A 227,806-nucleotide genomic window follows, 5' to 3' on the forward strand; every position below is an offset into this window, starting at 1 on the left:
CAGCGGACCTGGCTCAGGATAGCCTGATGGGTTCGCAAGTCGCGTGCCTGGGCAGTGAAGGTCGGTTGATGCGTCGGCGACTGCAGCAATACCTGGCCGGTCACCTGGATTCTTGAGGGTGCAGCTCGGGGTGGGTGCGGCGGTGGGCCTGGAGGATGTATTCGCGTAAGCGCTCGATTTCTGCCGGCAGGCTCTGGCCCAGGTTGTAGGCGGCCAGATGTTCGCCGGTGCGCCGTTGCAGGGTGCCGTGCAGGGCAATGGGGGCATCGCCGTCGGGGCTGAACCAGAGATCGAAGTGCCTGGGCGGTTCGGGTTGCTCGCGCACTTCCAGCAGCACACCCTTGAACGAAATTTCCCTGACCCACAAACCGGTGCTCAAGCCCAGTTCGTCCTCCAGGGCAACCGGTTGCTCAAGCGTCAGGCGCCAGGGTCGGACCACGGCGCCTTCTTCATAGATGTTCGGTGCACCCAGTTGCAGGTGCAGGGCATGGAACTCGTCTTCGACCAGTTGCAGCGGGAAGGTCATCTGCTGGTTGTTGAACTGTGCCTGCAGGGTCACCTGCTCGTCGGCGATCAGCCGGGTCAGCAGGTTCTTGATTTCGCTGCCGCCATTGACCAGCAGGCGCGACGCCGGTTCAGCCGGGATGGGCTGAGGCGCGTGCTGCATGGAGCGGATGAAGTCCAGTTCATCCTGGGTCAGAAGGGCATCTGCTTGCATGGTCGAACTCGAAGTTACAATCGTGAATGCGTTTCTTCAGCGTCATGGACAACCAAACGGCGCGTTTGTTAAGACCGTTGGTCGGCTTCCAGGGCAGCGATGCGCGCTTGGGCCTCGGCCAGTTGGCGCTCAAGTGCGATCACCCGCAGTTCGGCTTCGACCTGGCGGCTGACATCCTTCTGGATGCCGATGAAGTATTTGCGTCTGTCGGCTTCGTTGAGTACTGGGGTAATCGACAGTTCGTTCCAGAACGCGCTGCCGTCCTTGCGGTAGTTGCGCAGGATTTCCCGGCTTGGCAGGCCATCCTTGATCGCCTGGCGAATCAGTGCGCGGGCGTCCTGGTCGCGATCATCGTTCTGCAGGAAACGGCAGTCGCGGTAGAGGATGTCGTTGGCGTCGTAGCCGGTCAGGCGCTCGAAGGCCGGATTCACGTAGATCAGGATAGTGTCGTCATCGCCTTCCTGTTCAGCCACCACGATCCCGTCGTTGGAGGCGTCAATCATGCGCTGCAGCAGTGTGGCATTGATCATCTTGTTAGGTCCGCAAGGGCTGTAGATCGGGCATGCTGGCTGATTCTAGTAGATTGACCGTCGCTGTACAGCGGCAGATTAAGGCCTTTTGCCAGTGCCGGATGCTAGTATCCTACGTTTTTACTCAGTTTCGGAAACCTCTATGAAAGTCGCCATCCTTTCCGGTTCGGTATACGGCACCGCCGAAGAAGTCGCCCGGCATGCCGAGAAGTTGCTCAAACAAGCAGGTTTCGAGGCCTGGCACGCTAACCGGGCGACCTTGCAGGACATTCAGGGTTTTGCCCCCCAGGCATTTCTGGCCGTAACCTCGACCACCGGCATGGGTGAGCTGCCGGACAACATCATGCCGCTGTTCAGTGCAATCCGTGACGTGCTGCCCGCCGAGTGGCGCGGACTCAAAGGCGCGGTGATCGGCCTGGGCGACTCCTGCTACGGCGACACCTTCTGCGGCGGCGGTGAGCAACTGCGTGAACTGTTCGCCGAGATGGGCCTGGTGGAAGTGCTGCCGATGCTGCGCCTGGATGCCAGCGAAACCGTTACTCCGGAAACCGACGCAGAGCCCTGGATTGCCGAGCTGGTGGAAAAGCTGCGCGGCTGATCACTGCGGCTGTGGCTGCTCGCGCAGCAGCTGCAGCCAGGCCTGGGCGGCACGCGATAGGTAGGCGCCCTGGCGCCAGATAAAGGCAATGTCCCAGCGCAGGTCCGTCGGTTGGCTCAATGCCAGACGCACCACCCCAGGCCGCTCCAGGCCTCGGGCAACCACACTCGGTAACAGCACCACCCCTTGGCCTGCCGCCACCAGTGCGGCGAGAAAGTCGGCCTGGCCGCTGCGCCCACCTTCCCTGGGCGTGAAGCCCGACTGCTGGCAAGCACTGAGCAAACGGTCATTGAGCACGAAACTGCGCTGATAGAGCAGGAACGGTGTATCGGCCAGTTGTGCCAGGCTGACCCGGCCGGCGGCCGCCAACGGGTGATCGGTGGGCAACAGGGCGTCGAGGGGCTCGTTGCAGAACGGCTGGTAGGCGAAGACCGGGTCGCTGGGCGTCAGGCTGCCGCCCAGTTCCAGTTCGCCGCTGAGCACTGCTTGCTCGACACTGCGGCTACCGCCTTCGAACAGTTGAATGCTGATGTTCGGATAGCGCCGCCGGTATTCGGCGAACAACCGGGCGAACAGCGCGTCACTGCCCAGTAACGGCAAGCCCAGGCGCAATTCGCCGCGGGCCAGCTGGCTGAGATCATCCAGTTCGCTGAGCAGCTCCTGGCGCAGGCGTAGCATGGCTTCACCGCGCTCAAGGACGATTTTGCCAGCGGCGGTCAGGTGCAGTTGCGAACCCTGACGCTCCAACAGCGGCACCCCCAGGTCCTGTTCCAGTTGGGCGACCTGCTTGCTCACTGCGGACTGGCTGATGTGCAAGGTCAGCGCGGCCTGGGTAAAGCCGCCGCGGTGCACCACTTCGAGAAAGCTGCGTAGCTGTTTGAATTCCATTGCCTGAATTCCAATTTGGAATAGTTGGCAGTCTAACAATTCGCTTTTGGCGTGGGGAGCGGGCTTTTAAAATGAAGGCCTGAGAGGATCCCTGCGATGAAACCCCCTGCGTTTAACCGATTTGTCCGCCTGCTCGCCGAGCTTGCGGTGTTGCTTGCTCTTTACAAGGTTGGTGGCGTATTGGCCGCCTGGTTGGCCTGGCCGATTCCGGGCGGGGTGATCGGCCTGGCGCTGCTGTTGCTGCTGTTCGCCGTTGGCGTGCTCAAGCCGGCCATGTTGCAACTGGGGGCCGGGGTGCTGATGGCCGAGATGCTGCTGTTCTTCATTCCGGCGCTGATGAGCCTGCTCGATTACGGCAGCCTGCTGCGCGATGAAGGCTGGCGGATCTTGCTGGTGATTGGTGTCAGTACCTTGCTGGTGATGGTGGTGACGGCGGTGACGGTGGAGTGGATCTGCCGCTGGAGGTTGCGTCATGACGCTTGAGCCGATGCCGCTGTTCTGGCTGGCCCTGACCCTGCTGGCTTATCTGGGCAGTCGCTGGTTGTACCGGCGCACCGCGCGCTACCTGCTGTCACCGTTGATTCTGGTACCGGCTGTGCTGCTGGCGATTGCCGTGCCCCTGCATACCGCCTATGCCGAATATGCGCGCAACACCCACTGGCTGATGTCGGTGCTGGGCCCGGTCACCGTGGCCTTTGCCGTGCCGATCTGGCAACAGCGCGCCTTGCTCGCCCGCCACTGGCCGGCCCTGACCCTGGGCATGCTGGTCGGCAGTGCGGCATCGATCGGCAGTTCCTGGGGCCTGGCGCACCTGTTGGCGCTGGACAGCTCGGTCAGCCTGTCGCTGGTGCCGCGCTCGATCACCACGCCCTTTGCCATGCCGCTGGCCAAGGACCTGGGCGGCGTGCCGGAGTTGACCGCGGTGTTCGTGATGTTTACCGGGGTGCTGGGGGCAATGTTCGGTGGCGTGCTGCTCAAGTACCTGCCGCTGCGCACGCCATTGGCCCGTGGCGCGCTGTTTGGCGTCGGCGCGCATGGGGCGGGCGTCAGCCGCGCTCATGAGGTGGGGGGCGAGGAGGGGTCGGTGGCCGGCCTGGTCATGGTCCTGACCGGCCTGCTCAACCTCTTCGCCGCGCCCTTGCTGACTTTGCTGTTGTGATTCACCTCGCTATTTTGCTTGCTGACTCCCAAGGTCAATAAGCTGGCTGCGAACGCAACTCTCGGGCGGGCCTGCCTGACTAGACTGTCGATCAGTAGAGCACACGAATGTGCCGAGGTGATTGCAATGATCGCAGCCGATGCCTTGCCCAACACGACTACCTACAACCTACCGGGACCACTGTGATGCCTTTGGCCGAAATTCCATTGTGCGTCTGGCGGACCCGGGGCCTGAATTTCTCGTTCCGTGGCCAGACCATCCGCTACTGGACCGCAGGGCAGGGCGAACCGCTACTGCTCATTCATGGCTTTCCCACCGCCAGCTGGGACTGGCATTACCTGTGGACACCCCTGGCCCAGCGTTTTCGGGTGATTGCCTGTGACATGCTCGGCTTTGGCGACTCGGCCAAACCGCTGCACCATGATTACAGCCTGCTGGAGCAGGCCGACCTGCAGCAGGCATTGCTCGCGCATCTTCAGGTCGAGCAGCCGGTGCATCTGCTCGGGCATGATTATGGCGGCAGCGTCGCCCAGGAGTTGCTCGCCCGCCACCACGAGGGCCGCGCGCAGATCGCCAGTTGCGTGTTCCTCAATGGTGGTCTGTTCCCCGAACGTCATCGGCCGCTGCTGATCCAGAAGCTGTTGCTCAGCCGCCTGGGCTGGCTGGTCGGGCGCTCGTTCGGGCGCGATGATCTGGTGCGTAACGTCACCCAGATCTACGGGCCCTGCACCCATCCCAGCGAAAGCGCGCTGGACGACTACTGGAGCCTGATTGCCTCCAACCGCGGCACGCGCATCCTGCACAAGCTGATCACTTACCTGCCCGAGCGGGTCGCCCACCGCGAGCGCTGGGTCGGTGCATTGCAGGCCGACGGGGTGCCGCTGCGGCTGATCAACGGCGCGGTCGACCCGATTTCCGGTATCCATATGCTCGAACGCTATCAGGAGCTGGTGCCCGATGCCAACACCGTGATGCTCCAGGGCATTGGCCACTATCCGCATACTGAAGCACCGGTACAGGTGCTGCGCCATTATCTGGCGTTTCGTGAGCAACCCCTGGTGAATGTGCCGCAGAGAGTCGCCTGGTCCTGAGCGACCCGGTGTGCGCAATCATCGCCCGGCCTTATCGCCTGCCATTCAGCGCCTGCCCGCTTGATTGTGTGCCAGCCAGTGCTGGCTGACACTCGGGCATCCCTCTCTTTTGTTCTGCTGGAGAAACGAGCATGACGATTCGCTTGGACGATAAAGTGGTGATTGTCACCGGCGCTGGCGGCGGCCTGGGCCGCGCCCATGCCCTGCTGTTTGCCCGGCATGGTGCCCGGGTGGTGGTCAACGATCTGGGTGGTTCGACCCATGGCGAAGGCGCCAGCGCCTCGGCCGCCGACCGGGTAGTGGCGCAGATCCGCGAAGAGGGTGGTACGGCAGTGGCCAACCATGACTCGGTCACCGACGGTCAGCGCATTGTCGAACAGGCCCTGGACAGCTTCGGCCGGGTCGATGTAGTGATCAACAACGCCGGCATCCTGCGCGACAAGACCTTCCACAAGATGGAGGACAGTGACTGGGAGCAGGTCTATCAGGTTCACCTTGAAGGTGCCTACAAAGTCACCCGCGCCGCCTGGCCACACCTGCGCGAGCAGAATTGGGGGCGGGTGATTTTCACCGCCTCGACCTCGGGCATCTATGGCAACTTCGGCCAGGCCAACTATGGCGCGGCCAAGCTTGGCCTGTATGGCCTGACCCGCACCCTGGCCATTGAAGGACGCAAGAATGGCATCCTGGTCAACGCCATTGCCCCTACCGGCGGCACGCGCATGACCGAAGGACTGATTCCACCGCAGGTCTTCGAACAGCTCAAGCCGGAACTGGTCAGCCCGCTGGTGGTGTACCTGGGCAGTGACGACTGTCAGGACAGTGGCGGCCTATATGAAGTGGGCGGCGGCTGGGTCGGCAAGGTGCGTTGGGAACGCAGCTTGGGTGTCGGCTTTGACCCGCGCGAGGGCTTTTCACCCGACGATATTGCGGCCAACTGGCAGCAGATCGGCAACTTCGACAACGCTGTGCACCCGCAAGACAGCCTGCAAGCCTTGCAGCAGATGATGGCCAATCTGCAGAAGTATCCACAGGGCTGAACCTGCCCCAAGGTTGTGGTCGCCAGTTGAAGTTGCCTATGCTGGGCGGCCCCCCTTGCTGCAGGAGCACAGAGGATGTACGAATCCAGAACGGACCCGGTCATTTCTTCCCGTCAGTTCAGTTATCGCATGATGCGTCACGGCCTGGCAGCCTGCCTGATGTTGATCGGCTCGATCCTCTTCGGTGTGCTCGGCCATCTGTACTTCGAGCCAGACGTGCCCTGGCACGATGCGGTGTTCAACGCCACTTTGCTGCTGGGCGGAGTCGGGCCGGTGATCCTGCCCGAGAGTATCGGCGGCAAGCTGTTCTTTGCCGGCTACGGCTTGTACGTCGGGCTGGTATTTGTTGCCACCATCGGTCTGATCCTGGCGCCTGTTGCCCATCGATTGTTACACCGATTTCACTTTGACGACGCCGATGACGATTGAATTGCGGGCATAAAAAAGGCCGCTGCAGTGCAGCGGCCAAGTAAGACGCAGATCAAGGAGCTTCAAAATCAACGTCGGTGAACCTGGGCCAAGCTTCATCAGGCGGAGTGTGCACGCCGGTTGATGGAATCGGGCTGACTGCTTCGATCTGCGTCAGCACCGTCTTGGTGCAACCAGAATAGGTGCCTGGCGGTAGCGGAAAAATAGGTGTTTCTGACATTCACTGTTACAGCACTGGTAACAGTGAAGCCACAAGACAGTAACCCGTTATTTCATTGATGACTGTGAGCATGTGTAAACAAGTCTGCTTGGGGTTTGTCCATTCCGAGGTATCAATAGGCTGTTGCTGGTTTTAGCCGTAGGACACTTCTCTCGGGTTGCTGAGCAAGCCACTTTGGAGCTTTTCGTCAGTATCAATAGGGAACGGTTGCGCTGAAATTCTGCTGTCGGTGAACCAGTCAATTTGTCGCGATATGACTATCACCGAATAAAGAGATCAGCACATGGATTTGTCCCGTTTTTTCGATGCACCAGGATTTAGCTTCGACGACAACAGCCTGGAGACAATTCTGCTGGAACTCAGCAGTACCACCTTTCAGATCAAGAACCAGCTCGAGTCGCTGCCCTCCCTGACGGATGCAGCTTTCGATGAGTTCTGGAAGCAGGCGCGCAAGCCTGGTACCAACCCGCTGAGCCTGTTCATACAGGTGACGAAACTGTTTTTTCTCGACCTGCGTTTCGTGGCTTTGCGCCAACCAGGACAGCAGTCGGCACTCGCCGCCCTGGAAGAGCAGATCTTTGATCCAGACGAGCATGTCCGTCTCTTGGCGCTGAGCATTGGGGGCGAAGCGCTGACGTTGCCTTTGGTGTTTGTCATCGGCGAGTCGTTCGAAGCGTCATCTTCGAGCAAACTCTGGCTTTACAGCCTGCAGGAGGGCTTGCAGGAGCAGGGCAGTACACGGCGATTCATCGACCGCATGACGCTGCGCCTGAGCAAGCCGGCTGCCGAAGATCCCCTGGTCCAACCGTTGCCGCATGGAATTAGGCAGCGTCTTGCGCAAGGTCAAGCGCCGCGATTGACCTTGGTGCCGTTGAGCGATATTCCGTTTCGAAGCCAGGTCGACGATATCCGCCAAGCCTTGCGCGAGGTGCCAGTACAAGACCTGTTGCAACAACGCCTGGCAACCAGGCTCAGGCAGCACCGTCACGCCCACCTGCCTGAATGGTTACGCTTTCTCGAAGGTGAAGAGCGTACGGCCTACGAGTTACGCGAACGAGCTGTTGCCGTGTGCCAGCAACGGGTCGATGAACATCTGCAAGGCATGGCCAGTGCGCAGGACTATGCCGCTGAGCAGATAGCCGATTACCTGACGCAAGCCATGGGGCTTGACGTTGATGTCCGGCGACTGCGGGTGGGGGTCAGGCATGTGTTGGATATCGTGGGTGAAGTGCTGTGTGGTGAGCGCGAGATGACGCTGGTGCAATGGGTAATTTCCGGTGGTTATCACGGCCGCGAACTGCAAGCGCAGATCATCGACAGCGAGCTGGCCGTACAACTGACACCGGGCTTTATCCAGGCCATGATCGATCAACTGGATATCCGTTTGAGTTACCGGGAAGCGCTGCAAGCCGTGTACTTTGACGGCCCTGGCCCGCAACTGATGAGTGAAGTGGTCAATGCGCGGCTGGCTCTGAGTGCCCTGGCAGCGCGTTACCAGGGGCTCGACGGGAGGGCCTTCGACGCCCTGGAAGCGGCTCGTAACCACCAAGGGGCCCTGAGCGAGCTTGGAATCGAAGTCGGTGGCGTGATCCTCGATCCCTTCCAGTTGGCGTTCAGGGATGTGTTTTACCTGAGCTATGGCCAGAGTGATGATCAGCGCTTCCTGCTTTACGCCCCAGGCGCGCCGGGAGGCGATCTTCGGGTGTTGCGCAATGCACGGCAGCTCAGCCTGGAAATCGCCCGGTGGGCGCTGACGGATCAGGGGCAAGCCTACTTGCTTGGCCAACTGTCGGTCGACGCGCGGCCGCAGTTCACTCAGCTACTCAAGCAGGCGCAGAGACTGCCTGGTTATTGGTCGCGACAAACCGTTACGCTGGAGCGCTGGCCTGACGCCGGTTGGCAGGAGTTGCTGTCGGAAATTGCCTTTATGAAGGTCAATGGGGTGCTGGAGCAGCTGCAGTTCGCCACGCCCCAGTGGTACATCGATGCGCCGCTGTTCCAGCGTCAGCAACTGAGCAACATCGATGCGTCACTTACCCTGGTACAGAACGCCTACCAGCAGATTAACAACATCGAGCCCTTTGCCGATTACGCCCATCGCCTGGTCAAAGAAAGGATCAACACATTTGCCGGCGCGCCTGGGCCTGAGGTCGATCCTGATACCGTGCTGGTCGAGCTCGAGCCTGGTAACGTCGCAAGCCTTACCCGCACGGTCATCAGTGGATACGACAGCAGTTTCAATTTCGCCGACTTCGCAATAATCACTTCAACCGTTGGCCAGGACCTGTCACGCCTGGATCGTCGTTTTCTCGACGGCTACATTCGTTCGGCCAGGCTGGGGGAGCGCTACATCCAGACGATTCGCAGTCGCTTGCTCGATGCGACTGACCCGCACTACAGGCGCCGTCGCCTGCTGCACCGCGAGCTATTGCGCTTGCAGATGCGCCGCGCCTGGCTGAGCGAAACCATGGCGGGGCGACTGACGGCTGTGCGCAGCCGGTGGCTGGAGAATGCTGTCGATGAATTACTCGATCTTGAGCCTGCGGTTGTTGGTGGTGATCGGACTTCACACAAGAACGGGGTGTTCCAATTCGCGCTGAGTGGCCGACGGGTCGAGGGTGTGTATTTGTTCAGGAATGTGGTGCAAGGCGTGGTAGAGGATCTTGTCTACACGCCGGAGGCCCCTGATGGCCTGTTCTTTCGAGCGCCGCAGGCACTGGCCCGGCAATGGGACGATCCTGCCCTGCAGGACTATTTTTACCTGCGGGTCAGTATTCGCGATCAGCCTATTGTCGGCGCCCTGATCGAGCGCTTCCAGCGGGCAGGGGATGGCGAGGCGATTATCCTGGCGGCGATCAGTGACTATAAGCGCATTACCGACCTGGCCCGTGAGTTCGACGTAATGGTCGAGCGCATCGTTGCCGATGTGGACGAAGACACCACCAGTGTGGCGCAAAGGATCTCCGGTTTGTTGTTCGAGGTTGCGATCGGGGTAGCGGCAATACTCTCGGTTCCGTTTCCACCGGCAAGCCTAGCCCTCAGCGTGGTCATGACCCTGCGCGCGTTTGGACAGGGCGTCATCGCTTACCTGGATGGAGATCGGGCGGCAGCCACGAAGTTCTTTCTGACAGCGGGGGTTGGCCTTGTTTCCTTGTCAGGTATCAGCGGGCGGCTGGCGAAACTCGTGTCGGGCCTTTCAAAAGGACCGAGTTCACCCACCGTTCGGTTGTTGAAACAACTGTTCAGTGACTTGCGCCCGGTGGGGGCGAAATCGATTTACAGTGTGAATCGGGCGCTGGAGGAAGAACTCAAACAGTTCCTGGAAATCCTCGAACACAAGAGCATGCACATGGCTATCCCGGTCTAGCCTTCGTGCCCCATGCGCCAGCTGATCATCTTCGCCGTAGCCAGCAACTGCCCGGCTGCGGGCCCCTGCTCATCGGCATGGAAGATCGAGGTCGGGCCGACCACGGTCAGCACGGCGGCGATCTTGCCCACGGCGTTGAACACGGGAGCCGAAAGGGCATCGACCCCCGGCATCAGCAGACCATGGACATGATGCAGGCCGCGTTGGCGGATGGTTGCGAACAAGGCCTCGTAATCGTCGGCGCTGTGACCTGACGCGGCCAGTTCCTGCTCGCGCAGCTCGATAGTTTCGCGCTCGGGCAGGTAGGCGCCGAATACCAGCCCGGTCGAAGAGGTGAGTAAAGGCAACACCGAGCCGATCTGAGTGACCACGGTGACTGCCCGCACCGCCGGCTCGATATTGACCACGGTGGCGCCCTGGTTGCCCCACACGGCGATGAAGCAGCTTTCGTTGAGCTCATCGCGCAGTAGCGAAAGCGGCAGCGCCGCCTCTTTCAATACGTCCATCCCGCCCAACGCTGCCAGCCCTACGCGCAGGGCTTCGCGGCCCAGGCCGTAGTGGTTGGTGGCCGGGTTCTGTTCGGCAAAACCGCTGGCAATCAAGGCCTGCAGGTAACGGTGGACCTTGCTCGCCGGCATGTCGACATGCTCGGCCAGGCGCGACAGTGAGGTAGACGGCGACAATTGGGCCAGGGCTTTAAGGATGTCGGTACCGACCTCGGCCGAGCGGACCTTCTGTTTGCCGGAGCTGTCGGCGGGGGAGCTGGCTTTGGCCATGATGGAGTCGATCCGGGGAGTTCAATGGGCGTCTTTATAGCTTGACGGTCTTCACCAATCAAATTACGTTATGCGTAATGTAATTACGATAAAAATAACGCAGAAGCGCTGCCACCCCCTTCAAGGCCCGCAGCCAACTGCCATTGACCGGCCTGCACTGGGCCCGGAGGCTCGATGAACCTCGATAACACCCCTGTCCTCGGCTACCAGAGCGGTTTCGGTAACGAATTCGCCAGCGAAGCCTTGCCTGGCGCCCTGCCGGTCGGGCAGAACTCGCCGCAAAAAGCCCCGTACGGCCTGTATGCCGAACTGTTTTCCGGCACCGCCTTCACCATGGCCCGCAGCGAGTTGCGCCGCACCTGGTTGTACCGCATTCGCCCTTCGGCCCTGCACCCGCGCTTCGAGCGCCTGGAGCGCCAGCTGGCCGGTGGCCCGCTGGGCCCGGTGACGCCCAATCGCCTGCGCTGGAGCCCACAGCCGATCCCAAGCGAAGCGACCGACTTCATTGACGGCTGGGTGGCCATGGCGGCCAACTCGGCGGGTGAAAAACCGGCGGGTATCAGCATCTATACCTATTGCGCCAATCGCTCCATGGAGCGGGTGTTCTTCAACGCCGATGGCGAACTGCTGCTGGTGCCCGAGCAGGGTCGCCTGCGCATCGTCACCGAATTGGGCGTGCTGGAAGTCGAGTCGCTGGAAATCGCCGTGCTGCCCCGTGGCCTGAAGTTTCGTGTCGAACTGCTCGATGCCCAGGCCCGCGGCTATCTGGCCGAGAACCACGGTGCGCCGCTGCGCATCCCGGACCTGGGGCCGATCGGCAGCAACGGCCTGGCCAACCCGCGCGACTTCCTCGCGCCGGTGGCCCATTACGAAGAAATCGATGGCCCGGTGCAGTTGGTGCAGAAATTCCTCGGTGAACTGTGGGGCTGCCAGCTCAACCATTCGCCACTGGACGTGGTCGCCTGGCACGGCAACAACGTGCCGTACAAATATGACCTGCGCCGCTTCAACACCATCGGCACGGTCAGCTTCGACCACCCGGACCCATCGATTTTCACCGTGCTGACCTCGCCGACCAGCGTGCCGGGCATGGCCGACCTCGACTTCGTGATTTTCCCGCCGCGCTGGATGGTGGCCGAGAACACCTTCCGTCCGCCGTGGTTCCACCGCAACCTGATGAACGAGTTCATGGGCCTGATCAAGGGCGAGTACGACGCCAAGGCCGAAGGCTTCCTGCCCGGCGGCGCCTCGCTGCACAGCTGCATGAGCGCCCATGGCCCGGATGCCGAGACCTGCAGCAAGGCCATTGCCGTCGAGCTGGCACCGAACAAGATCGACAACACCATGGCCTTCATGTTCGAGACCAGCCAGGTGCTGCGCCCGAGCCGTCATGCGCTCGAATGCCCGCAATTGCAGGCCGACTACGATAGTTGCTGGGCCTCGTTGCCGAGCACCTTTACCCCGAATCGGAGATAACCCATGAATCAGTCCGCCCTTGCCCGCAGTTGGGTAGAACACGCCAACAGCCACGGCGACTTCCCGCTGCAGAACCTGCCCCTGGGTATCTTCAGCCGCAAGGACCAGGCGCCGCGCTGTGGCGTGGCCATCGGTGATGCCATTCTCGACCTTGAAGCCGTGCTGGCTGCCGGCCTGTTCGACGGCCAGGCCCGCGCTGCGGTCGAAGCCACCCGTGGTGGTGCGCTGAACGCTTTCTTCGCCCTCGGCCGTACCGCTCGTGTAGCCCTGCGCGAACGCCTGCTGGAGCTGCTCGGCGAGCACAGTGAACACCAGGCCGCACTCAAGCCGCTGCTGTATCCGGCCAGCGAGTGCCAGCTGCACCTGCCCGCACGCATTGGCGACTACACCGACTTCTATGTCGGCATCGAACACGCCAAGAATGTCGGTAAGCTGTTCCGCCCCGACAACCCGCTGCTGCCCAACTATAAATACGTGCCGATCGGCTACCACGGCCGTGCCTCGACCATTCGTCCGTCCGGTACCGATGTGCGCCGGCCAAAAGGCCAGACCCTGCCCGCCGGCCAGAACGAACCGAGCTTCGGCCCGTGCGCGCGCCTGGATTACGAACTGGAGCTGGGCATCTGGATCGGCCAGGGCAACGACATGGGCGATTCGATTCCGGTGGCCGAAGCGGCTGAGCACATTGCCGGCTTCTGCCTGCTCAACGACTGGTCGGCGCGCGATATCCAGGCCTGGGAGTACCAGCCGCTTGGCCCGTTCCTGTCCAAGAGCTTCATTTCGACCATCTCCCCATGGGTGGTTACCGCCGAAGCCCTGGAGCCGTTTCGCTGTGCCCAGCCGGCGCGTCCGGAAGGCGACCCGCAGCCGCTGTCGTACCTGCTCGACAAGCGCGACCAGGCCAACGGCGCCTTCGATATTGAGCTGGAAGTGCTGCTGCTGACCGAGCGCATGCGCGAGCAGAACCTGCCCGCGCATCGCCTGACCCTGAGCAACACCCTGAGCATGTACTGGACCGTGGCGCAGATGGTTGCCCACCACAGCGTCAACGGTTGCCAGCTGCAGTCGGGCGACCTGTTCGGCTCCGGCACCTTGTCTGGTGCCCAGCCTGGCCAGTTCGGCAGCCTGCTGGAAATCACCCAGGGTGGCAAGGAGCCGGTCGAACTGGCGTCTGGCGAGGTGCGCAAGTTCCTCGAAGACGGCGACGAGATCATCCTGCGTGCGCGTTGCAAGCGCGATGGCGTGGCCTCGATCGGCTTCGGCGAATGCCGCGGCAAGATCCTTCCGGCACGCTGAGAGGGCAGGTCCATGGAACTCTTTACCTACTACCGCTCGACCTCCTCCTACCGGGTGCGGATTGCCCTGGCGCTCAAGCAGCTGGAGGTCCGGCAGTTGCCGGTCAACCTGCTCAAGGGCGAACAGCGCGAAGAACACTTCATGGCCCTCAACCCGCAAGGGCGGGTGCCGGCGCTGAAGATCGACTCGGGTGAAGTGCTGGTGCAGTCGCCGGCGATCATCGAATACCTGGAAGAGGTTTATCCACAGCCAGCGCTGCTGCCACAGGACCCGGTTCGCCGGGCCCAGGCCCGTGGCGTCGCGGCACTGATCGGGTGCGATATCCATCCGCTGCACAACGTCAGCGTGCTCAATCAGCTGCGTGGGCTGGGCCATGACGACGTCCAGGTCAACCAGTGGATCGCCCACTGGATCAGCCAGGGCCTGGCCGCTGTCGAGCAGTTGATCGGTGATGAAGGCTTCTGCTTTGGCGACGAGCCGGGGCTGGCCGATGTCTACCTGATCCCGCAACTGTATGCAGCCGAGCGTTTCAATATCGACTTGAGTGGCTTCCCGCGCATTCGCCGGGTCGCTGCCCTGGCCGAGGCGCATTCGGCGTTTGCCCAGGCTCACCCGTCGAGGCAGCCCGACACCCCATAAACCACGCTGCCCGCACCTGATACCCATAACAATAAAAGGTACCTTGCGATGCACAATCAGATTGCCAGCTTTCGCACGGCGCTGGATGCCCGGCCCGTGTCGCGTTATCAGTGGTTATTGCTGTTGTTACTCGTGTTGTTGCTGGTTACCGATGGTTATGATGCTCAGGTGCTGGGCTATGTGATCCCTTCCCTGGCCCAGGACTGGGGCCTGGAAAAGGCCGCGTTCGGGCCGGTGTTCAGTGCCAACCTGCTGGGCCTGACCCTGGGATCGCTGGCGGTGACACCGCTGGCGGATCGCTTCGGCGTGCGCCGGGTGCTGTTGTGCTGTGTGCTCTTGTACTCCAGCCTGACCGTGCTGATGGTCTTTGCCAACTCCCTCAACAGCCTGATGCTGGCGCGTTTTGTCTGCGGTATCGGCATGGGTGGAGCGATGCCCAGTGCCATGGCGCTGATGTCCGAGTATGCACCGCCGCGCTTGCGCACCCTGATGGTCACTCTGGCCGCTTGCGGCTTCTCATTAGGGGGCGCTGCCGGTGGTTTCGTCGCTGCCGGGTTCATCGACAGTTTCGGCTGGCAGGCGGTGTTCCTTGCTGGCGGTATTGCGCCGCTGCTGCTGTTTCCGTTCCTGGCCCTGTACCTGCCCGAATCCTTGCCACGCCTGCTGCGTGACGCGCCGCCCTATGCGCGCCTGCTCAAGCTCACGACGAAGATGCTCCCGGGCTGGCAGCCGCCTGCGGCCAGTGTGCAGGCCATGGAAGAAAACCAGAACAAGTTCACCGTGGTGGCGCTGTTTCGTGACGGCTATGCCAGGCCGACCCTGCTGATCTGGTCGACGTTCTTCGTCAGCCTGATCCTCTTGTACTTCATGATCAGCTGGCTGCCCTCGCTGTTGCTGGAAAGCGGCCTGGCCCTGAATCAGGCCAACCTGGTGACCTCGATGTTCCTGTTTGCCGGCACCCTCGGCGCGGTATTCATGGCCTGGTTCGCCGACCGTCTCAAGCGCAAGGTGCGCCTGCTCAGCGCCGTGCTGCTGGCGGCGGCGGTGTTTACCGTACTGGTCGGCCTGAACCACGATAACCCGCGCTGGCTGGTGGTCTGTGTGTTTGCCGCTGGCTTCTGCATCATCGGCGGGCAACTGACCCTCAATGCTTTTACCAGTAACTTCTACCCGGCCCAGGTGCGGGCGACCGGCACGGGATGGGCATTGGGAGTGGGGCGCTTTGGTTCGATACTGGGGCCGCTGTTCGGCAGCCTGCTGCTGGCCATGCATTTGCCGGTCGAGCAGATATTCTTCTTCTGCGCGATTCCTGCGGTGCTGGCGGCATTGTTGATCATTCAGGTGCGCAGCCCGGCCGAGGCTGTCAGTGCACCGATGACGACGCAGGAGGCAGGTGGCTCAGGCGTTCAGTCAGGCGCAAGCGCTGGATTGGATCGTCACTGAGCAGCAGGGCGTGCTCCAGGTCGAAGCGTTCGGCCTGTGGGCACTCCAGGTGCTGATACAGCGTTGCCCGTGCCATGTAGTCGGCGGCGGTGCCCGGGCCAAGCTGCAACACCCGTTCGGCGTCCTTCAGGGCCTCCAGGTGATCGTCGTGGCTGGCGTGCAGCTGGCGCAGGTTGCGCGACAGGCGCTGGAGCATCTGCAGCGGGCTGGCGGTCAGCAGGTGGTCGGCACTCAGGGCCAGTTGCGGGCCGAACTGGCGGCCCAGCAGTTCGCGGCAGTCGGCCGGATACAGGCGGCGCCCGCCGCAGGGGTCGAGCAGGTGATCGGCACCCGGTACGCGCAACAGGAAATGCCCGGGGAAGTTCACGCCTTCAAGGGGGATCGACAAGCCGCGAGCCAGTTCCAGGGTCAGCAGGGCCAGGGCCAGAGGCTGGCCGCGACGACGCTGTATGACCTTGTCGAGCAGCGCCGCTTGGGGGCGCAGGGGGTGGTACTCGTCCTGCTGGAAGCCCAGGGTGTTGAGGTGGCGCAGCAACGGCTGGGCCAGTTCGCTGAGCGGCAGCATCGGCAGGCCGGCGCTGACCTCCTGCTGCAAGGCCTGAACCTCGGCCAATACCTGTGCCGGCACCACACTGTCGTCGTGCTCGGCGGCGATCCATAGTGCCGCTTCCAGCAAGGCGACCGGGTCACGTTCAAGGCAAGCCAGGCAGGCGCTACGTGGGTTCATGACAATCTCCGCTCAAGCTTCTGTTGTAGCGCTGGTGCGGGTTTTAGTCCAGTGGTCCGAGTGTTGTCATCAGTCGGTAAAGCGCGACCTATACTGGGATCAGCACCTCATCGAGGAGCCCGTTGATGTTTGCTCTCATGCAAAGCACCCGCACGCAGTCGCTGCACCTGTGCATCGACCCGCCGACCGGCCTGAAAGCGGTAGTCGCCATCCATAGCGAACACCTGGGGCCGGCCATGGGAGGCTGTCGCTACCTGGCCTACCCGGACGACGACAGCGCCATGATCGACGCCATCCGCCTGGCCCAGGGCATGAGCTACAAGGCCGCCCTGGCAGGGCTGCCGTTGGGCGGCGGCAAGGCGGTGATCATTCGCAACCCCCATGTGGAAAACCGCGCGGCCTTGTTCGAGGCGTTCGGGCGCTTTGTCGAAACCTTGCAGGGGCGTTTCATTACTGCCGTGGACAGCGGCACCTCGACCCTGGACATGGATTGCATCGCCCAGACCACCCAGCACGTGACCAGTACCACCGCTGCCGGCGACCCGTCACCCCATGCAGCCATGGGCGTGTTCGCCGGAATTCGCGCCACCTCGATGGCGCGTCTGGGCAGCGATAATCTCGAAGGCTTGCGCATTGCCGTACAGGGGCTGGGCAATGTTGGCTATGCGCTGGCCGAGCAACTGCATGCGGCGGGTGCCGAGCTGCTGGTCAGCGACCATGACCCGGGCAGGGTGCAACTGGCCATCGAGCAGTTCAATGCGCGGCCGGTTGCCAATGAGATGTTGATCAGCACGCCCTGTGACATCTTTGCGCCGTGCGGGGTAGGGCCGGTGCTCAATGGCCAGAGCGTGATGCAGTTGCGCTGTGCAGCGGTGGCGGGCGCGGCCAACAACCAGCTGACCACCTTGCAGGTGGCTGATCAGCTGGAAAGCCGCGGGATTCTGTATGCGCCGGATTACGTGATCAACGCTGGCGGGTTGATCTACGTGGCGCTCAGGCACCGTGGCGAGGACCTGGGCACCATTACCGCACACCTGGCGCGCATCCCTTCGCGGCTGACCGAAGTCTTTGCCCATGCCCAGGCCGAGAAACGCTCGCCGGCGCGGGTGGCGCAGATGCTTGCCGAGCGGCTGATCTACAGCTGAAGGTCGATTATTCGGCGGCGCTGTCGCCGAGCAGATCGGACAGGGCGTCTGGCTGGCTCTTGAAGGCCTTGGCGAACACGTCACGGTTCTTCGCCATATAGATACCGGCATCCTCGACCTGCTGTTCGCTCAGCGACGGCACGGCTTTTTTCAGGACCTCGGCCAGGAGCTCGGCCAGTTCAAGCATCTTGTCGTGACGGTCTGCTTCGGCTTTATCCATGAACAAGCGCTCCAGGTCGCGGCTGCTGCGGTATACCACTTCGACGGCCATTCATCACCTCACATGCCTTTGGTAATCGATGTATTCGATACTGTTTATTTGTACAGTGTTAATGATAGGGTAATCCACAGGACTAAGATAGTGGCAAATCAGCATTCTGCTGTTCGCCACTCTCCACAGGGGCCTGGCGCGGCACTTTTGCCGCTCTCTATGGTCTGCTACAGCGTGTAGAATTGCGGATCGGCAGTCGAGCCATCCAGTCTACGAAGGAACAGCAATGAACGAGCAAACATCGCGCCTGAATCGGGAACGGCGCTTTTTGGTACTGCTGGGGGTTATCTGTCTGGCCCTCATCGGCGGGGCGCTGTACATGCAGATCGTGCTGGGCGAGGCGCCGTGCCCGCTGTGCATCCTGCAACGCTATGCTTTGCTGCTGATCGCGCTGTTCGCCTTTATCGGTGCCGCCATGCCCGGCAAGCGCAGCCTGACCCTGCTCGAGGGCCTGGTGGTGCTCAGCGCCATCGGTGGTATCGCCGCCGCCGGCAACCATGTGTATATCCTCGCCAATCCGGCGGTCAGTTGCGGCATCGACACCTTGCAACCGATCGTCGACGGCCTGCCGCTGGCTTCGGTGCTGCCGCTGGTGTTCCAGGTCGATGGTTTCTGCTCCACGCCTTACCCGCCGGTCATGGGCCTGTCCCTGGCGCAATGGGCCCTGGTGGCCTTTGTACTGACTGCCGTTCTGGTGCCCCTGGGCATCTACCGCAACCGCCGTCAGGCTTAGACAAAAGTCATGTATTGACGCAAGCCCGTTGTGCAATGAGATTTACCAGGTTTGTCGCACCATACTTGATCCTGATCAAGTTCCAGCCCTTGTAGAGCGGGCGTTTCAGGGGTATTGGACGGGGTGCGACAAACTGTCGCGAAACTGATTTTTCAGGCGTGATTGTTACGTAATTGGTAAAGGACTGTTGCTCAATAAGTCATAGTCAACGATTGGTTACCTATCTACAATCGCCCCCAATTTCCGTTCGGCACCGCTTGCGAGTCGCAGGATTAAAGGAGCCCCAGGCTCTTTTCGCTGACTCTGACGAGCATCGCCTGCGGCGATGCCGGGCTGACCCCCCTCCGTGATTTCCCGCACCAAATGGAATTGGTCTGAAGACAGGCCTGTTGCCTACTGAAGTCAAAATAATAAACACCGCAATATCCGGTTTATGCCGAGCCGCCGCAGCTGGCCTCAAGGCGTGACCGTATTCGATCCCATAAATGCTGACGCTTGGCAGGACGAAGTGTTGGCGACCAAAACACAAATTGCATTGAAGCAAGCTGCTCTAGAGGTCGTGAGATGAGTAAAAAGCGTTACCCCAGACTGTTTGGCATTCTGCCCTTTTTAGGCATGCTTTTACTCAGTGGGTGCAACTGGACCCTGCTCGACCCGAAGGGCCAGGTCGGCATTGAGCAAAAGAACCTTATCCTGATCGCTACCGGCTTGATGTTGCTGGTGGTGATTCCTGTCATTTTCATGACCCTCGCGTTTGCCTGGAAGTATCGCGCTTCCAACAAGGCAGCCACCTACACCCCGGACTGGTCGCACTCGACCAAGATCGAAGTGGCGGTCTGGACCATCCCGGTTCTGATCATCATTGCCCTGGGTTATGTGACCTACAAGACCACCCATGAGCTGGACCCGTATCGTCCGCTGGTTTCCGACGTGAAGCCGGTGCAGATCGACGTGGTCGCCCTGGACTGGAAATGGCTGTTCATCTACCCGGAACAAGGCATTGCCACGGTCAACAAGATCGTCTTCCCGGCCAACACCCCGGTCAACTTCCGCGTGACCTCCGATTCGGTGATGAACTCCTTCTTCATCCCGGGCCTGGGCGGGCAGATCTACGCGATGGCTGGCATGACCACCAAACTGCACCTGATCGCCAACGAGAACGGTGAGTTCGACGGTATCTCCGCGAACTACAGCGGTGCTGGTTTCACCGGTATGAAGTTCAAGGCAACCGCCACCTCCCAGGCTGATTTCGAAGCATGGGTGAACGAAGTCAAGCAATCGCCTAAACAGCTGGATGCGGCTGAATACGCGGCATTGGCCAAAACGAGCGAAAACAATCCAGTCGCGCTGTACAGCGTGGCCTCGCCTGAGCAGTTCCAGTCCATCGTCGACAAGTACGAAGGCATGAACCGCGGTCGGCCGGTCCACGAAAAAGAGCAGAGCAAAGCAGCGGCCGGTACCGAAGGGTTGGACGTGACTATGCATTCGGCTGCTGGGGCAGAGGAGTAAGAGATGTTCGGTAAACTAAGTCTGGATGCGATTCCGTATCACGAGCCGATAGTCATGGTGACCATTGCCATGATTGCGCTCGGCGGTCTCGCGTTGATCGGTGCAATCACCTATTTCAAAAAATGGACCTACCTGTGGTCCGAGTGGCTGACTTCGGTCGACCACAAGAAGATCGGGGTGATGTACATCATCGTCGCGATGATCATGCTGCTGCGCGGCTTTGCCGACGCCATCATGATGCGCACGCAGCTGGCCATGGCCACCGGCGGCTCCGAGGGCTACCTGCCTCCCGAACACTATGACCAGATCTTCACCGCCCACGGTGTGATCATGATCATCTTCATGGCAATGCCATTCTTCACCGGCCTGATGAACCTGGCCCTGCCTCTGCAGATCGGTGCGCGTGACGTTGCCTTCCCGTTCCTGAACTCCCTGAGCTTCTGGCTGCTGGTGTCCGGCGTCGTGCTGGTCAACGTCTCCCTGGGCGTCGGTGAATTCGCCAAGACCGGCTGGGTCGCTTATCCACCGTTGGCGGGTATCCAGTACAGTCCTGGCGTGGGTGTCGACTACTACATCTGGGCGCTACAGCTATCGGGCCTCGGTACGACGCTAACGGGTGTCAACTTCCTCGCCACCGTGCTGAAAATGCGCGCGCCTGGCATGAAGCTGATGGACATGCCGATCTTCACCTGGACCTGTACCTGGGCCAACGTTCTGATCGTCGCTTCGTTCCCGATCCTGACCGCTGCACTGGCTCTGCTGACGCTTGACCGTTACATGGATTTCCACATTTTCACCAACGAACTTGGTGGCAATCCGATGATGTACGTCAACCTGTTCTGGGCCTGGGGTCACCCTGAGGTTTACATCCTGATCCTGCCGGCCTTCGGTGTGTTCTCGGAAGTCACCTCGACCTTCGCCGGCAAACGCCTGTTCGGCCACAAGTCGATGATCTACGCTTCGGGCGCGATCGCGGTACTGGGCTTTGCGGTATGGCTGCACCACTTCTTCACCATGGGTTCGGGCGCCAGCGTCAACACCTTCTTCGGTCTGGCGACCATGCTGATCTCGATTCCGACCGGGGTGAAGCTGTTCAACTGGCTGTTCACGATCTACCAGGGCCGTCTGCGCTTCACCGCGCCGGTGCTGTGGACCCTGGGCTTCATGGTTACCTTCTCGATCGGTGGTATGACCGGCGTACTGCTGGCTGTTCCAGGTGCTGACTTCGTTCTGCACAACAGCCTGTTCGTAATCGCCCACTTCCACAACGTGATCATCGGTGGTGCGGTATTCGGCTACATTGCCGGCTTCGCCTTCTGGTTCCCGAAAGCCTTCGGTTTCACCCTGAACGAGAAGTGGGGCAAAGCTGCCTTCTGGTTCTGGATCTCCGGTTTCTACGTGGCCTTCATGCCACTGTACGCACTGGGCTTCATGGGTATGACCCGTCGTCTGAACCACTCCGACAACCCACTGTGGGAACCCTACCTGTACGTAGCCGTGTTCGGCGCCGTGCTGATCCTGTTCGGTATCGCTTGCCAGCTGATCCAGCTGTACGTCTCGATCCGCGACCGCAAGGACAACATGGACGTGACCGGCGACCCATGGGGCGGCCGTACCCTGGAATGGTCGACTTCGTCGCCACCGCCGTTCTACAACTTCGCCAGCATGCCTGAGAACGTCGATCTGGATGCATGGCACGAAACCAAGCAAGCCGGTAAGGCTTACAAGGTTCCAGCCAAGTACGAAGCGATCCACATGCCGAACAACACCTCCACCGGTGTGTTCATGGGTGCGTTGCTCACCGTATTCGGTTTCGCCTTCATCTGGCACATCTGGTGGTTGGTTGCTGCCAGCCTGGTCGGCACCATCGCTGTCTTCGTTGCTCACGCTGCGCGTGACGACCAGGGCTACATGGTTCCTGCAGAGGAAGTGGCGCGTATCGAAGGCGAGCGCATGAAGGCCCTGGGCCTGGCTACCGGTTCGCCGGATGGCGCACGTGTCAAATCGTTTGAACGGGTTTAATCAATGTCCAGTCATGTAATCAATGCAGACACGCATGCTCATGGTCACGACCATGGGCATGACGATCACCACCACGACTCGGGCCAGATGACCGTCTTCGGTTTCTGGCTGTACCTGATGACCGACTGCATCCTGTTTGCGTCGCTCTTCGCCACCTACGCGGTGCTGTCCGGCAGTTTTGCCGGCGGCCCGTCGGGTCATGACATTTTCCAGCTGGACTTTGTCGCGGTTGAAACCGCACTGCTGTTGTTCTCCAGTATCACCTTCGGCTTCGCCATGTTGCAGATGTTCAAAGGCAACAAGGGCGGCGTGCTGGGCTGGCTGGCTGTCACCTTCCTGTTTGGTGCCGGCTTCATCGCGATGGAAATCTATGAGTTCCATCACCTGATCGCCGAAGGCTTCGGCCCGCAGCGCAGTGGCTTCCTGTCGGCGTTCTTCGCGCTGGTCGGTACCCACGGTCTGCACGTGACCGCAGGTCTGATCTGGATGGCGGTCATGATGTACCAGATCAACAAGCACGGTATCACCGGTACCGCCAAGACCCGCATGAGCTGCCTGAGCCTGTTCTGGCACTTCCTGGACGTGGTCTGGATCTGCGTGTTCACCGTCGTGTATCTGCTGGGGGTTCTGTAAATGGCTAACGCACATAACAGCCACGCCGAGGGCAACCACGGTAGCGTCAAGTCGTATGTGATCGGCTTCATCCTGTCGGTGATCCTGACTGCGATTCCGTTCGGCCTGGTGATGTTCCCGAGCATGCCGAAAGACATCACGATCATGGTCGTGGTGGCCCTGGCGGTCATTCAGGTGGTGGTACACCTGGTGTACTTCCTGCACATGGACCGTTCTGCCGAGCAGCGCTCCAACGTGTCGACCTTCCTGTTTACAGCGATGGTCATTGCACTGTTGGTCGGCCTGTCGCTGTGGATCATGTTCAGCATCCACACCAGCATGATGGCGAAGTGAGGTAAGACGACATGTCCGTTAAGCACTTTATCCAAATCACCAAACCGGGGATCATTTTCGGTAACGTGCTTTCTGTGGCAGGCGGTTTCTTCCTTGCCGCGCAAGGGCATGTCGACTTCATGCTGTTCCTGGCCACGGTGATTGGCACTTCGTTGGTGGTGGCGTCCGGTTGCGTGTTCAACAACTGCATCGACCGTGACATCGACATCAAGATGGAGCGCACCAAGAACCGTGCGATGGTCCAGGGCCAGATCTCGCTGAAAGTCGCGCTGGCCTACGCCACCCTGCTCGGGGTGGCCGGCCTTGGCCTGCTGTATGTGCAGGCCAATGCCCTGGCGGCGTTGTTCGGCCTGATCGGCTTTGTCATCTATGTCGGTTTCTACAGCCTGTACCTCAAGCGCAAATCGGTGCACGGCACCCTGGTGGGCAGCCTGTCCGGTGCCATGCCTCCGGTGATCGGCTACTGCGCGGTGAGCAACAGCTTCGACCTGGCTGCACTGACCCTGCTGGTGATGTTCAGCCTGTGGCAAATGCCGCACTCCTACGCCATTGCGATCTTCCGCTTCAACGACTACCTGGCCGCATCGATTCCGGTGCTGCCGGTCAAGCGCGGGATCCTGGTGGCCAAGAAGCACATCCTCTGGTACATCGTGGCGTTCCTGGTAGCGACCCTGATGCTGACCCTGGGTGGCTACGCGGGCATGAGCTACATGGCGGTGGCCGCGGCCATGGGCATGTACTGGCTGTACATGGCCTGGACCGGCTACAAGGCGGTGGACGATCGTCTGTGGGCACGCAAGCTGTTCGTGTTCTCGATCTTCACCATCACTGCCCTGAGCGTGATGATGTCGCTGGACACCAAGGTGCCGGCCGAGCTGCTGCTGACTTACGCGCACTGATTCATCAGCGTGTAATGAAAACGCCCCAGGCTTCACAGCCTGGGGCGTTTTTTTTGTCTCTGCGGTCTTATCGCGGGGCAAGCCCGCTCCCACAACGACCGAAACTGCTGTTGACAAATACCCGGCGTTTGCCGGATTTTATCGCGGCGCAGATCAGGAGTATCTGCGCATGGCCAGAGGATACTGGCCGTGATCCACCACACAAGGGATTGTCCATGATCGAGCCAAACGCCGTTACCCAACGGGCGTGCCTCGCGCTGCTGCGCGAACGCCATACTTCCCCGCATCTCGAGACTGCCTTGCAGGTGCTCGACTGCCTGTTCCGCCGTCGCAGCCTGGCGCCCGGGCAGGATGATGAGCTGTCGGCCGAAGTGCTCGAACCGCATCTGGATAAAGTCCTCAAGGCAATCGAAGCCGGCCTGCGCATCGAGATGGTCCTGCCCGCCTTCCCGGGCAAGTCGCCGAACCGGCAAAAAACCCTCAGCCACCTGCCAGACCTTGCCGAGCGCCACGCCATCGACGAGCTGCAGCACCTGTGCGCTGAAATCCAGGCCCTGTACGCGCCGGGCGCCTTGATTCACATCTGTTCCGACGGCTACGTGTTTTCCGACCTGGTGCGCGTGCCCGACGAACACGTGAAGGCCTACACCGACGAGATCCAGCGCTACGCCGAACAGCACTACCCGCGAAGCTTCGCCCTGTTCGATCTCAAGGATGCCTACCCGCAGTTGGGTTGCCTGGACTCGATGCGCGAAGAGCTGATGATCGAATTCGGTCAATCGCTGATCGCGCTGGGTCAGCGTTTCCAGGACGAGCCGCACATGATGCTGATGTACTGCGGCATCCATCGCTTTTTGTCCGAGGACTATTCGGGTCTTGCCGAATTCGCCGACATGAGCCTCAACGCCGTGAAGAAGATCGCCAAGCCGGCATCCCAGCGGGTCATCCAGCGCAGCGAAGCCTGGAGCGCACTGCTGCAGGCGCGTTATCCACAGTGCCTGCGCCTGTCGATCCACCCGCAACTGGCGGTGTCGGCGAAAATCGGCATCCGCCTGGTGCCCACCAGCGACCTGTGGCGCACGCCCTGGCACTCGGTGGCGATCAAGCGCCGCGGGGTGGTGATGCTCGACAAGCGCAGCAACATCGACGAGCGCTACAGCCGCCTGGTGTTCCGCCAAGGCCGTCCTTGCCACTACGCCAGTGCGCAATGATGCCTGGACCGCTAGCGGCTGAAGCCGTGATCTTCGACCTCGACGGCACCCTGGTCGATACCTTGCCCGACATCGTCTGGTGCCTGAACCGGGTGCTGCAGGAGCAGGGCTACCCACCCTTGCCGCTGGAGACCATCAGTGCCTATGTGGGGGGCGGCACCGGGGCGATGCTCGAGCGGGTTGCCGCACGCCTGGGCATTAGCGACGACAAGACGCTGCATGAGCGCTACATCGGCTGTTACCAGCAGCACCTGGTGCAGTTCTCCCGGCCGTTCGACGGTGTACTGGAGATGCTCGAGGGTTGCCGCCAATTACAACTGCCGATGGCCATCGTCACCAACAAGGCCCATGACATGGCACTGCAGGTGGCCGGGCAGCTGTTCCCCCCGGGCACCTTCGAAATTGTTCTTGGCCAGCGGCGCGGCCATCCGCTCAAGCCGCAACCCGACGCAGCCCTGGAGGCTGCCCGCTACCTGGCAATCGAACCGTGCCGATGCCTGTTCGTCGGCGATACCGTCATCGACCTGATGACCGCCCGGGCCGCCGGCATGCACGCGGCTGCGGTGACCTGGGGCTATGGTCGGGTCTATGCGCTACAGGCGCAGGCGGCGGATCTCTATTGCGAACAGCCGGCAGAGCTGCTGCATGCCCTGCACGGGGCGCTCACTTCTTGCATGGCTGGCACCCTCGCCAGCCAGCGCTGAAACACCACCTCTCAAGGAAGAAAGGTCATGCAACACAAAGACACCTGGATCAAGGCGGTCAGCGACGTGCTGGCAGGTTATCTGCTCAAGGACGGCGATGATCGCTTCGAAACGGCGGGCCGGGCCAACCTGGCCATCAGCCTTGCCTGCTTCTACGATCAACAGGCGCCGGTACGCCTGGTGCTGCCGGGCTTCCCGTGCAAATCGCCGAACGCGCGTGACCAGACGTTCGGTGTGCTGCCGGACTACGGCGAGACGATGGCCATCGAGCGCCTGGACCAGCTGGGCCAGGAGATTGCGGCGCTGCACGCGCCAGGTTGCGTGGTGTCGATCCTGAGTGACGGCACGACGTTCAACGACATCGTCGGCGTACCCGACGAAGTACGCAGGACCTACAACCAGGCACTGCGCGAGTTGTGCACCACCCACACCATCAACTGGGTAAGCATGGAAGACCTGTTCCCCCAGGCCAGCAGCGCCGATGCCGTGCGCGCGACCCTGATCAAGCAGGCCCGCCTGCCGTGGAAGAGCGTCGAGGCGCTGATCGAACAAAGCCGCCATGACGAGACGCTCAGTCACGCCCACGACAAGCTGTGCAGCCACCTCTACAACGACCTGCGCCTGTGCCGTGAAGCGGGGCAGAGCGAAGACGAGCACCTGCTGCAGATCGGCTACAAGGCCTATCAGATGATGTTCCGCGGGCAGGCGCTGAATGCCGCGGTCAATCGCTTCTTCCCTGAAGACATTCGCTTGTCGGTGCATCAGTACGACAATGCCGGGCCGAAGTTCACCCTGGCCCTGGCCGACGGTCTGTCGCGGGTTTCCAGCCCCTGGCATGCGGTACCGGTGCGTCATCTCGACGGTAGCCAGACCTTGCGTGGCCGTGCCGAGGTGGACATCGACAAGCATGTGCTGGTGCAGTACCAGGGGCGGCCATGGCTTTACCATGAAACCCTGGGTGAATCGCTGCAGGAATTCGAATTCGAACTGCAGAAGCGCCCCCTGTTCGGGCTGCTGGTGCGTGACCCGCTAGGGTTGGGCTTCGAGCGGTTTTCAACGCAATTGCTCGAAGCGCTGGTGGAAACCTTCGGTTTCGTCTGCCTGCGCGGCTGCAGCTTCGATGACCGTGACAGCTTCGCCCGCGACTGCGAGCGCTTCGGCACCATTTACCAGTGGGCGTTCGGCAAGGTGCATGTGGTCAAGCCGGCCGACAAGCCCGAAGGCGTGGTGCACTCGCTGGAAAAGACTCCGCTGCATTGGGACCTGAACATGCTGCCGTCCAGTGACGCCCAGGTGCAACGCGATCCGAAGTTCTGCGCGAGCAAGTTCATGCTCTATTGCAAGACCCCGCCGCAAGCGGGTGAGGGCCAGACCACCATCGTCGACAGTCGCAATGCCCTGCGCAAGGTAGGCAATCAGGTCGCCCGGCAGTGGCAGGCAGTGGACATCACCTATTACACGCGGATGACCTATTTCGGTGGCTCGCCGCGTAGCTACAGCCTGGTGGACCTGCACCCACGTACCGGTGAGCGCATCTTGCGCTACCAGGAGGGCACGGATTCGACGCTGCAGACCTTGAGCCAGGAAGTGCAAGGTTTCGAGGCGCAGGCCCAGCAGGCCCTGCTCGAACAGCTCAATGCCCTGGCCTACGACGAGGATTGCCTGATCGCCCATGAGTGGGCCGAAGGCGATTTGGTGCTGATCGACAACTACCAGACCCTGCATGGCCGCTTGCCGATGTCGCCGGCTTCGGCTTCGCGCGAGCTTTGGCGAGTTCAGGTCTACTGAGGCGCTGGCCCTGGCAGCGGGTTTCGTGCCCGTTGTCAGGGTGTCTTTCCGCCTGCTGGTGGCGCCAGGGCTGCAATAACGTGTGCTGATCCTCAACCCCACAGGATCATGGCATGAGCATTTTGACTGTTTACTTTTGTGGTACCGGTTCCCACCGCTTTGACGACAAGAACCCCAATTTCTGGAATGGCGAGCTGGTTTCGACCCTGGCCTCCAACGACCAGGGCAAGGAGTTCGCCCATTGGGTCGCCATCGACGGCCCTGGCAGTGGCAACCTGCAGGCCGATGAGCTGTTCATCCAGACCAAGGCCTACGGGCTCTCCGGGACCCTGTTCGGCAGGGGCTGGGAAGAGAACGTCAGCCATGCCCTGCATATCATCAAGGGCCAGTTCAGCTGGCAGCGAAAAACCCTCAGCGAGCAGGAATACAAGCAGCTCAAGGCTGCCGGGATTCCCATAGAGGACATGCAGGTGAGCGGCTCATGGTTGTGGCGCACTTACAGCTATGGCGAGCGCGTCGTCACCCCGCAGCAATTGCAGGAGCAGATCATCAAGATATTCAGGAAGGACGGGGCGCTGCCGACCCAGGTCAACCTGGTCGGTTGGAGTCGCGGCGGGGTGAGCTGTCACATGCTGGCCAATGCCATGCTCAAAGACAACGCCTTGAAGCATATCCCGGTGAACATCTTCGCCGTCGATCCGGTGCCGGGGCTGCTGAACTTCCAGGCGCATCGGGTCCAGCTGGGCGAGAACGTCAAACAATACGTCGGCTTCTATTCCCGTGACGAGCGCTCCAAGGGCTTTGCCTGTGTGATTCCCAAGACGCACGCTGCAACCCGCTGTCATATCTACCCGGTGCCGGGGCGCCACGCCACGCTGGTGGGTAACGCGGCTGCCGACGGCGCCTCCGGTGGCAAGGTTCTGGCCGAGCCTGGGCTGATCGTGCGGCATTTTGCCGAAGTCTGCCTGACCCGCTGGGGAGTGAAGTTGCAAAAAATGCTCAACCTCGGCGAGGGTGACCTGCAGGCCTACCACCAGGTGCTTGCCCGAGACGACAGCAAGTACCAGGCGATGCGCAAGCATTCCTACACCCTGCTGACCGAGGCGGAGCAGGGGGAGCGGGCCGTTTCGCTGGGAAGCCAGGGCACCGGCTTCTCTACGGTGAAGGGTGGCACCCTGCTGCCGCTGGCCGGACTGGCAGCGCCGATAACCTGGCAGGCCTCGTCGTACAAGGAAATCCGCTAGCCCTGATTTTTATACTGGACAGCGCGGTGGCCGAGGCCCTATCTTCAGCTTCGGCCACCGCAGTGGCCAACGTCGCTCGGACGGTTCCGGGCGCTTACGTCTTCGAGGAAGCCATGGCTGACCAAGGTTCGCCGCGCCGTTTTGCGCGCATTGATCGTCTCCCCCCTTACGTGTTCAACATCACCGCCGAGCTCAAGATGGCTGCACGCCGTCGTGGCGAGGACATCATCGACCTGAGCATGGGCAATCCCGACGGCGCCACGCCGCCGCACATTGTCGAGAAGCTGGTGCAGGTCGCCCAGCGTGAAGACACCCACGGCTACTCGACTTCCCGCGGCATCCCACGCCTGCGCCGGGCGATTTCGCGCTGGTACAAAGACCGCTACGAGGTCGAGATCGACCCGGAAAGCGAAGCCATCGTCACCATCGGCTCCAAGGAAGGCCTGGCGCACCTGATGCTCGCCACCCTCGACCATGGCGACACCGTGCTGGTGCCCAACCCCAGCTACCCGATTCACATCTATGGTGCGGTGATTGCCGGTGCCCAGGTGCGTTCGGTGCCGCTGATTCCGGGTGTGGACTTCTTCAACGAACTGGAGCGGGCGATCCGCGAATCCATCCCGAAACCGAAGATGATGATCCTCGGCTTCCCGTCCAACCCGACCGCGCAGTGCGTCGAGCTGGACTTCTTCGAGCGGGTGGTGGCCCTGGCCAAGCAGTACGACGTGCTGGTGATCCACGACCTGGCCTACGCCGACATCGTCTACGACGGCTGGAAGGCACCGTCGATCATGCAGGTGCCCGGCGCCAAGGACATTGCCGTGGAGTTCTTCACCCTGTCCAAGAGCTACAACATGGCCGGCTGGCGGATCGGCTTCATGGTCGGCAACCCCGAGCTGGTCAGCGCCCTGGCCCGCATCAAGAGCTACCACGACTACGGCACCTTCACCCCGCTGCAGGTGGCGGCCATTGCTGCGCTCGAAGGTGACCAGCAGTGCGTGCGCGACATCGCCGAGCAGTACCGCCAGCGCCGCAACGTGCTGGTCAAGGGCCTGCACGAGCTGGGCTGGATGGTCGAGAACCCCAAGGCGTCGATGTACGTCTGGGCGAAGATCCCCGAAGAGTATGCACACCTGGGTTCGCTGGAGTTTGCCAAGAAGCTGCTGGCCGAGGCCAAGGTCTGCGTGTCGCCGGGCATCGGCTTTGGTGACTATGGCGATGACCATGTGCGCTTTGCCCTGATCGAAAACCAGGACCGCATTCGTCAGGCGGTGCGCGGCATCCGTCAGATGTTCAGGGCTGATGGTGTGGGCAGCAAGCCGGCCCAGAAGTAACGGGAGCATCTGCGCTCCATCGTTGGCAAGGCCAGCTCCCACAAGGGCAGTGTGTGGGAGCCTGCCTTGCCGGCGAAAGGGCTGCAAAGCAGCCCCGATAGGGCAAATTCAACGCTGGGCAGGGCGCCATCACCACCGTCCGTCAGCGGCGATTTATTTCTGCATTACCCCCCTTCTCAAACATCCGGCAAAGCATAGAATGGCGGCGGGTTTCTCCCTATAACGATAATCAACCTCCCCCCCTTCTCATCATGTCCGAACATAATCCTTGTTTGAACTGCGGCGCCTGCTGCGGGTATTTCCGTGTGTCTTTCTTCTGGGGTGAGTGCACGTCGGCGGGCGGTGTCGTGCCCGACGATCTGGTGGTCCAGATCAGCCCCAGCCGCGTTGCGATGATCGGTACCGACAGCAAGCCCTGTCGCTGCATCGGGCTCGAAGGCGAGATTGGCAAAGGTGTGAGCTGCACCTTGTATGAACAGCGCTCAACCCCGTGCCGCGAGTTCGATGCGGCCTGGGTCAATGGCGAAGCCAACCCCAGCTGCGATGCGGCCCGTGCCGCCTATGGCCTGCCCCCGCTTGAGGCCAACGAGCCGATCTGGCCGGACGAGGGCGCGGAGGTCGCCTGAGGCGCGGCTTGAAGGTTACACTGGGCGGTTCATGGATCGGACAGGAGGTCCCGCGTGACCCGCATGTACAGTTTTCCCGCTGACCTGTGCCTCGAAAGCCCGCGCTTGCAGCTGCGCCCGATGGTGCCCGAGGATGCCGAAGCGTGGTTTGCCATCATGGCCGACCCGCAGGTCATGCGTTACTGGAACCACGGCCCCTGGCAAGCGCTGGCAGAGGCTCAGGCCGCACTGGCCGAAGACCGCAACGCCTGTGCCGCCGGCCAGATGCTCAAGCTGGGCATCTATCGACGTGACAACGGCGAACTGATCGGCATGACCCAGCTGTTCAACCTCGATCCCACCTCGCGCCGTGGTGAAATCGGCTATTGCCTGGCCAGCACTGCGCAAGGCCGCGGCTTCATGGACGAGGCGCTGACCTGTTTCATCGACTACCTCGCTCACGGCCTGCACCTGCGGCGCCTGGAGGCCGAGATCGACCCGCGTAACCACGGCTCGGCACGCACCCTGGAGCGCCAGGGCTTTGTGCTTGAAGGGCTGCTGCGCCAGCGCTGGTGCGTGGCCGGTGAGCTGTCGGACTCGGGGCTGTACGGGTTGCTGCTCGATCAGGCGCCGCTGGAAGGTTGAATAATCAAGCGCGGCAGCGCCGTCTGCGCTATTGTCGCGCGCTCTTTGACCAGCCAAATGGATTTACTGGTGCCGCTGAACTATCTGACCTTAAGCCTGGGATGCTACCTCACCTGCCTGTTCCTCCAGGCCTGCGCCCGTGAACACGATGTGATGCGCGGCATGCACGCCCTGGCCCTCGGGGTGTTGAATGGGTCCTTCTGGTTTGCCAACCCGCTGTATTTCGCCGCCCTGGTGATGCACCGCAAACAACCGCGGGTAGCCCTGTACCTGGGCTGCGCCGCGCTGTTGCTGAGTGGCCTGATGATACCGCTGGGCTGGCTCGACTGGACCCCGGTGCCTGATTCGCCCAACGGGCCGGGGCTACTGCCTGGTTACTACGTGTGGTTGCTGGCGATGCTGGTGTTCATCCTCGGCCAGTGGCGCTACCGGCATGAACCTGCGGGCAGCAGCAGGGTACCGCTGCTGGGCTGGCCGGCCTGGGTGCTGATCGCCGGGATTGTGGTGACCGTGCCACTGGCCTTCACGCCCTGGAGTAAAGTGCCGTTTCGTTCGGTACCCGAGCAAACGTCGTGCATTGAGTGTGGAGGCAACTGATGGCCCGGTTCTACGTTGCAATCACCCTGGCGTTGTACTTGCTGAGCCTGTGTTTCGATGCCATCTATCTGTCTGGCGATAGTCGGCTGCATGCCTTGCAGGCGATGCTTTACGGGCCTTGGGGCATTGTCATGCAGGTTTTCAGCTGGTTCGCCAACCCGCTGCTGGGCCTGGCGATCATCACTCATCGGCGCTGGCGCTGGCTTTCGCTGGTACTGGGGCTTGGCGCCTTGTACCTGGCGCTCAGCTCGCTGCTCGTCGAGCGGCTGCCGAACAACCAGAGCTACGACTTCCTGGATGTCACCGGCTTTGGGCCTGGTTACTACCTCTGGCTGGCCTCGATCAGCTTCTTCTGTGCCGCTCAGGCCTGGTGGTGTCGGCAGGTACTCAAAGGCGCACAGATGCCCGGGTGGCACTGGCTTGATGGCGGCCTGGCAATCGTGCTCAACATTACCATCGTCTACGCGATCCAGACCCCTAGCCTGCACTTCCAGCTAAAGAAAGTGATCGAGCCACCGCCGCCGATCCAGATCGACAAGGACGCTATCTAGCGGGCTGACGTCGACGTCCCCCACTGCACCACCAGCATGCCGACCACGATCAGCCCGACGCCGGCCAGACGCAGGCCGTTGACCGGGCGTTCGGGCAAGCCCATCAGGCCCCATTGGTCGATGATCAATGACGACAGCACCTGGCCGGCAATGACGCAGACGATGAACCCAGCAGCGCCCAGGCGTGGTGTCAGCACCAGCGCGGCGGTGATGTAGGCGACGCCGGCCACGCCTCCCAACCAGGCCCACCAAGGGGCTTGAGCCAACGCATTGAGTTGCGGCAGCGGCGCCCGCAGCACCAGTAACGCCGGAATCACCATCAGCACACTCACCGCCAGCGACACCAACGACGCCCACAACGGATGCCCGAGCAAGCGCCCCAGCGCGGCGTTGCTGCCAGCCTGGAAGGGCACGGCGGCGCCGGCCAGCAGGGCGATGGCCAGCGGCAGCAAGGTGGCGGTAATGGCGGGCAGGTTCATGGCAAGGCTCCTCAAAAGTGACTTGCCAAAGTCTTGGTTATCCACCCCAATAATGGAAATTCGAATGCTGCACAGGAGTTATTCGCCGGATGGATGATTTGCGCCGAATCGACCTCAACCTGCTGTTGACCCTGCATGCCCTGCTGGCCGAGCAACATGTCTCACGTGCCGCCTTGCGCCTGCACCGCAGCCAGCCGGCGGTCAGCCATGCCCTGGCGCAACTGCGCGAACTTTTCGGTGATCCGCTGCTGGTGCGCCGAGGGGGGCGCTTGCAGGTCACGGCGCGGGCTCAGGCGCTGGTCGAGCCCTTGCAGCAGGCGTTGGAGCAACTGGATGGCCTGCTCGGTAGCCCCGGTTTCGACCCGCAGCGGGCGCAGCGCAGTTTTCGTCTGGCAATGTCGGATTACGGCGCCCGGGTCGTATTGCCGGGGCTGATGCGGCTCCTGCGTAATGAGGCGCCGGGGATCGACCTGATTGTCTCCCAGGGCAGCCGTGAGGCCATGCTCGGCCAGCTGTTCGATGGTGAGGCCGATCTGGCCCTGGCGGTCTTTCCTGAGCTGGCGACGGAACTGCGGGCGCAGACGCTGTTCGATGAGACCTTCACCTGTATTGCCGATCGCAGTCATTTGCCTACGCGTGGTGGTCTGAGCCTGGACGAGTGGCTGGTGCGGCCGCATGTGCTGGTGGCGGTGCGCCCCGGCGTCGATAACGAAATCGACCTGGCCCTCCAGGGTATCGGCGCCCAGCGCCGGGTGGCGCTGGCCTTGCCCCATTGGGCTGCGGCCCAGGAAGTGATTGCCGGCACCGACCTGATCCTCACGGTGGCCCGGCGCAGCCTGGACAGCGGCAAGCTGGATTCGCGCTTGCGCAGGTTCCAGCCGCCGCTGGCGATCAGGCCGTTTGCCTTTCAGCAAGCATGGCATCAACGCCGGGAAGGAGAGGCGGGGCATCGCTGGTTGCGCGAGAAGGTGATGCAGGTGTGCGCAGGAGCGGCCCCGCGATCGAACGCGTAGCGCTCGTAATTCAAGCGATGTCGATGTAGTGTCTGGGCCGGCCTGATCGCGGGGCAAGCCCGCTCCTACCCAAGACGGAGTCCGCAGCATGAAACGTCCATTTTTGCTTATCGGCCTATGGGTCTGTTGTTCCTCAATAGCCCAGGCCCAGGACGAGTACTCCCCGGCCTACAGCGCCTGCATGAAAACCGCCGAATCAACGCTGGCCATGAACAACTGCAACGGCGCCGAGATCAAGCGCCAGGATAGCCGCTTGAACAGCGCCTACAAAAAGGCCATGACCGGCCTCGAAGGGCCTCAGCAAACCCAACTGCGTGAAGCCCAACGGGTCTGGATCAAGTATCGCGACGCCAACTGCAACCTGTATTACAGCCTCACCGGCGGCACCGTCGATCAGCTCAATGGCGCCGGGTGCATCCTCAGCAGCACCCGCGACCGCGCCGACGAGCTGCAGGCCCTGCTGCAGCCGTAAGGTCAGCGTCGGCTGGCGCGAGCGCGCAGGTATTCGCGCACTTCGCGCTGGTCACCGGCGAACTCGATTCGCTCGGCCTTGCTCTGGCGCTGGTAGGCGTACATCGGGTCGTAGTACTCGTTGAGCAGGCCGCTGATCCAGGCGCGGTGCAAGTCTACTGCGCCACTGCGCAGTTGCTCTTGCAGCGCTTGCTCGAGCAACGCCGACAGCCGCTGGTAGCGCTCGCCGCCGAGGCGCTTGAGAATGTTGGCCATGCTCTGGGTCAGGCGTTCGGCAAACAGTCGCAAACCCTCTTCATCACCGTGCAGGGCAACGAACTCGGCACTGAGGTCGATCACGTAATCGCGCAGAATCCGCTCGACGCGGTTATCAAAGCTGTCTTCCAGCCACACCAGCGGGTAGTGCTGCATGCCCTGGTACAGTTCCAGCGGCAGTGTGCAGCTGCCGACGATGCGGCCCTCGTCTTCAAGCACGAACTGCTCGACGCCGCGGGCGCGTTTTTTCAGCACATCGATGGCCAACTGGTTCTCGAAGTCGATCTGCGCCGGCTGGCCGGTGGCGCGTTTGCCGAAGCTGGAGCCGCGGTGATTGGCGTGACCTTCGAGGTCAACAGCGTTATCCAGCCGTTGCAGCACTTCGGTCTTGCCGGTGCCGGTGAGGCCGCCGATCAGCACGAAGTCACAGTCGGCCACCGCTTGCTGGGTGGTATGGAGCAGGAAATTACGCATGGCTTTGTAGCCACCGACCACCTTGGGATAGTGAATGCCGGCGTCGGTCTTGAGCCACTGCTGGGCGATCTGCGAGCGCAGGCCGCCGCGAAAACAGTAGAGGTAACCCTCGGGGTTGGCTCGGGCGAAGGCGGCCCAGGCGGCAATGCGTTGATCCTTGAGCGGGCCACTGACCAGTTGATGGCCCAGGGCGATGGCGGCCTGCTGGCCGTGCTGCTTGTAGCAGGTGCCGACCTTCTGCCGTTCAAGGTCGTTCATCAGCGGCAGGTTGATAGCTTCGGGAAAGGCGCCCTTGGTGAATTCCACCGGGGCGCGCATGTCCATCATGGCTACATCGTTGAGAAACAGCTGGCGGTAGTCGGTGCAGTTGTCACGCATCAAAGCACCTCAACCGCATGGCTCTGTCGCTCGACCAGCTCGCCGATTGGCGCCAGGTTCAGGCCCAGCTCGCCCGCAACGGCGAGAAACTCCGCTTCCCCTTCTGGCGCCACCGCCACCAGCAGGCCGCCGCTGGTTTGCGGGTCGCACAGCAGGTGCTTCTGCTCGTCGCTCAATGGGGCGATTTTCTCGCCATAGCTGTCGAAGTTGCGCAGGGTACCGCCGGGCACGCAGCCTTCGGCCAGGTAGTGCTCGACGCTCGGCAGGCGGGGCACCGCGCTGTAGTTCAGGCGTGCGCTCAGGCCGCTGCCGTCGGCCAGCTCCACCAGGTGGCCAAGCAGGCCGAAGCCGGTGACGTCGGTCATGGCCTTGACCCCGGCCAGCTTGCCGAAGCGGCTGCCCGGGGTGTTCAAAGTGCACATCCAGTCGCGGGCCAGGCCCTTGTCCTGGTCGCGCAGCTTGGCCTTTTTCTCGGCGGTGGTAAGGATGCCGATGCCCAGCGGTTTGGTCAGGTACAGGCGGCAGCCGACGCTAGCGGTGTCGTTGCGTTTCATGTGGCGTTTTTGCACCACGCCGGTCACGGCCAGGCCGAAGATCGGCTCGGGGGCATCGATGGAGTGCCCACCGGCCAAGGGAATGCCCGCTTCGGCGCATACCGCGCGGCCACCACGGATCACTTCACGGGCCACTTCCGGGGCCAGCACGTTGACTGGCCAGCCGAGAATGGCGATGGCCATCAGCGGGTCGCCGCCCATGGCGTAGATGTCGCTGATGGCGTTGGTGGCGGCGATGCGGCCGAAGTCGTACGGGTCGTCGACGATGGGCATGAAGAAGTCGGTGGTCGACACCACGCCGCGTTCGTCATCAAGGGCGTAGACGGCCGCGTCATCGCGCGAGGCGTTGCCGACCCAGAGTTTCGGGTCCAGCGCCTGGGTGCCGCTTTCGGCGAGAATCACCTCGAGCATCTTCGGGGAGATCTTGCAGCCACAGCCGGCGCCGTGGCTGTACTGGGTCAGGCGGATCGGCTCGTTCATAGGCACCTCGACTTGTCGTGAACGCCCGAGTGTAGCAAAGCTGGCCTTTGCGCCGATGCCTCTTATAATTTCCGGGGTGGCCCATGCCGGCCCTTTCCCCGCTATTGAACCGGAGAATCCCCATGCTCAAACGTCCCCTGGCGCTGTTTGCCGGCCTGGTGTTGTCTTGCTCGTCCTACCTGGCCCAGGCGGCCGACACGCTGCGAGTCAGTGCCATCCCTGACGAAGCGCCCACCGAACTGCTACGCAAGTTCAAGCCATTGGGCGAATACCTGGAGCAGAAGCTGGGCATGAAGGTCGAGTTCGTGCCGGTGGCAGATTACCCGGCAGTGGTCGAGTCGCTGGTCGCCAACAAGCTGGATATGGCCTGGCTGGGCGGTTTCACTTTCGTACAGGTGCACCTTAAGGATCCGACAGCCACACCTTTGGTACAGCGTGAACAGGACGCCAAGTTCACCAGCAAATTCATCACCGCTAACCCAAATGTGAAAAGCCTGGCCGACCTCAAGGGCAAGACCTTTGCCTTCGGTTCCATTTCGTCCACTTCGGGCAGCCTGATGCCGCGCTACTTCATGCTCAAGGATGGCATCAAGCCAGAAACCTACTTCAGCCGCGTTGCCTATTCCGGTGCCCACGATGCCACTGCGGCCTGGGTACAGGCCGGTAAGGCCGATGGCGGGGTGCTTAACGCCAGCGTCTGGGAAAAGCTGGTGGCGTCGGGCAAGGTCGATACCAGCAAGGTCAAGGTGTTTGCCACCACCCCAAGCTACTTCGACTATAACTGGACGGTGCGTGGCAGCCTCGACCCGGCGCTGAAAGACAAGATCAAGCAAGCGTTCCTCGATCTCGATCCGGCCAAGCCTGGCGACAAGGCTATCCTCGACCTGCAGGCCGCCAGCCGCTTTATCGAAACCAACCCGGACAACTACAAGGGTATCGAAGAGGCCGCTCGCGCCGCCGAACTGCTGAAATGACCCTGCGTTTGAGCGATGCCAGCTTGCGCCACGGCCAGGTTCAGGCGCTGCACGGGATCGACTTGCAGATTGCTGGCGGCGAGCGGGTGGCAATCATCGGTCCGTCGGGGGCGGGCAAGTCGAGCCTGCTGCAGTTGCTGGGCACGGCCATCGAGCCCAGTACCGGCACCGTCGAACTGCTCGATATGGCGCCCTGGCGGTTGTCCGCGGGTGCGCGCCAGCGCCTGCGCGCGCGGATCGCCCTGATCCATCAAGCACCGCCGTTGCCACCGCGCCAGCGAGTAGTGACGGCGGTGCTGGCGGGGCGCCTGGGGCAGTGGAGCACCCTGCGCGGGCTACTCAACCTGCTGCACCCGGCGGATGTTCCAGGTGTGCGCGAAGTGCTGACTGACCTGGGCATGGCCGAGAAGATTTTTGTTCAGTGCGGGCAATTGTCCGGCGGCCAGTTGCAACGGGTCGGCATTGCCCGGGCGCTGTACCAGCAACCAGAGATACTGCTGGCCGACGAGCCGGTATCGGCCATGGATCCGGTGCTGGCCGAACACAGCCTGAAAACCCTCAACCAGCATGCCAGCGAGCGCGGCGTGACCCTGATCGCCAGCCTGCATGCGGTAGAGCTGGCGCTGGCGCATTTTCCACGGGTAATCGGTATTCGCGAAGGGCGTATCGTCTTTGATCGCCCGGCGAGCGAGGTCTCCAGCGAGATGCTCGATGCGCTGTATGCCAACGAACAGTTGGTGTCGCCGCCGTTACCGCTGCCGGCTTTGAGCCTGCAGATTCCCCGATGCTGAAGGCCGATAGCCGCGACCCGGCGGCACTGCCCAGGTTGTTGCTGGCGCTGTTGGCGATTGCCCTGTTGTGGCCGGGCATCCGCCTCAGTGAGCTGAACCCCGGGGTGTTGCTGCAGGCCGATAACCGCCGCGAGATGGGCAATTTTGTCAGCGCCTTCTGGCCGCCGGCCCATGAGCCTGATTTCCTGCGGCTGCTTTGGGATGCCACTTTGCAGACCCTGGCAGTGGCTACCGCCGGCATGACCCTAGCCTTGCTGCTGGCGATCCCGGCCAGCCTGCTGGCCAGCCGGGCGCTGTCGTTGCGCGCCGCTTCCCGTGGCGGTCGCCTGGGCTTCTGGTCGCGCACCCTGCGCCTGCCGGTGCGCGGCCTGTTGATCTTCCTGCGAAGCGTGCCGGAGATCGTCTGGGCACTGTTGTTCGTCCGCGCGGTCGGCCTGGGCCCGACCGCCGGGGTGCTGGCCATCGCCATTACCTACAGCGGCATGCTTGGCAAGGTCTACGCGGAGATCTTCGAATCGGTCGACCAGCGCCCGGCCCATGCCTTGTTGCATGCCGGCAGCAGCCGCTTGAGCGCGTTTTTTTACGGCGTCCTGCCCGCAGCGGCGGCGGAGCTGGTGTCCTACACGGTGTACCGCTGGGAATGTGCGATCCGTGCCTCGGTGGTGATGGGCTTTGTCGGCGCGGGCGGGTTGGGCCAGCAGATCGACCTGTCCATGCGCATGTTCGCCGGCGCCGAGGTGGCGAGCATGCTGCTGACGTTTCTGCTGCTGGTATGGCTGGCCGACCAGCTCAGTCGCCTGCTGCGCGGGAGGCTGGCATGAGAGCGTTGATCAACACGGCGCTGGTGCTGGTGCTGTTGGCGGCGGTGGCAGCTTCGTTCGCTTATTTGAGCCTTGATCTGCAGGCGCTGTTTGGCGATGGCGGGTTAGGGCAGATGGGCGCTTACGCGCTGCGATTCCTCAGCCCCGACCTGAGCCCCGATCACCTGCGGGCGGTTGGCAAAGGCGCACTGGAAACCCTGGCCATGTCAGGGCTGGGTACCTTGCTTGCGGTGGTGCTCGGCCTGTTGCTGGCCTTGCCGGCTGCCGGGCGTTTTGGCTGGCCGTTGCAAGGTGTTGCGCGCCTGCTGCTCAACGCATTGCGCGCGATTCCGGAGCTGGTGTGGGCGGCCTTGACCGTCCTCGCCGCAGGCCTTGGGCCCAATGCCGGCACGCTGGCCTTGGCCTTGCACACCTCAGGCGTACTCGGCCGCCTGTTCGCCGAAGCCCTGGAAAACACCGCGCCAGAACCGGCTGCGGCCATTCGCCTGCAAGGCGGCAGCCAGGTCACGGCGTTCTGCTTCGGCACCTTGCCCAACCTCTGGCCGCAGTTGCTGGCCTACAGCCTGTACCGCTGGGAAAACAACATCCGCATGGCCAGCGTGCTGGGTTTTGTTGGTGCCGGTGGCCTGGGGCAGATGCTCTACACCACTCTGAGCCTGTTCCAGGAAGCCCAGGCCAGCACGGTGATCATCGCCATGCTGGTGCTGGTGTTGCTGGTGGATGCCTTGAGTGATGTGCTCAGGCAGCGCTTTGTGCGGGTTTGAGCGGCAACCCCAGGCTCACGTCATCGACAATCGCCTTGGCCATTTCGCCGAGCAGATGCGCGGCCCAGACCAGGGTGGGGTCTTCTTCCGTGGCGCCTAGCGCGGTCAGTTTGTTGATACAGCCGAGCATCAGCGAGGCGTGTTCCAGTGCCTGTTCGCAGGGGATGCCCGGGTTGATGTGGAACAACCTGGTAAGGCTTGCTGTGCCGATCGTTTCATTGCTCATGGGGTGATCCTCGGGTCGGCCTTGCCGCCCATCGCCGGCAAGGCCGGCTCCCACAGTGGATCTCTGTTCGCCGGACCTGTGAAGCAGTTGTCCTAATCAAGCTGCCACACACAGTGGACCTGTGTTCGCCGAACCCTGTGGGAGCTGGCCTTGCCAGCGATCGAGCGCGAAGCGCTCGCTATCAGTGGGCTATCTGAACGCAGGCCAGCGCCTGCTCAACCCGCCAGCGCGCTGTTTCCATCTCGTGCAGGGCAGTACGCACCAGCGCCTGTCCATGCAAATCGGGATGTAACAACACTGCTTGCTGGCTGACAGCCAGGGCACAGGTCAGATGCTCGCCGGCCTGTACGAGGATGTCTTCGAGGCAATGAGGGGAATCGGTGGGGAGATGCGGGGGATCGGGGACTATTTTCAGCATGGTCAACTCCTGTATCGGTCGAGCCGCCACAAACCCGCTGTCAAACAGGAGGGTGGCAGCAGTACGTGGGTTGACAGACCGGTGATACAGGAACCGGCGCACACGAATGTGCCCCACGCACAGCTGCCATAGAGCAGTGCGACTGTATCAACAGCGGTCTGTCAAAACCGGTCGTTGATTTGGCAACGACCGGCCAAGACTAGGCAGCTAGCGACGCAGGCGCAACAACTGAAGTGCCTGGGGATTATGCTTGGGAAATGGACTACACGAAACAGCGAAGCAGCGGTATCCAGCAACCTTTCTCTCAGTGTCATTGTTGCCATCTTCAGGCATCTGCATAACCTGGCCAAATTTCTGGCCAGGCGATGAGAGGTGTGGGTTGCTGGTTGCTTGCTTGTATCCAATGGGATACATTGGTGTGAGCCTTGAAATACAGTGTTTTGCATACGCCCAGATTCACCTCTTGGTTGATTTCCGTACGCGACATGCGTGCAAGGGTGGCAATCGCACGGCGGGAAATCTGGGAGATGTGAAGTCCGTCGGTGGTCAGGTGTCCGAGATGCGCATCGATGTGGGGGCGGGTTATCGGGTGTATTTCACGGCTCGGGACGGTGTAGTCATTGTTTTGTTGGCAGGTGGTGACAAGTCATCGCAATCTGTTGATATCCAACTGGCCAGGAAGCTGGCCAAGGAAATTTGATATGAGTTTGTCACTTACTACGTTTGATATGGCCGCGTTGCTCGATAGCGATGAGGCAATCAGCGAGTACCTCTCTCAAGTGCTGGCGGATGGTGATCATGACGAACTGATTCGCGCCCTCGGCTATATCGCCAAGGCTCGCGGCATGAGCCAGATCGCAACTGCCAGTGGATTGGGGCGCGAGAGCTTGTACAAGGCGTTGACCCCCGGTGCGAAGCCTCGTTTTGACACTGTGCTGAAGGTCATCCGGGCACTAGGGATTGATCTTCTGGCCCTCCCTCATGCTTCGTCGAGACACTGATTCGCCCGCACTCTATTGCACGTTAATGGGTAGATTCGCCAACCACCTCCCCACACTGCGCATCCCGCTGCATCGACTCCAAATTCCTTTCGATGGTTTCACAAATCGCATCCATCTGAATCTGATGCTCACTGATCCGGAACGGGCTCTGCAAATCCGTGCCGATGCGCTCGATGGCCAGCAGCATGAACCCCACCACGGTCGACGCCAGCGGGGTAAACCAGCCCAGCGATTCGACCAGCCCGATCGGCACGATCAAACAGAACAGCGAAATAAACAGCCGCGGGAAATACACGTAAGGGTAGGGTAGCGGCGTGTTGGCGATGCGCTCCATGCCGCCCTGGCTGTTGGACAGGTCGACCAGGGTCGATTCCAGCCGCGCCAGGCGAATGCTGTCCAGGCGCCCGGCCTTGTATTCGCGGGTTAGCAGCGCTGCAGAGCCGGTGAGGATGTCGTTGGCGAAGTTGTTCGAGCGGCTGCGCCGGGCGAATTCTTCGGGCGGGATGAAGGCCATCAGTTCATCCGGGCACGGTTCGCCGCGAAGGTGTGCGGCCAGGCAGTTCACATAGGCGATATGGCGGCGCAGCAACGTCGTCTTGATCGGATTGACGCCGTCATCCAAATCATCGATCAGCGTCAGCACCTGGCGGGCAAAGCTGCGTGAACTGTTGACCAGCCCGCCCCACAAGGTGCGCGCTTCCCACCAGCGGTTGTAGGCGCTGCTGTTGCGAAAGCTGACCAGCACCACCAGCGCCGAACCGAGCAGGGTCAGCGGCATCAAGGGCAGGGTGAACTTGCTGTTGAAGAACAGCATGAAGTCGATGGTTACCAGCACGTCCCAGATCAGCAGCCAGAACAGCGACCAGCCGACGTAGCCGAGGGTTTTGACGATCAGGCGGTATTTGCGGGCAATGGCGTCTTTCACAGGTGAACCTCGAACGGCGGATGCACAGGATCGGACGCCGCCGCGCGCTCAAGGTTCGTTGCAGCTCATCGATGGGCTACAGCGTCTGCTTCATCTGCACCAACGCCACCCGTGTATTGCCGGGACCCTGGCGTTCTTCGATGGCGAAGGGTGTAAAGCCCAGCTGTGGATAAAGCAGCAGCCCGGCGGTGTTGCTGTTGAAACATGAGACCTGTACCTCACGGGCCTCGAACTGACGGCGCGCCAGTTCGATCATGCTCTGCACCAGATACCGCGCTACGCCATGGCCGCGCGCGGCGGGGGCCACCACCACATTGCCAAGGGCGCAAACGCCGCCGTGCTCGGCCTTGTAGAAGTTGGCAAAGGCCAGCACCGTACCGTCGCCCACGACCACGGTCGAGCCGCTGCGCTGGGCGATGGCCTCGCTCAGTTGCGCGGGTGTCAGCGGGTACTTGGCCTTGGGGAACATGTAGAACAGCTCGTCCGGGCCCTGGGGGAAGCAGCAGATGGCAGCGATGTCCTGAGGCTGGACGGGGCGGTGGGTCAATTGCATTAGAGAATCTCGATCAGCTGAAGGGTGAAAGAAATGCTGGGTGCACTCGCTACATCAGAAACGCTTCAGGGCTATTGGGCGTTGCACTGCCGGCCAGATTGCGCTGCGCGTCGGTGAACAGTTGGTCGACCGTATTGGCCAGGTATTCCCAGAAACGCTCGTTATCCACGGTCTGCGCCACGACGTCGGCCGGAAGGAAGCGACGCATCTCGGCACGAAAATCGATTTTGACCTGCTCATCCTTCAGTAGAGAGGCCGTTCGTGCTGCGCCTTGGTTCACGAATATCTCGGCGGCTACAGCGTGATCGTGCAGTTTGTTTTTGAGTAGCTCGTAAGCCGGGGTTATGGCACGTTGCTTTAGCCAGGTCAGGTCCCACAAGTCCCGGTTCTTGATCCGTCCCCGGCTCAGTGCAAAGGCGAGGATCTTGTCGACAAATATTTCTTCGAGGCTTTCAGCGTTGAGGATCAAGCCTTCGGTGCCCATGTCTACCCCATAGGGGTTGAGCAAGGTCATGGGTTTTTTCTGGTAAGAAGGGATGGCGCAGATATCGATGTGGATACGCTGTGCGGGAAGGGTCCGGGCTTCAGGGCGGGTCTGTATGCGCAGTTTCCAGGTATCGACGTTGCCTTGTTCGCGGGTTGGCTCACTGACATCGACCTGCAGGCCGTACTTCTCGTTGAGTTTGCCCACCAAGGTGGCTTTCAGTGCTGCAAAGTCTTCGCGCTGAAAGTCGGCGCCACCCGTGAAGTCCAGGTCTTCGCTCAATCGCCTCGAGCCGTAGCAGGCGCGCAGGCAGGTGCCACCGATGAAACAGAGTTTTTCGAGCATGCCCGACTCACTCAGTACGCGCATGATGTCGTGATGCAGCAGCTCCTTTTCCACCACCACTTGCAAGGGGGCCAGTTCCGGAGTGTTTTGCAGCGCATGCTGTACCAGTTGGTCAAACAAACTCATTGGCGACACTCCAGTCGATCAGGTCGAGGTTTCTTTTCGCGACTTTCATATCGCGCAGGGCCAACGCGGGTTTGGCCCGCCACAGCCGGCAGCGGTGGTCGTAGTCGAGGTGCTCGCTCAGTGCTGCAGCCTTGCGTTGGGTGTGGATGAACTCAATGGTGCCGAATGAGGCGCACACCAAGGTTTGGCTGCGGCCGGAAGACATTACCGTAATCCAGTTGATCGGGACCTGCGAAATGATCCCGACATCACTAAGTGCGGTTTCCAGGCTGATGTAATTGAACGCGTTCGCCCGTAGGCGCGCAGCGGCGTGATACAGCACCAGGCCGAGGTTGGCTTTGGCCGGGGTGAACAGGTACAAGCCACGGCACAGACGTATCAGTTTGTTGTCCCGGGACGCTCGGCTCAGGAGGGCTCGGTAGGCCGTATCGGAAAGCTCAGGGACCAAAGCGCGCATGTCTGCCGGCGTGAACAGATAGCGCTCAGGCGTTGCCAGTGCGTACAGGCCCTCATACAGGCGTCGCAGTGGTTGGGCGGGCAACAGCACTTTTTTGGGCATTAGCTCTACACAAAGTGATGGAAAGTATCACTTAGTGTAGAACATATTCAGTTTACGAGTGGCAGATGCGCAAACGCTCAAGACAAACCTGGAAATGGAATCCCCACGCTGCGCCAGGGTCCACCTTGATAAGGTGCCTTTCGGCTGCATCGACCCACAAGGAGCAACCTCATGAAAGCACTCTTGTTCACTGCCGCCCTGGCAACAGCGGGCGCCGCCCAGGCCCAGACCGTGGAAATGGCCCTGGTGGGCGTCGATGGCAGCGCCAAACCTGTTGGTACCATCACCATCGAGCAGAACCAATACGGCACCTTGCTCACGCCTGACCTGCGCGACTTGCCGCCGGGTGTACATGGCTTTCACCTGCACGAAAAACCTTCTTGCGCACCCGCACCCGCCGATGGCAAGACCACGCCGGCAGGTGCTGCGGGCGGGCACTGGGATCCGCAACAGAGTAAAAAACACCTGGGCCCATACGACGATGCCGGGCATAAAGGCGACCTGCCGGCCCTGTATGTCAGTGCCGACGGCACCGCCCGATATCCGGTCCTGGCCCCACGCCTGAAGGCCGAAGAGTTCAAGGGCCATGTGCTAATGGTGCATGGCGGCGGTGATAACCACAGCGATCACCCGCAGGCGCTGGGTGGTGGTGGGGCGCGGATTGCGTGTGGGGTGGTGCAATAAGGGGCTATCCACTGCGCAATGCGCTAGGCCTGCACGTGTTGCAATAACGGCGCGTTGGGCGTGTCTGCCTCACGGCGATGAAATCCACCGACAGGTGCAGCGCCTGATCTGCCGGGCACAAAAAAACCGACCCTAGGGTCGGTTTCTTGTTGCGTTTGGTGCCCCGAGGGAGACTCGAACTCCCACTCCTTTCGAAAACGGATTTTGAATCCGCCGCGTCTACCAATTCCGCCATCAGGGCTTGTGGCGGCGAAGTATAGAGAGGCGCCTACCGTTGGTCAATCAGGTTTCATGGTCAATTTTCACCATTTCGGCTAAACTTTCCGGCCCTGTCGAACCGAACACCATCATGCGCGTCGCCGATTTCTCCTTTGAGCTTCCTGATTCCCTGATTGCTCGCCATCCGCTGGCGCAGCGCCATAGCAGCCGGCTGCTGACCCTGGACGGGCCGAGCGGGGCACTGGCGCATCGCCAGTTCACCGACCTGCTCGAGCATTTGCGCCCGGGCGATCTGATGGTGTTCAACAATACCCGGGTGATTCCGGCGCGTCTGTTCGGCCAGAAGGCCAGCGGCGGCAAGCTGGAGATCCTCGTCGAGCGCGTACTCGACAGCCACCGGGTACTGGCCCACGTACGTTCGAGCAAGGCGCCCAAGCCGGGCACGCCGATCGTCATCGACGGCGGTGGCGAGGCCGAGATGGTCGCCCGTCACGATGCGCTGTTCGAGCTGCGTTTTGCCGAAGAGGTGCTGCCACTGCTCGATCGCGTCGGCCATATGCCGCTGCCGCCGTACATCGACCGTCCGGATGAGGGCGCCGACCGCGAGCGCTACCAGACGGTGTACGCCGAGCGCGCTGGCGCCGTGGCCGCGCCAACCGCCGGCCTGCACTTCGATGAAGAGCTGCTGGCCAAGATCGCCGCCAAAGGCGTGGAAACCGCCTTCGTCACCCTGCACGTGGGGGCTGGTACCTTCCAGCCAGTGCGGGTCGAGCGCATCGAAGACCACCACATGCATAAAGAGTGGCTGGAGGTCGGCCAGGATGTGGTCGACGCCGTGGCCGCGTGCCGCGCCCGTGGTGGGCGGGTGGTTGCCGTGGGCACCACCAGCGTGCGCTCGCTGGAAAGCGCCGCCCGTGATGGCGAGCTCAAGGCGTTCAGCGGCGACACCGATATCTTCATCTTCCCGGGCCGGCCATTCCATGTGGTCGATGCCCTGGTGACCAACTTCCATTTGCCTGAATCCACGCTGCTGATGCTGGTTTCAGCCTTCGCCGGTTACCCCGAGACCATGGCTGCCTACGCGGCGGCGGTCGAGAACGGGTACCGCTTCTTCAGTTACGGTGATGCCATGTTCATCACCCGCAATCCGGCGCCACGCGGCCCCGAGGATCAAGCATGAGTCGCACCTGTCGTATGTCCTTCGAATTGCTCGCCACCGACGGCAAGGCCCGTCGCGGCCGCCTGACCTTCCCCCGTGGCGTGGTCGAGACCCCGGCGTTCATGCCGGTGGGCACCTATGGCACGGTCAAGGGCATGCTGCCACGCGACATCGAGGCGATCGGCGCGCACATGATCCTCGGCAACACCTTCCACCTGTGGCTGCGCCCGGGCACCGAGGTGATCAAGGCCCATGGCGACCTGCACGACTTCATGAAGTGGCAGGGCCCGATCCTTACCGACTCCGGTGGTTTCCAGGTGTTCAGCCTGGGCGCCATGCGCAAGATCCGCGAAGAGGGCGTGACGTTTGCCTCGCCGGTCGACGGCTCCAAGGTGTTCATGGGCCCGGAAGAGTCGATGCAGGTCCAGCGCGACCTGGGCTCGGACGTGGTGATGATCTTCGACGAATGCACCCCGTACCCGGCCGATGAAGACGTCGCCCGCGTATCCATGGAGCTGTCCCTGCGCTGGGCCCAGCGCTCGAAAAACGCCCACGGCGACAGCACCGCGGCGCTGTTCGGCATTGTCCAGGGTGGTATGCACGAAAACCTGCGCATGCGCTCGCTCGAAGGCCTGGAAAAGATCGGCTTCGACGGCCTGGCCATCGGCGGCCTGTCGGTGGGCGAGCCCAAGCACGAAATGATCAAGGTCCTGGATTACCTGCCAGGGCGCATGCCGGCTGACAAACCTCGTTACCTTATGGGGGTAGGCAAGCCGGAAGATCTCGTTGAGGGTGTGCGCCGCGGCGTCGACATGTTCGATTGCGTGATGCCCACGCGCAACGCGCGCAACGGTCATCTGTTTGTCGATACCGGCGTGCTGAAAATCCGTAACGCGTTCCATCGCCACGATGATTCGCCCCTGGACGCGACCTGCGATTGCTATACCTGCCAGAACTTCTCCCGTGCTTATCTGCATCACCTGGATAAATGCGGCGAAATGTTGGGCAGTATGTTGAATACGATCCATAACTTGCGCCATTACCAGCGGTTGATGGCTGGTTTACGCGAGGCTATTCAACAAGGTACATTGGCCGCCTTTGTCGATGCCTTTTACGCCAAGCGCGGGCTGCCTGTGCCGCCCTTGGACTGATGTTCTGTCGATCCCTAACAAGTACTGATTTGCAACTGGAGTGCTAAATGAGCTTTCTGATCCCTGCCGCATACGCGGACGCAGCTGCCCCAGCCGCCGGCCCAGCCGGTACTGGCTTCGAGTGGATTTTCCTGGTCGGTTTCCTGGTCATCTTCTACCTGATGATCTGGCGCCCGCAGGCCAAACGTGCCAAAGAGCAGAAGAACCTGCTGAGCAACCTGCAAAAAGGTGACGAAGTTGTCACCAACGGCGGTATCGCCGGCAAGATCGTCAAAGTTGCCGACGACTTCGTGGTTCTGGAAGTGTCCGACAACGTCGAGCTGAAGTTCCAGAAGGGCGCCGTAGCCGCGACCCTGCCTAAAGGCACGCTCAAAGCGATCTAAGTTTCAGTTTTTTACCAATCGACGGGGCGCGCAAGGCGCCCCGCGTCTTGAACGGGCGGCGTGATGCTGAACAAATACCCTCTGTGGAAATACGCACTGATCCTGGTGGTACTGGCGATCGGTTTTATTTATTCCGCTCCCAACCTCTACCCTGATGATCCGGCCGTTCAGGTCAGCGGTGCCAGTACTGCACTGCAGGTCACTCAGGCCGATCTGGACCGCGTGAGCAAAGCGCTCAATGAGTCCGGTATCCAGGTCAAGGCTGCAAGCCTGGGCGAGAAGGGCAAGGTTGGCCTGGTGCGCCTGACCAAACAGGAAGACCAACTGCCAGCCAAGGACGTAGTGCGCAAGGCACTGGGCGACGACTATGTAGTAGCGCTCAACCTGGCCCCGACTACCCCGCAATGGCTGCGCAACCTGGGCGCAAGCCCGATGAAGCTGGGTCTGGACCTTTCCGGTGGTGTGCACTTCCTGCTTGAAGTGGACATGGACAAGGCCATGTCGGCCCGCCTGAAAGTCTACGAAGGCGAAGTCAAAAGCCTGCTGCGCAAAGAGCGCGTGCGCTACCGCAGCCTGCCGCAACAAGATGGCGGCATCCAGCTGGGCTTCTCCGATGATGAATCCCGCGAACAGGCCCGTAGCCTGATCCGCAAGAATTTCAATGATTTCGAGCTGACCACCACCGAGCGTAACGGCCTGTCCGTGCTGCGCCTGGCGATTACCCCGGCCAAGGTCGCGGAAATCCGTGAATACTCGATCAAGCAGAACCTGACCACGGTACGTAACCGCGTCAACGAGCTGGGTGTAGCCGAGCCACTGGTTCAGCGCCAGGGTGCCAACCGCATCGTGGTCGAGCTGCCAGGCGTGCAGGACACCGCCGAAGCCAAGCGTATTCTCGGCAAGACCGCCAACCTCGAATTCCGCCTGGGCGCTGAGCCTGGTGCCTCGAAAGCCACCACCGAAACCTTCGAGTTCCGCGAAGGCGGTCGTTCGGCGGCGGTCGAGCGTGGCCTGATCATCACCGGTGACCAGGTCACCGACGCTCAGGCCAGCTTCGACGAGCAAGGCCGTCCGCAAGTGAACATCCGTCTGGATGGTCATGGCGGCGAGCTGATGAGCCGCGCTACCCGTAGCAACGTCGGTCGCAGCATGGCGGTTATCTTCATCGAACAGCGTCCTACCACGCGCTACGTCAAGCAGATGGTCGACGGCGTCGAGAAAGACGTTGCCGTGCAGACCTTCACCGAAGAGAAGAAGATCATCAGCCTGGCGACCATTCAGTCGCCACTGGGCAGCCAGTTCCGTATCACTGGCCTGAACGGTCAGGGCGAATCGTCGGAACTGGCCCTGCTGCTGCGTGCCGGTGGCCTGGCGGCGCCGATGTACTTCGCTGAAGAGCGCACCATCGGCCCGAGCCTGGGTGCCGACAACATCACCAAGGGTATCGACGCTTCCCTGTGGGGCATGCTGTTCGTCTCGCTGTTCATCATGGCCATCTACCGCTTCTTCGGCCTGATCGCGACCATCGCCCTGGCCGGTAACATGGTCATGCTGCTGGCGCTGATGTCCCTGCTGGGGGCGACGCTGACCCTGCCAGGTATCGCCGGTATCGTCCTGACCATGGGTATGGCGGTCGACGCCAACGTGCTGATCTTCTCGCGGATCCGCGAAGAGCTGGCCAATGGCATGTCGGTGCAACGCGCCATCCACGAAGGCTTCAACCGTGCCTACACGGCGATTGTCGACGCCAACCTGACCACCTTGCTGGTCGGCGGCATCCTCTTCGCCATGGGTACCGGCCCGGTCAAGGGCTTCGCGGTTACCATGTCCCTCGGGATTTTCACCTCGATGTTCACGGCCGTCATGGTTACCCGCGCAATGGTCAACCTGACCTGCGGCGGGCGTGATATCAAGAAGCTGTGGGTTTAAGGGGCTGCCATGTTACGTACCATCAACTTCATGGGTGTGCGCAACCTTGCGTTCGGCATCACCCTGCTTCTGACCGTGCTGGCGCTGTTCAGCTGGTTCTACAAAGGGCTCAACTTCGGCCTGGACTTCACCGGCGGTACGCTCATCGAGCTGACCTACGAGCGTCCGGCCAACCTCGGCCAGGTCCGTGAGGAGCTGGTCAAGGCCGGCTTCCAGGATGCCGTGGTGCAGAGCTTCGGTGCGACTACCGACCTGCTGGTGCGCATGCCTGGCGATGACCCGCTGCTGGGTAATCGTGTGTCCGAGGCGCTGCAAAAGGTCAGTACCGACAACCCGGCTGTGGTCAAGCGCGTCGAATTCGTTGGCCCGCAGGTCGGTGAAGAGCTGCGCGACCAGGGCGGCCTGGGCATGTTGCTGGCCCTGGGCGGCATCATGATCTACCTGGCCTTCCGCTTTCAGTGGAAGTTCGCCCTGGGTGCGATCCTGTCGCTGATCCACGACGTGGTCGTGACCATGGGTATCCTTTCGTTCTTCCAGATCACCTTCGACTTGACGGTGCTGGCGGCGGTGCTGGCGATCATCGGTTACTCGCTCAACGACACCATCGTTGTGTTCGACCGGGTGCGTGAGAACTTCCGGGTACTGCGCAAGGCCTCGCTGATCGAGAACATCAATATCTCGACCACCCAGACCCTGCTGCGGACCGTGGCGACGTCGGTATCGACCTTGCTGGCCATTGCCGCACTGCTGTTCTTCGGTGGCGACAACCTGTGGGGCTTCTCCCTGGCGCTGTTCATCGGTGTCATGGCCGGTACCTACTCGTCGATCTACATCGCCAACGTGGTGCTGATCTGGCTCAACCTGAACAGTGAAGACCTGATCCCGACGGTGAAAGCCGAAGGTGTGGACGAACGTCCATAAGGGTTTTCCCACATTGTGGGTCGTACAAAAAGGCGCGAGTGTTGAACTCGCGCCTTTTTTTATGCTCCAAGGCAGGGAGAAGGCGGGCAATGTTCCGCAGGTACGATCAGGAGGTTCACGTGAACAAGTCGATGCTGGTGGGTGCGGTTCTGGGTGCTGTCGGTGTAACAGCCGGAGGTGCTGTTGCCACCTACAGCCTGGTCAAGGGCGGGCCGGAATACGCCGAGGTGTTGGCGGTGCAACCGGTCAAGCAGACGGTCAAGACGCCCCGTGAAGTGTGCAAGGACGTCACCGTGACGCGTCAGGCGCCGGTGAAGGATCAGCACCAGATCGCCGGTACCGTGGTCGGTGCCCTGGCAGGTGGCCTGCTGGGTAACCAGATCGGCGGCGGCACCGGTAAAAAGATCGCTACCGTGGCCGGTGCGGTCGGTGGCGGCTATGCCGGCAACAAGGTGCAGGAAGGCATGCAGGAGCGTGATACCTACACCACTACGCAAACCCGCTGCAACACGGTCAATGACCTGAGCGAGAAGGTTGTCGGCTATGACGTGAAGTATTCGATCGGCGACAAGGTCGGTCAGGTGCGCATGGATCGTGACCCAGGCTCGCAAATTCCGCTGGATAAAGAAGGCAAGCTGGTGCTGAGCCAGGCCCAGCCAAGCCAGTAGCGGCGCGGTCTCTGTGGGAGCTGGCCTTGCCGGCGATCGAGCGCGAAGCGGTCGTGATCCAGGCACCGGCTACAGTGTTGGCTATACCGGCCTCATCGCTGGCAAGCCAGCTCCCACAGAGAGAAGGTGGTTCATAAGGCCAAAAAAAAGCACCCCGAAGGGTGCTTTTTTTGTGTTCGATCGAACTTAGCGTTTGATCGAAGCAGGCAGGTGCGGCTGGATAGCAGTCAGGACGGCCTTGAAGCACTTGGTGTTGCCGGCAACGATGTGACCCTTCTCGAGGAAGTCGTGGCCACCGGTGAAGTCGCTCACCAGGCCGCCAGCTTCCTGGATCAGCAGCGCGCCTGCAGCCATGTCCCACTCCGACAGGCCCGATTCCCAGAAGGCATCGAAACGACCGGCGGCAACGTAGGCCAGGTCCAGGCTGGCAGCACCGGCGCGGCGGATGCCGGCGGTCTGGCCGACCAGGGCGCGGAACATGCCCAGGTAGTTGTCCAGGTCAGCCATCTGGTTGTCGCGGAACGGGAAGCCGGTACCCAGCAGGGCGCCTTCCAGGCTGGTGCGAGGGCTGACGCGCAGGCGACGACCGTTCAGCTGGGCGCCACGGCCACGGCTGGCGGTGAATTCTTCCTGGCGGACAGGGTCCAGTACCACGGCGTGCTCAAGGCGGCCACGGTATTTGCAGGCAATGCTGACAGCAAAGTGCGGAACGCCACGCAGGAAGTTGGTGGTGCCATCCAGTGGGTCGATGATCCACAGGTAGTCCTTGCCTTCTTCGCCGCTACCGGCATGCAGGCCGGTTTCTTCGCCGTAGATGGAGTGGTTCGGGTAGGCCTTGCGCAGGGCATCGATGATTTTCTGCTCTGCGGCGCGATCGACTTCGGAGACGTAATCCTTGGCGTCTTTTTCATCAACCTTGATGCTATCCAGGCGCTCGATGGAGCGGAAAATCAATTCACTGGCGCTGCGGGCGGCGCGCAGCGCGATATTCAGCATGGGCTGCATGGACGTTTCACCTGGGTCGTTAAAGAAAGCCGAACATTCTAGCAGAAAACTTTGCGCGAAGAAGGGTGACATTTGCTTTCGTAGCGTAAAGTCGGTCGCTTCTGTAAGATTTGCTCCCCCTTCGCAACGTCTGTGAGCGCTCGCCTTGCTGCAAAATATTCGTGTTGTTCTGGTCAATACCAGCCACCCCGGCAATATCGGCGGCGCTGCGCGTGCCATGAAAAACATGGGCTTGTCGCGGCTGGTGCTGGTCGACCCGCAGAGTTTCCCGTCCCCCGAGGCCGATGCCCGTGCGTCGGGTGCCGATGACGTGCTGGCCGGTGCGCAAGTGGTCGCCAGCCTCGAAGATGCGCTGGTCGGTTGCAACCTGGTGTTTGGCACCAGTGCCCGCGAGCGGCGCATCCCCTGGCCGCTGGTCGATCCGCGCGAGTGCGCCAGCAAAGCCATCGAGCATGCCACCCAGGGCGAGGAGATCGCCCTGGTGTTTGGTCGTGAGCACGCGGGCCTGACCAACGAAGAGCTGCAGCGTTGCCACTTTCATGTGCACATTCCCTCGAACCCGGACTTCAGCTCGCTGAACCTCGGTGCCGCGGTGCAAGTGCTGTCCTATGAGGTGCGCATGGCCTGGCTGGCGTTGGAAGGGCAGTCGTTGAAGACGGAAAAAATCGACGTGGCGTCGGAGCGCAGCAGCGAGCTGGCGACCATGGATGAAATGGAGCTGTTCTACGGGCACCTGGAAAAGACCCTGGTCGCTATCGGCTTTCTCGACCCGCAGAAGCCCAAGCACCTGATGCCGCGCCTGCGTCGGTTGTATGGGCGCAGCTCGGTCGATCGTTCGGAAATGAGTATTTTGCGCGGCATTCTCACGGAAACCCAGAAAGCGGCCCGTGGCGAACCGCATAAGCGGAAGGATCAATAGATGTTCGAGCGTCTGCGTGAAGATATCCAGAGCGTTTTCCACCGTGATCCGGCGGCGCGCAATGCCTTTGAAGTGCTGACCTGCTACCCGGGCATGCACGCGATCTGGCTGCACCGCGCGGCGCACGCCCTGTGGCGGCGGGACTGGAAGTGGCTGGCCCGGCTGGTGTCGAACTTCGGTCGCTGGCTGACCGGGATCGAGATTCACCCCGGCGCCAAGGTTGGCCGACGCTTTTTCATTGACCACGGCATGGGTATCGTCATCGGCGAAACCGCCGAGATTGGCGACGACGTCACCCTGTACCAGGGCGTGACCCTGGGTGGCACCACCTGGAACAAGGGCAAGCGTCACCCGACCCTGGAAGATGGCGTTGTCGTCGGTGCCGGGGCCAAGGTGCTGGGGCCGTTCACCGTCGGCGCCGGGGCCAAGATCGGCTCCAACGCGGTGGTGACCAAGGCGGTGCCGGCCGGTGCGACCGCCGTGGGTATCCCGGGGCGGATCATCGTCAAGACCGATGCCGAGGTCGAGGCCAGGCGCAAGGCCATGGCCGAGAAGATCGGCTTCGATGCCTATGGTGTCAGCGAGGACATGCCCGACCCGGTGGCTCGCGCCATTGGTCAGTTGCTCGACCACCTGCAGGCTGTCGACGGACGCCTGGAGGACATGTGCGGCGCGCTGAAGAACCTGGGCAGCGACTACTGCGCCAAGGAGCTGCCGGCTTTGCGTGAAGAAGACTTCGCCGAGATCAAGGATGAGGTGCGTAGCGACGCGTCGACGCATTGACAGAAGGGGCGTGCGCAAGCGCCCCTTAGTTTGCTATCATTCCGCCGCCCTCTTGCGGTAAACCCGACTAAAGCACTAGGTCTTATAGTTGACTTAAATGCTCGGGAATAGCATACTCGCTCCCATCCCGTAACCCCGTGGTACCTACTAGCCATGCGACTGACTACAAAAGGCCGATACGCCGTGACCGCCATGCTCGACCTGGCGTTGCACGCGCAGAATGGGCCGGTGTCTCTGGCCGACATTTCCGAGCGCCAAGGCATCTCCCTCTCTTATCTGGAGCAGCTGTTTGCAAAGCTGCGCCGCAGCGGCCTGGTTTCCAGTGTGCGCGGCCCTGGCGGCGGCTATCAGCTGTCGCGAAGCATGGAGAGCATTCAGGTCGCCCAGGTCATCGATGCGGTTAACGAATCGGTCGATGCCACGCGTTGCCAGGGCCTGGGTGATTGCCACGCCGGCGACACCTGCCTGACCCACCACCTGTGGTGCGACCTCAGCCAGCAGATTCACGAATTCCTCAGCGGCATCAGCCTGGCTGACCTTGTCACTCGCCGTGAGGTACAAGAAGTCGCCCAGCGCCAGGACCTGCGTCGTATTGCAGGCCGGGCAACGCAGCTGGACAAGATTGAGACGTCTGCCGTCGAATGACCGTTTCGACGCGCGGCGCGACCGCCTGATAGGAGATATTCAATGAAGTTGCCGATCTACCTCGATTACTCCGCGACCACCCCGGTCGATCCACGCGTTGCCCAGAAGATGAGCGACTGCCTGCTGGTCGACGGGAACTTCGGTAACCCGGCGTCGCGCTCCCACGTCTTTGGCTGGAAAGCCGAAGAAGCGGTCGAGAACGCCCGTCGCCAGGTCGCCGACCTGGTCAATGCCGACCCGCGGGAAATTGTCTGGACCAGCGGTGCCACCGAGTCCGACAACCTGGCAATCAAGGGCGTCGCGCACTTCTACAGCACCAAGGGCAAGCACCTGATCACCTCCAAGATCGAGCACAAGGCTGTTCTGGACAGCACTCGTCAGCTGGAGCGTGAAGGCTTCGAAGTCACCTACATCGAGCCGGGCGCCGATGGCCTGATCACTCCGGCCATGGTCGAAGCAGCCCTGCGTGAAGACACCATCCTGGTGTCGATCATGCACGTGAACAACGAAATCGGCACCATCAACGACATCGCCGCCATCGGCGAGCTGACCCGCGCCCGCGGCGTCATGTTCCACGTCGATGCCGCGCAGTCCACCGGCAAGGTCGAAATCGACCTGCAGAAGCTGAAAGTCGACCTGATGTCGTTCTCGGCGCACAAAACCTACGGCCCTAAAGGCATCGGCGCGCTGTACGTCAGCCGCAAGCCTCGCGTGCGCCTGGAAGCCACCATGCACGGCGGCGGTCACGAGCGCGGCATGCGTTCGGGCACCCTGGCTACCCACCAGATCGTCGGCATGGGTGAAGCCTTCGCCATCGCCAAAGAGCTGATGGCCAGCGAGAACGTGCGCATCAAGGCCCTGAGCGACCGCTTCTACAAGCAGGTCGAAGGCCTTGAAGAGCTGTACATCAACGGCAGCATGACCGCGCGCATTCCGCACAACCTGAACCTGAGCTTCAACTACGTCGAAGGCGAGTCGCTGATCATGGCGCTCAAGGACCTGGCCGTTTCGTCCGGCTCGGCCTGTACTTCGGCTTCGCTCGAGCCGTCCTATGTGCTGCGTGCCCTGGGCCGCAACGACGAACTGGCACACAGCTCGATCCGCTTCACCTTCGGTCGTTTCAGCACCGAAGAAGAAATCGACTACGCCGCGCAGAAGGTTTGCGAGGCCGTAACCAAGCTGCGCGAATTGTCGCCGCTGTGGGATATGTACAAAGACGGCGTCGACATCTCCAAGATCGAGTGGGCTGCGCACTAAGTAGTCGCCGGCAAGAGCGGCTCTCTGATGAGGAAGGAATTGCACCATGGCATACAGTGAAAAGGTCATCGACCATTACGAAAACCCGCGTAACGTCGGCAAGATGAATGCCGAGGACCCGGATGTCGGCACCGGCATGGTCGGCGCTCCGGCGTGCGGCGACGTCATGCGCCTGCAGATCAAGGTCAACGAGCAGGGCGTCATCGAAGACGCCAAGTTCAAGACCTACGGCTGCGGTTCGGCCATCGCTTCCAGCTCCCTCGCTACCGAGTGGATGAAGGGCAAGACCCTGGACGAAGCCGAGACCATCAAGAACACCCAGCTGGCCGAAGAACTGGCGCTGCCGCCGGTTAAAATCCACTGCTCGGTACTCGCCGAGGACGCCATCAAGGCGGCCGTGCGCGATTACAAGCAGAAGAAAGGTTTGCTCTAAGGTCGCCTGTTGCAGGTAAGGAGTCTCGATGGCTATCAGCATGACAGAAGCCGCCGCCAAACATGTGCGGCGCTCCCTCGACGGACGCGGCAAAGGTGAAGGTATTCGCCTTGGCGTGCGCACCACTGGCTGCTCGGGCCTGGCCTATGTGCTCGAGTTCGTCGATCAGCCGGACAGCGAAGACCTGGTCTTCGAAAGCCATGGCGAGAAGGTGATCATCGATCCGAAAAGCCTGACGTACCTCGACGGTACCGAGCTGGATTTCGTCAAGGAAGGGTTGAACGAAGGCTTCAAGTTCAACAACCCCAACGTGCGCGGTGAGTGTGGCTGCGGCGAAAGCTTCAACGTCTGAGGCTGCGCGTGGGTACTCCTTGTCATTTCGCCCTGTTTGACCTGCAACCTGGCTTCCGTCTGGACCTCGACAAGCTGGCCGTTCGCTATCGCGAGCTGGCCCGCGAGGTCCATCCGGATCGCTTCGCCGATGCCTCCGAACGTGAACAGCGCATTGCGCTGGAGCGTTCGGCTGCGCTGAACGAGGCTTACCAGACTCTCAAGAGCGCGCCCCGGCGTGCCCGCTACCTGTTGGCGATCGGCGGTCATGAAGTGCCGCAGGAAGTCACCGTCCATGATCCCGAGTTCCTCTTCCAGCAGATGCAACTGCGCGAAGAGCTCGAAGACCTCCAGGACAGTGCCGACCTCGATGGCGTGGCCGTGTTCAAGCGTCGCTTGAAAACTGCCCAGGAAGCACTCAACGAGGACTTCGCCGCCTGCTGGGATGATGCTGCGCAGCGTGAACAGGCCGAGCGCCTGATGCGCCGCATGCAGTTTCTCGACAAGCTCGCCTACGAAGTGCGCCAGCTGGAAGAGCGCCTCGACGATTAACCCGGCGCTGCTTCTGGCGGCGCCCCTGGTATTCAGATAAGCATGGCCCTACTGCAGATCGCCGAACCCGGTCAGAGCCCTCAGCCGCACCAGCGTCGCCTGGCGGTGGGTATTGACCTAGGTACCACCAATTCCCTGGTTGCTGCCCTGCGCAGCGGCCGCAGCGAGCCCCTGCCGGATGCCCAAGGCCGGGTTATCCTGCCGTCCGCCGTGCGCTATCACGCCGACCACATCGACGTCGGCCAGCTCGCCCGCGACGCCGCCTCCAGCGACCCGCTCAACACTGTGCTGTCGGTCAAGCGCCTGATGGGCCGTGGCCTTGCAGACGTCAAGCAGCTGGGCGAGCAGTTGCCGTACCGCTTTGTCGGCGGTGAGTCGCATATGCCGTTCATCGACACTGTCCAGGGGCCGAAAAGTCCGGTGGAAGTCTCGGCCGATATCCTCAAGGTGCTGCGCCAGCGCGCCGAAGAGACCCTCGGCGGCGAGCTGGTTGGTGCGGTGATCACCGTGCCGGCCTATTTCGACGACGCCCAGCGCCAGGCCACCAAGGACGCCGCGCGTCTGGCCGGCCTCAACGTATTGCGCCTGCTCAACGAGCCGACCGCCGCCGCGGTGGCCTATGGCCTGGACCAGAATGCCGAAGGCCTGGTGGCCATCTATGACCTGGGTGGCGGTACCTTCGATATCTCGATCCTGCGCCTGACGGGCGGGGTCTTTGAAGTGCTGGCCACCGGTGGCGACAGCGCCCTGGGCGGCGACGACTTCGACCACGCTATCGCCAACTGGATCGTCGAGCAGGCCGGCCTGTCCTCGGACCTCGATCCGGGTGCCCAGCGCCAGTTGCTGCAAACCGCCTGCGCGGCCAAAGAGGCCCTGACTGACGCTGATTCGGTGACGGTTGCCCATGGCAGCTGGCAGGCCGAGCTGACCCGGGGCGCCTTTGATGCCCTGATCGAGCCGATGGTCGCCCGCAGCCTCAAGGCCTGCCGCCGTGCCGTGCGTGACAGCGGCGTCGAGCTCGAAGAGGTCGCCGCAGTGGTAATGGTCGGTGGTTCGACCCGCGTGCCGCGTGTGCGCGAGGCTGTAGGCGCGCTGTTTGGCCGTACCCCGCTGACCGAAATCGACCCGGACCAGGTGGTCGCCATCGGCGCCGCTATCCAGGCCGATACCCTGGCCGGTAACCGCCGCGATGGTGGCGAATTGCTGCTTCTCGACGTGATTCCGCTGTCCCTGGGCCTGGAAACCATGGGTGGGCTGATGGAGAAGGTGATTCCGCGCAACACCACCATCCCGGTTGCCCGTGCCCAGGAATTCACCACCTACAAAGATGGTCAGTCGGCCATGATGATTCACGTGCTGCAAGGCGAGCGTGAACTGATCAGTGACTGCCGCTCCCTGGCGCGCTTCGAACTGCGTGGCATTCCGGCGATGGTCGCCGGTGCGGCGAAGATCCGCGTGACCTTCCAGGTCGATGCCGACGGCCTGCTCAGCGTTTCGGCGCGCGAGCTGGGTTCGGGCGTCGAATCGAGCATCCAGGTCAAGCCGTCCTACGGCCTGACCGACGGCGAAATCGCCCGCATGCTCAAGGATTCCTTCGAACATGCCGGTTTCGACAAGGTGGCGCGCCAGTTGCGCGAACACCAGGTCGACGCCGAGCGCCTGCTCGAAGCGGTGCAGGGCGCCCTGGACGCCGATGGCGAGCGCCTGCTGGACGCCGAAGAGCGCCTGGCGATCGAGCAACAGATGCAAGACTTGCGTGATTTGATCAACGGCACCGATGGCGCGGCCATCGAGCAACAGACCAAGCGTCTGTCGCAGGTGACCGATGCCTTTGCCGCCCGTCGCCTTGATTCGACGGTAAAAGCCGCTTTGGCCGGGCGCAACCTGAATGAGATCGAGGAATAACTGATGCCGCAGGTGATTTTTCTGCCCCACGAGAAGTTCTGCCCGGAAGGGCTGGTGGTGGAGGTGGCGCCAGGAACCAACATCCTGGAACTGGCCCACGAGCACCACATCGAGATGGAAAGCGCCTGTGGTGGTGTGTGTGCCTGCACCACCTGCCATTGCATCGTGCGTGAAGGCTTCGATTCGCTCGAGGAAGCCGACGAACTCGAAGAAGACATGCTCGACAAGGCCTGGGGCCTGGAGCGTCAGTCGCGCCTGGCCTGCCAGGTGATCGTTGGTGAGGAAGACCTGACCATCGAGATTCCGAAGTACACGATCAACCTGGCCGCCGAAGCGCCGCACTGATTCAGGGAGCCATCATGAGTCTGAAATGGGTTGATGTACTTGAAATTGCAATCCAGCTTGCCGAAAGCAAGCCGGAAGTCGATCCTCGTTATGTGAACTTCGTCGATCTGCACCAGTGGGTGCTGGCATTGCCGGAATTCAGTGACGATCCGCAGCGTGGCGGCGAGAAGGTTCTCGAAGCCATCCAGGCGGCCTGGATCGAAGAAGCCGACTGAGCGCGCTCGGCAGGTTAGGCAATCCCTTGGAACCCGCGTATAATTCGCGGGTTTAATTTTTCGCTTCACTCAACGTTTCTGGAGTTTCACCATGGCTGTTCAACGTACTTTCTCCATCATCAAGCCTGACGCAGTTGCTAAAAACGTGATCGGCGAGATCACCACCCGTTTCGAAAAAGCCGGCCTGCGCGTCGTTGCCTCGAAGCTCAAGCAACTGTCCAAAGCCGAAGCCGAAGGCTTCTACGCTGAGCACAAAGAGCGCGGTTTCTTCGGTGACCTGGTTGCCTTCATGATCTCCGGCCCTGTTGTTGTTCAGGTTCTGGAAGGCGAAAACGCCATCGCTCTGAACCGTGAGCTGATGGGCGCTACCAACCCTAAAGAAGCTGCTGCCGGCACCATCCGCGCCGACTTCGCCGAGTCCATCGACGCCAACGCCGTTCACGGTTCGGACTCCGAAGCCGCTGCTGCTCGCGAAATCTCGTACTTCTTCGCAGCTACCGAGGTAACCACTCGCTAAGCGAAAGCTTACGGGTGAGGGTGAATCCATGACGACATCGACTGGCAAAACTAACCTGTTGGGGCTAACCCAGCCGGAAATGGAAAAATTCTTCGACTCTATCGGGGAGAAGCGTTTCCGTGCCGGTCAGGTAATGAAATGGATTCACCACTTTGGCGTCGATGATTTCGACGCCATGACGAATGTCGGCAAGGCCTTGCGCGAAAAGCTCAAGGCTGTTGCCGAGATTCGCGGTCCGGAAGTGGTCAGCGAGGACATCTCCAGCGACGGCACCCGTAAATGGGTGGTGCGCGTGGCGTCCGGCAGCTGCGTCGAGACCGTGTACATCCCCCAGGGCAAGCGTGGCACATTGTGTGTCTCGTCCCAGGCCGGTTGCGCCCTGGACTGCAGTTTCTGCTCCACCGGCAAGCAAGGATTCAACAGCAACCTCACCGCCGCCGAAGTGATCGGCCAGGTGTGGATTGCCAACAAGTCGTTCGGCAGCGTGCCGGCCACCATCGATCGCGCCATCACCAACGTGGTGATGATGGGCATGGGTGAGCCATTGCTGAACTTCGACAACGTGGTCGCCGCCATGCACCTGATGATGGACGACCTCGGCTACGGCATTTCCAAGCGCCGGGTGACCCTGTCCACCTCCGGCGTGGTACCGATGATCGAAGAGCTGGCCAAGCACATCGACGTCTCCCTGGCCCTGTCGCTGCACGCGCCGAACGATGCGCTGCGCAACGAACTGGTGCCGATCAACAAGAAGTACCCGCTCAAGGTCCTGCTCGAAGCGTGCATGAACTACATGTCGCAACTGGGCGAAAAGCGCGTACTGACCATTGAGTACACCCTGCTCAAGGACGTCAACGACAAGCTCGAACACGCCGTGGAAATGGCCGAGCTGCTCAAGAACGTACCGTGCAAGATCAACTTGATCCCGTTCAACCCGTTCCCGCATTCCGGTTACGAGCGGCCGAGCAACAATGCCATCCGCCGCTTCCAGGACCACCTGCATCACGCCGGTTACAACGTCACGGTGCGTACCACCCGTGGTGAAGACATCGACGCCGCTTGCGGTCAGCTGGTTGGCCAGGTGATGGACCGTACCCGCCGCAGCGAGCGCTATATCGCCGTGCGTCAGTTGAACGCCGACGGTGAAGTGCAAGAAAGCGCCGCGCGCAACTGAAGAGAGGACCTCCATGACCCTGCGCTTCGCGCTGTCGATCCTGGCGCTCGCCCTGCTTGCAGGTTGCGTGTCCGGCGGGAGTTCGGACGCGCTGGGCAGTCGTGAAGGTCGCGAACAGGCGCGACAGGCCTATGTGCAGTTGGGCCTGGGTTATTTGCAACAAGGTTTGACCGAGCAGGCCAAAGCGCCGCTGAAAAAAGCCCTCGACCTCGATAGCCAGGATGCCGCAGCCAATGCGGCCCTGGCTTTGGTGTTTCAGGCCGAAGACGAGCCGGAACTGGCCGAGGCGCACTTTCGCAAGGCCCTGGCCAGCCGCCCGGACGACAGCCGAATTCGCAACAATTACGGCAGTTTCCTTTATGCTCGTGGGCAATACGCCCAGGCGCAGCAGATGTTTGCCCAAGCGGCGGCCGATACCCTGTATCCTGAACGCTCCCGGGTGTTCGAGAACCTCGGCCTGACCGCGCTCAGGCTGGGGCAGCGCGCCGAAGCGCAGGAATACCTGGTAAAAGCTTTGCGACTCAACCAGCAGCAGCCGCGCGCGTTGCTGGAAATGGCTGAGTTGTCTTACGAAGACAGGCATTATGTGCCGGCCCGTGACTACTACGATCGTTTCAGCCAGCTGAGCGACCACAGTGCCCGCAGCCTGCTGCTGGGCAGTCGCCTGGCCAGCGTCTTCGAAGAACGGAACAAGGCCAGCGAACTGGGCCTGCAATTACAACGACTTTATCCCGGTACGCCGGAATATCAGCAATACCTGTCGGAGCAATGATGAAAGCGGCGCATCCCGAAGCAGCAGCAGCGACTCGCGAAAATCCCGGTGAAATCCTGCGTCAGGCCCGCGAGAGCAGGGACTGGTCCCAGGTCGAAGTGGCCCGAAAGCTCAACCTCACCGTGAGTTCCCTGAACAATCTTGAAGCCGGCGCCTTCGACAAGCTGCCGGGGCATACCTTTGCCCGTGGCTACATCCGTGCCTATGCCAAGCTGCTGGACATGGACCAGGCCGCCCTGGTGCAAGCCTTCGACCAGTGCACCGGCACCCACGCCCAGGGCAGCGACGTGCACGCCCTTGGCCGCATCGAAGAGCCGGTGCGCCTGTCCCACAACATCCTGCGTATCGTCAGCCTGGTGCTGCTGGTGGTCGTGATCGGTGGCGGCTTCTTCTGGTGGCAGGACCAGACCAGCCTGCGTGGCAAGGACCTGGCCAACATGGCCCTGGAACACGTCGAAGTCGAAAGCGCCGACGGCACCACCCAGATTCACCCGCTGGACGAGCCTGAAGACCAGGCAGTGACCGCTGGTCAGCAACCGGAAAGCACTACCCTGAACCTTGAGCAGGCCCCGGCGCCAACCGAGCAAGTGGCCGCCGCACCGGCTGAGCAAGCACCGCTCAGCCCGGTTGCCGCACCTGTTGCCCCTGCCGCCCCTGCTGTCAGCACTGCGGTAACACCAGTGGCCCCGCCGGCCCCGGTTGTACCTGCGCCAGCGCCGGCGGCGCCGGTGGTCAACAGCGCAGTTGCCGCAGTGCCAACGGCTCCTGTTGTTGCCGCTCCAGCCCCGGCCGGTAGCGGCCAGTTGCACATGCAATTCAACGCCGATTGCTGGACTTCGGTCACCGATGGCAACGGCAAGCTGCTGTTCAGCGCCATCAAGCGCAAGGGCGACAGCCTGGACCTGACCGGCAAGCCGCCGTTTTCGGTACGCCTGGGCTTTGCCCGCGGCGTGCAGGTCAGCTACAACGGCCAGCCTGTCGACGTTGCGCCGTTCACCAGTGGCGAGACCGCTCGCCTGAAGTTGGGACAATAAGTCATGCACGGCGAATCTCCGATCAAACGTCGCGAATCCCGGAAAATCTGGGTAGGTAATGTGCCTGTTGGCGGCGATGCTCCCATCGCGGTCCAGAGCATGACCAACACCGACACCAATGACGTGGCCGCGACCGTCGCGCAGATCAACCGCCTGATCGATGCCGGCGTTGACATCGTGCGCGTCTCGGTACCGGACATGGACGCTGCCGAGGCCTTCGGCAAGATCAAGCAACAGGTCAGCGTACCGCTGGTCGCCGACATCCATTTCGACTACCGCATTGCCCTGCGCGTAGCCGAGCTGGGCGTTGACTGCCTGCGCATCAACCCGGGCAACATCGGTCGTGAAGACCGCGTGCGTGCGGTGGTCGATGCCGCCCGCGACCGCGGTATCCCGATCCGTATCGGCGTCAACGCCGGTTCCCTGGAAAAAGACCTGCAGAAAAAGTACGGCGAGCCGACCCCGGCGGCGCTGGTCGAATCGGCCATGCGTCACGTCGAGCACCTCGACCGCCTGGATTTCCAGGATTTCAAGGTCAGCGTCAAGGCCTCCGACGTGTTCATGGCCGTCGAAGCCTACCGCCTGCTGGCCAAGCAGATCATCCAGCCACTGCACCTGGGCATCACCGAAGCCGGCGGCCTGCGCTCGGGCACGGTGAAATCCGCCGTGGGCCTCGGTATGCTGCTCGCCGACGGGATTGGCGATACTATTCGCATTTCGCTGGCAGCTGACCCGGTCGAAGAGGTCAAGGTCGGCTACGACATCCTCAAGTCCCTGCACCTGCGTTCGCGTGGCATCAACTTCATCGCCTGCCCGAGCTGCTCGCGGCAGAACTTCGATGTGGTCAAGACCATGAACGAGCTGGAAGGGCGCCTGGAAGACCTGCTGGTACCGCTGGACGTCGCCGTTATCGGTTGCGTGGTGAATGGCCCGGGCGAGGCCAAGGAAGCCCATGTGGGGCTCACCGGTGGCACGCCGAACCTGATCTACATCGACGGCAAGCCTGCGCAGAAGCTGACCAATGACAACCTGGTCGATGAGCTGGAAAAGCTCATCCGCCAGAAAGCGGCTGAAAAAGCCGAGGCCGACGCGGCGCTGATCGCCCGTGGCTGACTGACACAGAATTGTTAAGGGATTTTCCGTGAGCAAATCGCTGCAAGCCATTCGTGGCATGAACGACATCCTGCCCGAGCAGACGCCGCTGTGGCGTTATTTCGAGAACACCGTCGCCGGCCTGCTGGATACCTATGGCTATCGCCAGATCCGTACGCCGATCGTCGAGTTCACCGAGCTGTTCAAGCGCTCGATCGGTGAAGTCACCGACATCGTCGAAAAAGAGATGTACACCTTCGATGATCGTAACGGCGACTCCCTGACCCTGCGCCCGGAAGGCACCGCCGCCTGCGTGCGCGCTGTGCTCGAACACGGCATCACCGGTAGTGGCCAGGTGCAGAAGCTCTGGTACATCGGCCAGATGTTCCGCCACGAGCGCCCACAAAAAGGCCGTTATCGCCAGTTCAACCAGATTGGTGTCGAAGTCTTCAACCTCGACGGTCCGGACATCGACGCCGAGCTGATCATGCTGACCTGGCGCCTCTGGGGCCAGCTGGGCATCCGTGACGCGGTCAAGCTCGAGCTCAACAGCCTGGGCACCAGCGAAGCCCGTGCCCGCTACCGTGACGCGCTGGTCGAGTTCCTCTCGGCGCGCCTGGAGCAACTGGACGAAGACAGCCAGCGCCGCCTGAAAAGCAACCCGCTGCGCATCCTCGACAGCAAGGACAGCAACACCCAGGCGGTGCTGGTCGACGCGCCAAAACTCGAAGACTACCTGGACGATGAGTCCCGCGTGCACTTCGACGGCCTGAAAGCACGCCTGGATGCCGCCGGCATTCCGTTCGTGATCAACACCAAGCTGGTGCGTGGCCTGGACTACTACAGCAAGACCGTTTTCGAATGGGTCACCGACAAGCTCGGCTCCCAGGGCACCGTGTGTGCCGGTGGCCGCTACGACGGCCTGGTCGAGCAGATGGGCGGCAAGCCGACCCCGGGCGTTGGTTTCGCCATGGGTATCGAGCGTCTGATCCTGCTGCTGGAAACCCTCGAGCAGGTGCCGGAGTCGATCAACCGTCAGGTTGACGTCTACCTGTGCGCCTTCGGCGAGCAGGCCGAACTGGCTGGTCTGACCCTGAGCGAGCGCCTGCGTGACCGTCTGCCGAACCTGCGCCTGCAGGTCAACGCCGGTGCTGGCAGCTTCAAGAGCCAGTTCAAGAAGGCCGACAAGAGCAACGCGCTGTTCGCCTTGATCCTGGGGGACGACGAACTGGCGCAACAAGTGGTAGGTTTCAAACCCCTGCGCGGTCAGGGCGAACAACAAAACATTGCCTGGGATGCTCTGGCAGAGCACCTGGAAGCCTCGCTCGCGCAGGCGTGAGGCGAGTCAACAGCCGATTTGGTGAAAAGGAGTATTGGGGTGTCGAGTACCGATGATGAACAACTGGTCGCGATGAAGGACTGGTGGGACCGCAATGGCAAGCCGCTGGTAACCGGTGGCCTGCTGGCGCTGGTCGTGGTGTTCGGCTGGCAAGCCTGGCAGAAATACCAGACCAACCAGTCGCAAGGCGCCTCGAACCTCTACCAGGCCCTGCTGGAGACTACCCTGACGCCAAGCGGCGAGCCTGACGCGGCCAAGGTCGCCGAGCTGTCCGGCAAGCTCAAGAACGAATTCGGCGGCTCGGCCTATGCCCAGTACGCCAGCCTGTTCGTGGCCAAGGTTGCGGTCGAGAGCGGTAAGCTCGATGACGCCGCTGCCGAGCTCAAGCTGGTGATGGACAAGCCGGCCGACGCGACCCTGGGTGAAATCGCCCGTCAGCGCCTGGCCCGTGTCCTGGCCGCGCAGAAGAAGGTCGACGAAGCGCTGAAGCTGCTTGAAGGCGATGCCGACAAGGCGTTCCTGGCCAGCCGTGAAGAGCTCAAGGGCGACCTGCTGGTGCAACTGGGCCGCGCTGGCGATGCCCATGCCGCTTACGAAAAAGCCAAGGCTGCGCTGTCTGACGACGCCGCGATCGGTGGCCTGCAACTCAAGCTCGACGACCTGGCCAAAGGGGATGCGTGACGTGATCGGTTGGAAACATGCAGCAGTGCTGACCCTGGCCCTTCTGGCCGTGGGTTGCAGCAGCAACAGCAAAAAGGAATTGCCACCGGCCGAACTCACCAAGTTCACCGAAGAAGTGGTCTTGAAGAAGCAGTGGAGCCGCTCGATCGGTGATGGTCAGGGCGAATCCTTCAACATGCTGGTTCCGGCGATCGAAAATGACCGTATCTACGCCGCCGATGTAACCGGCGTGGTGATGGCGCTGGATCGCAACAACGGCGACGTGGCCTGGAAGAAGGACCTCGAACTGCCGGTTTCCGGCGCCGTTGGCGTCGGTTACGGCATGGTCATGCTCGGCACCCTCAAGGGCGAAGTGATTGCCCTGGATGCCAGCACCGGTGAAGAACGCTGGCGCTCGCGCGTTACCAGTGAAGTGCTGGCGCCGCCGGCCACCAACGGTGACGTGGTGGTGGTGCAAACCCAGGACGACCGCGTTATTGGCCTGGACGCCAGCACCGGCGACCGTCGCTGGATCTACGAAAGCACCCCGGCGGTACTCACCCTGCGTGGTACCGGCGCACCGATCGTGACCAACCGTCTGGCCGTTGCCGGCCTGTCGACCGGTAAGGTGGTTGCCCTCGACACCCAGAACGGCGTGCCGGTCTGGGAGCAGCGCGTGGCCATCCCGCAAGGTCGCTCGGAGCTTGACCGGGTCGTGGATATCGACGGTGGCCTGCTGCTGTCCGGCGGTACCCTGTACGTTTCCAGCTACCAGGGTCGCGCCGCCGGCCTGGACCTGGAGAGCGGCCGGGTACTGTGGCAGCGTGATGCTTCCAGCTACACCGGTGTGGCCCAGGGCTTCGGTAACGTCTACGTGAGCCTGGCTTCGGGCACCGTGGAAGGCATCGACGAGCGTTCGTCCAGCGCCCTGTGGAGCAACGACTCGCTGGCACGCCGCCAGTTGTCGGCGCCGGAAGTGTTCTCCAGCTACGTAGCGGTGGGTGACCTGGAGGGTTACCTGCACCTGCTCAGCCAGGTCGATGGTCGTTTCGTCGGTCGTGAGCGTATCGACAGCGATGGCCTGCGCGCCCGTCCGCTGGTGGTGGGTGACACCATCTATGTGTACGGCAACAGCGGCAAGCTCGAGGCGCTGACCATCCGCTGAGGCTATGCTTGAGGCCATGCCGGCCTCGGGCTGCGGCACTTTGGGTGCCGCTCGAACTCCGGCCGCTGCAGTGCAGCGGCCTTTGTATTTTCTGAATTTACGCAGTGGAGAGCCGAATGGTTCCCGTAATCGCCCTGGTGGGCCGACCGAACGTCGGTAAATCCACCATGTTCAACCGCCTGACCAGGACCCGCGACGCTATCGTCGGCGACCTGTCCGGGCTGACCCGAGACCGCCAGTACGGTGAAGCGCGCTGGCAAGGCCGTTCGTACATCCTGGTCGACACCGGTGGTATTTCCGGTGACGAGCAAGGCATGGACGAGAAAATGGCCGAGCAGTCGCTGCTGGCCATCGAAGAAGCCGATGTGGTCTTGTTCCTGGTGGATGCCCGTGCCGGCCTGACCGCCGCCGACCAGATGATTTCCGAGCACTTGCGCAAGCGCAACAAGCGCTCGTTCCTGGTTGCCAACAAGATCGACAACATCGATCCGCTGGCCGCCATCGCCGAATTCTCGCCACTGGGCATGGGTAACGCCATTGGTGTTGCCGGCGCCCAGGGCCGTGGCGTCAACAACCTGCTGGAAGCTGTACTCAGCGACTTCCCGCGGGACAAGGACGAGGAAGAAATCGACACCGACGTCGCCGAAGGCGAGGAAGCGGTGCGTATTCCTGGCCCGAGCGAAAAAGACGGGATCAAGATCGCCATCATCGGCCGGCCGAACGTCGGCAAGTCGACCCTGGTCAACCGCATGCTCGGTGAAGAGCGGGTCATCGTCTACGACCAGCCCGGCACTACTCGCGACAGTATCTACATTCCCTTCGAGCGTAACGAAGAGAAGTACACCCTGATCGACACCGCCGGGGTGCGCAAGCGCGGCAAGATCCACGAAGAGGTCGAGAAGTTCTCCGTGGTCAAGACCCTGCAGGCGATCAAGGACGCCAACGTGGTGATCTTCGTCATGGACGCCCGCGAAGGCGTGGTTGACCATGACCTGAACCTGCTGGGCTTTGCCCTGGAAGCCGGTCGCGCCATCGTCATCGCCCTGAACAAGTGGGACGGCATGCAGCCGGGCGAGCGCGACTACGTGAAGACCGAGCTGGAACGCCGGCTGTTCTTCGTCGACTTCGCCGACATCCACTTCATTTCGGCGCTGCACGGCACCGGCGTGGGCAACCTGTACCAGTCGGTGCAGAACTCGTTCAAGTCGGCGGTCACCCGCTGGCCGACCAGCCGCCTGACCCAGATCCTCGAAGACGCGGTCAGCGAGCACCAGCCGCCGATGGTCAACAGCCGCCGGATCAAGCTGCGCTATGCCCACCTCGGTGGCGCCAACCCGCCGATCATCGTGATCCACGGCAACCAGGTCGAGAAGGTACCCAAGTCCTATTCGCGTTACCTGGAAAACACCTACCGCCGCGTGCTCAAGCTGGTCGGTACGCCGATCCGCATCGAGTACAAGGGCAGTGACAACCCGTACGAAGGCAACAAGAACACCTTGACCGACCGCCAGGTCAACAAGAAGCGTCGCTTGATGTCGCACCACAAGAAAGCCGAGAAGAAGCGTAAAGACAAACGCTAACAAGCATCGCGGGTCAAGCCCGCTCCTACTCTGTGGGAGCGGGCTTGACCCGCGATTGGCCTGCGACTGTTACAACCTTTTTCCTGACCGATCAATCCGCTATGCTCGGTCTCAGACCGCGCCGCCTCGAGCCGGATAGTGATGCAGGAAAGAGGGCTCCATGATCAGTAGCAAGTTGCCGAACGTCGGCACGACCATCTTTACCACCATGTCCCAGCTCGCCGCGCAAACCGGCGCCTTGAACCTGTCCCAGGGTTTCCCCGATTTCAACGGCCCGCAAGCACTGCTCGATGCGGTCGGCCGGCATGTCAGTGCCGGACATAACCAGTACAGCCCGATGACCGGCTTGCCTGCCTTGCGCCAACAGGTGGCGAACAAGATCGCCCGCAGCTATGGCGTCAGCGTCGATGCCGAGCATGAAGTCACCATTACCCCCGGTGCCACCGAAGCGATCTTCTGTGCTATCCATGCGGTAATCCGTACGGGCGATGAGGTCATCGTCTTCGACCCCAGTTACGACAGCTACGAGCCTTCGGTGGAACTGGCGGGCGGGCGCTGCGTGCATGTCCAGCTCACTGACGGCGAGTTTGCCATCGACTGGCAGAAGCTCACCGACGCCCTCAGCCCGCGCACACGGATGATCATCCTCAACTCGCCGCACAACCCCAGCGGCGCGTTGATCAGCCGCGATGACCTGGACAAGCTGGCGCTGCTGATCGCCGAGCGTGATATCTATCTGATCAGCGACGAAGTCTACGAGCACCTGGTGTTCGACGGCGTGCAGCACGCCAGCGTGCTGGCCCATGAAGCGCTGTACCCGCGCGCCTTCGTGGTCAGCTCGTTTGGCAAGACCTACCACGTCACCGGCTGGAAAACCGGTTATGTGGTGGCGCCACCGGCCCTCAGTGCCGAGCTGCGCAAGGTCCACCAGTACGTCAACTTCTGCGGCGTGACGCCGCTGCAATGGGCGCTGGCTGATTTCATGGCGGCGCACCCCGAGCATGTCGAAGAGCTGCCGGCCTTCTACCAGGCCAAGCGCGACCTGTTTTGCGAATTGCTGACGTCTTCGCGCTTTCAGTTCAAACCCACGCCGGGGACTTATTTCCAGTTGGTGGATTATTCGCAGATTCGCCCGGACTTGAACGACGTTGACATGTCGCTGTGGCTGACCCGTGAACACGGCGTGGCGACCATTCCGGTGTCGGTGTTCTACCAGCAACCCATCCCCGAGCAGCGCCTGGTGCGCCTGTGCTTTGCCAAACGCGAGGAGACGCTGCGTCAGGCAGCGGAAAAACTATGCGCGATCTGAGTAGCCTGCCCAACCTGAACATCGCGTTGGTGCAGACCAGCCTGGTCTGGCAGGACCGCCTGGCCAACTATGAGCATTTCGAAACCCTGCTGGAGCAGGCCCGCGGCGCTGACCTGATCATCCTCCCGGAGATGTTCACCACCGGCTTTTCCATGGACTCCGAAAGCCTGGCCGAGCCCGAGAACGGACCGACCTACAAGTGGCTCAAGAGCCAGGCCAAGAAGCTCGATGCCGTGGTCACCGGCAGCGTGATCATCCAGGCCGCCGACGGCAGCCACCGCAACCGCCTGCTGTGGGCACGGCCCGATGGCGAGATCCTGTTCTACGACAAGCGCCACCTGTTTCGCATGGCCGGTGAGCACAAGCACTACACGCCGGGCGAGCGCCAGGTGCAGTTCGAGCTCAAGGGCTGGCGGGTAAGGCCGTTGATCTGCTACGACCTGCGTTTCCCGGTATGGAGTCGCGATGCCCAGGACACCGATTTGCTGCTGTACACCGCCAACTGGCCAGCAGCCCGTCGCCAGCACTGGAACCGCCTGTTGCCGGCGCGGGGTATCGAGAACCTGTGTTATGTGGCGGCGGTGAACCGCGTGGGTACAGACGGCAAGGGCTTTGCCTATACCGGTGACAGCCAGGTGCTGGACTTCCAGGGGGAGAGCCTGCTGAGCGCAGGCGAGGCGGACGGGGTGTTTACCGTCGTACTGAGTGCGGCAGACCTGGCGGCCTATCGCACGCGGTTTCCGGCTAATCTGGATGCCGACACGTTCGATCTGCATTGACCGCCATCGCAAGCCCGCTCCCCGCGGTGGGAGCGGGCTTGACCCGCGATGAGGTCCTGAAGGCTAGTACACATCCCGCCGATAGCGCCCCAGCTCGATCAGCCGTTCAACCTCGGCAGCCCCCAGCACCTCGTTCAGCACCTCATCGACGCCACTGGCCATGCCCTGCAAACTGCCGCAGATGTAGATCGATGCGCCCTGATCCAGCCAGCGCCGCAGCTCGGTTGCCTGTTCGCGCAAACGGTCCTGCACATAGACCTTGTGGCTCTGATCGCGAGAGAAGGCCAGGTCCAGCCGCGCCAGATCACCGCTGCGCTGCCAGCCCTGCAGTTCATCCCCACACAGGAAGTCGTAAGCCTGGTTACGCTCGCCAAACAGCAGCCAGTTACGCTGTTCGCCGGCCACGATGCGGCCCTTGAGCAGGCTGCGCAACCCGGCAAGCCCGGTACCGTTGCCGATCAGGAGCATCGGCGTTGCCGGCGCCGGCAGGTGGAAACCACTGTTACGACGCAAACGCAGGCTGACGCTGTTTTCCACAGGCAGATGCTCGGTCAGCCACCCCGAGCCAAGGCCGAGGCTGCCATCGGCATGGCGCTCCTGACGCACGATCAGCTCCAGCACGCCATCGCTGGCGATCGAGGCAATCGAATATTCCCGAGCGGCCAGCGGGATCAGCGCATCGACCAGGGCCTGGGCGTGCAGGCCGACCAGGTGCTCGCGGCTTTTCGGCAACTGGCGGCTGGCCAGGGCTTGCAGCAGGCTCTCTTGCAGGCCTTCGACCTGCACGGCTGTTTCGCCTTCAAGCCCCAGGCCCTTGAGGAACTGCTCAAGGCTCCGGGCGCTGTTGCGCGGCAGGATCTCCACCAGGTCACCGGCCTCCCATTGCGCGGGTCGCTCAGGCGTGAGGCCAAGCAGATAGACTGCCGAGCCCTGGCTACCCGGGTTCATCAGTTGGCGACTGACCAACGTCCAGTTAGCGAACTCGGGTGCCTGCCAGGCGGCGGGCGGCGTACTGCCGGTCAGCTGTGCCAGCTGTTGTTGCCAGTGTTGCAGGGCCTTTGGATCGGCGCTGTCGACTTCAACCGGGGCGAACGCCGTCGTCGCCCCGCGCTCGCCTAGCCAGGCCTGCAAGCGCCGGGAAAAGCCGCAGAAGTGCGGGTACTGGCGGTCACCCAAGGCCAGCAGGGCATAGTTCAAGTTGCCCAGGGCCCAAGGTTGGCCAAGTACCTTGCGTTCGAAGCCACGCGCGCTGTCGGGGGCTTCACCGTCACCAAAGGTACTGACCACGAACAGCGCCTGGCGGGCCTGGTTAAGGTCCTGCTCGGTAAGCTCGGCCAGCGGCCGTACCTGTACCGGCAAACCTGCGGCCTGCAGTTGCCCGGCACTCTGCCAGGCGAGTTGCTCGGCAAAGCCGCTCTGGCTGGCAAAACCCACCAGCCAGCCGCCGTCTTGCCCGTTCGATGGCACCAGATTGCCCCGTGCTTCACGCACCTGACGTTTCTTGCGCCGCCGATCGAGGTACAGCAGCCAGCCGGTGACGAAGAACAGCGGCATGGTCAGGCTGGCGATGGTCACCACAATTCGCCCGGTCAGGCCGAAGTAGCTGCCCACGTGCAGGGCATAGACGCTGGCCAGCAGTTGCGCCTTGAACGACTTGTCGGCATAGCGCTCGTTGTTCTTTACCTGGCCGTTGGCCGGGTCGATGCTCAGGGTGTTGAGCGCGCGTTCGTGTTCGGCGCCTTCAAGCAAATAGAAGATCATTGCCGGTTGCCCGCCAACTGGCGGCAGGCGGAGGTTGTAGCTGCTCATGCTAGGGCCGGCAGCTGCTTGCAGGTTGCTCCAGATGGCCTCGTAGTCGACCACCAGCGGCTTGACGTCTTTACCTGGCGCACCACCCGGGCGGCCGCCGCGGCCCTCGCCACGCTTGTGTTGCTGGCCGGCGGCAGGGCCATCGGCGAGCAGTTTGTTCAAGCCTTCACGGTACCACTCGTAGCTCCAGAACAGGCCGGTGAGGGCAAACAGCAGGTAGAACAACAGGCACCAGGTGCCGGCCACAGCGTGCAGGTCCCAGTTGAAGGCGCGGCCCTTTTTCGCCCAGTCCAGGGTCAGCCAGGTCCGCCAGTTCAGCGCTTTGCGTGGCCAACGCAGGTACAGGCCGGAGAGACAGAAGAAAATCAGCATCAGGGTACAGGCACCGGTGATCTGCCGGCCGCTATCACCCATGGCCAGGAAGCGGTGCAACTGCAGCATCAGGTCGAAAAAGCCCTGACCGGCTACCTCGCCCTGCAGCTTACCGGTGTACGGGTCGGCATAGCGCAACAAACCGCGACGCTCGCCAGGAGGAGGGGTGAAGAAAACCCGCGCGGCCCTGTCACTGCGGGGCTGGACCCAGAGCATGGCAACCTTGTCGCCTTGTTCGGCCTCGATCCTGCGCACCAGCTCAGGCATCGGCAGCACGCCTTCCTGGCGCACCTCGACGGTGAGCACCTGGGGATTGAACAGCTCCAGCAGTTCATCCTGGAATGACCAGATGGCGCCGGTAATACCCATCAGGGCCAGCACCAGACCTGCGGTGATACCGAAGAACCAGTGCAGTTGAAACAGGGATTTCTTCACCACATCAATCACCTTGTCGTGCCGCAAATGCGAATGCGACGCACATTATGCCTTGATACACAAAAGCCCCGGTCACCTAAATGAACGGGGCTTGCTGCTCGCACGAATCAGAAGTGGAAGTTCGCGCTCATCAGAGCGGTACGTCCGGGAGCGACGTGTGCGTAATGAGTTTGGAACACCTGATCGAAGTAGCGTTTGTCCGTCAGGTTTTGCAGGTTGAGCTGCAGATCCACATTCTTCGTCAGACGGTAGGTCGCCATTGCGTCGTACCGCCAGTACGAAGGCACCTCGACCGAGTTGGCTTCATCGCCGAAGCGTGAATCGACAAAGGTCGCGCCAGCACCAACGGTCAGTTGTGGCACAACATCGTAGGTCGACCAGAAGGTGAAGTTGTTCCGCGGCGTGCTTGGCATATGGTTGCCTTTGTTGGCCGCGGTGGTGGTCTTGACGATCTCGCTCTCCATGTAGGTGTAGCCGCCGTAGACCTTCCACTTGCGGGTCAAGTTACCGGAGTACGTCAGTTCCAGACCCTGGACGCGCTGCTCGCCATCGAGCACCTGGTAAGTCGCGTTGTCCGGGTCGGTGACCCGCGCGTTGGTTTTGTCAGTACGGAACAATGCTGCGGTCAACGACAAGTTTTCGTCGAAGAAGTCCCATTTGGTACCCAACTCGTAATTTCGATTGCGCTCCGGCTCGAGGTCGGCGTTGTTGAGCGCAAGTTCCAGTCCGCCGTTGCCGCTGGTTTCACCCGTCGGGTTGCTGGATGTCGACCAGGCCGCATAGATACTGCCGTTTGCTGCCGGCTTGTAGACAACACCCAACTGATAGTTCCACAGGTGGGCATTGTTCTCGCGCGAGAAGCTGCCCGCCGGGCTGGCGCGTCCGCCGGTACTGTAGCCGCTGGATTTGGTCTGGTAGTCGTCATAACGCAGGCCCAGGTTAACCGACCACTGATCGTTGAGCGTCAGCGTATCAAACACGTAAGCCGCACTGGTTTTGGTATCGGTGTCGGTAAATGCCGGGCTGTCGGTGATCGAACCCGACCAGTTGTCGTCCGGTGACGGGTCGTAGAGGCTGGTGCAGTCACCGGAGGCCAGCAGGGCAGGGTTGCAGGTAGTGCCGGTGCCGGCATCCGAAGTCACGACATAGCCACGGTTGTGGGTATCGGCGTAGGTAAACTCAAGGCCGGTCACCAGGCTGTGCTCGATGAAACCGGTGTTGAACCTGGCACTCAGGTCGGTCTGGTTGACCCAGCCTTTGGTGGTCGAGTTGCGGTTTTTGGTCGAACGATAGACCTGGCCATTGGCGACGTTGCCCTTGCTGTCGTCAGGGTTGGTAACGATGTAATCCAGCGTGGAGCGCGACATACGGAAACTGTTGGACAGGGTCAGGTTATCGTTCAGGTCGTGTTCGATTCTGATGGTGCCACTGTCGTTGGTGGTCTTGCGGTAGTCGCGTCCGTTCAAGCCGTAGAAGTTGTCACGGTCAACATGTGCGGGGTTGTCGACATTGTATTTGCTACGGTCCGCGCTGCGAGTCAGCGGAATGCCGTAGTCAGGCATGTCATCGGTGTTCAGGTGGTAGTAGCCAACCGTTACGCGGGTATCGGTGCCCAGGCCAAAGGCAAAGGAAGGCGCCACGCCCCAACGGCTGACATCAACATCGTCGCGGCCGGCGACGTTGGCTTCATGTTTCATCAGGTTCAGGCGGAACGCCGATGTGTCGGTCAGTTGCTTGTTCAGGTCCAGGGTTGTGCGCTTGGTCTGGTCAGAACCCCAAGTGAAACCACCATTGTAAGCGTCACCCAACCGGGCGGTTTTGCTCACCAGGTTGAGGCTACCACCTGTGGAGCCTGCTCCGGTAAAGGCTGAGCCTGGACCTTTGCTTACTTCTACCGATTCGACGTTAAAAATCTCCCGGCTCTGCGAAGCAACGTCGCGCATGCCATCGACGAAAACGTCACTTTCGGCATTGAAGCCGCGAATGATCGGACGGTCACCTGCCGGATTACCGCCTTCACCGGCGCCGAAGGTAATGCCAGGGGTGGTACGCAAGGCATCTACCAAGCTGGTGGCGCCAGTGTCGCGGATAACCTGTTGGGGGATGACCGTCACGCTCTTGGGGGTTTCACGCAGTGGGGCCGTGTACTTTTTTGAAGTCGCGGTGTCGGTCTTGTAGCTGGTTTCATCCTGGACACCCTCAATACTGGTCGCGTCCAGAGAAACAACGTTCTCGCTGGCCGGGACGGGATCTGCCGCGTGAGCCATCTGCGAAGCAGAAGTAGCGGTAATCGCTACACCGATGGCGGAGGCAAGCAAACGTGGTGAACTGACAGCGGTTGGCACGTAGTGACGCGGCATGGTGGTCCCCTTCCCCAGATTTTAGGCCGCGAAATATAATGTAAACAAATATGAGTAACAATTGAGAAGAATTGCTATTTGTGCTGAATTTACAATCTTTACATTTTGTAACTGGCGGTTTTTTCCTGCTGAAACGTCCCACCCGCCGAAAGGGCTTGTAGAGAGCCAATGGGAATCAATACCATTGGCATCCTTTCACCTTCAGGTGCCCGAGCCATGCTGCTACCTATTACCGGCCTGTTTTCCACCGAGGAGGTTCAGCGCATTCGTGAGGCGCTGGAGCAAACCGAATGGGCCGACGGCAAGATCACCGCGGGTTACCAGTCGGCCAAGGCCAAGCACAACTTGCAGTTGCCGGAAGGCCATCCGCTGGCCAAGGAGATTGGCACGGCCTTGATCGAACGTCTGTGGCAGCACCCGCAGTTCATGTCGGCGGCCTTGCCGCACAAAGTCTTTCCACCGCTGATCAACTGTTACCGAGAGGGTGGCAATTTCGGCTTCCATATCGACAACGCCCTGCGCCAGCCCCGCGGCAGCCAGGAGCGAGTGCGTACCGACCTGTCGTCGACGCTGTTCCTGAGCAACCCCGAGGACTACGACGGCGGTGAACTGGTGATCCAGGACACCTACGGCGTGCAACAGGTGAAACTGGCGGCGGGGGATCTGGTGCTGTACCCGGGAACCAGCCTGCACAAGGTCAACCCGGTGACCCGTGGCGCGCGCTATGCCGCATTCTTCTGGACCCAGAGCCTGGTGCGCGAGGACAGTCAGCGCGCGTTGCTGTTCGAGATGGATAACGCCATCCAGCAACTGGGCGCCGATGTACCCGATCACCCGGCACTGATCCAGCTGACCGGCACCTACCACAACCTGTTGCGCCGCTGGATCGAGGTCTGAGCCATGACCTTCGCTTTGCGCAACCGCCAGGAACTGGACAGCGAACAGTTCGCCCAGATGCTCGAACACAGCCCGGGCAAAGCTGCCCAGGCATTGCTGGCCGCCGCAGGGCAGGACATCGTCGAGGCGCAGTTGCTGCTCGGGCAGATCCTTCTCGACGGGCGTGGCATCGAGAAAGACCCGGCCCTGGCCCGGCGCTGGTTTGCCATCGCCGCCAACCGTGGCAGCGCCATGGCGCACAACATGCTCGGGCGTTGCCTGGAGCATGGCTGGGGTGGCGATGCTGATGTCGTCAGGGCCGCGCAACATTATCGTCAGGCTGCGCAGGCCGGGTTGGACTGGGGGATGTACAACCTGGCCAACTTGCTGGCTACCGGGCGTGGCGTAGTGCAGGACCATGAAGGCGCATTCGCGCTGTATCTGCAGGCTAGCGACGCGGGGCATGCCAAGTCGATGAACCTGTTGGGGCGATACCTGGAGCAGGGGCTCGTCTGTCGTGTCGATCACGTACTGGCGAACCAGTGGTATCAGCGCTCTGCGCAAGCCGGGGATTTTCGCGGGCAGTTCAGCTACGCGGGCGTGCTGGCTGAAGCCGGCGATATCGACGGTGCGCTGTACTGGCTGGAACAGGCGTTGCTGGCGGGCAATGCCAACTTCTTGCGGGCCAGTGTGCCGAGCCTTGAGCAGGCAATGCAGCCGCGCCTGCGGGCAATGGCGCAGCCGTATGCACAGCGCCTGGCACAACTGGACGGAGTGCATGCTTGATGACTGCGGGTTTCCCCTTGGAGGGCGACGCTTGCCGCCGCCCTCGTTCAGGCGTTACAGGTAGTAGGCTTTCAACGGCGGGAAGCCGTTGAATTCCACCGCGCTGTAGCTGGTGGTGTAGGCACCGGTCGACAGCCAGTACAGGCGGTCGCCGATCGCCAGGTTCAGCGGCAGGCCGTACTTGTAGTGCTCATACATGATGTCGGCGCTGTCGCAGGTGGGGCCTGCGATCACCACTTCTTCCATCTCGCCTTTCTTCTCGGTCCAGATCGGGAACTTGATGGACTCGTCCATGGTTTCGATCAGGCCGGAGAACTTGCCCACGTCGGTGTATACCCAGCGCTCGACGGCGGTACGCGATTTACGCGCCACCAGCACCACTTCACTGACCAGGATGCCGGCGTTGGCGATCAGCGAACGGCCTGGCTCGAGGATGATTTCCGGCAGGTCGTCACCGAAGTCTTCCTTGAGGAAGCGGATGATCTCTTCGGCATAGGTTTCCAGGCTGTTGGTACGGGTGATGTAGTTGGCCGGGAAGCCGCCACCCATGTTGATCAGCTTGAGTTCGATGCCGTCTTCTTCTTTCAGGCGCTCGAAGATCACCTTAACCTTGGCAATCGCCGCGTCCCAGACGCTGATGTCGCGCTGTTGCGAGCCAACGTGGAACGACACGCCGTAAGGCACCAGGCCCAGGTCGCGGGCGAGGATCAGCAGGTCCATGGCCATGTCGGTCTGGCAGCCGAACTTGCGCGACAGTGGCCAGTCGGCGGTGGTCGAGCCTTCAGTGAGGATGCGCACATAGACTTTCGAACCCGGCGCGGCCTTGGCGATGTTGCGCAGGTCGGCTTCGGAGTCGGTGGCGTACAGGCGCACGCCCTTCTCGTAGAAGTAGCGAATGTCCTTGGATTTCTTGATGGTGTTGCCGTAGCTGATGCGATCGGCGCTGACACCGCGGCCCATCACTTTGTCCAGCTCGTAGATCGAGGCGATGTCGAAGCTCGAGCCCTTTTCCTTGAGCAGGTCGATGATCTCCACGGCCGGGTTGGCCTTGACCGCGTAGTAGACCTTGGCGAATTCGAAACCGGCGCGCAGGTCATCATAGGCCTGGCTGATCATCTGGGTGTCGATGAGCACGAACGGGGTTTCTTGCTTGTCGGCGAAGGCCTTCATTTTCTGGAAGGTATCGCGCGCGAAGTAGTCTTCGACCTGAATCGACATGCTTAGGGACTCCATGGGCAAACTGAAAAAATAAGTGGCTGCAACTGAACGTCCTCCGTATCCCCACTTTGGTTCGCCTACTTCCCAAGGCATGTCGCCGAAAGCAAAAAGGTCAACCGTGCGTGATAAAGCGAGCTACGGGTGACCTTGCTGTCTCGTCGTCAGTACTTGAGCCGGATGGATCGTTTCCAGCATGGACGTTCGGCGCGAACTTTAGGACCTGAGGGGCTCGAGATCAACAAAAAATGTCGCGTTTTTGCACACGTCCGTCGCCCCGGGGCGGCCAGCCACTTTGTTACCGACCCAGGTAAACAGTAGATGTTCAATTTGATGGCAAAAGCGTTAAAAATACCGGTATACGCCGGGATCTACCGTAGAACACGCAAATGGATGCAATAGTCGAAGTTGGTGGCGAAAGTGCGGTAAATATCGGTCATTTGGGGGCGCAGCGACGCTCAAGCGCAGCGTGCGATTAATCGGCGGCCGTTCATATTTTTTTCCGCCCTGACAGCCGGTCGGCTACACACTTTTTCGCGGATTTTTTTCCTGTCCGGCGCTTCGTCGGCCGCGGTGATCTTCGATTGCCGGTCTTAATAAGAAACATTACTATTCGCGCCATTCCTACTCGCCTGTGAAGACCGGTGCATCGTGTCGCGACACAAAGGCTTTCTCGACCACTACCATGAGCTGATCGGTACCTGGACGCGCAAACTGCGCAGTCGTCAGCAGGCCGAAGACCTGGCGCATGATGCATTTGTGCGGGTACTGGAAAGCGACCAGGCCGGGGTCGAGCAACCGCGGGCTTATCTGCACCAGACTGCGCGCAACATTGCCGTGGACGGCTACCGTCGCGAAGACCGTCGCCAGGCCCTGGAGCAGGATGCTTTCGAGCTCGGCAGTGATGCCAGCGGCGATCCGGAGGCCTACATGAATGCCGTGGAACTGGCCGACAGCGTCGAGCGTGCCCTGGCCGAGTTGCCCCTCAACTGCCGGCGGGTGTTCATCTGGCAGAAGCTCGAAGGCCTGACCCAGGCCGAGATCGCCGAGCGCATGGGCTTGACCAAGAACATGGTCGAAAAGTATATGATCCGCACGCTCCGGCATCTGCGTGAGCACCTGGATGTGTCGACGAGATGAGTCAGGCGAATGTTTTCATGAATCAGCACGCGTGCCCTTGCGGCAGCGAAACCGTGCGCGAGCAGGCGGCCCAATGGTTTGCCCGCAGCCGTGATGGCGCCCTGGCGCTGGCGCAACAGGGTGAGCTGCAGCGCTGGCTGGCCGAGCACCCGCAGCACCAATACGAATTCGATCTGCTCGGCACGCTCTGGGACGCTGCCGGGCACGTGCCGCGTGCGCGTCTTGAGGCCCTGTGCCAGGCCGATCCGGTCAGCCAGTTGCCGCGTCGGCGCTTCATCAGTCAGGCATTGGCGGCCGGTGTTGCGAGCCTGGCGCTGGGTTTGGGCTGGTTTGGCTGGCAGCAGCACCAGCTCAATTATCAGGACCAGGTGCAGACGGCCCTGGGCGAACGTCGTCAGCTCGACTTGCCGGATGGCTCACAGCTTGAAGTCAACGGTCGAACGCAACTGGTCGTACAGTTCAGCGCCGGTCAGCGGCGTATCGAATTGCGTGAGGGCGAGGTGATGTTCAGCGTCGCCCACGACAGCGGGCGGCCTTTCATGGTCAGCACCGGGCATGGCACGGTGACGGTCACCGGTACTCGCTTCGATGTTCGCCAGGACCCGGAACAAACCCGCGTGGCGGTCGAAAACGGCTCGGTGCGGGTTGAAGGCCGTGATGCCTCCAGGGCTCTGCTGACCGCCGGGTTCGGTTCGCATATCGATGCCCGCGGCCAGGTGGCGGCGCCCTACGCGGTGGACGCCGCAGCAGTGACCGCCTGGCGCAAGGGCAAGCTGGTGTTCAACGATGTACCCCTCAGCGAAGTGGTCAAGGACGTTTCGCGCTACCGTGAGCTGCCCCTGCGTGTTGCCCCCGGCAAAGTCGCCGCGCTGCGCTTGAGCAGCACCTTCAATGCCGACGATACCGACGCCTTGCTGCGGGCGTTGCCGAGCATCCTGCCGGTGACCATCAAGGCCCATGCCGACGGCTCCAGCGAAATAATCGCAAAATAAATTCAGGTTTTTTTTCAGTTGTTCGTCTTCCTGCCCAACTGCAACTGCCAAGCATTTCCATTTGCACGGCATTGACATCTGTACGGACCCTCAGGACCTCTCGACGACGTGAACAACAACAACGTTTCCCCGCGTTCTTCCCGCTGGTTGCCCCTGGCCCTGGCACTGGCTGTCAGCGGCGGTATCGCCAGCGGCCATGCCGCCCCGGCGCCTGCCAGCATCCAGATCCAGGCCCAGCCGCTGGCTTCGGCGTTGAGCCAGCTGGGCCAGCAGACTTCGCTGCAACTGTTCTTCAGCCCCGAGCTGGTGGCGGGCAAGCAGGCGCCAGCGGTCTCCGGCAACCTGCAACCGGAAGAGGCGCTGCGGGCGTTGCTTGAGGGCAGCGGCCTGATCTACGAAATTTCCCAGGGCACCGTCGTCCTGCACCCGGCGCAGACTGCCGGGACCTTGACTACCGGCAGCCTGGAGCTGGCACCCACCGACGTCAAGGTCGTCGGTGACTGGCTTGGCAGCGCCGAAGAAACCGTGGTCCATAACCATCCCGGCGCACGTACCGTGGTGCGCCGCGAAGCGATGATCGAGCAGGGCGCATTGAACGTACGCGACGTGCTGCGCGGTGTGCCGGGGGTCCAGGTGCAGGACTCCAACGGCACCGGCGGCAGCGACATCGCCTTGAACGTCGGCGTGCGTGGCCTGACCTCGCGGTTGTCGCCACGCTCCACGGTGTTGATCGACGGCATCCCGGCAGCCTTCGCGCCTTACGGCCAGCCCCAACTGTCGATGGCGCCGATCTCCTCTGGCAACCTCGACAGCATCGACGTGGTGCGTGGCGCAGGTTCCGTGCGCTATGGTCCGCAGAACGTCGGCGGGGTGATCAACTTCGTCACCCGGGCGATCCCGGAAAAGGCCACCGGTGAGCTGTCGACCACGATGGAAACCTCCCGCCATGGCGGCTGGAAGCACATCGAGTCGGCTTTTCTCGGCGGCACTGCCGATAACGGCCTGGGCGCGGCGCTGCTGTACTCCGGGGTCAATGGCAATGGCTATCGCAGCAGCAACAACGATAACGATATCGATGACGTGTTGCTCAAGACCCATTGGGCGGTCACCGACAGCGACGAGTTCTGGCTCAATTTTCATTACTACGACGCCAAGGCCGACATGCCCGGCGGCCTGACCCAGGCCCAGTTCGACGACGACCCGTACCAGTCCGACCGCGATTACGATACGTTCAGCGGCCGACGCAAGGACGTATCCTTCAAGTACCTGCGCCAGATCGACGACGTCACCCAGTTCGAAGTGCAGACCTACTACACCGACAGTTTCCGTGGCAGCAGCATCGCTGCCCGCGACCAGAAGACCCTGTCGTCGTACCCGCGCAGCTACCACACCTTCGCCATCGAGCCACGGGTTTCACGGATCTTCTTCGCCGGCCCGACCACTCAGGAAGTCAGCGTCGGTTATCGCTACCTGAAAGAAGCGATGCACGAGCAGTCGACCCGCCTGGCGCTGATCAACAACGTGCCGACCGTGACCCCGACCTCCGACGGCCATGTGTTCCAGGACCGTACCGGCGGTACCGAAGCCAGCGCTTACTACATCGATGACAAGATCGATGTCGGCAACTGGACCATCACCCCGGGTATCCGCTTCGAGCACATCAACACCGACTGGCACGAGCGCCCGGTGCGCGGTACCAACGGCGTGCCCGTGCAGGAAAAGAACCGCAGCGTGACCAGCAACGAGCCGCTGCCGGCGCTGAGCGTGATGTATCACCTGTCTGATGAGTGGAAGCTGTTCGCCAACTACGAGACCTCGTTCGGCAGCCTGCAGTACTTCCAGCTCGGCCAGGGTGGCAGCGGCGACCAGACCGCCAACGGCCTGCAGGCCGAGAAAGCCAAGACCTATGAAGTGGGGACCCGCTACAACAACGGTACCTGGGGTGGTGAGCTGACCGCGTTCTACATCGACTTCGATGACGAGCTGCAGTACATCAGCAACGACATCGGCTGGACCAACCTCGGGGCGACCAAGCACCAGGGCATCGAAGCCTCGATGCACTACGACCTGTCGGGCCTTGATCCGCGTCTGCAGGGCCTGAGTGCCAATGCTGGCTTCACCTACACCCGTGCCACCTATGAAGGCGAGATCCCCGGCTTCAAGGGCCGTGACCTGCCGTTTTATTCGCGGCAAATCGTCAATGCCGGGCTGCGCTATGAGATCAATCGCTGGACCTGGAACCTGGATGCCTACGCCCAATCGAAACAGCGCGCACCGGGGACCGGCATGAATGCCGACGGCAGCTTCAACGGCAACTACATCACCGAGCCGAGTGCCGATGGCCAGTACGGCGACATTCCGGGCTACGTGACCTGGGCCGCGCGCGGCGGCTATGACTTTGGCAAGGAACTGTCGAACCTCAAGCTCGCGGCCGGGGTGAAGAACATCTTCGACAAGCAGTACTACACCCGCTCCAGCGACAACAACTCGGGGATCTACCTGGGTGAGCCGCGCACCTTCTATGTGCAGGCCAGTGTAGGCTTCTGAGGCCTGATCGCGGGGCAAGCCCGCTCCCACATGTAGGAGCGGGCTTGCCCCGCGATGCGTTTCAGCGTCAGGCCAGCGCTTGTGCCGGCGAGACAATGCAGGTCTTGCCCCCACGCGAACGCCCCGAACTCAGGTAGGCGGCGATCGATTCCTGGGTCACCTCGCCGAGGAACACCTGCTCGGCATCCAGCACCGGCAACCACGAGCGATTGAACTCGTACATCCGTGACAGCAGGATGCGCAGGTGCTCATCGTGCGACGCGGTGGCGTTGAAGGTGCGCAGAAAATCGGTGCAGCTGCCTTGCTGGCGATGCAGGTCGCGGCGGCGCACATAGCCCATGGCCTTGTTCTGCCCGTCGGTGACTACCAGGTAGCGACGGTCATGTTCGTCCATCAGCTCCAGGGCATCGGCCACCGGTGTTTCCGGGCTTACCGACGGCGCGTTGTCGGCGGCGTCTTCGGCACGCACCAGCAACAGGCGCTTGAGGGTGCTGTCCTGGCCAACGAAGTTGCTGACAAAGTCGTCCGCAGGATGGGCCAGCAGGGTGTCCGGGTGGTCGATCTGGATCAGCTTGCCGGCGCGGAAAATCGCAATCTTGTCACCCAGCTTGATCGCCTCGTCGATGTCGTGGCTGACCATGATCACGGTCTTGTTCAACGCCCGTTGCATCTCGAAGAATTCGTTCTGGATCATCTCGCGGTTGATCGGGTCGACCGCACCGAACGGCTCGTCCATCAGCAGCAATGGCGCATCAGCGGCAAGGGCGCGGATCACACCGATGCGCTGTTGCTGGCCACCGGACAACTCACGCGGGTAGCGTTGCAGGTACTGCTTGGGTTCGAGCTTGATCATGCTCATCAGCTCGCGGGCGCGCTCGTGGCATTTCTGCTTGTCCCAGCCGAGCAGGCGCGGGACCACGGTGATGTTCTCCTCGATGGTCATGTTGGGGAACAGGCCGATCTGCTGGATCACATAGCCGATGCGCCGGCGCAGGGTCACTTCATCCAGGCCGGTGGTGTCTTCGCCATTGATCAGCACCTTGCCCGAGGTGGGCGCGATCAGGCGGTTGATCATTTTCAGCGTAGTGCTCTTGCCGCAGCCGGACGGGCCGAGGAACACGCAGATCTCGCCTTCGTTGACGGTCAGGCTGACGGAGTCGACGGCTTTGACGTCTTTGCCGTTGGCGTGAAAGGTCTTGCTGAGGTTCTGGAGTTCGATCATTTGCGCAGTCCTTTTGGAGTCAGGGAGCGTTGCAGGGCTTGCAGCATGAGGTCGGCGAAGATGGCCAGGAGGCTCACCAGTACGGCGCCGACCAGCAGCATCGACATGTCGCTGCGGCTGATGGAGGTGAGGATGAGCACGCCCAGGCCACCGGCACCGATGGTTGCGGCGATGGTCATGACGCCGATGTTCATGACCACGGCGGTGCGTACGCCAGCGAGGATCACCGGCACGGCGATGGGTAGCTCGACCATGCGCAGGCGCTGGCCGAAGGTCATGCCGATGCCACGGGCGGCTTCACGAATGCCCGGCTCGACGTTGGTCAGGGCCAGGTAGGTGTTGCGCAGAATCGGCAACAGCGAATAGAGAAATACCGCCGTGATCGCCGGCAACGGCCCCAGGCCCTGGCCGAACTTGGAGTAGAACGGCAGCAGCAGGCCGAACAGGGCGATCGAGGGGATGGTCAGCAGCACCGTGGCGCTGGCCTGTAACGGGCCTGCGAGCGCCGGGAAGCGGGTCATGAGGATGCCCAGCGGAACGCCGAACAGAATCGCCAGGCTGACGGCGATACCGACCAGGGTGATGTGCTGCCAGGTCAGGTGCAGTACCTGGGCCCAGTCGAGGTGGGTAAAGGTATCGAGCATGTTATGGCTGCTCCTGTGCAGGTGGGTGCTGGCGCAGGTACTCGGCGGCGACTTTGCCCGGGCTCTGGTGCTCGACATCGACCTTGGCGTTGAGCTGGCGCATGGTCTCGTCGTCGAGCTGTTCGGCCAGTGGCTTGAGCAGGCTGGCCAGTTGCGGATTGGCGTCGAGTACGGCCTTGCGCACCACCGGCGCCGCGGTGTAGTCGGGGAAGTAGTGCTTGTCGTCTTCCAGCAGCTTGAGGTCAAAGGCGCTCAGGCGGCCGTCGGTGGTGTACACCAGGCCGCTGAACACCTGGCCGTTGCGCAGCGCGGTGTAGACCAGGCCGGCGTCCATCTGGCGGATGTCGCGGCGGGTCAGTTGCAGGTCGTAGGTTTCGGTCAGGCCCACCAGGCCATCGGGACGGTTGGCGAACTCGGTGTCCAGGGCCACCACGTGGGGGCGGTCCTTCTCGTCGCGCAGCAGCTGGTTCAGTTCGCTGATGCTGTTGATCTGCGGGTACTGCTCGGCAACCTTGCGTGGCAGGGCCAGGGCGTAGGTATTGCTGAACTTCGACGGCGTCAGCCAGATCAGGTCTTTCTTCGCATCCAGTTCCTTGACCCTGGCGTAGGTGGCTGCGGCGCTGGGCATGCGTTCGTCGACATGGTTGTAGGACACCAGCGATACACCGGTGTATTCCCAGACCATGTCCAGCTGGCCGGTTTCGTGGGCGCTGCGGGCAAGGTTGCTGCCCAGCCCGCCGGTGATGCGAACGTCGAAGCCGTTCTGGTTGAGGTACTGGGCGGTGATTTCAGCCAGCACCGTCTGCTCGGTGAAGACCCGCGCACCGAGGCGGATCACAGGTTTGCTGGCGGCCTGGGCAAATCCTGCGAACAGCAGGGCCGCGCCCAGCAACAAGGCGATTCTTTTCATGAGAGTTCCTTCGCTTAGTGGGCCAGGCCGCGTTCAAGCCAACGGCGGCTGGACTGCGCCACCAGGGCGTCGAGCAGCAGGGCGAGCAGGGCGGTACAGGCCGCGCCAAGCAGCAGTTGCGGCTGATTGTTCAGGGCAATGCCGGGGAAGATCAGGCTGCCCAGGCTATTGGCGCCAATCAGGAACGACAGCGGCGCAGTCCCGACGTTGATCGCCAGCGCCACCCGTACACCGCCGACGATGATCGGCACGGCGTTGGGCAGCTCGACCCGCCAGAGGGTCTGGCGCGGGGTCATGCCGATGCCGGTGGCGGCTTCCTTGAGCGAGGCGGGAACGTTTTTCAGGCCTTCGTAGGTGTTGCGCACGATCGGCAGGAGGGAGGCGAGGAACAGCGCGAAGATCGCGGGACCGGCGCCAATGCCCAGGAAACTCAGGGCAATGGCCAGAACGGCCAGAGGGGGGATGGTGTTGCCAATGTTGAAAAACTGCATGAAGCGTTCGGCGCGGTCGACCCGGTGCGGTCGACTCAAGGCAATCCCAGCGGGTATGCCCACGGCTAACGCCGCCACCATCGACAGCAACACCAGCATCAGGTGCGCTTGCAGGTAGAACCACAGATCGGCGCGGTAGTGCGCGATCGTATCGATGCCGATCCAGTGGATCAGCAGGGCCAGGATGACGAGCACGAAGGCACATCCCATCAGCCCCTTGCCATAGCTTTTAGCCACAGGCGGACTCCTTTTGTTGTCGGCGAACACACTCCCGTGGCGGCCACCATTCCAGGCGGCAGGCAGTGTGATCGCGATAAGCAGCGCGTTGTCCGAAAACGGAGCGGAACACGCCATAAGCGAAGCCTCGTCAGGCTCGTAGTGCCGGTGAAACCAACCCTGACGAACGGTCATGACCGATTGCGGATCAGGGGAGTGGACGCCTCCACAGCCGTAAAGGTTCCCATCTGAAGCGGCATTTGGCCAGCGCTGATTAACCCAACGGTTCAGTTCGGGGGCAAATTTGGGCTATAATCTGCGCCCTTTTTTTGAATCACCTGCCAGGCGATTTCCCATGACCAACCAGGCCGCCGAAGTCGCGAAACGCCGCACCTTCGCCATTATTTCCCACCCCGATGCGGGTAAGACCACCATCACCGAAAAGCTCCTGCTGATGGGCAAGGCAATTGCCGTCGCCGGTACGGTGAAATCGCGAAAGTCCGACCGCCATGCCACCTCCGACTGGATGGAAATGGAGAAGCAGCGTGGTATCTCCATCACCACCTCGGTGATGCAGTTCCCCTATCGCGAGCACATGATCAACCTGCTCGACACCCCGGGCCACGAAGACTTCTCGGAAGATACCTACCGTACCCTCACCGCCGTCGACTCGGCGCTGATGGTGCTCGACGGCGGTAAAGGGGTCGAGCCACGGACCATCGCCCTGATGGACGTCTGCCGCCTGCGTGATACGCCGATCGTCAGCTTCATCAACAAACTTGACCGTGACATCCGCGACCCGATCGAACTGCTCGATGAAATTGAAGCGGTCCTGAAGATCAAGGCCGCACCAATCACCTGGCCGATCGGTTGCTACCGCGATTTCAAGGGCGTGTACCACCTGGCGGGCGACTACATCATCGTCTACACCCCGGGCCACGGCCACGAGCGCACCGAGGTGAAGATCATCGAGAAGCTCGACTCCGATGAAGCCCGCGCCCACCTTGGCGACGAGTACGAGCGCTTCCTCGAGCAGCTGGAACTGGTGCAGGGCGCCTGCCACGAATTCGACCAGGGCGAATTCATGCGTGGCGAGCTGACTCCGGTGTTCTTCGGTACCGCGCTGGGCAACTTCGGTGTCGACCACGTGCTCGATGCCGTCGTCGACTGGGCGCCACGTCCGCTGCCGCGCGAGGCCAACGAGCGCGCCGTCGAGCCGACCGAAGAGAAGTTCAGCGGTTTCGTGTTCAAGATCCAGGCGAACATGGACCCCAAGCACCGCGACCGTATCGCCTTCATGCGTATCTGCTCGGGCCGTTACGAAAAAGGCATGAAAATGCGCCACGTGCGCACCGGCAAGGACCTGCGCATCGGCGATGCGTTGACCTTCTTCTCCTCCGAGCGTGAGCAGCTGGAAGAGGCCTGGGCCGGCGACATCATCGGCCTGCACAACCACGGCACCATCCAGATCGGCGATACTTTCACCGAAGGCGAGGCCCTGGGCTTTACCGGTATTCCGCACTTCGCTCCGGAACTGTTCCGCCGCGTGCGCCTGAAAGACCCGCTCAAGTCCAAGCAACTGCGCCAGGGCTTGCAGCAACTGGCTGAAGAGGGCGCGACCCAGGTGTTCTTCCCGGAGCGCAGCAACGACATCATCCTCGGCGCCGTCGGTGTGCTGCAGTTCGATGTGGTCGCCAGCCGCCTGAAGGAAGAGTACAAGGTCGAGTGTGCCTACGAGCCCATCACCGTCTGGTCGGCGCGCTGGATCAGCTGCGACGACAAGAAGAAGCTCGAGGAATTCAAGAACAAGGCCGTGGAAAACCTGGCCATCGACGGCGGTGGTCACCTGACCTACCTGGCTCCGACCCGGGTCAACCTGGCGCTGATGGAAGAGCGCTGGCCGGATGTGAAGTTCCGCGCGACCCGCGAGCATCACTGATTGTCATACCCCGCCGCCTTCGGTGCGGCGGGGTTGCCTCCCTCATGGGTGCAGTTCTGCGCCTAACCGGTAGATCAGCAATGCCAGGCTGTCGGCATTGGACAGCATGATCTGCGCGCGTTTTTCGCTGTCATTCAAGAACACCTGGCGGGCCTGGTTGAGGTCCCGGGTGCCGGTGATCTTGATCGGTTGCCGATGCCTTGCGTAACCAGAGCGGTGCATGGGCAGCAACAGCCTGCGCCTTGGCCCGCTCCCGCAGGCTACCCAGGACCCCGGCAATCTCGTCACGTTCGCTGTAGTAGCGGTTGAGCGCTTTGACCACATTGCCCGGCAGCCGGGCAGCGATGGCCCGGTCGTACGGCGCCAGAACCTGTGTCTGGCGTGACGGCAGCGGAGCGGGTGCAAACGAGATGTCGAGGCGTTCGGCCAGGCCACTGATCAGGGGCAGCAGTTGCTGCTGGTAGTTGCGGCTCAGATGTTCGTCGCGGATCAATTCCTGTTGCAGTATGAAACGGTCCCGGTGGTAAAAGGCAACCGGGGGCCGATCCCCGCGGCAATCGCTGGAGATTGCCGCGGGCAAGCAGGACAGGGGTGTTACTTATATCAATTGCCGGCCTTGATGCTGGTCCAGATCCGGGTGCGGATACGGTCGATCTTCGCCGGCATCGCTTCCAGGGCGTAGAGCTTGCCGAGCATCTCGTCGCTCGGATAGATCATGGTATTGGCCTTGAGCGCGGGGTCGACCAAGGGGTCGGCCTTGAGGTTGCCGTTGGCGTATTGCACATGGTTGCTGATGTTGGCCATCACCTCAGGCTGCAGCAGGTAGTTCATGTAGGCGTAGCCGGCTTTTTCGTCCGGGGCGTCGGCCGGCATGGCGACCATGTCGAACCACATCGGCGCGCCTTCCTTGGGGATCGAGTAGCCGACCTTCACGCCGTTGTTGGCTTCTTCGGCCCGGTTCCTGGCCTGCAGCACGTCGCCGGAGAAGCCCACTACCACGCAGATGTCGCCGTTGGCCAGGTCAGCGGTGTACTTGGAGGAGTGGAAGTAGCTGATATACGGGCGCACCTTCATCAGCAGTTCCTTGGCCTTGTCGTAATCCTTCGGCTGCTGGCTGTGGTGCGGCAAACCCAGGTAGTTGAGGGCGATGGGCAGCAGTTCCGGGCCGTTGTCGAGCACCGCCACGCCGCAGCTTTTCAGCTTGCTGATGTACTCGGGCTTGAAGATCAGGTCCCAGGAATCCACCGGGGCATTGTCGCCCAGCACCGCCTTGACCTTGTCGATGTTGTAGCCGATCCCGGTACTGCCCCACAGGTAGGGGAAGCCGTACTGGTTGCCCGGGTCGTTGACCTCCAGGGCCTTGAGCAGCACCGGGTTGAGGTTTTTCCAGTTGGGCAGCTGGCTTTTGTCCAGTTGCTTGAGCGCCTTGCCCTGGATCTGCCGGGCCATGAAGTGGTTGGACGGGAACACCACGTCATAGCCGGAGTTGCCGGTCATCAGCTTGCCGTCGAGGGTTTCGTTGCTGTCGAACACGTCGTAGGTCGGCACGATGCCGCTGGCCTGCTGGAAGTTCTTCAGGGTGTCGGGGGCAATGTAGCTGGACCAGTTGTAGATTTTCACCGTATCGGCCGCCTGGGCGATGGAGGCGGCCAGCAATAGTGGTGCGAAGAGCAATGGGCGCATGTCTGGATTCCTTGCTTGGTCTGTTTTTTATCGAAGGAGGCAGGCGATCAAATGATCAGAAAATCAGCACGTAGGTCTTGCGCACGGTCTCCTGGATATCCCAGATGCCGGTGCTGTTGGCCGGCAGCAGGATGGCGTCGCCGGCTTCAATGGTCAGCGGTTCGCCGCCGTCAGGGGTGAAGGTGCAGCGGCCCTTGATGAAGTGGCAGAACTCCTGCTGGACGATCTGCCGGCGCCAGCGTCCCGGGGTGCATTCCCAGATGCCGGTTTCGACGCCATCGCTGCGCTCGACGCAGGTCACCGAGGCGATCGAGACCGGCTCGCCGAGCGGCACGGCCACCGGGTTGGATTCGTCCAGGGTGACGCTGTCGGTGTTCTTGAACTGGGTAATGCTCATACCGGTGAGTCCTGTGCAGGGGGATCGAAAAATCAGCGCATGAAACCTTCCATGAAGTCCGCCACGCCGCTGGCCAGGCGTCGGCGCCAGGGGGCGCTGGACGGGTTGGCGAGGGTCTGGTCTTCATGGACGAAACTCTTGATGATCGCGTTGTAGCCCAGCCAGCGGCAGGGTTCCGGCTCCCAGCCGGGCAGGCTGTGCAGGGCACGGTCGTGGCTGGCCCAGGGTTGTTCGGTGAGCACGCCGCGCCGCTCAAGAATCAGATCGGCCAGGGTGCGTCCACCGAGGTTGCTGGCGCCAACGCCTTCGCCGCCGTAGCCGCCGGCCAGGGCAATGCTCTGTTTGCGGTCGCAGAACATGTGCGGTGCAAAGCGCCGGGCCATGCCCAGGTTGCCGCCCCAGGCGTGGGTGATGTTGACGTTCTTCAGTTGCGGGAACAGTTCGCCGAACAGGTAGCGGCGCAGCTCGATTTCGCTGCTGGTGAGGTCGAAGTTCTCGCGCAGGCGTCCGCCGAATCGGTACCCCCCGCGCGCGCCAAACACCAGGCGGTTGTCAGCGCTGCGCTGGCCGTAAGTCACCTGGCGGCTGTTCTCGCTGAAAGCCTGGCCACGGTTGAGGCCGATCTGATCCCAGATCTGTTCGGGCAGCGGCTCGGTGGCCACCAGCAGGCTTTGTACCGGCAATTGATAACGGCCCAGTGGCGGCAGGTTGACCGAGTAGCCCTCGACCGCCGGTACCAGCCACTGGCATTTGACCCGCGCTTGCAGGGTACGTACTTCGCCAGCGCGCCATTGGGTGACGGGGCTGTTCTCATAGAGTTTCACCCCCATGGCCTCTACCGTGCGGGCCAGGCCACGCACCAGTTTGGCCGGCTGGATGGTGGCGACGTTGGGATTGAAGATTGCGCCATAAGGGCGGCTGATGCGCAGCTCTGGCGCCAGCTCGCTGGGGCTAAGCCAGCGGTAGTCGGCTTCGGTCAGGCCCTGTTTGTAGAGTTTGTTCAGGTACGCGCGCAGGCTGGTTTCCTGCTCGGGGTAGCGCGCTGCGCAATACAGCACGCCACCTTTGCGGTAGTCGCAGTCGATGCCTTCGCGTTCGAGCACCTGGGCAACTTCATCGGGGATGCCGTGCAGCAGGTCGTAGGCGGCGCGCCGCTGTTCGGGCGTGCAGCCGGCGAGCAGGCGGTCTTCGCCCAGCAGGTTGCCCATCAGCCAGCCGCCATTGCGCCCGGAGGCACCAAAGCCTGCAATCTGCGCTTCGACGATGGCGATGTTCAGCTGCGGCGCCAGGCGCTTGAGGTAGTAGGCGGTCCACAAGCCGGTATAGCCAGCGCCGATGATGCAGACGTCGACGTCCAGGTCCTGTTGCAGCGCCGGGCGGGCGCTCAACGGCTCATCGAGTTGGTCCATCCACAGGCTGATACTGCGCCATGCCAGCATTGTTCGGCTCCACATTGGTAACGGTCTGTGGCGATCCTAGAAGCTTGCGGGGCGCTGTGTCTTACGTGCGTGCACGCAGAGAATTCTGCTTCACATAGGCTTTGGGCGACAGGCCAGTGTGCTGGCGAAAACACTTGTAGAACGCCGACAGCGAGTTGAAGCCGGCGGCAAAGGCCAGTTCGTCGATGCGCGCGACCGTGGAGGTGGCACCAAGGCTGGTCAGCAGGTGTTGCAGGCGAGCCTGGTTGACGTAGCGGTAGAAGCTCTGGCCGAGCACCTGGTTGAGCAGGTAGGAGATCTGGTTGCGGCTGTAGCCGCTTTCGCGGGCAACGCGCTGCAGGTCGAGTTCCGGGTCGAGGTAAGGTTGCTGGCGCTGGAAGTACTGCTCCAGGTCCTGGGCCATGAAACTCAGCTGGCGCGGTGACAGGCCCAGGCGGCTGACTGCCGGGCGCAGGTCGTTGTGGCCGGGGTCCTGGCTGGGGGTGCGGACCAGCGAGGCGTACTCGTTGACCCGCCAGACCAGCCCGTCGCGCACGGTGATCGCTTCGCTGGACTGGAACGCCACCAGGCCCTCGCCACCACGCAGGGTGACCTGGTACTGGATGAAGGCGGTGCAGCCGTCGACACGTATGCGATCGCTATGGACGATATCTTCATCGGCTTCGCCGGGCATGCTCACGCGCACGTATTCGCGCAGCTCATCCAGGTGCAGGACGCGGTTCTGGAAGTAGTCGTTGTACTGGATATCGGGGTGATACAAGGCCATGACCCCGTCGAGGTCGCGATGCTTCCAGCACAGGTGGTAGCGCAGGACGGTGGCGGCGGTTTCCGGGGTTTGTTCCGGGCCGTCGGGGATTGGGTCTGGGGTCATTGACTGATAGTGCCCCAAGGCTGATCAAGGCTCAACTGCCGTTGGGGCCGCTGCGCGCCCCAATCGCCGGCAAGGCCGGCTCCCACAGGGTCCGGGACACAGGGATCCTGTGGGAGCTGGCCTTGCCAGCGATGGGCTGCAAAGCAGCCCTTAGAGGAACTGCTCGGCGTAATGGCACGCCACCTGCCGCGTCCCCACCTGCCTGAACGCCGGCTCCTCGGCAGCACAACGCTCAGTGGCATACGGGCAACGCTTGTGGAAAGCACAGCCAGGCGGCGGGTTGAGCGGGTTGGGCAGCTCGCCGGCGATCTTGATCTTCGGCTTGAGCGGGTCCGGATGAATGGTTGGCGTGGCCGACAGCAGCGCCTGGGTGTAAGGGTGCAGCGGTTTGGTGTAGATGTCCTCCTTGGGGCCCATTTCCGCTGGCCGGCCCAGGTACATCACCAGCACCTGGTCGGCCACATGGCGCACTACCGCCAGGTTGTGGGAGATGAACACATAAGCGGTGTTGAACTCTTTCTGCAGGTCCATGAACAGGTTCAGCACCTGGGCCTGGATCGACACGTCGAGGGCCGAAGTCGGCTCGTCGGCTACCAGCACTTTCGGTTGCAGCATCATCGCCCGGGCCAGGGCGATACGCTGGCGCTGACCACCGGAGAACATGTGCGGGTAGCGCTGGTAGTGCTCGGGGCGCAGGCCGACCTGCTGCATCATCGCCTGGACCTTTTCGCGGCGCTCGGCCTTGGACAGCTTGGTGTTGATCAGCAGCGGTTCGCCCAGCTGGTCGCCGATCTTCTGCCGCGGGTTGAGCGAGGCGTAAGGGCTCTGGAACACCATCTGCACGTCCTTGCGCAGTTGCTTGCGCTCGGCCTTGTTGGCCCCGGCGACTTCCTGGCCGGCAATCTTCAGCGAGCCGGACGACGGCTCCTCGATCAGGGTCAGGGCCCGGGCCAGGGTCGACTTGCCACAGCCGGACTCGCCAACCACGGCCAGGGTCTTGCCCGCTTCCAGTTCAAAGGACACACCGTTGAGTGCACGTACCAGGGCATGGCCCTTGAACAGGCCACGGGAAACTTCATAGTGACGGGTCAGTTCACGGGCGGTAAGGACGACGGTCATTACGCCACCTCCTGGTTCAGCGGATAGAAACAACGCACCAGGCTATGGGCCTGGGGATCGAGGGTCGGCCGTTGCCGACGGCAGCTGTCCTGCACATAGGGGCAGCGCGGCGACAGCAGGCAACCCTCGGGGCGGTCATAGCGACCGGGGACGATACCTGGCAGGGTCGCCAGGCGCTCGGCGCCTTCACTGTGCTCGGGAATCGCCGCCAGCAGCGCTTCGCTGTAGGGGTGCGCAGGCACGTCGAACAATTCCGGCACCTGGCCGACTTCCACGGCCTGCCCTGCGTACATCACGCACACGCGCTTGGCGGTTTCGGCAACCACGGCGAGGTCGTGGGTGATCAGGATCAGCGCCATGTTCTGCTCTTTTTGCAGGTTGAGCAGCAACTCCATGATCTGCGCCTGAATGGTCACATCGAGGGCGGTGGTCGGTTCGTCGGCGATCAGCAGTTTGGGTTCGCCGGCAATCGCCATGGCGATCGCCACCCGCTGGCTCATGCCACCGGAAAGCTGGTGCGGGTAGGCGTCCAGGCGGCTTTCGGCGCCGGGAATTTCCACCTTCTTGAGCAATTCCAGGGCACGCTGGCGGGCGGCCTTGCCACGCAGGCCGAGGTGCTGGCGCAGCACTTCTTCGATCTGGAAGCCCACGGTGTAGCTGGGGTTGAGGGCGGTCATCGGGTCCTGGAAGACCATCGCCATATCCTTGCCCACCACCTTGCGCCGTTGCCGGCCGCTGAGCTTGAGCATATTGGTGCCGTCGAAGGTCAGGGCATCGGCGGTGATCCGCCCCGGCGCGTCGATCAGGCCCATCAGTGCCATCATGGTTACCGATTTGCCCGAACCCGATTCGCCGACGATGGCCAGCACTTCACCTTCATTGACCGTGAGGTCCAGGCCGTCGACCACCGGTACCGCGTTGGCGTCGCCAAAGCGCACATTCAGATTTTTTATTTGCAGAAGTGACATGGCGATCTCCTCAGGCGGCATTCTTGAGTTTCGGGTCCAGCGCATCGCGCAGTCCGTCACCCATCAGGTTGATTGCCAGCACGCTGAGCAAAATGGTCAGGCCAGGCAGGCTCACGACCCACCAGGCGCGTTCGATGTAGTCGCGGGCCGAAGCCAGCATGGTGCCCCACTCGGGGGTTGGCGGCTGCACACCAAGGCCGAGGAAGCCCAGGGCGGCAGCGTCGAGGATCGCCGAAGAGAAGCTCAGGGTGGCCTGGACGATCAGCGGCGCCATGCAGTTGGGCAGCACGGTGACGAACATCAGCCGTGGCAGGCCGGCACCGGCCAGGCGTGCGGCGGTGACGTAGTCGCGGTTCAGCTCGCCCATTACTGCCGCGCGGGTCAGGCGCACATAGGACGGCAACGAGACGATGGCGATGGCGATCACGGTGTTGATCAGGCCAGGGCCGAGGATGGCGACAATCGCCACGGCCAGCAGCAGCGAGGGCAGGGCCAGCATCACGTCCATCAGGCGCATGATCGACGGGCCGAGGATGCGCGGGAAGAATCCGGCCAGCAGGCCAAGGAAGATCCCCGGGATCAGCGAGATCACCACCGACGACAGGCCGATCAGCAGCGACAGGCGCGAGCCCTGGATCAACCGCGAGAGCAGGTCCCGGCCGAGCTCATCGGTGCCGAGGATGAACTGCCAGTTGCCACCTTCGAGCCATACCGGCGGGGTCAGCAGGAAATCACGGTACTGTTCGCTGGGATTGTGCGGCGCCACCCAGGGGGCGAACAGCGCGCAGAACACGATCAGGCTCATGAACATCAGACCGGCGACCGCGCCCTTGTTGCGTGAAAAGGCCTGCCAGAACTCCTTGTACGGCGAAGGGTAGAGCAGGCTCTGGTCGACAGCGGTGGCCGGGGTGGTGACAGATTTCGGAAGTGGGGTAGTCATGACGGGGCCCTCAGCGCTGATGACGGATGCGTGGGTTGGCCAGGCCGTAGAGGATGTCCACGACGAAGTTGACCAGGATCACCAGGCAGGCAATCAACAGGATGCCGTTCTGTACCACGGGGTAGTCACGGGCGCCGATGGCTTCGATCAGCCACTTGCCGATGCCCGGCCAGGAAAAGATGGTTTCGGTCAGTACCGCACCGGCAAGCAGGGTGCCGACCTGCAGGCCGAATACTGTCAGCACCGGGATCAACGCGTTGCGCAGGCCGTGCACGAACACCACGCGGGCCGGAGACAGGCCCTTGGCCCGGGCCGTGCGGATGTAGTCTTCACGCAGCACTTCGAGCATGGAGGAACGGGTCATCCGTGCGATTACCGCCAGCGGAATGGTGCCGAGCACGATGGCCGGCAGGATCAGGTGCATCAGCGCATCCTTGAAGGCGCCTTCTTCGTCGCTGAGCAGGGTATCGATGAGCATGAAGCCGGTTTTCGGCTCGATGTCGTAGAGCAGGTCGATGCGTCCGGAAACCGGGGTCCAGCCCAGGCTCACGGAGAAGAACATGATCAGGATCAGGCCCCACCAGAAGATCGGCATCGAATAGCCGGCAAGTGAGATCCCCATGACCCCGTGGTCGAACAGCGAACCCCGCTTGAGCGCGGCAATCACCCCGGCCAGCAGGCCGATCACGCCAGCGAAAAACAGTGCCGCCATGGCCAGTTCGAGGGTTGCCGGGAACAGCGCGAGGAATTCGGTCCAGACGCTTTCGCGGGTGCGCAGCGATTCGCCAAGGTCACCCTGGGCGAGCTTGCTGACGTAGTCCAGGTACTGTTCGGGCAGCGGCTTGTTCAGGCCAAGGCGCTCCATGGCCTGGGCGTGCATTTCCGGGTCGACCCGGCGCTCGCCCATCATGACCTCCACCGGGTCGCCGGGTATCAGCCGTATGAGCGCAAACGTCAGCAAGGTGATGCCGAAGAAGGTCGGGATCAGCAATCCCAGTCGCCGGGCAATAAAACTAAACATCTTCTGGAGTACCTCATCAGCCGGTCAGGCATGCCCACCGGCACCCGGGTGGGGCGCCGGCGGTCGTTCTTGTTCTACTTCACCTGGGTAGTGGCGAAGTTGTTATTGGTGAGGGGATTGATGTGGTACCCCTCAACGTTGTCGCGCATGGCGGTAAACATCTGCGGGTGCGCCATGCTGATCCACGGTTGATCTTCATCGTACACCGCCAGAGCCTTTACATAGAGCGCTGCACGCTCATCGTTGTCGGTGACTTCGCGGGCCTTGGTGATCAACTGCTGGAAAGTTTGATTGCACCAGCGGGCATAGTTCTCGCCACTTCTCACCGCGTCGCAGCTAAGCAGTGGGCTGAGGAAGTTGTCCGGGTCGCCGTTGTCGCTGGCCCAGCCGGTGGAAACCATATCGGCTTCGCCTTTTTTGGCGCGGCGCAGCATCTCCGCCCACTCCATCACGCGGATGTCGACCGTCAGGCCGATCTTGGCCAGGTCTGCCTGGAGCATTTCGGCGCTCAGTCGCGGGTTGGGGTTGGTCGGGCCGCCGCCGTTGCGGGTGAACAAGGTCAGCACCGTGCCCTCGGGCACACCGGCTTCCTTGAGCAGGGCACGAGCCTTGTCGAGGTCGCGGGGCGGGTTCTTGTTGTCGGTGTTGTAGCCGATCATGGTCGGTGGGTAAGGGTTGACCGCGACCAGCGCGTTGCCTTTGCCGAACAGCTGGTCGACGTGGGTCTGGCGGTCGAAGGCGATATTGATGGCTTTGCGCACGCGCACATCGCTCAGGTACTTGTGTTCAGTGTTGAGCGAGATGTAGCCGGTGGTCAGTGCTTCCATCTCGGCCACTTTCAATTTGGGGTCGGCCTTGATGCTGGGGATGTCGTCGGGCTTGGGATACAGCGCCACCTGGCACTCGTTGGCCTTGAGCTTCTGCAGGCGCACGTTGTTGTCATTGGCGATGGCGAAAATCAGCGCATCGGCTGGAGGCTTGCCGCGAAAGTACTCCGGGTTGGCCTTGTAGCGAACCTGCGCGTCCTTGTTGTAGCGCTGGAAGATGAACGGGCCGGTGCCGATTGGTTTGCTGTTGAGGTCGGTGGTCTTGTCGGCCTTGAGTAGCTGGTCGCCATATTCGGCAGAGTAGATCGAGGTGAAGGCCATGGCCAGGTCACGCAGGAAGGGCGCTTCGGGGCGGGTCAGGGTGAAGACCACGGTGTGCTCGTCGGTCTTCTCGACGCTTTTGAGCAGGTCCTTGAAACCCATGCTTTCGAAATAGGGGAAGCCGATGCTGGTCTTGTTGTGCCACGGGTGATTCGGGTCCAGCTGTCGTCGGAAACTCCACAACACGTCGTCGGCATTCATGTCGCGCGTGGGTTTGAAGTAATCGGTGGTGTGGAACGTGACCCCTTCGCGCAGGTGGAACGTGTAGGTCAGGCCGTCGTCACTGATGTCCCAGCGTTCGGCCAGGGCCGGCTGGATATCGGTGGTGCCTGGCTTGAAGTCGACCAAGCGGTTGAAGATGGCCTCGGCCGAGGCATCGGCGGTCACGGCAGTGGTGTACTGGACGATATCGAAGCCTTCCGGGCTGGCCTCGGTACACACCACCAGCGGCTTGGCCGAGAGGCCCGCCGCAGTACTCAACAGGACGGCTGCCAGGGCAGCCTGTAGTGGTAACAGTTTCATGAAACCTCCTGCAATCGATTAACCAGAGTAGCCGTCCCGGTCGATTCGGCGAACCGACCGGGCCAGGGCGTTCTAGAGGAAATTGAATGGAATGGTGGTGACAATCCGCAGCTCGTCCAGGCTGCCGTCGGCCTGGGCCTTGCTGGCCCGGTGGGCGGTGTAGGTCGCGCGGATGGTGGTGTCCTTGAGCGTGCCGCTCTGCACCGCGTAGGTGGTGCCGATGCCCCACTCGTAGTGGTTCTCGTCGTCCAGGCCACGGACGTCGTAGCCGGTGCTCTTGTAGTGGGTACCGTCGATGCCCCAGCCGCGGGCGTTGTACAGGTTGAACTTGAGGCCGGGTACGCCGTACTGGGCCATGTTCAACACGTAGGCGATCTGCATCGATTTCTCGTTCGGGCCGTTGAAGTCCGAGAGCAGGGAGTTGGCCAGGAAGATCGCGTTGGTGTCGTGCAGGTAGTCGAAGTATTCGTTGCCGTTGACCTGCTGGTAGGAGAAGGTCAGGTTGTGGGCCTGGTGGGTCAGGCCGAACGACAGACTGTAGGTGTCGTTATCAATGTCGCCGAGCTTGCTTTTGCCTTCGTCCTTGGTCTTGTAGTAGTTCAGGCCAGTGGTCAGGCTCAGCACCGCGCTGTCGCCCAGCTCATGGCTGGCGCCGAAGTAGTACTGGTTCCACAGGTCTTCGACGTTGGACACGTAGAAGCTGGTTTTCAGGCTCTTCAGTGGCTGGTAGCTGACGCCGGCGATGTTGACGTGATCGGCTTCAAAGGCGCGATCACCATACTCGGCAACGAATTTGCTGGTGCCTTGTTCGGTCCGGGTCGAGAGCCGGTCGAAGGTGCCGATATCGAAGGACAGGTTGTCGAATTCTTCGCTGCGGATGCTCACACCCTCGAAACTCGACGGCAAGGCGCGGTTGCCGATATAGGCAAGCACCGGGGTGTCCATCGATTGGCGGCCGGCGGTCAGGGTGGTGTTGGAGACCCGCGCCTTGACGTTGGCCAGGCCCATCTTGCTCCACTGGCCGATTACGTCGCCATCGCTGTGGGTCAGGGTCCGGTTGTTCGGCCCGGCGACTGCGGCACGGCCCCGCTCCAGGGCGATGGCGTTGTAGGCGGCGACTTCGGTGCTGAAGCCGACGGTACCTTCGGTAAAGCCCGAGGTGTAGTTGAGGATGGTGCCCTGTACCCAGTTGTCACGGCTGTGGGTGTCGTGTTGGGTGCCGTCGCTTTTGTAGTACTTCCACATTGGCGCGCGGGTGGCGCGTTCGCGGGCGTACCAGTTGCGGGTCGAGCCGGACAGGCTCTGGCCTTCGATGAAGCCCTTGGCTTCGCTCTGGGCGCTGGTGGATTTGACGCTGACCGGAACGAAGTCCTGGCTGGCGGGCTCGGCTTGGGCCATGGCTGACAGACCACTGAGGGACATTGCCAGTACTGCGGTTTTGGTTCGTCTCAAGGTAAAGCTCCCTTTTCTTTTCTTTTCTTTTTTTAGTTACCGCCTGGCTTTGTGAGCTGGGCGTCTTGCCGGTTGGTACAAGGGTTGCAATCGTTTGCTGTAAGGCGATCGGGCATATTCAGGCTGATATCGGGCGCGAGGGTGGAGTGCACCCCCGTGGCCGATGCAGTGGTTTATTCGGTACTGACGCCTGAGAAGTTGTTGCGCCCGAAGGGGCTTACCTTGAAATCCACGACCTTGGCACTGAGCGGCTGGTTGACCGTCGAGTGGGCGATCGGGGTGATGGGCAATTGTTGCTTGAGGCGCTGTTGCGCCTGTTGGTAAAGCGCGGTGCGTTGCTCGCGGTCGGTGATGGTCTTGGCTTTCTTGACCAGGGCGTCGTACTGCGGGTCGCACCACATGGAGTAGTTGTTGCTGCCAATCGCGTCGCAGCTGTACAGGGTGCCGAGCCAGTTGTCCGGGTCACCGTTGTCGCCGGTCCAGCCGATCAGCGAGATGTCGTGTTCACCGTCCTTGGTGCGCTTGAGATATTCGCCCCATTCGTAGCTGACGATCTTCACGTTCAGACCGACCTTGCCCCAGTCGGCCTGGAGCATTTCGGCCATCAGCTTGGCATTGGGGTTGTACGGGCGTTGCACAGGCATGGCCCAGAGGGTGATTTCAGTGCCTTCCTTGACCCCGGCGGCCTTGAGCAATTCGCGGGCCTTGTCCGGGTTGTAATCGGCATCCTTGATGCTGTCGTCGTAGGACCACTGGGTCGGCGGCATGCTGCCCACCGCCAGCTGCCCAGCCTCCTGGTACACCGCTTTGACGATGGCCGATTTGTTGATCGCCATGTCCATGGCCTGGCGCACCTCGAGCTGGTCGAAGGGTTTGTGCCGCACGTTGTAGGCGATGTAGCCGAGGTTGAAACCGGGCTTCTCGATGACCTGCAGCTTCGGGTCGCTCTTCAGGGCGTTGAGATCGGCGGGGCGCGGGTGCAGGGTGACCTGGCATTCGTTCTTGCGTAGCTTCTGGATGCGCACCGACGGGTCGGTGTTGATCGAGAAGATCAACTGGTCGATCTTCACCTGGCTCGGGTCCCAGTAGTCCTTGTTGCCGCGGTAGCGGATCTGCGAGTCCTTCTGGTAACGCTGGAACACGAACGGACCGGTGCCGATCGGCTTCTGGTTGATGTCGCTGGGGCGCCCCGACGTCATCAGCTGCTCGGCATATTCGGCCGAGAGCACAGAGGCAAAGTTCATCGCCAGGTTTTGCACAAAAGCGGCATCGACGCTGTTGAGGGTAAAGACCACGGTCATCGGGTCGGTCGTCTCGATCCGCGCGATGTTCTTGTCCAGGCTCATGCTGACGAAGTAGGGAAACTCGGTGGGGTAGGCCTTGCGGAACGGGTGGTTGCGGTCGAGCATCCGGTTGAAGGTGAACAGCACGTCGTCGGCGTTGAAGTCGCGGCTCGGGGTGAAATCCTTGTTGCTGTGGAACTTGACCCCTTCGCGCAGGTGGAAGGTGTAGGTCAGGCCATCGTCGGAAACCTCCCAGCTTTTCGCCAGGGCCGGCTTGACGGCCGTCGCACCGCGTTCGAATTCCACCAGGCGGTTATAGATCGGTTCGGCGGCGTCATTGTCGGTGGCGCTGGTGTACTGGGCGGTGTCAAATCCGCCCGGGCTGCCTTCGGAGCAGAACACCAGGTTTTTGGCCAGGCTTGCCGGGGCCTGGGCGAGCAGGCCGAAGCCCAGCAGTGCCGCATAAATCGGGGTGTGGCGCATGACAGTCCCTTCTCTCTTGTTGTTTTTCACGTGGTCCATGGCGCACAGCTGTACGAATCGCGCCGACTACGCTGCACCCTTGACGGTAGGTCCATCAGGGCGTTGCAGATAGGTGCGATTACGCAGAGGTGTGTAGGAGGTATCCGATAGGGCGGGCGACGGTTCCGTGTCGATGCGCTAGCGGTTGACCTGCCAGGCCATCAGGGTACGGCCCCGGGTGCCGTGTGGCGTCGCGGGGCCGATCCGGTTGGCTGCTACTTGGTCACGCTGACCCCATAGAAGGAGTTCAAGCCAAACGGGCTGATCTTGAAGTCCTGTACGGTTGAACGCATAGGTTGATACACCGTCGAGTGAGCGATGGGTGTCATCGGAACCTGTTCTTTGAGGATGTGTTGCGCTTGCTTGTACAGTTCGGTGCGCTTGGCCTGGTCGGAGGTGGCCTTGGCTTGCTTGACCAGGTCGTCGTACGGCTTGTAGCACCATTTGGAGAAGTTGTTGCCTTCCAGGGCATCACAACCGAACAGGGTGCCCAGCCAGTTGTCCGGGTCACCGTTGTCGCCGCTCCAGCCAATCAGCATGGCGCCGTTTTCGCCGCCTTTGGAGCGCTTGATGTACTCACCCCACTCGTAGCTGATGATCTTGGCCTTGATGCCGACCTTGGCCCAGTCCGATTGCAGCATCTCGGCCATCAGCTTGGCGTTGGGGTTGTACGGGCGTTGCACCGGCATGGCCCAGAGGTTGATCTCGGTGCCTTCCTTGATGCCGGCTTCCTTTAGCAGTTGCTTGGCCTTCTCCGGATCGTACTTGGCATCCTTGATGGTGGTGTCGTAGGACCACTGGGTCGGCGGCATGGCGTTGACTGCCATCTGGCCGGCGCCCTGGTACACCGAGTCAATGATCTGCTGCTTGTTCACCGCCATGTCCAGCGCTTCACGGACCTTGAGCTGGGCCATCGGGTTAGGCTCGTTGCTGCCCTTGATCTTGTCCATCACGTTGTAGGCGATGTAGCCGAGGTTGAAGCCGGCCTGGTCAGGCATCTTCAGGTTCGGGTCGTTCTTCAGCGGTTCGATGTCGGCCGGGCGCGGGAACAGGGTGACCTGGCACTCGTTCTTCTTGAGTTTCTGCATGCGCACCGAGGCATCGGTGGTAATGGCGAAGATCAGGTTGTCGATCTTCACATCGTCAGGCTTCCAGTAATCCTTGTTGCCCTTGAAGCGGATCTGCGCGTCTTTCTGGTATTTGCTGAACACGAACGGGCCGGTGCCGATCGGCTTCTGGTTGATGTCGGCGGGCTTGCCCTGCTTGAGCAACTGGTCGGCGTATTCGGCGGACTGGATCGAGGCGAAGCTCATGGCCAGGTTCTGGATGAACGCGGCATCGACGCCATTGAGGGTGAACTTGACCGTGTGGTCGTCGAGCTTTTCGACCTTGGCGATGTTCTTGTCCATGCCCATGTCGGTGAAGTACGGGAACTCGGTGGGATACGCCTTGCGGAACGGCATGTCCTTGTCGAGCATCCGATTGAAGGTGAACAGCACGTCGTCGGCGTTGAACGCGCGGGTCGGCTTGAAGAACTCGGTGGTGTGGAACTTGACACCTTCGCGCAGGTGGAAGGTATAGGTCAGGCCATCCTCGGAAATGTCCCAGCTGGTCGCCAGGCCCGGGATGACCGCGGTGCCGCCACGCTCGAACTGGCTCAGGCGGTTGAAGACGGTCTCGGCTGAAGCATCGAAGTCGGTTCCGGTGGTGTACTGGCCCGGGTCGAAGCCCGCGGGGCTGCCTTCGGAGCAAAACACCAGGTTAGTCGCCGCAAGGGCGGAGGGTGCGCTGGCAAGCAAGCCTGCGCCGACCAGAAACGGAATGACCGCGTGTTTGAGCATGGTGGCCTCATTGTTGTCATTTTTGATTTGAGGGGGCCTTGTGAGCCGACCTGCGGATACTTATGCAGGCCCCATACCCAATGCAACACTCAAAGGGATGTGTGACAGAAAACAGTGGGACGAACGTACAGGAATGTCGCATCCGTATAATTTTTTACGGAGTTGATCGTTTGCGAGGGGGTGTTTCAGTGTGTTTCGAAGACGATATCTCTATATCGAGTCAGTCTTTGCACTAAATTGGGGCGCGAGGTGCTACAAGTAACAGCGTTCGCGGCAGCCGAAGCTGCCGCGAAACAGCGGAAAAGTAACGTCGATCAGGGCATCTGGACTTCGATGGTGCCGTCGGCGCTGAGGGTCACCTGGCTGGTGCCCGCTTCGATTTCCGGAACGGCAGCAGCGTCTTCGGCCATGCCGGCTTTCATCATCATTGGCGCGCTGCGGGCATAAGGATGCGGGTAGCCGCTGCTGTTGAGGTTGAGGTTGACCACTTTGTAGCCTTTGCCGCCCAGGGCTTCGGTAGCCAGTTGGGCGCGGGCCTTGAAGGCGTTGACGGCATCCTTGAGCAGGTCGTCCTCGCTGGTCTTGCGTGTGGCCGGGGCGATGGAGAAGTCCATGCCGCCCATTTTCAGGTCCTGCAGCAGGGTACCGGTAAGTCGCGACAGGGCCGGGAAGTCGGCGCTTTCCAGGCGCAGTTCGGCGCGCTCACGCCAGCCGGTGATCTTCTGGCCCTTGTTGTCGTAGATCGGATAGCTGTTGCGGCTGCCCTGGCTGATCTTCACGTCCTTGACTTCGCGGGCCTGTTTCACCGCCTTGTTCATGGTCTCGGTGATTTGCGTGGCCAGCTTGCCCGGGTCGGTATTCTGCGCTTCGCTGTACAGGGTCACGACCATCAGGTCGCGGGCCACTTCCTTGCTGACTTCGGCGCGCAGCGAAATCTGGTTGTAGCGGGGCGCTTCTTCAGCCAGTGCCGGAAGGCTGGCTAGCAAGCTGGTGGCCATGACCAGGGCGGCGCTGCTGCGGGTGATAGACATGTATGACTCCTTGAAATTGAGGCGCGGGCACGGACATAACCTTTGCACGCTGGCCCATAAGACTGGCAACAGTGTAGTGAGGTTCAAAATGGCCATCATTGTTATGTAAAAAAGTGTGGCGCTTTGCCGCATCACTGCAGACCAGGCCACAGCTTCGGTATACTCGCGACGATTCGCCTGGAGCACTCATCAGGAGAGCTCATGCTCGCCCCCGTACAAATGTTGTCTGCAACCCGTCAGAACCTCTGGCGCCTGACCTTCATCCGCATCCTGGTGCTTGCTGCCCAGGCCGGCTCGGTCGGTGTCGCCTACTGGACCGAACTACTGCCGCTGCCGTGGCTGTCGCTGGTCATCACCCTTGGCCTGTCGATGCTGCTGTGCGCGTTCACGGCCCTGCGCCTGCGCCTGACCTTGCCGGTCACCGAGCTGGAGTATGCCTTCCAGCTGGCCTGTGACCTGTTGATCCACAGTGCCTTGCTGTATTACTCGGGCGGTTCGACCAACCCCTTCGTGTCCTATTACCTGGTGCCGCTGGCCATCGCTGCGGTGACCTTGCCCTGGGTTTACTCGCTGATCCTCTCCGGTATCGCCCTGGCGGCCTACAGCCTGCTGCTGGTGCAGTTCTATCCGCTCGAAACCTTCCCCATGGCCCGGGAGAAGATGCAGGTCTACGGCATGTGGCTGAGTATCGCCCTGGCCGCCGCCGTGATTACCTTCTTCGCCGCGAAAATGGCCGAAGAGCTGCGTCGCCAGGAGCAACTGCGCGCTGAACGCCGCGAGGAGGGACTGCGTGACCAGCAACTGCTGGCCGTGGCCACCCAGGCCGCTGGCGCCGCCCATGAGCTGGGCACGCCGCTGGCGACCATGAGCGTGCTGATCAAGGAAATGCGCCAGGACCACAGCGACCCGCTGCTGCAGGAAGACCTGGCGGTGCTGCAGGACCAGGTCAAGCTGTGCAAGGAGACCCTGCAGAACCTGGTGCGCGCCGCGGAAGCCAACCGGCGCCTGGCGGTCGAGAACCAGGAAGTGACCTTCTGGCTCGACGAGGCGCTCAACCGCTGGCACCTGATGCGCCCGGAGGCCAGCTACCGCTTCCAGCGCCTGGGCCAGGGCAGCGTGCCGCGCCTGGCGCCGCCGCCGGACCTGACCCAGGCCTTGCTGAACCTGTTGAACAACGCCGCCGATGCCTGCCCGGATGATCTGGAAGTACGCCTGGACTGGGACGCCCAGGACATGGTGATCAGCATCCGCGACCACGGCCCCGGCGTGCCGGCGGCCATTGCCGAATCGATTGGAAAACCCTTCTTTACCACCAAGGGCAAAGGCTTCGGCCTGGGCCTGTTCTTGAGCAAGGCCAGCGTGACCCGTGCTGGCGGCTCGGTAAAACTCTATAGTCATGAGGAAGGCGGTACGCTCACCGAGCTGCGCCTGCCGCGTGACGCGCGAGGAGATGTGTGATGAGTGATGAAATCCAGGTTGAAGGCGAAGAGCTGCCGCACCTGCTGCTGGTTGACGACGACGCCACCTTTACCCGGGTGATGGCCCGGGCCATGAGTCGCCGCGGCTTTCGCGTGAGCACCGCAGGTTCTGCCGAGGAGGGCCTGAAAATCGCCCAGGACGACGTGCCGGACTACGCCACGCTGGACTTGAAGATGGACGGCGATTCCGGCTTGGTACTGCTGCCCAAGCTGCTGGAGCTGGACCCGGAAATGCGCGTGGTGATCCTCACCGGTTACTCGAGCATCGCCACTGCGGTCGAGGCGATCAAGCGCGGCGCCTGCAACTACCTGTGCAAGCCGGCCGATGCCGACGATGTGCTGGCCGCGTTGCTCTCCGAACACGCCGACCTCGACAGCCTGGTGCCGGAAAACCCGATGTCGGTGGACCGCCTGCAGTGGGAGCACATCCAGCGCGTGCTGACCGAGCATGAAGGCAATATCTCCGCCACGGCCCGGGCCCTGGGCATGCACCGGCGGACCTTGCAGCGCAAACTGCAGAAGCGCCCGGTGCGGCGCTGATAGCTTCAAATCTGTTCTGGCCCCATCGCTGGCAAGGCCAGCTCCCACAGGACTTGTGCATGGCACTGACCTTTGTGGGAGCCGGTCTTGCCGGCGATGGGGTGCGAAGCAGCCCTTAGCGATTCAGGATCGTTCGATCCACCCGCACTGCCAACTGCCCGGCCCCGGGCGCGGCATCAAACACCACCTTGCCCGTTGCAGCCAGCTTGGCGCGGCTGATCACCACGCCATCGCGCAACAGTTCCAGGGGTACATCCTTGAGCGACTGGCCCGACGCCAGTTCAATGTTCAGGGTAATGCTCATAAGTGATTTCCTTATCACTGGTGTTGATCGATATAGGTCGTGGTGCCCGCATCCAGCGAGGCGATCAGTTCCGGCGAGCCGCCGCGGAACTGGCGGAACAGGTTGCGCGAAACAGACTTGCCGGAGGTGTCCACCGGCACCGTCAGGGTCGGCTGGAAGCGCTCAGTCAATTCGGCATAGTCGCTCCACGGGCCGATGTACGATTCGTTCAGGCCGTTGACCACACTCACTGCGTAACGCACGGCATGACCAGGCAGCCAGTTTGGCTGGCTCGGCACCTGGGTCTGCCAGCCGTCGGCGCGAACGCTCGGGGCACCGGCAGGGGCTTCGAGGTGGCCGGTGGGTTTGTTCGGGGTGTAGTCCTTGAGCAGCAGGTAAGTACTCCAGCCCCACCAGTTGTCGATCTGCGCCGGGTCATTGAGGTTGTTGACGTCGGCGCGGCGCATCAGTTTGCCGTTGCGCAGGGCAAACAGCGGCGCGAAGTTGCCCGGCACTTGCCCTTCTACTGCGGCCTGCAGGTCGGCGGCGATGCGCAGCGCACCGTAGGCTGTCGGCGCAGGTAGATTGCCCGTGTCGAAAGCCTGGAAAATTTCATCGACAGACTTCTGCACGGCCAGGCCCACCTGCTTGCGGTTGGTCACGTCGATGCTGTCGAAATAGCGCTTGTCGCCATAACCACGCCAGGTATCGCCCTGGGCATTGCGCAGCACCAGGCCGTACTTGCTGTCTTCATCGTGCATGAAACGCGAGATCAGCGAGCCGAGGTCGGCCGGGGTGACGTTGTCCTTGATCGCCTTGCGCGGTACACGCACATGGCCGGCGGAGAACAGGTCGGTGAGGAAGTGATCAGCGAAGGCGTTCATCGCGTAGGCCAGTTCCAGTTGCCCGTCATCGCCACTGGCCCGTGCTTTCACGGCCTGGCGCAGGGCCGCGGTGTGCCCGGCGATGTAGGCCAGCAGCGCCCATTCACCAAAGTGGTCCCAGTTGCTGGCGGCAAGCTTGAGGTAGCGGCCCAGGGGGAACATCGGCGAGACGAAGCTGCCACCGCCGGTGATCTTGTTCCATTCTTCCGAGAGGGTATCGCCCAACTGATCGTAGGCTTCGTGGGGCTGGCGACCGTCTTTGATCGCCTGGTTGGCAGCGGCGATTTCTTGCTGCATGACCGCGAGGATCTTGCCGGCTTCTTCCCGGGAGGCGGGAAGCACGGCCAGCGAATCAAAGGCGGCAGCAAAACGCTGGACGCGTTCTTCAGCATTGGCGCCATCGGCAATCGGCCGCTCGGGAATGCCATAGAAGTCGCCGCCCAGAGCGACGATCTGGCCGTAACTGAGGGTCAGGCCATTGGCCAGGTGCAGGGCGACTTTCCAGGCTGGAATCGGCGCGCTGTCCTGGCTGAAGCGCAGCAGGGCGTTGTCGCCGATGGCGGTGTGTTCGCCGCCTTCAAAACGCAGCACCGGCTTGCCGCTGGCTGGCGGTTTGGCCGGCAGGCCGAGGCGGTGGTACTTGATGGTGTGGTGGCCGTCGATGACCAATACGACGCGGGTGTCGGGGCCGGGAATCTTGATGCCGTCGACACTGAACAGGGCATCGAGGTCGGCGACCACGGTGGTGGCGAGCGCCTTCTGGGCGTGCAGTCCGGTTTGCATACCTGACATATTCAACTCCTTTGAGATGTCATGGATTTCGATAAATAACTGTATGTATGTACAGTTGTATTGATCATATCCAAACCATTTCCTACGTCAACAATTCTTTTTTCTTACGTCAGAATGCGAGGCATCAACGGATGGCTGACGTATCATTAGCCCCCTAACGACAGCCATCGGGACCACCCTGCATGCTCGCCCTTTTTATCCAGACGCTGAACATCACGGCGCCGGTGTTCGCCATGCTGTTCATGGGCGTGCTGCTCAAGCGCATCAAGGCCATCAACGACGGCTTCATCCACACCGCGTCGTCGCTGGTGTTCAACGTGTGCATGCCGGCGCTGCTGTTTCTGGGGATTTATCACGCCGACCTGACCGCAGCGGTCAAACCCGGGCTGCTGGTGTTTTTCGTGGCAGCCACTCTGGGCAGTTTTGCCCTGGCCTGGGGGGTGGCCCTGTGGCGCTGCCCGCGCGAGGATCGCGGGATTTACACTCAGGGCGGTTTCCGCGGCAATAACGGGGTCATCGGCCTGGCGCTGGCAGCGAGCATGTACGGCGATTACGGTATCTCGCTGGGGGCGATCCTCGCCGGCCTGGTGATCCTGCTGTACAACTCGCTGTCGTCGGTGGTGCTGGCGGTGTACAGCCCGAGCATGAAGTCCGACCCCTGGAGCATCTTCAAGAGTATCCTGCGCAACCCGCTGATCATCAGCGTGCTGTTGGCCACGCCCATGGCCTACGGGCAAGTGCCGCTGCCGAACTGGCTGCTGACCTCCGGCGATTACCTGGCGCAGATGACCCTGCCGCTGGCATTGATCTGCATCGGCGGTACCCTGTCGCTGGTTTCGCTGCGTGAGAGTGGCGGCCTGGCGGTCAGCGCCAGCCTGGTGAAGATGATCTGGCTGCCGGTGATCGGCACCCTGGCGGCCTGGCTTTGCGGTTTTCGCGGGGCGGAGCTGGGCATCCTGTTCCTGTACATCGGTAGCCCGACCGCCGCCGCCAGTTATGTCATGGCCCGAGCGGCCAACGGTAACCATGAACTGGCCGCCTCGATCATCGTGATAACCACGCTGATGGCCGCCATAACCACGAATATCGGCATTTTCCTCTTGCAGTGGGGCGGCTGGATCTAGATTCTGTGCCGACAATAAAGCCAACACTGCCTTCCACCTTCAAGGACACTTCATGCAAGAACAGAACCCCCCAGAGCGATTACAGCGCGGGTTGAAAAATCGCCATATCCAGTTGATTGCCCTGGGTGGCGCCATCGGTACCGGCCTGTTTCTGGGCATTGCCCAGACCATTCAGATGGCCGGCCCGGCCGTGCTGCTGGGGTACGCGATTGCCGGCCTGATGGCGTTCTTCATCATGCGCCAGCTGGGCGAGATGGTGGTCGACGAGCCGGTTGCCGGCAGCTTCAGCCATTTTGCCCACCGCTACTGGAACGAGTTCGCCGGTTTCGTTTCCGGCTGGAACTACTGGGTGGTCTACGTCCTGGTCGGCATGGCCGAGCTGACGGCCGTGGGCATCTACGTGCAGTACTGGTGGCCGGACTTCCCGACCTGGGCGACGGCGGCGATCTTCTTCGTGGTGATCAACCTGATCAACCTCACCCAGGTGAAGGTCTATGGCGAGATGGAGTTCTGGTTCGCCCTGGTCAAGGTCATCGCCATCGTCAGCATGATCGGCTTTGGCGCCTGGCTGCTGGCCAGCGGTAATGGCGGGCCGGATGCCAGCGTGGCCAACCTCTGGCAGTACGGCGGCTTCTTCCCCAATGGCTTCACCGGTTTGCTGATGGCCATGGCGGTGATCATGTTCTCTTTCGGCGGCCTGGAGCTGGTTGGTATCACCGCCGCCGAAGCCGACGATCCGCGCCACAGCATACCGCGCGCCACCAACCAGGTGGTCTATCGCATCCTGATTTTCTACATCGGCGCCCTGGCCGTGCTGCTGTCGCTGTACCCGTGGCAGAAGGTGGTGCAGGGCGGCAGCCCGTTCGTGATGATCTTCCACAACCTGGACAGCAACCTGGTGGCGACCATCCTCAACGTGGTGGTATTGACCGCCGCGCTGTCGGTGTACAACAGTTGCGTGTACTGCAACAGCCGCATGCTGTTCGGCCTGGCCAGCCAGGGCGACGCGCCGCGTGCCCTGCTCAAGGTCAACCGCCGCGGCGTGCCGCTGACCGCACTGGCGGTTTCCGCCCTGGCCACCGGCCTGTGCGTGCTGATCAACTACTTGATGCCGGGCGAGGCCTTCGGCCTGCTGATGGCGCTGGCGGTATCGGCGCTGGTGATCAACTGGGCAAGCATCAGCATCACCCACCTGAAGTTCCGCCGCGCCAAGCAGGCGTCGGGCGAGTCGACCTTCTACCGGAGCTGGGGCCACCCGGTGACCAACTACCTGTGCCTGGCGTTCATCGGGCTGATTCTGGTGGTGATGTACCTGACCCCGCCGATCCGCATCTCGGTGATGCTGATCCCGGCCTGGATCGCCACCCTGGGCGTGGCTTTCTGGCTGAAGAAGAAGGGGCAGAAGGCCGCCGTCGTCAGCAACTGACGGCCTCGCCCTAAGTGATCGATCAGCCCTGCTGGTAGCTGTCGATCACTTCCTGGGCGGCGCGGAAGGCATCGACCGCCGCCGGCACGCCGGCGTATACCGCGCAGTGCAGCAGCGCCTCACGAACCTCCTCGACCGTACAACCGTTGTTCAAGGCGCCGCGCACGTGGCCCTTGAGCTCTTGCGGGCACTTGAGTGCGGTGAGGGCGGCGAGGGTGATCAGGCTGCGGGTTTTCAGCGGCAGGCCTTCGCGGCTCCAGACGCTGCCCCAGGCATGCTCATTGACGAAGTCCTGCAGCGGCTGGCTGAAGTCGGTGGCGTTGTTCAGTGCGCGATCGACGAAGGCATCGCCCATGACCTGGCGGCGAACCTGTTCGCCGGATTTGTTGTTGTCGCCCATGTTGTTTTCCTTAGTGTTGGCGGCGCCAGGCACGCAGGGTGGTGTACAGCAACAACGCCCCCAGTGCTGGCAATGCGTAGAACAGCATCAGTTTTTCAAGTCGGCTGGCCAGCGGCATGCCGGTGGTGAAGGCCACCACATGCAGGCCATAAGCCAGGTACAGGCAGAGGAACACCAGCCCCTCGGCACGCGTCACCCGGTAACCCGAGTAGAACACTGGCAATGCCAGCACCGCGACCCCGAGCATCACCGGCAGGTCGAAGGCCAGGGCATTGGGCGAGATCGACAGCGGCTCGGGGGCGACCAGCGCGGTCAGGCCGAGTACCGCCAGCAGGTTGAACAGATTGCTGCCGATGACGTTACCTACGGCGATCTCCCGCTCACCACGCAGGGCGGCGATCAGCGAGGTGGCCAGTTCCGGCAGGGAGGTGCAGACGGCCACCACGGTCAGGCCGATGACCCGTTCCGACAGCCCCAGGTCCTGCGCTACCTCCACTGCTGCCTCCAGCAGCAGATGGCCGGCCAGGCTGAGCAGGCCTAGCCCGGCCAGCATCAACAGCACGCTCCCTAGCCAGAATCGGCCACCACGCTGCGGGCGCGGGCCGGGGGCAGGGTAGGTGCGGGCATGGTGTCGGGACTGGTGCCAGAGTATCGCCAGGTAGCCGAACAGGCCGCACAACAGCAGGGCACCCTCCAGGCGCCCCAGCAGTTCGTTGAAGGCCAGCAGGTACACTGCCAGGCTGGCGACGATCATCAACGGGATGTCCAGGCGCACCAACTGGCGCGAGACCCGCAGCGGAATGATCAGCGCGGCCAGGCCCAGGGTTACCAGGATGTTGAAGATGTTGCTGCCGATCACGCTGCCGACGGCGACATCCGGCGCGCCGGTGTAGGCCGCCTGCAGGCTGACGGTCAGTTGCGGTGCGCTGCTGCCGAATGCCACCAGGCTCAGGCCGATGATCAGTGGTCGGACTTGCAGGCTGGCGGCCAGGCGCAGGGCGGCGCGTACCAGCAGTTCGGCGCCGGCGATCAGCAACAGCAGGCCGATGCTCAGTTGCAACAGGCTGAAAGTAGGTAAAGCGGCCAGGTCGAAAATGGTCGTGCTCCGGGGGCAGGTCAGTCGCTGAGACTTTGTACCCGTACGCGCGCGGTTCCGCTACGGATCATCCCGAGTTTTTCCGCGGCAGCGCGCGACAGGTCGATCAGCCGGCCACGGGTATGCGGGCCGCGGTCGTTGATGCGGACTACCACGCTGCGTTCGTTGTTGAGGTTGGTGACTTTGACCCGCGTGCCGAAGGGCAGGCTACGGTGGGCAGCGGTCATGCCGTGTTGGTTGAAGGCTTCGCCACTGGCGGTGCGTTTACCGTGGTGTCGGGAGCCGTAATAGGAGGCGGTGCCGGTCTTGTCGTAACCGCGGGAGTCGATATCGTGGCTGGCGCAGCCGGCCAGCAGGGTGAAGAGCGCGAGTGCGCTGAGGGGACGCCACATCAAATCAGTTGCTCCGAGGTGAAGTGATCACCTGTGGGAGCCGGCGTTGCCGGCGATGGGCTGCTCGGCAGCCCCAGAAACTGGCAAGGCTTCGCCTTGCATCGCCGGCAACGCCGGCTCCCACAGGGTAATGCGAACTACCCTTCGAGCTTGCTCTTGAGCAATTGGTTCACTTGCTGCGGGTTGGCCTTGCCCTTGGAGGCTTTCATGGCCTGCCCGACGAAGAAGCCGAACATCTTGCCGCGCTTGGCTTCGTCAGCGGCGCGGTACTGCTCGACCTGCTCGGCGTTGGCTGCCAACACTTCGTCCAGGACCTTCTCGATCGCACCGCTGTCGGTGACCTGTTTCAGGCCCTCGGCTTCGATGATCTGGTCGGCATCGCCGTCGCCGGCGGCCATCTTCTCGAACACTACCTTGGCAATCTTGCCGCTGATGGTGTTGTCGAGGATGCGCTTGAGCATGCCGCCCAGGTGCGCGGCGCTGACCGGCGACTGGTCGATTTCCACGCCCAGCTTGTTGAGCAGGCTGCCCAGCTCGACCATGACCCAGTTGGCGGCAAGCTTGGCATCGCCACACACGCCGACCACCTGTTCGAAGTAGTCAGCCTGCTCACGGCTGGTCGCCAGCACGTTGGCGTCGTAGGCCGAGAGGCCGAACTGGCTCTGGAAACGCTCGTGCTTTTGCGGTGGCAGCTCGGGCAGGGTGGCGCGGATGTCTTCGAGGAAGGCGTTCTCGATGACCACCGGCAACAGGTCCGGGTCGGGGAAGTAACGGTAGTCGTTGGCTTCCTCCTTGCTACGCATGGAGCGGGTCTCGTCCTTGTTCGGATCATACAGGCGGGTTTCCTGGATGACCCGGTCGCCATCTTCGATCAGCTCGATCTGACGCTGCACTTCGGTGTTGATCGCGCGCTCGATGAAACGGAACGAGTTGACGTTCTTGATCTCGCAGCGGGTACCGAACTCGGCCTGGCCTTTCGGGCGAACCGAAACGTTGCAGTCGCAACGCAACGAGCCTTCGGCCATGTTGCCGTCGCAGATGCCCAGGTAGCGCACCAGGGCATGGATGGCCTTGACGTAGGCAACAGCCTCTTTGGCGCTGCGCATGTCCGGCTCGGAGACGATCTCCAGCAGTGGCGTGCCGGCGCGGTTGAGGTCGATGCCGGTGGAGCCGCTGAAGTCTTCGTGCAGGCTTTTGCCGGCGTCTTCTTCAAGGTGCGCACGGGTAATGCCGACGCGCTTGACGGTGCCGTCTTCGAGGGCGATGTCCAGGTGGCCCTTGCCGACGATCGGCAGTTCCATCTGGCTGATCTGGTAGCCCTTGGGCAGGTCAGGGTAGAAGTAGTTCTTGCGCGCGAACACGTTGTGCTGGCCGATTTCGGCATCGATGGCCAGGCCGAACATGCAGGCCATGCGCACCGCTTCCTGGTTCAGCACCGGCAGTACGCCGGGCATGCCCAGGTCGATCAGGCTGGCCTGGGTGTTCGGCTCGGAGCCGAAGGTGGTGGAGCTGCCGGAGAAAATCTTCGACTGGGTGGCGAGCTGGGTATGAATCTCCAGCCCGATGACAACTTCCCATTGCATGTGGTGATCCCTCAGAAGCCGTTAGGTACGCGAGTGTGCCAATCAGTGACTTGCTGATAGCGGTGCGCGACGTTGAGCAGGCGGCCTTCGTGGAAATACGGCGCGAGCAACTGCACGCCAACCGGCAGACCATCGACGAAACCGGCCGGCATCGACAGGCCTGGCAGGCCGGCGAGGTTGGCGGTGATGGTGTAGACGTCTTCCAGGTACTCAGCGACCGGGTCGTTGTTCTTGGCGCCGATTTTCCAGGCCAGGTTTGGCGTGGTTGGGCCGAGAATGACGTCGACGTCGTTGAACGCAGCCATGAAGTCGTTCTTGATCAGGCGACGGATTTTCTGCGCCTGCAGGTAGTAGGCATCGTAGTAACCGGCCGACAGAGCGTAGGTACCGACCATGATCCGGCGCTGCACTTCGGCACCGAAGCCTTCGCCACGGGAGCGCTTGTACAGGTCGGTGAGGTCGACGGGGTTCTCGCAGCGGTAGCCGAAACGCACGCCGTCGAAACGCGACAGGTTGGACGAGGCTTCTGCCGGGGCGATCACGTAGTAGGCCGGAATCGCGTGCTGCATGTTCGGCAGGCTGATTTCCTTGACCACCGCGCCGAGCTTTTCCAGCTCTTTGACGCTGGCCTGGACCAGGTCGGCGATGCGCGGATCGAGGCCGGCACCGAAGTATTCCTTCGGCAGGCCGATGCGCAGGCCCTGGAGCGAGGCGTTGAGACTGGCGCTGTAGTCCGGCACCGGTTCATCGATGCTGGTGGAGTCCTTGGGGTCGAAGCCGGCCATGCCTTGCAGCATTAGCGCGCAGTCTTCGGCGGTACGGGCCAGCGGGCCACCCTGGTCGAGGCTCGACGCGTAGGCGATCATGCCCCAACGCGAAACACGACCGTAGGTCGGTTTCAGGCCGGTCAGGCTGGTGAGTGCCGCCGGCTGGCGGATCGAGCCGCCGGTGTCGGTGGCAGTGGCTGCCGGCAGCAGGCGCGCGGCAACCGCGGCAGCCGAACCACCGGAAGAACCACCGGGCACGTGCTCGAGGTTCCACGGGTTTTTCACCGCGCCGTAGTAGCTGCTCTCGTTGGCCGAACCCATGGCGAATTCGTCCATGTTGGTCTTGCCCAGGGTCACGGTGCCGGCTTCGGCCAGCTTGCTGACCACCGTCGCGTCGTACGGCGCCTTGAAGTTGTCGAGCATCTTCGAGCCGCAGCTGGTGCGGATGCCCTGGGTGCAGAACAGGTCCTTGTGGCCGATCGGCGCGCCGAGCAGGGCGCCGTTCTCGCCGGCGGCGCGGCGGGCGTCGGCGGCCAGGGCCTGGCTGATGGCCAGTTCTTCGGTGACGCTGATGAAGCTGTTGATTTGCGGGTCGAGCTGGTTGATCCGCGCCAGCAGGGCACGGGTCAGCTCTTCGGAAGAAAACTTCTTGTCGGCGAGTCCGCGGGCGATCTCGGCCAGGGTCAGTTGATGCATGGCAGGCTCTATTCCCTTACTCGATGACTTGCGGAACCAGGTACAGGCCGTCTTCCGTCGACGGGGCGATGGCCTGGTAGCTGTCGCGATGGTTACTTTCTGTTACCACATCGGCGCGCAGGCGCTGAGTGGCTTCCAGAGGGTGGGCCAGTGGCTCGATGCCAGTGGTGTCGACCGCTTGCATCTGGTCGATCAGTCCCAGAATACTGTTCAGGGCATCGGTAGTGCGTGGCAGATCGCCTTCATTCAGGCCCAGTCGGGCCAGATGAGCGATCTTTTCCACGTCGCAGCGTTCAAGCGCCATGGGGATCTCCTGGGAAAACAGAAACGGATTTGCTCCGCGATGAGGAACATGCTGGCAGTATTACGGTCATAAGGCCGCGATCATGTGCAGGCTTGCTCGGAAAAACCGCCAATTTAACATATTGGTGCCTTGCCCAAAATCCCCGCCGTTGTTAGAGTTTGCCGCACTTTTTTACCCACGCGTTGCCTAGGGTCACTTTCCCATGTTCAAGAAACTGCGTGGCATGTTTTCCAGCGATCTTTCCATCGACCTGGGCACTGCCAACACCCTTATTTACGTGCGTGAGCGCGGTATCGTCCTGAATGAGCCATCGGTTGTGGCCATTCGTACTCACGGCAACCAGAAAAGTGTCGTCGCTGTCGGTACCGAGGCCAAGCGCATGCTGGGCCGTACGCCTGGCAACATTGCTGCCATTCGTCCGATGAAAGACGGCGTGATCGCCGACTTCAGCGTTTGCGAAAAAATGCTGCAGTACTTCATCAACAAGGTTCACGAGAACAGCTTCCTGCAGCCAAGCCCGCGGGTTCTGATCTGCGTGCCGTGCAAATCGACCCAGGTCGAGCGCCGGGCCATTCGCGAGTCGGCGCTGGGCGCCGGTGCCCGCGAAGTGTTCCTGATCGAAGAGCCGATGGCGGCCGCCATTGGTGCCGGCCTGCCGGTTGAAGAAGCCCGCGGTTCGATGGTCGTCGATATCGGTGGTGGTACCACTGAAATCGCGCTGATCTCCCTGAACGGTGTGGTTTACGCCGAATCCGTACGGGTCGGTGGCGACCGTTTCGACGAAGCCATTGTCACCTACGTACGTCGCAACTACGGTAGCCTGATCGGTGAATCCACCGCTGAGCGCATCAAGCAGGAAATCGGTACTGCCTACCCGGGCGGCGAAGTCCGTGAAGTCGATGTCCGCGGCCGCAACCTGGCCGAGGGCGTGCCACGTGCCTTCACCCTGAATTCCAATGAAGTGCTTGAAGCCCTGCAGGAATCCCTGGCGACCATCGTCCAGGCGGTCAAGAGCGCCCTGGAGCAATCGCCGCCAGAGCTGGCTTCGGACATCGCCGAGCGTGGCCTGGTGCTGACCGGTGGTGGCGCCCTGCTGCGCGACCTCGACAAGCTGCTGGCCCAGGAAACCGGCCTGCCGGTAATCGTCGCCGAAGACCCGCTGACCTGCGTGGCTCGCGGTGGTGGCCGTGCCCTGGAAATGATGGACAAACACACCATGGACCTGCTCTCCAGCGAATAAGCCGGAGCCTGCAGTTCACGCCGCCCGGTTTACAGGTAGTGCCCACAGTGCTACCTGTATGTGCTGGGCTGACGTCCGTGTGGGCGTCGTTTTCCGTCAATCCGCAAGCAGGCCGGTGCGTTGCCGTATGAATGACCTCTTGAATCGTCGTCCACGAGGAGCGGCCCATTAAACCGCTTTTCGCCAAGGGCCCTTCGCTGGGCGTACACCTGCTCGTGCTGGTTGTGCTGTCGATCACCCTGATGGTGGTCGATGCACGCTTCACCCTGCTCAAGCCTCTGCGCAGCCAGATGGGCCTGGTGCTGATGCCGTCCTACCTGGTTACCGATCTGCCCCAGCGCTTGTGGCAGGGGGTTGCCAGCCAGTTTGGCAGCCGTACCGAACTCGCTGCCGAAAACGAGAAACTCAAGACCGAAGCCTTGCTGCTGCAAGGTCGCCTGCAGAAGCTGGCGGCCCTGACCGAGCAGAACGTGCGTCTGCGCGAGTTGCTCAACTCGTCGGCGCTGGTCAACGAGAAGGTCGAAGTCGCCGAATTGATCGGCGTCGATCCCAATCCTTTCACCCACCGGATCCTGATCAACAAGGGCGAGCGCGATGGCGTGGTCCTCGGTCAGCCGGTGCTCGACGCACGTGGCCTGATGGGCCAGGTGGTCGAACTGATGCCCTACACCGCGCGGGTATTGCTGCTCACCGACACCACCCACAGCATTCCGGTGCAGGTCAACCGCAACGGCTTGCGGGCGATTGCCAGCGGTACCGGCAACCCGGAGCGCCTTGAGCTGCGCCACGTTGCCGACACCGCCGACATCAAGGAAGGCGACCTGCTGGTCAGCTCGGGCCTCGGTCAGCGCTTCCCGGCTGGCTACCCGGTGGCCACGGTCAAGGAAGTGATCCACGACTCCGGCCAGCCGTTTGCCATCGTCCGGGCGATCCCGACGGCTGCGCTTAACCGCAGCCGCTACCTGCTGTTGGTGTTCACCGACAGCCGTTCGCCCGAGCAACGTGCCAGCGATGCCGCGATTGCCCAGGAACAGGCTGATCGTCAGGGCCTGCCTGCTTCGGCGGCGGGTACTGCGCCGGCCACGTCCCCGGCTGTGCCTGCTGCGGTCACACCGGCAGCGTCCGCTTCGACGCCAGCAGCACCAGCGCCTGCCGCACCCGCCACTCCGGCAACCAGTGCCCATCCGCCCGCCACGGCAGCCCCCGCAGCCCCTGCTGCAACGCCGGGCGCGCCAGTCATTTCCCGGGAGAGACACTGATGGTAAGCACCCGCAGCCGTAATGGCTGGGTCGTCTGGCTGACCTTTCTGATCGGTATGCTGCTCAGCGTATCGCCGATGCTGCCCTTCGCCGAAGTGTTCCGGCCGATGTGGCTGGCACTGCTGCTGGCCTTCTGGACCCTGGCCCTGCCGCACCGGGTGGGCATGACCACCGCATTCGTCCTGGGCCTGGCCGAGGACGTGCTGTATGGCACCTTGCTGGGGCAGAACGCCCTGGTGCTGACCCTGATCACCTTCCTGGTGCTGTCGTTGCAACAGCGTTTGCGGATGTTCCCCATGTGGCAGCAGAGCCTGGTGATCCTGGTGATCTTCGGCCTGGCCCAGTTGATCCAGCTGTGGCTCAGTGCCCTGACCGGCAACCGCCTGCCGACCCTGGCGCTGATCTGGTCGGCGGTCATCAGCGCCTTGCTCTGGCCGTGGATCAGCTATGGCCTGCGTGGTCTGCGCCGCCGCCTGAGCATCAACTGAGCACTCACATTCGACGCTGACAGGGAGACGTCAAGATGACCCTGCTGTACCTGGCCTCTGGCTCGCCACGCCGCCGTGAGTTGCTCACCCAGATCGGCATTCCCTTTACTTCGCTGAGTGCCGCGATCGACGAGACGCCGCTGCCCGCCGAATTGGCCGAGGCGTATGTCGAGCGTCTGGCGCGGGAAAAAGCCTGCGCCGGCCTGGCGTCGTTGCCCCAGGGTGACGACAGCCCGGTAGCGGTGCTGGGTGCCGATACCGCCGTGGTGCTCGAAGGTCGAATTCTCGGCAAGCCACAACACCGCGAAGATGCCCTGGCGATGCTGGCAGCCCTTTCCGGGCGCGAGCATCAGGTGCTGACCGCCGTCGCCGTGGCCGATCATCAGCGTTGCCTGAGCGTCAGTGTCAGCAGCCATGTGCTGTTTCGCTCCATCGGTGCTGAGGAAGCCGAGGCCTACTGGGCCAGCGGCGAACCGGCCGACAAGGCCGGCAGCTATGCCATACAGGGTCTGGGGGCAGTTTTCGTACAACGCCTTGAAGGCAGCTATTCGGCGGTGGTCGGCCTGCCGCTGAATGAAACCGCCGAGCTGCTCGGTCAATTCGGCATCCCTTGCTGGCAGCGCCTGCCGGCCCGTTGAGCGAGGATAAGCCAGAACAGCCCTAGCCAGTCGCCCGCGAGCGATCCATCATTACTGAATTCCTTTGACGAGAGCCTGCCATGAGTGAAGAGATTCTGATCAACATCACACCGATGGAATCACGCGTGGCGGTGGTGGAAAATGGTGTACTGCAGGAGGTGCATGTCGAGCGCACCCAGCGCCGTGGCATCGTCGGTAACATCTACAAAGGCAAGGTGGTGCGGGTGCTGCCGGGCATGCAGGCGGCGTTCGTCGACATCGGCCTGGACCGCGCAGCGTTCATTCACGCCTCGGAAATTTCCCTGCGCGAAGGCTCGTCGGTCGAGAGCATCAGTGCCCTGGTGCATGAAGGACAGAGCCTGGTGGTGCAGGTGACCAAGGACCCGATCGGCTCCAAGGGCGCGCGCCTGACCACCCAGTTGTCGATCCCGTCCCGTTACCTGGTGTACATGCCGCGCACCAGTCATGTCGGCATTTCCCTGAAGATCGAAGACGAGGCCGAGCGTGAGCGCCTCAAGCAGGTGGTCACCGACTGCATCGCCCAGGAAAACATCCAGGACGCCGGCGGTTTCATCCTGCGTACCGCCGCCGAAGGCGCCGGGGCCGATGAAATCCTCATGGACATCCGCTACCTGCGCAGGCTCTGGGAGCAGATCGGCACCCAGATCAAGACCGTCGGCGCGCCGACCGAAATCTACGAAGACCTGGGCCTGGCCCTGCGTACCCTGCGCGACCTGGTCAACCCGAAAATCGAGAAGATCCGTATCGACTCGCGGGAAACCTTCCAGAAAACCACGCAGTTCGTCGCCGAACTGATGCCAGAGATCGCCGATCGTCTGGAACATTACCCAGGCGAGCGGCCGATCTTCGACCTTTATGGCGTCGAAGACGAGATCCAGCGCGCCCTCGACCGCAAGGTCCCGCTCAAGTCCGGCGGCTACCTGGTGGTCGACCCGGCCGAGGCGATGACCACCATCGACGTCAACACCGGGGCCTTTGTCGGCCACCGCAACCTCGAAGAGACCATCTTCAAGACCAATCTGGAGGCGGCCACCGCCATTGCCCGGCAACTGCGCCTGCGCAACATCGGCGGGATCATCATCATCGACTTCATCGACATGGAAGATGAAGAACACCAGCGCCAGGTGCTGCGCACCCTGGAAAAACAGCTGGAGCGCGACCATGCCAAGACCAACATCATAGGCATCACCGAGCTTGGGCTGGTGCAGATGACCCGCAAGCGCACCCGCGAAAGCCTCGAGCAGGTGCTGTGCGAGCCGTGCTATTGCTGCCAGGGACGCGGCAAGCTGAAAACCCCCGAAACTGTCTGTTACGAGATTTTTCGCGAGATCCTTCGTGAAGCCCGCGCCTATCAGGCCGAAGGCTATAGAGTATTAGCCAACCAGAAGGTGGTCGACCGCCTGCTGGACGAGGAATCGGGCAACGTTGCCGAGCTCGAAGCCTTCATCGGCCGAACCATTCGCTTCCAGGTCGAGTCCATGTATTCCCAGGAACAATACGATGTGGTGCTGCTCTGACTCGGTCTGAACACCAATGCGCGCTGTCCGGGCTGGCAAACCGCCGGCTTGCGGCCATAGTTAAGGCACGAACCGGAGGGCCACTGGCATGGAACGACTGATGCGCGTTCTCGGCGCCTTGACCCGCTGGGGGCTGGGCATCAGTGCCTTGCTGGCGGTTCTGGTGGCGTTGTATGTCAGTCTTGGCCGGCAGTTCATCCCGCTGGTGGCCGAGTACCGGGCCGAAGTCGAAGACAAGGCCGAGCAGGCCCTGGGCATGCCGGTGCATATCGGCGCCCTGGAAGGGCACTGGAGCGGCCTGGCGCCGATAGTGCGGGTACGCGACATCCAGGTCGGCGAAGGGCCGAGTGCCCTGCGCCTGGATGGCGTCAAGCTGGTGCCTGACCTCTGGGCCAGTCTGGTTCAGCGCCAGGTGCGCCTGGCTAACCTTGAAGTCGGCGGCCTGCACCTGAGCCTGCGCGAAGATGAAAGCGGCGCCTGGGCCCTGGAAGGGTTGCCGAAAAAAGACGACCAGCCGCTGGACCCCGAACAACTGCTCAAGCAGGTACAGGTTGTGTCCAAAGTCACGGTGGTCGACAGCCAGGTGACCCTGGAGCCGTTCCAGCGCGACCCCATGACCCTCACCTACGTCAGTCTCGGCCTGCAGACGGGCAGCGTGCGTCAGCGCCTGGACGCGCGGGTGACCCTGCCCGATGGCCAGCCGCTGGCGTTGAGCCTGCGCAGCCGCATTCGCCCCAGCCAGTGGCGCGATGGTGAAATCGATGCCTACCTCAGCCTGCCCCAGAGCGACTGGGCGCGCTGGCTGCCGCCGCGCCTGCTGGGCAAGTGGCAGGCTGCCGAACTGCGTGCGGGCGGCGAGTTCTGGGTGAACTGGGGCAAGGGCCAGCTGCAGAGCGCGATGGTTCGCCTCAATGCGCCGGAGCTGCGCGGTAACTATACCGAACGCAAGCCGGTGCAGATCGACAACCTGGCCCTCAATGCCTGGTTCCAGCGAGGCGAAAAGGGCGTTGACGTACTGGTCGACTCGCTGGCCATGAGCCTGGGCAAGACCCGTTGGGAGTCCCACCTGCAGCTCAAGCAGACGGCCGCCACTGAATCGAGCGAAGAAACCTGGCAGATCCAGGCCGACCGCCTCGATCTGACGCCGGTTACCCCGTTGGTCGATGCACTGGCGCCGCTGCCGGAAAAACTCATGGCCGTGGTCGATGGCCTCAAGGTCACCGGCGCCTTGCGCAATGTGCGCCTGGACGTCCGGCCCAAAGCGACCGGTGACCAGCGCTTGAGCTTTGCCGCCAACCTGGAGCGGGTTGGCTTCGACGCCTACCACGGTGCCCCGGCCGCTGGGAATGTCAGCGGCAGCATCAGCGGCGACCTCGGTCAGGGCGAACTGCGCCTGGATACCGATGCCTTCATGCTGCACCTGTACCCGATCTTCGAAAAACCCTGGCACTACCAGAAGGCCAACGCGCGTCTGACCTGGCGCCTGGACCAGGAAGGCTTCACCCTGATTGCACCGTATCTCAAGGTGCTGGGCGAAGAGGGCAAGATCGCTGGCGACTTCCTGATTCGCCTGCTGTTCGATGAAACCCGCGAAGATTACATGGACCTGCGCGTCGGCCTGGTCGAGGGTGATGGTCGTTACACCGCCAAGTACCTGCCCGAGGTGCTCAGCCCGGCGCTGGATGAGTGGCTGCGCACGGCAATCCTCAAAGGCGCGGTCGATGAAGGTTATTTCCAGTACCAGGGTTCGCTCAATCATGGTGCCGCGGAGCAGGCCCGCAGTATCAGCCTGTTCTTCAAGGTCCACGATGCCGCACTGGATTTCCAGCCGGGCTGGCCGCAGGTGCAGAAAGTCACGGGTGATGTCTTCATCGACGACGATGGCGTACGCATCAAGGCGCAAAGCGGGCAATTGCTCAATACCCAGGTGCGTAACGTGGCGGTCAACATTCCCCATGTTGCGGCCGGTGAACACAATCACCTGTATCTGGACGGCGAATTCGACGGCGGGCTCGGTGACGGCCTGAAAATCCTCCAGGATGCGCCTATCGGTACCGGGCAGATTTTCGCCGGCTGGGAAGGCGAGGGCAGCCTCAAGGGCAAGTTGAAGCTGGATATCCCCTTGGCCAAAGGCCAGCAACCGAAGATCGTGGTCGACTTCGATACCCGCGACGCACGGCTGAAGATCGCCTCGCCCGCCCTGGAGTTGCACCAGCTCAAGGGCGACTTCCGCTTTGACTTCGACAAGGGCCTGAGTGGCGAGAACATCAGCGCGCGGGCCTTCGACAAGCCGATGACCGCGCAAATCTTTGCCGAAGGCAAGCCTGGTCAGTTGCAGACACGGGTCAACGCCAAAGGTCAGATGCCCCTCAAGGCACTGACTGACTGGCTGCAGCTCAAGCAAACCTTGCCGCTGTCCGGCGAATTGCCTTATCAGTTGCAGGTGAGCCTGGGCAGTCGCGACAACCAGCTGACGGTCGATTCCAGCCTCAAGGGCCTGGCGGTGGACTTGCCCGCGCCTTTCGGCAAGGCCGCCAACGAGACTCGCAACAGCCAGTTCAGCATGAGCCTGCAGGGGCCGGAGCGGCGGTTCAATGTCACTTACGCCGATGTCGCCAAGGCGATCTATGCGGCGCCCATGGACAAGCTCGACCAGGGTCGCGGCGAATTGCTCTTCGGCGCCGGGACCGCCCAGTTGCCACCGGGCCAGGGCCTGCGGGTGCGTGGTCGTCTGGCAGAGCTGGACCTGGAACCCTGGCAGAAACAGCTTGATCGCGTTGCCGGTAACGACCCCGGTGGCAGCGCCAAGCAGATGCTGCGCGGCGTCGACCTGAGCATCGGCCAGCTCAAGGGCTTTGGCCTGAACCTGGCCCAGGCGGTGGTGCGTGTGGACCGCGGCGGCAACCTGTGGGCCGTGCGCCTGGACAGCAAGGAAGTCATCGGCAACGCACGCATCCCTGATGCCAAGGGCGCGCCGATGGTGATCAACCTGCAGACCATTCACCTGCCGGCTGCCGACCCTGCTGAAACTACTTCCGATGATGGCCCGGACCCGATGGCCAGCATCGATCCGCGCAAGATTCCGGCCGTTGATCTATCGATCGACAAGCTGTTCCGCGGTGACGACCCGCTCGGCAGCTGGGCGGTAAAAGTCCGCCCGACCGCCAAGGGCATCGCCCTCAATGACCTGGACGTCAACGTCAAAGGCCTGCAGATCGACGGTAACGGCGGTTGGGAAGGCGTCCCGGGAGCCAGCAGCAGTTGGTACAAGGGTCGCCTGGAAGGCAAGAACCTGGCGGACATCCTCAAGGCCTTCAACTTCGCGCCGACGGTTACCAGCCGAGATTTTCGCCTGGATGTCGATGGTCGCTGGCCCGGCTCACCGGCCTGGGTCGGTCTCAAGCGTTTCTCCGGTAGCCTCGATGCCGCCTTGCGCAAGGGCCAGTTCGTTGAAGTCGAAGGCGGTGCCCAGGCCCTGCGGGTGTTCGGCCTGCTCAATTTCAACTCGATTGGCCGGCGCCTGCGCCTGGACTTTTCCGACTTGCTCGACAAAGGCCTGAGCTACGACCGGGTCAAGGGCCTGCTGGTGGCCAGTGAGGGGGTCTATGTGACCCGTGAACCGATCACCGTGACCGGCCCCTCGAGCAATCTTGAACTGGACGGTACCCTGGACATGGTCCGCGACCGGGTCGATGCCAACCTGCTGGTCACCTTGCCGGTGACCAACAACCTGCCGATTGCCGCGCTGATTGTCGGAGCGCCGGCCATCGGCGGGGCGCTGTTCCTGGTCGACCGGCTGCTCGGTGATCGGGTGGCGCGTTACGCCAGTGTGCATTATCGCGTCGAGGGGCCGTGGAAAGAGCCTAAGATTAGCTTTATCAAACCCTTCGAAAAATCGCGCTAGGAGCCGGCATGAAGTCAGCGGTTATCCAGATGGTCAGCCAGAGCGACGTTCTGGCCAACCTGGAACGAGCCCGGCACCTGCTCGAGCAGGCGGCTGCAGGTGGCGCGCGGCTTGCCGTGCTGCCGGAGAACTTCGCCGCCATGGGCCGGCGTGACAGCGCTGCAATCGGCCGTGCCGAAGCGCTGGGCGAAGGCCCGATCCTGCCCTGGTTGAAACAGGCAGCTCGCGACCTCAAGTTATGGATAGTGGCGGGTACCTTGCCGTTGCCGCCGGTCGGCCAGGCCGAGGCCAAGTCCCATGCCTGTTCCTTGCTGATCGATGAGCACGGCGAGCAGGTGGCGCGCTACGACAAGCTGCACTTGTTCGATGTCGATGTGGCCGATAACCGCGGTCGCTATCGCGAATCCGATGACTATGCCCATGGCGGGCAGGTGGTGGTCGCCGATACCCCGGTGGGACGCCTGGGCCTGAGCGTCTGCTATGACCTGCGCTTCCCCGAGCTGTACAGCGCGTTGCGCGAGGCCGGGGCCGAATTGATCAGTGCACCGTCGGCCTTCACCGCCGTGACGGGTGCCGCGCACTGGGAAGTGCTGATCAGGGCGCGGGCCATCGAAACCCAATGTTATGTCCTGGCCGCGGCCCAGGGCGGAACCCACCCGGGGCCGCGGGAAACCTATGGCCATGCGGCGATCGTCGACCCCTGGGGGCGCATCGTCGCCGAACAGGCAAGTGGCGAAGCCGTGCTGCTGAGCGAACGCGACAGCAGCGAACAAGCGTCCATCCGGGCGCGGATGCCGGTGACCTTGCACCGGCGCTTTTTCTCGCAGGACGCTTTGCGGCCTGCGCACACCTCGGAGTGACTATGAGCGAGATGTTATCCACTGTCAGCGAACACCTGCTGGCGCCGGGCGGCCTGACCCTCGACAGCCTGCAGTCGGTGCTGGGCGAGCTGGCCGGGCCAGGCATCGATGCCGCCGACCTGTACTTCCAGGGGCAGATTTCCGAATCCTGGGCGCTGGAAGACGGCATCGTCAAAGAAGGCAGCTTCAATCTTGACCAAGGCGTGGGCGTGCGTGCCCAGTCCGGCGAGAAGACCGGCTTTGCCTACAGTAACGCCATCAACCTTGAAGCCCTGACCTCGGCGGCCCGCGCGGCCCGTTCGATTTCCCGTGCCGGGCAGAACGGCAGCGTGCAGGCGTTCAACAGCCAGGACGTTACCCAGCTGTATGGCACCGACAACCCGCTTGAGGTGATCAGCCGCGCCGAAAAGGTCGAGCTGCTCAAGCGCGTCGACGCCGCCACGCGCAAGCTCGATCCACGTATCCAGCAAGTCACCGTGAGCATGGCCGGGGTCTGGGAGCGCATTCTGGTCGCCGCCGCCGATGGCAGCCTGGCGGCCGACATTCGCCCGCTGGTGCGCTTCAACGTCAGTGTCATCGTTGAGCAGAACGGTCGCCGCGAACGTGGCGGTCATGGTGGTGGCGGGCGCACCGATTACCGCTATTTCACCGACGAACGGGTCATGGGCTTTGCCCGTGAGGCCTTGCGTCAGGCACTGGTCAACCTCGAAGCCATTCCGGCGCCGGCCGGTACCCTGCCGGTGGTGCTCGGTTCGGGCTGGTCCGGGGTGTTGCTGCACGAGGCGGTGGGCCATGGCCTGGAAGGCGACTTCAACCGCAAGGGCAGCTCGGCCTACAGCGGCCACATGGGCGAAAAGGTCGCCTCGAGCCTGTGCACCATTGTCGATGACGGTACCCTGGAAGGCCGCCGTGGTTCGCTGAGCGTCGATGACGAAGGTACGCCGACCGAGTGCACCACGCTGATCGAGAACGGCATTCTCAAGGGCTACATGCAGGATAAGCTCAATGCCCGCCTGATGGGCATGGCCCGCACTGGCAACGGCCGCCGCGAATCCTACGCGCACCTGCCGATGCCGCGCATGACCAACACCTACATGCGTGCCGGCGACAGCGACCCGGCAGAAATCATCGCTTCGGTGAAAAAGGGCATCTACTGCGCCAACCTCGGCGGTGGCCAGGTGGACATCACCAGCGGCAAGTTCGTGTTCTCTACCAGCGAGGCGTACCTGATCGAAGACGGCAAGATCACCGCCCCGGTCAAAGGCGCAACCCTGATCGGCAACGGGCCGGAAGCCATGAGCCGGGTATCGATGGTCGGCAACGACCTGTCACTGGACAGCGGTGTCGGTACTTGTGGCAAGGATGGGCAATCGGTGCCGGTGGGCGTTGGCCAGCCGACCCTGAAGATCGATGCGATCACCGTCGGTGGCACGGGCGCATGAAGATGAAACCGGGCAGGCAGGGCGCCTGCCCGTGTGCGGGGCTCAACGCAGGCCGCGTTGGACCTCGTCGAGTTCGCGGATGTACTTGAAGATCTTGCGGCTCGCGCTTGGTGCCTTGTTGCGCGCAAGCTCGTGCTGGGCCTGGCGGATCAGCGAGCGTAGCTGCTGGCGATCGGCTTCCGGAAACTCCTGGACGAACTTCTCCAGGACTTCGTCGGTACCGTCGATCAGCCGGTCGCGCCAGCGTTCGAGGTTGTGGAACCGCTCGTTGTACTGGCGCGAGGATGCGTCGAGCTGGTCAAGCAGGGCATTGATCGCGTCGATGTCCTGGTCGCGCATCAGCTTGCCGATGAACGACTTGTGACGCCGCTTGGCCTCGTTCGCGGTGTGCCGCTTGTGTTCTTCCAGAGCCGCGCGCAGCTCGTCGGTCAACGGCAGTTTGGCCAGGGTGTCGGGCTTGAGCGTGGTGAGGCGCTCGCCCATGTCGACCAGCGCCTGCATCTCGCGCTTGATCTGGGTTTTGCTTTTTTCGCCGTCAAAGGCGGTGTCGTAAGAATCAACCATGGGGGCAGTCCGCTGAGAATCGCCGCCATGATAACCAGTCGGGGGCCGCTTGTCCGGTCCGGTCGTAGATTGACCCGTGCCGAACGCAGAATTTGAGTGGAGAAAACCATGAGTGCAGTCCAGAGCGTAGGTCCGCAGGCCCTGCCGGCGTTGCAGGAACAGGTCGAACAGATCATCGCCGAAGCCAGGCGCCAGGGGGCCAGTGCCTGTGAAGTGGCGGTATCGCTGGAGCAGGGGCTGTCGACCTCGGTGCGCCAGCGCGAAGTCGAGACCGTCGAGTTCAACCGCGACCAGGGCTTTGGTATCACCCTGTACGTGGGGCAGCGCAAGGGCTCGGCGAGCACTTCGGCCAGCGGTAGCGAGGCGATCCGGGAAACCGTTGCCGCGGCCCTGGCGATTGCCAGGCACACCTCCGAAGACGAGTGCGCCGGGCTTGCCGACCCGGCGCTGATGGCCCGTGAACAGCCGGATTTCGACCTGTATCACGCCTGGGACATCACCCCCGAGCAGGCCATCGAAAAGGCCCTGGAGTGCGAGGCTGCGGCATTCGACACCGATGCGCGGATCAAGAACGCCGACGGCACCACCCTCAACACTCACCAGGGCTGCCGCGTCTATGGCAACAGCCATGGCTTCATCGGCGGCTACGCCTCGACCCGGCACAGCCTGAGCTGCGTGATGATCGCCGAAGCCGACGGGCAGATGCAGCGCGACTACTGGTATGACGTCAACCGCCAGGGCGAATTTCTGGCTGACCCGCGCAGCATCGGTATACGCGCCGCGCAACGGGCGGCGAGCCGCCTGGGCGCACGCCCGGTGCCGACCTGTGAAGTGCCGGTGCTGTTCTCGGCCGAGCTGGCGGGCGGGTTGTTCGGCAGCTTCCTCTCGGCGATTTCCGGCGGCAACCTGTACCGCAAGTCATCGTTCCTCGACGGCGCCATGGGCCAGCGCCTGTTCCCTTCCTGGTTGACCCTGGACGAGCGTCCGCACCTGCAAAGGGCGCTGGCCAGTGCTGCGTTCGACGGTGACGGCCTGGCGACCTACGCCAAACCGTTCGTTGAAAATGGCCAACTGGTGTCCTACGTACTGGGTACCTATTCCGGGCGCAAGCTCGGCTTGCCGAGTACTGCCAACGCCGGTGGCGTGCATAACCTGTTTGTTACCCATGGTGTAGAAGACCAGCCTGCCTTGCTGCGGCGCATGGGCCGTGGCCTGTTGGTCACCGAGCTGATGGGCCATGGCCTGAACATGGTGACTGGCGACTATTCCCGTGGTGCCGCAGGTTACTGGGTAGAAAACGGCGAGATTCAGTTCGCCGTTCAAGAAGTGACGATCGCCGGCAATATGAAGGATATGTTCCAGCAAATCGTCGCGATTGGTAATGATCTGGAAACCCGCAGCAATATCCACACAGGCTCCGTGTTGATCGAGCGGATGACCGTAGCGGGCAGTTAAGCCCCTACCGGCCTCATCGCTGGCAAGCCAGCTCCCACAATGGTTCGATGTAAGCTGGACCTGTGGGAGCTGGACTTGCCAGTGATCGAGCGCGCAGAGCCCGTTCCTACACCCCCTCCAAAAGCCCGGCCATGTGTCGGGCTTTTTGCTTTTTCTTTTTTCATTTCCTTGAACTGATTCTGATTATCACTTAATAATGAATATCATTATCTAGGCGATGATGTTCATGAAACCAGTCCTCCACGAATTGCCCTACCTGGAAAACTGGCGCTGGCTGAGCCGGCGCATTCGCTGTGCCCTTGACCCGGACGAGCCGCGGCTGATCGAACACTACCTCACCGAAGGCCGCTATCTGGTGTGTTGCACCGATACCAGCGCCTGGACCGTCGCCTTGACCTCTTTCCGCCTGCTGCTGGATACCGCCTGCGATCGCGCGCTGCCCTGGCATTGGCGCTGCCTGTGCCTGGACCAGGCCTGGCGACCGCTGCTGGAACTGCGCAACCTCGACCGTCGCGAACACAACCAGCGCTGGCAGCCCTTCGCCCTGCAACTGGCGAACTGCGTGCTGCTGCCTTCGATTTCCTACGATGAACTGATGCAAGGACTTGATGATGAGTAATACCCGTATCGAGCGCGACAGCATGGGTGAACTGCTGGTGCCGACCGAGGCCCTGTATGGCGCTCAGACCCAGCGCGCGGTGAACAACTTCCCGATCAGCCAGCAACGCATGCCGACCCAGTTCATCCGCGCGCTGCTGCTGGCCAAGGCTGCCGCGGCCAAGGCCAATATCGAGCTCAAGCAGCTGGACCAGGCCTGGGGCGAGGCGATCGTCAAAGCCGTCGAGCAACTGCTGGCCGGTGACTTCATGCAGCACTTTCCGGTGGATATCTTCCAGACCGGCTCCGGTACCAGCTCGAACATGAACGCCAACGAGGTGATCGGCACCTTGGCCAGCCGCGTGCTGGGCGACACGGTCAACCCCAACGATCACGTCAACTGCGGGCAAAGCAGCAACGACATCATTCCCACCACCATTCATGTCAGTGCCGCCCTGGCGTTGCACGAGCAGCTGCTACCGGCGCTGAACCACCTGGTCAAGGTGATCGACGCCAAGGCCGAGCAGGTGCATCCGTTCATCAAGACCGGCCGCACCCACCTGATGGACGCCATGCCCGTACGCATGAGCCAGGTATTGGGTGGTTGGGCGGCGCAGATCAAGGCGGCCATCGGCCATCTACAGGCCACCCTGCCAAGCCTGCAGGCGCTGGCCCAGGGCGGCACTGCCGTAGGTACTGGCATCAATGCCCACCCTGAATTCGCCGCGCGCTTCAGCCAGCAACTGACCGCGCTGACCCGCGTCGAATTTGTCCCGGGGCAGAACCTGTTCGCCCTGATCGGCTCGCAGGACACCGCCGTGGCGGTGTCCGGTCAGCTCAAGACCGCCGCCGTGGCGCTGATGAAGATCGCCAACGACCTGCGCTGGATGAACTCCGGGCCGCTGGCAGGCCTTGGCGAAATCGAGCTCGAAGGGTTGCAGCCGGGCTCCTCGATCATGCCGGGCAAGGTCAATCCGGTGATTCCGGAAGCGACCGCCATGGTTGCCGCGCAGGTTATCGGCAACGACGCAACCATCGCCGTGGCCGGGCAGTCGGGCAACTTCGAGCTCAACGTGATGCTGCCGATCATCGCCCAGAACCTGCTCAGCAGTATCGAGCTGATGGCCAATGCCAGCCGCTTGCTGGCCGACAAGGCGATTGCCAGCTTCAAGGTCAATGAGCCCAAGCTCAAGGAAGCGTTGGCGCGCAACCCGATCCTGGTGACCGCGCTGAACCCGATCATCGGCTACCAGAAGGCTGCCGAGATCGCCAAGACCGCCTACAAGCAGGGACGCCCGATCATTGACGTGGCCCTGGAACATACCGACCTGCCGCGCAGCCAGCTTGAAGCGCTGCTCGACCCGGAAAAGCTCACCGCTGGCGGGATCTGAGCCGGTCCACCGCTCTGGAGGTTTGCCATGCAGCACTGGAAACGCACCACCGAAATTGCCAACCGCCTGTTCGAACAGGGCGAGCTGGTCGACGCCCGCGAGTTGTATCTGCAGGCCCTGGCGCTTGCCCAGGTGTTGTTCGAGCGCTGGCATGACGCCGACGAGGCGGTGGCCGTTTGTGTCATCGCTCACCACAACCTGGCCGACCTGCACCTGCGCCTGAATCAGCCGCAGGAAAGCGCCGAGTACCTCTGCGCCATTCATCAGCGGCTGTTACAGACCGCCCAGGATCCGCGCATGGCGCCGATGCTGCGCACAGCTGCGCTGCGCCACAGCAGCAAGACCTACACCGAGTTGTTGAGCTTCATCGGCGAGTACGGCCAGTACCCGCGTACCGAACGCCTGCTCTACCGGCACGAGCCGCAGCCGGCCCTGCATGCCGGCCAGGAAAGCGCCGGGCCTTCACCCCTACAATATGGAATCCAGTGAAATGCCTTACACCTTGCCTGCATTGCCCTACGCCTACGATGCGCTGGAACCGCACATCGATACTCAGACCATGCAGATTCACCACAGCAAGCACCACCAGACCTATATCAACAACCTCAATGCGGCGGTAGAAGGCAGCGAGTATGCGGAGTGGCCGGTGGAAAAACTGGTCGCCAGCGTTAGGCAGTTGCCGGAGAAGTTGCAGAACGCAGTGATTAACCAGGGCGGCGGCCACGCCAACCATTCGCTGTTCTGGAGGGTGATGTCGCCCAAGGGCGGGGGCTTGCCACAAGGCGCCGTGGCCAAGGCCATCGAGGAGCAATTGGGTGGTTTCGACGCCTTCAAGGAGGCTTTTACCAAGGCTGCGCTGACCCGTTTCGGCAGCGGCTGGGCCTGGTTGAGCGTGACCCCGGCCAAGACCCTGGTGGTCGAAAGCAGTGGTAACCAGGACAGCCCGCTGATGAACGGCAACACGCCGATACTCGGCCTGGACGTCTGGGAGCATGCTTACTACCTGCTGTACCAGAACCGCCGTCCGGAATACATCAACGCGTTCTACAACGTGATCGACTGGTCCGAGGTAGAGCGTCGTTACGCAGCCGCGCTTGTGTGAGTCGCGCTGGTATGCGTTCGGATGTGATGTCCATTGCCGGAGTGCGGCTGTTTCGCCTGGCGCTCGGTACCCTGTTGTTGCTGGTCGGCTTCGCGCTGCTGGTGGCTCAGGGTATCGCCTGGCTTGATCTTGAGCCGCGCATGTTGCGGGCACTTGAAGGCGGTGCGCTGTGCGCCCTGGGCACTGCCCTGGGCGCCGTGCCGGTGCTGGTGATCCGCAACATGCCGGTGGCGCTCGCCGATACCCTGCTGGGCTTCGGGGCCGGGGTGATGCTGGCAGCCACGGCTTTCTCGCTGATCATTCCCGGGCTGGATGCCGCCCAGGCCATTGGCCTGGGTAAATGGGGTGCGGGTGGGTTGGTCAGCTTCGGCTTGTTGTTCGGGGCCTTCTGTCTGTACCTGGTGGACCTGAAGGTCTCCGGCGCTTCACCGGAGGCGCTGGTCGGCACTGCCCAGCAGCCGGTGATCGCCGCGCGGATCTGGGTGTTCGTCATCGCCATCATTGCCCATAACATTCCGGAAGGGATGGCCATTGGCGTGTCTGCCGGCGGCGGCATGCCTGATGCCGACAGCCTGGCCATGGGTATCGCCTTGCAGGATGTGCCCGAAGGCCTGGTCATCGCCCTGGTGCTGGCAGGGGCGGGGATGGCCCGCTTCAAGGCGTTTCTGATCGGTGCGGCTTCAGGTCTGGTCGAGCCGCTGGCGGCGGTGGTGTGCGCCTGGCTGGTTAGCGTGGCGGAGTTGTTGCTGCCATTGGGGCTGGCTTGCGCGGCGGGTGCGATGTTGCTGGTGGTGACCCAGGAAATCATTCCGGAATCACGCAGCAATGGCCATCACCGGCTGGCCAGTCTTGGCCTGTGCATCGGCTTCTGCCTGATGATGGTGATGGATACGGCGCTTTCGTGAGAAAACGGGGGCGGTTACTCGCCCTCGTCGAAGTAATTGTTGATCAGCTCGATCAGGGCCTTGAGTGCATCATCGTCCTGTTCGCCCTCTGTGTGCAGATGAATGGCGGTGCCTTTACCGGCCGCCAGCATCATGACCGCCATGATGCTCTTGCCATCGACCAATGATTCCGGGGCTCGGCCAACGCGAACCTGGCAGGGGAACCTGCCAGCGACTCCAACGAACTTTGCCGCCGCCCGGGCGTGCAGCCCCAGCTTGTTGATGATGGTGATTTCTTTTGCGGGCATCGAGGCGCTGGTCCTGTGGGCTAGAGGTCGCGGTGGCGGACCTGGACGTTCTTTAACGATTGTTGCAGTAACTGGCCCAGGCGCTCGGTCAGGTACACCGAGCGGTGGTGGCCGCCAGTGCAGCCAATGGCAATGGTGACATAAGCACGGTTGCTGGCGGCAAAGCGTGGCAACCATTTGAGCAGGTAGCTGGAGATGTCCTGGAACATGTCCTCGACATCCGGCTGCGCTGCCAGGTAATCGATTACCGGTTGCTCGAGGCCCGAATGGTCACGTAGTTCCGGCTTCCAGTAGGGGTTGGGCAGGCAACGCACATCGAACACCAGGTCGGCGTCTACCGGCATGCCGCGCTTGAAGCCGAAGGACTCGACCAGAAATGCCGTGCCTGGCTCCGGCTGGTTGAGCAGGCGCAACTTGATCGAATCACGCAGCTGATACAGGTTCAGGTTGGTGGTGTCGATTTTCAGGTCGGCGAGGTCAGCGATCGGTCCGAGCAGTTCACTTTCGACCTCGATCGCTTCGGCCAGCGAGCGTTCGTTGTTGGTTAGCGGGTGGCGGCGGCGGGTTTCCGAGAAGCGTTTGAGCAGGGTTTCTTCATCGGCATCCAGGTACAACACGTCACACTGGATGTGCCGGCTACGGGCGTCCTCAAGCAACTCGGGAAAGCGCGAGAGGTGGCTGGGCAGGTTGCGCGCGTCAATCGATACGGCCACTTTGGGCTGCATCAATTCAGTGTTGATCAGGGCGCTTTCGGCCAACTGCGGCAGCAAGCCCGCCGGCAGGTTGTCGATGCAGTAGTAACCGTTGTCCTCAAGTACATCGAGGGCGGTGCTCTTGCCGGAGCCGGACCGGCCGCTAACGATGATCAAGCGCATGTTCAGTGCCCGTTTTGTACGTCCAGCACGACCTGGTACAAGGATTCGTTACTGGTGGCCGCACGCAGTTTGTCGCGTACGTCCTGGCGGTCGAGCATGCTGGCGATCTGGCGCAGCAGCTCCAGGTGCGCATCGGTAGCCGCTTCCGGGACCAGCAGTACGAACAGCAGGTCGACCGGAGCGCCATCGATGGCGTCGAAATCGATAGGGGCGTCAAGGTGCAACAGTGCGCTGACCGGCGATTCGCAGCCCTTGAGGCGGCAATGCGGAATGGCAATGCCGTTGCCGAAGCCGGTAGAGCCCAGTTTTTCCCGGGCGATCAGGGCTTCGTACACGTCCTGGGTGTCCAGCTCGGGCACTTGTTTGCCGATCAGATTGGCGATCTGTTCGAGCGCACGCTTTTTACTGCCGCCCGGCACGTTCACAAGGGAACGGCCGGGGGTCAGGATGGTTTCAAGTCGGATCATGGATGAGGGGGATCAGCGGGCCGCTGCACCTTGCAGCAGGCTTTGCTGTTTTTCCTTGTGTTTTTTCAGTTGGCGGTCGAGCTTGTCAGTCAAGGCATCGATCGCTGCATACATGTCTTGGTGTTCGGCATTTGCAACCACTTCGCCGCCGGGAATGAACAGCGTTGCTTCAATCTTCTGCTGCAACTTCTCGACCTTCATGATTACCGTCACATTGGTAATCTTGTCGAAATGCCCCTCCAGCCGTTTCAATTTTTGCTCGACGTACTCACGCAGGGGCTGAGTAACTTCTACATGCTGTCCACTGATATTGACTTGCATACAGCTTCTCCTTTGTTGCCGGTGCATAAGAGGCAGGTGTTGCGCCTGCCACTGAACTGCGGTGGCACACCTCAGGAGCCGTTACATCAATCGCTTGCGCTCGCTCGACGGTGCAATGCCGAGGGACTCGCGGTACTTGGCGACGGTGCGACGTGCTACCTGGATGCCTTGTGCCTCCAGTAAACCAGCGATCTTGCTGTCACTCAATGGCTTTTTCTGATTTTCCGCTGCAACCAGTTTTTTGATGATCGCGCGGATCGCCGTGGACGAGCATTCGCCGCCTTCGGAGGTGCTGACGTGACTGGAGAAAAAGTACTTCAGCTCGTAAATACCGCGGGGCGTGTGCATGTATTTTTGCGTGGTCACCCGGGAAATCGTCGACTCGTGCATGCCCACCGCTTCGGCGATATCGTGCAACACCAGCGGTTTCATCGCTTCGTCGCCATGATCGAGGAAGCCACGCTGGTGCTCGACGATCTGGGTGGCGACCTTCATCAGGGTCTCGTTGCGGCTTTGCAGGCTCTTGATGAACCAGCGCGCTTCCTGCAGCTGGTTGCGCATGAAGGTGTTGTCGGCGCTGGTGTCGGCGCGGCGAACGAAGCCGGCGTACTGCGGGTTGACCCGCAGGCGGGGGACCGCTTCCTGGTTGAGCTCGACCAGCCAGCGTTCGTTGTCCTTGCGCACGATCACGTCCGGCACCACGTATTCGGCTTCGCTCGACTCGATTTGCGAGCCGGGGCGCGGGTTGAGGCTCTGTACCAGCTCGATGACCTGGCGCAGTTCGTCTTCCTTGAGCTTCATGCGGCGCATCAGCTGGCTGTAGTCGCGGCCACCGAGCAGGTCGATGTAGTCGCTGACCAGGCGCTGGGCTTCGGCCATCCACGGCGTGCGCGGCGGCAGCTGGCGCAGTTGCAGCAACAGGCACTCGCTGAGGTTGCGCGCGCCGATGCCGGCCGGTTCGAACTGTTGAATACGGTGCAGCACGGCTTCGACTTCATCCAGCTCGATGTCGAGCTCGGGGTCGAAGGAATCACAGACTTCTTCCAGGGTTTCGTCGAGGTAGCCCTGGTTATTGATGCAGTCGATCAACGTCACGGCGATCAGCCGGTCGGTGTCGGACATCGGAGCCAGGTTCAGTTGCCAGAGCAGGTGGCTTTGCAGGCTCTCGCCAACGGAGGTGCGGGTGGTGAAGTCCCACTCGTCATCGTCGTTGCTGGGCAGGCTGCTGGCGCTGGTCTGGTAGATGTCTTCCCAGGCGGTGTCGACCGGCAGCTCGTTGGGGATGCGTTCGTTCCACTCGCCTTCTTCGAGGTTGTCCACCGTCGGGGCGGTCTCCTGGAAGCTGGTTTCCTGAACTTCGGCGACGGGTTTGCTCTCGGCGTTGTCGGCCATCGGGTCGCTGTTGTCGAAGTCGTCGCCATCTTCCTGGCGCTCGAGCATCGGGTTTGATTCCAGCGCTTCCTGGATTTCCTGCTGGAGGTCCAGGGTAGAAAGCTGGAGCAGACGTATGGCCTGTTGCAACTGCGGGGTCATCGTCAGTTGCTGGCCCATTCTTAGGACGAGCGATGGTTTCATGGCAGGGGCTTAACACCTTATTTGCCGGCGCACATGCGCCATCCACTACAAGGGCACCGAAGCGCCAACTTTAAGCAAATTATATGCCTGAAATTGCAGCGTTTGCCTAGAGCGCCGTAACAATTAAGCCATGAACTGGCTTGATCGAGAGCGCTCTGGCAGCGCCTTACACCTTGAGCCTACAGGCGGAACTCATGGCCGAGGTAAACCTCTTTGACCAGATCGTTGGCCAGGATGGTTTCTGCATCGCCTTCGGCGATCAGTTGGCCATCGTTGACGATGTAAGCGGTTTCGCAGATATCCAGGGTCTCACGGACGTTGTGGTCGGTGATCAGAACGCCAATGCCCTTGGCCTTCAGGTGGTGGATGATCTGCTTGATGTCGCCGACCGAAATCGGGTCGACACCGGCAAAGGGTTCGTCGAGCAGAATGAACTTGGGCGCGGTGGCCAGGGCGCGGGCAATCTCGACGCGGCGGCGTTCGCCACCGGAGAGGCTCATGCCGAGGTTGTCGCGGATGTGGCTGATGTGGAATTCCTGCAGCAGGCTTTCCAGCTCTTTGCGCCGGCCATCGCGGTCCAGGTCCTTGCGGGTTTCGAGGATCGCCATGATGTTGTCGGCCACCGACAGCTTGCGGAAGATCGAGGCTTCCTGCGGCAGATAGCCAATACCGGCGCGGGCGCGGCCGTGCATGGGCTGGTGGCTGACATCGAGGTCGTCGATCAGGACGCGGCCCTGATCGGCTTGGACCAGGCCGACGATCATGTAGAAACAGGTGGTCTTGCCGGCGCCGTTGGGGCCGAGCAGGCCGACGATCTGGCCGCTGTCGATCGACAGGCTGACGTCGCGAACCACTTGCCGGCTCTTGTAGCTCTTGGCCAGGTGCTGGGCTTTGAGGGTTGCCATTTACTCGGCCTTCTTCTTCGGCTGGATCACCATGTCGATGCGCGGACGCGACTCGGTGACTTTGCCACCGCGACCGGCGGTAGCGATCTGTTTCACCGTGTCGTAGACGATCTTCTCGCCTTCGGTGGTGTTGCCTTCGTTGATCACTTTGGCGCGGTCGATCAGGACGATGCGGTTTTGCGGCGCATTGTACTGGATGGTCTTGCCATAGCCTTGCATCTTGTCTGGCTTGGCCGCGCTCTGCTGCTGTTCGAAGTAGGCCAGGTTGCCCACCGAGGTCACCACGTCGATGTCGCCACCGGCAGTGCGGGTGATGGTCACGGTGTTGCCTTTGATCATCATCGAACCCTGGGTGATGATCACGTCACCGGTGTAGGTGGCGACGCCTTGTTTGTCATCCAGTTGAGCATGGTCAGCCTGGATACGGATCGGCTGGTCACGGTCGGTCGGCAGGGCCCAGGCGCTCGCGCTTCCCAGTGCTGCGCTCAGGCTGAGCAAAAAGGGGAGGGTTTTAACGAGCCTCATACTGTCCTCTTACGTTGGACAGCAGGTCCATCCTGCCGTCTTTCAAATACGCTTTCATTCCATTGCCCGTAGTTACGCCACCGGCGCCGTCGATTCTAACGGCTTGCTCGGTTTGCGCATATTGCTTCTGCGGGAATACCGTCATGCGGCTGGTGGTAATGATCATGGTGCGGTTTTTTTCATCGGTGCGGGCAACCCGTACCGAATCGATCAATTCGACTTCGCTGCCATCGGGGTTGACCTCGCCGCGCTCGCTCTGCACGTGCCACGGGTAGGTGGTGCCGCGGTACATCTGCAGGTCAGGCGTGGTCAGCAGGGTGACTTCGCTGACCTTGAGGTGTTCGACCTTGTCGGCGGTCATCTCGTACTGCATCTTGCCGTCGGGCAGGAACTGCACGCTATGGGCATTGATCGCGTAGTAGTCGATTGCGCTCTGGTCGGGCGCGGCTACCGGCTTGTTGTCGAGAAAGCTCTCGGGGCTGATGTTCCAGTAGCCAACCGCCACCAGCAAGGCGGCAAGCACACTGAACAGCGCAATGTTACGGATTTTCTTACTGAACATGTGTCGCTCTACAGGTAGTGGGCATTGGCCGCGTCCAGGTTGCCCTGGGCTTGCAGGATCAGTTCGCAGAACTCGCGGGCTGCGCCTTCGCCACCGCGCGCGCGGGTTACGCCATGGGCGTGCTCGCGGACGAAGGTAGCGGCATTGGCCACTGCCATGCCCAGGCCAACCCGGCGGATCACCGGCAGGTCGGGCAGGTCGTCGCCCAGATAGGCGACCTGTTCATAGCTTAGGTTGAGCTGGCCAAGAAGCTCGTCCAGAACCACCAATTTATCTTCGCGCCCCTGATACAGGTGGGGGATGCCGAGGTTCTTTGCCCGGCGCTCGACCACCGGGGTCTTGCGCCCGCTGATGATGGCGGTGGTCACGCCCGAGTTCATGAGCATCTTGATGCCCTGACCGTCGAGGGTGTTGAAGGTCTTGAATTCGCTGCCATCTTCGAGAAAGTACAGGCGTCCGTCGGTGAGTACGCCGTCTACGTCGAAAACCGCCAGTTTGATGGCCTTGCCGCGCTGGAGCAGGTCCTGGGTCATTTACATCACTCCCGCACGCAACAGGTCGTGCATGTTCAGGGCGCCGACCGGGCGCTCGTCCTTGTCGATCACCACCAGGGCGCTGATCTTGTGGTCTTCCATGATCTTCAGGGCTTCGGCGGCGAGCATTTCGGCGCGTGCGGTCTTGCCGTGGGCGGTCATGACGTCTTCGATGAGGGTCTTGTGTACGTCGATGTTGCGATCGAGGCTGCGGCGCAGGTCGCCGTCGGTGAAGATCCCGGCCAGCCGTCCGTCGGCTTCAAGCACCACGGTCATACCCAAACCTTTGCGAGACATTTCAAGGAGTGCGTCCTTGAGCAGGGTGCCGCGTTGTACTTGGGGCAGCTCTTCACCCGCGTGCATGACGTTCTCGACTTTCAGCAGCAGTCGTCGGCCCAGGGCGCCGCCTGGGTGCGAGAACGCGAAGTCTTCAGCGGTGAAACCACGGGCTTCGAGCAAGGCGATGGCCAGGGCGTCGCCCAGGACCAGGGCCGCGGTGGTCGAAGACGTCGGTGCCAGGTTCAGCGGGCAGGCCTCCTGGGCAACGCGGGCATCGAGGTTGACTTCGGCGGCCTTGGCCAGCGGCGAGTCGGGGTTGCCGGTGAGGCTGATCAGCTGGATGCCCAGGCGCTTGATCAGCGGCAGCAGGGTAACGATCTCGGCGGTCGAGCCCGAGTTGGACAGGGCCAGGATCACGTCATCACGGGTGATCATGCCCATGTCGCCATGGCTGGCTTCGGCCGGGTGGACGAAAAACGCCGGCGTACCGGTGCTGGCCAGGGTGGCGGCGATTTTGTTGCCGATGTGCCCCGACTTGCCCATGCCGACCACCACTACCCGGCCTTTGCTGGCCAGGATCAGCTCGCATGCCTTGACGAAATCGGCGTCGATGTGGGCCAGCAGGCCCTCAACCGCCTCGAGTTCGAAACGGATGGTGCGCTGCGCGGATTGGATCAGGTCGCTGGATTGGCTCATGTCGAAAATCGGATTGCCTGATGAAAAGGCGGCGATTATAGCGGTAAAGGGCAAAAGCCTCACCTTGTGATTGTCATACAGTCGTCCACTTAGCTTAACCATACCTGAACAAGCACCGTGGCGGCCTTGGGGCGGCCCTATCAGCGGTGCTATAGTTCGCCGCTGTTCGGCCCGCTCGGCGCGTGCGTGCCTCCACGAAGGGGGCGCGCGTCTGAGTGAGAAGGCTGCATCGCAAGGAGTCTAGATGAGCGTTGATAACGCCTACGCGGTCGAATTGAAGGGTGTGACCTTCAAGCGCGGTTCGCGCAGCATCTTCAATAATGTCGATATACGCATTCCCCGCGGCAAGGTTACCGGCATCATGGGGCCTTCCGGGTGCGGCAAGACCACGCTGCTGCGGCTGATGGGCGCACAGTTGCGTCCGGCCAGTGGCGAGGTCTGGGTGGCCGGGCAGAACCTGCCGACCCTGTCGCGCAGCGACCTGTTCGATGCCCGCAAGCAGATGGGCGTGCTGTTCCAGAGTGGTGCGCTGTTCACCGATCTCGATGTGTTCGAGAACGTGGCGTTCCCGTTGCGGGTGCATACTCAGCTGTCTGACGAGATGATTCGCGACATCGTCCTGATGAAGCTCCAGGCCGTTGGCTTGCGCGGCGCCATCGAACTGATGCCCGACGAGCTGTCCGGTGGCATGAAGCGCCGCGTCGCCCTGGCCCGGGCGATTGCCCTTGACCCGCAGATCCTCATGTACGACGAACCGTTCGTCGGCCAGGACCCGATTGCCATGGGTGTGCTGGTGCGGCTGATTCGCCTGCTCAACGATGCCCTGGGCATCACCAGCATCGTCGTTTCCCATGACCTGGCCGAAACCGCCAGTATTGCCGACTATATCTATGTGGTCGGTGATGGCCAGGTGCTGGGGCAGGGTACGCCAGAAGAACTGATGGGCTCCGACAACCCGCGCATTCGTCAATTCATGAAAGGCGACCCGGATGGCCCGGTACCCTTTCACTTTCCTGCGCCGGATTACCGCGCCGATCTTCTGGGGAAGCGTTGATGCGCAGAAAATCCATGCTCGAACGTATTCGTCGCTTTGGCCGCTCGGCCATCGACGTACTGGCCGTGCTCGGCCGTTCCTTTCTGTTCCTGCTGCATTCGCTGGTAGGGCGCAGTGGCACCGGCGGCGGCTTCCAGCTACTGGTCCGGCAGCTTTACTCGGTGGGCGTGCTGTCGCTGGCGATCATCGTCGTTTCCGGCGTGTTCATCGGCATGGTGCTGGCCCTGCAGGGGTTCAGCATCCTCACCAAGTACGGTTCCGAGCAGGCGGTGGGGCAGATGGTCGCCCTGACCTTGCTGCGTGAGCTCGGGCCGGTGGTTACCGCGCTGCTGTTCGCTGGCCGCGCCGGTTCGGCGCTGACCGCCGAGATCGGCAACATGAAATCCACCGAGCAACTGTCCAGCCTGGAAATGATCGGTGTCGACCCGCTCAAGTACATTGTCGCTCCGCGGCTGTGGGCCGGTTTCATCTCCCTGCCGTTGCTGGCGCTGATCTTCAGCGTGGTCGGCATCTGGGGTGGTTCGTGGGTCGCGGTGGACTGGCTGGGCGTCTACGAAGGCTCGTTCTGGGCCAACATGCAGAACAGTGTTTCCTTTACCGATGATGTGCTCAACGGGGTGATCAAAAGCCTGGTTTTTGCCTTCGTCGTGACCTGGATCGCCGTATTCCAGGGTTATGACTGCGAGCCCACCTCAGAAGGGATCAGTCGTGCCACCACCAAGACCGTGGTCTATGCCTCATTGGCAGTCCTGGGTCTGGACTTTATTCTGACCGCCTTGATGTTTGGAGATTTCTGATGCAAAACCGCACCCTGGAAATCGGTGTCGGCCTGTTTCTTCTGGCCGGGATCCTGGCGCTGATCCTGCTGGCCCTGCGCGTCAGCGGCCTGTCGGCGAGCCCGAGCAGCGACACGTATAAACTTTATGCCAATTTCGACAATATCGCCGGTTTGACTGTCAGAGCTAAAGTGACCATGGCCGGTGTGACCATCGGCAAGGTCACTGCCATCGATCTGGATCGTGACACCTTTACCGGTCGGGTGACGCTGCAGCTGGAAAAACGGGTAGATAACCTGCCTGTCGATTCCACTGCATCCATCCTCACCGCCGGGTTGCTCGGCGAGAAATACATCGGTATCAGCGTGGGCGGAGAAGATGCGGTGCTCAAGGATGGTGCAACCATTCATGACACCCAGTCGGCGTTGGTACTGGAAGATCTGATTGGCAAGTTCCTGCTCAATACCGTTGGCAAAGAAGCTAAATAAGGAGTTTCCATGATTTCTATCCTGCGACGCGGCTTGCTGGTGTTGCTGGCAGCGCTGCCATTGATGGCCGGTGCGGCTGCTCAGTCACCCAAAGAAGTGATCGAGAAGACCACCACCCAGTTGCTGTCTGACCTCAAGGCCAACAAAGAGCAGTACAAGGCCAACCCGAGCGCGTTCTACGATGCGCTCAACGCCAACCTGGGCCCGGTTGTCGATGCCGATGGCATCTCGAAAAGCATCATGACCGTCAAGTATTCGCGCAAGGCCACCCCTGAGCAGATGCAGCGCTTTCAGGAGAACTTCAAGCGCAGCCTGATGCAGTTCTATGGCAATGCCCTGCTCGAGTACAACAACCAGGGCATCACCGTCGGCAGCGAGAAGAAAGATGGTGACGAGCGTGCCAGCGTCGACATGAGCGTCAAGGGCAACAACGGTGCCGTGTACCCGGTGCAGTACACCCTGACCAAGCTCAATGGCGAGTGGAAGGTGCGCAACGTTATCGTCAACGGTATCAACATCGGCAAGCTGTTCCGTGACCAGTTCGCCGATGCCATGCAGCGCAACGGCAACGACCTGGACAAGACCATCGACGGGTGGGCCGGTGAAGTGGCCAAGGCCAAGGAAACCACCGAACAAGCGGCTGAGAAGCAAGCGCAATGACCGACAGCGCCGTGACCATGAGCGAGCCAGGTATATTGAGCCTGGCCGGGGTGCTCGACTATCGCAGCGGGCCGGCCTTGCGCAAGGAAGGCAAGGCCTTGATTGCGGCGTGCAAGGCCCCGGGCCTGGTGCTGGATTGCTCGAAAGTGGAGAAATCCAGCAGCGTCGGTCTGTCCCTGCTGCTGGCCTTCATGCGCGATGGCAAGGCGGCCGGCAAGGCCGTCGAAGTTCGCACGATGCCCCAGGACATGCGTGAAATCGCCGAGGTTTATGACCTCGACGAGGTGCTGGCCGGTCAATGACCGCCAGCCAGCGACTGGCCCCTCTGTCAGAGTCTCCGATTACGGGGTTCGCAGGCGAGGGGCTTTTTTGTATGATGGCCGACCCGCGCGCAAAGGGCGCCGATTGAGGTTGAGCATGCAGGCCGTAGAAGTTAAGAACTTCCTTGAAGAAAAGTTGCCGGGAACCCGGGTCGAAGTTGAAGGCGAAGGCTGCAACTTCCAGTTGAACGTGATCAGCGACGAATTGGCGGCCCTGAGCCCGGTCAAGCGTCAGCAGCAGATCTATGCTCACCTTAACCCGTGGATCACCGATGGCAGCATCCATGCGGTAACCATGAAATTTTTCAGCAGCGCAGCCTGGGCTGAGCGCACCTGAGCCAACTTGGCGGCGAGACTCTAATGGACAAACTGATTATTACTGGCGGCGTTCGCCTCGATGGCGAAATCCGCATTTCCGGGGCAAAGAACGCTGCCCTGCCGATTCTGGCGGCCACCTTGCTCTGCGATGGCCCGGTCACCGTTGGCAACCTGCCGCACCTGCATGACATCACCACGATGATCGAGCTGTTCGGCCGCATGGGCATTGAGCCGGTGATCGACGAGAAGCTCTCGGTCGAAATCGACCCACGCACCATCAAGACCCTGGTCGCGCCTTACGAGCTGGTGAAAACCATGCGCGCCTCGATCCTGGTACTGGGCCCGATGGTTGCCCGCTTTGGCGAAGCCGAAGTGGCCCTGCCTGGCGGTTGCGCCATTGGTTCGCGTCCGGTCGACCTGCACATCCGCGGCCTTGAAGCCATGGGCGCGAAGATTGAGGTCGAAGGTGGCTACATCAAGGCCAAGGCCCCTGAAGGCGGCCTGCGTGGCGCACACTTCTTCTTCGATACCGTCAGTGTGACCGGTACCGAGAACATCATGATGGCCGCAGCCCTGGCCAAAGGCCGCAGCGTGCTGCAAAACGCCGCGCGCGAGCCGGAAGTGGTCGACCTTGCCAACTTCCTCAACGCCATGGGTGCGAAAGTCCAGGGCGCCGGTACCGACACCATCACCATCGATGGCGTCGAGCGCCTGGGTTCGGCGACCTACCGCGTCATGCCTGACCGCATCGAAACCGGTACCTACCTGGTCGCCGCTGCCGTTACTGGCGGCCGCGTCAAGGTCAAGGACACCGATCCGACCATCCTTGAAGCCGTCCTTGAGAAACTCAAGGAAGCCGGCGCCGAAGTCACCACCGGTGAAGACTGGATCGAGCTGGACATGCACGGCAAGCGGCCGAAAGCCGTCAACCTGCGTACCGCTCCGTACCCGGCGTTCCCGACCGACATGCAGGCGCAGTTCATCTCGCTCAACGCCATTGCCGAAGGCACTGGTGCGGTGATCGAGACGATCTTCGAAAACCGCTTCATGCACGTCTACGAAATGCACCGCATGGGTGCCCTGATCCAGGTCGAAGGCAACACTGCCATCGTTACCGGGACCAAGACCCTCAAAGGCGCTCCAGTAATGGCCACCGACCTGCGGGCTTCGGCCAGCCTGGTGCTGTCGGCGCTGGTTGCCGAAGGCGATACGCTGATCGACCGCATCTACCACATCGACCGTGGTTACGAGTGCATCGAGGAAAAACTGCAGATGCTCGGCGCCAAGATCCGTCGCGTACCGGGCTAGTCTGTGAGTGGCGCAGGGACGCGCCAGCCAATTGCTGCACCGAATTAATGCGGTCGGGCCTGTTGAGTGCCCGGCCGGCTGTAGCCGCATAAGGACCGACGTTTCCCATGTTGACCATCGCGCTATCCAAAGGTCGGATTCTCGACGACACCCTGCCGCTGCTGGCGGAAGCCGGTATCGTTCCGACCGAGAACCCGGACAAGAGCCGCAAGCTGATCATCCCTACGACTCAGGAAGACGTACGTCTGCTGATCGTGCGCGCCACCGACGTGCCGACCTATGTCGAGCATGGTGCCGCCGATCTGGGCGTGGCCGGCAAGGACGTGCTGATGGAGTACGGTGGCCAGGGCTTGTACGAGCCGCTGGACCTGCAGATTGCCCAGTGCAAGCTGATGACCGCCGGCAAGATCGGCGCTGCCGAGCCTAAAGGCCGTCTGCGCATCGCCACCAAGTTCGTCAACGTCGCCAAGCGTTACTACGCCGAGCAAGGCCGTCAGGTCGATATCATCAAGCTGTATGGCTCGATGGAGCTGGCGCCGCTGATCGGCCTGGCCGACAAGATCATCGACGTCGTCGATACCGGTAACACCCTGCGTGCCAACGGCCTGGAACCCCAGGAACTGATTGCCACCATCAGCTCCCGGCTGGTGGTCAACAAGGCTTCGATGAAGATGCAGCACGCCCGCATCCAGAGCCTGATCGACACCCTGCGCCAGGCTGTCGAATCGCGACACCGCGGCTGACTTCTGCGCGCGACCTTCGCTGTCGCGCCCGTCTATCCGCGTCATAGCCAATTTTCTCGGGTGCCCGCGCGGATGGACTGGTAGCTTAGGGCGCCTGAGCATTCGCCATTTATTGAGGCCCTCGCTATGACCACGTCCACTGCAATCGCCCGACTCAATGCCGCTGACCCGGATTTCGCCCGACATCTGGATCATCTGCTGAGCTGGGAAAGTGTCTCTGACGACGCGGTCAACCAGCGCGTGCTCGACATCATCAAGGCCGTGCGCGAGCGTGGCGATGCGGCGCTGGTAGAGTTCACCCAGCGTTTCGATGGCGTGCCGGCCACCTCGATCGACGACCTGATCCTCGGTCGCGAGCGCCTGGAACTGGCCCTGACCCGTATCACCCCGGCCCAGCGCGAAGCCCTGGAAAAGGCCGCCGAGCGTGTGCGCAACTACCACGAACGGCAGAAGCAGGACTCCTGGAGCTATACCGAAGCCGACGGCACCGTGCTCGGCCAGAAGGTCACGCCGCTGGATCGCGCCGGCCTGTATGTGCCTGGCGGCAAGGCGTCGTACCCGTCGTCGGTACTGATGAACGCGATTCCGGCCAAAGTCGCCGGTGTCGGTGAAGTGGTCATGGTGGTGCCGACCCCGCGTGGCGAGGTCAACGAGCTGGTCCTGGCCGCCGCCTGCATCGCCGGTGTCGACCGGGTCTTCACCATCGGTGGCGCCCAGGCGGTTGCCGCTCTGGCCTATGGCACCGAAAGCGTGCCGCAGGTCGACAAGGTGGTTGGCCCGGGCAACATCTACGTGGCCACCGCTAAGCGTCATGTGTTCGGTCAGGTCGGTATCGACATGATCGCCGGTCCGTCGGAGATTCTCGTGGTATGCGACGGCCAGACCGACCCGGACTGGATCGCCATGGACCTGTTCTCCCAGGCCGAGCACGACGAAGATGCCCAGGCGATCCTGGTCAGCCCCGACGCCGCGTTCCTCGACAAGGTTGCTGCGAGCATCGACAAGCTGCTGCCGACCATGGAGCGCGCCGAGATCATCAAGACCTCGATCAACGGCCGTGGTGCGCTGATCCAGGTGCGCGACATGCAGCAGGCGATGGACGTTGCCAACCGCATTGCGCCGGAGCACCTGGAGTTGTCGGTGGCCGATCCGCAGGCCTGGCTGCCGCAGATTCGCCATGCCGGTGCGATCTTCATGGGCCGCCACACCAGCGAAGCCCTGGGCGATTACTGCGCAGGCCCCAACCACGTATTGCCGACTTCCGGTACCGCGCGCTTCTCGTCGCCACTGGGGGTGTATGACTTCCAGAAGCGTTCGTCGATCATCTTCTGCTCCGAGCAGGGCGCCTCCGAGCTGGGCCACACCGCCTCGGTACTGGCCCGCGGCGAATCGCTGACCGCCCACGCCCGCAGCGCCGAATACCGCATCCTTGCCGACAAGAAGGGGAACTGAACATGAGTAAATTCTGGAGCCCCTTCGTCAAGGACCTGGTGCCTTACGTGCCGGGCGAACAGCCAAAGCTGGCCAAGCTGGTCAAGCTCAACACCAACGAGAACCCCTACGGCCCATCGCCCAAGGCGCTGGAAGCCATGCGCGGCGAGCTGAACGACAACCTGCGCCTGTACCCGGACCCTAACAGCGACCTGCTCAAGCAGGCGGTAGCGGACTACTACGGGGTGCAGGGCAACCAGGTGTTCCTCGGCAACGGTTCGGATGAAGTGCTGGCGCACATCTTCCATGGCCTGTTCCAGCACGATGCGCCGCTGCTGTTCCCGGACATCAGCTACAGCTTCTACCCGGTCTACTGCGGCCTGTACGGCATCCCGTTCGAGGCGGTGGCGCTGGACGAACAGTTCCAGATCCGCGTCGGGGACTACCGCAAGGCCAATGGCGGGATCATCTTCCCCAACCCCAACGCGCCGACCGGTTGCCTGCTGGCCCTGGAGGCCATTGAGCAACTGCTCAAGGCCAACCCCGATTCGGTGGTGGTGGTCGATGAAGCCTACATCGATTTTGGTGGTCAGACGGCGATCAGCCTGGTGGATCGCTACGACAACCTGCTGGTCACCCAGACCCTGTCCAAGTCGCGTTCGCTGGCGGGCTTGCGGGTCGGCCTGGCGGTGGGCCATCCGGACCTGATCGAGGCGCTGGAGCGGATCAAGAACAGCTTCAACTCCTATCCGCTCGATCGTATGGCGATCGTCGGTGCGGCGGCAGCGTTTGCAGACCGCGCGTACTTCGACGAAACCTGCCGCAAAGTGATCGACAGCCGCGAGTTGCTGGTCAAGGAATTGAGCGCCCGTGGTTTCGAAGTATTGCCGTCGGCGGCCAACTTCATCTTTGCCCGCCACCCGCAGCAGGATGCTGCCGAACTGGCAGCCCGCCTGCGTGAACAAGGGGTGATCGTGCGGCACTTCAAGCAGGCGCGGATTGCCCAGTTCCTGCGCATCACCATTGGTACGCCGGAGCAGAACCAGGCGTTGCTTGATGCGTTGAACTGATAGAGCGCAGCCCTTGTCGCGGGGCAAGTCGAGGCGTCGCACCGCCGCTCCCACAGTGACCCTCTGTGGGAGCGGGCTTGCCCCGCGATGGATTTTACCGGTAACCTCCCTTTCTCAAATTCATCCGATGATTGGATGTCATGACCTTACTGATCAAGCGCTCCCTGGTCGAACAAGCCGTCGAGCAACTGCGCCAGCGCGTCGCCAGCGGCGCCTGGACCGTGGGCCAGCGCCTGCCCACTGAGCCAGAGCTGGCCAGCGAACTGGGTATCAGCCGCAATACCGTGCGTGAAGCCATGCGCGTACTGGCCTTCAGCGGGTTGGTCGAGGTTCGCCAGGGTGACGGCAGTTACCTGCGGGCCACGGTCGACCCCCTGCAAACCGTACAGGCCTTGTCGCGCTGCAGCCTCAAGCAGGCGCGCGAAGCGCGGCACATCCTCGAAGCCGAAGCCATCGGCCTGGCGGCGTTGCGCCGTACGGACGAAGACCTCAAGGGCCTGCACGAAGCCTTGCGCGACAGCAGTGCGCATTTTCATCACGACCTGGATTGCTATATCGCCTGCGACCTGGTGTTCCACCAGCGTCTGGTCGACGCTGCGCACAATCCGGCGTTGAGCGAGTTGTACCGCTACTTTTCCGGCGTGCTGGCCAGCACTCTGCATCACAGCATGAACGAAGGACCGCGACGCCAACCGGTGCTGGACCTGCACCGGGAGATCCTCGAGGCAGTAGAGCAAGGCGACGCGGAGCGCGCCAAGGCCCTGACCCGGACACTTATCAATGAACCCTGACACCGAGACCGCCATGTCCCAGGATATTGTCCAGACCGAACGCGCAGGACGCGCGCCGGAACTTGAAGAACTGCTGATCGACGCCGAAGCCGACGACGAACAGGTCCAGCACCAGCCCCTGCTGTTGAGCCGGCCCTGGCTGTTGCTGCTCGGTCTGGTACTGGTGGCGTTGAACCTGCGTCCGGCGCTGTCGAGCATGGCGCCGCTGCTTAGCCAGGTGTCCGACAGCCTCGGCCTGACAGCCTCTCAGGCGGGCCTGTTGACCACCTTGCCGGTGCTGTGCCTGGGCCTTTTCGCCCCGCTGGCACCGGTTCTGGCGCGTCGTTTTGGCAGTGAGCGAGTGATCCTCGGCATTCTTCTGGTGCTGGCTGCGGGGATTGCGGTGCGTAGCGCCTTTGGCGCCACCGGCGTCTTCGTCGGTAGCCTCATGGCCGGGGCGAGCATTGGTGTGATCGGTGTGTTGCTGCCGGGCATCGTCAAGCGTGATTTCCCCCAGCATGCCGGGACCCTTACGGGGGTCTACACCATGGCCTTGTGCCTGGGCGCGGCAATGGCTGCTGGCGCTACTGTGCCATTGACCGAGCAATTGGGCGACAGCTGGTCGCTGGGCCTGGGCTTCTGGCTGATCCCCGCACTGCTGGCGGCGCTGATCTGGTTGCCCCAGGCCCGTCACGGCCATGGTGCCCACCACGTGGCCTACCGCGTACGAGGCCTGCTGCGTGATCCGCTGGCCTGGCAGGTGACCCTGTACATGGGCCTGCAGTCGTCGCTGGCCTACATCGTTTTCGGCTGGCTGCCGTCGATCCTCATCGGTCGCGGCCTGAGCCCGACCCAGGCGGGGCTGGTGCTGTCCGGTTCGGTGATCGTGCAATTGATCAGCTCCCTCAGCGCGCCCTGGTTGGCAACCCGCGGCAAGGACCAGCGCCTGGCCATCGTGATTGTCATGCTCATGGCCCTGGCCGGTTTGTTTGGCTGCCTGTACGCGCCGCTGGACGGCCTGTGGGGCTGGGCCATCGTGCTTGGGTTGGGGCAGGGCGGCACCTTCGCCCTGGCGCTGACCCTGATCGTCTTGCGCTCCAAGGACGCCCATGTGGCGGCCAACCTGTCGAGCATGGCCCAGGGCATCGGTTATACCCTGGCTTCGATGGGGCCGTTCGCGGTCGGCCTGGTGCATGACTTGACCGGTGGCTGGAACGCGGTGGGCTGGATCTTTGCCGTGCTCGGTGTCGGCGCTATCGGCTTTGGCCTCAAGGCCGGGCGCAACCTGCATGTGCAGGTAGTCAGCGAGCGGGTTTGAGAGTGCGTTGAAGCCATCGCCGGCAAGGCCGGCTCCCACAAGAGTACGGCGCACTCTTGTGGGAGCCAGCCTTGCTGGCGATGGCTGCGAAGCAGCCCGGATTTAACCAGGCATTCGCCAGGCAAATGCCCATAGCTTTTTGCCACATCTGCGGACTATCGTTCAGGTCTATTCCCTCGGAAACGGACCCGCCCCATGAGCGACGCCAACACCGCCTTGATCACCCGCTTCTACCAGGCCTTCCAGCGCCTGGACGCCGAAGCCATGATCGCCTGCTACAGCGACGATATCGTCTTCAGCGACCCGGCCTTCGGCACCTTGCGCGGCAAGGATGCCGCTGACATGTGGCGCATGCTCACCACCCGCGCCAAGGACTTTTCCCTGGCCTTCGACAGTGTGCGTGCCGACGAGCGTGGCGGCAGTGCCCACTGGGTGGCCCGCTACCTGTTCAGCCAGACCGGCCGCACCGTGGTCAACGACATCCAGGCACGCTTCGTGTTTCGTGACGGCAAGATTTGCGAACACCACGACAGCTTCGACTTGTGGCGCTGGTCGCGTCAGGCATTGGGTACCACCGGGTGGTTGCTGGGCTGGTCACCGCTGGTGCAGGGCAAGGTGCGCGCCCAGGCCCAGAAAGGCCTGCGGGCGTTCCAGGCGGGGCGCTGAGGCGCTAAGCTGTGCGCTTTGCCGTCGATAGTAGCCACCGTGTCCGAGCCCACTCCCGAACCGCTGAACAAACCCTGGTACGTCTACCTGGTGCGCGCCGCCAATGGCTCGCTGTACTGCGGGATCAGTGATAACCCCGAGCGGCGCTTCCTGGCCCATCAGAAGGGCCAGGGTGCACGCTACTTCAGCACTAGCCCGGCGGTGGCGCTGGTCTATGTCGAAGCCTGGCCGGACAAGGCCAAGGCCCTGCAACAGGAGCGGCTGGTGAAGAAGCTGCGCAAAAGCGCCAAGGAAGCCCTGGTGGCCTCCTGGCCCGGTCTCAGTCCTTGCGGCGCTTGAGCTGATCGGTCAATTGCGTCGGCAAGCCCTTGATGATCAGCGTACCGGCTTCTTCGTCGTACTCGATCTTCGAGCCCAGCAGGTGCGCCTCGAAGCTGATCGACAGGCCTTCGGCGCGGCCGGTGAAGCGGCGGAACTGGTTGAGGGTACGTTTGTCGGCGGGGATTTCCGGCGACAGGCCGTAGTCCTTGTTGCGGATGTGCTCATAGAAGGCCCGTGGCCGGTCTTCGTCGATCAGTCCCGACAGCTCCTCGAGGGCCACCGGCTCGCCGGCCTTGGTCTGGCTGGTGGCGTAGTCGACCAGGGTCTGGGTTTTCTCGCGGGCGGCTTCCTCGGGCAGGTCTTCGCTTTCGACGAAGTCACTGAAGGCCTTGAGCAGGGTGCGGGTCTCGCCCGGGCCGTCGACGCCTTCCTGGCAGCCGATGAAGTCGCGGAAGTACTCCGAGACCTTCTTGCCGTTCTTGCCCTTGATGAACGAGATGTACTGCTTGGAGGCCTTGTTGTTCTGCCACTCGGAAATATTGATGCGCGCAGCCAGGTGCAACTGGCCCAGGTCCAGGTGGCGCGACGGGGTCACGTCCAGCTCGGCGTTCACCGCCACGCCTTCGCTGTGGTGCAGCAGGGCGATCGCCAGGTAGTCGGTCATGCCCTGCTGGTAGTGGGCGAAGAGGACGTGGCCGCCGACGGACAGGTTGGACTCTTCCATCAGCTTTTGCAGGTGCTCGACGGCGACGCGGCTGAAGGCGGTGAAGGTGCTGCCTTCATCCAGGTATTCCTTGAGCCAGCCGCTGAACGGGTGGGCGCCGGATTCTGCGTGGAAGAAGCCCCAGGCTTTACCCTGTTTGGCGTTGTAGCTGTCGTTGAGGTCGGCCAGAAGGTTTTCGATGGCCCCGGACTCGGCCAGTTCAGAGTCGCGGGCGTGCAGCACGGCGGGGCTGCCATCGGGTTTCTTGTCGATCAGGTGGACGATGCAATGACGGATCGGCATGGGATTCTCGGTCGAAAATGGGCGGTGCTGGCCGCGTTGCAAGGTCGCCAAGTGTACCTCAGCACAGGGGTGATTCAGCGGCCAGATGTTGGCAGATATGTCGGTTGTTCGTTTTTTGTTCAAAATTTTGCGTTTTTTCGCGCAAACCCCCGAAAAACCTGCACATTTGCCCTGTGGGAGGCGGATATTTATCTATTCCTGTGGTAGTTTTGCCCGGTCTTGCGCCCCGTGTGTGGCGCATTGCTGGCAGACCGCTCGCGTCACGTCGAACCAAACGTCGTTTTACGTATCTACATACGCGATTGACGTGGCTGTAACACCGGACCGCCGGTTACCCCGCAGGTCTGGCTCGATGACTGACGTAGCACTCTGCATACTCACTGAATTTGATAGGGAAGGAACACCACCATGGCATTGACCAAAGACCAACTGATCGCCGATATCGCTGAAGCTATCGACGCGCCAAAAACCACCGCGCGTAACGCTCTGGAGCAACTGGGCCAGATCGTTGCTGATCAACTGGAAAATGGCAGCGAAATCACCCTGCCAGGCATCGGCAAACTGAAAATCACCGAGCGTCCTGCCCGTACCGGCCGCAACCCTTCGACTGGCGCTGCCATCGAAATCGCTGCCAAGAAAGTCGTCAAGTTCGTACCAGCCAAAGTGCTGACCGACGCTGTAAACAAGTAATTGTAAGCAGCTCGAAAAAGCCGCGTCCGGGTTGCCCGGACGCGGTTTTTTTATGCCTCTGTAGGAGCGGGCTTGCCCCGCGATCGCGGCCTGTCAGTCACATCGTATCGCGAGCCAAGCCCGCTCCTACATCGCCCAACGGCTGTTGCGCCAGGCCTGGCGCGCCGCAGCATCCTGGAAGGTCCAGGCGATCATGCGGCTCTGCTTCTGCCCCTGGCCCATCTCCACCACTCGCTGTTCGACAGCACCGGCCTTTTTTAGCGCTGCCTGGATACCGGGCAGGTTGGAGGCTTTGGACACCAGACTGGTGAACCACAGCACCTGCTGGCCAAGGCTGGCGCTTTCGGCCACCAACTGGCTGACAAAGCGGATCTCGCCGCCCTCGCACCAGAGTTCGTTGTTCTGCCCGCCAAAGTTCAGCACCGGCAACTTGCGCTTTGGATCGGCCTTGCCCAGGGCCCGCCATTTGCGCTGGCTGCCGCGGGTGGCTTCTTCGCGCGAGGCGTGGAAAGGTGGGTTGCACAAGGTCAGGTCGAAGCGCTCGTCGCTGTTCAGCAGCCCCAGCAGGATGTGCTTGCGATTGCCTTGCTGGCGCAGGCTGATGGCCTTGCCCAGGCCGTTGGCCTGGACGATTGCGCCGGCTGCCGCAAGCGCCGTGGCGTCGATGTCCGAGCCGAGAAAACGCCAGCGATAATCACTGTGGCCCAGCAACGGGTAGATACAGTTGGCGCCGATGCCGATGTCCAGCGCCTGGACTTGCGCGCCACGGGGGATTTCACCGCCGTTTTCTTCAGCCAGCAGGTCGGCCAGCACGTGCACGTAATCAGCACGACCGGGAATCGGTGGGCACAGGTAATCGGCCGGAATATCCCAGTGCTGGATACCGTACTGGGCCTTGAGCAGGGCGCGGTTGAATACCCTGACCGCGTCCGGGTTGGCGAAGTCGATGCTCGGCTTGCCGTGGGGGTTGGTGATCATGAACCGGCCCAGCTCAGGGCTGCTCTTGATCAGCTGGGGGAAGTCGTAGCGGCCCTGGTGGCGGTTGCGCGGGTGCAGGGTCGGTTTGTTGGTTGTGGTCATCTTGATGTCCGGTGGAAAGCATCGCGGGTCAAGCCCGCTCCCACAGAGACTGTAGGAGCGGGCTTGACCCGCGATAGCGTCGCTGAGATCAGCGAGTGTTACAAGGCGGCAATCCGCGCATGCTGCTCGGTGAAGTTGGCCAGGGCCTGTTCGGCCTCAGCCAGCTTCGCGCGCTCCTTGTCGATCACCGCAGGCGGTGCCTTGTCGACGAAGGCGGCGTTGGACAGCTTGCCGCCGACGCGCTGGACCTCACCCTGCAGACGCTGGATTTCCTTGTTCAGGCGAGCCAGCTCGGCGTCCTTGTCGATCAGGCCGGCCATCGGCACCAGCACCTGCAGGTCGCCAACCAGGGCGGTGGCGCTCAGTGGCGCTTCGTCCTGCTCGCCGAGCACGGTGAAGGATTCGATCTTCGCCAGCTTCTTCAGCAGCGCTTCGTTTTCCTGCAGGCGGCGTTGGTCTTCGGCGCTGGCGTTTTTCAGGAACAGTTGCAGCGGCTTGCCCGGGCCGATGTTCATTTCGCCGCGGATGTTGCGCACGCCGAGCATCAGCTCCTTGAGCCACTCGATATCGCCTTCGGCAGCGGCATCGATGCGGCTTTCATTGGCCACTGGCCATGGCTGCAGCATGATGGTCTTGCCTTCGGCGCCGGCCAGCGGCGCCAGGCGCTGCCAGATTTCTTCGGTGATGAACGGCATGAACGGATGGGCCAGGCGCAGTGCCACTTCCAGTACCCGTACCAGGGTGCGGCGAGTGCCACGGGCGCGTTCGACCGGCGCGTTCTCGTCCCACAGGACCGGCTTGGAAAGTTCCAGGTACCAGTCGCAATACTGGTTCCAGATGAACTCGTAAAGCGCCTGGGCGGCGAGGTCGAAGCGGAACTGATCGAGCTGGCGGGTCACTTCGGCTTCGGTGCGCTGCAGTTGCGAGATGATCCAGCGATCAGCCAGCGACAGCTCGTAGGCCTCACCGTTCTGGCCGCAGTCTTCGCCCTTGTCCAGCACGTAGCGCGCGGCGTTCCAGATCTTGTTGCAGAAGTTGCGGTAGCCTTCGACGCGGCCCATGTCGAACTTGATGTCGCGACCGGTGGAGGCCAGCGAGCAGAAGGTGAAGCGCAGGGCGTCGGTGCCGTAGCTGGCGATGCCTTCAGGGAACTCGGCCTTGGTCTGCTTGGCGATCTTCTCGGCAAGTTTAGGCTGCATCATGCCGCTGGTGCGTTTTTCCAGCAGCTCGTCCAGGGTAATGCCGTCGACGATGTCCAGCGGGTCAAGGACGTTGCCCTTGGACTTGGACATCTTCTGGCCCTGGCCATCGCGCACCAGACCGTGCACATAGACAGTCTTGAACGGTACCTGCGGGGTGCCGTCATCGTTCTTCACCAGGTGCATGGTCAGCATGATCATCCGGGCTACCCAGAAGAAAATGATGTCGAAGCCGGTGACCAGCACGTCGGTGGAGTGGAATTTCTTGAGGAATTCGGTCTGCTGCGGCCAGCCCAGGGTCGAGAAGGTCCACAGGCCCGAGCTGAACCAGGTGTCCAGTACGTCGTTGTCCTGGTTCAGGACCACGTCGGCGCCGAGGTTGTGCTTGCTGCGGACTTCTTCTTCGCTGCGGCCGACATAGACCTTGCCGGATTCGTCGTACCAGGCCGGAATACGGTGGCCCCACCACAGCTGACGGCTGATGCACCAGTCCTGGATGTCGCGCATCCACGAGAAGTACATGTTTTCGTACTGCTTGGGCACGAACTGGATACGGCCGTCTTCAACGGCAGCAATCGCCGGCTCCGCCAGCGGCTTGGTCGACACGTACCACTGGTCGGTCAGCCACGGCTCGATGATGGTGCCGGAACGGTCGCCTTTCGGTACTTTCAGGGCGTGGTCGTCGACGCTGACCAACAGGCCTGCGGCGTCGAAATCGGCGACGATCTGCTTGCGTGCGACGAAGCGGTCCAGGCCGGCATACTGGGCAGGCAGGGTAGCGTCGACGCTTTCATTGACGCTGCCATCGAGGTTGAACACCTGGGCGGTCGGCAGGACGAAGGCATTCTTGTCGAAGATGTTCAGCAGCGGCAGGTTGTGGCGCTTGCCGACTTCATAGTCGTTGAAGTCGTGGGCCGGGGTGATCTTCACGCAGCCGGTGCCGAATTCAGGGTCGCAGTAGTCGTCGGCAATGATCGGGATGCGCCGGCCAACCAGCGGCAGCTCGACGAACTTGCCGATCAGCGCCTTGTAACGCTCGTCTTCCGGGTTCACGGCAACGGCGGCGTCGCCGAGCATGGTTTCCGGGCGAGTGGTGGCGACGATCAGGTAATCCTTGCCGTCGGCGGTCTTGGCGCCGTCAGCCAGCGGATAGCGCAGGTTCCACAGGTGACCCTTCTCGTCGTGGTTTTCCACTTCAAGGTCGGAGATCGCCGTGTGCAGCTTGGTGTCCCAGTTGACCAGGCGCTTGCCGCGGTAGATCAGGCCGTCTTCATGCAGGCGCACGAAGGCTTCTTTCACAGCTTCCGAGAGGCCGTCGTCCATGGTGAAGCGCTCGCGGCTCCAGTCGACCGACGAGCCCAGGCGGCGAATCTGGCGGCTGATGTTGCCACCGGACTGATCCTTCCATTCCCAGACCTTTTCCAGGAATTTCTCGCGGCCCAGGTCGTGGCGGCTCTGCCCCTTGGCCTCAAGTTGACGCTCGACCAGCATCTGCGTGGCGATACCGGCGTGGTCGGTACCTGGCTGCCACAGGGTGTTGCGGCCCTGCATGCGGCGGAAACGGATCAGGGCGTCCATGATCGCGTTGTTGAAGCCATGCCCCATGTGCAGGCTGCCGGTGACGTTCGGCGGCGGGATCATGATGGTGTAGGAATCGCCCGCGCCTTGCGGAGCGAAATAATTCTCGGACTCCCAGGTGTTGTACCAGGAAGTTTCAATAGCGTGCGGCTGGTAGGTCTTATCCATGCGCGGCGGGACCCTTAGGCATTTATTCAGGAAAGCCGGAGAGTATAACGAAGCGGCAAGCTTCAAGCGACAAGCTCAGAGCGCCGCACGGCTCTTGCAGCTTGTCGCTTGAAGCTTGTAACTGCCTTTTTATTGGTTAAGCATGCGCTCAAGCCTGGCATCGAGGCGGCGCTTGATCTCGCTCTCGATATGCGGGGCGAAATCGTTGATCACGTCCTGCATGATCAGTTGCGCGGCCGCGCGCAGTTCGGCGTCCAGGTGCAGCAGGGTTTCCTGACGCTTGGCCTGCGGGTCGGCAGGGGCTTCAGGTGCAGGCTGAGGCACCGCTTCGGCCTCTTCGAGCAACAGCGGGATCTGCTCCTCGACGGTGTCGGTCAACAGCGGTGGTTCGAGGGATGCATCACCTAGCAACTGGCGGATCGACTCCAGGTCGTCCAGCAAGTGCGCGGATTGGGGCAGGGGAGTGGATTTGTCCATCGTCTTCAGAGTCGCTGTAAGCGGTGATCTTGCAGAGCATAGCCCTGTTCGCGGTAGAAACGGAAACTCTCTCGGGCCGCCTGACGAATCGCCGGCTCTTCGACCACGATCTCGGCTATCCGGGCAAAGCGGGTAGCGAACGGCGGCACCTTGAGGTCAAGGTTGATCAGCAGGTCCTGATGGCTGCCGGCATCATCGCCAAGGCCCAGGGCCACGCTGCCCTGCGGGTCGTCTTCAGCCGGGCTGTGGGGCACGAAGGCCTCGCCCTTGAACGCCCACAGGCGTGCGTCCAGTTCATCGCGCTGGGCGGCGTCGCTGCAATGCAGGTAGACCCGGTGCCCAAGGCGCCAGGCTTTGTCACAGAGCTTGCAGGCGAAATCCAGGCGCGCCGAGGGCGCGGCGCTGGGCAATATGTAGAAATCGACTTTGGTCATGGTCAGCCTGCCGGCCGGCTACGCCCGAAGGCGCAGACGGCCAGCGTCATCTCAGGCGTTGGCGCGATCGAGCAGGTACTGGGTCAGCAGCGGTACCGGGCGGCCAGTGGCGCCCTTGTCCTTGCCACCGCTGATCCAGGCGGTACCGGCGATATCCAGGTGGGCCCAGTGGTAGGCCTTGGCAAAGCGCGACAGGAAGCAACCGGCGGTGATGGTGCCGGCTTTCGGCCCGCCGATGTTGGCGATGTCGGCGAACGGGCTGTCCAGTTGCTCCTGGTACTCGTCGAACAGCGGCAGCTGCCAGGCGCGGTCGTCGGCGCGCTTGCCGGCGTCGAGCAGTTGCCCGACCAGCTCGTCGTTGTTGCCCATCAGGCCTGAGGTGTGGCTGCCCAGGGCGACGATGCAGGCGCCGGTCAGGGTGGCGATGTCGATCACTGCCTGTGGCTTGAAGCGCTCGGCGTAGGTCAGGGTATCGCACAGCACCAGGCGGCCTTCGGCGTCGGTGTTGAGGATCTCGACGGTCTGCCCGCTCATGGTCGTGACGATGTCACCCGGACGGGTGGCGCCGCCGCTTGGCATGTTCTCGGCGCAGGCCAGCAGGCACACCAGGTTGATCGGCAGTTGCAGTTCGAGCACGGCGCGCAGGGTGCCGAAGACGCTGGCAGCACCGCCCATGTCGAATTTCATTTCATCCATGCCGGCGCCGGGCTTGAGGCTGATGCCGCCGGTGTCGAAAGTGATGCCTTTGCCCACCAGCACGAAAGGCTTCTCGCTTTTCTTGCCGCCCTGGTAGTTGAGCACGATCAGGCGTGGCGGCTGGTCGCTGCCCTGGCCAACGGCGTAGAAGGCGCCCATGCCCAGGTCCTTGATCTTCTTCTCGTCCAGCACCTCGACCTTGAGGCCCTTGAATTCCTTGCCCAGGGCCTTGGCCTGTTCGGCCAGGTAGCTCGGGTGGCAAACGTTCGGTGGCAGGTTGCCCAGGTCGCGGGTGAAGCCCATGCCGTTGGCGATGGCGACAGCGTGCTTGACCGCGCGCTCAACGTCGCTGGCGCCGGCCTTGGCGCTGAGCAGGGTGATCTTCTTCAGGGCGCGAGGTTCGGCCTTCTTGCTCTTGAACTGGTCGAAAACGTACTGGCCATCGAGCAGGGTTTCGGCAAGCAGGCGGGTCTTGCCATAGAAGGCATCGCGGCCGGTGACGGCGACGTCGTCCAGGGCCAGTGCCGCATCGCTGCCGTTCAGGCCTTTGAGCACTGCCAGCACGCTGGCAATGACCTTGCGCCAGCTGCGATCACCCAGTTCGGCATCCTTGCCGGTACCGACCAGCAGTACGCGCTCGGCCTTGAGGTTGGGCACGCTGTGCAGCAGCAGGGTCTGGCCGACCTTGCCGGCCAAATCGCCGCGCTTGAGCACGCTGGCCAGGGCACCGCCGGTGGCTTCGTCGATGGCTTTGGCAATGGCGCCGAGTTTGCCGCCTTCTGCCACGGGCAGTACCAGGGTGGCGGTTTTCAAGGATGCTGCGGCTACGCTTTTTACAACCAGTTCCATGTCAGGTTCCCCGAATGATCTGTCGGTGCGCGTTGTCTATGCAGGCGCTGTCGTGGCCGCGTGGTCGCGTACCAGTGCTAAAGCCCCCAGTTTGAGCCTGCTTCGCCCGCCCTGACAACCCCGAGATGAACCATTGTGCAGCGCCAAGTGACAGGCACGGTCAATCACAGGATAATGCGCCAACTTTTACCCGGGTCCGCTCTGGCGAGCGGGCTACTATCTTGGCTGTTATGGATTTCTTGTTCGGCTGTCCGAGCCTGACAACCCAGGAGTGTCTGGTTTGATCGTCTTTCGTTATCTGTCCCGCGAGGTCCTGGTGACCTTGAGTGCCGTCAGCGCCGTGCTGCTGGTCATCATCATGAGCGGGCGCTTCATCAAGTACCTGGCCCAGGCGGCCCAGGGCGTGCTCGATCCGAGCGTGCTGTTCCTGATCATGGGTTATCGCCTGCCGGGGTTCCTGCAGTTGATCCTGCCCCTCGGCCTGTTCCTCGGTATTTTGCTGGCCTATGGCCGGCTGTACCTGGAAAGCGAGATGACCGTGCTGTCGGCCACCGGCATGAGCCAGCAGCGGCTGCTGGGCATGACCATGGCTCCGGCGGCACTGGTTGCCCTGCTGGTGGCCTGGCTGAGCCTGAGCCTGGCGCCCCAGGGCGTTACCCAGGTGGCGCAGATCATCAACCAGCAGGACGCCCTGACCGAGTTCGACACCCTGGTGCCGGGTCGCTTCCAGACCCTGCGCGATGGTTCACGGGTGACCTACACCGAAGAACTGTCGGAAGACCGGGTCAACCTGGGCGGCGTGTTCATTTCCGAGAAACGCTTCAGTCAGGACAAGACCAAGGATCGCGGACCGTCGGTACTGGTCGCGGAAAAGGGCCACCAGCAGGTCAACGCCGATGGCAACCGTTACCTGATCCTGGAAAACGGTTACCGCTATGACGGCAACCCCGGCCAGGCCGACTACCGTGCGATCAAGTACGACACCTACGGGGTGCTGTTGCCCAAGCCTGAAGTCAGCGAGGAAATCACCGAGCGTGAGGCCATCCCGACTTCGCAACTCTTTGGCAGTGACGGCCTGCGCGAACGTGCCGAGCTGCAATGGCGCCTGTCGTTGCCGCTGCTGGTATTCATCGTGACCCTGCTGGCGGTGCCGCTGTCGCGGGTCAACCCGCGCCAGGGCCGTTTCCTCAAGCTGCTGCCGGCGATTCTTCTGTATATGGCGTACCTGACAATGCTGATCGCCGTGCGTGGCGCCCTGGAGAAAGGCAAACTGCCGATCGGCCTGGGCATCTGGTGGGTTCACGGCCTGTTCTTGCTGATCGGCCTGGGGCTTATGTATTGGGAGCCGTTGCGCCTCAAGCGTGCCGCTCGCCGTGCGGAGGTGGCCCATGGTTAAGCTCGACAGCTACATCGGCAAAAGCGTGCTGATGGCCATTCTGGCCGTGCTGGGGATCATTCTCGGCCTGGCTTCGCTGTTTGCCTTCATCGACGAGATGGGCGACATCACCGACACCTACACGGTGATGGACGCCAGCAACTTCGTCTTGCTCACCGCGCCGCGGCGGCTGTACGACATGCTGCCGATGGCTGCGCTGATCGGCTGCCTGATCGGCCTGGGCAGCCTGGCCAGCAGCAGCGAACTGACCATCATGCGCGCCGCTGGCGTGTCCATTGGCCGGATTGTCTGGGCGGTGATGAAGCCGATGCTGGTGTTGATGCTGGCCGGTATCCTGATTGGCGAGTACCTGGCCCCGGTAACCGAGAACAAGGCCCAGGCCGACCGCTCCCTGGCCCAGGGCGGTGGTGAGGCGCAGAGTTCCAAACGTGGCATGTGGCACCGCCAGGGTGATGAGTTCGTGCACATCAACTCGGTGCAGCCCAATGGTCTGCTGTATGGCGTGACCCGTTATCGCTTCGACAACGAGCGGCATATGCTGACGTCCAGCTTTGCCCGGCGCGCCCAGTACCAGGACGATCACTGGCAGCTCAGCGATGTGACCACCACGCATTTCCGCGGTGACCACACCGAAGTGGTCAAGGCCGCCGAAGAGCGCTGGGATGTTTCCGTCACTCCGCAACTGCTCAATACCGTGGTCGTGGCGCCAGAGTCGTTGTCGATCACCGGCCTGTGGGATTACATCCACTACCTGTCCGACCAGGGCCTGAACAACGCCCGTTACTGGCTGGCGTTCTGGACCAAGGTGCTGCAGCCGATGGTGACTGCGGCCCTGGTGCTGATGGCCATTTCCTTCATCTTCGGCCCCCTGCGTTCGGTGACCTTGGGCCAGCGAGTATTCACCGGGGTGTTGGTGGGCTTTGTGTTCCGCATCGCCCAAGACCTGCTCGGGCCTTCCAGTCAGGTATTCGGCTTCCCGCCGTTGCTTGCGGTGGTGCTGCCGGCGGCGATCTGTGCGGTGGCGGGGTTGTGGTTGTTGCGGCGCGCTGGATAGGGCGTTGCACACAAGAAAAAGCCGACCCTTGGGTCGGCTTTTTTCTGCCTGCTATTTCTTGAGCTTGGGAATTCGCACCAGTTGAGTGTCGGAGTAGATGTCGTGCCAGCTGCGCTTGCGCTTGTCGAACAGTGCCCAGATGAAACCCAGGCCCAGGCACAGCCACGAGCCGATCGACACCACAAAACGCAGCAGCGCCTGCCACAGGCTGATGGCGCTGCCATCAGCGTTCTGCACGCGGATGCCCCACACCTGCATGCCCAGGGTCTGGCCGCCATGGGTCCAGAACTTGGCAAAGAAACCGAACAGGGCGAAGAGCAAAATAGTCGATAGCAGCGGGTCGCCGTCCAGGGCGCCGGCTTCGGTCAATTCGCGCATGCGCGCCTCACCGAGAAAGGCCATCTGGATCATCTTGTATGCACCGGCAGTGACGATCAGCAGCGCGGTGCACAGCAGGAAATCATAGAACATGGCGGCCAGGCGGCGGCCAAGGTCGACAGGGGGAAATTCACCCTCGGGCTGTAACAGGTGCTTGGGCACTGGCGAGGCCCTCCTTGCGCAAAACGCCCATTCTACGGAATTGCGCGCACAAAAAAGCCCCTGCTGTTGCCAGCAGAGGCTTCTTTGTTGATGAAGATCAGCCTTCGGCTTGAACTTCGTCAGCCTGCATGCCTTTCTGGCCTTGCACGGCGATGAAGGTGACTTTCTGACCTTCTTTCAGGCTCTTGAAGCCGTTGCCCTGAATAGCGCGGAAATGTACGAACAGATCCGGACCGCTTTCTGGAGTGATGAAACCAAAACCTTTCTCGTCGTTAAACCACTTGACGGTACCGCTCTGACGTTGGGACATTGTCTTATTTCCTTTGAAACTTAGAATTAGTAACAGCTTCTTCCAAATGAAAGAGTACTGGGCTGGGTTGCAGGAAAGTAAGAGACGTCGAACGGGTGTAGCAAACATCAGAGCTACTGCCCAGGTCACGAACCATAGCGACCCATGCAAACACAGTGCACAGACAATACGCTAACTTTGAAGACAAAAACAAGCCCTGCAGACCGCTGCCGCTGTGCCTTTTAGCCACCGTTCGGTGGATTTTTTCCGGCTCATTCCAAGCGGTGTTGCAACGCTTTTCGAAAGTTATAAAACGCGTTCGAAATCGAAAACCCGAACGCGTCATGACACTCTGTTTCAAGTAACGATTCAGCCGCGATAATAGCGCTGCGCAACGAACGGCATCTTGCTGACTTTCATCGCCACGCGCTTGCCGCGAACAATGGCCCACACCGGGGTATCCAGTGCGGTATGCGCCGCATCCAGGTAACCCATTGCCACTGGCGCATTCAATGACGGACCAAAGCCGCCGCTGCAGATGCTACCGATTACCGTGCCCGCTTCATCGACAATCTCGGCGCCTTCACGGACCGGCGTTCGCTCCTGCGGCAGCAGGCCCACGCGTTTGCGCGCAACACCGCTTTGCTGTTGGGCGAAGATCGCTGCGGCGCCCGGGAAGCCAGCGGCACGCTCGCCGTCGGCGCGGCGGACCTTGGAGATGGCCCACAGCAGGCTGGCTTCGATCGGTGTGGTCTGGGTGTTCATGTCGTGGCCGTACAGGCACAGGCCGGCTTCCAGGCGCAACGAATCACGTGCCCCCAGGCCGATTGCGGCTACTTCCGGTTCGGCCAGCAGACGGCGCGCCAGTTCTTCGGCTTTTTCTGCCGGAACGGAAATCTCGAAACCGTCTTCACCGGTGTAGCCCGAGCGGCTGACAAAACAGTCGGCGCCCAGCAGTTGCACCGGCTGGAACTGCATGAAGGTCATTTTCGCAACCGCAGGTGCCAGGCGCTCCAGTACCTTGATCGCCGCCGGCCCCTGCAGGGCCAGCAGGGCGCGCTCTTCGAACAGTGGCTGGATCTGGCACTGATCGCCGATGTGCTTGCGCAGGTGGGCCAGGTCCTGTTCCTTGCAGGCCGCGTTGACCACCAGGAACAGTTCGTCGTTGCCCAGATTGGCGACCATCAGGTCGTCGAGGATGCCGCCTTGTTCGTTGGTGAACATGGCATAGCGCTGCATGCCCACCGGCAGGTCGATGATGTCGACCGGCACCAGGGATTCCAGGGCCTTGGCCGCAGCGGCGCCGCTCAGGCGGATCTGGCCCATGTGCGAAACATCGAACAGGCCGGCGTGCTCGCGGCTGTGCAGGTGCTCTTTCATCACCCCCAGCGGGTACTGGACTGGCATGTCGTAACCGGCGAAGGGCACCATGCGGGCGCCCAGTTCCAGGTGCAGGGCGTGCAGCGGGGTCTTGAGCAGTGTTTCGGTGGACATTGATGACTCCTTGGGGCTTGAGAGGGTGTCAGCATTCGATGATGTTGACGGCCAGACCGCCGCGGGCGGTCTCCTTGTATTTGCTTTTCATGTCGGCGCCGGTCTGGCGCATGGTGCGGATGACTTTATCCAGCGAGACGAAGTGCTGCCCGTCACCGCGCAGGGCCATGCGCACGGCATTGATAGCCTTGACCGAGCCCATGGCGTTGCGCTCGATGCAGGGCACCTGGACCAACCCGCCGATCGGGTCGCAGGTCAGGCCCAGGTTGTGTTCCATGCCGATCTCGGCGGCGTTCTCGACCTGCTGCACGCTGCCGCCCATCACTTCGCACAAGGCGCCGGCGGCCATCGAGCAGGCGACGCCGACCTCGCCCTGGCAACCGACTTCGGCACCGGAGATCGAGGCGTTCTCTTTATAGAGGATGCCGATGGCGGCGGCCGTGAGCAGAAAGCGCACCACGCCGTCGTCGTTGGCGCCCGGGATAAAGCGCATGTAGTAGTGCAGCACTGCCGGGACGATACCGGCGGCGCCATTGGTCGGCGCGGTGACCACGCGTCCGCCGAAGGCGTTTTCTTCATTGACGGCCAGGGCATACAGGTTGACCCAGTCGAGCACCGACAGCGCATCGCGCAGGCTCGCCTCCGGGTTGCTGCACAGCTGGCGGTACAGCGCTGCGGCACGGCGCTTGACCTTGAGCCCGCCAGGCAGGATGCCCTCGTTGCGACAACCGGCGGACACGCAGTCCTGCATGACCTGCCAGATGCGCAACAGGCCGCTGCGGGTTTCGCTTTCCGGGCGCCAGGCCGCTTCGTTGGCCAGCATGATCTGGCTGATCGACAGGTTCTGCGCGGTGCAATGGCCGAGCAGTTCCTTGGCAGTCTTGAACGGGTAAGGCAGAACGGTGCTGTCTTCGACGATGCGATCGGCGCCGGCCGCGTCCTCATCGACCACGAAACCACCGCCTACCGAGTAGTACTCGCGGCTGCGAATCTGCAAACCGGCGGCGTCAAAGGCACGGAAGATCATGCCATTGGGGTGAAAGGCCAGGGGCTTGCGGATCATTGCCAGGTGCTGCTTTTCGACGAAGTCGATTTCATGCTCGCCGAGCAGGTTGAGCCGGCCGCTGCTGCGGATGGCCTGCAGGCGTGCGGGGATGCTTTCGGTATCGACCGTGTCCGGGTGTTCGCCTTCAAGGCCGAGCAGCACGGCCTTGTCGCTGCCGTGGCCTTTGCCGGTGGCGCCAAGCGAGCCGTAGAGTTCGGCCTTGACGCAGACCGTGGCGCTGAGCAGCTCGTCGCGGCGCAGGCCTTCGGCAAAGCGCGCGGCGGCGCGCATGGGGCCGACGGTATGGGAACTGGAGGGGCCGATGCCGATCTTGAACAGGTCGAAGACGCTTAGTGACATGGTCGTACCCTCATTGTTGGGGAGAAGCATCGCCGGCAAGGCCGGCTCCCACAAGGTTCTTTGGTGTTCTCGAAACCTGTGGGAGCTGGCTTTGCCAGCGATGAGGCCAGCAGGCCGGACTCAGACGTCCTGATAGCTCTCGATCGACGGGCAGGCACAGACCAGGTTGCGGTCGCCGAACACGTTGTCGACCCGGCCGACCGGTGGCCAGTATTTGCCTTCCACCAGCGATGCCAGCGGATACACCGCCTGCTCGCGGCTGTACGGGTGGCTCCACTCACCGGCGATCTCGGCGGCGGTGTGCGGGGCGTTCTTCAGCGGGTTGTCGTCCTTGTCCAGGCTACCGCTTTCTACCGCGCGAATCTCTTCGCGGATGCGGATCATCGCCTCGCAGAAACGGTCCAGTTCTTCTTTAGACTCGCTTTCGGTCGGTTCGATCATCAGCGTGCCGGCTACCGGGAACGACATGGTCGGGGCGTGGAAGCCGAAGTCGATCAGGCGCTTGGCCACGTCATCGACGCTAATGCCGCTGCTGTCCTTGATTGGACGCAAATCGAGGATGCACTCGTGCGCCACCAGGCCGTTGCTGCCGGTGTACAATACAGGATAGTGCTCTTCCAGGCGGCGGGCGATGTAGTTGGCGTTGAGGATGGCCATCTGCGAGGCGCGCTTGAGCCCGGCGCCTCCCATCATGCGGATATACATCCAGGTGATCGGCAGAATGCTGGCGCTGCCGAACGGTGCGGCGCAGACCGCGCCTTGCTTGTTGTCCATGTGCGCGTGCCCGGGCAGGAACGGTGCCAGGTGCGACTTGACGCCGATCGGGCCAACGCCCGGGCCGCCACCGCCGTGGGGGATGCAGAAGGTCTTGTGCAGGTTCAGGTGCGAGACATCGCCGCCGAACTTGCCCGGTGCGCACAGGCCGACCATGGCGTTCATGTTGGCACCGTCGATGTACACCTGGCCGCCGTTGTCATGGATGATCGCGCAGATCTCGCCGATGGCTTCTTCGAACACGCCGTGGGTCGAGGGGTAGGTGATCATCAGCGCGGCGAGGTGTTCGCGGTGCTCGATGGCCTTGGCACGCAGGTCGTCGATGTCGACGTTGCCGCGGGCGTCACAGGCGGTGACCACCACGCGCATGCCGGCCATGTGGGCGGTGGCGGGGTTGGTGCCGTGGGCCGAGGACGGGATCAGGCAGATGTCGCGGCGTGCTTCACCACGGCTCTGGTGGTAGGCGCGGATGGCCAAGAGGCCCGCGTATTCACCCTGGGAACCGGCGTTGGGCTGCAGCGACACGGCGTCGTAGCCGGTGGCGGCGCAAAGCATCGCCTCCAGTTCGCTGGTCAGTTGCTGGTAACCCTGGCTCTGTTCTGCCGGGGCGAACGGGTGCAGGTTGCCGAATTCGGCCCAGGTCACCGGGATCATTTCGCTGGCGGCGTTGAGCTTCATGGTGCACGAGCCCAGCGGGATCATGGTGCGGTCCAGGGCCAGGTCCTTGTCGGCCAGGCGGCGCAGGTAGCGCATCAGCTCGGTTTCACTGTGGTAGCGGTTGAACACCGGGTGCTCGAGGATCGCCGACTGGCGCAGCAGGGCGCGAGGCAATTGCGCTTGAACGCTGGCAGCGAGGGCGGCGAAGTCCGGAGTGGCCTTGCCGTCGGCGAACAGTTGCCACAGCGCTTCCACGTCTGCCTGGGTGCTGGTTTCATCCAGCGACAGGCCCAGGCGCTGGGCGTCAATCTGGCGCAGGTTAAGGCGCTGGGCGCGGGCCTGGTCGTGCAGAGCGGAGGTGGCGCTGCCAGTGGCCAGGGTCAGGGTGTCGAAGAAGTGTTCAATCTCGACATTCACACCCAGCTGCTGCAGGCCGGCCTTGAGGATCGCGGTCAGCGCATGGGTGCGTTCGGCGATCTGCTTCAGGCCCTGGGGACCATGGTACACGGCGTACATGCTGGCGATGTTGGCCAGCAGCACCTGGGCGGTGCAGATGTTGCTGGTGGCTTTCTCGCGGCGGATGTGCTGCTCGCGGGTCTGCATGGCCAGGCGCAAGGCGGTCTTGCCGAAGCGGTCGATCGAGACGCCGACCAGGCGGCCCGGCATGTCGCGCTTGAACGCGTCGCGGGTAGAGAAGTAGGCCGCGTGCGGGCCACCGAAACCCAGCGGCACGCCGAAGCGCTGGGCGCTGCCAATGGCCACGTCGGCGCCGAATTCGCCCGGTGGGGTCAGCAGGGTCAGGGCCAGCAGGTCGGCAGCCACGGCAACCAGGGCATTGGCGGCGTGGAAGCGCTCGACCAGCTCACGGTAGTCGAAGACTTCACCGCTGCTGGCCGGGTATTGCAGCAGGGCACCGAAGAAGGCGCTGACATCGCCCAGTTCACGCTCGTCGCCGACGATGACGTCGATACCCAGCGGTTCGGCCCGGGTACGCAGCACGTCGAGGGTCTGCGGATGGCAATGCACGGAAGCGAAGAAGGCGTGGCTGCCCTTGTTCTTGCTAAGGCGTTTGCAGAAGGTCATGGCTTCGGCGGCAGCGGTGGCTTCGTCGAGCAAGGATGCGTTGGCGATCGGCAGGCCGGTGAGGTCGCTGATCAGGGTCTGGAAATTCAGCAGCGCTTCCAGGCGGCCCTGGGAAATCTCAGGCTGGTATGGGGTGTAGGCGGTGTACCAGGCCGGATTTTCCAGCAGGTTGCGCAGGATCGGCGCCGGGGTATGGCAGTTGTAGTAACCCTGGCCGATGAAGCTCTTGAACAGCTGGTTGTTGCCAGCGATAGCCTTGAGCGAAGCCAGGGCCTCGGCTTCGCTTTGCCCAGCGCCCAGCTCCAGGACGCTGGTGCCCTTGATGCTGTCGGGGATGACGGCGGCGCTCATGGCTTCCAGCGAGTCGAAGCCGAGGGTGGCGAGCATGTGCTGCTCGTCGCGCTGGCGTGGGCCGATGTGGCGAGCGATGAATTCGTTGGCGGTGCCGAGGTTGATGGTCATGGCGGTTCCTCAGGCGTCAGCGTTGGCTTTGATCAGGCGGTCGTAGGCGTCCTGGTCGAGCAGTTGCGCGACGGCGCCGGCGTCGGCCGGGATGAAACGGAAGAACCAGCCTTCACCCAGCGGATCTTCGTTGACCAGCTCGGGGTTGCCTTCGAGCTGTTCGTTGACCGCAACCACTTCGCCGGTCAGCGGCATGTATACGCCACTGGCAGCCTTGACCGATTCGACGGTCGAAGCTTCGGCACCTTTGTCGTAGCTTTGCAGCTCCGGCAGTTGCACGTAGACCACATCGCCCAGGGCGTTCTGGGCGAAGGCGGTAATCCCGACGGTGACGCTGCCGTCAGCTTCGGTACGCAGCCATTCGTGATCTTCGGTGAATCGCAACTCGCTCATGGAAACTCCTCAAGGGCCGCAGGGGACGGCTGTGGGCGTGGCTCAAGTGAGCCCAGGGATGAGCAATGCCATAGCAATAATGCGGCCATCTATAAAATATCGTTATAAAACAATATGTTATAAATTTTCTGAGTAATGGAAAGTTTACAGCTGTAGCGAAATCGCTACACCCGAAGCCGGGAAAAAAAGCGCAAGGGGATCAGAACCTTGCGCCATGGCCCTGAAACTGTGCTGTATCGATATTGTTACGCTGTAGCGATTTCAGTACGGCCGGTCAGGGCTTGGTCGGGATGCCGTATTTGCGCAGGCGATGGGCAATGGCGGTATGCGAGGTTTGCAGGCGGCTGGCCAGCTGGCGGGTCGAGGGGTAGCTGCTGTAGAGCTTGGTCAGCAGGTTGCGCTCGAAGTCTTCCACGGCCTGTTCCAGGCTATCGACTTCAGCGTCATGCCCACGGGCCACCGAGGTGCCGGCGATGTCCAGGTCACCGATGTCCACCAGGCTGCTTTCGCTGATGGCGGCGGCGCGGAAGATCACGTTCTGCAGCTGACGCACGTTGCCCGGCCAACGGTTACCCAGCAGCGCCGGGTAAGTGGCCGGGGCCAGGCGGCACAGCGGGCGCTGGATCTGGGTGCAGGCCTGCTGCATGAAGTAGCGCGCCAGCAGGAGGATGTCCTGGCCACGCTCGCGCAGCGGCGGCACCTGCAGGTTGAGCACGTTCAGGCGGTAGAACAGGTCTTCGCGAAAGGTGCCTTCGGCGACCATCTTTTCCAGGTCGCGGTGGGTGGCGCTGAGGATCCGCACATTGACCTTCACCTCACGGTCGCCACCGACCCGGCGAAAGCTGCCGTCGTTGAGAAAACGCAGGAGCTTGGCCTGCAGGTACGGCGACATTTCGCCGATCTCGTCGAGGAACACCGTGCCCTGGTTGGCCAGTTCCATCAGCCCCGGCTTGCCGCCGCGTTGTGCGCCGGTAAAGGCGCCGGGGGCGTAGCCGAACAGCTCGCTTTCGGCCAGGTTCTCCGGCAGCGCCGCGCAGTTGAGCGCCAGGAAGGGTGCGCTGTGACGGCTGCTGATGGCGTGACAGGCGCGGGCCACCAGCTCCTTGCCGGTACCGGTTTCACCGTGGATCAACAGCGGTGCATCCAGGGCCGCCACGCGCAGGGCGCGGGCCTTGAGGGTGCGGATCGGCGGTGAATCACCCAACAGTGCATCGAAGCCCTCGGCGTGATCATGGTGCAGCGCCGACAGCCGTTCGCCGATGCGATTGGGCTGATACAAGGTCAGCAGTGCACCGGCGTTGGTGATCGGCGTGGCATCGAGCAGCAGCGTCTGGCCGTTGAGAGTCACTTCGCGCAGGGGCAGGTGGAAGCCCTGTTCGATCAGGGCTTCAAGCAGGCCAGGATCGCCAAACAGGTCGGCCACCGAACGGTCGGACGGCTCCTGGCCGCACAGCGCCACCAGCGCCGGGTTGGCCAGCAGTACATGGCCGGCGCTGTCCAAGGCCAGTACCGGATCGCTCATGGCCGCGAGCAGGGCATCGAGCTGCAGGTGACGACGCTGGCCGGGGAGGATGTCGACCACTTGTACGGTTTGCACGCCATGCACGTTGAACAGCGCGTCGTGCAGCTCTTCGAGCACGTGGGGGCTGAGGGTCGGGGCGTCGATATAGACGTTCGGCGGCACCATCTCCACGGCGTCCAGGTTGAGGTTGCGGGCGCCGAGCAGGGCCAGCACTTCCTGGGTGATGCCGACGCGGTCGATGAAACTGACGTGGATGCGCATGGGGGAGGGGTTCAAGGCTGCCGAAGGCGGCCAGTATGCTGTTCAGTGCAATCGCGGGGCAAGCCCGCTCCTACCTGGGTGGGAGCGGGCTTGCCCCGCGATGAGGCCGGTAGGGCTACTCGAAGTGCTCGGGATTGACCGAATCCCCCGACTTCACATCCAGCTTCTCGCGAATGTCCTCGAACATCAGGTCGTAGATCTTGTGCGTTGAGCCCAGGCTCTCGAATTTCTTGGGCGACGGCATGTAGCTTTGCGCCCTGCGCGTGGCGACACTCAGGAAGCTCGGCAATACCTCTTCTTTGCTCAGGAAGAACTTTTCCTCCACGGTCTTGCCTTCGATGCTCCCATGCATGTGGAAATCAATGCCGTGTTTGTTGGCTTCCCGGACTACTGCGTACTCGATATTCAGGTCGTAACTGTGATCAGCCTTGTTCAGCGCAGTGCGCTCGATATGCACGTGACCGGATTTGAACTGGGCCATGATGGAATCCTCCGCAAAGGTGAAAACGGCGGGCCCGCAAGCCCGCCCACTGCATTCAACGGTAGCTGATTCCAGGCTTCGAGGTGCTCACCCGGGTACCGGCCGTACCCTTGACGATATCTTCGATGTCGGCCAGCGAACCGATAACCGCCACTTTGCCGGTATGGCGGGCGAAGTCGCAAGCGGCCTGGACTTTCGGGCCCATGGAGCCGGCGGCAAAGCCGAGGCGTTCGAGCTCGTCCGGGTGCGCCTGGGCAATCGCCTTCTGGCTCGGCTTGCCATAGTCGATGAACGCCGCGTTGACGTCGGTGGCGATCACCAGCAGGTCGGCTTCGAGCTGTTCGGCCAGCAGCGCCGAGCACAGGTCTTTGTCGATCACCGCTTCGATGCCCTTGAGCTTGCGGTCGGCGTCATACATGGTCGGGATGCCGCCGCCACCGGCGCAGATGACGATGCTGCTCTTTTCCAGCAGCCATTTGATCGGGCGAATCTCGAAGATGCGCTTGGGTTTCGGGCTGGCGACCACACGGCGGTACTTGTCGCCGTCGGCCTTGACCACCCAGCCTTTCTCCTTGGCCAGGCGCTCGGCGTCTTCCTTGCTGTAGACCGGGCCGATGAACTTGGTCGGGTCCTTGAAGGCCGGGTCGTTGGCGTCCACTTCGACCTGGGTCAGGAGGGTGGCGAACGGCACTTCGAAGTCCAGCAGGTTGCCCAGCTCCTGTTCGATGATGTAGCCGATCATGCCTTCGGTTTCGGCCCCGAGCACGTCCAGCGGGTAGGCTTCGTCCGGCTTGTAGGATTGCGCCTGCAACGACAACAGGCCGACTTGCGGACCATTGCCGTGGGCGATGACCAGTTCATTGCCTGGGTGAATCTTGGCGATCTGCTCGGCGGCGATGCGGATATTGGCGCGCTGATTGTCTGCAGTCATGGGTTCGCCACGGCGCAGCAGGGCGTTGCCGCCCAATGCAACAACGATACGCATGATGATGTCCTTTTAGCGTTGGCAGCGAAGCTCTTGTGGGAGCTGGCTTTGCCAGCGATTCAGGCACCGCGCAGTAACGGGTACTGCGCCGATACCATCGCCGGCAAGACCGGCTCCCACAGGAGCGAAGGTTCGCTCCCTGAATGGATTACAGGTCAGCCAGGGTCGACACCAGGATCGCCTTGATGGTGTGCATGCGGTTTTCCGCTTGCTCGAAGGCGATGCAGGCTGGCGACTCGAACACGTCGTCGGTCACTTCGATACCGTTGGCCAGGTGCGGGTACTGCTCGGCGATCTGTTTGCCGACCTTGGTGTCGGAGTTGTGGAACGCTGGCAGGCAGTGCATGAACTTGGTCCGCGGGTTGCCAGTGGCTTTCATCAGCTCGGCGTTGACCTGGTACGGCAGCAGTTGCTGGATGCGTTCGCCCCAGGCTTCAACCGGCTCGCCCATCGATACCCAGACGTCGGTGTGGATGAAATCGACGCCCTTGACCGCCGCTTTCGGGTCTTCGGTGAGGGTGATGCGCGCGCCGCTTTCTTCCGCATATTTTTTGCAACGGGCGACCAGGTCGTCGTGCGGCCACAGGGCTTTCGGCGCGCAGATGCGCACGTCCATGCCGAGTTTGGCGCCGACCAGCAGCAGCGAGTTACCCATATTGTTGCGGGCATCGCCCAGGTAGGCGTAGCTGATGTCGTGGATCGGCTTGTCGGCGTGTTCACGCATGGTCAGCACGTCGGCGATCATCTGGGTCGGGTGATATTCGTCGGTCAGGCCGTTGAACACCGGCACACCGGCGAACTTGGCCAGCTCTTCGACGATTTCCTGCTTGAAGCCACGGTACTCGATGGCGTCATACATGCGCCCGAGTACGCGGGCGGTGTCCTTCATGCTTTCCTTGTGGCCGATCTGCGAAGAGTTCGGGTCGATGTAAGTGACGTTGGCGCCCTGGTCGTAGGCAGCCACTTCGAAGGCGCAACGGGTGCGGGTCGAGGTTTTCTCGAAGATCAGCGCAATGTTGTTGCCTTTGAGGTGCTGCTGCTCGGTGCCGGTGTACTTGGCACGTTTCAGGTCACGGGACAGGTCCAGCAGGTAGCGCAACTCGCGAGGGGTGTGGTGTTCCAGGCTCAGCAGGTTACGGTTGTGGATGTTGAACGCCATGATGATTCTCCTGTTCTGGTGAACGGAAAGCGGTGATCGGCCCGCCTGCACCCGTGGGTGCAGGCGGTTGATGGTCGTTTTAGTAGTCGATAGGGTCGCGCACGATCGGGCAGGTCATGCAGTGACCGCCGCCGCGGCCACGGCCCAGTTCGCCGGCGCTGATGGTGATGACTTCGACACCGGCCTTGCGCAGCAGGGTGTTGGTGTAGGTGTTGCGGTCGTAGCCGATGACTACGCCGGGCTCCAGCGCCACCACGTTGTTGCCGTCATCCCATTGCTCGCGTTCGGCGGCGAAGCTGTTGCCGCCGGTTTCCACCACGCGCAGCTGCTTGAGGTTGAGGGATTCGGCGACCACGTCGAGGAAGGTCTTGTTCTCGCGGCGCACGTCCATGCCGTACGGCTTGCTGCTGTCCGGACGAATGACGAACGGGACGATTTCCTTGACCACTTCCGGGAAGACCGTGACCAGGTCGCGGTCGCAGAAGCTGAACACGGTATCCAGGTGCATCGCGGCGCGGGATTTCGGCAAGCCGGCCACTACGACCTTCTCGACCGCACCTTTGGCAAACAGCGATTGCGCCAGTTGACCGATGGCCTGGCGCGAGGTGCGCTCGCCCATGCCGATCAGGACCACGCCATTGCCGATCGGCATGACGTCGCCGCCTTCGAGGGTGGCCTTGCCGTGGTCATGATCCGGGTCGCCGTACCAGACTTCAAAGTCGGCACCGCTGAACTCGGGGTGGAACTTGTAGATCGCGGTGGTCAGCAGGGTTTCCTGGCGTCGCGCCGGCCAGTACATCGGGTTGAGGGTCACGCCGCCGTAGATCCAGCAAGTGGTGTCGCGGGTGAACTGGGTGTTGGGCAGTGGGTCGAGCAGGAAGCTGGAGTGGCCCAGGTAGTCGCGGTACATCTTGATGACGCTGGCGCCTTCGCTGTCGGGCAGGTCTTCACCGGCCACGCCGCCGATCAGGAACTCGGCCAGTTTGCGTGGCTCCAGGCCTTCGAGCCAGCTGCGCACTTCGTTGGTCAGGCCGACACCGACGGTGTCCGGGGTGATCTTGCGGTCGAGGATCCATTTCAGTGCTTCGGGGTTCTGCACGGTCTCGGTCAGCAGGTTGTGCATTTCCAGCACTTCGATGCCGCGTTCACGCATTTTGGTGACGAAGTCGAAGTGGTCGCGCTTGGCCTGGTTGACCCAGATGACGTCATCGAACAGCAGGTCGTCGCAGTTGCTCGGCGTCAGGCGCTGGTGCGCCAGGCCAGGGGAGCAGACCATCACTTTGCGCAGTTTGCCGGCTTCGGAATGTACGCCGTACTTAACTTTATCCGTGGACATGGTTCATTTCCTCCAAGTTGCGAAAACGGGTGGTTACAGAGTCAGGAAGCCGTCGTACAGGCCGTAGGCAGCCACCAGGGCGCCAAGGACCACGGCGGCGAAGATCAGCTTCTCCACGTTGGTAAAAATCGGTTGGCCGACCTCGCGCTTGGCCTTGGCGAACAGGATCACGCCAGGGGCATAGAGCAGGGCCGAAAGCAGCAGGTATTTGACGCCGCCGGCATACAGCAGCCAGACCGCGTAGAGCAGGGCGATGGCACCGATGACCAGGTCTTTCTTGCGTTCGGCCAGGGCCTGTTCGTAGGTTTCGCTGCGCAGCGCCAGCAGGAAGGCGTAGGCCGCCGACCACAGGTAAGGCACCAGGATCATCGAAGTGGCGAGGTAGATCAGCGACAGGTAGGTACTGGCCGAGAACAGGGTGATGACCAGGAAGATCTGCACCATGGCGTTGGTCAGCCACAGGGCGTTGGCCGGCACGTGGTTGGCGTTCTCGCGGCGCAGGAACTCCGGCATGGTGTGGTCTTTGGCGGCGGCGAACATGATCTCGGCGCACAGCAGCACCCACGACAGCAGGGCACCGAGCAGCGAGATGATCAGGCCGACGCTGATCAGCACCGCGCCCCAGTGACCGACCACGTGCTCAAGCACGGCGGCCATCGACGGGTTCTGCAGCTTGGCCAGTTCCGGCTGGGTCATGATGCCCAGCGATAGCACGTTGACCAGCACCAGGAACAGCAGCACGGTAATGAAGCCGATGACCGTGGCCTTACCCACGTCCGAGCGTTTTTCTGCCCGGGCCGAGAAGATGCTCGCGCCCTCGATGCCGATGAACACCCACACGGTGACCAGCATCATGTTGCGCACCTGGTTCATCACGCTGCCCAGGTCCGGGTTCATCGAACCCCAGATGTCAGCGGTGAAGATGTCCAGCTTGAAGGCGAACACGGCGATCAGCACGAACAACGCCAGCGGCACGACCTTGGCCACGGTCGTGACCAGGTTGATGAACGCCGCTTCCTTGATCCCGCGCAGCACGAGGAAATGCACGGCCCAGAGCAGCACCGAGGCGCCAATGACCGCTGCCGGGGTGTTGCCCTCGCCAAAGATCGGGAAAAAGTAGCCGAGGGTACTGAACAGCAACACGAAGTAGCCGACGTTGCCGAGCCAGGCGCTGATCCAGTAGCCCCAGGCCGAAGAAAAGCCCATGTAATCGCCGAAACCGGCCTTGGCGTAGGCGTACACCCCGCCGTCCAAGTCAGGCTTGCGATTGGCCAGGGTCTGGAACACGAAAGCCAGGGTCAGCATGCCGATGGCGGTGATGCCCCAGCCGATCAGAACAGCGCCTACATCGGCACTTGCGGCCATGTTTTGCGGCAACGAAAAGATCCCGCCGCCGATCATCGAGCCGACAACAAGTGCAACCAGCGCACCAAGTCGTAGTTTTCCGGGAGCGTCTGACATTGAATAACTCCGTACCAGGAGAAGAGATGGCGCTAGAATAAATCCAGCGGCGAAGTCATTAGCTGATTCAGGTCAGTTCATGAGGACATTCCATTGAGATCAGTGACTGAAACAGCCTCCCGGAGTATGCCGATCGCAGTGCTGCAAGCCTTGTCCACTGGCACCTCCATGGCCTTTTAGAGCAATCGCTCTTGCGGGGCTGTGAGAATTGAAGCTAGTCCGTTTTGGGGGAATCGCAAATTTTTCCTGAGAAAATATCTTATTGGCTTGAACAGGCGGAAATAGTGCACAAAACTCCCTATTTAGTTCGTCAGGCATAGACGCACAAGTTATGAGCAGCGGAAGCTTAGTGGTTTAATACATATGAACGCTTACACTCTGCATATATTTAACTCAGGGTGTACCTCTGGCGTTACAAACACGAGACAGAAGGGGATCTGCATGTCCGAACCTGGACAGAAATTGCGCCTGGGTGCGTTGATCGCCTTGGTGGTCGGCTCGATGATCGGCGGTGGGATTTTTTCGCTGCCGCAAAACATGGCCGCACGTGCCGACGTCGGCGCGGTACTGATCGGCTGGGGGATCACAGCGGTGGGCATGCTGGCCCTGGCCTTCGTGTTCCAGACCCTGGCCAACCGCAAACCCGAGCTGGATTCCGGGGTGTATGCCTACGCCAAGGCCGGCTTTGGCGAATACATGGGCTTTTCTTCGGCCTGGGGCTACTGGATCAGCGCCTGGCTGGGCAACGTCGGCTACTTCGTGCTGCTGTTCAGCACCCTGGGTTTCTACTTTCCGGTGTTTGGCGAGGGCAACACGCCGATTGCCATCGCCTGCGCCTCGTTGCTGTTGTGGGCGGTGCATTTTCTGGTGTTGCGCGGGATCAAGGAGGCGGCGTTCATCAACCAGGTGACCACCGTGGCCAAGATCGTGCCGCTGGTGATGTTCATCGTCATCGCTGCCGTAGCCTTTCGCGCCGACATCTTTACCCGTGACATCTGGGGCTTGAGCAACCCGAAATTCGGTGGAGTGCTCGACCAGGTGCGCAACATGATGCTGGTGACCGTGTTCGTGTTTATCGGCATCGAGGGTGCGAGTGTCTACTCCGGACGGGCGGCGAAGCGTTCGGACGTCGGCAAGGCCACGGTGATCGGCTTTATTGGCGTGCTGGCCCTGCTGGTGCTGGTCAACGTGCTGTCGCTCGGGGTGATGACCCAGCCGGAACTGGCCGCCTTGCAGAATCCGTCGCTGGCTTCGGTGCTCGAGCATATCGTCGGGCCCTGGGGGGCCTTGCTGATCAGCATCGGCCTGGCGGTGTCGCTGTTGGGGGCTTTGCTGTCATGGGCCTTGCTGTGCGCCGAGATCCTCTTTGCCACGGCCCGCGACCAGACCATGCCGCGCTTTCTGGCCCGGGAAAACGCCAACCACGTGCCGGCCAATGCCTTGTGGCTGACCAACGTGATGATTCAGCTGTTCTTGCTGATCACGCTGTTTTCCGCCGGGACCTACACCAGCCTTATCTACCTGGCGTCGTCGATGATTTTGGTGCCATACCTGTGGTCGGCGGCCTATGCAGTGCTGTTGGCGGTACGTGGGGAATCGTATGAAGGGCATCCGGGTGCGCGGCGCAAGGACCTGGTGATTGCCGGCACCGCCCTGGTGTATGCGATCTGGCTGCTGTACGCCGGGGGGCTCAAGTACCTGTTGTTGTCGGCGCTGTTGTACGCGCCGGGGGTGATCCTGTTTGCCCGGGCCAAGCATGAGCAGGGGCAGGCGCTGTTTACCACCTGGGAGAAGCTGATCTTTGCCGCCGTTCTGGTGGGCGCGGGGTTGGCGGCTTATGGGTTGTACAGTGGGGTGTTGAGCCTTTAATCAGGGCTGCGGCGCAGCCCATCGCCGGCAAGGCCGGCTCCCACAGTAGATCGGTGTGCAGCAAACTCTGTGGGCGCTGGCTTTGCCAGCGAGAGGCCCTCACATTCACCAACAGGCAGCAGCAGAACCCAGCTCACAAGCCCCTCGCTGCCAAACCAACGGCGCCCCTTCGACCAGCAGCGGCGCCTTCAGCCGCTGCGCCAGCCCCCAGGGCGTCTGCTCCAGCTGCGGGTTCAGGTCCGCTGCCGTCTCAGCCTGCAACGGCACATCCGCTGCCAGCGTCCCCTGATCGATCAACAGCTTTGCCGTGCGCGCCAGCGACAGGCGCAGGGTTGCCCCGCATCCGCTGCCCAGGCGTTCGCTGTAGGCCTTGATCGCCGCAGCCGCCATCAGGTACCCGGTGCCATGGTCCAATGCCTGCACCGGCAGCGGCACGGGCTGGTCGGCCTGTTGCCAGCGCATGCCTTCGCAAGCGATGCCGCAGCTCATCTGCACCAGGCTGTCGAAGCCCCGGCGCTGTTGCCAGGGGCCGCTCCAGCCGTAGGCGTTGAGGCTCACATCGATCAGTCCGGGGTTGAGCTGGCGGCGCTGTTCGCTGGCATACCCCAGTCGTTCGAGGGCGTCGGCGCGGTAACCATGCAGGAGAATATCGGCTTCACTGAGCAGGCGTTCAAACACCCGTCGATCATCCCCATCGTGCAAGTCCAGGCGCGCACAGCGTTTACCCAGGGTCACCTCGGCAACAACCGCCGGTTCCTCCCAGCCTGGCGGGTCGATCCGCAGTACCTCAGCGCCGAAGCCAGCCAGCAGGCGGCTGGCTGTGGGGCCGGCGAGGATGCGGGTCAGGTCCAGCACCTTGACCCCGGCCAGAGGTCGGACGGCGTTACCGCTCCAGCGTCTGCTTGTAAAGGCTGGAGCCAGTTGGCGGTGAATCAACGGCTCGGCATTCACTGCCAGGCCCTGAGGGTGGGCCGACCATTCGGACCCGCTGCGCATGTGCGCGGCGCAACCGCCAGCGGTGACTATCGCGCTTTCCAGCTCGCTTGCGCGCCAGCGCGCAACCAGGTCGGCCATTTGTGCGCGGTCAGCCGCACGGCCCACTACCTTCTCGGCGGCGGCGCGATGATGAGCTGCGTTGGTATGCAGGCGAATCCAGCCATCCTCGGCGCGGTAGTCACCGGCAATCGGGTCCCACAAGGGCGGTGTGCTCCAGCCTTGCGGGCGCAGGCTGGTGGCGAACCAGAACGAGCTCAGGCGGCGGTCAACTTCAACGGCAGGCTGTTGCTCAAGCTGGCGCTGCAGCAGTTCGGCGATTGCCAGGCCACAGGCGGCAACGCTGCTGCTGGCAAGCGCGGTGACGGCGAAAGTCGAAGGCAGGGCGCCGTTGCCGCGAAAGCGCAGGGTATTGCGCAGTGCCGTTGGCAGCTGCAGTTCGGCGACAAGGGTGTCGAGTAGCGCGGTCATCAATGGCCCTCCAGCAGAAGGGCCATTGCAGACCATCAGCGGCGCCAGGTCAAACCCTGAACTGATCCATCAGGGCCATCTGCTGCGACGACAGGGTGTTGAGCTGGCTGCTCACCTGGGCCGATTCGGCGGCCTGGCCGGTCAGGGTCTCGGTCACGCCACGGATCGCCGAGACGTTGCGGTTGACCTCTTCGGCCACCGCGCTTTGCTGCTCGGCGGCACTGGCGATCTGCAGGTTCATGTCGCTGATCACCGTTACCGCCTCGCTGATCTTGTCCAGCGCCTGCACCGCCTGGTGGATCTGCCCGGCGTTTTCCTGGGCTTTGCCGTGACTCGAATGCATGGTCGCCACCACCTCGCGGGTGTTGCTCTGGATGCGTTCGATCACCAGGCGGATCTCTTCGACCGAGTCCTGGGTACGGCGCGCCAGGTTGCGTACTTCGTCGGCCACCACGGCAAAACCACGGCCGCTTTCGCCGGCGCGGGCCGCTTCGATGGCGGCGTTGAGGGCCAGCAGGTTGGTCTGCTCGGCGATGCTGCGGATCACTTCAAGCACCGAGCCGATCTGCTCGCTGTTCTGCGCCAGGGTTTCCACTTCGCTTACAGCCTTGCTGACCTGTTCGGCGAGCACGGTGATGTCGCGGGTGCTGCGCTCGATGATCGCCATGCCGTCCTTGGCCGAGCGGTCGGCTCCGCGGGCGGCGTCGGCGGCACTGGCAGCGCTGTTGGCAACGTCGTGGGCGGTGGCGCTCATCTCGTTGGAGGCGGTGGCCACCTGGTCGATCTCGCGAAACTGCACCTGCATGCCTTCGCTGGTGCGCTGGGCAATCGCCGAGGACTGGTCGGCAGTGGCCCGGGCCTGGGTGATGCTCTGCTTGATCTGGGCGATGGTCGGCTGCAGCTTGTCGAGGAAACGGTTGAAGCCGCCGGTCAGCCGGCCGAGTTCGTCCTTGCGCGCATAGCGCAGGCGCTGGGTGAGGTCGCCGTCGCCGCTGGCGATGTCTTCGAGCATGCTGGCCACGCTGTTCAGCGGGCGGGTCACACCGGTAGCGGTCAGCCACATCAGCAACAGGCCGCCGAGACCGGCCAGGGTGGCGAACAGCACCACCTTGAGGGTGCCACTGGTGCGGGCGTCTTCGAGGGTGGCCTGCAGGCTGGTGGCGTCGGCCAGCAGTACCTGCTTGGGCAGGTCGATCAGAATGCCCCAGGGCTTGCTGTCGGCAATCGGTTGCACCGGGTTCACGGCGCGGATGGTCTCGCCTTGCTCAAGGATCAGCGGCTGATTGGCGGCCAGCTTTTGCAGCGCCGGCTGGCCGTCCTGGTCGATGCTCTTGCCGACCTTGCCGGCATCGTTGCTGTTGGCCGCCAGCAGGCCGCTGGCGGCGACGATCATCAAGCGCCCGGCGCCATTGAACAGCTCCTGCTGGGCTTTGGCGGCAGCGGCCTGAAGGGCATCGAGGGAAATATCAACGCCAGCCACGGCGATCACCTTGCCGTTGTGCAGCAAGGGCATGGTGATGCTGGTCATCAGCATCTGCTTGCCGCCGACGGTGTCGGAGTAGGGCTCGAGCAGGCAGGCGCGGGCGCTGTTGCGCGAGCAGGTGTACCAGACGTTGTACGGCGTGCCGCTGAGGTTGATTTCGGTCTTGTTCAGGTCGGCGTCGCTGATCACCGTGTTCAAGGCCTGGCCCTGGGCGCGGCTCCAGTAACTGGCGAAGCGGCCGCTCTCGTTGCTCAGGCGCTTGGCATCGTTGGCAAACGCGCTGTCGCCACCGTCCAGGCCTTCGGGCTCGAATGCCAGCCACACGCCCAGTACGTCGGGGTTGCGCTTGAAGCTGGTGGCCAGGCTCTGGTTGATCGCTTCACGCAGGTCGCCAGCGCTCAGGCCGCGGTCGCGGGCCAATTGCTGCAGGTCCTGGACCTGATCGGCGAGGGCGGTGATGACGGTCTGGCTGTCGCTGAAAGTACGCCGCAGCATCTCGGCCTTTTCGCCGGCGCGGGCCTGTAGCAGGGCCTGGACGTTGCGGGTGAGCATGGTGGTGCTGGCGTCGCCGACCAGTTCATCGCTCTGGTGCGATTGATACAGGTTGATACCGACGACGAGTGCGACCACGCCAAGCAGGCAGAGGCCGGAGAGCAGGACGATTTTCAGGCGGATCGAGAGCGTGTCGAACATGGACGTACTCGCTAAAAGGCAGGCCGGTAGAGGACCGAGCCACTGGGCGGGCTCGGTTCGCTACATCCTTTTAGCGATAACAGTTCATCGGCTTTATAGCCTTAGCCATGAGTGCGCGCCGATGAACGGTCGACGAGGCTCAAGGGCGCGGTTTCTGGCCGCGACCAGATCCACAGGTTGCCCAGCGTCATGCCGGCGATGGCGAGAAATACCGGCCAGCGATGCTCCAGAAACACCAGCATCACGCCGGCGCACAGCAGCATGCTGACAGTGGCGCTGACCTTGGCCCGGCGCTGGATTACCTTGCCGTTGCGCCAGTTGCTCAGGATCGGGCCAAACAGGCGATGGTTTTCCAGCCAGGCACTCAGGCGCGGCGAGCTGCGGGTGGCGGCCCAGGCGGCGAGGAGGATGAATTCGGTGGTGGGCAGGCCGGGAATCACGATGGCCACCAGGCCGATGCCCAGGCTGACGTAGGCCAGCAGGCCGAAGAGCAGGCGCGAGAGTTTTGAAGCGGCTGGGCGGGTCATGGGCTTGTCGGTGTGCACGGGCAAGGCCCGGTTACCACGAGGGTAACCGGGTACGGCGCATCAGGCCAGTTCGGCTTTAGGCGCAGTTGCGTAGGCGTGTTTGAGCAGCTCGGTGAAACGCTCGAAGGCGGCCACGGCGCCTTGCTCGGCCTTGGCTTCTTCTTCGGCGCTCAGTTCCAGGCCGTCGAGGATGCGGGTGAACTGCTTCCAGCCTTCGGCGCGGCCACCGGCCGGTTCGCCCAGGTGACGGGCACCGAAGCTGTCCGACAGGCCCAGGCCGACGGCACGCTTGATCAGGAACGCAGCGCCGAGCTTGGAACCTTCGGAAACGAAGATCCAGCCCATGGCTTCACCCAGGCTTGGGCGCTGCAGGGCGCCGGCAAAGTCGGCCGGGATCTCGGTGTTCAAGTCCGCCAGGTCCAGGCCGGCCTGTTCGGCGCGGCAGCGTGCGGCCAGGTCCGGGACGATGGCGATCAGTGCCGGGTCGGTGTACAGCGCCTTGAGCTCGGACTGGAACAGGTACTGGGCAACCACGAAGCGGGCGAAGCTCTCGCGGGTTTCGAACGGCGCGTGGGATTTGACCAGGGCGTCGAGTTCGGTGTGCGGGGCGTGGGTCAGCTGGTTCAAACGCTGCGAACGCAGGCTGGCGCGTTCGGTGGTGGTAGCGGCGGTCATGGTGATTCCTTGCGAAATGGGCGTGCCTGATGACTAGACGAATGAGAAGACGCGTGACAGTAAAAAAACCTCACCTCAAAGGCTTTTCACGGGGCAAGCCCGCTCCTGCAAAATCTGTAGGAGCGGGCTTGCCCCGCACTGCGGTTCAGATATCCCAGACCAGGTTGATGGCGAAATTGCGGCCCGGCATGGTCAGGCGGTCGAGGTTGGCGGGGGCGGTTACCGCCGCTTCACCGAGGCCGTCGTAGCCGCGCACGTCATCCCACTGCCAGTACTTCTTGTCGGTCAGGTTGTAGAGGCCGGCGTTGACCGTGATGTCGTCGGTGACCTTGTAGAAGCCGGTCAGGTCGAGCACACCGTAGCCCGGGGTGCGGAACTGCTTGCTGGTGCCGTCGGGGGCGAAGAAGGTGGTGTCGTCGACGCGGTTCTTGCGTTTGACCAGGGTCCAGCTCAGCAGCGCGCCGTATTGCTCCTGCTCGTAACCCAGGCCCATCACCGCGGTCAGCGGGTTGACGCTGTTGAGCGGCTGGCCGGTGTCGTCGTTGCGGCCATAGAGGTAGGCCAGCGAGCCCTGGGTATACAGGCCGTGCGGTGCGCCGAAGGCGTCGAGGTTCAGGCGGCCCTTGAACTCGGCACCCTTGATGGTGGCGTGCTTGATGTTGTTGGCTTCGAAGGTCTGGCCGAGGTTGCTGCCCTGCACCGCGTCTTCGTTGATGAAGTCGCGGTACTTGTTGTAGAACACCGCGACGGCGAAGTCACCGGCCTCGAAGTTGCCACGCAGGCCGGTCTCGTAGCTCTTGCTCTTTTCCGGCTCGAGGTTGGAGTTGCCGCGCACGCTGTAGCCCAGGCCCGGGTTCTCGAAGCGGCCGTACAACGCCTTGGCGGTCGGCGTACGGAAGCCTTCGGCGTACTGGCCGTACCAGGTGTAGTTGTCGTTGAAGGCGTAGGTCAGGCCGAACTTGGGCGAGACCCGATGCCATTTCTTGGCGTCGTCGTCGACCGGGTCGGTGGGGTTGGCGCCGACGCCACGCAGGAACTCGTCGGTCATGTGCGGGGTGAGCTTGGTGTAGTCGTAGCGCACGCCCGGCAGGAAGGTCCACTGGTTCCAGCGGATCTCGTCCTGGGCGAACAGGCTGTAGGTGTTGACGGTCGGATCGGGGAAGTCACTGACCAGCGCCTGGCTGTCACTGGTGCTGACCTGGCCGATGAAGCGGCAGCTGCCACCGACATTCAGGCAGGTGCCGGTGCCGCTGCGCGAGCCGGTGACCTTCTGGTGCTTGAGGGTGGTGCCGTAGGTCAGCAAGTGCTCGGTGGCGCCGACGCTGAAGGCTTTGTCCAGTTGTGCGTCGAACACCCACTGGCGGTCCTTGTAGGTGGTCTGGCGGTCACGGAACACCTGGCGACCCGAGGCGAAATAGAGCTCTTCGGTGCGCTGGTCGGTCTTGCCGATCTGGTAGTTCAGGCTCCACTTCATGTTGTCGGCCAGCACGCTGCCCAGGGCGAATTCGTGGTTGATGCCGAAACGCTCGCGGGTCACGGTATCGTTGCCGGTGCGGTCGCGGTACGCGTTCATCGCGCCGAAGCCCGGAATGAACGGCCCGCCCACGGCGCTCTTGAGCTTCAGGTCACGGTCGTCCTTGTAGTTTTCGTAAGTGAAGGCCAGGCGCGCGTCGTCGGCGTAGTTCCAGCCGGCCTTGGCGAGGATGTTGGTGGTGCGCACGTCTTCCGGGTTGGCGGCGGTGCGTGCCAGGCCGGTGCCGCCGTGGCTGCTGTAGGACTCGGTTTCATGGCCGTTGCGCTGGCTCAGGTGCAGCAGGCCGTCGAACTCGCCCTGGCGGCCGGCGACGGTGGCCGAGTTCAGCCAGCTTTCGTCTGCCGAGCTGTAGCCGGTCTTCAGGCGTGCGCCGACGTCCTGGCCAGGCTTGATGATGTCGTCGGGGTCGAGGGTGAAGTAGCTGACCGCGCCGCCAATGGCGTTGCTGCCGTACAGCACCGAAGCCGGACCACGGAGGATCTCCACGCGCTTGACGATCTCAGGGTCGACGTAGTTGCGCTGGGTCTGGGCGTAGGGGCCGAAGAAGAAACTGTCGGGGATCGACACGCCGTCGATCTGGGTCAGCACCCGCTCACCGTCGATACCGCGGATGTTGTAGCCGTTCAGGCCGCTGCGCTGGCCGGTGCCGCTGACCGAAACGCCAGGCTCGTAACGCACCAGTTCCTTGATGTTGTTGACGTTCTGGCGATCGAGCTGCTCGCGGGTCTGTACGCTGACGGTGCTCGGCACCTGGCTGATGTCCTGGGCGCTACGGGTGGCGCTGACGGTGATTTGCTGCAGGGCGATGGCCTTGCTGGCGCTGCGTTCGATCACCACGTTGCCGCTGTTGAGCGTGCGGTAGCTCAGGCCGGTGCCGGCCAGCAGGCGCTGCAGGGCCGCTTCCGGTTTCAGCGAGCCATGCACGCCCGGCGAGGCGACGCCCTCGGCAAGTTCCGCAGAGAAGCCCACTTGCCAGCCGGTCACCGCGGTAAAGGCGTTGAGCGCCGACACCAGCGGCTGCTGGTTGATGGCGAAGCGGTAGTCGCCCATGCGCGGGGCACTGGCCTGGGCCGGTTCCGCGGCCAACGCCGGCAGGCTGCAGGCGCCGCTGGCGAGCATGGCCAGGGTCAACAGGGAGAGCGTGCAACGCTGCAGGCCGGGGGTACGTGAAGTGGCTGAAGATCGACGAGTGAAACCAGTGGACATCGAAAGCGCTCCCTGTCGCGCGAATGTTATAGGTGCTGGCTGATTCAAAAATAAGAATCAGTTGCATTGGCTATAACGAGACGTAACAGCTTCAGGGATCGCGTAAAAAAACTTTTGCCTCAGTTGAGAATCACCAGCGCCGGGTACTCGTGCAACTGTGCCGAGGTGATGTGGGCCAGGGCACGCAAGGTTTCCAGGGGCTGGTCGAGGCGGTAGTTGCCGGTGACCGCGACGTTTGCCAGCTGCTCGTTGCCGTTGATGATCCAGCCGGGGTAGTAGCGGCGCAGTTCGGCCAGCACCTGGCTCAGCGGACAGTTCTCGAACACCAGGCGGCCCTGGACCCAGGCCAGGTCCTTTTGCGCATCCAGGCGTCCGCGCTGGCCGAAGCCATTGGGCCCGACGCTGATGCTGTCACCCGCCGACAGGCGAATGCGCTGGTCGCTGCTGGCCTGCAGGTCGACGTCGCCGCGTTGCACCCGAACCTGGGCTTCGCCGTTGAGGTAGCGCACGGCAAAATCGGTATCGCGCACACTGGCACGCAGCGGGCCGGCCTGCAGTTCCAGCGGTGGCTGGGCGCCGCCGGGAACCTCGAAGTAGGCCTCGCCCTGCAGCAGCCGGGCCACTTGGCGGTTGTCGCGCAGGTCGCTGGCAAACGCCGAATTGGTGTTGAGCAAGACCTTGGAACCGTCGTCCAGCTGTACCCGCTGGCGTTCACCCACTACGGTCAGATGATCGGCCTGCAGGCGCACCGGCAGGTTGCCTACGGTGAAAATCCCCACCAGCAGCACAGCGGCCGTAGCGAGGGGCTTCCAGTGTGGGCGGATACGTGAGCGCAGGCTGCGGCGCTGTACCTGATGCAGTTGCCCGGCGGCCTGGCGCAGGGGCGCGCCGTTCCAGACCGCCTCGGCCTCGACATAGGCGCGGGCATTGGCCGGGTCTGCCTCGAGCCAGGCTTCGAAGGCCTGGGTGTCTTGCTCTGACGCACATTGCAGGCGAATCAGCCAGTCCAGGGCCTGGTCCATGGCCCGGTCACTGGCGGCTTGGCCAGGCGGCGAGGGGCGAGGAGAGGGACTGTCGGTCACGGGTGGGTCCTTGGCGGGGCTGGCGCTTTTTTGCGAATGATCCGGGGTATCCATGGGGATGGCAAGGTTTTAGCTGCGATCCACGACGGGCTGTTTACTTCAGCCGGTCGGCTACCCCTACACAGATGGCCATGATCAGTTTCAGTTCCTTCTGAACCGTGCTTGCCGACACTTTCAGTTGTTCGGCGATTTCCAGGTAGCTGGCGCCATGCAGGCGGCTGAGGATGAAGATGCGCTGTTGGCGTTCGGTCAATTGCGCGAGGCTGACGCTCAGGCGCTTGAGCAGTTGTTCGGCGTGGGCGGCGTCTTCGGCACTGCTGCTGGGCGCAGCGACGTTGTGCAGGACTTGCTCGGGCACATCGTCGACCAGGTTGCGCGACTGCGCCCGGCGTGCGCGCAAGTGATCGAGGGCGAGGTTGCGCGCGGTCTGGAACACGAAAGGCTCGAGGTGCTCGATGGGCCGTTCGCCCAGGGCGCGGGTCACCCGCAGGTAGGTCTCCTGCAACAGGTCTTCGGCAGTACTGGGGTTATCCACCATGCGCTGCAGCGTACGCAGCAGGCTGACTCGCTGCGCGAGGAAAACGGCGTTGAACTGGGACTGACTCACAGCGGTACCCGACCATGGCGTGGCGAATGATAATGCTTATCATCAGCGCGTTGGTCAAGTACTGCCTCCGCTCCTGCAAGGGATGGTCCTAGCGGGCGTTGTGCAGCGCCAGGCAGTTATCCAGCATGCGGTTGGAGAAGCCCCATTCGTTGTCGTACCAGGCCATCACCTTGAGCATGCGCCCGTTGGCCCGGGTATGGTTGGCATCGAAAATCGACGACAACGGGTTGTGGTTGAAGTCGCAGGACACCAGCGGCAGGCTGTTGTAGCCGAGCACCTTGGAATGCCGGCTGGCTTCCTTGAACAGCGCGTTGACGGCCTCGGCCGTGGCCTCGCGCTCAAGGTTGACGGTGAGGTCGACCAGCGACACGTTGATCACCGGCACCCGCACGGCCATGCCGGTGAGCTTGCCGGCCAGTTCCGGCAGCACCAGGCCCACGGCTTCGGCGGCGCCGGTCTTGCTCGGGATCATCGACTGGGTCGCCGAACGGGCGCGGAACGGGTCGCTGTGGTAGACGTCGGTAAGGTTCTGGTCGTTGGTGTAGGCATGAATGGTGGTCATCAGCCCCTGCTCGATGCCGAACTCGCGGTGCAGCACCTGGGCCAGCGGCGCCAGGCAGTTGGTGGTGCACGAAGCGCTGGAGATGATCTGGTGCGAGGGGCGCAGGATGTCATGGTTGACCCCGTACACCACGGTGGCATCAGCCCCCTTGGCCGGCGCCGAGATAATGACTTTGCCGGCCCCGGCAGTAAGATGGGCGGCGGCCTTGGCGCGCTCGGTGAACAAACCGGTGCACTCGAACACCACATCGATGGCTTCGGCTTTCCATGGCAGCTCCGCCGGGTTGCGGATGGCGCTGACGGCGATGCGGTCGCCGTTGACGGTAATGCTCTCGTGATCGGATTCAACCGTGGCAGCGAAGCTGCCGTGGACGCTGTCGTATTTGAGCAGATGGGCATTGATCGCGCTGTCGCCCAGGTCGTTGATGGCGACGACCTGCAGATCCTGACGGTAGCCTTGGGTATAGAGTGCGCGAAGGATGTTGCGGCCGATGCGGCCAAAGCCATTGATTGCGATACGAAGGGTCATGGAGCTACCTCTGGGAGACCGGGTGAAGCCCGTGGCAATTGAAGTTTTGCTTCACTGCATCTGATTTTGTTGTTGGAATTACAAGATTATTCGTAAAAAAATAGAAAACAAGCCTTTTTGCTGGCAATATTTTATTCAATCTACAACGAGCGATCGGCCAAGCCGTTCCTCCCGCAACGCATCGCCCCTGCCATTGAGCCTAGGCCGCGATCGTTGATAAGGGAAACCGCCGCAGAGGTCGCAACCACCGATAGCCTGGAGTCCAGTACATGCATCCGCGCATTCTTGAGGTCACCCAACGGCTGATCGCCCGCAGTCGCCCCACCCGTGAACGCTACCTTGAGCTGATTCGCGGGGCCGCCAGCGACGGGCCGATGCGTGCCAAGCTGCAGTGCGCCAACTTCGCTCACGGTGTCGCCGGCTGCGGCAGCCAGGACAAGCAAAGCCTGCGGATGATGAACGCGGCCAACGTCGCCATCGTCTCCGCCTACAACGACATGCTCTCGGCGCACCAGCCCTACGAGCATTACCCCGAACAGATCAAGCAGGCGCTGCGCGAAATCGGCTCGGTCGGCCAGTTCGCCGGCGGTGTGCCGGCCATGTGCGACGGCGTCACCCAGGGTGAACCCGGTATGGAACTGGGCATCGCCAGCCGCGAAGTGATCGCCATGTCCACCGCCATCGCCCTGTCGCACAACATGTTCGATGCGGCGCTGATGCTCGGCATCTGCGACAAGATCGTCCCCGGCCTGCTGATGGGCGCGTTGCGCTTCGGCCATCTGCCGACGCTGTTCGTGCCGGGTGGGCCGATGCCGTCGGGCATCTCCAACAAGGAGAAAGCCGATGTGCGCCAGCGTTACGCCGAAGGCAAGGCCAGTCGCGAAGAGCTGCTGGAGTCGGAGATGAAGTCCTACCACAGCCCCGGCACTTGCACCTTCTACGGCACTGCCAATACCAACCAGCTGCTGATGGAAGTGATGGGCCTGCACCTGCCGGGCGCCTCTTTCGTCAACCCGTATACGCCGCTGCGCGATGCCCTGACTGTCGAGGCTGCGCAGCAGGTCACGCGCATGACCAAGGCCAGTGGCGCCTTCATGCCGCTGGGTGAGATTGTCGACGAGAAATCCCTGGTCAACTCCATCGTTGCCCTGCACGCCACCGGCGGCTCGACCAACCACACCCTGCACATGCCGGCGATTGCCCAGGCCGCCGGCATCCAGCTGACCTGGCAGGACATGGCCGAGCTCTCGGAAGTGGTGCCGACCCTGTCCCACGTCTATCCGAACGGCAAGGCCGACATCAACCACTTCCAGGCTGCCGGCGGCATGGCCTTCCTGATTCGCGAACTGCTCGATGCCGGTTTGCTCCACGAAGACGTCAACACCGTCGCCGGCCATGGCCTGCGTCGCTACACCCAGGAGCCGTTCCTTGAGGCCGGCAAACTGGTCTGGCGCGAAGGCCCGAAGGCCAGCCTTGATGAGGCGATCCTGCGCCCAGTGGCACGGGCGTTCTCGCCCGAAGGCGGTCTGCGGGTCATGGAAGGCAACCTCGGTCGCGGGGTGATGAAGGTGTCCGCAGTAGCCCCCGAGCATCAGGTGGTCGAAGCCCCGGCACTGGTGTTCCATGACCAGCAGGCGCTGGCCGATGCCTTCCAGGCCGGCGAGCTGGAGCGTGATTTCGTTGCGGTAATGCGCTTCCAGGGGCCGCGCTGCAACGGCATGCCCGAGCTGCACAAGATGACCCCGTTCCTTGGCGTGTTGCAGGACCGTGGCTTCAAGGTCGCACTGGTAACCGACGGGCGTATGTCCGGTGCTTCAGGGAAAATCCCCGCGGCCATTCATGTCTGCCCCGAAGCCTTCGATGGCGGCCCGCTGGCGCGCCTGCGCGATGGCGATATCGTCCGGGTCGACGGCGTGGCGGGTACCCTGACGGTGAAACTCAGTGCAGCCGAGCTGGCCGATCGAGAACTGCCCGCACCACCGACCGGCAACGACCTGGGTTGCGGCCGCGAGCTGTTCGGCTTCCTGCGTACCGCCCTGAGCCCGGCAGAGAAAGGCGCCAGCGCCTTCACCTCGGCCCTGGAGACACTCAAATGAAGCGCGCACTGGTCGGCGATATCGGCGGCACCAATGCACGCTTCGCCCTCTGGGAAGACAACCGCATGCACGCGGTGCAGGTCTTTGCCACGGCGGACTACACCAGCCCGGAACAGGCCATTGGCGCTTACCTGGCTGACCAGGGCCTGGCCCGCGGCGAGCTGGGCGCGGTGTGCCTGGCGGTGGCCGGGCCGGTCGACGGTGATGAGTTTCGCTTTACCAACAACCACTGGCGGCTCAGCCGCCAGGCGTTCTGCAAAACCTTGCAGGTCGAGCAGTTGCTGCTGATCAACGACTTCACCGCCATGGCCCTGGGCATGACCCGCTTGCAGGCGGACGAGTACCGTACCGTCTGCGCAGGCACGCCTGATGCCAGCCGCCCGGCGCTGGTGATCGGCCCGGGCACCGGCCTTGGCGTCGGCACCTTGCTCAACCTGGGTGAGGACCGCTGGATGGCTTTGCCGGGCGAGGGCGGGCATGTCGACCTGCCGGTGGGCAATGCCCGCGAAGCGCAGATCCGCCAGCAGATCGAAAGCGAAATCGGCCATGTCAGCGCCGAAACCGTCCTCAGCGGCGGCGGCCTGCTGCGCTTGTACCAGGCCATCTGTGCCCTGGATGGTCAGCCTGCGCCGCTGCAAAGTCCGGCGGCGATCACCGACGCGGCGCTGGCCGGTGAGCCCGTTGCCCTGGCGGTGATCGAGCAGTTCTGCCGCTTCCTGGGCCGGGTGGCGGGCAACAACGTCCTGACCCTCGGCGGGCGTGGCGGGGTGTTTATCGTCGGCGGCATCGTTCCACGCTTTGCCGAGCTGTTCCTGCGCAGCGGCTTTGGCGCCAGCTTTGCCGACAAGGGCTGCATGAGTGGCTACTTCAAGGATCTCCCGGTATGGTTGGTGACCGCCGAATTCTCCGGCTTGCTCGGGGCCGGCGTGGCGCTGCAACAAGCCGGCTGAGGTGTAGGCGCGGGCTTGCCCCGCGAAGCACTCACCCTGTTCAACAAGGAGTGATGCGTGAGCAAGTCGATATTGATGGTCGACGACGACCAGGACATTCGTGAACTGCTGCAGACCTACCTGAGCCGCGCCGGTTTCAGCGTCCAGGCGGTGGCCGACGGGCGCGGCTTTCGCCAGGCCCTGGACGCCAGCGACTGCGACCTGGTGATCCTCGACGTGATGTTGCCCGACGAAGACGGTTTCAGCCTGTGTCGCTGGGTGCGCCAGCATCCGCGCCTGGCCCAGGTGCCGATCATCATGCTCACCGCCAGCTCCGACGAAGCCGACCGGGTCATCGGCCTGGAACTGGGCGCCGATGATTACCTGGGCAAACCCTTCAGCCCGCGCGAACTGCAGGCGCGGATCAAGGCGCTGCTGCGCCGTGCCGGTTTTGGCCAGGAGCGCAGTGGCTGTGATGTGCTGGCCTTCGATGACTGGCGCCTGGATACCATCAGCCACCGCTTGTTCCACCGCGATGGTGAAGAGGTGATTCTCTCCGGTGCCGACTTCGCCTTGCTCAAGCTGTTCCTCGATCACCCGCAACAGATCCTCGACCGCGACACCATCGGCAACGCCACCCGTGGCCGTGAGCCGATGCCGCTGGACCGCATTGTCGACATGGCGGTCAGCCGCCTGCGCCAACGCCTGCGCGACACCGAAAAACCGCCACGGTTGATCCGTACCGTACGCGGCAGTGGCTACCTGCTGGCGGCCAGCGTTGCGCCCGCGCACTGAAGGGCGCTGGCGCCTGCCGCTGCCACGCTCGCTGCTGGGGCGCATGCTGCTGTTGACCTTGCTGGTGGTGTTGCTGGCCCAGGGGCTGTCGAGTGTGATCTGGTTGTCGCAATTGCGTGCCAGCCAGATGGAAGGCCTGGTCGCCAGCGCGCGCAGCCTGGCCCATTCGATGAGTGCCAGCGTCAGTTATTTTCGCTCCCTGCCGGTGGCTTACCGGCCGATGGTGCTCGACCAGTTGCGTAGCATGGGCGGTACCCGCTTCGTCGTTTCGCTCAACGACAAACCGCTGGGCATGCAGGTGCTGCCGGCCACGCCGCGCAAGGAGGCGGTGATCGACGCCGTCGCTGATGTGCTGCACCAGCGCCTCGGCGCGCAGCTGGAAATTTCCATCCAGTTTGTCAGCCCGCAGGATTTGCGGATCTTCAACAGCGGCCTGAAGCTCGATGAGCTGCCGCGTTCCTGGGCCCACTATGCGCTGACCCTGGAGCCGATCAACCCGCCGGTGCTGGTGACCCAGATTCGCCTCGCTGAAGGCGAGTGGCTGTACATCGCCTCGCTGCTGCCCGAGCCCTACACCAGCCTCGAAGAGCAGGGCCTGCCCAGCCAGCAGTTGTGGTTCATCGTGCTGACCAGTTCGTTCCTGCTGCTGTTCATCGGTCTGCTGGTGCACTGGCAGAGCCGCCCGCTCAAGCGCCTGGCCCTGGCCGCACGGGAGATGTCGCTGGGGGCCGACGTCGAGCCGGTGACCGAAGGCGGTGGCAGTGAAGTGGAGGAGGTGGGCCGGGCCTTCAACGCCATGCGCGAGCGCATCAGCCGCTACCTGACCGAACGCAGCCAGTTGTTCAGCGCCATCTCCCACGACCTGCGCACGCCGATCACGCGCTTGCGCCTGCGTGTCGAGTTGCTTGATGACGAGCAGTTGCAGGCCAAGTTCGGCCGCGACCTGGACGAGCTGGAGATGCTGGTCAAGGGCGCGCTGCAATGTGTGAAGGACACCGACATCCACGAGAACATCGAGCGTATCGACCTCAACCAGGTGCTCGAATGCCTGGTCGAACCGTACCTGGGCAGTGGCCAGATCACCCTCGAAGGTCGCGCCCAGGCGCCTTATCCCGGCAAGCCACTGGCGCTCAAGCGCTGCATTGGCAACTTGATCGACAACGCTCTGAAATACGGCGAGCGCGCCCACCTGCGCATCCTCGACAGTGACATTGGCTTTGTCTTGCAGGTCGATGACGAGGGCCCGGGCGTGCCCGAGCAACGTCAGGAGCAGGTGTTCGAGCCGCATTTTCGCCTGGCCGGACAGCAGCAGGGCTACGGCCTGGGCCTGGGTATCGCGCGCAATATCGCCCACAGCCACGGCGGCGAGGTGAGCCTGCGCAACCTGCGTGAGGGCGGCTTGCGGGTGACCTTGAGCCTGCCGCGCAGCGTTGACTGAAATTCTGCCTGGGCGAATGTCACCAGCTGGTGACATTCGCGCATCCCTTCGTTACCTCCGGCCCGGGTGCCGTTGGTTAGACTCCAATGCAAGCGCAAGCACCACGACTTGCACCTGCATAACAACAAGAAAAGGTTCCTCTCGATGAATGCGATCAATCGCCTCGCCGCTGTCATTTCCCTCGCCTCCTTGTTGCCCCTGAGTGCTGTTGCTGCCGCTAACGGCATGGTCGAAGTCACTCACTGGTGGACCTCCGGAGGCGAAGCCGCGGCGGTGAAAACCCTCAAGGAACAAGTCGAGAAAGACGGTTTCACCTGGAAGGACAACGCCGTCGCCGGTGGCGGTGGCGCAGCGGCCATGACCGTACTGAAGAGCCGCGCAGTGGCCGGTAACCCGCCAGGCGCCGCCCAGATCAAGGGGCCGGACATCCAGGAGTGGGGTGCGCTGGGCCTGCTCACCGAACTCGACGATGTCTCCAGAGCCAACAACTGGGACGCCCTGCTGCCAAAGAAAGTCGCCCAGATCATGCAGTACGACGGCCACTATGTAGCGGTGCCGGTGAACATCCACCGGGTCAACTGGCTGTGGATCAACCCGCAGGTGTTCGACAAGGCCGGGGCCAAGGTGCCGACCACCCTCGATGAACTGTTCGCCGCCGCCGACAAGCTCAAGGCGGCCGGTTTCATCCCGCTCGCCCATGGCGGCCAGCCGTGGCAGGACAGCACCGTTTTCGAAGACCTGGTGCTGAGCATCCTCGGGCCCCAGGGCTATCACAAAGCCTTCGTCGAACTGGATGAAGACACCCTGACTGGCGCGCAGATGGTCAAGGTGTTCGAAACCCTCAAGCGCCTGGGCACTTACATGGATCCCAACCGCGCCGGGCGCGACTGGAACATTGCTGCCGCCGAAGTCATCAATGGCAAGGCCGGCATGCAGATCATGGGCGACTGGGCCAAGAGCGAATGGACCGCCGCCGGCAAAGTGGCAGGCAAGGACTACCAGTGCGTGGCCTTCCCCGGCACCCAGGGCAGTTTCGCCTACAACATCGATTCGCTGGCGATGTTCAAGCTCAAGAACGAGAACGACATCAAGGCCCAGAACGACTTGGCCAAGGTCGCCCTGGAACCGCGGTTCCAGACCGTGTTCAACCAGAACAAGGGCTCCTTGCCGGTGCGCCAGGACATGGACATGAGCCAGTTCGACGCCTGCACGCAGAAGTCGGCGGTGGACTTCAAGGAAGCGGAGAAGGGTGACGGCCTGCAACCGAGCATGGCCCACAACATGGCGACCTCGCTGGCGGTGCAGGGGGCGATCTTCGATGTCGTCACCAACTTCTTCAACGACCCGAAAGCCGATCCGGCAACGGCGGTCAAGCAGCTGAATTCGGCGATCAAGTCGGCCAAGTGATGGTGTAGGCAACGACTCTGCGGGGCTTCATCGCTGGCAAGCCAGCTCCCACAGGGTCGGTGCATGCAGTCCATTGTGGGAGCTGGCTTGCCAGCGATGCGGTGCGCAGCGCCGCCCTTCAACCGAGACTTTCTGATGAGCACTGTTGCCACAATCAACAAGGCCTCACCCCTGGACGCCCTGCAGCGCTGGTTACCGAAACTGGTACTGGCGCCGAGCATGTTGATCGTCCTGGTGGGTTTTTACGGCTACATCCTCTGGACCTTCGTCCTGTCCTTCACCAACTCAAGCTTCATGCCCAGCTACAAGTGGGTGGGCCTGGCGCAATATGCACGGCTGATGGAGAACGACCGCTGGTGGGTGGCGAGCAAGAACCTGCTGCTGTTCGGCGGCATGTTCATCGCCATCAGCCTGGTGATCGGCGTGCTGCTGGCGATTTTGCTCGACCAGCGCATCCGCCGCGAAGGGTTCATTCGCACTATTTACCTGTACCCCATGGCGCTGTCGATGATCGTCACCGGCACCGCCTGGAAGTGGCTGCTCAACCCCGGCCTGGGCCTGGACAAGATGCTTCGCGACTGGGGCTGGGAAGGCTTTCGCCTGGACTGGCTGGTGGACCCCGACCGGGTTGTCTACTGCCTGGTGATCGCCGCCGTGTGGCAGGCCTCGGGCTTTGTCATGGCGCTGTTCCTGGCCGGCCTGCGCGGCGTCGATCAGTCGATCATCCGTGCCGCGCAAGTCGATGGCGCCGGCCTGCCGAGCATCTACCTGCGCATCGTCTTGCCAAGTTTGCGCCCGGTGTTTTTCAGCGCACTGATGATCCTTGCGCACATCGCGATCAAGAGCTTCGACCTGGTCGCGGCCATGACTGCGGGCGGCCCGGGCTATGCCTCTGACCTGCCGGCGATGTTCATGTATTCCTTCACCTTCAGCCGTGGGCAGATGGGCATGGGCTCGGCCAGCGCGATCCTGATGCTCGGCGCGATCCTGTCGATCCTGGTGCCGTACCTGTATTCGGAACTGAGGAACAAACGCCATGACTAGGTCCCTCGCTCCCCGCTCGTTGAGCTTCAGCCGCCTGGCCATCTACTCGACCCTGATCCTGGCCTGTGCGTTGTACCTGATCCCGCTGATCGTGATGCTGCTGACCAGCTTCAAGTCGCCGGAAGACATCCGTACCGGCAACCTGCTGAGCTGGCCCGAGGTGATCACCGGCATCGGCTGGATCAAGGCCTGGGACACGGTCGGCGGCTACTTCTGGAACTCGGTGAAGATCACCGTGCCGGCGGTGGTGATCTCGACCCTGCTCGGTGCGCTCAACGGCTATGTGCTGTCGATGTGGCGTTTCAGGGGGTCGCAGCTGTTCTTCGGCCTGCTCTTGTTCGGCTGCTTCCTGCCGTTCCAGACCGTGCTGCTGCCGGCCTCGTTCACCCTCGGCAAGCTTGGCCTGGCCAGCACCACCAGCGGCCTGGTGCTGGTGCATATCGTCTACGGCCTGGCCTTCACCACGCTGTTTTTCCGCAACTACTACTGCAGCGTGCCGGAGGCTCTGGTGCGGGCGGCGCGGCTCGATGGCGCGGGTTTTTTCACCATCTTCGGGCGCATCCTGCTGCCGATGTCGGTGCCGATCATCATGGTCTGCCTGATCTGGCAGTTCACCCAGATCTGGAACGACTTTCTCTTCGGCGTGGTGTTCGCCAGCGGCGATGCGCAACCGATCACCGTGGCCCTGAACAACCTGGTCAACACCAGCACCGGGGTCAAGGAATACAACGTCGACATGGCGGCGGCGATGATCGCCGGGTTACCGACCCTGTTGGTCTATGTGCTGGCTGGCAAGTATTTCCTGCGCGGGCTCACGGCCGGCGCGGTCAAGGGGTAAACAACAATGGCAACGCTTGAACTGCGCAACGTCAACAAGAGCTACGGCAGCGGTCTGCCGGACACCCTGAAGAACATCGAACTGTCGATCGACTCCGGCGAATTCCTGATTCTGGTCGGCCCGTCCGGGTGCGGTAAATCGACCCTGATGAACTGCATCGCCGGCCTCGAACAGATCAGCGGCGGGGCGATCCTGGTGGACGATGCCGACATCAGCGGCATGAGCCCCAAGGATCGCGACATCGCCATGGTGTTCCAGTCTTACGCGCTGTACCCGACCATGAATGTGCGCGACAACATCGCCTTCGGCCTGAAAATGCGCAAGATGCCTGCCGCCGCCATCGACGAAGAGGTGGCGCGAGTGGCCAAGCTGCTGCAGATCGAGCACCTGCTGACGCGCAAGCCTGGCCAACTGTCCGGTGGCCAGCAGCAACGCGTGGCCATGGGCCGGGCGCTGGCGCGGCGGCCGAAGATCTACCTGTTCGACGAGCCGCTGTCCAACCTCGACGCCAAGCTGCGGGTGGAGATGCGCACCGAAATCAAGCTGATGCACCAGCGCTTGAAGACCACCACGGTGTACGTCACCCACGATCAGATCGAGGCCATGACCCTGGGCGACAAGGTGGCGGTGATGAAGGACGGGCTGATCCAGCAGTTCGGCACCCCGCAGCAGATCTACAACGATCCGGCCAACCTGTTCGTGGCCAGCTTCATCGGTTCGCCCCCGATGAACTTCATTCCCCTGCGCCTGCAGCGCAAGGACGGCCGCCTGCTGGCCCTGCTCGACAGTGGCCAGGCCCGCTGCGAGCTACCCTTGGGCTTCAATGTGGCGGGTCTGGAGGACCGTGAAGTGATCCTCGGCATGCGCCCGGAACAGATCGCCCTGGCCCCGGCCCAGGCCAATGGTTTGCCGAGTATTCGTGCCGAAGTGCAGATCACCGAGCCCACCGGGCCGGACCTGCTGGTGTTCGTCACCCTCAACCAGACCAAGGTCTGCTGCCGACTGGCCCCGGATGTGCCGACCCAGGTCGGCGACACCCTGAACCTGCAGTTCGATCCGGCACGGGTGCTGCTGTTCGATGCCGCCACCGGCGAGCGCCTGGGTGTCGCCGCGCCAGCGCCGGCGAGCAAGGACAATGTCGCCCAATTCAAGGGCCGCTGAATTCGTTATAGAACGTAGACACCCATCGAGAACAATAAAACGAGGAAACAAGGGATGGATCACTTCAAGCGTATCAAGCCTCTGGCGCCGTTGACCCTGCTGGCGGCCCTGGGCCTCAGTTGCGGGGCGCAGGCGGCTGGCGCCTTTGCTCCGGAGTCGAAATGGATGAGCGGCGACTGGGGCGGTACCCGCACCGAGCTGCTGGAGAAAGGCTACGACTTCACCCTCGACTACGTCGGTGAGGTGGCGGGTAACCTCAACGGTGGCTACAACGACGACAAGACCGCGCGCTACAGCGACCAGTTCGCCCTCGGCGCGCACCTGGACCTGGAGAAGATCTTCGGCTGGCAGGATGCCGAGTTCAAGCTGGCGATCACCGAGCGTAGCGGCCGCAACTTGTCCAACGACCGCATTAGCGACCCGCGTGCCGGGCAGTTCAGTTCGGTGCAGGAAGTCTGGGGGCGCGGCCAGACCTGGCGCCTGACCCAGATGTGGGTCAAGCAGAAGTATTTCGATGGCGCCCTGGACATCAAGGTCGGGCGCTTTGGCGAAGGCGAGGACTTCAACAGCTTCCCCTGCGACTTCCAGAACCTGGCGTTCTGCGGCTCGCAAGTGGGCAACTGGGTTGGCGGTATCTGGTACAACTGGCCGGTCAGCCAGTGGGCGATGCGGGTCAAATACAACATCACTCCGGAGTTCTTCGCCCAGGTCGGTGTGTATGAACAGAACCCGTCCAACCTTGAAACCGGCAACGGCTTCAAGCTCAGCGGCAGCGGCACCAAGGGCATGATCCTGCCGGTGGAGCTGGTCTGGTCGCCGCAGGTCAACGGCCTGCCGGGTGAGTACCGTCTGGGTTACTACTACAGCACGGCCAAGGCCGATGACGTCTATGACGACGTCAATGGCCAGCCCCAGGCGCTGACCGGCGCAGCCTTCAAGTCGCACTCGAGCAAGCACGGCTGGTGGGTGGTGGCCCAGCAGCAGGTCACCGCGCACGGCGGTGATGCCAACCGCGGCCTGAGCCTGTTCGCCAACTTCACCGTGCACGACAAGGCTACCAACGTGGTGGACAACTACCAGCAGGTAGGTATGGTCTACAAGGGCGCCTTCGATGGCCGGCCCAAGGATGACATCGGCTTTGGTGTGGCGCGGATTCACGTCAATGACGACGTCAAGGACCGTGCGCAGTTGCTCAATCAGCAGAGCGGCATAGAGGATTACAACGATGCCGGCTTCGTGCCGATCCAGAAGACCGAGTACAACGCCGAGCTGTACTACGGCTTCCATGTCACCAACTGGCTGACCGTGCGGCCGAACCTGCAGTACATCAAGAGCCCGGGCGGGGTGGACGAGGTGGATAACGCGCTGGTCGCCGGGTTGAAGATTCAGTCGTCGTTCTGAGGCGATATGTTGTAAATTTACGCATATTGCGACCGCTGTGCGGTCGATCGCTGGCAAGCCAGCTCCCACATGGATTGCGCTGATCCTGTGGGAGCTGGCTTGCCAGCGATAGCGTTCCCACTGAATAACAAGAGTTCCCCGCCATGCCAGAGCACCCGCTACAACGTTTCTTCACCTCGCAGAGGCCGCGGCCGACCTTCGAGTGGGAGCGTTACCAGCAGCGCGATGTGCTGATCATCGATCACCCGCAATGCCAGGCAGTCTTCAGCCGTCAGGGCGCGCAATTGTTGCACTTCCAACCACAGGGCGAGCGCCCGTGGCTGTGGTGTGCGGCGCAGTGGCCACAAGTCGGCGCGATCCGTGGCGGTGTGCCGGTGTGCTGGCCCTGGTACGGCCGTCACCCCAGCGAAGACATGTGGCCGGCCCACGGTTGGGCGCGCCTGCTCGACTGGAAGCTGATCGACAGCAGCGAAACCGAAGAGGGCGTGACCCTCAAGTGGCGCCTGCAACTGTGCGACTGGCAGGTCGACCTGGTGGCCAAGCTGGGCAAACGCATGGAGCTGCAACTCAGTACCGAGCATCAGGACAGCCAGCCTTGTCAGTTGAGTCATGCTCTGCTGGCTTACTGGCGTATTAGTGACGTTTCTGAGATAGCGCTATCTGGGCTAGAAAACATTGAGGGTTACGACCGTTTGAACCGTCAGGCCTGTCGCCAGAAGGGCGCCTTGAAGGTCCACGGCGGGTGCCAGCGGGTGTTCCCCAATGCGGCGACCCTGCAGTTGCACGACCCGGCCTGGCAGCGCCAGTTGTGCATCGACACCGGTGACAGCGAAGACACCGTGGTCTGGCACCCCGGCAGTCGGCCATTGATGGGTGTCAGTGGCAGCGAAACCCTGGGCTTCGTCTGTGTCGAGGCGGCCAGTGGCAGCAGTGACAGCCTGAGCCTGGCGCCGGGTGAGCAAGCGCACCTGCGTCTGCAGGCGCACTTGCTCAGTTGAGTTCGTCGTCGATCGGGTAACGGCTGGCGTTGAGGCTTTCCTTGATCTTGCGCAGGTGCGGCTGGAAGTCGACGCCGCGGCGCAGGGTCATGCCGGTGGCCAGCACGTCGAGCACGGTCAGCTGGATGATCCGCGAAGTCATCGGCATATAGATGTCGGTGTCTTCCGGCAGCGGGATGTTCAGGCTCAGGCTGCTGGCCTTGGCCAACGGCGAGTCGGCGGCGGTCAGGCCGAGCACCGAGGCGCCGTTTTCCCGGGCCAGGCGCGCGACTTCGACCAGCTCGCGGGTGCGCCCGGTGTAGGAGATGATCACGAACAGCTCGCCGGTGTGGGCCACCGAGGCCAGCATGCGCTGCATCAGCACATCGGCATGGGCCGACACCGCCAGGTTGAAGCGGAAGAACTTGTGCTGTGCATCCAGCGCTACCGGGGCCGAGGCGCCGAGGCCGAAGAAGTGGATCTGCCGGGCCTGGATCAGCATGTCGACGGCGCGGCTGATCAGCTGCGGATCCAATTGCTGGCAGGCACTGTCCAGCGAGGCAATGGCGCTGCCGAAGATCTTCTGGGTGTAGGACGCCGGATCATCGTCGGCCTCCACTGCCCGGCTGACGTAGGCAGCGCCGCTGGCCAGGCTCTGCGCCAGTTGCAGCTTGAGCTCGGGGTAGCCGCTGACGCCGAACGAGCGGCAGAAGCGGTTTACCGTCGGCTCGCTGACCTTGGCAGCCTGGGCCAGGGCGGCAATGCTGAAACGAGTGGCTTGCTGGGGGTTGAGCAGGATGACTTCGGCGACTTTGCGCTCAGCCTTGTTCAGCTCTTCGAGGCGGCCCTGGATCTGCTCCAGGAGGTTTCGCACGCGGTCCATGGGTGTTTTCCTTGGGTCGTTGAGACAGCCGGCTGGCGACAGCAGCGGGCTTTTGACACGGTGGCCTATCGTACTGATGGCATGGTTGGCACACCACTTGAATCTGTCCATTGGGTAAAATGTTGTGGTTTTTACTACATTATTCCTTGAAAACTGCGATTGAAAACGGTATTTCTACGTCAACTTGATAAAAGAACCAACATCATGGCTTCGATCAGCGTTGAACCCTGCACCTTTGCCCTGTTTGGCGCCCTTGGCGACCTGGCCTTGCGCAAGCTGTTTCCGGCGCTCTACCAGCTCGACCGGGCCGGCTTGTTGCACGCCGACACCCGGGTGCTGGCCCTGGCCCGCGAGCCGGGCAGTGTCGATGAGCACCTGGCGTCGATCGAGGCGCACCTGCAGGAGTTCGTGCCTGCCGGGCAGATCGAGGCGCCGGTGCTGCAGCGCTTTCTGGCGCGCCTGACCTACCTGCACGTGGATTTCCTCAAGGCCGAGGACTACCAGGCCCTGGCCGAACAGGTCGGCAGCGACAGCCAGCTGATCGCCTATTTCGCCACCCCGGCGGCGGTGTATGGCGGCATTTGCGAGAACCTCGACAAAGCCGGCCTCAGCGCCCGTACCCGGGTGGTGCTGGAAAAACCCATCGGCCATGACCTGGAATCCTCACGGCGGGTCAACGACGCCGTGGCCCAGTATTTTCCGGAAAACCGCGTTTATCGTATCGACCACTACCTGGGCAAGGAGACGGTGCAGAACCTCATTGCCCTGCGCTTTGCCAACAGCCTGTTCGAAACCCAGTGGAACCAGAACTCGATCTCCCACGTGGAAATCACCGTCGCCGAGAAGGTCGGCATCGAAGGGCGCTGGGGCTATTTCGACAAGGCCGGGCAACTGCGCGACATGATCCAGAATCACCTGTTGCAGTTGCTCTGCCTGATTGCCATGGACCCGCCCAGCGACCTCTCGGCCGACAGCATCCGTGACGAGAAGGTCAAGGTGCTCAAAGCCCTGGCGCCGATCAAGGGCGAGGGCCTGAGCACCCAGGTGGTGCGCGGCCAGTACATTGCCGGCTACAGCGAAGGCAAGCCGGTGCCCGGTTACCTGGAAGAAGACAACGCCAACGCCCAGAGCGACACCGAAACCTTCGTCGCCCTGCGTGCCGATATCCGCAACTGGCGCTGGGCCGGGGTGCCGTTCTACCTGCGCACCGGCAAGCGCATGCCGCAAAAACTGTCGCAGATTGTCATCCACTTCAAGGAAACCCCGCACTACATCTTCGCCCCGGAACAGCGTTTGCAGATCGGCAACAAGCTGATCATCCGCCTGCAGCCGGACGAAGGTATCTCCTTGCGGGTAATGACCAAGGAGCAGGGTCTGGACAAAGGCATGCAGCTGCGCAGCGGGCCCTTGCAGCTGAATTTTTCCGACACCTGGCGTAGTGCGCGGATCCCCGATGCCTACGAGCGGTTGTTGCTGGAAGTGATGCGCGGCAATCAGAACCTGTTTGTGCGCAAGGATGAAATCGAATACGCGTGGAAGTGGTGCGATCAGCTGATCGCCGGCTGGAAACAGTCGGGCGACGCGCCCAAGCCCTATGCCGCCGGTTCCTGGGGGCCGATGAGCTCGATTGCACTGATTACCCGCGATGGGAGGTCCTGGTATGGCGATATCTGAACTGCAACTGCCGGCGAAGGTCACGGCACGTGATTTCAATACACCCGCGCTGCTGGCTGAAGGGCTGGCCAAGGATGTGGCAGGGCGCCTGAATGCGGCCATTGCCGCCAAGGGCCAGGCCACCCTGGTGGTGTCGGGCGGCCGCAGTCCGGTGGCGTTTTTTGCCGCGCTGCTCAAGCAGCCGCTGGACTGGTCGAAGGTGCTGGTGACCCTGGCCGATGAACGCTGGGTGCCGGTCGAGCATGCCGACAGCAATGCCGGCCTGCTCAAGCGCCATTTGTTGACCGGTCCTGCTGCCAAGGCGCGTTTCCTCAGCCTCTATCGCGCCGCAGGCAGTCTTGAGGCCGCTGCGCAGGAAGCCGATCAGGCCCTGGCCGAACTGCCGGGTATCGACGTACTGGTACTGGGCATGGGCGATGACGGCCATACCGCCTCGCTGTTCCCCAACAGCCCGAACCTTGCCGAAGGTCTCGACCCGAACAGCCCCCGTCGTTGCCTACCGATGCTGGCGCCGAGCGTGCCGCATCAACGGCTGAGCATGACCCGGGCGCTGCTGGCCCGCGCCGGATTTACCACCTTGTCGGTGCAAGGCCCGGGCAAACTCGCTACCCTGCGCGCCGCGCTGGCCGGCGATGACCAGGCCGAGATGCCGATTCGTGCCTTCTTACAAGACCCTCTGGATATTTACTGGTGCCCATGAGCCAAGGATCCGCCGTTATGACCACGCATGAACTGAAACAGCCGGGAGCTTCCATGGCCGACAAGATTGCCCGGATCGATCAGATCTGCACCCAGGCGCGCATTCTGCCGGTGATCACCATCGCCCGCGAAGAAGACATCCTGCCTCTGGCCGATGCCCTGGCAGCCGGTGGTATCAAGACCCTGGAAGTGACCTTGCGCTCGTCCCACGGCCTCAAGGCCATCCAGGTGCTGCGCGAGCAGCGCCCGGAGCTGTGCATCGGGGCTGGCACCGTACTCGACCGCAACATGTTTGCTGCCGTGCAGGCGGCTGGTGCGCAGTTCGTGGTCACCCCGGGCATTACCCAGGACTTGCTTGAGGCCGGCGTCGACAGCGACATCCCGCTGCTGCCAGGTATCAGCACACCGTCGGAAATCATGATGGGCTATGCCCTGGGCTACCGGCGCTTCAAGCTGTTTCCGGCTGAGATCAGCGGCGGCGTGGCGGCGATCAAGGCCTATGGCGGCCCGTTCGGCGACGTGCGTTTCTGCCCCACCGGCGGGGTCAACCCGGGCAATGTGAAGGACTACATGGCCCTGGCCAATGTGATGTGTGTGGGCGGTACCTGGATGCTCGACAGCAGCTGGATCAAGAGCCGCGACTGGGCCCGTATCCAGGCCTGCAGTGCCGAGGCCCTGGCACTGCTGGACTGAAACCGAATTCGTTGTGTGCTACACGGCTTTGAGGTGCGCTTGGTCGGCGCACCTTTTTTTTTGCCTGCTCAGAAACTGTCCGAAGTGCTGAAGCTGCCACCACCGCTGCTGCTGGAGGTGGAGAAATCGCTGGAACTCGAACTTGAGCTTGAACTACTGGAACCGGAGCTCGACCAGCTGAACGACGAAGAGCTGCTGGACGAAGAACTGCGCGGCACCAGGCGTCGGCCACTTTGCAGCACGGTTTCCAGCGCGTGCAGGCTGAGGTCGCGGGTCATGTAGTCGGCCAGCAGGCGCTCGATGCTCAAGGTGGTGTAGTAGTTGTAGTCGCTGTCACGGTAATAGTCGGTGCGCAGCGCCCGCTCCAGCTCCTTGGCCCGCTCATAGTCGCGCAGGGCACGGTCATGCTGGTCGCGCAGCTCGGGCAGGCGGTCCTGTACGTCACGCAGGCGCGGGTACAGCTCCTTGAGCTGGGCGGCGATCTTGTCGTCGTTGTTGTCCGGGGTCTTTTGTACTTCGACCAGCAGTTGTTCGATGGTCTGTGCCTGCAGGCGTTCGGTGATGTTCTGACGGATCCGCAGGTAATGCGGGTCCTGTTTACCGGCAAAATTGGCCAATTGCTGGTGTTGCTCGTTGGCCCGGGCCTTGGCGGCGACGATGTGCTTGTTCAGGGTGACGTCTTCGCGGGTCAGCGGGTCCATCCCTGCTGCTGTACGCGCCTGGGCCAGACGCTGGTCGATAGCATCCTGCAGCCCGGCAATCAGGCTCAGGCGTTCGCCTTGCAGCTCTTCGTTGCGGGTCTGCATGGCCCGCAGCATCAGCTCGTTGTTGCGGTTACCGACAAAGTTGACGCGCTTGGCCAGCTTGTTGTCGAGCCAGCGGTGCAGGAAGTTGTAGCGGTACTGGTCAGTGCCGTAATCGCGCTTGAGCAAGTGGTAGTAGATCGGGTTGGCGCTGTACGAAGGCAGCTTGTCTACGCACTCCTGGCGGATCTCCTGATAGCCGGTAAGCGCTTCGCCGTTGGCCTCTTGCGCGGCCCGCAACTGCTCGCCCAGCTCGCACCAGTCAGGCTCAAGCACCAGTTGATCCTTGACCTGGCGGTCGATGCTCTCAATGCGACTGCGCACGGCGTGCTGGTCGGCCAGCGACACGGCAATATCGGTTTCGACCCGGGCAAGTTCGGCGCGCAGTTGCGCTTCGGCATCCTGGCGTGCCTGCAGTTGCAGCAGGGTGTCCTGGTCCAGGGCCGGTCGATGTTCGAGCTTTAGCGTGGCGATGTTACTCAGCCGGGTGAGGATGTCCTGTTCCAGGCGCGCTTCCTGATCGCTCAGGGCCGACAGCAGTTGCTCGGCGCTGCGCAGCAAGGCCTCGCTGCTGCGGGCGTTCTGCGCCACGGTGCCGGTGAGGGTAGAAGGGGTCATGTGTTCACCAGTCCATGATCATGTCAGGGTTGCCCGTGGTGCGCTGGTTGAAGCGCAGGGTCAGCGAGTTGGCAGCCTTGCTGCCCATCATGCGGTCATCGATATGGCCATCATCGAGCTTGTCCACTTTGACCTTGAGGTATTCGGCCTGGCTGACGCGCACGGCGAACAGGCGGCTCCAGCGTTGTTTGCCGGTTTCGGAGCTGGTGACCGGTACTTCAGCGCTGATGCCGCCGGCGTCAGTGGCCTCGACCACCAGGAACCAGCTCTTGCCCTTGTCGGTGTCCTCGCCGCGGTTGCAGCCGGCGGGGTCGTAGCAACGCTCGACCCCGGACTTGATCCCGGTGCGGTCGACGATCTGCAGGGTCAGCGGCACGGCGGCGAAGTCGAGCATCCGCTTGAGGTGTTTGAGCTGATCGCCGGTCTGGCTGACGTCCTCGTTGTGCAGGCTGTTGTTGGCTTGGGCGAGCAGCGCTTGTAGTTGCGCTCGGTCACCGGCGGCCAGCGGCATCGCCTGCAGGCGCTGCTGCAACTGATCGCGCAGGGTGATCTGTTCGAGCCAATAGGAGACTCGATCGATCTCATAATCCAGTTTGCCGACCTGGAAGCCGGCCGCTTTGAGCGTGTCAGTATCCTTGACTTGCAGCAGTTGCTGGTCAGCCGAACTGGCAAGTTCCTTGAGATTGGGGAACGGCTTGAGGCCTTCGGTATAGGCCGGCATCGCCAGGAGCCTGGCCAGTTTATCGCGCTGCTGGTAGATACCCTCTACCGTGGCGAAGCCAGAGCGGGCCGAGGAGATGGCCTGGCGGGCCAGTTTGATCTGCGCCTCACGCTGCGTGACCAGGGTCTTGACGCTGTCGCGGTTGGTCTTGCGCACGAACTGCGGCACATCGCTGGCAAAGGTCTGATCCAGCGGCGGCAATGTTTGCCGGACCTGATCGAGAATGCGGCTGACGGCGACATCGGGCTGGGCCAAAGCCTTTTGCTGCCACTGCTCGAGCTGCTTGTGATTGAGCTGGATCTCGGTGCGCACGTCTTCATCATGCCAGCGCAGGTCACGGGCACTGTTTTCGATCTCGACCGTAATGCCGCTGTCGTGGGCAATGCGTGTGCACTGGGTGATCAGCGCCGCGGCAATGATTGCCAGGAACAGCTTGTAGAGCTGGCCGCGCGCCATCGATGCCTTGCTCAGCAGCTTTTCCCGCCAGCTCAGCGGCGGGGCTTCGAACATCAGCCGGCGGGCGAAGAACTCGCGCACGCCCTGGTCGATCAGCGCCTCGTCGAAGGCGATGTTGTGGCTCTGGTAGTAGTCACGAATACGCGCCGCGACTTCGGCGCGGCGCTTGGGCAGGTTCAGGTGTTCCTGGAGCTGCATCTGCTGGTGGCGCAATTCGTCGACGAACGCCATCGCTCCGAGCTGTTCGGAGAGTGGGATGCTGGTCATCAGGCCGCCTTGCTGAGCAGCGCGGCGAATTTACGCTTGGCATCCTCGACCGCGGCAGCGATGTCGCGCGAAGCGTTGCTCGACTCGGCCCGGTAGGTTTCGGTGAGGCTGTTCATGTCGGTCTGGAACGACAGCGTGGCGTCGGCCAGCGCGCGTACCGAATCGACCTTGATGGTCGAGCCGTAGCTGGCCTTGACCGCAGCTTCGAGCTGCTGGTTGCCGGTACTGCCGAGAGCTTCGAGGCCCTTGCTGATGCCATCGGTGGTGGCATTGAGGGTATGGGTCGCCTCGGCCAGGCCGCTGTTGGCGGTGAATGACACGGCAAGGCCGGTAAGCACCACTTCGTTGGTCGAGAAGAACGAGACCATGCGCTGGTACTGGCGCTCCTTGATCACGTGTACCTGGTTGATGCGGGCGAAGACCATCTCGGCAGTGTTGTAGCCGACCTTGAGGTCATCGGCGATGTCCTTGACGATCTGGTAGCGCTTGTCTTCGTCCTGCAGGGCACGCACGGCTTCGTCGCGGCGCAGTTCCAGCGCGGCACGTTCGGCCGGCTCGGCCGATTCTGCAGCGGCGACTTGCTGGTTTGCCTCATTCAGTTCGGCCGTGCGCTGTTCCAGGGCCTGGCCGGCAATGGCCAGCACCTGCTGGGCTTCGACCTCTGCAGCCTTCATGGCCATGCGAAAGTCCATGTAGGACTCAAGGATCACCGTCTCGCGACTGATCTGGTCGTTGGCCGACTTGCACACCTGCAGGTAGTTGTCGCGAATGTCGTTGAAGCGGCTGGGGATCGAGCCACGGCGCACGTTCATCCAGGCCAGCTTGAGTTTTTCCATGCTGTCCAGGCGCCCGTCGTCCATCCAGCCGGCCATGGCCGCGGCGTCTTCGCGGATCGAGGTGAAGCTCTGGGTGATGTCCATGAAGCGGGTGGAGATGTCCATGCCCTCGATCTGCTCGCGGACCATGCTGTTGAAAGCGGTGGATTGCTGCAGGACCGCGGCGATCGAGGTGACCTTGCTGCTGTCGTACTGCGCCACGCGGTCGAGCAGCATCAGCACGGGGGCGTCCTGGACAGGGCGCAGGAGGTTGATGCCGATGGTGCGCAGGCCGCTCAGTGCCCGCTCGAGGTAGTTGCTCATCGAGTGTCCTTTCATGATGTGCGCGCAGCGCAGGGTAAAGCGAGGAAGGGAGTATACCGGGGGTTGCCGTCAAGCTGACCGACGATTTTTCTCGGGCGCAAACGAAAGTGCCCGCCTCCGGATGGAGGCGGGCACTCGGTTGCAGCTCAGCGTATGGCTCAGGCCGCCTTGGCAGCCTGCTGGCTCAACGAACGGTTCAGGGCGCTGAACAATGCCTTGAAGCTGGCAGTGGTGAAGTTCTCATCGATACCCACGCCATGCACCGGACGACCACCGGCGACACGCAGTTCGATGTAGGCCGCAGCCTTGGCGTTGGTACCCGCGCCGATGGCGTGCTCGTTGTAGTCCATGATTTCCACGGCGATCGGCAAGCCGGCCACCAGGGCCTCGAGGGCACCGTTGCCCTTGCCGCGCCAATGCAGGGTGGTCTCGCCTTCACCGGCGACTTCCACTTCCACCGCACTGTGGCCGTTCTCTTCCTGCAGGCGATGGCTGACCATCGCGTACGGCGAGTTGGCCTGCAGGTACTCGCGGTGCAACAGCGAGTGGATCTGCTGGGCAGTCATCTCCAGGCCCAGGCGGTCGGTTTCACCCTGTACCACCTGGCTGAACTCGATCTGCATGCGCCGTGGCAGGCTGATGCCGTATTCCTGTTCGAGCAGGTAGGTGATGCCACCCTTGCCCGACTGGCTGTTGACGCGGATCACCGCCTCGTAGCTGCGGCCGATGTCGGCCGGGTCGATCGGCAGGTACGGCACTTCCCACTTGGCGTCATCCTTCTGCTGGGTGAAGCCTTTGCGGATGGCGTCCTGGTGCGAGCCGGAGAACGCGGTGTGAACCAGGTCGCCAACGTACGGATGACGCGGGTGCACCGGAATCTGGTTGCACTCCTCGACCACCTTGCGCACGCCGTCGATGTCGGAGAAATCCAGCTCAGGGTCGATGCCCTGGGTGTAAAGGTTCAACGCCAGGGTCACCAGGTCGACGTTGCCGGTACGCTCGCCGTTGCCGAACAGGCAGCCTTCGACACGGTCGGCGCCGGCCATCAGGCCCAGTTCAGTAGCGGCTACGCCAGTGCCGCGGTCGTTGTGGGTGTGCAGGCTGATGATCACGCTGTCGCGGCGGTTGACGTTACGGCCGAACCACTCGATCTGGTCGGCGTAGATGTTCGGCGTCGAGACTTCGACGGTAGCCGGCAGGTTGAGGATGATCTTGTGCTCAGGGCTAGGGTTCCACACCTCGATCACCGCATCGCAGACTTCCTTGGCGAATTCCAGTTCGGTGGCGCTGAAGGTCTCTGGCGAGTATTGGAAGGTCCACTGGGTTTGCGGCTGCTGGGCGGCGTATTTGACGAACAATTTCGCCGCGTTCACCGCGATGTCTTTCACGCCTTGCTTGTCCTGGTTGAAGACAATGCGGCGGAACGACGGGCTGGTGGCGTTGTACAGGTGGACGATGGCCTTTTTCGCGCCGCGCAGGGATTCGAACGTACGAGCGATCAAATCTTCACGGGCCTGGGTCAGCACCTGGATGGTGGTGTCGTCCGGAATATGGCCGTCTTCGATCAGGGTACGCACGAAGTCGAAGTCGGTTTGCGAAGCGGACGGGAACGAGGCTTCGATTTCTTTCACGCCAACGCTGACCAGGGTCTTCCAGAAGCGCAGCTTCTTCGCCGCATCCATTGGCTCGATCAACGACTGGTTGCCATCGCGCAGGTCCGAACTGCACCAGATCGGCGCTTCGGTGATGGTCTTCGAAGGCCAGGTGCGGTCAGGCAAGTTGACGGTCGCGAAGGCGCTGTATTTTTTCGAAGGGTCTTTGAGCATGGTCATGAAAGCAATCCTTGAATGTGCGGCCTTGAAAGGGGCCCGCCGAACGAAAACGAGATGAAAAGGCGAGGCGACGCGATTCAGCTTGGTAGTCGTGCACTGACCAGGCAGAGGCTGCGATGTTGACGAAGCAGGATGAGGGTCTGAAAGGTTTTCATGGCTTCAACCCTAACCAGTGGGGTTAAAGATGGCAAGCCTTGCGAAAAAATTGAGATAAATGCTTAAAAAACGAGAATTGTCGAGATTTTATGGCGCTTCATGAATGAAAAGACCGCGCCAGTTGCGCGGTCTTTTTTAATAGCGCAACTCAGCCCTCAGGGCTGGAAGGCACCGATGAAAATGGCCGGATCGACCCGCGCATCATTGAGGCTGACGTTCCAGTGCATGTGCGGGCCTGTGGCACGGCCGGTAGAACCTACCCGGCCAACCACGGCGCCGCGGCTAAGCTGCTGGCCGGGTTTTACGTCGATCTTCGACATGTGGCAGAACATGCTGATAAAGCCCTGGCCATGGTCGACGAACACCGTGTTGCCATTGAAGAAGTAGTTGCCGACAAGGATGACCTTGCCGTTGGCCGGGGTCTTGATTGGCGTGCCGGCGGGTACCGCAAAATCCAGGCCTGCGTGCGGATTGCGTTCTTCGCCATTGAAGAAACGGCGCACGCCGAACTTGCTCGACAGCGGGCCGCTGACCGGCTTGTCGAGGATCAGGTTGCTCGGCAGGTTGGGACTGAAGCTGCGGTAGGCCTTGATCTGCTCGGCAAGCTCGGCATCGATGCGCTTGAGGTCGGCCGGGTCGGGGTTGACCTGGCGCTTGTTCTTCAGGGTGATGCGCTGCTCCGGGTACTTTTTGCTGCCGACGGTAAAGTTCAGGGTGCGCGTGCCCTCGGTGAGCTGTGCGGTACCGGGCTTTTGCGTCAGCGGCAGGCCGACGATGGCCAGCCAGCGGTCCTGCTCCTTGACCACCAGCACCGGCTTGCCATCAAAGCGCGCGCTCGGTGCCGCGGCGGCCGGGCCAAGGTCGATGACCGCCACACCGCCGGGTACCGGCTTGTTCAGTTGGCGGGTGATGTAGCTGGCCTGGGCACTGCTGGCGAACATCAGGCACAGCAGCAACAGCGGGGCAAACAGACGGGGCATGATTCAATCCAGTAAAGAAAGCGTGACCGGAGTCAGGTGATTGTCTTCGACCCGTACCTGCAGTTCGCCTTCGCCCAGGCGGGCAGTCAGGCGTTGGCCGTTGTGGGTCTGGGCGGCATTGCGGATGGCTTGGCCTCGCTCGTCGAGGAGGATGCTGTAGCCACGGCCCAGGGTCGCCAGGGGGCTGACCACGTGCAGGGTCTGGACCTGGGCTTGCAGGCGCTGGCGGCGGTCCTTGAGCGTGTCGCGCATGGCCCGCGGCAGGCGTTCGGCGAGGCTGTCCAGGCGTTGCTTGAGCAGGGCCAGGGTGCGTCCGGGGTGTTGCGCGGCCAAGCGCGTGTCCAGGCGCGCGAGGCGTTCGCGGCGCTGGTTCAGACGCTGCTCGAAGGCGCGGCGCAGGCGCATGTCCAGATCGTCCAGGCGCTGGGCCTGTTGGCGCAGGCGTTCGCCCGGGTGGCGCAGGCGCCGGGTCAGGCTGTCCAGGCGCAGGCGGTCGTGCATCAGGCGGCTTTGAATGCGCAGCAACAGGCGGCGCTTGAGGCTGTCGATACGCCGTTGCAGGTCGCTGCTGTCCGGGGCCAGCAGCTCGGCGGCGGCAGACGGCGTCGGGGCGCGCACGTCAGCGACGAAGTCACTGATCGAGACATCGGTTTCATGGCCGACGGCGCTGACGATCGGCGTCTTGCAGGCGGCGATGGCGCGGGCCACGGCTTCTTCGTTGAAGCACCAGAGGTCTTCCAGCGAGCCGCCGCCCCGGGCCAGGATCAGCGCGTCGAAGCCGCGGCTGTCGGCCAGTTGCAGGGCGCGGACGATCTGCTTGATGGCTTCGCGGCCTTGTACGGCGGTGGGGATCAGGGTCAGCTCGACCTGCGGTGCTCGGCGGCGGAACACGCTGATGATGTCGCGAATCACCGCGCCGGTGGGCGAGCTGACGATGCCGATGCGCTGCGGGTGAGCGGGCAGGGCGAGCTTGGCTTCAGTACTGAACAGGCCTTCTGCGCCGAGCTTTTCCTTCAGCGCTTCGAAGGCCAGGCGCAGGGCACCGTCGCCGGCCGGCTCGACGGTGTCGAGGATCAATTGATAGTCGCCACGGCCCTCGAACAGCGAGACCTTGCCGCGCACCTTGACCGCCAGGCCATCGCGCAGGGCCTGGCGGACCCGCGCGGCGTTCTGGCGGAACAGCGCGCAGCGCACCTGGGCGCCGCTGTCCTTGAGGGTGAAGTAGACATGACCGGAGGCCGGGCGGGCGAGGTTGGAGATCTCGCCTTCGACCCAGACATTGCGGAACACGTCTTCCAGCAGCACCCGGGCGCGGCCGTTGAGTTGGCTGACGGTCAGGACTTCGCGGTCCAGGCCGAGTCTTTCGAAGGGGTCTTTGATCATGGGCTGCATCATAAAGGATTGTGGAGCCGGGGTGGCAGTGGCTCGGCGGTGTCTTCATCGCTGGCAAGGCCAGCTCCCACAGGAGCTGTGTATTCCGGCCCATTGTTGCCGGCGATGGGCTGCGCAGCAGCCCCCATATGCAGGATGAACTGCTCAACCAAAGCCCCGGCATCGCGCCGATAGGCCAGCGCCACCGTACTGCGGCAACCCTCATCGGCCAGGGCAATGAAGCGCAGCGAAGCCGGGGCAATCTCCTCCATGCATTGCGGCAACAACGCCACCCCAAAACCTGCCTGGATCAACTGCAACTGAGTGGTCTTGCGCGACACCACGCGCGCCGATTGCGGAAAGAACCCTGCACCCATGCACAATTCGGCAGACAGGTAGCTCAGGCCGCCACGCTGGCGATGGGGGATGGAGATAAAAGGCTCGTCACGCAGCTGCGCCAGGCAAACGCTGCTTTCTTCAGCCAATGGATGACCCTCGGCGACCGCCAGCAACAGGGGTTCTTCGAACAATGGCCGGACACAAAGCCCTTCATGCTGACGCAGCACCGGCAAGCGCAGCAGGCCGAGCTCCAGGCGACCCGCGGCCAGTTCTTCAAGCTGCGCCTCGGACGACTGCTGGGCGATTTCCATGGATACGCCCGGGTTGTCATTCAGATAGCCGCTGAGGCGCGCCAGCAACTGGCCGGTCAGCGGCACCGTGCTGGAATGACTGAGGCGCAGGCTGCCACGCACGCCCTGGCCAACCTCACGGGCCAGGCGTTCGGCTTTTTCCAGGTCCACCAGCAAGGTCCGCGCTCGCGGCAAAAATGCCTGGCCCGCTGCGGTAAGTCGCGGCTGGCGTGCAGTGCGCTCGAACAGCAGGGTGTCGAGGTGTGACTCCAGCTCCTTGACCTGCCGGCTCAGGGCCGACTGGGCGATGAACAGGCGTTCGGCGGCCGCACTGAAGCTGCCGCTTTCGGCAATTTCGACGAAGTAACGCAACTGACGGGTGGAAATCATCGATGCTATGCCGTTTCAAGATGGCTAATAAGGTAATTGCATATTAGTCGGCATGGCTTGCTGCTGACTAAAGTTTCCCTACATCCACTGGTGAAGACCGCCATGTTCTCGACCCTGCTTGCCCAATTACCTTTTACCGCCCTCGACTGGCTGCCGATCCTGCTGGGCATCGGCGCCGCCTATATCGTCTTCGGCATCGCCGGCTTCGGCACCGCACTGGTGGCCGGTCCCGTGCTGATCAACTTCATGCCGCTGTCGCGGATCATCCCCTTGCTGGTGTTGCTGGATTTTGTCGCCGCCTTCGGCAACTGGCTGCCGGCGCGCAAAGCGGTGGCGCGCCCGGAGCTGATGCGCCTGCTGCCGTGCATGGCGCTGGGTTGTACCCTGGGCGTGGTGTTTTTGCTCAACCTCAAGTCCGACCTGTTGCTGTTGTTGATGGGGTTGTTTATCAGCGCTTATGCCCTGTACAGCCTGGCGGTGAAGGTCAAGCCGGCGCAGCTGTCGGCCGCCTGGTCGGTGCCGATGGGAACGGTGGGCGGCCTGTTCGGTGCCTTGTTCGGCAGCGGCGGCTTTCTATATGCCCTCTACCTCAATGCCCGCCTGCCCTCCAAGGAGCAGGCGCGGGCCACCCAGAGCGCGTTGATCAGCTGCAGCACCGTGGTGCGCCTGAGCCTGTTCCTGATCGCCGGCGTGTATGCCGACCTGCCGCTGTTGCTGCTGGCGCTGTGCTTGTTGCCGATGATGGCCGTCGGGCTGTACCTGGGCCGGCGCCTGACCCTGAACATGTCACGCGACACCTTCGTACGCCTGGTCACCTGGTTGGTGCTGGCCAGCGGCATCGCCCTGATCGGCCGCTACCTGAGTGAGGTAAACTGGCACCTTTGAACCTGTTTGGCCGCTGTCATGACGACCCAGAGCATTATTGTCCCGAAGATTTCCACCGTCCCCGTGCATGAGCCCCGTGCCCGGGCAATCCTGCGCTGGCTGGTGCGCGAGAAGGTCATCGAGGAGCAACTGAGCACCTGTGGCAGCACCGGCAACCGCATGGCCTATGCCATCGCCGAAGGCGCGCGCAAGGTGGTCGAACGGCCGGAACTGCTGCCGTACGACCTGCCGGTCAATGGCCTTGAGGTCATTACCAAGCGCTGTATCTATACCCCGACCGAGGGCTTTCTTGAAGAAGCCGGCTGCGCTGAATGCCGCAAGGAAGTCGGCGTGGCGCTATTCGAAAGCCTGGAGGACTGGATGCCCGGGCGCACAGAAAACTTCGTTTGCCCGTTGTGCGGCCATGAAGATGACATCAACGGTTTTCTGTTCCTCCAGCCCTGCGCGTTTTCCAACCTCGGCTTCATCTTCAATAACTGGAGTGCGGCGGGGTTCACGCAGGCTTTTCTGGATAACTTCGCCGATTGGCTGGACCAACCGGTGGCCGTCGTGCAGGTAACCCGCGAAGGTAACTGACCGAAGGCCCATCTTGGCATTGAGCGAAGGGCACGGGATGAGTATAATGGCGCGCTTCCATTTTTCCCGCCCGGGAGCCCCCGCGATGCTGCGTATCAGCCAAGAAGCCCTGACCTTCGACGACATTCTCCTAGTGCCTGGTTATTCAGAGGTGCTACCCAATGAAGTCAGTCTCAAGACCCGTTTGACCCGTGGCATCGAGCTGAACATTCCGTTGGTTTCCGCCGCCATGGATACCGTGACCGAAGCCCGTCTGGCCATTGCCATGGCCCAGGAAGGCGGCATCGGCATCATCCACAAGAACATGACCATCGAGCAGCAAGCTGCCGAAGTGCGCAAGGTCAAGAAGTTCGAGGCTGGCGTGGTCAAGGACCCGATCACCATCGAGGCTGACGCCACGGTACGTGACCTGTTCGAGCTGACCCGCCTGCACAACATCTCCGGTGTACCGGTGCTCCACGATGGCGACCTGGTCGGTATCGTCACCTCCCGCGATGTGCGCTTCGAAAACCGTCTGGATGCCACCGTACGTGAAGTGATGACGCCCAAAGAGCGTCTGGTCACTGTCAGCGAAGGCGCCGACAAGAACGAAGCCCGCGAGCTGCTGCACAAGCACCGCATCGAGCGCGTGCTGATCGTCGACGAAAAATTCGCCCTCAAGGGCATGATGACCGTCAACGACATCGAAAAAGCCAAGGCCTACCCGCTGGCCAGCAAGGACGACCAGGGTCGCCTGCGTGTCGGTGCTGCGGTCGGTACCGGCAAAGACACCGGTGACCGCGTTGCGGCGCTGGTTGCCGCGGGCGTTGACGTGGTGGTGGTCGACACTGCTCACGGTCACTCCAAGGGCGTGATCGATCGCGTTCGCTGGGTCAAAGAGCACTTCCCGCAGGTTCAGGTCATCGGCGGCAACATCGCCACCGGCGCTGCCGCCAAGGCCCTGGCCGAAGCCGGTGCTGACGCGGTCAAGGTCGGTATCGGCCCAGGCTCGATCTGCACCACCCGTATCGTCGCCGGTGTCGGTGTGCCGCAGATCAGCGCCATCGCCAACGTCGCCGCCGCCCTCGAAGGCACGGGCATCCCGCTGATCGCCGACGGCGGCATCCGCTTCTCCGGTGACCTGTCCAAGGCCATCGTTGCTGGTGCTTCTGCGGTGATGATGGGTTCGATGTTCGCCGGTACCGAAGAGGCCCCGGGCGAGATCGAGCTGTTCCAGGGTCGTTCCTACAAGGCTTACCGCGGCATGGGCTCGCTGGGCGCCATGTCCCAGGCCCAGGGTTCTTCGGACCGTTACTTCCAGGACTCCTCGGCCGGTGCCGAGAAGCTGGTACCGGAAGGTATCGAAGGCCGCGTGCCGTACAAGGGCACCCTGACCGCGATCATCCACCAGCTGATGGGCGGCCTGCGTTCCTCGATGGGTTACACCGGCAGCGCCAACATCGAAGAGATGCGCACCAAGCCTGAATTCGTGCGCATCACCGGTGCCGGCATGGCCGAGTCCCACGTGCATGACGTTCAAATCACCAAAGAAGCGCCAAACTACCGCGTAGGTTGATGCTTCAGGCAACACTTGCTAGCGGGGCTGTTATCGACAGCCCCGCGTCGTTTCCGATTTCCACTGACGAGATTGAGTCATGGCCCTCGACATTCACGCTCACCGCATCCTGATCCTCGACTTCGGTTCCCAGTACACCCAGCTGATCGCCCGCCGTGTGCGCGAAATCGGCGTGTATTGCGAACTGCACCCGTTCGACATGGACGATGAAGCGATTCGCGAATTCGCCCCGCGCGGCATCATCCTCGCCGGCGGTCCCGAGTCCGTGCACGAAGCCGACAGCCCGCGCGCGCCACAGGCCGTCTGGGACCTGGGCGTACCGGTATTCGGTATCTGCTACGGCATGCAGACCATGGCCGAACAGCTGGGCGGCAAGGTTGAAGGCTCCGAGCTGCGTGAGTTCGGTTACGCCCGCGTCGACGTAGTCGGCAAGAGCCGCCTGCTCGACGGCATCGAAGACCACGTCGATGCCGACGGCGTCCTCGGCCTGGACGTGTGGATGAGCCACGGTGACAAGGTCACCCGCATCCCGGAAGAATTCCATATCCTGGCCAGCACCCCGAGCTGCCCGATCGCCGGCATGGCCGACGACACCCGCGGCTACTACGGCGTGCAGTTCCACCCGGAAGTGACCCACACCAAGCAGGGCGGTCGCATCCTCTCGCGCTTCATCCTCGACATCTGCGGCTGCGAAGCGCTGTGGACCCCGTCGCACATCGCTGAAGACGCCATCGCCCAGATTCGCGCCCAGGTTGGCAGCGACAACGTCCTGCTCGGCCTGTCCGGCGGCGTTGACTCCTCGGTAGTAGCTGCGCTGCTGCACAAGGCCATCGGCGACCAGCTGACCTGCGTGTTCGTCGACAACGGCCTGCTGCGCCTGCACGAAGGCGAGCAAGTGATGGCCATGTTCGCCGAGAACATGGGCGTCAAGGTAATCCGCGCCAATGCCGAAGAGCAGTTCCTGAGCAACCTGGCCGGCGAAGCTGACCCTGAGAAGAAGCGCAAGATCATCGGTCGCACCTTCATCGACGTATTCGATGCCGAGTCCACCAAGCTGCACAACATCAAGTACCTGGCCCAGGGCACCATCTACCCGGACGTGATCGAGTCGGCTGGCGCCAAGAGCGGCAAGGCCCACGTGATCAAGTCGCACCACAACGTTGGTGGCCTGCCGGAAGAGATGAACCTCAAGCTGGTCGAGCCGCTGCGTGAGCTGTTCAAGGATGAGGTTCGTCGTCTTGGCCTGGAGCTGGGCCTGCCGTACGACATGGTCTACCGTCACCCGTTCCCGGGCCCGGGCCTGGGTGTGCGCATCTTGGGTGAAGTGAAGAAGGAATACGCCGACCTGCTGCGTCGCGCCGACCACATCTTCATCGAAGAACTGCGCAAGGCCGACTGGTACCACAAGGTCAGCCAGGCCTTCGTGGTGTTCCAGCCGGTGAAATCGGTGGGCGTGGTTGGTGACGGCCGTCGTTACGCCTGGGTCGTGGCCCTGCGTGCGGTAGAGACCATCGACTTCATGACCGCGCGTTGGGCACACCTGCCTTACGAGCTGCTGGAAACCGTCAGCGGCCGGATCATCAACGAGATCGAAGGCATCTCCCGCGTCACCTACGACGTGTCGAGCAAGCCGCCAGCGACCATCGAGTGGGAATGATCCCGCCGGTTGCTTGAGAAAGCGCCATGTCCCCTCGGGGCATGGCGCTTTTTTTGTCGCGATAACTATCTAATGCCGCGGTTCAACGCTGTCTCGCACAGTGGGTCTCCCTTGTACCGGAGGCTAGCGTCATGAATGAAACACCGTTGTCCGTGTTATTGCACAACGACCTGTCAGCCATTGCCCTGCGGGTTGTGCAAGCCTTTCCCGATCTGCACAACGAGGCTCGTGAGGCTGCAAAAAGCTTGCTGCGCACCGAGGGTAACCTGATCGCAGATCCGGATCGCATCTACTGGCACCGTTTCTCTGGAGCGGCCAGTAGCAGCAGAACCTTTACAGGTTGGGAGCATTACGGCACGCCCGTTCAATCCATGACCCTGACTGAGCTGGTGATGCGCCGCTTTCGCGTCAGTGATCAGGACAACGCCGATCTACTGCTCCTGTACGGCGGTTTCTACACCGAGGGGCCCGGAGCACGACGGTTCGATGAAACCAACGAAGTACGCCTGGATCCACAGAAGGTGCTCAATGCCCTGTGGCAACTGGACTTCGGCGCGGCTTTCCTGCGACGCAGGACGGCATTCTGGAGCGATCACGGCGCTGACGTTCGCACACTGAGCAAGCTCAACTACCTGTCCGAAGCCCTGCAGGCGGGCTTGAGCGGGCAACTGAACGAACAGCAGTTGCAACTGGTGTTCGATGCCGTCGGTTTCGACAGCAGTGTCATGCCGCAATTACGGCATTTTGACCAGGCGAAGCCGCCCGCCGCCGGGATTCATATCGCGACACTGAGCCTGGCCGGGCAGCTGTCAACTGATGTGATCTGGTTGCAGGGGGCGGGCGGTCAGCATGTGCTCTATTTGCCCGGTGCGACGCCGTCCTTTCAGGGGTTCAGCCGCCAGCAAGAGGTGGCCGGGTGGTTGTTCGGCTGGCTGCAGGCGCCTGCCAGCAGCGAGCAGCTGTTGGTGTATTTCTCCGGTGATCCGCAGCAGAGGCAGCGCGATCAATTCGACAGTTGGGCGAAGGGTAGTCTCCAGGCCTTTGCCAGCCAGGTTCAGCGTGTGCCGATCACAGGGGAGGTTTTCACCTGGATGCGCGACAACGCCAAGCGGCACATGGAGGCTGAAACCGATGCCGCCTTGCGCACCAATGCCGAGCTGCGTGCGCAGTTGTGGGTGGGCTACCTGGGCGTGGCCTCGCGCCTGCTCGGTGCCGTGGCGCCTGCCGGCTGGCCGTTGGCACTGCTGGCGGTGGCTGTAGGTACTGCGAGCCTTGCATTGAACGTCGAGCAGGCGGTCGATGGCGACAACCCCGAAGAACGTCGGGCGGGCTTGCTCGGGGCCATCCTTGCCGGGGTCGACCTGCTGCTCAACCTGCCGTTTCTGTTGCCGCTGGGGCGTGGTGCGGCGCAAGAGCTGGGTCAGCTTGAAGGCAATGAGATCATCGATGAACCAGCAGCTACCAGCGGCCTTGTGCAAGGTGTCAGTACTTTGGCTGATGGTGCCCAGTACATCGAGCTCGAGGGCGTACCCTACCGGGTTCGCTATGACCAGGCCTTGCGTACCTGGTTGATTGTTCCTGAAGACAATCCGTTTGCCTTCAATGGCGTAATACCCGTGCGCCTGGACGAGCAGGGGCAGTGGATCGTGCTCGAGTCCGCCTGTTTGCGCGGGGGCGGCCAGTGCCTGGGAGGGCTGACGCCCGAGCCGGCGGCCGCAATGGTGGATTATTCGCCCTTCGAGGCTGTACCAGGGCGCTATGAAGTCCCCGAACCGGCCCGGCCTGCGGTGCTGGAACTGGTCAGTGCGAGTAATCGGCGGGCGATCGGCGGTGATTACTACGACCCGGAGTCGCCGCTGATGGAAGTGCGCGATAGCCTGGAGCAGATTCGGCAGCAATTGCGCACCGATGCCGAGACTTTCTTCACCCGGATAACCCTGCCCAGGTTCAGGATTCACCCGCCAGCGGCCTCGATCAGCCCGCAGCGGGCATTCATCGAATTGTTCGACGAGCACGCCGGCGTGGTCATTGGCGAATCGCACGACTCGATCGCCAGCAAGCGTTGGCTGCTGGAAAACCTCACGCCGATGTATGCCAAAGGCGTACGCACGCTTTATCTCGAGCACCTGATGACGGATCTGCACCAGGCGGACCTGGACCTGTTCCATCGCAGCGGGCGCATGAGTGCGCAATTGCGGCGCTATCTGGAGCGGCTGGATGTCGGGCAGCGCACCGATACCACCGGGCGGTACAGCTTCCTGGAACTGGTTAGAAAAGCCCGGGCCAACGATATCAGGGTACAGGCTGTGGATTGTGTCGCGAGCTATCAACTGGAGGGCCTTGAGGTCGAGCACCCGGGCAATCCGTTACGGCAGAAGGTCATGAACTACTATGCCAGCGGGATTGTTTCCGCCGGGCAAGCCGAGACTGGCGCAGGCAAATGGGTGGCCTTGGTCGGCAACACCCACAGCAATTTTTACAAGCGCGTGCCGGGTCTGGCGGAGCTGCAAGGGGTGCCGGGCTTGCGTCTGGTCGATGCCGGGCCGGGACAGGCGACCGGTATCACCCTGGATGCAGGTGAATACTATTTACCGAGCATGGGCAACCCCGACGGTATCGTACAGGGGGACTTGCGCCTGGCACTGCAGACGCAGGATCAGCCTGTTGCGTTTCGTGACGCCATTACTGCCCCGCCAGGCGTGATAAGGCCTGGAAGCTAGGCCCTGCGGCAACTCTTCACTTAATCTTTCTCAATTGCAGGTGTATCGTATTCGCCCTTCATCGCCGGTCCCTTGGCGCTTTTCAGCCCGGTACCGGCATGTTGTTCCTGGCATTACGAGGTACCTGCTGCATGTCCTTTACCCGGCGACAAATACTCGGTGGCCTGACCGGCCTGGTGGCGATTGGCCTGGGCGCCGGTGGCGCGTCCCGGTACTGGCTGGGGCGTACCGATCCGAACGCCGGGCATGACTACGAGCTGATCGCCGCGCCGCTGGATGTCGAGCTGGTCTCCGGATTCAAGACCGAGGCCTGGGCCTTCGGCCCGTCGGCGCCGGGCACCGAGCTGCGGGTGCGCCAGGGCGAATGGCTGCGGGTACGCTTCATCAACCACCTGCCGGTGGCCACCACCATTCACTGGCATGGCATCCGTCTGCCGCTGGAGATGGACGGCGTACCCTATGTCTCGCAACTGCCGGTGTTGCCGGGGGAGTACTTCGACTACAAGTTCCGCGTGCCGGATGCCGGCAGCTACTGGTACCACCCGCACGTCAACAGTTCCGAAGAGCTCGGCCGCGGCCTGGTCGGTCCGCTGATCGTCGAGGAACGTGAACCCACCGGCTTCAAGCACGAGCGCACCCTGAGCCTGAAGAACTGGCATGTGGACGAGCAGGGCACTTACCTGCCCTTCAGCATCCCGCGCGAGGCTGCCCGAGGTGGCACCGCTGGCCGGCTGATCACCATCAATGGCCAGGCCAACGCCGTGGTCGACATGCCTGCCGGGCAGATCGTGCGGGTGCGCCTGCTCAACCTCGACAACACCCTGACCTACCGTATCAACCTCAAAGGCAACTTCGAGGCCCGGGTTTATGCGCTGGACGGCAATCCCATCACTCCGCGCCCGCTGGGCAAGGACTACTGGTTGGGCCCGGGCATGCGTATCTGCCTGGCGATCAAGATGCCGCCGGCCGGTGAAGAGTTGTCGCTGCGCGATGGCCCGGTGCGCCTGGGCACCCTGCGTTCGGTGGCCAGCAGCGAAGCTCCGGGCGACTGGCCACCGGCGCTGCCGGCCAACCCGATTGCCGAACCGGACCTGGCCAACGCCGAGAAGCTCAACTTCAATTTCGAGTGGGTCGGTTCGGTCTCGGTCAACACCGACAACGGCAAGCCACCGAGCCTCTGGCAGATCAACGGCAAGGCCTGGGACATCACCGACAAGACCTGCGCCGACCGGCCGATCGCCACGCTGCAAAAGGGCAAGAGCTACATCTTCGAGCTGAAGAACATGACCCAGTATCAGCACCCGATTCACCTGCACGGCATGAGTGTCAAGGTGATCGGCTCGAACAAGCGCAAGGTCGAGCCCTATTTCACCGACACCTACCTGCTGGGCAAGAACGAGCGCGCGCGGGTGGCGCTGGTGGCCGATAACCCGGGGACCTGGATGTTCCACTGCCACGTGATCGACCATATGGAAACCGGCCTGATGGCCGCGATCGAGGTGGCGTGATGCGCCAACCGCAAATCATCGATCGCAGCCGCGATCAGGAATTCATGCGCCTGGCGCTTGAGCTGGCGGCGCAAGGCGCGGCCATGGGCGAAGTGCCTGTCGGCGCGGTGCTGGTCCAGCATGGCCAGGTGATTGGCCGTGGCTTCAACTGTCCGATCAGCGGCAGCGATCCCAGCGCCCATGCCGAGATGGTCGCCATCCGTGCCGCCGCCCAGGCAGCGAGCAACTACCGGCTGCCGGGCAGTACCCTGTACGTGACGCTGGAGCCGTGCAGCATGTGCGCCGGGCTGATCGTTCATTCGCGGATCAACCGGGTGGTGTACGGCGCGCTGGAGCCCAAGGCGGGCGTGGTGCAGAGCCAGGGGCAGTTCTTTAGCCAGGGCTTTCTGAATCACCGGGTGCTATTCGAGGGGGGCGTGCTGGCAGAGGAGTGCGGAACGATTCTGTCCGAGTTCTTCAAGGCGCGGCGGGCGAAGGCCTGAGCCCATCGCCGGCAACGCCGGCTTGTGTCTTGAGGTAGGAATAGAATCAGAAGTGAGAGCGGTGAATGGCAAGCTGTACGCCGGTAGTGCTTAAAGCACGTGTGGGAGCAAAGCTGCCATTCACCTCTCCACTCTGGCCCGAGCCCGAACAGTTGATTGAGCGCCTCTCGAATCACAAGCGTGGGCCAAGCCAGAGCGCTCTCACAACTGAGTGTAAGAGGGTTCAGCCATGTTGTCTTCTGTTGGAATCGACACTGCCAAAGCCACTTTGGAAATCTGCATCAAACCTCAGAAAATCCGCTTCGAAGTGGCCAACAACTCCGCAGGCTTCGAGGCGTTGCTTGAGCGTCTGAAGGACTTCAAGATCAGTCGAGTGCTGATCGAAGCGACAGGCGGCTACGAGAAAGATGTGTTGATCGCCCTGGCCTCAGCAGGACTGGAAACCATCTGCATCAACCCAGCCCGTGCCCGGAAATTCGCCGATGCCATGGGTAAAAAAGCCAAAACCGACAAGATCGACGCCGAAGTCCTTGCGGACTTCGCTGCACACCTCAGCGTTCCTCAAAGCCAACCGATCAGCCCGGAACGCGAAGAGCTGCGCGAGTTGGTGAAGCAGCGCGCCCAATTTGTGCAGAGCCGTGATGACTACAAACGGCGTCGCCTGCAATGCCGCTCGGCAATGGCGATGGCCCACTTTGATGAGCACATAGAACACCTGAAAGTGCTGATCAAACGCCTCGACGAAGAAATTGACCAGGCGATGGTGCAACTGGACGATACCAGGGCGAGTCAGTTGTTGGCGGTGAGCGGAATCGGTCGGGTAACCGCCGCAAATCTGCTCGCCTCACTGCCTGAACTGGGGCAGTTGGACCGCCGTCAGATCGCCGCGCTGGTGGGCGTAGCGCCTTACAACAACGATAGTGGTAGCCATCGAGGGCACCGCCAGATATGGGGTGGTCGGGCCCATGTAAGGCGAGTGCTGTACATGTCGAGCTGGATCATCATCCGTCACAACACAGAATTTAAAGCACGCTACGAAGCACTTCGGGCACGTGGCAAGTGCGCCAAGGTGGCACTCGTAGCTTGCATGCGGGTGCTGATCGTCAGGCTGAATGCAATGCTGCGGGACAATACCCCTTGGCGAGTGCAAACAGCCTGATCAAGACAGTTGCTCCCACAGGTCCGGCCTATGCACAAATCCATTGTGGGAGCCGGCCTTGCCGGCGATGGGGCGCGCAGCGGCCCCCAGTCTCACAACGGCGGGGTCTGCTCGCTCGGCTTAGTCTTGTTCACGCCCGGCACATGCAGGTTGCTATCGGCCACCTGGCTGCCTTCAAGCTGCGGCTGGGTTACCCAGGTGAGAATGTCGTAGTAGCGGCGGATGTTGGCGACGAAGTGCACCGGCTCGCCGCCGCGGGCATAACCGTAGCGGGTCTTGCTGTACCACTGCTTCTGCGACAGGCGCGGCAGCATCTTCTTCACGTCCAGCCACTTGTTCGGGTTCAGGCCCTCGCGCTTGGCCAGCTTGCGCGCATCGTCCAGGTGGCCGCTGCCGACGTTGTAGGCGGCCAGGGCGAACCAGGTGCGGTCCGGCTCCTCGATACTGTCATCCAGCTCGGATTTGACGTACATGAAGTACTTGGCGCCGCCGCGGATGCTTTGCACCGGGTCCAGCCGGTTGGACACGCCCATGGCCTGGGCGGTGCGCTGGGTCAGCATCATCAGGCCGCGTACGCCGGTCTTGGAAGTGACCTCGGCCTGCCACATGGACTCCTGGTAGCCGATCGCAGCCAGCAGGCGCCAGTCGACCTGTTCCTTCTTGGCCGAGGCCTGGAAGGCTTTCTCGTAGCGTGGCAGGCGCTGCTGCAGGTGCTGGGCAAAGGTATAGGCGCCTACGTAACCCAGTACATCGACGTGCCCGTAGTAGCGATCTTTCAGACGCTGCAAGGTGCCATTCTTCTGCACCTTGTCGAGAAACTCGTTGATTTCGTTGAGCAGGCTGTTGTCTTCGCCGGCGGCCACGGCCCAGCGCTGGTCGCGGGCGTCACCGAGGTCGAAGGCCACCCGTACCTTGGGGAAGTAGACCTGGTTCATCGCCAGCTCGTTGGAGTCGACCAGAGTCAGGTCGACCTGCCCTTCATCGACCATGCGCAGCAGGTCGACCACTTCAACGGCGTCAGATTCTTCGTATTCGAGCGCCGGATACTGCTTTTTCAGCTCGGCCATCTGCTCGGCGTGGGTGCTGCCCTTGAGCACCATGATCTTCTTGCCGACCAGGTCCTTGGCGTCAGTGGGCCGTGGGCGGCCGTTGCGGTAGATGATCTGCGGGGTGACTTCCAGGTACGGGTGGGAAAAACGCACCTGCGATTTGCGCTGTTCGCTGCTGACCAGGCCCGCTGCCGCCAGCACCGGGCCGGAAGGCTGGCCGAGCTGGTTGAACAGGTCGTCGAGGTTGTCGGCGGTCTCGATCTTCAGCTCCACGCCCAGATCGTCGGCGAAACGCTTGACCAGCTCGTACTCGAAGCCGGTTTCGCCGTTGCGGTCCTGGAAGTAGGTGGCCGGGCTGTTGCGGGTAATCACGCGCAGCACGCCGTCCTCCTTGACGCGCTCGAGGGTGCTGGGTT

General features: G+C 62.4%; 216 protein-coding genes, 1 tRNA gene and 3 pseudogenes (2 of these 220 cut by a window edge). 127 read left to right on the top strand and 93 right to left on the bottom strand.

The features are described 5' to 3' along the window. Window positions 1–116, top strand: partial view of a MerR family transcriptional regulator gene (locus LOY45_RS04100; protein ID WP_233674483.1) — the 3' end only. The gene continues 835 nt to the left of window position 1, outside the view; 116 of the gene's 951 nt are visible here — the last part of the coding sequence; its start codon lies off the left edge, out of view; its stop codon occupies window positions 114–116. On the opposite strand, the gene LOY45_RS04105 is transcribed toward LOY45_RS04100, so the two are convergent. Both LOY45_RS04105 and LOY45_RS04110 read right to left on the bottom strand, forming a co-directional pair. Continuing rightward, on the bottom strand, window positions 101–718 hold the full coding sequence (locus tag LOY45_RS04105) for a hypothetical protein (protein WP_115088693.1): 618 nt from the start codon (window positions 716–718) through the stop codon (window positions 101–103). The genes LOY45_RS04100 and LOY45_RS04105 overlap by 16 nt on opposite strands. A 68-nt stretch (window positions 719–786) precedes the next feature. Then, window positions 787–1,248, bottom strand: coding sequence for a PAS domain-containing protein (locus LOY45_RS04110; protein WP_115088692.1), 462 nt, complete (start codon window positions 1,246–1,248; stop codon window positions 787–789). 142 nt (window positions 1,249–1,390) lie between these two features. On the opposite strand from LOY45_RS04110, the gene LOY45_RS04115 reads away from it, so the two are divergent. Beyond that, window positions 1,391–1,846 carry a flavodoxin gene (locus LOY45_RS04115; protein WP_115088691.1) on the top strand — a complete coding sequence of 152 codons (456 nt, stop codon included), beginning with the start codon at window positions 1,391–1,393 and terminating at the stop codon, window positions 1,844–1,846. Here LOY45_RS04115 and LOY45_RS04120 read toward each other — a convergent pair whose 3' ends face one another. After that, complete coding sequence (locus LOY45_RS04120; protein ID WP_115088690.1) at window positions 1,847–2,734, bottom strand: LysR family transcriptional regulator; 888 nt, start codon at window positions 2,732–2,734, stop codon at window positions 1,847–1,849. A gap of 96 nt (window positions 2,735–2,830) precedes the next feature. On the opposite strand from LOY45_RS04120, the gene LOY45_RS04125 reads away from it, so the two are divergent. The 6 genes from LOY45_RS04125 to LOY45_RS04150 all read left to right on the top strand — a co-directional run bounded on the left by LOY45_RS04125 (window position 2,831) and on the right by LOY45_RS04150 (window position 10,040). Further along, entirely contained in the window at window positions 2,831–3,217 is a 387-nt protein-coding gene (locus LOY45_RS04125) for a CidA/LrgA family protein (protein ID WP_115088689.1), read from the top strand. Continuing rightward, window positions 3,207–3,893: an LrgB family protein gene (locus LOY45_RS04130; protein WP_134064260.1), complete on the top strand. Its 687-nt coding sequence runs from the start codon at window positions 3,207–3,209 to the stop codon at window positions 3,891–3,893. Before LOY45_RS04125 ends, LOY45_RS04130 begins: the two co-directional genes overlap by 11 nt. A 185-nt stretch (window positions 3,894–4,078) precedes the next feature. After that, the gene (locus tag LOY45_RS04135; protein ID WP_115088687.1) at window positions 4,079–4,984 is read left to right on the top strand and encodes an alpha/beta fold hydrolase; all 906 of its coding nucleotides are present in this window, start codon (window positions 4,079–4,081) and stop codon (window positions 4,982–4,984) included. 131 nt (window positions 4,985–5,115) lie between these two features. After that, on the top strand, window positions 5,116–6,024 hold the full coding sequence (locus LOY45_RS04140; RefSeq protein WP_115088686.1) for an SDR family oxidoreductase: 909 nt from the start codon (window positions 5,116–5,118) through the stop codon (window positions 6,022–6,024). Window positions 6,025–6,099: 75 nt separating this feature from the next. After that, window positions 6,100–6,453, top strand: a complete 354-nt coding sequence (locus LOY45_RS04145) for a hypothetical protein (RefSeq protein WP_115088685.1) — start codon at window positions 6,100–6,102, stop codon at window positions 6,451–6,453. Between the two features lie 503 nt (window positions 6,454–6,956). After that, the gene (locus tag LOY45_RS04150) at window positions 6,957–10,040 is read left to right on the top strand and encodes a dermonecrotic toxin domain-containing protein (RefSeq protein ID WP_258578784.1); all 3,084 of its coding nucleotides are present in this window, start codon (window positions 6,957–6,959) and stop codon (window positions 10,038–10,040) included. Here the strand turns inward: LOY45_RS04150 and LOY45_RS04155 are convergent. Next, entirely contained in the window at window positions 10,037–10,816 is a 780-nt protein-coding gene (locus LOY45_RS04155) for an IclR family transcriptional regulator (protein WP_115088683.1), read from the bottom strand. The two genes, LOY45_RS04150 and LOY45_RS04155, sit on opposite strands and share 4 nt — an antisense overlap. A gap of 174 nt (window positions 10,817–10,990) precedes the next feature. On the opposite strand from LOY45_RS04155, the gene hmgA reads away from it, so the two are divergent. From hmgA to LOY45_RS04175, 4 genes are read left to right on the top strand one after another with little or no spacing between them, the layout of a single operon-like run. Further along, a complete protein-coding gene (hmgA, locus tag LOY45_RS04160) occupies window positions 10,991–12,292 on the top strand; it encodes a homogentisate 1,2-dioxygenase (protein WP_258578785.1) in 1,302 nt (433 codons plus the stop codon). Window positions 12,293–12,295: 3 nt separating this feature from the next. Further along, entirely contained in the window at window positions 12,296–13,588 is a 1,293-nt protein-coding gene (gene fahA, locus LOY45_RS04165) for a fumarylacetoacetase (RefSeq protein WP_115088681.1), read from the top strand. 12 nt (window positions 13,589–13,600) lie between these two features. Further along, window positions 13,601–14,227 (top strand): maleylacetoacetate isomerase, encoded by a 627-nt coding sequence (gene maiA / locus LOY45_RS04170; RefSeq protein ID WP_115088680.1) that lies wholly within the window; start codon window positions 13,601–13,603, stop codon window positions 14,225–14,227. Between the two features lie 48 nt (window positions 14,228–14,275). Then, window positions 14,276–15,670 (top strand): MFS transporter, encoded by a 1,395-nt coding sequence (locus LOY45_RS04175; RefSeq protein WP_134064250.1) that lies wholly within the window; start codon window positions 14,276–14,278, stop codon window positions 15,668–15,670. On the opposite strand, the gene LOY45_RS04180 is transcribed toward LOY45_RS04175, so the two are convergent. Continuing rightward, on the bottom strand, window positions 15,591–16,397 hold the full coding sequence (locus tag LOY45_RS04180) for a SirB1 family protein (RefSeq protein WP_115088678.1): 807 nt from the start codon (window positions 16,395–16,397) through the stop codon (window positions 15,591–15,593). The two genes, LOY45_RS04175 and LOY45_RS04180, sit on opposite strands and share 80 nt — an antisense overlap. A 125-nt stretch (window positions 16,398–16,522) precedes the next feature. Between LOY45_RS04180 and LOY45_RS04185 the strand changes: the two genes are divergently transcribed. Continuing rightward, window positions 16,523–17,542, top strand: coding sequence for a Leu/Phe/Val dehydrogenase (locus LOY45_RS04185; protein WP_115088677.1), 1,020 nt, complete (start codon window positions 16,523–16,525; stop codon window positions 17,540–17,542). A 7-nt stretch (window positions 17,543–17,549) separates the two neighbouring features. Here LOY45_RS04185 and LOY45_RS04190 read toward each other — a convergent pair whose 3' ends face one another. Next, the gene (locus LOY45_RS04190; protein ID WP_233674479.1) at window positions 17,550–17,813 is read right to left on the bottom strand and encodes a YebG family protein; all 264 of its coding nucleotides are present in this window, start codon (window positions 17,811–17,813) and stop codon (window positions 17,550–17,552) included. 226 nt (window positions 17,814–18,039) lie between these two features. Here LOY45_RS04190 and LOY45_RS04195 point away from each other — a divergent pair, with 226 nt between their 5' ends. The 15 genes from LOY45_RS04195 to LOY45_RS04265 all read left to right on the top strand — a co-directional run bounded on the left by LOY45_RS04195 (window position 18,040) and on the right by LOY45_RS04265 (window position 32,621). Next, window positions 18,040–18,546 (top strand): disulfide bond formation protein B, encoded by a 507-nt coding sequence (locus LOY45_RS04195; RefSeq protein WP_115088675.1) that lies wholly within the window; start codon window positions 18,040–18,042, stop codon window positions 18,544–18,546. 564 nt (window positions 18,547–19,110) lie between these two features. Next, complete coding sequence (gene cyoA, locus LOY45_RS04200) at window positions 19,111–20,055, top strand: ubiquinol oxidase subunit II (protein WP_115088674.1); 945 nt, start codon at window positions 19,111–19,113, stop codon at window positions 20,053–20,055. Between the two features lie 3 nt (window positions 20,056–20,058). Beyond that, the gene (gene cyoB, locus LOY45_RS04205; protein ID WP_115088673.1) at window positions 20,059–22,077 is read left to right on the top strand and encodes a cytochrome o ubiquinol oxidase subunit I; all 2,019 of its coding nucleotides are present in this window, start codon (window positions 20,059–20,061) and stop codon (window positions 22,075–22,077) included. Window positions 22,078–22,080: 3 nt separating this feature from the next. Beyond that, window positions 22,081–22,710 (top strand): cytochrome o ubiquinol oxidase subunit III, encoded by a 630-nt coding sequence (locus tag LOY45_RS04210; protein ID WP_045188204.1) that lies wholly within the window; start codon window positions 22,081–22,083, stop codon window positions 22,708–22,710. Next, on the top strand, window positions 22,711–23,043 hold the full coding sequence (gene cyoD, locus LOY45_RS04215; RefSeq protein ID WP_045188206.1) for a cytochrome o ubiquinol oxidase subunit IV: 333 nt from the start codon (window positions 22,711–22,713) through the stop codon (window positions 23,041–23,043). An 11-nt stretch (window positions 23,044–23,054) separates the two neighbouring features. Next, on the top strand, window positions 23,055–23,942 hold the full coding sequence (gene cyoE, locus LOY45_RS04220) for a heme o synthase (RefSeq protein WP_134064248.1): 888 nt from the start codon (window positions 23,055–23,057) through the stop codon (window positions 23,940–23,942). 215 nt (window positions 23,943–24,157) lie between these two features. Continuing rightward, entirely contained in the window at window positions 24,158–25,153 is a 996-nt protein-coding gene (locus tag LOY45_RS04225; protein WP_115088671.1) for an isocyanide synthase family protein, read from the top strand. Then, the gene (locus LOY45_RS04230; RefSeq protein WP_325175827.1) at window positions 25,153–25,857 is read left to right on the top strand and encodes an HAD family hydrolase; all 705 of its coding nucleotides are present in this window, start codon (window positions 25,153–25,155) and stop codon (window positions 25,855–25,857) included. Before LOY45_RS04225 ends, LOY45_RS04230 begins: the two co-directional genes overlap by 1 nt. A gap of 27 nt (window positions 25,858–25,884) precedes the next feature. Further along, on the top strand, window positions 25,885–27,645 hold the full coding sequence (locus LOY45_RS04235; RefSeq protein ID WP_258578786.1) for an isocyanide synthase family protein: 1,761 nt from the start codon (window positions 25,885–25,887) through the stop codon (window positions 27,643–27,645). A gap of 113 nt (window positions 27,646–27,758) precedes the next feature. Continuing rightward, complete coding sequence (locus LOY45_RS04240; RefSeq protein ID WP_258578787.1) at window positions 27,759–28,889, top strand: hypothetical protein; 1,131 nt, start codon at window positions 27,759–27,761, stop codon at window positions 28,887–28,889. A 113-nt stretch (window positions 28,890–29,002) separates the two neighbouring features. Then, window positions 29,003–30,223: an alanine transaminase gene (gene alaC / locus LOY45_RS04245; RefSeq protein ID WP_115088667.1), complete on the top strand. Its 1,221-nt coding sequence runs from the start codon at window positions 29,003–29,005 to the stop codon at window positions 30,221–30,223. A 251-nt stretch (window positions 30,224–30,474) separates the two neighbouring features. After that, window positions 30,475–30,849, top strand: coding sequence for a YkgJ family cysteine cluster protein (locus tag LOY45_RS04250; protein WP_038997055.1), 375 nt, complete (start codon window positions 30,475–30,477; stop codon window positions 30,847–30,849). 54 nt (window positions 30,850–30,903) lie between these two features. Then, window positions 30,904–31,473, top strand: a complete 570-nt coding sequence (locus tag LOY45_RS04255; protein ID WP_115088666.1) for a GNAT family N-acetyltransferase — start codon at window positions 30,904–30,906, stop codon at window positions 31,471–31,473. A gap of 69 nt (window positions 31,474–31,542) precedes the next feature. Continuing rightward, window positions 31,543–32,070, top strand: a complete 528-nt coding sequence (locus tag LOY45_RS04260; protein ID WP_134064239.1) for a hypothetical protein — start codon at window positions 31,543–31,545, stop codon at window positions 32,068–32,070. Next, window positions 32,070–32,621, top strand: a complete 552-nt coding sequence (locus tag LOY45_RS04265) for a hypothetical protein (RefSeq protein ID WP_115088664.1) — start codon at window positions 32,070–32,072, stop codon at window positions 32,619–32,621. The genes LOY45_RS04260 and LOY45_RS04265 overlap by 1 nt, the downstream gene beginning before the upstream one ends. On the opposite strand, the gene LOY45_RS04270 is transcribed toward LOY45_RS04265, so the two are convergent. After that, the gene (locus LOY45_RS04270) at window positions 32,618–33,100 is read right to left on the bottom strand and encodes a DMT family transporter (RefSeq protein ID WP_258578788.1); all 483 of its coding nucleotides are present in this window, start codon (window positions 33,098–33,100) and stop codon (window positions 32,618–32,620) included. The genes LOY45_RS04265 and LOY45_RS04270 overlap by 4 nt on opposite strands. 89 nt (window positions 33,101–33,189) lie before the next feature. On the opposite strand from LOY45_RS04270, the gene LOY45_RS04275 reads away from it, so the two are divergent. Together LOY45_RS04275 and LOY45_RS04280 are read left to right on the top strand one after the other, a co-directional pair. Then, window positions 33,190–34,113, top strand: coding sequence for a LysR family transcriptional regulator (locus LOY45_RS04275; RefSeq protein WP_258578789.1), 924 nt, complete (start codon window positions 33,190–33,192; stop codon window positions 34,111–34,113). Window positions 34,114–34,201: 88 nt separating this feature from the next. Then, a complete protein-coding gene (locus LOY45_RS04280; RefSeq protein WP_258578790.1) occupies window positions 34,202–34,585 on the top strand; it encodes a lysozyme inhibitor LprI family protein in 384 nt (127 codons plus the stop codon). A 2-nt stretch (window positions 34,586–34,587) separates the two neighbouring features. Here the strand turns inward: LOY45_RS04280 and mnmH are convergent, their stop codons facing one another. Both mnmH and selD read right to left on the bottom strand, forming a co-directional pair. Further along, window positions 34,588–35,691 carry a tRNA 2-selenouridine(34) synthase MnmH gene (gene mnmH, locus LOY45_RS04285; protein ID WP_115088660.1) on the bottom strand — a complete coding sequence of 368 codons (1,104 nt, stop codon included), beginning with the start codon at window positions 35,689–35,691 and terminating at the stop codon, window positions 34,588–34,590. Beyond that, on the bottom strand, window positions 35,691–36,725 hold the full coding sequence (gene selD / locus LOY45_RS04290) for a selenide, water dikinase SelD (protein ID WP_115088659.1): 1,035 nt from the start codon (window positions 36,723–36,725) through the stop codon (window positions 35,691–35,693). Before selD ends, mnmH begins: the two co-directional genes overlap by 1 nt. A gap of 122 nt (window positions 36,726–36,847) precedes the next feature. Between selD and LOY45_RS04295 the strand changes: the two genes are divergently transcribed. The 4 genes from LOY45_RS04295 to phnE are packed head-to-tail and all read left to right on the top strand — an operon-like array spanning window position 36,848 to window position 40,075. Continuing rightward, window positions 36,848–37,699, top strand: coding sequence for a putative selenate ABC transporter substrate-binding protein (locus LOY45_RS04295; protein WP_258578791.1), 852 nt, complete (start codon window positions 36,848–36,850; stop codon window positions 37,697–37,699). Beyond that, window positions 37,696–38,490, top strand: a complete 795-nt coding sequence (locus tag LOY45_RS04300; protein WP_115088657.1) for a phosphonate ABC transporter ATP-binding protein — start codon at window positions 37,696–37,698, stop codon at window positions 38,488–38,490. The genes LOY45_RS04295 and LOY45_RS04300 overlap by 4 nt, the downstream gene beginning before the upstream one ends. Further along, on the top strand, window positions 38,484–39,311 hold the full coding sequence (locus LOY45_RS04305; RefSeq protein WP_115088656.1) for a PhnE/PtxC family ABC transporter permease: 828 nt from the start codon (window positions 38,484–38,486) through the stop codon (window positions 39,309–39,311). The genes LOY45_RS04300 and LOY45_RS04305 overlap by 7 nt, the downstream gene beginning before the upstream one ends. Then, complete coding sequence (gene phnE / locus LOY45_RS04310; RefSeq protein WP_258578792.1) at window positions 39,308–40,075, top strand: phosphonate ABC transporter, permease protein PhnE; 768 nt, start codon at window positions 39,308–39,310, stop codon at window positions 40,073–40,075. Before LOY45_RS04305 ends, phnE begins: the two co-directional genes overlap by 4 nt. Here phnE and LOY45_RS04315 read toward each other — a convergent pair. Both LOY45_RS04315 and LOY45_RS04320 read right to left on the bottom strand, forming a co-directional pair. Continuing rightward, entirely contained in the window at window positions 40,050–40,301 is a 252-nt protein-coding gene (locus LOY45_RS04315; protein ID WP_115088654.1) for a DUF3077 domain-containing protein, read from the bottom strand. The two genes, phnE and LOY45_RS04315, sit on opposite strands and share 26 nt — an antisense overlap. 181 nt (window positions 40,302–40,482) lie before the next feature. Then, window positions 40,483–40,719 (bottom strand): hypothetical protein, encoded by a 237-nt coding sequence (locus LOY45_RS04320; RefSeq protein ID WP_115088653.1) that lies wholly within the window; start codon window positions 40,717–40,719, stop codon window positions 40,483–40,485. 425 nt (window positions 40,720–41,144) lie between these two features. On the opposite strand from LOY45_RS04320, the pseudogene LOY45_RS04325 reads away from it, so the two are divergent. Both LOY45_RS04325 and LOY45_RS04330 read left to right on the top strand, forming a co-directional pair. Then, window positions 41,145–41,419, top strand: a pseudogene (locus LOY45_RS04325) (type II toxin-antitoxin system RelE/ParE family toxin). 1 nt (window position 41,420) lies between these two features. Then, entirely contained in the window at window positions 41,421–41,720 is a 300-nt protein-coding gene (locus LOY45_RS04330) for an addiction module antidote protein (RefSeq protein ID WP_258578793.1), read from the top strand. Between the two features lie 22 nt (window positions 41,721–41,742). Here LOY45_RS04330 and LOY45_RS04335 read toward each other — a convergent pair whose 3' ends face one another. The 4 genes from LOY45_RS04335 to abiEi form a co-directional block, all read right to left on the bottom strand. Next, window positions 41,743–42,645: a bestrophin family protein gene (locus LOY45_RS04335; protein ID WP_258578794.1), complete on the bottom strand. Its 903-nt coding sequence runs from the start codon at window positions 42,643–42,645 to the stop codon at window positions 41,743–41,745. A gap of 76 nt (window positions 42,646–42,721) precedes the next feature. After that, complete coding sequence (locus LOY45_RS04340) at window positions 42,722–43,198, bottom strand: GNAT family N-acetyltransferase (RefSeq protein WP_115088650.1); 477 nt, start codon at window positions 43,196–43,198, stop codon at window positions 42,722–42,724. Window positions 43,199–43,247: 49 nt separating this feature from the next. After that, window positions 43,248–44,153 (bottom strand): nucleotidyl transferase AbiEii/AbiGii toxin family protein, encoded by a 906-nt coding sequence (locus LOY45_RS04345; protein WP_258578795.1) that lies wholly within the window; start codon window positions 44,151–44,153, stop codon window positions 43,248–43,250. Further along, window positions 44,140–44,712, bottom strand: a complete 573-nt coding sequence (gene abiEi, locus LOY45_RS04350; protein WP_258578796.1) for a type IV toxin-antitoxin system AbiEi family antitoxin — start codon at window positions 44,710–44,712, stop codon at window positions 44,140–44,142. Before abiEi ends, LOY45_RS04345 begins: the two co-directional genes overlap by 14 nt. A gap of 171 nt (window positions 44,713–44,883) precedes the next feature. On the opposite strand from abiEi, the gene sodC reads away from it, so the two are divergent. Then, on the top strand, window positions 44,884–45,396 hold the full coding sequence (sodC, locus tag LOY45_RS04355; protein ID WP_258578797.1) for a superoxide dismutase [Cu-Zn] SodC: 513 nt from the start codon (window positions 44,884–44,886) through the stop codon (window positions 45,394–45,396). 156 nt (window positions 45,397–45,552) lie between these two features. Here sodC and LOY45_RS04360 read toward each other — a convergent pair. Then, window positions 45,553–45,637: transfer RNA gene (locus tag LOY45_RS04360), tRNA-Leu, on the bottom strand. A 108-nt stretch (window positions 45,638–45,745) separates the two neighbouring features. Here LOY45_RS04360 and queA point away from each other — a divergent pair. The 6 genes from queA (at window position 45,746) to LOY45_RS04390 (ending at window position 51,826) form a co-directional block, all read left to right on the top strand. After that, a complete protein-coding gene (queA, locus tag LOY45_RS04365) occupies window positions 45,746–46,795 on the top strand; it encodes a tRNA preQ1(34) S-adenosylmethionine ribosyltransferase-isomerase QueA (RefSeq protein ID WP_115088649.1) in 1,050 nt (349 codons plus the stop codon). Window positions 46,796–46,809: 14 nt separating this feature from the next. Then, window positions 46,810–47,925 carry a tRNA guanosine(34) transglycosylase Tgt gene (gene tgt, locus LOY45_RS04370; RefSeq protein WP_162195925.1) on the top strand — a complete coding sequence of 372 codons (1,116 nt, stop codon included), beginning with the start codon at window positions 46,810–46,812 and terminating at the stop codon, window positions 47,923–47,925. Between the two features lie 47 nt (window positions 47,926–47,972). Beyond that, entirely contained in the window at window positions 47,973–48,308 is a 336-nt protein-coding gene (yajC, locus tag LOY45_RS04375; RefSeq protein ID WP_010223473.1) for a preprotein translocase subunit YajC, read from the top strand. Between the two features lie 63 nt (window positions 48,309–48,371). Further along, window positions 48,372–50,237, top strand: coding sequence for a protein translocase subunit SecD (gene secD, locus LOY45_RS04380; protein ID WP_115088648.1), 1,866 nt, complete (start codon window positions 48,372–48,374; stop codon window positions 50,235–50,237). Between the two features lie 9 nt (window positions 50,238–50,246). Next, entirely contained in the window at window positions 50,247–51,158 is a 912-nt protein-coding gene (gene secF, locus LOY45_RS04385) for a protein translocase subunit SecF (RefSeq protein WP_115088647.1), read from the top strand. A gap of 119 nt (window positions 51,159–51,277) precedes the next feature. Continuing rightward, window positions 51,278–51,826: a glycine zipper 2TM domain-containing protein gene (locus LOY45_RS04390; RefSeq protein ID WP_258578798.1), complete on the top strand. Its 549-nt coding sequence runs from the start codon at window positions 51,278–51,280 to the stop codon at window positions 51,824–51,826. Window positions 51,827–52,012: 186 nt separating this feature from the next. Here the strand turns inward: LOY45_RS04390 and suhB are convergent, their stop codons facing one another. Next, window positions 52,013–52,831: a type III secretion system regulator SuhB gene (suhB, locus tag LOY45_RS04395; RefSeq protein ID WP_010223469.1), complete on the bottom strand. Its 819-nt coding sequence runs from the start codon at window positions 52,829–52,831 to the stop codon at window positions 52,013–52,015. Between the two features lie 145 nt (window positions 52,832–52,976). Between suhB and trmJ the strand changes: the two genes are divergently transcribed. The 21 genes from trmJ (at window position 52,977) to LOY45_RS04500 (ending at window position 71,636) form a co-directional block, all read left to right on the top strand. Beyond that, complete coding sequence (gene trmJ, locus LOY45_RS04400) at window positions 52,977–53,750, top strand: tRNA (cytosine(32)/uridine(32)-2'-O)-methyltransferase TrmJ (protein ID WP_258578799.1); 774 nt, start codon at window positions 52,977–52,979, stop codon at window positions 53,748–53,750. Beyond that, window positions 53,751–54,533, top strand: coding sequence for a serine O-acetyltransferase (gene cysE / locus LOY45_RS04405; protein ID WP_258578800.1), 783 nt, complete (start codon window positions 53,751–53,753; stop codon window positions 54,531–54,533). 153 nt (window positions 54,534–54,686) lie between these two features. Continuing rightward, entirely contained in the window at window positions 54,687–55,178 is a 492-nt protein-coding gene (gene iscR / locus LOY45_RS04410; protein ID WP_115088643.1) for a Fe-S cluster assembly transcriptional regulator IscR, read from the top strand. A gap of 42 nt (window positions 55,179–55,220) precedes the next feature. Continuing rightward, window positions 55,221–56,435, top strand: coding sequence for an IscS subfamily cysteine desulfurase (locus LOY45_RS04415; protein WP_115088642.1), 1,215 nt, complete (start codon window positions 55,221–55,223; stop codon window positions 56,433–56,435). Between the two features lie 46 nt (window positions 56,436–56,481). Next, entirely contained in the window at window positions 56,482–56,868 is a 387-nt protein-coding gene (gene iscU / locus LOY45_RS04420) for a Fe-S cluster assembly scaffold IscU (RefSeq protein WP_002552476.1), read from the top strand. Between the two features lie 28 nt (window positions 56,869–56,896). Then, window positions 56,897–57,220: an iron-sulfur cluster assembly protein IscA gene (gene iscA / locus LOY45_RS04425; protein ID WP_010223463.1), complete on the top strand. Its 324-nt coding sequence runs from the start codon at window positions 56,897–56,899 to the stop codon at window positions 57,218–57,220. Between the two features lie 8 nt (window positions 57,221–57,228). Then, window positions 57,229–57,750: a co-chaperone HscB gene (gene hscB, locus LOY45_RS04430; RefSeq protein ID WP_115088641.1), complete on the top strand. Its 522-nt coding sequence runs from the start codon at window positions 57,229–57,231 to the stop codon at window positions 57,748–57,750. 42 nt (window positions 57,751–57,792) lie between these two features. Continuing rightward, window positions 57,793–59,655, top strand: a complete 1,863-nt coding sequence (gene hscA, locus LOY45_RS04435) for a Fe-S protein assembly chaperone HscA (RefSeq protein ID WP_115088640.1) — start codon at window positions 57,793–57,795, stop codon at window positions 59,653–59,655. Window positions 59,656–59,658: 3 nt separating this feature from the next. Then, entirely contained in the window at window positions 59,659–60,000 is a 342-nt protein-coding gene (fdx, locus tag LOY45_RS04440; RefSeq protein ID WP_115088639.1) for an ISC system 2Fe-2S type ferredoxin, read from the top strand. 14 nt (window positions 60,001–60,014) lie between these two features. Continuing rightward, entirely contained in the window at window positions 60,015–60,215 is a 201-nt protein-coding gene (iscX, locus tag LOY45_RS04445) for a Fe-S cluster assembly protein IscX (RefSeq protein WP_028942766.1), read from the top strand. 91 nt (window positions 60,216–60,306) lie between these two features. Further along, entirely contained in the window at window positions 60,307–60,732 is a 426-nt protein-coding gene (gene ndk / locus LOY45_RS04450) for a nucleoside-diphosphate kinase (protein WP_007964426.1), read from the top strand. 28 nt (window positions 60,733–60,760) lie between these two features. Beyond that, window positions 60,761–61,906, top strand: a complete 1,146-nt coding sequence (gene rlmN, locus LOY45_RS04455; protein WP_038997019.1) for a dual-specificity RNA methyltransferase RlmN — start codon at window positions 60,761–60,763, stop codon at window positions 61,904–61,906. A 13-nt stretch (window positions 61,907–61,919) separates the two neighbouring features. Next, entirely contained in the window at window positions 61,920–62,678 is a 759-nt protein-coding gene (gene pilW / locus LOY45_RS04460) for a type IV pilus biogenesis/stability protein PilW (protein WP_134064207.1), read from the top strand. After that, entirely contained in the window at window positions 62,678–63,712 is a 1,035-nt protein-coding gene (locus LOY45_RS04465) for a RodZ domain-containing protein (RefSeq protein WP_258578801.1), read from the top strand. Before pilW ends, LOY45_RS04465 begins: the two co-directional genes overlap by 1 nt. A gap of 3 nt (window positions 63,713–63,715) precedes the next feature. Continuing rightward, on the top strand, window positions 63,716–64,825 hold the full coding sequence (gene ispG / locus LOY45_RS04470) for a flavodoxin-dependent (E)-4-hydroxy-3-methylbut-2-enyl-diphosphate synthase (protein WP_038997015.1): 1,110 nt from the start codon (window positions 63,716–63,718) through the stop codon (window positions 64,823–64,825). 28 nt (window positions 64,826–64,853) lie between these two features. Beyond that, window positions 64,854–66,143 (top strand): histidine--tRNA ligase, encoded by a 1,290-nt coding sequence (gene hisS / locus LOY45_RS04475; protein ID WP_258578802.1) that lies wholly within the window; start codon window positions 64,854–64,856, stop codon window positions 66,141–66,143. A gap of 72 nt (window positions 66,144–66,215) precedes the next feature. After that, window positions 66,216–66,824, top strand: a complete 609-nt coding sequence (locus LOY45_RS04480; RefSeq protein WP_176470444.1) for a tetratricopeptide repeat protein — start codon at window positions 66,216–66,218, stop codon at window positions 66,822–66,824. Further along, the gene (gene bamB / locus LOY45_RS04485) at window positions 66,817–67,968 is read left to right on the top strand and encodes an outer membrane protein assembly factor BamB (RefSeq protein WP_115088634.1); all 1,152 of its coding nucleotides are present in this window, start codon (window positions 66,817–66,819) and stop codon (window positions 67,966–67,968) included. The genes LOY45_RS04480 and bamB overlap by 8 nt, the downstream gene beginning before the upstream one ends. Before the next feature lie 116 nt (window positions 67,969–68,084). Beyond that, a complete protein-coding gene (gene der, locus LOY45_RS04490) occupies window positions 68,085–69,548 on the top strand; it encodes a ribosome biogenesis GTPase Der (protein WP_115088633.1) in 1,464 nt (487 codons plus the stop codon). 160 nt (window positions 69,549–69,708) lie between these two features. Next, entirely contained in the window at window positions 69,709–70,857 is a 1,149-nt protein-coding gene (locus LOY45_RS04495; RefSeq protein WP_115088632.1) for a pyridoxal phosphate-dependent aminotransferase, read from the top strand. After that, entirely contained in the window at window positions 70,845–71,636 is a 792-nt protein-coding gene (locus tag LOY45_RS04500) for an amidohydrolase (protein WP_115088631.1), read from the top strand. Before LOY45_RS04495 ends, LOY45_RS04500 begins: the two co-directional genes overlap by 13 nt. Window positions 71,637–71,699: 63 nt before the next feature. Here the strand turns inward: LOY45_RS04500 and LOY45_RS04505 are convergent, their stop codons facing one another. Both LOY45_RS04505 and LOY45_RS04510 read right to left on the bottom strand, forming a co-directional pair. Then, complete coding sequence (locus tag LOY45_RS04505) at window positions 71,700–74,255, bottom strand: sulfite reductase flavoprotein subunit alpha (protein WP_258578803.1); 2,556 nt, start codon at window positions 74,253–74,255, stop codon at window positions 71,700–71,702. A 104-nt stretch (window positions 74,256–74,359) separates the two neighbouring features. Then, complete coding sequence (locus LOY45_RS04510; protein ID WP_258578804.1) at window positions 74,360–76,612, bottom strand: TonB-dependent receptor; 2,253 nt, start codon at window positions 76,610–76,612, stop codon at window positions 74,360–74,362. A gap of 216 nt (window positions 76,613–76,828) precedes the next feature. Here LOY45_RS04510 and LOY45_RS04515 point away from each other — a divergent pair, with 216 nt between their 5' ends. After that, complete coding sequence (locus LOY45_RS04515; RefSeq protein WP_115088629.1) at window positions 76,829–77,509, top strand: Fe2+-dependent dioxygenase; 681 nt, start codon at window positions 76,829–76,831, stop codon at window positions 77,507–77,509. Window positions 77,510–77,512: 3 nt separating this feature from the next. Then, the gene (locus tag LOY45_RS04520; protein ID WP_115088628.1) at window positions 77,513–78,274 is read left to right on the top strand and encodes a tetratricopeptide repeat protein; all 762 of its coding nucleotides are present in this window, start codon (window positions 77,513–77,515) and stop codon (window positions 78,272–78,274) included. Between the two features lie 54 nt (window positions 78,275–78,328). Here LOY45_RS04520 and LOY45_RS04525 read toward each other — a convergent pair whose 3' ends face one another. Next, window positions 78,329–79,492, bottom strand: a complete 1,164-nt coding sequence (locus LOY45_RS04525; RefSeq protein ID WP_036993923.1) for a type III PLP-dependent enzyme — start codon at window positions 79,490–79,492, stop codon at window positions 78,329–78,331. Window positions 79,493–80,140: 648 nt separating this feature from the next. On the opposite strand from LOY45_RS04525, the gene LOY45_RS04530 reads away from it, so the two are divergent. From LOY45_RS04530 to LOY45_RS04540, 3 genes are all read left to right on the top strand, one after another. Next, a complete protein-coding gene (locus tag LOY45_RS04530; RefSeq protein WP_115088627.1) occupies window positions 80,141–80,629 on the top strand; it encodes a sigma-70 family RNA polymerase sigma factor in 489 nt (162 codons plus the stop codon). A 17-nt stretch (window positions 80,630–80,646) separates the two neighbouring features. Further along, entirely contained in the window at window positions 80,647–81,621 is a 975-nt protein-coding gene (locus LOY45_RS04535) for a FecR family protein (RefSeq protein WP_115088626.1), read from the top strand. A 108-nt stretch (window positions 81,622–81,729) separates the two neighbouring features. Further along, window positions 81,730–84,168, top strand: coding sequence for a TonB-dependent siderophore receptor (locus LOY45_RS04540; protein ID WP_134064197.1), 2,439 nt, complete (start codon window positions 81,730–81,732; stop codon window positions 84,166–84,168). A 67-nt stretch (window positions 84,169–84,235) separates the two neighbouring features. Here LOY45_RS04540 and LOY45_RS04545 read toward each other — a convergent pair whose 3' ends face one another. Genes LOY45_RS04545 through LOY45_RS04560 form a run of 4 tightly spaced genes read right to left on the bottom strand, consistent with a single transcriptional unit; the run spans window position 84,236 to window position 87,672 of the window. Next, the gene (locus tag LOY45_RS04545) at window positions 84,236–85,390 is read right to left on the bottom strand and encodes an osmoprotectant ABC transporter ATP-binding protein OsmV (protein WP_115088624.1); all 1,155 of its coding nucleotides are present in this window, start codon (window positions 85,388–85,390) and stop codon (window positions 84,236–84,238) included. Continuing rightward, on the bottom strand, window positions 85,387–86,034 hold the full coding sequence (locus LOY45_RS04550) for an ABC transporter permease (RefSeq protein WP_115088623.1): 648 nt from the start codon (window positions 86,032–86,034) through the stop codon (window positions 85,387–85,389). The genes LOY45_RS04545 and LOY45_RS04550 overlap by 4 nt, the downstream gene beginning before the upstream one ends. Before the next feature lies 1 nt (window position 86,035). Continuing rightward, entirely contained in the window at window positions 86,036–86,944 is a 909-nt protein-coding gene (locus tag LOY45_RS04555) for a glycine betaine ABC transporter substrate-binding protein (RefSeq protein WP_115088622.1), read from the bottom strand. Window positions 86,945–86,958: 14 nt separating this feature from the next. Next, window positions 86,959–87,672, bottom strand: coding sequence for an ABC transporter permease (locus LOY45_RS04560; protein ID WP_115088621.1), 714 nt, complete (start codon window positions 87,670–87,672; stop codon window positions 86,959–86,961). A 334-nt stretch (window positions 87,673–88,006) separates the two neighbouring features. Between LOY45_RS04560 and LOY45_RS04565 the strand changes: the two genes are divergently transcribed. After that, window positions 88,007–89,590, top strand: a complete 1,584-nt coding sequence (locus LOY45_RS04565) for a peptide chain release factor 3 (RefSeq protein ID WP_010223431.1) — start codon at window positions 88,007–88,009, stop codon at window positions 89,588–89,590. A 130-nt stretch (window positions 89,591–89,720) separates the two neighbouring features. On the opposite strand, the gene LOY45_RS04570 is transcribed toward LOY45_RS04565, so the two are convergent. The 14 genes from LOY45_RS04570 to LOY45_RS04635 form a co-directional block, all read right to left on the bottom strand. Then, window positions 89,721–90,083 carry a hypothetical protein gene (locus LOY45_RS04570; protein ID WP_258578805.1) on the bottom strand — a complete coding sequence of 121 codons (363 nt, stop codon included), beginning with the start codon at window positions 90,081–90,083 and terminating at the stop codon, window positions 89,721–89,723. Window positions 90,084–90,193: 110 nt separating this feature from the next. Then, entirely contained in the window at window positions 90,194–91,273 is a 1,080-nt protein-coding gene (locus tag LOY45_RS04575; protein WP_115088619.1) for a polyamine ABC transporter substrate-binding protein, read from the bottom strand. Window positions 91,274–91,328: 55 nt separating this feature from the next. Continuing rightward, entirely contained in the window at window positions 91,329–91,670 is a 342-nt protein-coding gene (locus LOY45_RS04580; protein ID WP_115088618.1) for a cupin domain-containing protein, read from the bottom strand. Between the two features lie 32 nt (window positions 91,671–91,702). Then, window positions 91,703–93,109 carry an NAD(P)/FAD-dependent oxidoreductase gene (locus tag LOY45_RS04585; protein WP_258578806.1) on the bottom strand — a complete coding sequence of 469 codons (1,407 nt, stop codon included), beginning with the start codon at window positions 93,107–93,109 and terminating at the stop codon, window positions 91,703–91,705. 61 nt (window positions 93,110–93,170) lie between these two features. After that, on the bottom strand, window positions 93,171–93,980 hold the full coding sequence (locus tag LOY45_RS04590; protein ID WP_115088616.1) for an AraC family transcriptional regulator: 810 nt from the start codon (window positions 93,978–93,980) through the stop codon (window positions 93,171–93,173). A 150-nt stretch (window positions 93,981–94,130) separates the two neighbouring features. Continuing rightward, the gene (locus LOY45_RS04595; protein ID WP_134064187.1) at window positions 94,131–95,099 is read right to left on the bottom strand and encodes a peptide ABC transporter ATP-binding protein; all 969 of its coding nucleotides are present in this window, start codon (window positions 95,097–95,099) and stop codon (window positions 94,131–94,133) included. Beyond that, window positions 95,099–96,067, bottom strand: coding sequence for an ABC transporter ATP-binding protein (locus LOY45_RS04600; protein WP_115088614.1), 969 nt, complete (start codon window positions 96,065–96,067; stop codon window positions 95,099–95,101). Before LOY45_RS04600 ends, LOY45_RS04595 begins: the two co-directional genes overlap by 1 nt. 10 nt (window positions 96,068–96,077) lie before the next feature. Further along, entirely contained in the window at window positions 96,078–97,007 is a 930-nt protein-coding gene (locus tag LOY45_RS04605) for an ABC transporter permease subunit (RefSeq protein WP_036993939.1), read from the bottom strand. A gap of 10 nt (window positions 97,008–97,017) precedes the next feature. Continuing rightward, entirely contained in the window at window positions 97,018–98,028 is a 1,011-nt protein-coding gene (locus LOY45_RS04610; protein ID WP_036993941.1) for an ABC transporter permease subunit, read from the bottom strand. Window positions 98,029–98,102: 74 nt separating this feature from the next. Next, window positions 98,103–99,698, bottom strand: coding sequence for an ABC transporter substrate-binding protein (locus LOY45_RS04615; protein WP_115088613.1), 1,596 nt, complete (start codon window positions 99,696–99,698; stop codon window positions 98,103–98,105). A 72-nt stretch (window positions 99,699–99,770) separates the two neighbouring features. Continuing rightward, window positions 99,771–101,120, bottom strand: coding sequence for an OprD family porin (locus tag LOY45_RS04620; protein ID WP_115088612.1), 1,350 nt, complete (start codon window positions 101,118–101,120; stop codon window positions 99,771–99,773). 203 nt (window positions 101,121–101,323) lie between these two features. After that, entirely contained in the window at window positions 101,324–102,916 is a 1,593-nt protein-coding gene (locus LOY45_RS04625; RefSeq protein WP_115088611.1) for an ABC transporter substrate-binding protein, read from the bottom strand. 254 nt (window positions 102,917–103,170) lie between these two features. Further along, window positions 103,171–104,796, bottom strand: a complete 1,626-nt coding sequence (locus LOY45_RS04630) for an ABC transporter substrate-binding protein (RefSeq protein ID WP_115088610.1) — start codon at window positions 104,794–104,796, stop codon at window positions 103,171–103,173. 314 nt (window positions 104,797–105,110) lie between these two features. Then, the gene (locus tag LOY45_RS04635) at window positions 105,111–105,827 is read right to left on the bottom strand and encodes an SIMPL domain-containing protein (protein WP_233673289.1); all 717 of its coding nucleotides are present in this window, start codon (window positions 105,825–105,827) and stop codon (window positions 105,111–105,113) included. A gap of 201 nt (window positions 105,828–106,028) precedes the next feature. Between LOY45_RS04635 and LOY45_RS04640 the strand changes: the two genes are divergently transcribed. Then, window positions 106,029–107,285: an ATP-binding protein gene (locus LOY45_RS04640; RefSeq protein WP_010223416.1), complete on the top strand. Its 1,257-nt coding sequence runs from the start codon at window positions 106,029–106,031 to the stop codon at window positions 107,283–107,285. Then, window positions 107,285–107,845, top strand: coding sequence for a response regulator transcription factor (locus LOY45_RS04645; protein WP_010223415.1), 561 nt, complete (start codon window positions 107,285–107,287; stop codon window positions 107,843–107,845). The genes LOY45_RS04640 and LOY45_RS04645 overlap by 1 nt, the downstream gene beginning before the upstream one ends. Before the next feature lie 115 nt (window positions 107,846–107,960). Here LOY45_RS04645 and LOY45_RS04650 read toward each other — a convergent pair whose 3' ends face one another. After that, window positions 107,961–108,149 carry a hypothetical protein gene (locus tag LOY45_RS04650; protein WP_115088608.1) on the bottom strand — a complete coding sequence of 63 codons (189 nt, stop codon included), beginning with the start codon at window positions 108,147–108,149 and terminating at the stop codon, window positions 107,961–107,963. Window positions 108,150–108,163: 14 nt separating this feature from the next. Then, a complete protein-coding gene (locus LOY45_RS04655; RefSeq protein ID WP_115088607.1) occupies window positions 108,164–109,804 on the bottom strand; it encodes a phospholipase in 1,641 nt (546 codons plus the stop codon). Window positions 109,805–109,986: 182 nt separating this feature from the next. Between LOY45_RS04655 and LOY45_RS04660 the strand changes: the two genes are divergently transcribed. Both LOY45_RS04660 and LOY45_RS04665 read left to right on the top strand, forming a co-directional pair. Then, window positions 109,987–110,928, top strand: a complete 942-nt coding sequence (locus LOY45_RS04660) for an AEC family transporter (RefSeq protein WP_115088606.1) — start codon at window positions 109,987–109,989, stop codon at window positions 110,926–110,928. Between the two features lie 52 nt (window positions 110,929–110,980). After that, window positions 110,981–112,354, top strand: a complete 1,374-nt coding sequence (locus LOY45_RS04665; protein WP_115088605.1) for an amino acid permease — start codon at window positions 110,981–110,983, stop codon at window positions 112,352–112,354. A 22-nt stretch (window positions 112,355–112,376) separates the two neighbouring features. Here LOY45_RS04665 and LOY45_RS04670 read toward each other — a convergent pair whose 3' ends face one another. The 6 genes from LOY45_RS04670 to gatC all read right to left on the bottom strand — a co-directional run bounded on the left by LOY45_RS04670 (window position 112,377) and on the right by gatC (window position 117,592). After that, on the bottom strand, window positions 112,377–112,754 hold the full coding sequence (locus LOY45_RS04670) for a carboxymuconolactone decarboxylase family protein (RefSeq protein ID WP_258578807.1): 378 nt from the start codon (window positions 112,752–112,754) through the stop codon (window positions 112,377–112,379). A gap of 10 nt (window positions 112,755–112,764) precedes the next feature. Next, the gene (locus LOY45_RS04675; RefSeq protein WP_233673386.1) at window positions 112,765–113,808 is read right to left on the bottom strand and encodes a calcium/sodium antiporter; all 1,044 of its coding nucleotides are present in this window, start codon (window positions 113,806–113,808) and stop codon (window positions 112,765–112,767) included. Window positions 113,809–113,870: 62 nt separating this feature from the next. Continuing rightward, window positions 113,871–114,242, bottom strand: coding sequence for a septal ring lytic transglycosylase RlpA family protein (locus LOY45_RS04680; protein ID WP_115088603.1), 372 nt, complete (start codon window positions 114,240–114,242; stop codon window positions 113,871–113,873). 137 nt (window positions 114,243–114,379) lie between these two features. Then, on the bottom strand, window positions 114,380–115,825 hold the full coding sequence (gene gatB / locus LOY45_RS04685; protein ID WP_258578808.1) for an Asp-tRNA(Asn)/Glu-tRNA(Gln) amidotransferase subunit GatB: 1,446 nt from the start codon (window positions 115,823–115,825) through the stop codon (window positions 114,380–114,382). 11 nt (window positions 115,826–115,836) lie between these two features. After that, the gene (gene gatA / locus LOY45_RS04690) at window positions 115,837–117,288 is read right to left on the bottom strand and encodes an Asp-tRNA(Asn)/Glu-tRNA(Gln) amidotransferase subunit GatA (RefSeq protein ID WP_258578809.1); all 1,452 of its coding nucleotides are present in this window, start codon (window positions 117,286–117,288) and stop codon (window positions 115,837–115,839) included. Between the two features lie 16 nt (window positions 117,289–117,304). Then, window positions 117,305–117,592: an Asp-tRNA(Asn)/Glu-tRNA(Gln) amidotransferase subunit GatC gene (gene gatC / locus LOY45_RS04695; protein ID WP_115088600.1), complete on the bottom strand. Its 288-nt coding sequence runs from the start codon at window positions 117,590–117,592 to the stop codon at window positions 117,305–117,307. Between the two features lie 202 nt (window positions 117,593–117,794). On the opposite strand from gatC, the gene mreB reads away from it, so the two are divergent. The 8 genes from mreB (at window position 117,795) to tldD (ending at window position 128,961) form a co-directional block, all read left to right on the top strand. Then, complete coding sequence (mreB, locus tag LOY45_RS04700; RefSeq protein WP_008371426.1) at window positions 117,795–118,832, top strand: rod shape-determining protein MreB; 1,038 nt, start codon at window positions 117,795–117,797, stop codon at window positions 118,830–118,832. Window positions 118,833–119,029: 197 nt separating this feature from the next. After that, window positions 119,030–120,091 (top strand): rod shape-determining protein MreC, encoded by a 1,062-nt coding sequence (mreC, locus tag LOY45_RS04705; RefSeq protein ID WP_420832718.1) that lies wholly within the window; start codon window positions 119,030–119,032, stop codon window positions 120,089–120,091. Beyond that, entirely contained in the window at window positions 120,091–120,579 is a 489-nt protein-coding gene (mreD, locus tag LOY45_RS04710) for a rod shape-determining protein MreD (RefSeq protein WP_010223402.1), read from the top strand. Before mreC ends, mreD begins: the two co-directional genes overlap by 1 nt. A 35-nt stretch (window positions 120,580–120,614) precedes the next feature. Further along, window positions 120,615–121,217, top strand: a complete 603-nt coding sequence (locus tag LOY45_RS04715; protein ID WP_233673292.1) for a Maf family protein — start codon at window positions 120,615–120,617, stop codon at window positions 121,215–121,217. Between the two features lie 80 nt (window positions 121,218–121,297). Continuing rightward, window positions 121,298–122,755 (top strand): ribonuclease G, encoded by a 1,458-nt coding sequence (gene rng, locus LOY45_RS04720; RefSeq protein ID WP_010223400.1) that lies wholly within the window; start codon window positions 121,298–121,300, stop codon window positions 122,753–122,755. A gap of 88 nt (window positions 122,756–122,843) precedes the next feature. Further along, window positions 122,844–126,659: a YhdP family protein gene (locus LOY45_RS04725; protein WP_258578810.1), complete on the top strand. Its 3,816-nt coding sequence runs from the start codon at window positions 122,844–122,846 to the stop codon at window positions 126,657–126,659. Window positions 126,660–126,667: 8 nt separating this feature from the next. Then, a complete protein-coding gene (locus tag LOY45_RS04730; RefSeq protein WP_115088596.1) occupies window positions 126,668–127,519 on the top strand; it encodes a carbon-nitrogen hydrolase family protein in 852 nt (283 codons plus the stop codon). A 2-nt stretch (window positions 127,520–127,521) separates the two neighbouring features. Further along, window positions 127,522–128,961, top strand: a complete 1,440-nt coding sequence (tldD, locus tag LOY45_RS04735; protein ID WP_233673293.1) for a metalloprotease TldD — start codon at window positions 127,522–127,524, stop codon at window positions 128,959–128,961. A 42-nt stretch (window positions 128,962–129,003) separates the two neighbouring features. On the opposite strand, the gene yjgA is transcribed toward tldD, so the two are convergent. Then, complete coding sequence (gene yjgA, locus LOY45_RS04740) at window positions 129,004–129,525, bottom strand: ribosome biogenesis factor YjgA (RefSeq protein ID WP_115088594.1); 522 nt, start codon at window positions 129,523–129,525, stop codon at window positions 129,004–129,006. 108 nt (window positions 129,526–129,633) lie between these two features. Between yjgA and pmbA the strand changes: the two genes are divergently transcribed. The 6 genes from pmbA (at window position 129,634) to LOY45_RS04770 (ending at window position 134,975) form a co-directional block, all read left to right on the top strand. Further along, window positions 129,634–130,980: a metalloprotease PmbA gene (pmbA, locus tag LOY45_RS04745; protein ID WP_258578811.1), complete on the top strand. Its 1,347-nt coding sequence runs from the start codon at window positions 129,634–129,636 to the stop codon at window positions 130,978–130,980. A gap of 217 nt (window positions 130,981–131,197) precedes the next feature. After that, window positions 131,198–131,599: a FagA protein gene (locus tag LOY45_RS04750; RefSeq protein ID WP_115088592.1), complete on the top strand. Its 402-nt coding sequence runs from the start codon at window positions 131,198–131,200 to the stop codon at window positions 131,597–131,599. After that, window positions 131,592–132,968, top strand: coding sequence for a class II fumarate hydratase (locus tag LOY45_RS04755; RefSeq protein ID WP_258578812.1), 1,377 nt, complete (start codon window positions 131,592–131,594; stop codon window positions 132,966–132,968). Before LOY45_RS04750 ends, LOY45_RS04755 begins: the two co-directional genes overlap by 8 nt. Before the next feature lie 27 nt (window positions 132,969–132,995). Continuing rightward, complete coding sequence (locus LOY45_RS04760) at window positions 132,996–133,457, top strand: hypothetical protein (protein WP_115088590.1); 462 nt, start codon at window positions 132,996–132,998, stop codon at window positions 133,455–133,457. Between the two features lies 1 nt (window position 133,458). Next, window positions 133,459–134,070, top strand: coding sequence for a superoxide dismutase (locus LOY45_RS04765; protein ID WP_134064167.1), 612 nt, complete (start codon window positions 133,459–133,461; stop codon window positions 134,068–134,070). A gap of 11 nt (window positions 134,071–134,081) precedes the next feature. Next, the gene (locus tag LOY45_RS04770) at window positions 134,082–134,975 is read left to right on the top strand and encodes a ZIP family metal transporter (RefSeq protein ID WP_115088588.1); all 894 of its coding nucleotides are present in this window, start codon (window positions 134,082–134,084) and stop codon (window positions 134,973–134,975) included. 14 nt (window positions 134,976–134,989) lie between these two features. Here LOY45_RS04770 and LOY45_RS04775 read toward each other — a convergent pair whose 3' ends face one another. From LOY45_RS04775 to LOY45_RS04820, 10 genes are all read right to left on the bottom strand, one after another. Then, window positions 134,990–135,262: an HPr family phosphocarrier protein gene (locus LOY45_RS04775; RefSeq protein WP_115088587.1), complete on the bottom strand. Its 273-nt coding sequence runs from the start codon at window positions 135,260–135,262 to the stop codon at window positions 134,990–134,992. Window positions 135,263–135,282: 20 nt separating this feature from the next. Then, window positions 135,283–136,137, bottom strand: a complete 855-nt coding sequence (gene rapZ, locus LOY45_RS04780) for an RNase adapter RapZ (RefSeq protein ID WP_045196339.1) — start codon at window positions 136,135–136,137, stop codon at window positions 135,283–135,285. Between the two features lie 2 nt (window positions 136,138–136,139). Beyond that, window positions 136,140–136,604 carry a PTS IIA-like nitrogen regulatory protein PtsN gene (gene ptsN / locus LOY45_RS04785; protein ID WP_233673295.1) on the bottom strand — a complete coding sequence of 155 codons (465 nt, stop codon included), beginning with the start codon at window positions 136,602–136,604 and terminating at the stop codon, window positions 136,140–136,142. Between the two features lie 12 nt (window positions 136,605–136,616). Further along, window positions 136,617–136,925 carry a ribosome hibernation-promoting factor, HPF/YfiA family gene (hpf, locus tag LOY45_RS04790; RefSeq protein WP_010223385.1) on the bottom strand — a complete coding sequence of 103 codons (309 nt, stop codon included), beginning with the start codon at window positions 136,923–136,925 and terminating at the stop codon, window positions 136,617–136,619. An 81-nt stretch (window positions 136,926–137,006) separates the two neighbouring features. Continuing rightward, entirely contained in the window at window positions 137,007–138,500 is a 1,494-nt protein-coding gene (locus tag LOY45_RS04795) for an RNA polymerase factor sigma-54 (protein ID WP_115088585.1), read from the bottom strand. Window positions 138,501–138,679: 179 nt separating this feature from the next. Next, the gene (gene lptB, locus LOY45_RS04800; protein WP_038996944.1) at window positions 138,680–139,405 is read right to left on the bottom strand and encodes an LPS export ABC transporter ATP-binding protein; all 726 of its coding nucleotides are present in this window, start codon (window positions 139,403–139,405) and stop codon (window positions 138,680–138,682) included. Beyond that, window positions 139,406–139,930, bottom strand: coding sequence for a lipopolysaccharide transport periplasmic protein LptA (gene lptA / locus LOY45_RS04805; RefSeq protein ID WP_010223382.1), 525 nt, complete (start codon window positions 139,928–139,930; stop codon window positions 139,406–139,408). It lies immediately after the preceding gene. Beyond that, window positions 139,917–140,492, bottom strand: coding sequence for an LPS export ABC transporter periplasmic protein LptC (gene lptC, locus LOY45_RS04810; protein ID WP_115088584.1), 576 nt, complete (start codon window positions 140,490–140,492; stop codon window positions 139,917–139,919). The genes lptA and lptC overlap by 14 nt, the downstream gene beginning before the upstream one ends. Window positions 140,493–140,500: 8 nt before the next feature. Next, entirely contained in the window at window positions 140,501–141,025 is a 525-nt protein-coding gene (locus LOY45_RS04815) for a KdsC family phosphatase (RefSeq protein ID WP_115088583.1), read from the bottom strand. Next, window positions 141,026–142,000: a KpsF/GutQ family sugar-phosphate isomerase gene (locus tag LOY45_RS04820; RefSeq protein WP_115088582.1), complete on the bottom strand. Its 975-nt coding sequence runs from the start codon at window positions 141,998–142,000 to the stop codon at window positions 141,026–141,028. It lies immediately after the preceding gene. Between the two features lie 244 nt (window positions 142,001–142,244). On the opposite strand from LOY45_RS04820, the gene LOY45_RS04825 reads away from it, so the two are divergent. From LOY45_RS04825 to LOY45_RS04890, 14 genes are all read left to right on the top strand, one after another. Next, complete coding sequence (locus tag LOY45_RS04825) at window positions 142,245–143,054, top strand: ATP-binding cassette domain-containing protein (RefSeq protein ID WP_010223378.1); 810 nt, start codon at window positions 142,245–142,247, stop codon at window positions 143,052–143,054. Continuing rightward, on the top strand, window positions 143,054–143,851 hold the full coding sequence (gene mlaE, locus LOY45_RS04830; protein WP_115088581.1) for a lipid asymmetry maintenance ABC transporter permease subunit MlaE: 798 nt from the start codon (window positions 143,054–143,056) through the stop codon (window positions 143,849–143,851). Before LOY45_RS04825 ends, mlaE begins: the two co-directional genes overlap by 1 nt. Next, on the top strand, window positions 143,851–144,318 hold the full coding sequence (gene mlaD, locus LOY45_RS04835) for an outer membrane lipid asymmetry maintenance protein MlaD (protein WP_010223376.1): 468 nt from the start codon (window positions 143,851–143,853) through the stop codon (window positions 144,316–144,318). Before mlaE ends, mlaD begins: the two co-directional genes overlap by 1 nt. A gap of 9 nt (window positions 144,319–144,327) precedes the next feature. Continuing rightward, window positions 144,328–144,978, top strand: coding sequence for an MlaC/ttg2D family ABC transporter substrate-binding protein (locus LOY45_RS04840; protein WP_115088580.1), 651 nt, complete (start codon window positions 144,328–144,330; stop codon window positions 144,976–144,978). Continuing rightward, entirely contained in the window at window positions 144,975–145,280 is a 306-nt protein-coding gene (locus LOY45_RS04845) for an STAS domain-containing protein (protein WP_115088579.1), read from the top strand. The genes LOY45_RS04840 and LOY45_RS04845 overlap by 4 nt, the downstream gene beginning before the upstream one ends. Before the next feature lie 115 nt (window positions 145,281–145,395). After that, window positions 145,396–145,635 (top strand): BolA family protein, encoded by a 240-nt coding sequence (locus tag LOY45_RS04850; RefSeq protein WP_010223373.1) that lies wholly within the window; start codon window positions 145,396–145,398, stop codon window positions 145,633–145,635. 23 nt (window positions 145,636–145,658) lie between these two features. Further along, on the top strand, window positions 145,659–146,924 hold the full coding sequence (gene murA / locus LOY45_RS04855) for a UDP-N-acetylglucosamine 1-carboxyvinyltransferase (protein ID WP_010223372.1): 1,266 nt from the start codon (window positions 145,659–145,661) through the stop codon (window positions 146,922–146,924). Between the two features lie 107 nt (window positions 146,925–147,031). Next, a complete protein-coding gene (gene hisG / locus LOY45_RS04860) occupies window positions 147,032–147,667 on the top strand; it encodes an ATP phosphoribosyltransferase (protein WP_115088578.1) in 636 nt (211 codons plus the stop codon). Between the two features lie 126 nt (window positions 147,668–147,793). Beyond that, window positions 147,794–149,119: a histidinol dehydrogenase gene (gene hisD, locus LOY45_RS04865; protein WP_258578813.1), complete on the top strand. Its 1,326-nt coding sequence runs from the start codon at window positions 147,794–147,796 to the stop codon at window positions 149,117–149,119. Window positions 149,120–149,121: 2 nt separating this feature from the next. Next, window positions 149,122–150,168 (top strand): histidinol-phosphate transaminase, encoded by a 1,047-nt coding sequence (gene hisC / locus LOY45_RS04870; RefSeq protein WP_134064165.1) that lies wholly within the window; start codon window positions 149,122–149,124, stop codon window positions 150,166–150,168. Between the two features lie 140 nt (window positions 150,169–150,308). Continuing rightward, window positions 150,309–150,959, top strand: coding sequence for a FadR/GntR family transcriptional regulator (locus LOY45_RS04875; RefSeq protein ID WP_420832709.1), 651 nt, complete (start codon window positions 150,309–150,311; stop codon window positions 150,957–150,959). Continuing rightward, window positions 150,949–152,256, top strand: a complete 1,308-nt coding sequence (locus LOY45_RS04880) for a CynX/NimT family MFS transporter (protein WP_415842469.1) — start codon at window positions 150,949–150,951, stop codon at window positions 152,254–152,256. Before LOY45_RS04875 ends, LOY45_RS04880 begins: the two co-directional genes overlap by 11 nt. Before the next feature lie 195 nt (window positions 152,257–152,451). Beyond that, window positions 152,452–152,922: a nuclear transport factor 2 family protein gene (locus tag LOY45_RS04885; protein ID WP_115088574.1), complete on the top strand. Its 471-nt coding sequence runs from the start codon at window positions 152,452–152,454 to the stop codon at window positions 152,920–152,922. A 39-nt stretch (window positions 152,923–152,961) separates the two neighbouring features. Beyond that, window positions 152,962–153,261 (top strand): GIY-YIG nuclease family protein, encoded by a 300-nt coding sequence (locus tag LOY45_RS04890; RefSeq protein WP_115088573.1) that lies wholly within the window; start codon window positions 152,962–152,964, stop codon window positions 153,259–153,261. On the opposite strand, the gene yejK is transcribed toward LOY45_RS04890, so the two are convergent. Further along, the gene (gene yejK, locus LOY45_RS04895; protein WP_115088572.1) at window positions 153,242–154,249 is read right to left on the bottom strand and encodes a nucleoid-associated protein YejK; all 1,008 of its coding nucleotides are present in this window, start codon (window positions 154,247–154,249) and stop codon (window positions 153,242–153,244) included. The two genes, LOY45_RS04890 and yejK, sit on opposite strands and share 20 nt — an antisense overlap. Before the next feature lie 408 nt (window positions 154,250–154,657). On the opposite strand from yejK, the gene LOY45_RS04900 reads away from it, so the two are divergent. Then, complete coding sequence (locus tag LOY45_RS04900; RefSeq protein WP_009398256.1) at window positions 154,658–154,939, top strand: HU family DNA-binding protein; 282 nt, start codon at window positions 154,658–154,660, stop codon at window positions 154,937–154,939. A gap of 126 nt (window positions 154,940–155,065) precedes the next feature. On the opposite strand, the gene rlmF is transcribed toward LOY45_RS04900, so the two are convergent. From rlmF to LOY45_RS04925, 5 genes are all read right to left on the bottom strand, one after another. Further along, window positions 155,066–156,019 carry a 23S rRNA (adenine(1618)-N(6))-methyltransferase RlmF gene (gene rlmF / locus LOY45_RS04905; protein ID WP_115088571.1) on the bottom strand — a complete coding sequence of 318 codons (954 nt, stop codon included), beginning with the start codon at window positions 156,017–156,019 and terminating at the stop codon, window positions 155,066–155,068. A gap of 98 nt (window positions 156,020–156,117) precedes the next feature. After that, window positions 156,118–158,964 carry a valine--tRNA ligase gene (locus LOY45_RS04910; RefSeq protein ID WP_258578814.1) on the bottom strand — a complete coding sequence of 949 codons (2,847 nt, stop codon included), beginning with the start codon at window positions 158,962–158,964 and terminating at the stop codon, window positions 156,118–156,120. A 129-nt stretch (window positions 158,965–159,093) separates the two neighbouring features. Then, window positions 159,094–159,441 (bottom strand): DNA polymerase III subunit chi, encoded by a 348-nt coding sequence (locus LOY45_RS04915; protein ID WP_258578815.1) that lies wholly within the window; start codon window positions 159,439–159,441, stop codon window positions 159,094–159,096. A 5-nt stretch (window positions 159,442–159,446) separates the two neighbouring features. Next, window positions 159,447–159,875, bottom strand: coding sequence for a DNA polymerase III subunit chi (locus LOY45_RS04920; RefSeq protein ID WP_258578816.1), 429 nt, complete (start codon window positions 159,873–159,875; stop codon window positions 159,447–159,449). Between the two features lie 51 nt (window positions 159,876–159,926). Then, a complete protein-coding gene (locus LOY45_RS04925) occupies window positions 159,927–161,420 on the bottom strand; it encodes a leucyl aminopeptidase (RefSeq protein WP_258578817.1) in 1,494 nt (497 codons plus the stop codon). Between the two features lie 280 nt (window positions 161,421–161,700). Here LOY45_RS04925 and lptF point away from each other — a divergent pair, with 280 nt between their 5' ends. After that, window positions 161,701–162,816, top strand: a complete 1,116-nt coding sequence (lptF, locus tag LOY45_RS04930) for an LPS export ABC transporter permease LptF (protein WP_115088566.1) — start codon at window positions 161,701–161,703, stop codon at window positions 162,814–162,816. Then, window positions 162,809–163,870: an LPS export ABC transporter permease LptG gene (gene lptG / locus LOY45_RS04935; protein WP_115088565.1), complete on the top strand. Its 1,062-nt coding sequence runs from the start codon at window positions 162,809–162,811 to the stop codon at window positions 163,868–163,870. Before lptF ends, lptG begins: the two co-directional genes overlap by 8 nt. Window positions 163,871–163,921: 51 nt before the next feature. Here lptG and LOY45_RS04940 read toward each other — a convergent pair whose 3' ends face one another. From LOY45_RS04940 to arcD (LOY45_RS04995), 12 genes are all read right to left on the bottom strand, one after another. After that, window positions 163,922–164,410 carry an RDD family protein gene (locus LOY45_RS04940; protein WP_115088564.1) on the bottom strand — a complete coding sequence of 163 codons (489 nt, stop codon included), beginning with the start codon at window positions 164,408–164,410 and terminating at the stop codon, window positions 163,922–163,924. Window positions 164,411–164,507: 97 nt separating this feature from the next. Next, entirely contained in the window at window positions 164,508–164,720 is a 213-nt protein-coding gene (locus tag LOY45_RS04945) for a cold-shock protein (protein WP_007931076.1), read from the bottom strand. Between the two features lie 348 nt (window positions 164,721–165,068). Next, window positions 165,069–166,193, bottom strand: a complete 1,125-nt coding sequence (gene gcvT / locus LOY45_RS04950) for a glycine cleavage system aminomethyltransferase GcvT (protein WP_258578818.1) — start codon at window positions 166,191–166,193, stop codon at window positions 165,069–165,071. Between the two features lie 28 nt (window positions 166,194–166,221). Then, on the bottom strand, window positions 166,222–167,598 hold the full coding sequence (locus tag LOY45_RS04955) for an L-serine ammonia-lyase (RefSeq protein ID WP_115088562.1): 1,377 nt from the start codon (window positions 167,596–167,598) through the stop codon (window positions 166,222–166,224). 120 nt (window positions 167,599–167,718) lie between these two features. Next, window positions 167,719–170,574, bottom strand: coding sequence for an aminomethyl-transferring glycine dehydrogenase (gcvP, locus tag LOY45_RS04960; RefSeq protein ID WP_258578819.1), 2,856 nt, complete (start codon window positions 170,572–170,574; stop codon window positions 167,719–167,721). Between the two features lie 9 nt (window positions 170,575–170,583). Next, window positions 170,584–170,967, bottom strand: coding sequence for a glycine cleavage system protein GcvH (gene gcvH / locus LOY45_RS04965; RefSeq protein WP_134064142.1), 384 nt, complete (start codon window positions 170,965–170,967; stop codon window positions 170,584–170,586). A gap of 274 nt (window positions 170,968–171,241) precedes the next feature. Further along, window positions 171,242–172,750: a sigma-54-dependent transcriptional regulator gene (locus LOY45_RS04970; RefSeq protein ID WP_134064140.1), complete on the bottom strand. Its 1,509-nt coding sequence runs from the start codon at window positions 172,748–172,750 to the stop codon at window positions 171,242–171,244. A 115-nt stretch (window positions 172,751–172,865) separates the two neighbouring features. Then, complete coding sequence (locus tag LOY45_RS04975; protein ID WP_115088558.1) at window positions 172,866–173,231, bottom strand: DUF5064 family protein; 366 nt, start codon at window positions 173,229–173,231, stop codon at window positions 172,866–172,868. Window positions 173,232–173,286: 55 nt separating this feature from the next. After that, a complete protein-coding gene (arcC, locus tag LOY45_RS04980; protein ID WP_045196411.1) occupies window positions 173,287–174,216 on the bottom strand; it encodes a carbamate kinase in 930 nt (309 codons plus the stop codon). Window positions 174,217–174,364: 148 nt separating this feature from the next. Continuing rightward, entirely contained in the window at window positions 174,365–175,375 is a 1,011-nt protein-coding gene (locus LOY45_RS04985; protein WP_115088557.1) for an ornithine carbamoyltransferase, read from the bottom strand. A 79-nt stretch (window positions 175,376–175,454) separates the two neighbouring features. Next, window positions 175,455–176,711 carry an arginine deiminase gene (gene arcA, locus LOY45_RS04990; protein WP_115088556.1) on the bottom strand — a complete coding sequence of 419 codons (1,257 nt, stop codon included), beginning with the start codon at window positions 176,709–176,711 and terminating at the stop codon, window positions 175,455–175,457. A gap of 33 nt (window positions 176,712–176,744) precedes the next feature. Then, the gene (arcD, locus tag LOY45_RS04995) at window positions 176,745–178,172 is read right to left on the bottom strand and encodes an arginine-ornithine antiporter (RefSeq protein ID WP_115088555.1); all 1,428 of its coding nucleotides are present in this window, start codon (window positions 178,170–178,172) and stop codon (window positions 176,745–176,747) included. A gap of 441 nt (window positions 178,173–178,613) precedes the next feature. Between arcD (LOY45_RS04995) and arcD (LOY45_RS05000) the strand changes: the two genes are divergently transcribed. Beyond that, window positions 178,614–180,041, top strand: coding sequence for an arginine-ornithine antiporter (gene arcD / locus LOY45_RS05000; protein ID WP_115088554.1), 1,428 nt, complete (start codon window positions 178,614–178,616; stop codon window positions 180,039–180,041). Window positions 180,042–180,146: 105 nt separating this feature from the next. On the opposite strand, the gene LOY45_RS05005 is transcribed toward arcD (LOY45_RS05000), so the two are convergent. From LOY45_RS05005 to gap, 9 genes and pseudogenes are all read right to left on the bottom strand, one after another. Continuing rightward, the gene (locus LOY45_RS05005; RefSeq protein ID WP_258578820.1) at window positions 180,147–181,505 is read right to left on the bottom strand and encodes a CoA transferase; all 1,359 of its coding nucleotides are present in this window, start codon (window positions 181,503–181,505) and stop codon (window positions 180,147–180,149) included. A gap of 49 nt (window positions 181,506–181,554) precedes the next feature. Next, the gene (locus tag LOY45_RS26955; protein WP_415842535.1) at window positions 181,555–182,310 is read right to left on the bottom strand and encodes a methyl-accepting chemotaxis protein; all 756 of its coding nucleotides are present in this window, start codon (window positions 182,308–182,310) and stop codon (window positions 181,555–181,557) included. A gap of 102 nt (window positions 182,311–182,412) precedes the next feature. Beyond that, window positions 182,413–183,681, bottom strand: a pseudogene (locus tag LOY45_RS26960) (PDC sensor domain-containing protein); the annotation flags it as partial. Window positions 183,682–183,782: 101 nt separating this feature from the next. Next, window positions 183,783–184,208: a YbaN family protein gene (locus LOY45_RS05015; protein ID WP_115088882.1), complete on the bottom strand. Its 426-nt coding sequence runs from the start codon at window positions 184,206–184,208 to the stop codon at window positions 183,783–183,785. Between the two features lie 60 nt (window positions 184,209–184,268). Further along, on the bottom strand, window positions 184,269–184,883 hold the full coding sequence (locus tag LOY45_RS05020) for a biliverdin-producing heme oxygenase (protein ID WP_115088551.1): 615 nt from the start codon (window positions 184,881–184,883) through the stop codon (window positions 184,269–184,271). Window positions 184,884–185,028: 145 nt separating this feature from the next. Further along, window positions 185,029–187,623, bottom strand: a complete 2,595-nt coding sequence (locus tag LOY45_RS05025) for a TonB-dependent receptor (protein WP_115088550.1) — start codon at window positions 187,621–187,623, stop codon at window positions 185,029–185,031. Window positions 187,624–187,742: 119 nt separating this feature from the next. After that, window positions 187,743–188,705 (bottom strand): FecR family protein, encoded by a 963-nt coding sequence (locus LOY45_RS05030; RefSeq protein ID WP_115088880.1) that lies wholly within the window; start codon window positions 188,703–188,705, stop codon window positions 187,743–187,745. Window positions 188,706–188,799: 94 nt separating this feature from the next. After that, window positions 188,800–189,312, bottom strand: coding sequence for an RNA polymerase sigma factor (locus LOY45_RS05035; RefSeq protein ID WP_115088549.1), 513 nt, complete (start codon window positions 189,310–189,312; stop codon window positions 188,800–188,802). Window positions 189,313–189,400: 88 nt separating this feature from the next. Next, window positions 189,401–190,402, bottom strand: coding sequence for a type I glyceraldehyde-3-phosphate dehydrogenase (gene gap, locus LOY45_RS05040; RefSeq protein WP_115088548.1), 1,002 nt, complete (start codon window positions 190,400–190,402; stop codon window positions 189,401–189,403). A 269-nt stretch (window positions 190,403–190,671) separates the two neighbouring features. Here gap and edd point away from each other — a divergent pair, with 269 nt between their 5' ends. From edd to LOY45_RS05090, 10 genes are all read left to right on the top strand, one after another. Then, the gene (edd, locus tag LOY45_RS05045; RefSeq protein ID WP_134064132.1) at window positions 190,672–192,498 is read left to right on the top strand and encodes a phosphogluconate dehydratase; all 1,827 of its coding nucleotides are present in this window, start codon (window positions 190,672–190,674) and stop codon (window positions 192,496–192,498) included. Beyond that, window positions 192,495–193,448: a glucokinase gene (locus LOY45_RS05050; protein ID WP_115088546.1), complete on the top strand. Its 954-nt coding sequence runs from the start codon at window positions 192,495–192,497 to the stop codon at window positions 193,446–193,448. The genes edd and LOY45_RS05050 overlap by 4 nt, the downstream gene beginning before the upstream one ends. Window positions 193,449–193,523: 75 nt before the next feature. Continuing rightward, window positions 193,524–194,222 (top strand): response regulator, encoded by a 699-nt coding sequence (locus LOY45_RS05055; protein ID WP_115088878.1) that lies wholly within the window; start codon window positions 193,524–193,526, stop codon window positions 194,220–194,222. 43 nt (window positions 194,223–194,265) lie between these two features. After that, window positions 194,266–195,660, top strand: a complete 1,395-nt coding sequence (locus tag LOY45_RS05060) for an ATP-binding protein (protein ID WP_275670891.1) — start codon at window positions 194,266–194,268, stop codon at window positions 195,658–195,660. A gap of 144 nt (window positions 195,661–195,804) precedes the next feature. Further along, window positions 195,805–197,067: an ABC transporter substrate-binding protein gene (locus LOY45_RS05065; protein WP_115088544.1), complete on the top strand. Its 1,263-nt coding sequence runs from the start codon at window positions 195,805–195,807 to the stop codon at window positions 197,065–197,067. A gap of 135 nt (window positions 197,068–197,202) precedes the next feature. Next, window positions 197,203–198,111 (top strand): carbohydrate ABC transporter permease, encoded by a 909-nt coding sequence (locus tag LOY45_RS05070; protein ID WP_258578822.1) that lies wholly within the window; start codon window positions 197,203–197,205, stop codon window positions 198,109–198,111. Beyond that, a complete protein-coding gene (locus tag LOY45_RS05075) occupies window positions 198,104–198,949 on the top strand; it encodes a carbohydrate ABC transporter permease (RefSeq protein WP_115088542.1) in 846 nt (281 codons plus the stop codon). The genes LOY45_RS05070 and LOY45_RS05075 overlap by 8 nt, the downstream gene beginning before the upstream one ends. Window positions 198,950–198,955: 6 nt before the next feature. Then, complete coding sequence (locus tag LOY45_RS05080) at window positions 198,956–200,110, top strand: ABC transporter ATP-binding protein (protein WP_115088541.1); 1,155 nt, start codon at window positions 198,956–198,958, stop codon at window positions 200,108–200,110. A 54-nt stretch (window positions 200,111–200,164) separates the two neighbouring features. Next, window positions 200,165–201,511: a carbohydrate porin gene (locus LOY45_RS05085; RefSeq protein WP_134064125.1), complete on the top strand. Its 1,347-nt coding sequence runs from the start codon at window positions 200,165–200,167 to the stop codon at window positions 201,509–201,511. A 143-nt stretch (window positions 201,512–201,654) separates the two neighbouring features. Further along, the gene (locus tag LOY45_RS05090; RefSeq protein WP_115088539.1) at window positions 201,655–202,509 is read left to right on the top strand and encodes a D-hexose-6-phosphate mutarotase; all 855 of its coding nucleotides are present in this window, start codon (window positions 201,655–201,657) and stop codon (window positions 202,507–202,509) included. Here LOY45_RS05090 and hexR read toward each other — a convergent pair. Further along, window positions 202,502–203,362 (bottom strand): DNA-binding transcriptional regulator HexR, encoded by an 861-nt coding sequence (hexR, locus tag LOY45_RS05095; RefSeq protein ID WP_174242320.1) that lies wholly within the window; start codon window positions 203,360–203,362, stop codon window positions 202,502–202,504. The genes LOY45_RS05090 and hexR overlap by 8 nt on opposite strands. A gap of 213 nt (window positions 203,363–203,575) precedes the next feature. Here hexR and zwf point away from each other — a divergent pair, with 213 nt between their 5' ends. The 3 genes from zwf to LOY45_RS05110 are packed head-to-tail and all read left to right on the top strand — an operon-like array spanning window position 203,576 to window position 206,437. Beyond that, a complete protein-coding gene (gene zwf / locus LOY45_RS05100) occupies window positions 203,576–205,045 on the top strand; it encodes a glucose-6-phosphate dehydrogenase (RefSeq protein WP_115088538.1) in 1,470 nt (489 codons plus the stop codon). Beyond that, window positions 205,032–205,745 (top strand): 6-phosphogluconolactonase, encoded by a 714-nt coding sequence (pgl, locus tag LOY45_RS05105; RefSeq protein WP_258578823.1) that lies wholly within the window; start codon window positions 205,032–205,034, stop codon window positions 205,743–205,745. The genes zwf and pgl overlap by 14 nt, the downstream gene beginning before the upstream one ends. A gap of 17 nt (window positions 205,746–205,762) precedes the next feature. Then, complete coding sequence (locus LOY45_RS05110; RefSeq protein WP_115088536.1) at window positions 205,763–206,437, top strand: bifunctional 4-hydroxy-2-oxoglutarate aldolase/2-dehydro-3-deoxy-phosphogluconate aldolase; 675 nt, start codon at window positions 205,763–205,765, stop codon at window positions 206,435–206,437. A 68-nt stretch (window positions 206,438–206,505) separates the two neighbouring features. On the opposite strand, the gene LOY45_RS05115 is transcribed toward LOY45_RS05110, so the two are convergent. The 7 genes and pseudogenes from LOY45_RS05115 to LOY45_RS05145 all read right to left on the bottom strand — a co-directional run. After that, window positions 206,506–207,858 (bottom strand): coiled-coil domain-containing protein, encoded by a 1,353-nt coding sequence (locus tag LOY45_RS05115; protein WP_115088535.1) that lies wholly within the window; start codon window positions 207,856–207,858, stop codon window positions 206,506–206,508. 4 nt (window positions 207,859–207,862) lie between these two features. Next, window positions 207,863–209,302 (bottom strand): DUF6384 family protein, encoded by a 1,440-nt coding sequence (locus LOY45_RS05120; RefSeq protein WP_115088534.1) that lies wholly within the window; start codon window positions 209,300–209,302, stop codon window positions 207,863–207,865. Then, a complete protein-coding gene (locus LOY45_RS05125) occupies window positions 209,302–210,441 on the bottom strand; it encodes a merozoite surface protein 3b (RefSeq protein WP_115088533.1) in 1,140 nt (379 codons plus the stop codon). The genes LOY45_RS05120 and LOY45_RS05125 overlap by 1 nt, the downstream gene beginning before the upstream one ends. 158 nt (window positions 210,442–210,599) lie before the next feature. Then, window positions 210,600–212,273, bottom strand: a complete 1,674-nt coding sequence (gene leuA / locus LOY45_RS05130) for a 2-isopropylmalate synthase (RefSeq protein ID WP_115088532.1) — start codon at window positions 212,271–212,273, stop codon at window positions 210,600–210,602. 311 nt (window positions 212,274–212,584) lie between these two features. Further along, complete coding sequence (locus LOY45_RS05135; protein ID WP_115088531.1) at window positions 212,585–213,409, bottom strand: peptidoglycan DD-metalloendopeptidase family protein; 825 nt, start codon at window positions 213,407–213,409, stop codon at window positions 212,585–212,587. Between the two features lie 3 nt (window positions 213,410–213,412). Next, window positions 213,413–214,792, bottom strand: a complete 1,380-nt coding sequence (xseA, locus tag LOY45_RS05140) for an exodeoxyribonuclease VII large subunit (protein ID WP_115088530.1) — start codon at window positions 214,790–214,792, stop codon at window positions 213,413–213,415. A gap of 134 nt (window positions 214,793–214,926) precedes the next feature. Further along, a pseudogene (locus tag LOY45_RS05145) lies at window positions 214,927–215,799 on the bottom strand (LysR family transcriptional regulator); the annotation flags it as partial. A 102-nt stretch (window positions 215,800–215,901) separates the two neighbouring features. Between LOY45_RS05145 and LOY45_RS05150 the strand changes: the two are divergent. The 8 genes from LOY45_RS05150 to LOY45_RS05185 all read left to right on the top strand — a co-directional run bounded on the left by LOY45_RS05150 (window position 215,902) and on the right by LOY45_RS05185 (window position 226,341). Next, window positions 215,902–216,684, top strand: coding sequence for a sulfite exporter TauE/SafE family protein (locus tag LOY45_RS05150; RefSeq protein WP_258578824.1), 783 nt, complete (start codon window positions 215,902–215,904; stop codon window positions 216,682–216,684). Window positions 216,685–216,702: 18 nt separating this feature from the next. Beyond that, on the top strand, window positions 216,703–217,260 hold the full coding sequence (locus LOY45_RS05155; RefSeq protein WP_115088528.1) for a sugar ABC transporter ATPase: 558 nt from the start codon (window positions 216,703–216,705) through the stop codon (window positions 217,258–217,260). Window positions 217,261–217,345: 85 nt separating this feature from the next. Next, on the top strand, window positions 217,346–218,815 hold the full coding sequence (gene guaB, locus LOY45_RS05160; protein ID WP_115088527.1) for an IMP dehydrogenase: 1,470 nt from the start codon (window positions 217,346–217,348) through the stop codon (window positions 218,813–218,815). A 79-nt stretch (window positions 218,816–218,894) separates the two neighbouring features. Then, window positions 218,895–220,472, top strand: coding sequence for a glutamine-hydrolyzing GMP synthase (guaA, locus tag LOY45_RS05165; RefSeq protein ID WP_115088526.1), 1,578 nt, complete (start codon window positions 218,895–218,897; stop codon window positions 220,470–220,472). A 131-nt stretch (window positions 220,473–220,603) separates the two neighbouring features. Then, window positions 220,604–223,192 (top strand): membrane-targeted effector domain-containing toxin, encoded by a 2,589-nt coding sequence (locus LOY45_RS05170; protein WP_258578825.1) that lies wholly within the window; start codon window positions 220,604–220,606, stop codon window positions 223,190–223,192. Window positions 223,193–223,323: 131 nt separating this feature from the next. Beyond that, window positions 223,324–224,700 (top strand): multicopper oxidase family protein, encoded by a 1,377-nt coding sequence (locus LOY45_RS05175; protein WP_258578826.1) that lies wholly within the window; start codon window positions 223,324–223,326, stop codon window positions 224,698–224,700. Continuing rightward, window positions 224,700–225,182, top strand: coding sequence for a tRNA adenosine(34) deaminase TadA (gene tadA / locus LOY45_RS05180; RefSeq protein ID WP_115088523.1), 483 nt, complete (start codon window positions 224,700–224,702; stop codon window positions 225,180–225,182). Before LOY45_RS05175 ends, tadA begins: the two co-directional genes overlap by 1 nt. Before the next feature lie 229 nt (window positions 225,183–225,411). Beyond that, the gene (locus LOY45_RS05185; RefSeq protein WP_258578010.1) at window positions 225,412–226,341 is read left to right on the top strand and encodes an IS110 family RNA-guided transposase; all 930 of its coding nucleotides are present in this window, start codon (window positions 225,412–225,414) and stop codon (window positions 226,339–226,341) included. Window positions 226,342–226,433: 92 nt separating this feature from the next. Here the strand turns inward: LOY45_RS05185 and mltF are convergent, their stop codons facing one another. Next, window positions 226,434–227,806: the 3' portion of a membrane-bound lytic murein transglycosylase MltF gene (gene mltF / locus LOY45_RS05190; RefSeq protein ID WP_115088491.1), read on the bottom strand. Its footprint extends 88 nt past the window's final position; the window shows 1,373 of its 1,461 coding nt (coding positions 89–1,461); its start codon lies beyond the right edge, outside the window; the stop codon is at window positions 226,434–226,436.

The organism is Pseudomonas wadenswilerensis, from assembly GCF_024749185.1.
In the GTDB taxonomy this organism is placed as follows: Bacteria; Pseudomonadota; Gammaproteobacteria; order Pseudomonadales; family Pseudomonadaceae; genus Aquipseudomonas; species Aquipseudomonas wadenswilerensis.

Coding starts and splice junctions, on each gene's coding strand:
- LOY45_RS04605 (WP_036993939.1), bottom strand. CDS start 97,007: ATGACTACCCCACTTCCGAAATCTGTCACCACCCCGGCCACCGCTGTC.
- LOY45_RS04725 (WP_258578810.1), top strand. CDS start 122,844: ATGGAACGACTGATGCGCGTTCTCGGCGCCTTGACCCGCTGGGGGCTG.
- LOY45_RS04345 (WP_258578795.1), bottom strand. CDS start 44,153: ATGAGTTTGTTTGACCAACTGGTACAGCATGCGCTGCAAAACACTCCG.
- hisD (WP_258578813.1), top strand. CDS start 147,794: ATGACCACGTCCACTGCAATCGCCCGACTCAATGCCGCTGACCCGGAT.
- LOY45_RS05050 (WP_115088546.1), top strand. CDS start 192,495: ATGAAGCGCGCACTGGTCGGCGATATCGGCGGCACCAATGCACGCTTC.
- abiEi (WP_258578796.1), bottom strand. CDS start 44,712: ATGCCCAAAAAAGTGCTGTTGCCCGCCCAACCACTGCGACGCCTGTAT.
- LOY45_RS05185 (WP_258578010.1), top strand. CDS start 225,412: ATGTTGTCTTCTGTTGGAATCGACACTGCCAAAGCCACTTTGGAAATC.
- LOY45_RS04945 (WP_007931076.1), bottom strand. CDS start 164,720: ATGTCCCAACGTCAGAGCGGTACCGTCAAGTGGTTTAACGACGAGAAA.
- phnE (WP_258578792.1), top strand. CDS start 39,308: ATGAGAGCGTTGATCAACACGGCGCTGGTGCTGGTGCTGTTGGCGGCG.
- LOY45_RS04795 (WP_115088585.1), bottom strand. CDS start 138,500: ATGAAACCATCGCTCGTCCTAAGAATGGGCCAGCAACTGACGATGACC.
- LOY45_RS04300 (WP_115088657.1), top strand. CDS start 37,696: ATGACCCTGCGTTTGAGCGATGCCAGCTTGCGCCACGGCCAGGTTCAG.
- LOY45_RS04495 (WP_115088632.1), top strand. CDS start 69,709: ATGATCAGTAGCAAGTTGCCGAACGTCGGCACGACCATCTTTACCACC.
- LOY45_RS04770 (WP_115088588.1), top strand. CDS start 134,082: ATGCGTTCGGATGTGATGTCCATTGCCGGAGTGCGGCTGTTTCGCCTG.
- fdx (WP_115088639.1), top strand. CDS start 59,659: ATGCCGCAGGTGATTTTTCTGCCCCACGAGAAGTTCTGCCCGGAAGGG.
- LOY45_RS04760 (WP_115088590.1), top strand. CDS start 132,996: ATGCAGCACTGGAAACGCACCACCGAAATTGCCAACCGCCTGTTCGAA.
- mnmH (WP_115088660.1), bottom strand. CDS start 35,691: ATGCGTGACAACTGCACCGACTACCGCCAGCTGTTTCTCAACGATGTA.
- LOY45_RS04240 (WP_258578787.1), top strand. CDS start 27,759: ATGAGCATTTTGACTGTTTACTTTTGTGGTACCGGTTCCCACCGCTTT.
- LOY45_RS04520 (WP_115088628.1), top strand. CDS start 77,513: ATGACCTTCGCTTTGCGCAACCGCCAGGAACTGGACAGCGAACAGTTC.
- LOY45_RS04120 (WP_115088690.1), bottom strand. CDS start 2,734: ATGGAATTCAAACAGCTACGCAGCTTTCTCGAAGTGGTGCACCGCGGC.
- LOY45_RS04230 (WP_325175827.1), top strand. CDS start 25,153: ATGCCTGGACCGCTAGCGGCTGAAGCCGTGATCTTCGACCTCGACGGC.
- LOY45_RS05055 (WP_115088878.1), top strand. CDS start 193,524: ATGGTCGACGACGACCAGGACATTCGTGAACTGCTGCAGACCTACCTG.
- cyoB (WP_115088673.1), top strand. CDS start 20,059: ATGTTCGGTAAACTAAGTCTGGATGCGATTCCGTATCACGAGCCGATA.
- LOY45_RS05150 (WP_258578824.1), top strand. CDS start 215,902: ATGTTCTCGACCCTGCTTGCCCAATTACCTTTTACCGCCCTCGACTGG.
- zwf (WP_115088538.1), top strand. CDS start 203,576: ATGGCTTCGATCAGCGTTGAACCCTGCACCTTTGCCCTGTTTGGCGCC.
- guaA (WP_115088526.1), top strand. CDS start 218,895: ATGGCCCTCGACATTCACGCTCACCGCATCCTGATCCTCGACTTCGGT.
- guaB (WP_115088527.1), top strand. CDS start 217,346: ATGCTGCGTATCAGCCAAGAAGCCCTGACCTTCGACGACATTCTCCTA.
- LOY45_RS04670 (WP_258578807.1), bottom strand. CDS start 112,754: ATGGGCGACAACAACAAATCCGGCGAACAGGTTCGCCGCCAGGTCATG.
- LOY45_RS04715 (WP_233673292.1), top strand. CDS start 120,615: ATGACCCTGCTGTACCTGGCCTCTGGCTCGCCACGCCGCCGTGAGTTG.
- LOY45_RS04125 (WP_115088689.1), top strand. CDS start 2,831: ATGAAACCCCCTGCGTTTAACCGATTTGTCCGCCTGCTCGCCGAGCTT.
- LOY45_RS04295 (WP_258578791.1), top strand. CDS start 36,848: ATGCTCAAACGTCCCCTGGCGCTGTTTGCCGGCCTGGTGTTGTCTTGC.
- LOY45_RS04150 (WP_258578784.1), top strand. CDS start 6,957: ATGGATTTGTCCCGTTTTTTCGATGCACCAGGATTTAGCTTCGACGAC.
- cyoE (WP_134064248.1), top strand. CDS start 23,055: ATGTCCGTTAAGCACTTTATCCAAATCACCAAACCGGGGATCATTTTC.
- LOY45_RS04270 (WP_258578788.1), bottom strand. CDS start 33,100: ATGAACCTGCCCGCCATTACCGCCACCTTGCTGCCGCTGGCCATCGCC.
- LOY45_RS04680 (WP_115088603.1), bottom strand. CDS start 114,242: ATGTGGCGTCCCCTCAGCGCACTCGCGCTCTTCACCCTGCTGGCCGGC.
- LOY45_RS04645 (WP_010223415.1), top strand. CDS start 107,285: ATGAGTGATGAAATCCAGGTTGAAGGCGAAGAGCTGCCGCACCTGCTG.
- LOY45_RS04885 (WP_115088574.1), top strand. CDS start 152,452: ATGAGCGACGCCAACACCGCCTTGATCACCCGCTTCTACCAGGCCTTC.
- LOY45_RS04190 (WP_233674479.1), bottom strand. CDS start 17,813: ATGGCCGTCGAAGTGGTATACCGCAGCAGCCGCGACCTGGAGCGCTTG.
- LOY45_RS04130 (WP_134064260.1), top strand. CDS start 3,207: ATGACGCTTGAGCCGATGCCGCTGTTCTGGCTGGCCCTGACCCTGCTG.
- hisG (WP_115088578.1), top strand. CDS start 147,032: ATGTTGACCATCGCGCTATCCAAAGGTCGGATTCTCGACGACACCCTG.
- LOY45_RS04595 (WP_134064187.1), bottom strand. CDS start 95,099: ATGACCGTCGTCCTTACCGCCCGTGAACTGACCCGTCACTATGAAGTT.
- gatA (WP_258578809.1), bottom strand. CDS start 117,288: ATGCATCAACTGACCCTGGCCGAGATCGCCCGCGGACTCGCCGACAAG.
- lptB (WP_038996944.1), bottom strand. CDS start 139,405: ATGGCAACCCTCAAAGCCCAGCACCTGGCCAAGAGCTACAAGAGCCGG.
- iscX (WP_028942766.1), top strand. CDS start 60,015: ATGAGTCTGAAATGGGTTGATGTACTTGAAATTGCAATCCAGCTTGCC.
- LOY45_RS04825 (WP_010223378.1), top strand. CDS start 142,245: ATGAGCGTTGATAACGCCTACGCGGTCGAATTGAAGGGTGTGACCTTC.
- LOY45_RS04145 (WP_115088685.1), top strand. CDS start 6,100: ATGTACGAATCCAGAACGGACCCGGTCATTTCTTCCCGTCAGTTCAGT.
- LOY45_RS04535 (WP_115088626.1), top strand. CDS start 80,647: ATGAATCAGCACGCGTGCCCTTGCGGCAGCGAAACCGTGCGCGAGCAG.
- LOY45_RS05085 (WP_134064125.1), top strand. CDS start 200,165: ATGGATCACTTCAAGCGTATCAAGCCTCTGGCGCCGTTGACCCTGCTG.
- LOY45_RS04500 (WP_115088631.1), top strand. CDS start 70,845: ATGCGCGATCTGAGTAGCCTGCCCAACCTGAACATCGCGTTGGTGCAG.
- arcD (WP_115088555.1), bottom strand. CDS start 178,172: ATGTCAGACGCTCCCGGAAAACTACGACTTGGTGCGCTGGTTGCACTT.
- secD (WP_115088648.1), top strand. CDS start 48,372: ATGCTGAACAAATACCCTCTGTGGAAATACGCACTGATCCTGGTGGTA.
- arcC (WP_045196411.1), bottom strand. CDS start 174,216: ATGCGTATCGTTGTTGCATTGGGCGGCAACGCCCTGCTGCGCCGTGGC.
- LOY45_RS04115 (WP_115088691.1), top strand. CDS start 1,391: ATGAAAGTCGCCATCCTTTCCGGTTCGGTATACGGCACCGCCGAAGAA.
- sodC (WP_258578797.1), top strand. CDS start 44,884: ATGAAAGCACTCTTGTTCACTGCCGCCCTGGCAACAGCGGGCGCCGCC.
- pilW (WP_134064207.1), top strand. CDS start 61,920: ATGACCCTGCGCTTCGCGCTGTCGATCCTGGCGCTCGCCCTGCTTGCA.
- xseA (WP_115088530.1), bottom strand. CDS start 214,792: ATGATCAAAGACCCCTTCGAAAGACTCGGCCTGGACCGCGAAGTCCTG.
- LOY45_RS05020 (WP_115088551.1), bottom strand. CDS start 184,883: ATGACCGCCGCTACCACCACCGAACGCGCCAGCCTGCGTTCGCAGCGT.
- bamB (WP_115088634.1), top strand. CDS start 66,817: ATGCGTGACGTGATCGGTTGGAAACATGCAGCAGTGCTGACCCTGGCC.
- LOY45_RS04775 (WP_115088587.1), bottom strand. CDS start 135,262: ATGCCCGCAAAAGAAATCACCATCATCAACAAGCTGGGGCTGCACGCC.
- LOY45_RS04555 (WP_115088622.1), bottom strand. CDS start 86,944: ATGAAAAGAATCGCCTTGTTGCTGGGCGCGGCCCTGCTGTTCGCAGGA.
- LOY45_RS04315 (WP_115088654.1), bottom strand. CDS start 40,301: ATGAGCAATGAAACGATCGGCACAGCAAGCCTTACCAGGTTGTTCCAC.
- LOY45_RS04975 (WP_115088558.1), bottom strand. CDS start 173,231: ATGGCCCAGTTCAAATCCGGTCACGTGCATATCGAGCGCACTGCGCTG.
- LOY45_RS05065 (WP_115088544.1), top strand. CDS start 195,805: ATGAATGCGATCAATCGCCTCGCCGCTGTCATTTCCCTCGCCTCCTTG.
- LOY45_RS04235 (WP_258578786.1), top strand. CDS start 25,885: ATGCAACACAAAGACACCTGGATCAAGGCGGTCAGCGACGTGCTGGCA.
- LOY45_RS04415 (WP_115088642.1), top strand. CDS start 55,221: ATGAAGTTGCCGATCTACCTCGATTACTCCGCGACCACCCCGGTCGAT.
- LOY45_RS05115 (WP_115088535.1), bottom strand. CDS start 207,858: ATGACCCCTTCTACCCTCACCGGCACCGTGGCGCAGAACGCCCGCAGC.
- lptA (WP_010223382.1), bottom strand. CDS start 139,930: ATGAGGCTCGTTAAAACCCTCCCCTTTTTGCTCAGCCTGAGCGCAGCA.
- cysE (WP_258578800.1), top strand. CDS start 53,751: ATGTTCGAGCGTCTGCGTGAAGATATCCAGAGCGTTTTCCACCGTGAT.
- LOY45_RS04840 (WP_115088580.1), top strand. CDS start 144,328: ATGATTTCTATCCTGCGACGCGGCTTGCTGGTGTTGCTGGCAGCGCTG.
- LOY45_RS04660 (WP_115088606.1), top strand. CDS start 109,987: ATGCTCGCCCTTTTTATCCAGACGCTGAACATCACGGCGCCGGTGTTC.
- LOY45_RS04330 (WP_258578793.1), top strand. CDS start 41,421: ATGAGTTTGTCACTTACTACGTTTGATATGGCCGCGTTGCTCGATAGC.
- LOY45_RS04955 (WP_115088562.1), bottom strand. CDS start 167,598: ATGTCACTAAGCGTCTTCGACCTGTTCAAGATCGGCATCGGCCCCTCC.
- alaC (WP_115088667.1), top strand. CDS start 29,003: ATGGCTGACCAAGGTTCGCCGCGCCGTTTTGCGCGCATTGATCGTCTC.
- der (WP_115088633.1), top strand. CDS start 68,085: ATGGTTCCCGTAATCGCCCTGGTGGGCCGACCGAACGTCGGTAAATCC.
- LOY45_RS05090 (WP_115088539.1), top strand. CDS start 201,655: ATGCCAGAGCACCCGCTACAACGTTTCTTCACCTCGCAGAGGCCGCGG.
- LOY45_RS04465 (WP_258578801.1), top strand. CDS start 62,678: ATGAAAGCGGCGCATCCCGAAGCAGCAGCAGCGACTCGCGAAAATCCC.
- fahA (WP_115088681.1), top strand. CDS start 12,296: ATGAATCAGTCCGCCCTTGCCCGCAGTTGGGTAGAACACGCCAACAGC.
- yajC (WP_010223473.1), top strand. CDS start 47,973: ATGAGCTTTCTGATCCCTGCCGCATACGCGGACGCAGCTGCCCCAGCC.
- rlmN (WP_038997019.1), top strand. CDS start 60,761: ATGACGACATCGACTGGCAAAACTAACCTGTTGGGGCTAACCCAGCCG.
- LOY45_RS04275 (WP_258578789.1), top strand. CDS start 33,190: ATGGATGATTTGCGCCGAATCGACCTCAACCTGCTGTTGACCCTGCAT.
- LOY45_RS04600 (WP_115088614.1), bottom strand. CDS start 96,067: ATGTCACTTCTGCAAATAAAAAATCTGAATGTGCGCTTTGGCGACGCC.
- LOY45_RS04610 (WP_036993941.1), bottom strand. CDS start 98,028: ATGTTTAGTTTTATTGCCCGGCGACTGGGATTGCTGATCCCGACCTTC.
- yejK (WP_115088572.1), bottom strand. CDS start 154,249: ATGCCGATCCGTCATTGCATCGTCCACCTGATCGACAAGAAACCCGAT.
- rapZ (WP_045196339.1), bottom strand. CDS start 136,137: ATGCGCTTGATCATCGTTAGCGGCCGGTCCGGCTCCGGCAAGAGCACC.
- LOY45_RS04665 (WP_115088605.1), top strand. CDS start 110,981: ATGCAAGAACAGAACCCCCCAGAGCGATTACAGCGCGGGTTGAAAAAT.
- tldD (WP_233673293.1), top strand. CDS start 127,522: ATGAGCGAGATGTTATCCACTGTCAGCGAACACCTGCTGGCGCCGGGC.
- gatB (WP_258578808.1), bottom strand. CDS start 115,825: ATGCAATGGGAAGTTGTCATCGGGCTGGAGATTCATACCCAGCTCGCC.
- LOY45_RS04320 (WP_115088653.1), bottom strand. CDS start 40,719: ATGCTGAAAATAGTCCCCGATCCCCCGCATCTCCCCACCGATTCCCCT.
- secF (WP_115088647.1), top strand. CDS start 50,247: ATGTTACGTACCATCAACTTCATGGGTGTGCGCAACCTTGCGTTCGGC.
- LOY45_RS04180 (WP_115088678.1), bottom strand. CDS start 16,397: ATGAACCCACGTAGCGCCTGCCTGGCTTGCCTTGAACGTGACCCGGTC.
- hisC (WP_134064165.1), top strand. CDS start 149,122: ATGAGTAAATTCTGGAGCCCCTTCGTCAAGGACCTGGTGCCTTACGTG.
- ispG (WP_038997015.1), top strand. CDS start 63,716: ATGCACGGCGAATCTCCGATCAAACGTCGCGAATCCCGGAAAATCTGG.
- arcA (WP_115088556.1), bottom strand. CDS start 176,711: ATGTCCACGGATAAAGTTAAGTACGGCGTACATTCCGAAGCCGGCAAA.
- LOY45_RS05070 (WP_258578822.1), top strand. CDS start 197,203: ATGAGCACTGTTGCCACAATCAACAAGGCCTCACCCCTGGACGCCCTG.
- LOY45_RS04620 (WP_115088612.1), bottom strand. CDS start 101,120: ATGTCCCTCAGTGGTCTGTCAGCCATGGCCCAAGCCGAGCCCGCCAGC.
- gap (WP_115088548.1), bottom strand. CDS start 190,402: ATGACCCTTCGTATCGCAATCAATGGCTTTGGCCGCATCGGCCGCAAC.
- mlaD (WP_010223376.1), top strand. CDS start 143,851: ATGCAAAACCGCACCCTGGAAATCGGTGTCGGCCTGTTTCTTCTGGCC.
- LOY45_RS04875 (WP_420832709.1), top strand. CDS start 150,309: ATGACCTTACTGATCAAGCGCTCCCTGGTCGAACAAGCCGTCGAGCAA.
- LOY45_RS04580 (WP_115088618.1), bottom strand. CDS start 91,670: ATGAGCATTACCCAGTTCAAGAACACCGACAGCGTCACCCTGGACGAA.
- LOY45_RS04210 (WP_045188204.1), top strand. CDS start 22,081: ATGTCCAGTCATGTAATCAATGCAGACACGCATGCTCATGGTCACGAC.
- LOY45_RS04750 (WP_115088592.1), top strand. CDS start 131,198: ATGATGTTCATGAAACCAGTCCTCCACGAATTGCCCTACCTGGAAAAC.
- iscR (WP_115088643.1), top strand. CDS start 54,687: ATGCGACTGACTACAAAAGGCCGATACGCCGTGACCGCCATGCTCGAC.
- gcvP (WP_258578819.1), bottom strand. CDS start 170,574: ATGACCATCAACCTCGGCACCGCCAACGAATTCATCGCTCGCCACATC.
- LOY45_RS04155 (WP_115088683.1), bottom strand. CDS start 10,816: ATGGCCAAAGCCAGCTCCCCCGCCGACAGCTCCGGCAAACAGAAGGTC.
- ptsN (WP_233673295.1), bottom strand. CDS start 136,604: ATGATCCGACTTGAAACCATCCTGACCCCCGGCCGTTCCCTTGTGAAC.
- rlmF (WP_115088571.1), bottom strand. CDS start 156,019: ATGACCACAACCAACAAACCGACCCTGCACCCGCGCAACCGCCACCAG.
- LOY45_RS04480 (WP_176470444.1), top strand. CDS start 66,216: ATGAAGGACTGGTGGGACCGCAATGGCAAGCCGCTGGTAACCGGTGGC.
- LOY45_RS04730 (WP_115088596.1), top strand. CDS start 126,668: ATGAAGTCAGCGGTTATCCAGATGGTCAGCCAGAGCGACGTTCTGGCC.
- LOY45_RS05075 (WP_115088542.1), top strand. CDS start 198,104: ATGACTAGGTCCCTCGCTCCCCGCTCGTTGAGCTTCAGCCGCCTGGCC.
- mreD (WP_010223402.1), top strand. CDS start 120,091: ATGGTAAGCACCCGCAGCCGTAATGGCTGGGTCGTCTGGCTGACCTTT.
- LOY45_RS04280 (WP_258578790.1), top strand. CDS start 34,202: ATGAAACGTCCATTTTTGCTTATCGGCCTATGGGTCTGTTGTTCCTCA.
- hmgA (WP_258578785.1), top strand. CDS start 10,991: ATGAACCTCGATAACACCCCTGTCCTCGGCTACCAGAGCGGTTTCGGT.
- LOY45_RS05080 (WP_115088541.1), top strand. CDS start 198,956: ATGGCAACGCTTGAACTGCGCAACGTCAACAAGAGCTACGGCAGCGGT.
- LOY45_RS04755 (WP_258578812.1), top strand. CDS start 131,592: ATGAGTAATACCCGTATCGAGCGCGACAGCATGGGTGAACTGCTGGTG.
- tadA (WP_115088523.1), top strand. CDS start 224,700: ATGCGCCAACCGCAAATCATCGATCGCAGCCGCGATCAGGAATTCATG.
- LOY45_RS04985 (WP_115088557.1), bottom strand. CDS start 175,375: ATGGCGTTCAACATCCACAACCGTAACCTGCTGAGCCTGGAACACCAC.
- cyoD (WP_045188206.1), top strand. CDS start 22,711: ATGGCTAACGCACATAACAGCCACGCCGAGGGCAACCACGGTAGCGTC.
- LOY45_RS04250 (WP_038997055.1), top strand. CDS start 30,475: ATGTCCGAACATAATCCTTGTTTGAACTGCGGCGCCTGCTGCGGGTAT.
- LOY45_RS04635 (WP_233673289.1), bottom strand. CDS start 105,827: ATGTCTATCACCCGCAGCAGCGCCGCCCTGGTCATGGCCACCAGCTTG.
- gatC (WP_115088600.1), bottom strand. CDS start 117,592: ATGGCGCTTGAACGCTGCGACGTGGAAAAGATCGCTCATCTGGCCCGA.
- LOY45_RS04915 (WP_258578815.1), bottom strand. CDS start 159,441: ATGGACAAATCCACTCCCCTGCCCCAATCCGCGCACTTGCTGGACGAC.
- rng (WP_010223400.1), top strand. CDS start 121,298: ATGAGTGAAGAGATTCTGATCAACATCACACCGATGGAATCACGCGTG.
- lptG (WP_115088565.1), top strand. CDS start 162,809: ATGGTTAAGCTCGACAGCTACATCGGCAAAAGCGTGCTGATGGCCATT.
- suhB (WP_010223469.1), bottom strand. CDS start 52,831: ATGCAGCCCATGCTGAATATCGCGCTGCGCGCCGCCCGCAGCGCCAGT.
- LOY45_RS04815 (WP_115088583.1), bottom strand. CDS start 141,025: ATGACCCAGGACCTGCTCCAGCGCGGCAAGGCCATCAAACTGGCGGTT.
- LOY45_RS05110 (WP_115088536.1), top strand. CDS start 205,763: ATGACCACGCATGAACTGAAACAGCCGGGAGCTTCCATGGCCGACAAG.
- LOY45_RS04575 (WP_115088619.1), bottom strand. CDS start 91,273: ATGCGCCCATTGCTCTTCGCACCACTATTGCTGGCCGCCTCCATCGCC.
- pmbA (WP_258578811.1), top strand. CDS start 129,634: ATGAGTGCAGTCCAGAGCGTAGGTCCGCAGGCCCTGCCGGCGTTGCAG.
- LOY45_RS04615 (WP_115088613.1), bottom strand. CDS start 99,698: ATGAAACTGTTACCACTACAGGCTGCCCTGGCAGCCGTCCTGTTGAGT.
- lptC (WP_115088584.1), bottom strand. CDS start 140,492: ATGTTCAGTAAGAAAATCCGTAACATTGCGCTGTTCAGTGTGCTTGCC.
- LOY45_RS04765 (WP_134064167.1), top strand. CDS start 133,459: ATGCCTTACACCTTGCCTGCATTGCCCTACGCCTACGATGCGCTGGAA.
- LOY45_RS04910 (WP_258578814.1), bottom strand. CDS start 158,964: ATGGATAAGACCTACCAGCCGCACGCTATTGAAACTTCCTGGTACAAC.
- hpf (WP_010223385.1), bottom strand. CDS start 136,925: ATGCAAGTCAATATCAGTGGACAGCATGTAGAAGTTACTCAGCCCCTG.
- LOY45_RS04550 (WP_115088623.1), bottom strand. CDS start 86,034: ATGCTCGATACCTTTACCCACCTCGACTGGGCCCAGGTACTGCACCTG.
- mreB (WP_008371426.1), top strand. CDS start 117,795: ATGTTCAAGAAACTGCGTGGCATGTTTTCCAGCGATCTTTCCATCGAC.
- LOY45_RS04510 (WP_258578804.1), bottom strand. CDS start 76,612: ATGCCGCGTCACTACGTGCCAACCGCTGTCAGTTCACCACGTTTGCTT.
- LOY45_RS04195 (WP_115088675.1), top strand. CDS start 18,040: ATGAACGAGCAAACATCGCGCCTGAATCGGGAACGGCGCTTTTTGGTA.
- LOY45_RS05025 (WP_115088550.1), bottom strand. CDS start 187,623: ATGTCCACTGGTTTCACTCGTCGATCTTCAGCCACTTCACGTACCCCC.
- LOY45_RS05135 (WP_115088531.1), bottom strand. CDS start 213,409: ATGCCCCGTCTGTTTGCCCCGCTGTTGCTGCTGTGCCTGATGTTCGCC.
- LOY45_RS04225 (WP_115088671.1), top strand. CDS start 24,158: ATGATCGAGCCAAACGCCGTTACCCAACGGGCGTGCCTCGCGCTGCTG.
- LOY45_RS04305 (WP_115088656.1), top strand. CDS start 38,484: ATGCTGAAGGCCGATAGCCGCGACCCGGCGGCACTGCCCAGGTTGTTG.
- LOY45_RS05060 (WP_275670891.1), top strand. CDS start 194,266: ATGCTGCTGTTGACCTTGCTGGTGGTGTTGCTGGCCCAGGGGCTGTCG.
- LOY45_RS04920 (WP_258578816.1), bottom strand. CDS start 159,875: ATGACCAAAGTCGATTTCTACATATTGCCCAGCGCCGCGCCCTCGGCG.
- LOY45_RS04525 (WP_036993923.1), bottom strand. CDS start 79,492: ATGTCGATTCAGGTCGAAGACTACTTCGCGCGCGATACCTTCCAGAAA.
- LOY45_RS04925 (WP_258578817.1), bottom strand. CDS start 161,420: ATGGAACTGGTTGTAAAAAGCGTAGCCGCAGCATCCTTGAAAACCGCC.
- arcD (WP_115088554.1), top strand. CDS start 178,614: ATGTCCGAACCTGGACAGAAATTGCGCCTGGGTGCGTTGATCGCCTTG.
- LOY45_RS04175 (WP_134064250.1), top strand. CDS start 14,276: ATGCACAATCAGATTGCCAGCTTTCGCACGGCGCTGGATGCCCGGCCC.
- iscU (WP_002552476.1), top strand. CDS start 56,482: ATGGCATACAGTGAAAAGGTCATCGACCATTACGAAAACCCGCGTAAC.
- LOY45_RS05005 (WP_258578820.1), bottom strand. CDS start 181,505: ATGACCGCGCTACTCGACACCCTTGTCGCCGAACTGCAGCTGCCAACG.
- LOY45_RS05015 (WP_115088882.1), bottom strand. CDS start 184,208: ATGACCCGCCCAGCCGCTTCAAAACTCTCGCGCCTGCTCTTCGGCCTG.
- LOY45_RS04880 (WP_415842469.1), top strand. CDS start 150,949: ATGAACCCTGACACCGAGACCGCCATGTCCCAGGATATTGTCCAGACC.
- LOY45_RS04545 (WP_115088624.1), bottom strand. CDS start 85,390: ATGATCGAACTCCAGAACCTCAGCAAGACCTTTCACGCCAACGGCAAA.
- LOY45_RS04135 (WP_115088687.1), top strand. CDS start 4,079: ATGCCTTTGGCCGAAATTCCATTGTGCGTCTGGCGGACCCGGGGCCTG.
- gcvH (WP_134064142.1), bottom strand. CDS start 170,967: ATGAGCGAGTTGCGATTCACCGAAGATCACGAATGGCTGCGTACCGAA.
- LOY45_RS04565 (WP_010223431.1), top strand. CDS start 88,007: ATGACCAACCAGGCCGCCGAAGTCGCGAAACGCCGCACCTTCGCCATT.
- LOY45_RS05170 (WP_258578825.1), top strand. CDS start 220,604: ATGAATGAAACACCGTTGTCCGTGTTATTGCACAACGACCTGTCAGCC.
- LOY45_RS04820 (WP_115088582.1), bottom strand. CDS start 142,000: ATGAGCCAATCCAGCGACCTGATCCAATCCGCGCAGCGCACCATCCGT.
- gcvT (WP_258578818.1), bottom strand. CDS start 166,193: ATGTCCACCGAAACACTGCTCAAGACCCCGCTGCACGCCCTGCACCTG.
- hscA (WP_115088640.1), top strand. CDS start 57,793: ATGGCCCTACTGCAGATCGCCGAACCCGGTCAGAGCCCTCAGCCGCAC.
- LOY45_RS04640 (WP_010223416.1), top strand. CDS start 106,029: ATGCTCGCCCCCGTACAAATGTTGTCTGCAACCCGTCAGAACCTCTGG.
- LOY45_RS05125 (WP_115088533.1), bottom strand. CDS start 210,441: ATGAGCAACTACCTCGAGCGGGCACTGAGCGGCCTGCGCACCATCGGC.
- cyoA (WP_115088674.1), top strand. CDS start 19,111: ATGAGTAAAAAGCGTTACCCCAGACTGTTTGGCATTCTGCCCTTTTTA.
- LOY45_RS04585 (WP_258578806.1), bottom strand. CDS start 93,109: ATGCTGGCATGGCGCAGTATCAGCCTGTGGATGGACCAACTCGATGAG.
- LOY45_RS04140 (WP_115088686.1), top strand. CDS start 5,116: ATGACGATTCGCTTGGACGATAAAGTGGTGATTGTCACCGGCGCTGGC.
- LOY45_RS04515 (WP_115088629.1), top strand. CDS start 76,829: ATGCTGCTACCTATTACCGGCCTGTTTTCCACCGAGGAGGTTCAGCGC.
- LOY45_RS05155 (WP_115088528.1), top strand. CDS start 216,703: ATGACGACCCAGAGCATTATTGTCCCGAAGATTTCCACCGTCCCCGTG.
- LOY45_RS04185 (WP_115088677.1), top strand. CDS start 16,523: ATGTTTGCTCTCATGCAAAGCACCCGCACGCAGTCGCTGCACCTGTGC.
- pgl (WP_258578823.1), top strand. CDS start 205,032: ATGGCGATATCTGAACTGCAACTGCCGGCGAAGGTCACGGCACGTGAT.
- LOY45_RS04970 (WP_134064140.1), bottom strand. CDS start 172,750: ATGCGCATCCACGTCAGTTTCATCGACCGCGTCGGCATCACCCAGGAA.
- LOY45_RS04850 (WP_010223373.1), top strand. CDS start 145,396: ATGCAGGCCGTAGAAGTTAAGAACTTCCTTGAAGAAAAGTTGCCGGGA.
- LOY45_RS04630 (WP_115088610.1), bottom strand. CDS start 104,796: ATGCTCAAACACGCGGTCATTCCGTTTCTGGTCGGCGCAGGCTTGCTT.
- edd (WP_134064132.1), top strand. CDS start 190,672: ATGCATCCGCGCATTCTTGAGGTCACCCAACGGCTGATCGCCCGCAGT.
- LOY45_RS04590 (WP_115088616.1), bottom strand. CDS start 93,980: ATGACCCCAGACCCAATCCCCGACGGCCCGGAACAAACCCCGGAAACC.
- LOY45_RS05175 (WP_258578826.1), top strand. CDS start 223,324: ATGTCCTTTACCCGGCGACAAATACTCGGTGGCCTGACCGGCCTGGTG.
- queA (WP_115088649.1), top strand. CDS start 45,746: ATGCGCGTCGCCGATTTCTCCTTTGAGCTTCCTGATTCCCTGATTGCT.
- LOY45_RS04655 (WP_115088607.1), bottom strand. CDS start 109,804: ATGTCAGGTATGCAAACCGGACTGCACGCCCAGAAGGCGCTCGCCACC.
- LOY45_RS04340 (WP_115088650.1), bottom strand. CDS start 43,198: ATGCAATTGACCCACCGCCCCGTCCAGCCTCAGGACATCGCTGCCATC.
- LOY45_RS04650 (WP_115088608.1), bottom strand. CDS start 108,149: ATGAGCATTACCCTGAACATTGAACTGGCGTCGGGCCAGTCGCTCAAG.
- LOY45_RS04110 (WP_115088692.1), bottom strand. CDS start 1,248: ATGATCAATGCCACACTGCTGCAGCGCATGATTGACGCCTCCAACGAC.
- selD (WP_115088659.1), bottom strand. CDS start 36,725: ATGAACGAGCCGATCCGCCTGACCCAGTACAGCCACGGCGCCGGCTGT.
- leuA (WP_115088532.1), bottom strand. CDS start 212,273: ATGACCATGCTCAAAGACCCTTCGAAAAAATACAGCGCCTTCGCGACC.
- LOY45_RS26955 (WP_415842535.1), bottom strand. CDS start 182,310: ATGCAGGTGCAGTTTCGCGAGATCGACCAGGTGGCCACCGCCTCCAAC.
- LOY45_RS04625 (WP_115088611.1), bottom strand. CDS start 102,916: ATGCGCCACACCCCGATTTATGCGGCACTGCTGGGCTTCGGCCTGCTC.
- ndk (WP_007964426.1), top strand. CDS start 60,307: ATGGCTGTTCAACGTACTTTCTCCATCATCAAGCCTGACGCAGTTGCT.
- iscA (WP_010223463.1), top strand. CDS start 56,897: ATGGCTATCAGCATGACAGAAGCCGCCGCCAAACATGTGCGGCGCTCC.
- tgt (WP_162195925.1), top strand. CDS start 46,810: ATGTCCTTCGAATTGCTCGCCACCGACGGCAAGGCCCGTCGCGGCCGC.
- mlaE (WP_115088581.1), top strand. CDS start 143,054: ATGCGCAGAAAATCCATGCTCGAACGTATTCGTCGCTTTGGCCGCTCG.
- LOY45_RS04105 (WP_115088693.1), bottom strand. CDS start 718: ATGCAAGCAGATGCCCTTCTGACCCAGGATGAACTGGACTTCATCCGC.
- murA (WP_010223372.1), top strand. CDS start 145,659: ATGGACAAACTGATTATTACTGGCGGCGTTCGCCTCGATGGCGAAATC.
- maiA (WP_115088680.1), top strand. CDS start 13,601: ATGGAACTCTTTACCTACTACCGCTCGACCTCCTCCTACCGGGTGCGG.
- LOY45_RS04265 (WP_115088664.1), top strand. CDS start 32,070: ATGGCCCGGTTCTACGTTGCAATCACCCTGGCGTTGTACTTGCTGAGC.
- yjgA (WP_115088594.1), bottom strand. CDS start 129,525: ATGGTTGATTCTTACGACACCGCCTTTGACGGCGAAAAAAGCAAAACC.
- LOY45_RS04900 (WP_009398256.1), top strand. CDS start 154,658: ATGGCATTGACCAAAGACCAACTGATCGCCGATATCGCTGAAGCTATC.
- LOY45_RS04845 (WP_115088579.1), top strand. CDS start 144,975: ATGACCGACAGCGCCGTGACCATGAGCGAGCCAGGTATATTGAGCCTG.
- LOY45_RS05120 (WP_115088534.1), bottom strand. CDS start 209,302: ATGACCAGCATCCCACTCTCCGAACAGCTCGGAGCGATGGCGTTCGTC.